Raw genomic sequence first — 230,686 nt, forward strand, 5'->3', positions numbered from 1 at the left:
CGCAGGTCGGCTGGATTACGATTTCCCTGTCACAGCTGATGTTCAGACGGAAATACATCCGCGAAGGCGGCAAAGTGGAAGACCTGAAGTTTAAAACACCGCTGTACCCGGTGCTGCCTATTATCGGGCTGACGTTAAACACGGTTGTTCTGATCAGCCTCGCATTTGATTCAGAACAGCGGCTCGCCCTTTATTGCGGCATCCCGTTCATGGCGGTGTGCGTTATCGTCTATCATCTGTATGTAAAAAAGCATAAGCAGTCAGAAAAACAGATAGAGCTTTAAATCTTTTCGTGTCCAAGTCATCTTTGAGAAACCCGCACAGGACAACATACAACATGTTGAGGTGGAAAAACGGATGAACAAGAATATCTCAGTTATTGGAATGCCGATGGATTTAGGACAAGCACGACGCGGAGTGGACATGGGCCCGAGCGCCATCCGCTACGCGCATCTCATTGAACGGTTATCTGACATGGGGTATGCGGTGGAAGACTTAGGCGACATCCCCGTCAATCGTGAAAAACTCAAAAATGATGAAGAGCTGAAAAATCTGAACTCTGTGCTCTCGGGGAACGAGCAGCTCGCCCAAAAGGTGGACAGCGTCATTGAGAATGAGCGGTTCCCTCTCGTCTTGGGCGGCGATCACAGCATCGCGATCGGAACGCTGACAGGAACGGCAAAGCACTATAAACAGCTCGGCGTCATCTGGTACGACGCGCACGGCGACTTAAACACGCTGGAAACATCGCCGTCAGGCAATATTCACGGAATGCCGCTGGCCGTCAGCCTCGGCGTCGGGCACGACACGCTGGTGAACCTGGGCGGGTATGCCCCGAAAATCAAGCCGGAGAACGTCGTCATCATCGGCGCGAGATCGCTTGATGAAGGTGAGCGTGAATACATTAAGGAAACAGGCATGAAGGTCTATACGATGCATGAGATTGACCGCCTCGGCATGACAAAGGTCATTGAAGAAACCATTGACTACTTGTCAGACTGTGACGGCGTTCATCTCAGCCTTGACCTCGACGGCCTTGATCCGAGCGACGCACCCGGCGTAGGCACACCTGTCGTCGGCGGCATCAGCTACCGTGAAAGCCATTTGGCAATGGAGATGCTGTATGATGCCGACATCATCACTTCAGCTGAATTTGTCGAAGTCAACCCGATCCTCGATCACAAAAACAAAACCGGCAAAACAGCGGTCGAGCTGGTGGAATCTTTGTTAGGAAAAAAACTGTTATAAAATATGCGCCTCCGCACCTGCGGAGGTTTTTTTGTTGCCACGAGGAAACTAGCGGGCTGCCACCCTCTTTTTGAACCTGTAAATATGATATATTTATTACACAAAATGGGAAAGGGAGGTGTCCTGACAGATGGCTGAAGTGATGGCCCACGAAACAGTTGCGAAAAAAATCAGTGACTGGTATGAGGAAATCAAAAAGCACAACACCGAATCGGCTGAGGCGTTAAGAGAACAACTGCTTACGGATCTGCAAAATATGACACAAAATCAAACGGTGCTCCTTTATTTTAATTTAATTGATTCCCGCTATAAGCTTTTAATGGAAGAGTATGAGAAAACAGACGGCATTTTAAAAACGATCCAGCTGAACGCCGATAAAGAAAAAACAGACCAGATGATTCAATACTATTATTATTTCTTTTCCGGAATGCACGAGTTTTACCGTAAACGGTTTATGAACGCCATTAATTTTTACCGGATTGCTGAAAGCAGGCTCCGGCACATACCGAATGAGATTGAAAGAGCCGAGTTTAATTATCAAGTGGCGATTGCCTACTATGAAATCCGCCAAAACTACTTTGCGATGAACCACGCGGAAAAAGCGTTGGAGATCTACAAAGCCAATGAAATGTACGCGGTCAGAGAAGCACAGTGTTTAATGGTGATCGGCTGTAACAGAATGGACTTGTTTCACTATCAGAAAGCCGAAGAGCTCCTGCAGACGGCGGTTCATCAAGCCGCCAAAGCGGGCGATCCGCATATTGAGGCGCTCGCCCACTTTAACGCAGGCATTTGTTATGAAAGACAGGAAAAGCTTGAGGAGGCGCGGGTCGAGTTTGAAACGGCTCTCGATCAAAAGGAGCATTTGCGATCAGCGTATTCGGTGCGGAGTCTGTACATGCTGGCCAGAGTATTGTTGAAGCAGGAACAGGCGGATGAGGGCCGGTTTTGGCTGCATAAAGCGCTGAATGCCGCTGAAGAAAAAAACGAACCCGTATACACCCAAAAGCTGCGCATCTTACAGCATGTCTTTATTGACCGCAATGAAGAAGCGCTTGAATCAGCTTTCGCCGAGTTAAGAAGGAAAGAGCTGTGGAGTGACGTTTCCGATTTGTCGTATCAGGCCGCGGCGCATTTTAAAAAACAGGAGAAATACAAACCGGCGGCGAAGTATTTTCAGGAATCAATTGATGCCAATGACCAAATTTTGAGATTAACGGAGGGGATTCGTAATGAAAACATGTAAATTCATTGTACTCTCAGCAGCCTTGGCAAGTCTCATTTCGATTGGATTATTTGCGCAAACTGGTTCAACGGCACAAGCCGAACAAATCATAAAACCGGCGGAAAACGGAGCCTTCGGATAATACTTCATGATACCGCTTTCAATCTGTGTTTCGTAAGGAGTGATTTAATGGCTATCACGCTGCAGCCGATGACAGAACAAGAATTTCAGTCCTATCTCGCTCATTCAACCAAGCATTACGCTGAAGAAAAGGTAAAAGCGGGAACGTGGCTGCCTGACGAAGCGCCGGAATTAGCCGAGCTGGCGTTTAATGACCTGCTTCCTGAAGGCTTGGAGACGGCCGATCACTATTTATGGACGCTGACATTGGACGGAAAGGAAAATACCGGCTGGCTGTGGCTGCACGCTGATCCGGACCACCCGCAGCAGGACGCATTTATTTATGATTTCGGCCTTCATCCGCCTTTCCGCGGCAAAGGCTATGCGAAAGAGGCACTCGCAAGGCTGGAGGACAAAGCCAAAGACCTGGGTGTCCGCAAGATTTCTCTCCATGTGTTCGCTCATAACGAAACGGCGCGGAAGCTGTATGAGAAGACCGGATTTCTGGAGACGGATGTCATCATGAGCAAAAAGCTGTCATGAAAAGAGGCCCGCACGATGGGCCTCTTTTGTTATTCATCTAACAATGTCATCATGTGTTCCGGATAACGCTCGCCGGCCGCCGTGCCGATCGGAAACATCTCATCCAAACGCGCCTTCACATCCTCGGGAAGCACAATGTCGAGAGCGGCGAGGTTCTCTTCCAAGTAGTGTTTCTTTTTTGTACCCGGGATCGGAATGAGATCATCGCCGTTTGCGAGAACCCATGCGAGCGCAAGCTGAGGCGCGGTGATATTCATTTCCCGGGCAATGGCGGTAAGTTTTTGGACGAGCCCTATATTCACCGCCAAATTGTCTCCCTGGAATCTCGGCGTTCTTCTTCTGTAATCATCGGCATCCAGCTGCTCGGCCGACGTCATCTTTCCGGAAAGAAAACCTCTGCCGAGCGGACTGTAGGGCACAAATGAAATGCCGAGCTCACGGCAGGCGGGCAGCACATGCTCCTCTGCTTCCCTGCTCCATAAAGAATATTCCGATTGAAGCGCGGCAATCGGGTGAATGCGGACGGCGCGCCTGATCGTTTCTGCGGAAGCCTCTGACAATCCGATAAACCTCACCTTTCCTTCGTCTATCAGCTCCTTCATGGCGCCGACAGTTTCTTCAATCGGCACCCGCGGATCAACCCGGTGCAGATAGTAAAGGTCGATATAATCCGTCCCGAGACGTTTCAGACTGGCATCACACGCTTTTTTCACATAATCGGGCCGTCCGTTAATTTCGATAAACTCACCCTTTTCGCTTCGGACATAACCGAATTTCGTCGCGAGGTAAAGCTCCTTTCTGAATGGGGCGAGTGCTTTGCCGACAAGCTCTTCATTTGCACCCAATCCATATTGATCAGCCGTATCAAACAAATTCACGCCGAGATGAACGGCATGATGCAGTGTGGAAATCGACTCTTCCTCACTCTGGCTGCCGTAGTATTCCGACATGCCCATGCACCCTAACCCCATTGCGGAAACCCGCATCGAACCGATCGTTCTGTCCTTCATATGTCCTCCCCCTTTCTTGTATGATAACCGGATTTCCTGATATTTGAAAATGATTTATGCATATGATTTACATATTGTTATAAAATTTTTAAAAATCTGTAAATTATCTATTTTTTTATCGCAATTCCGTCATATAATACAAATGTGGAAAAATTATACTCAAAGAAAAGAGGCGAAGTAATATGTGTAAAAAGCTGTTCAAAGCCATCCTCCCGTTTGCCCTGTCATTCACCATGGTTCTGTCGTTCTCCGGTTTGAATGTAAAAGCGAAAGAAACAGAAGCAGCCCGCTACGCAAAAGAAATCGCAGACCTTCAGCAGGGCACGACTCCTCAAGACGTTCTCCAATCCGCCAAAGAGCTTGCCAAACAGAAGCACGTTTCAACAGAAGCAATTCTCAAGCAGTTTCATCAAGAAATCACGGCAGACAAGGTGCAGGGAAATGTAACCGCTTCCAAAGAAGGGCTCTCTGCGATGGGCGGATCGTCAGGAACCAAAAAACTTCCGAAAAGCACAAAAGGCAATATTTATTACACGAACTCATACACGGCTTATTACAACCACGGGCATGTCGGCATGTATTCATCCGCTGATAAAATTGTGGAATCCGTGCCGGGAGACGGCGTCCGCCAGATTGCTTATAACGGCAGAGAAGTCGAAGACAATTCAATCGTTCAGACCGTGAAAGTTACCGATGCCCAAAAACAAGCCGCCGCTGACTGGGCTGTATCAAGAGTCGGTGATGAGTACTCCTTCAACTTCGTCAATAACAGAAATACGGGCCATGAAGGCGCCAAAAACTGCTCAAAACTGCTGTGGTCGGCATTCCTCTTAAAAGCCGGGATTGATATCGACTCTAATGGCGGCTTAGGCGTATACCCGCGCGACATCACAAGCTCGTCCTACACAACCACGATTCTGACCATTCACTAAGGAGAACAACGTGAAAAAAATCATCTGGATACCCTTAGTGATCATCGCCGCCGCAGCGGTCTTATGCTTCTTCTATTTCCGCACGGAAGACCCTGCGGAGGTTGCGAGAGACACATTAAATGACCCTGATTTTCTGAAAGATAAAGAGGCGCTGCTGTATTTCTCCACGGCGGCTGACCAAGACACGTTCGGCGGCGGAAAAAGCTACGCCCTCTTCGCCGATGACAAAGGACGGCTCTCTTCTTATCACATGAAGGGGCTTGAGCTCGGATCGGCCAAAGTGCATGACGGCAGCGTGCTGCTGGAGGACAAAAAAGGAATCTATACCGTTCAGGACGGCCTTCACACATATAAAAGAGCGTACCAGCATACGGGAGACAGCGCGGGATATATCGAACGGGCGAAAGGCTTTTACACGCTGTATAATTCGGGCTACGACAAGAGCGGCGGCAGCTATCGCTCAGAGCTGTACCGCCAGATTGACGGCAAGTGGAAGCAAGACGTCATCCCGCACTACATCCGCGCTTCAGGCTTTTTTAAAGATCATCTTTTCGCACTCACGCCGACAGATGACGAAAAAGGCTATCACATCCAAGACATTCAGACCGATAAAGAAAAGCTCCATACAACATCAATCGCGACGTGGACGTATAAAGAAGGCACGTCTGTCGAATCCCAGCTCGCCGCGGACGACAGCGCCGTCTGCTTTGTCACCAGAGGGGAAAAAGCAGATCACATCTATCAAATGGTGAAAGTCATGAAAAACAGCGGCGCCATCAAAACGTATGACATCGCCGCTTATAAAAATGACGAACAGACGATCTATGACTCCATGCCGTTCAGCTTCAAAAAAAGCTTTTTCATGGAGCGGCGCAGCTTCTATTTCGTTGACGGCTTCGGAAACGTGTACCGTATCAACTCTGAGACCGGAAAAAGCAAAAAAGCCTTCAAGCTCCCCGCATCACGAATGAAAGCCGACTTTAAAGAGCTGACCCATCAAAACGGAAAGCTGTATCTGTTTACGTACAGCTACAAAAAGCCCGCCAAAATCGAATCCTTCGACCTGAAAACGGGCAAAAAGCTGAACGACCTGACCATCCCAAATTTAAAAAACATCGTCACGCCGAAAAGCCATCTCAAGCTGTATGATGTGCAGGTGATGGGTGGGTTTGAGAAGGAAAAGCAGTCATCATAATGAAAACACAAACTTTGGATTATATAAACAAAAAAACCTTTTATTGGTTTACTTGTACTCGTTTGAGGATATAGAGTAGTAGACTGAATAAAAGGAGGATATATAGTGAAAAAACGTTTCAAATGGTTTGTGGGAGTAGTTATTTTTGTTTTTATGTTCAGTTTTTCAGGTGTGACAGAAGCTATTAGTACAAAGACAATAAAAGATGAAATCACATGCCCTGTCTGTGATAAAACGATTAAGTCTGAAGGAAGTAAAAAAGACAGACAAAAAGCTTTGAATATCGTCAAAGACAGAGATGATTTGGATATGGATAAAACAGAAGTCTTTGTGACTGTTTTAAATAATAAAGATCATAAGATTGCATTGGTTCATTATGAAGAACAGCAAAATCATTCATTTGCGCAGAGGTATATTAATTTAAACACTGAGCAAATCGTTTTATCCGTAGAGGGTATAGGAAAATGGGACAAAGAAAAAAAAGAAGGAAACTTCAAATTAAGAGTTGGCGATAAAGAAATTATTAATGAAGATTTTAATCAAGATGGATTAAAAGGCAAGGGGAATAATGCTTTATTGAACTCTGTCAAAAAAGCATCTCCGACAAAATCAAAATTGGAGTCCTGTAACGATTTAGTCACAAAAATGCTGGGGCTGGGATCCAGTATTGCTTGCGCAGGTGCTTGTATGGCTGTCGGAGGTGCTGTCGGCGCAGTAGTGTGCTCGCCTTTATGTTTAGCAATTGAAAATGGAGTTGGCGAAGCAGGTGCTAAAGAAATTTGTGAACAATTCTTTGGTTGAAATATGCAGATTTGAAAAGAGCTTGCCGCTTTTGGTAAGCTTTTTATAATGAAACGTTACTGCAAGAAAGAAGGTGGTCATTTGAAATCATTCAGTATCTTCTTATTGTTGTCCGTCATTTGTATAACCATTGTTTTTGTCATAATGAATATGTTGATTGGATACCCTGATGTGAGCAACGGGGCATTGATTATGATTGTATATATCGTTGTGACCCTTATGATAAGGCTATATAACAAGAGAAAAGCCGACCGAACATAGAGATAGAGGAATTTAGGAGGGAGCCGATGAAGAAAAAGCTTGCCGCGGTGACCGTAACCATTCTCCTGGTTTCCGTGATAACCAACTCTTTTTTAAACGGCGGAAAGCCGGACTGGATTGATGTTTGCTCTACACTGCTGGCGTGTCTATTAGGAATTCTGTTCGTCCTTCGCTTAGAAAAAAGAGAAAACACGTAAAGAGCCGGATGCTGAAAACACCGGCTCTTTTTGCGCGTGATTTGCCGAATTGTGGATAAAACTCAGCCCGAAGCACTACTAACATGTGTATAAATAGGTTATATTGAAAAGAGAACAATTGCCGCGTGCAAAAGAAAACCGGAGGACGTAACGATGAAAACCGCTTATTATTCTTGTGAAGAACATATTGAAACCGTGCTGGACATGTACATAGATGATCATGAGCTTCCGCCCGAAATCAGAAAAATCGAACATACTAACAGTTTATCCACAGCCTGTGAATTATGTGGGGACACTGCAACATATCTAGTAGGGAACGAATGATCTTACACAAAATACAGAAAAGATATCCACAATTGTGGACAATATATATGAATAACTTGTTTCTAAAGTGGGGATGACCTGTGAATATCAATATTGTGACCATCGGAAAACTAAAAGAAAAATACCTCAAGCAAGGCATTGAAGAATACAAAAAACGACTCTCAGCCTACGCAAAAATCGACATCATTGAACTCCCGGACGAAAAAGCCCCGGAAAACCTGAGCGACCAAGACATGAAAATCGTCAAAGACAAAGAAGGCGAACGCATCCTGGCCAAAATCAGCCCGGACACCCATGTCATCGCCCTTGCCATCGAAGGAAAAATGAAAACATCCGAAGAACTGGCCGATACAATAGATAAGCTGGCGACATATGGAAAAAGCAAAATCACCTTCGTCATCGGCGGCTCACTCGGCCTAAGCGACGCCGTCATGAAACGGGCAGACGACAAACTGTCATTCTCAAAAATGACATTTCCTCATCAGTTGATGCGCCTCATACTAGTTGAGCAGATTTATCGGGCGTTTCGGATTAATCGTGGGGAGCCTTATCATAAGTGAGTGAGTTTTTTTATTAAAAATGTAAAAAGAGGTTAGAAATAATGAGAGAAAGAATAATCAAAGAAATTTCCAATATTTACGGTGAAGATCCGGCCTATATTTTACAAATAATAAACTCTTATGATCATATAACACCTTTTATACTTAAAAAAGTAAAGGGAAAAGAAGTTATTGATAAATACTCAATTTCTTTAGAAGAACAAATAGTGTTAGATTACTACAAAATTCTCTTAAACGTTAATTACAATATCAAATTCCCCAATAGATCTTATATAATGACAGAATTAATGAATTTATTACCGTATTTACATTTTTATAAATACTATACAATTTACAAGTTTGACTTTAAAAAATTTTTTAATAATGTGTCTCCTGCTCACAGTTATAAGTTATTATCTAGTTCAACTACTCTAAGATTAAAAGAGCTCAGATTCTTTGAAAAATATACGAAGGAATTAGATTGCTATAGACCTGGAATAGGTTTGCATAACTCGCTTATAGAAATATGTGGAATGAGATTTGACCAAGAGGTCAAATCTAAATTCAAAAATAGAGGTTTATTATATTATTCAAGGTATGTGGATGATTGCATTATTATTTTAGATGAGACAAGTAAAAGAACTGATTTAGAAAAAATCATTTTAAAAATAATGAAAAAGCATTTTGGGAAAAAACTAGAGCTTAATGATGATAAAACAGCCTTTCATTCTACTAACCATACAAATTATGCATTCAGTTATTTAGGCTATTGCTTTCAAAAAGGACAATCTTGGAAAAGTAAATATAAAATTGGTATCGATGAGGAAAAACTTAAAAAACACGTTAGTAAGCTTAATACAATAATATTAGAATATGGTCAAACTGGTAATATTGAATTATTAAGTTTTAGGCTAGAGTTGTTCTTCAAAAGAATAGTTTTTTTTGGAGATAGAAATAATGATGGTAATTACCGGTGGCAAGTAAGAGGGATAAGTGACAGTTATAAAGAATTGAAACGATTTATGCATAAAACTAATTTTGACAAGCAAATTACAAGAGATACTCTTAAATTATTTAAAGAGGAAATCACAAATTGTTTTAAAAAAAATAATATAGAAATACCTCCTAAAATTAATAATCAAATAAAAAACAATAAATTTATTTCTTGTTTTAAAAACAATAAAGCTTTTTTAATACACCCTAAACTGGGTCTTAACAAGGAAGATTTAATAAATCATTTAAGCAAATTTAATGAAAAAAATATAGAAAGTCTTAGCTATAACGAATTAGCAAGGTTATTACTGGTAAAGATAAAATAAATAGAAACAGCGGAATGAAATTCCGCTGTTTCTTTTAAGAATATGCTAAGTGCATATTCTCGATATTGTGTATAAAAAGAATACCAAAAAATATTATGGGAGTCAAAACATGAAATCTAAAAATAAGTTTAATCGACAAACAATTGATTTTTTGCTTACTGAACTTCTCCCCTATGAAAAAGGAAACCATTTTACACATTTATTTCTATATGAATATCTTCAAAAGAATAAGAATAAGTTAAATAAAATTGTAAAAAAAACTAAGGAGATAGATACTTTTTTTGATTCCACTTGGCATTCATCACCATTAAAATTTAAAATATCTAAAACAAATGGTGGCTTTAGAGAGTTATCTTTAATAAATCCTCTCGGGCTTATTGAGTCACTGGCTTTTATTAATGTATTTGAAGATGACTTAATTAATATAAGTCACAATAAGGTGGATTTTTCAACTAGAAAAGCAAGAAGGGTTAATAGCTTAACTTATAAAAAAAATAATAATCAGACAGTTTTCTATACAAATGACCTCGATTCTAAAAAGCAGTTACTTCTTTCTTTGGAGTCAAAAGGAACGTATTTTAAACATTACCCTTTTAAAAGTATGACTGAACTTTTAAATAGTAACATGTTTATTTATTCAAGAGATAAATATGATTTATTATTAACTATTGATATACAAAATTGTTTTTCTAGTATATATACTCACTCTTATAAATGGCTAATTTCTAATAAAACCTATGACTCTAAAAACTTTAAAGGATCAAATAGTATATACAAGAACATAGATGCATTTTTGCAGAATTTAAATGGCTCAAAAACAAACGGTATAGTTATCGGACCAGAATTAAGTAGGTTCTTAGCAGAATTTTTATTGATACATATTGATCAGCAATTAATAGAAAAGTTAGCTGAAGAAAATATAACAAAAGAACTTGATTATGAAATATTCAGATTTGTTGATGATTACTTTGTTTTATCTAATAATAAAAATACACTAAATATAATAAAAGATAAATTAGAATTTATCCTTAATAAATACCAACTTAAAGTAAATACTTCTAAGGTCAATATATACGATAAGGAAGATAACCTTAATGAATGGATTCTTGAGCTTCCACACATATTAAATTTAATCGATAAAGCGTTTATATATGTAAAGAAACCTTTAAAAGATTATAATCAGCTTTTTGAACTAAATGAGGAGATTAAAGTTGGATATCTTGAAGCTGCAACGACCACTGAAAAGTTAAATACAATAAATAATTTTGAACAAATAAAAACAAATAAAATCAGATATGTTGAACTAAGAAATAACATTAATAGTCTTATTAAAAAAACAAATGAAAATTCTTTTATTTGTTCTTATATTTTAAGTGTAATTTTAAAAAAGATAGAAGAAGATAAAAGTGATGCCCTTCATATAAATATGGAAGAGAATGATCTTGTTAGGTTGGTATTTTTCATATATTCAAAAAAGGTTTCATATGTTTCTACTCAAAAAGTAATAAGGATTTTCACATTGTTATTTAAGACTAAGGAAAATATAAAGCATTCAATTGAAGACTGTATCGAAAGCTTTAAAAATAATATATTTAATAATTATACAGGCGATTGGATAGATCTGTTGCTGTTTATATCGAGTTATAAAATAGATATATCTAATAGTTTGTTAAAACAGATAACAAATAAGATATTAAGTGAAGAAAATCCAGTACATATTGCTTCAGTATGTTTGTTTTACGAAACAAATTATATTGAGTTATCGAATTTTGTACGAAATTTAAATCAAATAGTAAAAAGAAAACTTGAACAGTTAAATTGGGAAGATTTTTTTCAAGATGAATTTTCTTGGTGGGTATTTATTTTTTATAGTTATCCGAAATTAAGCAAAAATAATAAAAATTTTATAAAAAAGAAAATTTGTGAGGTTAAAGATAAGTTAGAGTGTACGTCAAGTAATTGTGAGGTTAAAGATAAGTCGGAGTGTACGTCAAGAAATTGTAAGGCTAAAGATAAGTTGGAGTATACACCTAGTGAATTGGCTAAATGTTTAATACTAGACTATTTGTTAGAATCAAAAAATCATTTTATAGAATGGAGTTTCACAAAAGAAATTTATCATAAAAAATTTTATTTTTATACAAAGGATAGAACAGTTTTTAATCCAGATATTATAGATCCAATAAATATTTCGAGATAGGGGCTAACACTTTACTCTGGAGATATCTTCGATAAGACCAAGAACTATCTTGGTCTTTTTTTCATTGAATCCAGGCTGTGTTTGTTTTACAGATCTGAAGTTGGTTTTGGTTACAATAGTGTCAACGAGTTCGGTGATATCTCACTGAGAGTGTTGTTTAATCCGGATAAGAAGTGCTTCATGGAAGCGTGTCACTCATTTTCTCACTTCATATATTAATATCACGCAGCCTCTCCAAAATAGAAACTTCTTATATCAGGTCTTCACCGAGGGTTATTTCTTTTACTTCCGCTCTAGTCTTTGTTGACTAATCGTTTCACTGTTAAGTTCCGGTGCCCAGTTTAAAAGTGTCGATAGTTACCAAGAGTCTAATGGGAAGAACTAGGGAAATAGGGGATTGACTAAAAGAAAGCCGAACTAATTTTTAGGGAGACAATTTTAAAAGAGAAGCATTTTGGGAAAAGTGGAGTTCAAACCTTCCACCTCATGTTCCTTAAAGTGCCTTTACTGCAAAGAGTGGTCAATATCTTTTGCTAATGGTTGCTCATTCCCTAAAAAGAAGCTGTCATTCAAGAATTCCCCCCTTGAATCACAGCTTTTTTCTCTTTTTCCACACGACAGTATAAATCCCTTTGCGTCACGGAAACCTAGTGGAAAAGGTTTCTGAAAGGAGGGGGCGTATGATGAAAAGTGAAAAAATTCAAAACAAAACATCTTTGGTTTGGAAGATGGCGATTGCATCTGCTGTTTCGTGGGAAGCGGCAAAACTAGTTGGCTCTGATCACCCCTATTTAGCGCCTCTTTCTGTTATCTTATGTTTGCAGCCAACGATAGATCAGTCAATTCGCTTTTCTTTTCATCGTATTGCGGGAACTGCGATTGGGATCATGCTAACGTCCTATCTTGTCAGACACTTGCCAATGAATGGCTGGATGCTGGGGCTGTTCCTGTTAGGCGGTACTTACATTGCGAAGTGGTTGCGAATAGATGTAACGGTTTTACATCAGGTAGCGCTCACCATTTTATTGGTATTTACCTTTGAACGAAACGCTAAAGATTATGCATTCGACCGAATCATCGATACGGTGATCGGCGTCATCATTGCCATTCTGGTTCACATGTTCCTTTTTCCGCCGGACTACACAAAAAAGGCAGCGGACTCTTTTCAAACATTGGCTCGTCAGCTTTCCGGCACACTTTCAGACCTTTCCAAATGGGTGCAATCAGAGTGGGGGCAAGGAAAAGGGAACCTTATGGCGTATAGAATGAACAATCTTCTGCAAGAGCTGCATATGACAAAAGAGATGCTGCAAACAGCCTCTGACAGTTTAAAATTCAACCCCGTCAGAAAAAAACATAAAATCATCATTTCAAGCTATCAAATTGAGATGCAAAAGTTGAACGCCGGATTTGAGTATTTATCAAATATAGTGAAAACGTTAAAAGAATGGGAAAAAGAGGGGGAGTTATCTTCAAGTGACAAAATAGAGCTGGGGAATGATTTACAAGTGTTAAGTGAATACTTTGCGGGTTTTAAAGGCATACAGCAGGGTGAAACAGACAATTGGAAACAGAAGGAACAGGACATGTTATTGGAATCTCTCCGTTCCGACATACTGTCGCACCCGCCGCCCGGTCATAAGGTCTATAAAGACTCTTTTTTTTTAGAAACGAAGAAATTGCTGAAGCGTTTGTAATGTTTTCTGGAATTAAAGAATACGGATATACAGATGCAGATATGATCAGGTAAAACGGGGGACATGAAATGGATGATATACACCGGATTTTGGATGTCATCGCCACTTCTAAAAAAGCTAAGGTACTGGCTACCATTATTAAAACAGAGGGGTCCGCTTATAAGAAAGAAGGGGCCTCCATGCTGATTTTAGGGGACAAAACAAGAGTCGGAATGTTATCCGCCGGTTGTCTGGAAGAAGACCTCGTTGAACGGTCAGAACAGGTCTGGGCTGCAGGAGAGCCGTTGATTGTCCGCTTTGATATGAGTGCGGAGGATGATTTATCCTGGGGGCAGGGCATTGGCTGTAATGGTGTTTTGACGGTTTTACTTGAGCCTGTAAAAGGGGAATTGGAACGACATCTGATGACAGTCAAGACATGCTTAGATGGAAAAAAGTCTGTGACCCGAGTGAAACGATTCACTAAAACGTTAGAGCCGAAGGAAGATCTGTACATAGTGGAAGACGGCAGAGTGTTTGGAACCGGGGATGTTATGGAACAAGGCTGTATTCAAAAACTGAGACAGACGGAAAAGGGAATCAAGAGGGATGAACATACCTCTGATTTATTTTTTATCCATCAGATGGTGCCAAAACCTTGTTTATATGTCTTCGGAGCAGGGGAAGATGCGAAGCCGTTAGTTTCGTTGGCAGCTGGCACTGGCTTTCATGTGACGGTGATTGACTGGCGTCCCGCTTTATGTCATCACGGCCATTTTCCTGAAGCCGGCCATTTGATAACAGGAGCACCGGAAGAAGTCATGGAAGGCCTGAGCATGACAAAAAGGGATTTTGTTGTCATTATGACGCACAGCTTTCAAAAAGATCAGATCATTTTACGTACATTAAAAAACGAGAATGTGTTTTATAAAGGTGTATTAGGCCCTAGAAGGCGCACTGAACGGCTATTATGCGGAGCTGAGATTCCGGAAGATATTCATTCCCCTATCGGACTTCCCATCGGGGCACAGGGCCCTGAAGAGATTGCTGTAAGCATTGTTGGCGAGATGATTAAAGAAATGCGAAAGCAAAGGTCTCTCTTATGAAAACAGCAGCCATTTACCTGGCAGCCGGTACAAGCAGACGCATGGGGACGGATAAGCGAAGTTTAGTTCTCAATGGAGTTTCCCTTGGAAGTATGGCTCTTAAAAATGCCTTGTTATCTGAATTAGATCATATTTTCGTTATAACGGGAAAGGGAGATCCACTGCATTGGCTTTCGGATTTTTTCTTTTTAGATCCCATATCAAATAAGTGGAGTCAGGCAGAATGTGAGCAAGCGGGTAAGGGCCAAGGCCATTCTATACAATGCGGTTTACAAAAAGCGGCAGAGTACGAGGCTGACGCTGTTATCATTCTCCTTGCAGATCAGCCGTTTGTCACCTCAGATATCATCAATACATTAATTGATTCCTATCAAAAGGAGCGCCGTTATTCATTTATCGCCGCTGAAAATCATCATCTTCCTATGCCCCCCATTTTATTCTCAAATCAATGTTTTCCGGTATTGCATCAGTTAAAGGGAGATCAGGGCGCCCGGCACGTCATCCGTGAAAGTATGATCAATACGGGAAAAATGATCAGCTTTCAAGACCCTTTGCTTTTTTATGACGTCGATACAGTTGAAGATTATACGCTGCTGCTGAATAAATTCGGGGAGTGAATGAGTTGGAGTATATCGGGAAGAGTGTCATTCGAAAAGAGGCCCTTGAAAAAGTGACGGGTAAAGCGAAATATACGGATGATTTTCAAGAAACAGGCACATTACACGCAAAAATGCTGACCAGTCCATATGCTCATGCCGATATTGTGTCTATGGACTTTTCAGAAGCTTGGAAGATTCCCGGCGTGAGAGCGATATTGGGTGATGAACCTTTTCCGCTTGCAGGTGAAGAAATTAAAGACAGATCGCCGATTGCTTATAAAAGGGTCAGATACCATGGTGAGCCGGTTGCTGTTGTTGTAGCGGAAAATCCGATTACAGCTAAAAAGGCAGCGGATGCCATCAAAGTATCCTATAAACCTCTTCCCGTCGTCAATTCCCCCCGTGAGGCCTTTCAAAAGGATGCGCCGCTCGTCCATGAACATGCGGACCGCTATGAGAAGACAAAAGGTGTATTCCCGGTTCCGAAGACCAATATCGCAAACGTGGATAAGGTTAGAAAAGGAAATATTGAAGACGGGTTTAGGGAAAGTGATGTGACAGCAGAATTCCAGATTTCCTTTAACCCTTCTGATCACGCTGCGATGGAAACAAGATGCTCGATTGTTGAAATTCGGGCGGATGAGGAGATTATCATTACCACATCCTCTCAAGCTCCTTTTGCCATTAAAAAATTAATGCAGTGGTATTTTGGAATCGAACCCGGAAAGGTGATCGTCAAAACGCCTTTAGTAGGAGGAGCGTACGGGGGAAAAGCAGCTGTTCAGTTAGAGGTGATTGCCTATTTGGCATCAAAAGCAGTCGGAGGCCGGCCCGTCAAATTGTTTAATACGAGAGAAGAGGATCTGATCACATCGCCCGTTCATATCGGGTTGGATGCCATTGTCAAATTAGGGGCTGCAAAGGATGGAATCTTAAAGGCGGCGGACATTCAGCTTTTATTTGATGGCGGAGCGTATTCTGATAAAGGAGTGGACATCAGCCGGGCTGCGGTGGTTGATTGTACGGGTCCGTACGCGATCGATCATATACGGTGTGATTCATATTGTATGTATACGAATCATCCATATCCAAGTGCATTCAGGGGCTACAGCCATGCTGAAGTGTTATTTGCCTTTGAGCGGACGATGGATGTATTGGCGGAAAAGCTGAACATGGACCCATTAGAACTCCGCTATAAAAATGCCATTCGCCCCGGTGACACCACACCGACTCAAGTTCTTCTCAATTCAAGCACGGTCGGAAATGTGCCGAAATGCATTGAAAGATTAAAGGAATTAATGAATTGGGACGAGGGACAGCGAATTGAAATCGATGGCCGGAAGATACGGGCGAAGGGAATCAGCTGCATTTGGAAAACCTCAACATTTGATACAAATGCAACGTCCGGGGTGATTCTAACCTTTAATCCCGATGGAAGCATTAATTTGATGTCAGGGGTAGTGGAAATTGGAACAGGGACAAAAACAGTGCTAGCCCAAATCCTGGCGGAACGAATGAAAATGGATATAAGCAAAATTCACGTGAAAATGCTTATAGATACACAAACAACACCCGAGCATTGGAAAACTGTGGGGAGCAGAGGGACGTTAATGGCCGGAAGAGCCGTACTGAATGCAGCGGAGGAAGCCATTCGAAAGCTGAAAGACGTGGCATCATGTGTGTTGCGGGTTCCTGTCGAGGAATTGGAAGTGGCCGACGGAAAGGTTTATTTTATAGATCATCCTTCTGTACATGTTGAAATAAAAGACATTGCTTACGGATATACGTTTCCAAATGGAAATACCATTGGCGGCCAAATCATTGCGAGCGGCAATTACACATTAACCCGGATGACGAATTTAGACCGGGAAACGGGAAGGGGGAAGCCGGGACCCGAGTGGGCTGTCGGTGCTCAGGGAATTGAAGTTGAGTTGGATAAACGGGATTATACGTATCGAATTACAAAAGCCTATTCTGTTGTGGATATAGGAACTGTACTGAATGAAAAAGCTGCTAGGGGTCAAGTAATGGGGGGGATGAGTATGGGAATCGCATTTGGAGGAAGAGAAACCTTTGTATTTGATTCATATGGCAGAGTATTAAATCCTCAGCTTAGAACATACCGCCCCCTTCACTATGGAGAGCAGCCTGAATATATCATTGAATTTGTTGAAACCCCGCATGTGATTGCCCCTTATGGAGCGCGCGGCGGCGGGGAACACGGACTGTTGGGGATGCCGGCAGCATTGGGAAATTGCCTTTCCGCCGCTTTAGGTGTCCAATTGAATCAACTTCCTCTCATTCCCGAACGATTATGGAGGACGCAAGAGGGGTGGAAAGATGATACCGTTTGATTTTGATTATTTTAAACCGAAGACCATTCAAGAAACAATCAATCTATTTCACTCGCTTGCGGCCGAAAAGAAAACACCAATGTATTATTCCGGCGGCACGGAAATTATCACGTTAGGAAGGCTGAATATCATCTATACGGATGCGGTGATAGATATGAACGCGCTTCCGGAATTTCAAACCATCCGCTTTTATGAAAATGATCTGGTGATTGGAGCGGGCGTGTCATTAACGAAACTGGAGGAAGAAAATCCATTTCCGCTATTAAGTAAAACAGTCAGTGAAATAGCCGATCGGACGACTCGAAATAAGATCAGCCTGGGCGGAAACATTTGCGGGGGCATCTATTACCGTGAGGCCGTGCTGCCGTTGTTAATTTCCGATAGTTTGATAGGGATTGCAGGGAGAGCGGGGATTCATTACCGTCCCATAAATAAAGTATTTAACAAGGAAATACAGTTGCAAAAAGGTGATTTTTTATTTCATGTCGTTGTCGATCGAGCGTACGTTGACCTGCCATTTGTCAGTATCAAAAGAAGACAGCAGTGGAATGTCGGGTATCCATTGGTGACGGTCTGTGCGCTGAAAAAAGATGATGAGATCAGAATGGCCTTCAGCGGCGTATGTCCATTTCCGTTTCGTTCTGCTGAAATGGAGGCTGTGCTTAACGATAAAAGCCGATCAGCAGAAGAAAGAGTAAGCAGGTCTTTACAGTATGTACCCAAACCCGTTCTTGATGACGCAGAAGGCTCAAGTGAATACCGAATGTTTGTCTTGCAAAATACAATTTTAGATGCCCTACGGGAATTAGAAGGAGGTCCAAATGTCTGATCGTATTACGTTGAAAGTAAATGGCGAGGAAAGACAGATTACGGTCAGGCCGGCTGATACTTTGTTATTTGCTCTTCGTCTTCGTCTCGGATTAACTGGTGCAAAACCGGGCTGCTTAAATGGGGATTGCGGCGCCTGTACGGTATTAACGGACGGGGTGCCGATGAAATCTTGCTTAATGCTTGCGGCAGAAGGGGAAGGAAAGGACATTACGACAATTGAAGGACTGATCAATACGCCGATTCAAAAGGCTTTTATTGAAAAATTCGCGTTTCAATGCGGTTATTGCACACCGGGTTTTCTCATGAATTGTCATGCTTTAGTGAATACTGAGCCGAATGCAAGTGATGACACGATAAAAAATTGGCTGGAGTCCAATATTTGCAGATGTACGGGTTATAGGGAGATTGAAGAAGCGGTTAAATCCGTTTTACATACAGGGAAACCGTAAAAAAAGAGCCCAGAGAATCATCCCTGAACTCCATATTCTTCACTTCATATACCGATACTCCCGCAGTTTCTCCAAAATCGCCACTTCTTTCATCAGTTCTTCACCGACGTTTGTTTCTTTCACTTTCTTCCGCTCCAGCTCTTTGTCGACTAATCGTTTCACTGTTAAGACGTCGGTTCCGGTGCTCAGCACTTCGGCCTTGGAGTTAAAGTGTTTATGGGCGACGAGCTGCATGCCGTAGGAGTTGTATAAGAGCGTGTAGCCGGCGATGCCTGTTGTGGATTGGTAGGCTTTGGAGAAGCCGCCGTCGATGACGATCATTTTTCCGTTTGCCTTGATCGGATCTTCGCCTTCGATTTCTTTTACCGGTGTATGGCCGTTGATGATATGGCCGTGGTCCGGGTTGAGGCCGAATTCCTTCAGGATGTTTCGGCAGGCTGCTTCGTCTTCACGCAAATAGTAATACGGGTTTTTCTTTTCTTTATGGGTTTCCTTCTCTTTAATGAAATACCGCTCAAAGGTTGTCATGGCGCGTTTTCCGAAGAGGGAAGAGTATTCGCCTGTCCATAAGTACCAAGTCATATCTGTCGCCAGATCATCGGTTTCTTCCGGATGGGCAAACGCTTCCCGTAAGAACCGTTCAAAAACATCTAGCAGCTCACGGCCTGCATAAGCTTTATCCTCTATCATCATCGTTTCCATGCTGCCGTTTTCATCGACGGGAATACAGCCGTGAATCAGCAGGTTGCCGTTATATTTTAAATAAAGGCTGCCTTTTTTCATCATAAAATTCATATGGCGGCCCAGCTTTTCGGAGTTCTGAACAGAGAACAGCAGCTTGTCCATGACTTCTGCTTCTTCTTCTAACAGCTCATCAGGCTGTTTGGGATTCACCGTCGCAAAGCAGGTGTTTTCCAGTTGATATGTTTTTCCGTTCAGCGTGATTTCATTGCGGTCATAATCGATCTTTTCCAGTAACAGCCGTTCCTCCATATTAAAGTTCGGCCGTCTCTTAATAATCGGGCTCTCAAGCTTGAATTGGATCATCGCGATCGCCTGATGAATTTTTGTGATTTGTTTAATCTCATCTTCCGGTCTGTTTTCGTCCGCTTTCGGGCGGAAAGACGGGTTATCATCGTAATATTTTTCGGCAAGGTTCAATAGCGGTCTCAGATTGATGCCGTAAACGTCTTCAATAATATCCAGATTGTCATAGCGGGCACAGATGCGGATAATGTTTGCCAGGCATACTTTTGAGCCGGAATAAGCGCCTATCCAGAGAACATCATGATTCCCCCATTGAATATCCACTGAATGATAGTTGATCAGTTCTTCCATGATCTTATCCGGCTGCGGTCCGCGGTCATAAATATCGCCGACAACATGCAGATGGTCGACCACCAAACGCTGCGTGCTGTAGGCAAGGCCGGTGATCAGCTTATCGGCCTGGCCGAGCGCAATGATCTGTTCTATGATTTCGGAGTAGTATTGTTCTTTGTTGGCGGCTTGTTCTGTTTTGTACAGCAGCTCTTCAGAAATATAAGCAAATTGGGCGGGCAGTGCTTTGCGCAATTTGGAGCGGGTGTACTTGGAAGAACAATAAGAAACGAGCTTAATCATCCGGTGAATCGTTTCTTTATACCACTCGTTTAATGCCTCTTTCGTATCAAAGTCATGTTTGATCAGCTTCAGTTTGTCTTCCGGATAATAGACCAAAGCCGCCAGTTCATCAATTTCTCTATCGTAAATGACGCCGCTGAAAATATCGCGAATCTTCTCTTTAACCCTTCCTGAACCGTTCCGCAGCACGTGCTGGAATGCCTGATACTCCCCGTGCAGATCACTGACGAAATGCTCGGTTCCTTTCGGCAGGTTCAGTATCGCTTTCAGATTAATGATTTCCGTGACCACTTTTTCTTCACAATCGTATTTTTGTGCGAGCAGATCTAAATATTTCGTTTCCAACCTCGTCCATCCCCTTTTTATTTACGAGCAATTGTATGATAAAGTGAATTTAAAGTATGACATAATGTTTAAATGATTAGACCTTATATGATAGTACCGCATAACGCCTTTTTGAGACAATGAAAACGGAAAATACGGCGCTTCAGGCATCATAAATTGGACCGGGATAACGCCGTGCAGCACATCCCTCTATTGACAATGCATTCAACTTCCATTAAAATAAAAAGTTAGCTGATAGGTATTTCTATCAGAAACTCAATACGTAGCAGGCTATGATTGCTGTGGGTCGAACTACAGCAGGAGCGGCTTCTGGAGAGACCGCGGGTTTTCCGCGGCGCCGAAGGGTTCACAATCTCAGGCAAAAGGACAGAAGAGTACCGAATATGTATTTGTCATGCTGTTGATTTTCAGCGGCGCAGATATAATTTGATATTCTTATGACCATGAGATTGGAGGGCATCCAATCTCTTTTTTTATTGGCTTTTTTTGCTCGTCGTTCACTAGAGAGGTAAGGAGGAGTCAGATGTGGAGCAGCGAGAGCTAAAGAGGGACTTATCGAATCGGCACGTGCAGCTGATCGCCATTGGCGGCACGATCGGCACCGGATTGTTTTTAGGGTCCGGTAAGGCGATTCAGCTGGCGGGTCCTTCTATCATCTTTGCGTATTTTATTGTAGGTATTGCGCTTTTTTTCGTCATGCGGGCGCTGGGAGAACTGCTGTTATCTAAAGCGGGATACCAATCATTAACGGATATTGCCGAGGCGTACTTAGGGCCGCGTGCAGCGTTTGTCACCGGCTGGACCTATTGGTTTTGCTGGATTATGACGGCTATGGCGGATGTGATCGCCGTCGGTGTGTATGTGAAATATTGGTTTGATATTCCGCAGTGGATTCCGGCACTTATCTGTTTGCTCATTTTATTAGGGCTTAATCTGTTAACGGTTAAGATTTTTGGAGAATTGGAGTTTTGGTTCGCCTTAATTAAGGTAGTCACGATTCTCGCGTTAATTGTCATCGGTGTGGTTCTGCTGGTGATTGGGTTCAAAACGCATACCGGAACGGTTTCAGCGGCGAATCTGTGGGAGCACGGCGGCTTGTTTCCGAACGGATTTTCAGGCTTTTTGCTTTCGTTCCAGATGGTGATCTTCGCCTATGTCGGTGTGGAATTAGTGGGTGTGTCGGCGGCGGAAACGTCAAATCCGAAAAAAAATATTCCGTCCGCTATCAATAAAATTCCATTGCGGATTTTATTTTTCTACGTCGGGGCATTGCTCATTCTTTTATGTATTAATCCGTGGATGCAGCTGAATGCGGCGGAAAGTCCTTTTGTAAAGACCTTCAGCCTGGTCGGCATCCCGTTAGCCGCGGGAATCATTAATTTTGTCGTATTAACGTCTGCCGCTTCTGCTTGTAACAGCGGGATGTTTTCAACAAGCCGGATTTTGTATAACTTAAGCAAAACGAAACAAGCGCCTGCAAGTTTTGCGAAGCTGAATAAAAATCATGTGCCGAGCCGCGCATTATGGATATCGGTTATTGTGCTGTCAGCTGGCGCTCTTTTAAGCAAATTGATACCGGAAGCGGCTTTTGGCATCGTGACAACCATCAGCGCGATTTGTTTCATTTGGGTGTGGGGCGTGATTCTGGTCTGTCATATCAGATACAGGAAAACCCGTCCGGACTTACATGCAAGCTCGTCTTTCAAGGCGCCGTTTGCGCCGTTTATCAATTACGCCGTGCTGGCGTTGTTTGCCGTCATTCTGGTGATTATGCTGTTTGCGGATGCAACGCGCCCGGCTTTGCTGCTGACGCCGCTGTGGTTTATTGGATTATTTCTTATCTATCGGGCGAGAGGGAGAAAGACAGATTGAATTGCTTCAGACGGTGTACTGCCATGCAGTATGCCGTTTTTTGTTTTGATTGGAAAGCGAGAATATTTGTTAGAAATCAGGCTATAATGATTGTATAATTTAAAAAAAGTGTATAATTTTAAATTAAGCGAGGTGATAATATGAAGTATGAGAAGTTATCTAAGCTTTTTTATAAAACGGATGCTGATTCATATGAAAAAGAATTTAAAAAGAGAACAAGCAGCTATGGCAGTTATTCAACATCATTAAACATACGGGGGTTCCGAAAAGGCCGATCCACGGACGATTCATTTGAGCTATTTTATGTGAATACACATAAACTCATGAAGCTGAATAATGAAGTGTTGTTAAACAGTTCCAAAATTTCATCCCTTATCAGTCAGCTCCCTGAATTTGCTGTCAAACCTTATTTTGATAAATTAATTATTAATGAAGCACAGAGTAATAATGAAATTGAAGGAATCCGCAGTACAAAAAAAGAATTGAAAGAGGCTCTTAAAGCGTTAGAACAATCCGAGCCCTCACATAAGCGGTTTGTCGGGTTGATGAAAACATATCAATTTATAGACCGAATTCCGTCGTTTACAAGCATTCATGACTTTAGGGAATTATATGACGAGCTGGTCGCAGATGAAATCGGAACAGAAGATGCGCCGGATGGTGAGCTATTCAGAAAAGGCTATGTTGAAGTGAACGATGGGAACATGACCACCCATATCGGCGTTAATTCTGAACAAAAGATAACAGAAGCGCTTGAGGCTTTAATTGCTTATCTTCATGATGAAACACATCCCCAGCTGTATCGTTACATGACAGCTCATTACTACTATGAATACATTCATCCTTTTTATGACGGCAATGGAAGAACAGGACGCCTTATCGTTGGGAGTTATTTGTCCCGATACTTAGAAAAATATTCAGCCATCACTTTTTCTTACGCAGTTAATAAGAACAAAGATAAGTATTATAAGGCATTAGAGGAAATTCCCGCACCTTTAAACCGGGGAGAGCTGACTTTTTATTTAATGGATATGCTGGAATTGCTTCTGTCAGGACAAAAAGGAATTATTGAGGATCTTGAATTTAATTTAATGAAACTGAAACGAATTAGGAACTATATTGATAGCGATCAATGGGCTGATTATAAAGATGAACGTGATATTTTTAATATCATTATCACGATTAATGTATTTGTAAATGATCAGGTTACGCTGTCGGTGCAAGATTTAATGGAGCTCTCAAATAAATCGAGACATAAAATTAACAGAGTAATGGATTATTTAGAACAGCAAGGATTTGTTGAGCTGGTAAGCAGAAGGCCAAAATGTTATAAAATCAGCGAGGATTGTTTAGAGGAAATACTGCCTTCTTAATTAGTATATTTAAAAAAGCCGCCATTCATATGGCGGCTTTCACATTAATTCCGGATCAAATAATCAAATGCGCCTAAAGCGGCAGTTGCACCTGATCCCATGGAGATAATGATTTGGTTGTACGGGCCGTCTGTGCAGTCCCCTGCGGCAAATAGGCCGGGAACGCTTGTCGCGCCGCTCTTATCGACGATGATTTCGCCGATGCGGTTGCGTTCGACCGTTTCGTCTAACCATTCTGTATTAGGCACGAGGCCGATTTGGACGAATACACCTTGGAGTTCAACGTGTTTTTCTTCGCCTGTTTCACGGTCAACGAACGTAATGCCGTTTACGTTTTGGTCGCCTGTGATTTCTTTCGTTTGTGCATTTTTGTGCACAGTGACGTTTGGCAGGCTGTAAAGACGTTTTTGCAGGACTTCGTCTGCTTTCAGTTCAGGCGCGAATTCCAGCACAGTCACGTGATTGACGATACCTGCAAGGTCAATCGCCGCTTCGATTCCGGAGTTTCCGCCGCCGATAACGGCTACGTCTTTGCCTTCAAACAATGGTCCGTCACAGTGCGGGCAGTATGCAACACCTTTGTTTTTGAACTCTTGCTCACCAGGTACGTTGACATTGCGCCAGCGGGCACCTGTTGAAAGGATCACTGTTTTACTTTTCAGTACAGCGCCGTTTTCGAGTTCAAGTTCAAAGAGGTCTTTTTTCTCAAGGCGTTTCGCGCGCTGAAGGTTCATGACGTCAATATCATAATCTTTCACGTGCTCTTCAAGGCTTGCAGCGAGCTTCGGTCCTTCAGTCGCTTTAACGCTGATGAAGTTTTCGATGCTCATGGTGTCGAGTACCTGGCCGCCGAAGCGTTCAGCGACGACACCGGTGCGGATGCCTTTACGCGCCGTGTAGATCGCCGCGCTTGCGCCGGCAGGTCCGCCGCCGACAACAAGAACGTCAAACGGCTCTTTGTCGGCAAACTCAGACGCATCTGCGCCGCTGCCCATTTTTGCGAGAATCTCTTCGATGGTCATACGGCCGCTTCCGAAAGATTCACCGTTTAAGAATACAGTCGGAACAGCCATGATGTTTTTGCTTTCCACTTCTTCTTTGAATGCCGCGCCGTCAATCATTGTATGAGTGATATTCGGGTTGAGCACGCTCATCATGTTTAATGCTTGGACGACATCAGGGCAGTTGTGGCACGTCAGGCTGATATAAGACTCGAAGCGGTATTCTCCGCTGATGTTCTTAATCTGGTCAATGACCTTTTGATCAGCCTTAGGCGCTCTGCCGCTGACTTGAAGCAATGCCAGCACTAATGATGTAAATTCGTGGCCGAGAGGAACACCGGCGAATGTAACGCCTGTGTCTTCTCCGGTACGATTAACGCTGAAGCTCGGTGTTCTGTTTAATTCAGTTTTTTCAACTGAAATTTTAGATGACATGGAAGCCAGCTCGTCAACGAGAGCCAGCATGTCCTTAGAAGTGTCATCGTCACCGGCGCTTACTTTGAGAACAATGTCGTTCTCAATTAGCTGCATGTATTGATTTAATTGTGCTTTGATATTTGCATCAAGTACCAATGGAATGCACTCCTTAGATTTTACCTACCAAATCAAGGCTAGGTGTAAGTGTTTCGCCGCCTTCTTCCCATTTAGCCGGGCAGACTTCACCTGGGTTTTGACGAACGTATTGAGCTGCTTTTACTTTGTTTACTAGGTTGCTTGCGTCACGACCGATACCGCCTGCATTGATTTCAACTGTTTGGATAACGCCATCAGGGTCGATGATGAATGTTCCGCGGTCAGCAAGACCAGTTTCTTCGTCAAGAACGTCGAAGTTGCGGGAGATCGTTTGAGATGGGTCACCGATCATTGCGTAAGTGATTTTGCCGATTTTTTCAGAGCTGTCATGCCAGCCTTTGTGTACGAAGTGAGTATCTGTAGAAACAGAGTATACTTCAACACCTAATTCTTTCAGTGCAGCGTATTGTCCTTGAAGATCTTCAAGTTCAGTCGGGCAAACGAAAGAGAAATCCGCTGGGTAGAAGCAGAAAACGCTCCATTGACCTTTCAAATCTTCGTTTGTTACATCGATGAATTCACCGTTTTTGAAAGCTTTTGCTTCGAATGGCAGTACTTCTTTTCCGATTAAAGACATAATATCTTCCTCCTGAAATGTGATTTGAAATATATTAAAAAGACAAAGCATTCACTTTATCTTTCAATAATAATTCTAATTATATATAGATTATTAAATAACATTTATTTTTTGTCAAGCTATATGGGGTATTATTTTCTGCTTTTTTTGCTTTAGATGTTTAAAAACGCCTGGTATAAGCGGTTTGGCGCTGTTTGTCATATTTAGCGCCGGGCGAAAGGGGGATTCTCAATTGGTGAATCGAAACAGTAGGAATCAACCCTTCTATATGGCAGTATAAACCAAAGGGGGTATGATCATGCAAATAAATAACATTACTTTGTACAGTTGTGCGTTGGAGGAGACGAAACACTTCTATGAACGGGTGTTAGGTTTTCCTTTAATTGATGAGTCCGGTGATTCGTTTACCATCAAGGCGGGAGAAAGTGAGTTGGAATTCAGGCGCGCCGATTCTCACTCTCATCCTACGTATCATTTCGCGTTTAACATTCCGAATAATCGTTTTGATGAGGCGAAGGCGTGGATAAAGGATAAAGTCGTTTTTCAAACGGAAGATGGGGAGGATGAGGTGTATTTCTCTCATATTCAGGCGCGTTCCTTTTATTTCAAAGATCCGTCCAACAATCTGGCGGAATTCATCGCGAGAGAAACATCGGCGCCAAGCGCGGAACATTTTTCGATTGAGTCCGTTCTGAATATCGGCGAGGTGAATCTGACGGCTGCCGAAGTCGTATCAACCGGGAGAAAGCTGCAGCGTTTCGGCATTCCGGTGAGAAAGCATGCGCCTCTTAGGGAAAACGGGTTTCATTTTATGGGTGATTACAATGATGGGGCGTTTTTGCTTTTAGGGCCGAGCGGCCGCCGCTGGATTTTTTCTGATCAGCATGCGGAGTTCCATCCGCTGTCTGTCGTTGTGAACGGGACGATCCGCATTGAGGCTGACGGAAAGGGCGGCATTGACATCAGGCGGGCACAGCCGTCATAAAAAAAGCCCGGGCTCAAAAGGCCCGGACTTGAGGTCGTTATTTATAGACAACACGGGTGCTGCACATGATGTCGTGCAGCGTTTTTTTCTCTCCGAAGGCGCCCATGATGAATCCGATATAAAGAATAAGCTTAGATATGATATATGCGAAAGCGCGTCCGAAGGCCTGGCCGATGGAAATCCGTCCGCCATCTTCATTGACGACCTTAAGGCCGAGCAATGCTTTTCCCAGTGTCCCCTGCATCTTTGAGGCCGTGAGCAGGCTGAAATATAAGATACTGATCACAAAAGAGCTCGCAAGAATCGGGATGACGCCGAACACCAGAAAAGAGATGTTAAACTGATTTTCGGTCATGAAGGGGTCAGCCGCCGCAACGCCTGCCGCAAATAAAAAAGAGACCATAAATTGAATGATAAAAATCGGAATTCCTATGATGATTTGATCAATGACGTAAGCCAGAAACCGAATCCAAAATCCTGCCGGTCTTTCCATGTATCTTTTTCTCTCCCTTGCTTTAATCTGGAATATTATACGTAATCATTCCGGATTTTGCAACGGAGCTTAAGCTTTTGCGAGCAGCCTCTTTCCCCATGCCAAGCGTCCCATGATCAGCCCGAAAGCCAGAAGGGCAAACATGATGCCGCACCACATCAGCTGATGGATTCCCAAATGTGAAATAAACCAGCCGCCCGCCGCCGTTCCGATGGTGATGCCGAGGTTGGAAAAAGAGACAAACAGGCTGTTGCCGAATTCGGGCGCCTCCTTTGCTTCCGCAGTAAGCCAAGTCTGGCTGACAATGAGACCGCCGGAATGAACGGCGCCCCATACGAAGACGAGGACGGCCATCGGCGCGAAAGACGTCCCAAACCCGTATATGAGCAAGTAGGCGGCTGTATAAAGAAGCGGAAACAGAATGACGGTCTTTTTCATATTTTTATATAACAAAGCGCCGAAGACGAAATTTCCGGCTATCATAATCACCCCGAAGCTCATCAGCATGAAGCTGACCCATGTGCCGTTCATATGCGACACCCGTCCGAGATACTCCGCAAAATAGCTGTAGACAGAAAACATGGCCGCAAAGAGACAGGTGACGGCAGCGATATTGAGCCACAAAGCCGGTTTGCGAAGGATGCCGAGCTGACTTCTGAAAGACATTTTTTCTGTGACCGGCATGGATGGCAAAAAGAGAAGAATGCCCGTGAATGCGATGAGACTGATGATAGCGCCGAATAAGAAGGCGGCTTCAAGGGATAGACGATCCGCCAGATAAGACGTGAAAGGCACGCCGAACGCAAAGCCGGCGGTGATGCCTGAAAAGACTTTCGTTACGGCTTTTCCGGATTGGCCGGCGGGGACAAGCCGGGCCGCGGCCGCAAGCGCTACAGAAAAGAACACCGGGTGGCATAAAGCCGGAATGATCCGAAACGCCAGCATGACACTGAAATGCGCCGTATACGCGTAGACCGCATTTGAAACGGCAAACATCAGCACCGCCAAAAGCAGAATGACTTTCCGGTTTATGCCTGAAGCAAGCAAGGTCAAAAACGGTCCCGACACAGCGACGATGAACGCGAAAATACTGACAAGCCATCCCGCTTTTGAAGCAGAAATATGAAATCTGTCCGCCACTTGCGGAAGAACGCCGATAATGCCCATCTCGGTCGTGATAATCCCGAAAACCCCCAGTGCCAAAAATAGAATGAAGATGGAGCTGCTTTTTTTCATTGTTATGTATTCCTCCTTTTATAACTACATATACAGAAAAATAGATATGTTAGAACAAAAAAAGCCCTCCTTTCATGGTTATAGCTGGTGCTGAACATAGTCAGCAAAGGCTTTAATTTGTTTTTCATTCCTTCTGTAATAGGTCCACTTTCCGATTCGTTCGGATTCCAGCAGGCCGGCTTTTTGCATGGTCAGCAGGTAGCTGGAGATGACGGACTGCGCTAGCCCCGACTTTGCCTGAATATCACCGACGCAAATTCCGGTGCGGAAACTGAGTCCCTGCTCAAGATAAGGTCTTTCATCAAAATGGTCTTCCGGGTGTTTAAGCCACGTCATAATATCACTTCGTGTTTTGTTAGATAGCGCTTTATGAATCAATATCGGTTCCATAACGTTTATTATATCTATTTTTCTGGATTTGTAAATTCGTTTTTGACAAAACATTCTCAAATTAAGTAAAAATCGTGCTAAAATATAACATATTATCAGATTACCGGTAAAAAAGCCGGGTTATTGTCAGGAGGAGGATATTCACATGAATCAAAAGAAAAAAGGTGCGGTTGCGGTGACCTTGCTTTCCGCTCTGCTGTTTTGTTTATTGCCGGTCCTCGTCTCGCTTTCTCCGCTTGCGGAAACGGGGCCGAACGCGAATCGTTTTAATTCCGCGGGCATGTGGGCCGCCGTCGGCCAGATCTTTGTTATATATGCAATCCCGCTCATTTTGTATATGCTCGGTATTCGTGTCATGAAAATCATCATGGCCGTTTTTTGCGGAATCGGGCTTATCATTTGCGCGGCTGTCTTGTTGGTGGCGTTATTGACCGCAATTTCCTTAGGGCAGGAGCTGTCTCTTTATTACGGCCTTTTCGTTTGGTCAGGCGCGGCTTTTATCGTCAATGTGGTGTGGTATATTGCCGCGTTTCGATCATCCCCGAAGCATCAGCAGGCTATGTGACATTTGTTCTATAAATCTACCGAAAATACAAATATTTCATAGGTTAATTATGGTATGATCGAAGTGATATAGCAGCTTTTAATAGAAACGGGAGGAACTGACATTGAAAAAAAAGACAGCTTCATTGCGAATGAAAACATTGGCGGCCGGCGCTGCGGTTGCTGCGGCTTTATCTGTGGGAGCGGTTTCTGATCTGCCGGGGGCAAAATGGCTGCATCCGGCGGCTGCTCAAGCTGCGGAAACGGTATTTAAACAAAATCATGCGGCATCCGGTTTCTTGGCGGGACGGTATGACGCGCATGCGATGTCTCCGACGATGTTCAACTGGTCAAGAGAAAGCCGGTTTACAAGCACTGCCGATGGCGCGTTAAAATGGGAAAAGAATGTTCCGGCCAATCCTCAAAACGGTGCGGGAGCCGCGGTTGACGGGGACGGCACCGTATTTATTCAATCAAAAGACGGGAAGCTGACGGCGTATCATCCGGACGGTACTGTGAAATGGGTGACGGAAAACCTCGGGACGACCTATACGCTGACTCCGGTGCTCGGAACAAACGGTGTCATTTATCTTCCTTCTCACGATAAAAAACTGTATTTCATCGACAAAGAAACCGGAACCATTTTAACTTCAGTTCCGCTGAGCGGAGCGCCTAGTTCCGATGCGGCTATCGGATCTGACGGCACGCTGTATGTGTCGACGCTGGATAACTATATCTATGCGATTAAACCGACGTCGCCTTCGACATGGACGCAAAAGTGGAAGTTTAAAACAAACGGCGTGGTCGGCTCCGCTCCCGTGTTAGCATCAAACGGCACTCTGTATACGGCAACGTACAATAATATCTTTTACGCGATCAATTCCGGAACGGGCCAAGTGAAATGGTCAAAAACGACGTCCAACGGGTTTAAAGGCTATCCGGTTATTGATAGAGACGGCACCGTTTACGCCGGAAACCAGGACGGCAGCTTATACGCCTATACATCAACGGGTGCTGTAAAGTGGACGTTCCCGTTAAACGGTTTCTCCAGCTCTTCATTAGCGATCGACCATAACGGCAATGTGTATATCGGTTCCGGAAGCGGCGAGCTGTTTTCCATCAGCAAAACCGGCAATATGAACTGGTCTTTCTATACGGACGGGCCTGTGAGAACGGCGCCGCTGATTGATGCGGACGGCAATGTGTACTTCGGTTCTGACGATAAAAATGTCTATGCGGTTGACGCTGACGGTAATGAAAAATGGCGCTATCAAACAGACAGCAATGTCATTTCCTCCCCGGTTCTGGCTGAAGACGGCACGCTTTACGTCGGCACTTATACGAAACTGCTCGCATTCGGGGCAAAAAAATCATAAAAAAAGAATCCGCGTCATCTGCGCGGATTCTTTTTTTATTTAGAGGCTTGAATAAATACGCCTTTTTCATGAGAAAATTCTTTAAAGCCGTACACACCGTGATATGAACCGATCCCGCTCGTATTGACACCGCCGAACGGAAGGTTGACGTCAGTGAAATGAACGACGACATCATTGATAGAAGCATTGCCGGATGTCGTATGCTGCAGAACATAATCGATCAGCTCCTGATTATGGCTGAATACATACAAGGCAAGCGGCTTGTCCCGTTCAGTGATGTAATCAACGGCTTCACTGATATCTTCGTAATTCATAATCGGCAGAATCGGTGCGAAGATTTCTTCCTGCATGATCTTCATATCAGGCGTGACGTTTGTCAGCACGGTCGGAGAAATCGTGCGGTCATGCGCATCGAATACGCCGCCGAACGCCGTTTTCGCCCCTTTTTCAATGGCGTCATCATACAGGGCTTTGACACGGTTAAAGTTGCGGTCATTGACAATCTGCGTGAATTTGTTGCGGTCAACCGTATGATCATCCTCCATAAAACCTGCATTGACAATGGTTTGCAGGAGATCTGTAAAGGTGCTCTGCACTTCTTTCTTCATAAGGAGATAGTCAGGTGCGATACATGTTTGCCCCGCATTGACAAATTTGCCGACGGCGATTTTTTTCGCCGCGTCCATCAAATCATAGCCGCTGTCGATGATCGTCGGGCTTTTTCCGCCAAGCTCAAGTGTGACGGACGACAAGTGCTTCGCCGCTGCCGTCATGACGATTTTACCGACATTCGTGCTTCCGGTGAAGAAAATGTGGTCAAACGGCTGGTCGAGCAGTTCTGTGGCGACATCGACCTCACCTTCAAAAATGGCGACTTCTTCTTCGTGAAATGCCTCGCGAATAACTGTCGCGGCGATATGGCTCGTCTCCATTGTAAAATCGGACAGCTTCACAATCGCGCTGTTGCCGGCCGCAATGGCAGCCGCAAGCGGAGCCATCGTCAGCATAAACGGATAATTCCACGGGCCGAGAATTAAGGTGACGCCTTTTGGCTCGTACATTAATACGCCGTCAGCGTCGGGGCTGACGGATGAGCCGACGCGTTTCGGCGCCATCCAGGTGTCGAGATTGTTCATATTATCTTTAATCGCCTTGATCGTTCCCTGCGTTTCCGCTCTTTTCACCTCATGATAAGGCTTGCGGACGTCCCGTCTGATCGCCTCAATGATTTCTTCTTCATGTGCGGTGACGGCATCTAAAAAGCGCTGAAGCTTTTCTCTGCGCTGCCCGGCTGTTGAAGCACGCAGCGTTTTTTGATTTTTTTTCTGAAGCTCAAAGACGCGTTTGATGTCTGCTTTTATATGCTGATTCATCGGTCTTCCTCCTCTGGTTGCTTTTTTGTTTCTTCAGGGCCTATTATAATGTGATGTGTTTTTGCGGCAAAGACAGCGTAAACACATCTATACGTTACCGTACAAATTGCGGTGATCTGTCTAATGAAAGGAGTGTCTCTTATGCCGGATTCTGTGACAACTGACATCAAACAAGCGCTTTTGGCCATGCTTGGAGAGCGGGATATCCGCCGTGTGACCATGAAGGACATCGCCGAACGGGCGCGTGTGAGCCGGGGGACACTGTACCTTTATTACGAAGATAAATATGCGATTTTAGAGGATATAGAGGAAGAAATGAAAGACGGGCTGAGCGAAGCGCTGTATGATTCGCTGAAGCATAAAGATGTGCTTCATTTACATGGCGGATGGCAAAAAGTGCATCCGACCCTGTCTTTTGTTGATCGGCATCGGGTGTTTTTTCAAACGATGATGGATCGTCATAAAATGCCGTATTTTCACTTTCATGCTTTTTTAAAAGATGTGTTCCGGCATGATGTGCTGCTGTCACCGGTCAATGCGGATTTCTCACCGACTGAACAGGATATGTACATTCATTACCGCGCTTTATACATGTATGCCATTGTGTTGTACTGGCTGAATGAGGAGCCCGGGGCATCCCCGGAAGCGATCAGCGGACAGGTGTGGGATTTGATTTCTCAAAAACGGTTTTACTGGCTGTTCGGCCGCCGGGTGCCGGAACAAGAAGAAAAAAAGCCCGCCGACCGCCGGGTGACAAGGACGAGGCAGGCCTTGCAAGAAGCCATGATCGGCTTAATGGCGGAAAAAAAAGAGTACGCGGCAATCACGATTTCCGATATTGCCCGTCAAAGCAACCTCCGCCGTGCCACTTTTTATGACCATTACGCCAACAAAGAAGCATTGCTGAAAACGATCATCCATCAATCATGCCGGGATCTGATCGGATTATTGACGGTAAAAGGAGAGCCTGCCGACTGTTCCATGGAAGAAGCGGAATCCGCGCTCGTCGGTCTCTTTTCGGCGCTGTCGGACGGCCTGCCGCTCGTTCATTTTCTGAGAGAGGGTTCGGGAGTGCCTGACGTCATCCCGGAAATGTTCAGAGCGCTGCAATCGTTTTATCTTCATCAGCCCCTGCACATTCAGGCGGGCAAAAAACTCTATGCATATTATGTCGCGTCCATGCTCGTCGGTCTGATTCAATATCGTCTTCATGAAGGAAAAGACCACGCGCCGGACATGTTGGCCCGGGAGTTTCTGCAGTTTTTGGATGTAAAGAAGTATCGGGTGATTTTGCTGTGAGGATGATGAAAAAGAACTCAGCCGAAAACAGGCCGGGTTCTTTTTTGCTGTTTTCTTTGAGAAGCGCCGATATGAAGTGTCCGGCTTTATCCCTTATAAAAAAGATACCTTCCATATGACGCCTGATCAGCATTCTGCCGCCAAACATGACAAATGTCATATTCGGGGCATGATGGCTGCTACTACAACCGCCGCGAGCGCCTCGGTATACTTGGAATCATAATAAAAAAAAGGGGATATGACATTCATGATCAATCACGCCGCAACTCAAAAACAAGCGTCTTTAAAAAAGCAGGTTGCCGCATTTTCCGGCGCCGATACAAAGCATAGTGTCATTCAGCTTTTCAACACGTTTGTGCCGTTTTTTGCCCTTTGGTTTCTTGCTTACTTCAGCCTCAATGTCTCCTATCTTCTGACCCTCGCCTTTACTGTTATAGCAGCGGGATTTTTGACAAGAATCTTTATTATTTTCCACGACTGCTGCCATCAATCCTTTTTCAAACAAAAGAAGCTGAACCGGCTGTTCGGGTTTATTTCAGGTGTGCTGACACTGTTTCCGTTCCTTCAATGGCAGCGCAGCCACTCCATTCATCATGCGACGAGCAGCAACTTAGATAAACGGGGCACCGGCGATATTTGGATGATGACCGTTAAGGAATACAACGAAGCCTCAGCCTGGACAAAAGTACGCTACAGACTTTATCGCAATCCGTTTATTATGTTTATTCTCGGCCCGATTTACGTATTTCTGATTAAAAACCGTTTCAATGTAAAAGGCGCCCGCCGCAAGGAGCGCTGGAACACCTATTTCACGAACGCGGCGATTGTCTTATTGGCTGCTGCGACGTGCCTGCTTGTCGGCTGGGAAAACTTTTTGCTTGTTCAGGGTCCGATCTTCCTTATTTCGGGGTCAATCGGCGTCTGGCTCTTTTATGTTCAGCACACGTTTGAGGACTCTTATTTTGAAGCCGATGAGCATTGGGACTATGTGCAGGCCGCGGTAGAAGGAAGCTCCTTTTACAAGCTTCCGAAGCTTTTGCAATGGCTGACAGGCAATATCGGCTACCATCATGTCCACCACTTAAGCCCGAAAGTGCCGAACTACAAGCTGGAAGCCGCCCATGAGGGGCACGAGCCTTTAAAAAACGTACCGACCATTACGCTTAAAACAAGTCTTGAATCCATGAAATTCCGTCTGTGGGATGAGGACGAAAAGCAATTTGTCACCTTTCGGGAGGCGCGGAAAAAACCGGCGCCCCATCCGGTGCCGAAAGAACCTTTAAAGAAAAATGCCTGATATGGCGCGCGGCTCTTTCTCTTATCAGAAAGGGCCTTCTCTTCATGCGTGATGATGCAATGAAGGCGGTGTTTTGATAAAGTGATGGTAGACACAAGCAGCAGAAGGTGGAACAAAGATGAAGAAGTATTTTAAATTTCAAAAACTGAACGGGATTTCTCCTTATATATGGACGATTTTTTTCATCTTGCCTTTTTATTTTATTTTTAAAAGCTCTTCTACCTTTGTCATCGTGGCCGGCATCATTTTCACACTTGTTTTCTTTGGCGCATACCGCTTCGCATTTGTTGCAAAAGGCTGGCCGCTTTACTTATGGGCGCTTCTTCTGATCGGCATTTCGACCGGCTCAGTTATGCTGTTCAGCTATATTTACTTCGCCTTCTTTATCGCCTACTTCATCGGCCATATCCGAGACAAAGTTCCATTTTACATCTTATATTACATTCATATCATCAGTGCGGCGGTTGCCGTCAACTTCAGCCTTGTTCTGAAAAAAGAGTGGTTTTTGACACAAATTCCTTTTATCGTCATCACTCTGATCAGTGCCATCCTGCTCCCGCTCAGCATTCGAAGCAGAAAGGCACGGGAGCGCCTTGAGGAGAAATTAGAATATGCAAATGAGCGAATCGCCGATCTTGTGAAGCTGGAAGAAAGGCAGCGCATCGCCCGGGACCTTCACGATACACTTGGACAAAAGCTCTCCTTAATCGGACTGAAAAGCGACCTTGCCCGAAAGCTGATTTACAAGGACCCTGAACAGGCCCGCACTGAGCTGAAAAGCGTGCAGCAGACGGCCCGCACCTCCTTAAATGAGGTCAGAAAAATCGTCTCATCGATGAAAGGCATCCGATTGAAGGATGAGCTCGGCAATGTTCGGCAAATTCTTGAAGCGGCAGGAATTGAATTTGTGTATGAAGAAAAAGAAGCGCCAAAACATATCTCTCTGCTGAACGAAAACATCGTCAGCATGTGCATAAAAGAAGCCGTCACCAATGTCGTGAAACACAGCGGCGCCAAAGTATGCCGCATCACCATTCAGCAGCTTTGGAAAGAGGTTGTCATTACGGTGGAAGATGACGGCAGCTTTCAATGCAAAGAAGACCGCTTTTTTTCAAAGGGGCACGGCCTGCTTGGAATGAGGGAACGTCTTGAATTCGCAAACGGCAGTTTAGCCATCGATACAGCCGCCGGAACAAAGCTGACCATGAGAATCCCGAATGATTCAAAATCAAAAGAAAAGGATGGTAGCAGATGATCAACATCTTCATTGCCGAGGATCAGCAAATGCTGCTCGGCGCACTCGGTTCCCTGTTGAATTTAGAAGAGGATATGACGGTTGTCGGCAAAGGCACAAGCGGCCAGGATGCCATCGATTTCGTGGAAAAACATGCGCCCGACATCTGTCTGATGGATATCGAAATGCCCGGGAAATCAGGTCTTGAAGCGGCAGAAGAACTCAAGGACAGCGGTGTAAAGATCATCATTTTGACGACCTTTGCCCGCTCCGGCTATTTTCAGCGGGCGCTAAAAGCAGGCGTCAGCGGGTACATGCTCAAGGACAGCCCGAGCGATGAGCTCGTCAGCGCCATCCGCAGCGTCATGAAAGGAAGACGCGTCTACGCACCTGAATTAATGGAGGACATCTATAGTGAGGAAAACCCGCTGACCGAACGGGAAAAAGAGGTGCTCGAGCTTGTCGCAGACGGAAAAAACACGAAAGAAATCGCAAACGCCCTCAGCATCAAAAGCGGCACAGTCCGCAATTACGTTTCGATGATCCTGGATAAATTAGAAGTGAAAAATCGAATTGAAGCCATTACCCGATCAAAGGAAAAGGGCTGGTTTAAGTAACCCGCCCTCAGCTTGTTCAGCCAGTGTTTTTGCACTGGCTTGTTTCTTTTTCACCGTCACTCCGTCTCTTCCTTCCACTTCTTATCAATCAGCATTTTCCCCGGCCAAGTGTATGCCATGATGCCGCCGTCTGCGGTGATGTCTTCTCCCGTGACGTAAGAACTGTCGTCTGAAGCGAGGAAGAGCGCGACGGCTGCCATTTCTTCCGGTTTTCCAAGCCGGCCGAGCGGCGTGATCCATTTGTTGGCTTCACGGAACGCTTCGCCCATTTCGTCTTCTGTCGTGCCTGCCAATTTATCAATGAGCGGCGTTTCAATCGTGCCCGGCGATAAGGAATTGACGCGGATTCCGCTTCTGGCGTAATCAATGGCCATCGCTCTCGTCAGGTTCGTGATTCCGCCTTTTGCGGCGTTATAGCCGGAGCGGTCAAGGTCTGCGGCCCGGCCGGACATGGAGGAGGTGTTGATGATGGAGCCTCCTTTTTCGAGCATGAGCGGAATCAGGTATTTGCTGCATAGAAATGTGCCGCGCAGATCGACGGCGATGATCCGGTCAAACAGGTCGACCGGGTATTCATGGACTTTTCCGCCCTCTTGGTCAACACCGGCATTGTTAAACAGAATATCAATTGTTCCGTACTTTTGCTGAATGCCGTCCGCAAAAGACTTTACGTTTTCTTCGTCTGATACATCAAGGTGAAAGGCTTCTGCTTCTCCGCCGTTTTTTCTGATAGCGCTGACGGTTTCATTCAGTTCGCTTTCATTGATGTCACCGCAGATCACGCGGGCGCCTTCATCGGCGAAAACCCGTGCCGTCGCTTGTCCGATGCCTGTCGCGGCCCCTGTGATGATTGCGGTTTTGTCTGTTAATCTTCCCATATTGCGATTCCTCCTTTTTTTATATCTGTTCCCGCTGAATAGGGGGATAAACATACGGAGGCCTGTTTCTAAATACCTATTAAATATGTTAATATTATGTATATACATCATTGGGAGGTTTACATATTTTGAAGATACAGCATAAGAAGGAGATAGCGTTTTATTGTTATGCCATTGTTCCTATGGGATTTGTGATTTACACCGTTATCTCTATTCTATTTCAGGGCATCATATTTCCTCTCACTGTAAGAAATGTTCTTCATGAGTCTTTGCGAAACTTGGGATCTCTTATCTTATTTAGTTTGTTTTTCTACCCGTCATACATATGGATGAAGAAGGAATTCGGCCGCCGGAAAGAAGCAGAGAGGAGAGGATGATCAACATTCTCTCTTTTTTATTGATAAAATGGGTGAAATGAATCCATTAACATGTTAAATTTACAATATATGCATCTGCTAATCCTAGTTGACAATTGTCACTGTATATGATAAATAGATGCTGAAAAGATTTTACATAACATCAAAGCATAATTAAAGGAGAGATCTGAAGTGCGGAAAAAAAAGTTTAAAGCAGAATCCAAGCGATTGCTGGACATGATGATTAACTCCATTTACACGCAGAAGGAAATTTTTCTCCGCGAGTTAATTTCCAACGCGAGCGATGCGATTGACAAAATCTATTACAAGGCGTTAACCGATGATTCATTAACGTTTGATCAAGACAATTACTACATAAAAGTGACGGCGGACAAAGAAGCGAGAACGCTCACCGTCACAGACACCGGTATCGGGATGACAAAAGACGAGCTTGAACAGCATCTCGGCACAATTGCGAAAAGCGGTTCACTCGCTTTCAAGCAAGAAAATGACTCGAAAGACGGCCATGACATTATCGGCCAGTTCGGCGTCGGGTTTTATGCGGCATTTATGGTGGCTGATAAAGTCACGGTGAAAAGTAAGGCGCTCGGCAGTGACGAGGCGTATGTATGGGAGTCGGAAGGGGCTGCCGGCTACACGATCGCGCCGTGTGACAAGGAAACCGTCGGTACGGAAATCACTTTGCAAATAAAAGAAAACACGGAAGATGAAAGCTATGATGAGTTTTTAGAAAACTACCGCATCAAAGCGATCGTGAAAAAGTACTCTGATTTTATCCGCTACCCGATCAAAATGGAAGAGACGGTCAACAAGCCGAAAGAGGGCAGCGAGAACGAATTTGAAGAAGTTCAGGAAGAACAGACGGTCAACAGCATGGTGCCGATCTGGAGAAAAAACAAAAGCGAGCTGACGGATGAGGATTACGAGGCTTTTTACGCCGAGAAGCATTACGGTTTTGATAAACCGCTGACCCATGTGCATATCAGCGTCGATGGAGCGGTGCGCTACAATTCGATTTTGTTTATTCCGGAAAACATGCCGTTTGACTATTATACGAAGGAATTCGAAAAAGGATTGGAGCTGTATTCCAACGGCGTGCTGATCATGAACAAATGCGCCGACCTGCTTCCGGACCATTTCAGCTTTGTAAAAGGCATGGTGGATTCTGAGGATCTGTCGCTGAACATTTCCAGAGAGATGCTGCAGCACGACCGCCAGCTGAAGCTGATTGCGAAAAACATCAATAAAAAAATCAAAGCCGAACTGAAGAGCCTGCTGAAGAACAAAAGGGAAAAATACGAATCTTTCTATGAATCTTTCGGCAGACAGCTGAAATTCGGCGTCTATAATGATTTCGGCGCGAATAAAGACGTATTAAAAGATCTGCTTCTCTTCTATTCATCTAAGGAGAAAAAGCTCGTCACTCTGGACGAATATGTGTCCAGAATGCCTGAGGATCAAAAATATATCTATTACGCGTCCGGCGATTCATATGAGCGGATTGAAAAGCTGCCGCAAACTGAAATGGTGGCGGACAAAGGCTACGAGATTTTATATTTCACGGAAGATATTGATGAATTCGCGATCAAAATGCTGACAAGCTATGAGGAAAAAGAGTTCAAATCCGTATCCAGCGCCGACTTAGGCATCGACAGTGATGAGGATGAAAAGCAGACTGAAGCCGAAGAAAACGAATATAAAGACCTGTTCGAAAGCATGAAAGAGATTCTTGCGGATAAAGTAAAGAACGTCAGAGCATCGAAACGTTTAAAATCTCATCCGGTCTGCTTTGCGACAGACGGCGAAGTGACGATCGAAATGGAAAAAGTGTTGAATGCTATGCCTGACAGCCAGCAGGTCAAAGCGGAAAAAGTGCTGGAAATCAACCCGAATCACGAAGTGTTTGAGACGCTAAAGAACGCGCACGGACAAGATCGGGAAAAGCTTGCATTATACACAAATCTTCTCTACAATCAGGCGCTTCTGATTGAAGGGCTGCCGATCCATGATCCGGTCGAATTTACGAATGACATTTGCAAAGTTATGGTATGACGCCAAAAAGGAATCGCCCAGCGGGGGCGATTCCTTTTTTTATTACAGTGTGCGCTGTTTAAGAATTTGATTTTGTTTGCTGCGCTTCTTTAAGGAGAACCGTTTTTTCAAGTGCGTTTCGATTTCTTCTAAACTTCTGCCCTTCGTTTCAGGAACGATGTAAGCAGCGAAGAAGAAGGATGAGAGGCAAATGACTGAGAATATTCCGAATACCCAGCCGATGCCCATAGCGCTCAGCATAAGCGGGAATACCAGTGAAACGATCAGGTTGGTTGCCGACAGGATCAATGTCGTAAATCCGGTTGCGGCTCCGCGTGCGTTTGACGGGAACAGCTCCGGCATCAGAACCCATACGACGGGACCCCATGTCGCCTGGTAGAAAACGATATAGATGCCGAGAAACAGCACGGTCAGCCATGCTGTTGAAGCTGACAGGCCGGCCAGAAGGAGAATGGCTGATAGTGACGCCAGGCTCAAGGTAATGCCGACGCTTCCCCACATCAGCAGTTTTTTCCGGCCGATCCGGTCAATTAAGATCATGGCGGTGATACACATGATGACGTTTAAGACACCGATGCCCATCGTGCCGAGAACGGACGCCGAAGTGCCGAGTCCAGCCTTTGTAAAGATGGTCGGCGCATAGTAAATCACCGTGTTAATACCGACCGCCTGCTGGAAGATGGCGAGGCCGATCCCGATCAGCAGCATAGGACGGATCCATTTGGCTTTCAGCAAGCCGAGCGTAGATTCTTTTTTCTCGGCTTCACCTTGTTTCATTTCCGCTAATTCAACAGCGATATCCTCTTTGTCGTGGGTCATTTCCATGACTTGTCTGGCTTCCTGCTCACGGCCGCGTTTGACGAGCCATCTCGGAGATTCCGGCATAAACGCGATTCCGATTAATAAAAGCGCCGCCGGTACTGCGGCGAGACCGACCATCCAGCGCCAAGCTTCAAACGGGGTGAATATGTAATTCACGATATATGCGAGTAAAATTCCGGTTACAATCATTAAGTTATTCAATGTGCCGAGCGTTCCGCGTATTTTCGTCGGCGCCATCTCAGATAGATAAACGGGAACCAGCGCCGTTGAGCCGCCGACGGCTAACCCGAGAATGACACGGGAGATAATCAGCATAGTGACGGTTTGCGAAGCTGCACAGGCAAGCGCGCCGATAATAAAAATGAGTGAAAGGACGAAAACCACTTTTCTCCGGCCCCATCGGTCAGAGCATGTCCCGCTTAAGGCGGACCCGAAAATCGCACCGAGCAGCAGCATGCTGACGACCAATCCCTCGGTCAGCGTGTTTAAAGGAATATCATTGTTAATAAATAACAAAGCCCCTGAAATCACACCGGTGTCATAGCCGTAAAGCAGCCCGCCTAATGCTCCGAAAAAGTAAATCAGGTATTTTTTGGTGTTTTTCTTCACAGATGATCCTCCTCATCTTTTGGAACGCATAATAGTTTATTTAGATAACTATTTCATTCCCCGAAGAGAAAAATATAAACATAAAAAAAACACGCCCCTTTTAAAAGGCGTGTTTTTTTTCTTAGGAAAACAGCTTGTCGATAAACGCGATTTCTTCAGCAGATAGCGTAATGGAGGCTGCTTTCATGTTGTCTTTTAATTGATCCGCGCGTTTGGCGCCCGGAATCAGGATATCGATTTCAGGTCTCGCCAAGTACCAGGCAAGCACGATATGCGCCGTATCGGCATTGTGCTTTTCGGCAATCGGTTTGAGCTGCTTGACTTTTTTGATGTTTTCTTTAAACTGCTCCCCTTGGAAATGCGCCTGATCATTGCGCAGGTCGCCTTCAGGGAAGGTGGTGTTCTCGTCGTATTTGCCGGCCAGCAGTCCGGATACGAGCGGGAAGTACGGAATGAATGAGATGCCGTGTTCTGTCGTATAAGGGAAGAAAGTCTTTTCCGCCTCACGGTTCAGCAGGTTGTATTCTCCTTGAATCACGTCGACTAAGCCGTCTTTATTGGCTTCTTTCAGCTGTTCCAAAGAGAAATTGGATACGCCGATGGAACGGATTTTTCCTTCTTTTTTCAGCTCATTCAACGCTTGAACGGCTTCGTCCTTCGGCGTGTGCTCATCCGGGAAATGGATGTAGAATAAATCGATGTAATCAGTCTGCAGGCGTTTCAGGCTGTCTTCGACCGATTGTTTCAGAAAAGCCGGTGAATTGTCGAAAACAAAGTCATCGCCTTCTTTTCTGTGAGCGGCTTTTGTGGCGATGAAGACATCCTCGCGGTTACATTCTTTCAGCACCTCGCCGATTAATTCTTCAGAACGGCCCACACCGTAAATATAGGCGGTATCTAACATGGTAACACCGCTTTTAATCGCTTCCCGGACCAATTCTTTTCCCGTTTCTTCATTCAGATTCGGATAGAGATTGTGTCCGCCGACCGCATTTGTTCCCAAACCGATCGGAAATACCTTTAGGTCAGTTTTGCCGATTGTTACTTTGCTCATGTTTTCGCCCCCTGAAAAAATTGGATATCATAGCGGCTGCCGGAAAAATACGGCAGCGTTCTCTATTAACTATAACGCTATGCCAAGTGAATGTCGATTTGATGCTCTTGGCAATACTTCGTATATTCCTCATCGAGCTGCTGAGAAGTGACAATGCTGTGAAGCCGGTCGAAAGGCGCGTATGTCAAAAGCGTGGATTTGCCGAATTTGGAATGATCCGCGAGCAGATACACTTCGTTCGCCTTTTCGGAAATTCTCTTTTTCACCTCGTATTCCAGTAAGTCGGAATTCGTCAGGCCGTGGGTGATCGTTGTCCCGGTAGCGGACATGAACGCCTTGTTAATGTTGTATTTATTGAGTGTGCTCGGATCATCAATGCCGACAAACGACCTTGTCTTCCGTTTGTAGTTATTGCCGATGATGATCAGGTCGATATTTTTCATGGATGAAGCCGCGTTAATAATATCAAGGCTGTTCGTCAAAACCGTTACATTCTTATCGGGATCAAGCGTCTCCAGCATCGATTTGGTCGTCGTGCCGGAATCAATAAATACAAGATCGTGATCCTCGATAAACCGTGACGCATAGCGGGCGATTTTGATTTTTTCATCCTGATGTTGAATGGTGCGGTTTTCAAAAGGGACGAGCACAGATTTTTCGGCTGACGTCACGCCGCCGTACACCTTTTTGATAACCCCTTTTTCCGCAAGCTTATTAATATCGCGTCTGACCGTGTTTTTAGAGACGTTGAATACCTCGCACAGCTCATCCAGCGAAGTGGCTCCGTGTTTGAGAATGTATTCTTCCATCTCCTGAATCCGCATCAGTTTCATAAAAAAACTCCTTCTAGAATTCTTAAAGTAATTAAAATATATAATAAACACCAGAAGTTAATCAATAGTTACTTAACAAATGATAAAAAAGAGGGATCATCCCCTCCGATTCGACACGGTTCTCCAAGTTCCTGTTTTCCCGATCAAAAAAAGTACGATAAAAATAATGAAAAAATTTTGATTTTTTAGATTGACTTGAAGATGTGTTGGGCTTACAATGTAACCAAGAAATGACCAAAACATAACCTGTAAAATCAAAAGTGAAAGATGTAACCGTTTGCTTTTTCCGGTACATGACCAACTTTACATGGAAAGATTGGGAGTCACCATCATTTTAGCATTTGTAAGCGTTTAATTCATGTCTTTTATATGTAAAAGATGAATATATTCATCCGTTATTATCCAGCTGAACAGGATGTTTACTATTTAAGGAGGCAATGAGAATGGCAGAGATCAGAAAACTGAAAAACTACATCAATGGTGAATGGGTTGAAAGTAAGACAGATCAATATGAAGACGTTGTCAATCCGGCTACAAAAGAAGTGATGTGCCAGGTTCCGATTTCTACGCGGGAGGATGTGGAATACGCCGTCCGCTCAGCGTCAGAGGCATTTCAAACATGGTCAAAGACGGCAGTGCCGCGCCGTGCGAGAATTCTATTTAACTATCAGCAGCTTCTCCAGCAGAACAAAGAAGAGCTTGCCCGTCTGATTACTTTGGAAAACGGTAAAAACACGACGGAGGCACTCGGTGAAGTGGGACGCGGAATTGAAAACGTCGAATTCGCAGCGGGCGCGCCGTCACTCATGATGGGCGATTCACTTGCCTCTATCGCGACGGATGTAGAGGCGGCGAACTACCGCTATCCGATCGGGGTGGTCGGCGGTATCGCACCGTTCAACTTCCCGATGATGGTCCCGTGCTGGATGTTCCCGATGGCGATTTCGTTAGGAAACACGTTCATTCTGAAGCCGTCTGAGCGCACGCCGCTGTTAACGGAAAAACTGGCAGAGCTGTTTGAACAGGCCGGTCTGCCGAAGGGCGTCTTCAATGTCGTGCACGGCGCGCATGACGTCGTAAACGGCGTTCTTGAACATCCGGATATTAAAGCCATCTCATTCGTCGGTTCAAAACCTGTCGGCGAGTATGTTTTCAAAAAAGGCAGCGAACATTTGAAACGCGTGCAAGCGTTAACGGGCGCGAAAAACCATACGATCGTGCTGAATGACGCCCACCTTGAAGATACGGTCACAAACATTATCGGTGCGGCATTCGGTTCGGCAGGAGAGCGCTGCATGGCATGCGCGGTTGTGACGGTTGAAGAAGGAATCGCCGATGAGTTTATGGCGAAATTACAGGAAAAAGCAGCGGACATCAAGATCGGAAACGGACTGGATGACGGCGTGTTCTTAGGCCCGGTCATCCGCGAGGACAACAAAAAACGCACGCACAGCTATATTGAAAAAGGCATCGAAGAAGGAGCGAGACTTCTTTGTGACGGGCGTGAAAACGCAACGGAAGACGGCTATTTCGTCGGACCGACGATTTTTGACAACGTGACGACGGATATGACGATCTGGAAAGATGAAATCTTTGCGCCCGTTCTGTCGGTCATCCGCGTGAAAAACTTAAAAGAAGCGGTGGACATCGCCAACCAGTCTGAATTTGCGAACGGCGCGTGTCTGTTCACTTCAAATGCGAACGCGATCCGCTACTTCCGTGAGAATATTGACGCGGGAATGCTCGGCATCAACCTTGGCGTCCCGGCGCCGATGGCATTCTTCCCGTTCTCTGGCTGGAAGTCTTCTTTCTTCGGCACATTGCACGCAAACGGAAAAGACAGCGTCGACTTCTATACACGTAAAAAAGTCGTGACGGCACGATACCCGTCTCCTGACTTCAATTGATCTGACAGCCGGCCCGGACGGCTTTGTGATTCCGTCCGGGTTTTCTTTTACCATCCATTAAGGAGGAATAAACATGAGTCATTTGCTGCGCAAACCGCAGGCCGATGAGATTTCTCAAGGCGTGAACATCATACATGACGTCACTTCAGCCAATTCAGACCTCAAATACGTCGGATTCAAAGTCGTTGACCTCACTCCCGGTTCCGCATATACAGAAGATTTGAAAAAGACGGAGTGCTGCATCGTTGCGGTAACGGGAAAAATCACCGTCACTGATTATGATCAGACATTTGAAAGCATCGGCACCCGTGAAAGCGTATTTGAAAGAAAACCGACGGACAGCGTTTATGTGTCCAATGACCGCTCTTTTGAAATCACAGCGGTCAGCGGGGCGAGGGTCGCGCTGTGCTACTCTCCGTCCGAACACCAGCTTCCGACAAAGCTGATTAAAGCGGAAGACAACGGTGTGGAACATCGCGGCAAGCTGGCAAACAAACGAACCGTTCATAACATTCTCCCCGATTCAGATCCATCGGCAAACAGCCTTCTCGTTGTTGAAGTTTACACGGACAGCGGCAACTGGTCGAGCTACCCGCCTCATAAACATGACCAAGACAATCTGCCAGATGAATCCTTTTTAGAAGAAACCTATTACCATGAAACGGACCCGCCGCAGGGGTTTGTCTTCCAGCGTGTGTACACTGACGACCGCTCGATTGACGAGACGATGACCGCAGAAAATGAAAACGTTGTCATCGTGCCGGCGGGCTATCACCCGGTTGGTGTTCCGGACGGGTATACCTCTTACTACCTGAATGTAATGGCGGGACCGACACGAAAATGGAAGTTTCATAATGATCCGGCCCATGAATGGATCCTGGAACGCTAACAAGTGAGGAGTGGCAGATAACGATGAAATATACGTTTAATGAAGAAAAAGAGTTTGATATTGTCGCGATCGGGCGCGCGTGTATTGATTTGAACGCGGCGGAATACAACCGGCCGATGGAAGAAACGATGACGTTTTCTAAATATGTCGGCGGCTCCCCGGCAAATATTGCGATCGGCAGCGCCAAGCTCGGATTAAAAGCCGGTTTTATCGGCAAAATCCCGGACGATCAGCACGGCAGATTCATCGTTTCCTATATGCAGGAAAAGGGCGTTGATACGTCACAAATGACCATTGACAGAGAAGGGCGCAAAGCCGGGCTCGCTTTTACGGAAATTCTCAGTCCTGAAGAATGCAGCATTCTGATGTACCGGGATGACGTGGCGGATTTGTATCTTGAGCCGTCCGAAGTCAGTGAAGGCTACATCGCAAACGCGAAAATGCTGCTCGTATCAGGTACGGCGCTTGCGAAAAGCCCGTCGCGCGAAGCCGTCTTAAAAGCGGTGCATATCGCAAAAAAACATGACGTAAAAGTCGTGTTTGAGCTCGACTACCGTCCGTATACATGGCAATCGGCAGAAGAAACAGCCGTGTACTACACGCTGGTGGCGGAACAATCCGATATCGTCATCGGTACGCGTGACGAATTTGACGTAATGGAAAACCGCAGCGGCGGAGATAACGATGAAACCGTCCGCCATTTGTTTGCGCACTCCGCCGATCTTGTCGTCATTAAGCACGGCGTTGACGGATCATACGCATACAGCAGATCGGGAGAAGTTTTCCGGGCGCATGCCTATAAAACAAAGGTGCTGAAGACCTTCGGAGCGGGTGATTCCTATGCGTCAGCCTTCATCTACGGACTTGTCAGCGGCCGGGATATTGAAACGGCTTTAAAATACGGGAGCGCTTCCGCTTCCATCGTCGTCAGCAAACACAGCTCCTCAGAAGCAATGCCGGCTGCCGGTGAAATCATCGAACTGATTGAAGCGCAGCACAGTCTTAACGGTAAATAGAACGTATAAAAGGTGGGATCGTTTGTGGGTAAGACAATTCGCTTAACGACAGCACAAGCGCTGATTCAATTCTTGAACCGGCAGTACATTCATGTTGACGGAAAAGAAGAGCCGTTCGTTGAGGGCATCTTCACGATTTTCGGCCACGGAAATGTGTTGGGGATCGGGCAGGCGCTTGAGCAGGACGCCGGGCACCTGAAAGTCTATCAAGGCAAAAACGAACAAGGCATGGCGCATGCCGCGATGGCATACAGCAAGCAGATGCTGAGAAGAAAAATTTACGCGGTATCGACATCGGTCGGTCCGGGTGCCGCTAACTTGACGGCTGCCGCGGGTACGGCGCTGGCCAATAATATCCCGGTGCTGCTGCTTCCGGCCGATACCTTTGCGACGAGGCAGCCTGACCCGGTGCTTCAGCAGGTGGAGCAGGAATACAGTGCCGCCGTCACGACAAACGATGCGTTAAAGCCCGTGTCCCGCTATTGGGACCGCATTACCCGACCCGAGCAGCTGATGAGCAGCTTAATCCGGGCATTTGAAGTGATGACAGATCCGGCAAAAGCGGGCCCGGCGACCATCTGCATATCTCAGGATGTAGAGGGAGAAGCATTTGATTTTGATGAAAGCTTCTTTGAAAAACGCGTTCATTACATTGACCGGATGCAGCCGAGCGAGCGTGAACTGAAAGGCGCCGCGGAAAGAATTAAGGAGAGCAGCCGTCCCGTCATTTTAGTGGGCGGCGGCGCGAAGTACTCCGGCGCGCGTGAGGAATTAATCGCGCTTTCTGAAACATACGGCATTCCGCTTGTCGAAACGCAGGCCGGCAAGTCAACGGTTGAAGCCGATTTCGCCAACAATCTGGGCGGCATGGGCATCACGGGCACCCTCGCCGCAAACAAAGCCGCCCGCCAGGCTGATCTGATCATCGGTGTCGGCACACGGTACACGGACTTTGCGACATCCTCGAAAACGGCGTTTGATTTTGACAAAGCAAAATTTTTGAATATCAACGTCAGCCGCATGCAGGCTTACAAGCTTGACGCGTTTCAGGTCGTAGCCGATGCGAAAGTGACGCTCGGCAGGCTGCACGGCTTATTAGACGGATATAAAAGTGCATTCGGCACGGCGATTAAAGATTGGAAAGATGAATGGCTTGCTGAACGGGACCGGCTCGGAAAGGTCACTTTTACACGTGACGCGTTCGAACCGGAAATTAAAAACCATTTCTCACAGGATGTGTTAAACGAGTATGCCGACGCGCTTGAGACTGAGCTGCCGCAGACAACGGCGCTGTTGACCATCAATGACACGATTCCTGAAGACAGCGTCGTCATCAGTTCGGCGGGATCTCTTCCGGGAGATTTGCAGCGGCTGTGGCATTCCAACGTCCCGAATACGTACCACCTCGAGTACGGCTATTCTTGCATGGGGTATGAAGTATCAGGCACGCTCGGCCTCAAGCTGGCTCATCCCGACAAAGAAGTCTATTCACTCGTCGGCGACGGAAGCTTTCTGATGCTGCACTCAGAGCTGATTACCGCGCTTCAATATAACAAAAAAATCAATGTCCTGCTCTTTGACAACTCCGGATTCGGCTGTATCAACAACCTGCAGATGGATCACGGGAGCGGCAGTTATTTTTGCGAGTTCCGCACAGAGGACAATCAGATTTTAAACGTTGATTACGCGAAGGTGGCAGAGGGCTACGGCGCTAAAACATACAGAGCCAATACCGTTGAAGAACTGAAAGCGGCGCTTGAAGATGCGAAAACGCAAGACGTATCCACTTTAATTGAAATGAAAGTTCTGCCGAAAACGATGACGGACGGCTATGACAGCTGGTGGCATGTCGGCGTGGCGGAAGTGTCGGAGCAGGAAAGCGTTCAGCGGGCATACGAAGCGAAAGAGACGAAGCTGAAGTCTGCAAAGCAGTACTAGAGGGGAGGCATCACGATGGGCAAACAAGATATTCTGTGGGGCATCGCTCCCATTGGGTGGCGCAATGACGATATGCCGGAAATCGGAGCCGGGAATACGCTGCAGCATTTGTTAAGCGATATTGTTGTCGCCGGCTTTCAAGGTACGGAAGTGGGAGGGTTTTTCCCTGAACCCTCCGTCCTGAATAAGGAGCTGGCTCTCCGGAACTTACGGATTGCGGGGAAATGGTTCAGCAGCTTTATCATACAAGACGGTATTGAAAAAACGGCTGAACAATTTACAGAACACTGTGATTATTTGCAGAAAGTCGGAGCGGATGTCGCCATCGTTTCTGAACAGACGTACAGCGTTCAGGGCTTGGATATTGATGTATTTAAGGAAAAACCGCATTTCTCAGATGAAGAATGGGATACGCTGTGCCAAGGCTTGAACCGTCTCGGGAAAATCGCTGGCGAATACGGGCTGGACCTCACGTTTCATCATCATCTCGGCACAGGCGTCCAGACGGCGGAAGAAGTTGACCGGCTGATGGATGGAACGGACCCGCGGTATGTCCATTTACTTTATGATACCGGCCATGCCTATATCTCGGACGGAGACTATATGACGATTCTCAACAAGCATATGGATCGGATCAGACACGTTCATTTCAAGGACGCGCGGTTTGACATTATGGAGCGGTGCAGACAGGAAGGCAAGTCATTCAGGCAGTCGTTTTTACAGGGCATTTTTACGGTTCCCGGAGACGGATGCATCGATTTTACCGAAGTATACCGAACGCTCGTCCGTCATGATTATTCAGGCTGGATCGTCATCGAAGCCGAACAAGACCCGGCAGTCGCCAATCCGCTTGAGTACGCGCTGATTGCGAGAAAGTACATCGACAGTGAATTGCTTGATCCTGCAAATTAGAGGGGGACTTATATGAATAGTGCCAAGGCGGAATCAGCTTTCAGCAAAAGGACCATCGCCGCAGCATTAGCAAATTACATTGATGCGGGTTCCATCGTGGCAGGATCAGCGGGTTTATCTATGTGGGTCAGCTACTTGAAGCTGTCCGACAGCCAGATCGGATTGCTCGGCGCCTTCAGCGCAAATGCGATATCAGCGGCCATCGGAGCGTTGCTCGGCGGGTATTTGGCTGATAAGGTCGGCCGAAAAGCTGTATACACAAACAGTATGCTCGTCTACGCCTTAGGAATTTGTTTGGTTTTGTTTGGATTCAACTTTCCCATGCTGTTATGCGGATACATGATTATCGGGATTTCTGTAGGCGCGGATATTACAGCTTCATGGACCATTATCGCGGAAAACGCCCCTGAGAAAAACCGGGCGAGGCATTGCGGAGTGGCGCAGGTGGCGTGGGTCGCAGGAGCCGTTGTGGTTCTGCTGTTATCCGTTTTGGTCGGTGACCTCGGGCTTTTAGGAAATAAAATTGTCTTTGCGCATCTATTGGTGATCGCCCTGATCACATATGTGATAAGAAAGCGTTTACCTGAGTCGGATGCCTGGAAAAACAGTGAAGAGCGGGCTGCCGCCGTGAAAAAAACATCTTATTTTGACCTGCTTCAGCCGAAATTTTTCAAGAACATTTTGTTTTTAATGGGTGTGTTTCTCGTATGGAATCTCGCAGCGGGCGTCATGGGATTCTTCATGCCGTACATCTACCAGCAGGTCGGCGGCGTATCCGCAAATACGGCCAACATTCTGCAGATGACCCTGTTTATCTTCACCGGGCTCGGCGTCGCCTGTATCTTCATGCCTTTTGCAGATAAATATCGGAAAACGGTGTTCGGAATCTGCGCATGTATGGCCGTTGTCGGCTGGTCGCTGTTTTTACTGCCGTTTCAGGGGCTCCCGATGCTGCTTTTGTTTGTCTTAGCGATCGGCATCAATAACGGAGCCGGCCAGCAGGCGAACTACCAGCTGTGGGCAAGCGAGCTGTTCCCGACAGAACACAGAGCGTCAGCACAAGGGCTCATGTTCTTTCTCGTCCGTATTTCAATCGGAATTTGGAGTTTATTTGTGCCGGTCATCATGTCACAATTCGGCATCGGTTTTATGGCCGGTATTCTGCTCATATGTGTGACGGCCAGTATGATCATCGGGCTTGTCTTCGCGCCGAATACGTCCGGCAAGTCGCTTGAACAGATACAGGAGGAACTGTACGGCGCTCCTCAGGACGGCAGCGAGAAAAGAAAGACGAGAACCATTATTTGATTATCAGAAGGAGTGGCGATCAATGAATTTACGTATAGGTGTTATCGGAACCGGTGCTATCGGAAAAGAGCACATCAATCGCATCACAAATAAGCTGTCCGGAGCGGAAATTACCGCTGTCACAGATGTGAATCAGGAGGCCGCGCAGCAGACCGTTCAGGATTTCAATTTGAACGCCTCCGTTTATCCTGATGACGACAGCCTCCTCGCTGCTGAAAATGTGGATGCCGTCTTAGTGACAAGCTGGGGCCCGGCTCACGAGTCCAGCGTTTTGAAAGCGATTCAGCACGGCAAGCACGTGTTTTGTGAAAAGCCGCTTGCGACAACGGCAGAAGGCTGTATGCGCATTGTCGAGGAAGAAATGAAGACGGGAAAACGATTGGTGCAGGTAGGTTTCATGCGCAGGTATGACAGCGGTTACGTTCAGCTGAAAGAAGCGATTGACAACCGCGTGGTCGGCGAGCCGCTGATGATTCACTGTGCGCACCGCAACCCGACAGTCGCATCGAATTATTCAACGGACATGGCCGTCGTCGATACGCTCGTTCATGAAATTGATGTCCTCCACTGGCTCGTCAATGACGACTATGAATCCGTACAGGTGATCTATCCGAAAAAATCAAAAAATGCGCTGCCGCATCTGAAAGATCCGCAGATGGTCATCATCGAAACAAAAGGCGGCATCGTCATCAATGCCGAAATCTACGTGAACTGTAAATACGGCTACGACATTCAATGTGAAATCGTCGGGGAAGACGGCATTATCAAGCTTCCGGAACCGTCAAGCATCAGCTTGAGAAAAGAAGGGAAATTCAGCACCGATATCCTGATGGACTGGCAGCGCCGATTTGTGGCTGCGTATGATGTGGAAATTCAAGACTTCATTGATTCGATCCGGAATAAAGGCGAAGTCAGCGGTCCGACGGCATGGGACGGTTATATTGCCGCGGTGACAACTGACGCGTGCGTAAAAGCTCAGGAATCCGGGCAGAAAGAGCCTGTGGCGCTGCAAGAGAAACCGGCATTCTACCAATCATTTACGACTGTGAACAAATAATAGATCGGGAGTGAAAGAAATGAAACTGGCCTTAGATCCATCCATGTACCGCGATGATTTAACGTTAGAAGAAATGGTCTATAAAACGGCGGAACTCGGATACGAATATATCGAACTGTCTCCGCGCGAGGATTTTTGTCCTTTCTACAAATATCCGAAAGTCGATTCAGCAAAAATCAAACAATTGAAGCGCCTTTTAAAGGATACAGGTGTGAAGCTGTCCTCTCTTCTTCCGCTTTACCACTGGGCGGGTCCTGATGAAGACCGTCGTCAGGCCGCCGTGCGCAACTGGAAACGGGCGATCGAAATTGCGGTTGAACTTGAAGTGGATTTGATGAACAGTGAATTCAGCGGTTCAAAATATGATCCGTTGACAAGTGAAGAAAAATTTATCAAATCCATGGATGAACTGCTGCCCGTCTTTGAAAAAGAAGGCGTTAAACTCAATCTGCAGGCTCATCCATACGATTTTATCGAAACGCACAAAGGGGCGATGGATATGATCCGCGCGCTTGACAAGGATTGGATCAATCTTGTCTACTCGACTGCGCATACGTTCTTCTATGATGACGGAAAAGGCGATATTGCGACCATGTTTGATGAAGCCGGCGACCGCCTCACACATGTTTTATTTGCAGATACTTTTAATCATAAAGCGGCGCATGGCCTGCGCTACATCGTCAACCCGCCTGACGCGAAAGTAACGGTTCACCAGCATTTGGACATCGGGCAAGGCGAGGTTGATTTTGAAACGATTTTCAGAAAGATGAGAGAGATGAAATTCGACGGAATTGCGACGAACGCCGTTTTTGCTTGGGTCGGCGAAAGAGCGGATGAATCAAGCCGGACCACGCTTAAGAAATTAAAGGAAGAATTAGGTATGGCATAAGCTGAGTATGGAGTTCGGCGGAGCGGGGCAAACAAGCCCTCCTGCCGGACTCCCTTCATATCGAAAACCTTGGATGGGAGAGGCTGACATGAAACTTTGCTTTAATGAAGCGACTACGCTGGAGAATTCAAACCTGAAACAGGATTTAGAACTGTGCGAAAAGCACGGCTATGATTATATTGAAATCCGCACAATTGATAAGCTGCCGGAATACTTAAAAGACCATTCACTGGCCAATCTGGCGGAATATTTTCGAACCCATCACATTAAACCGCTTGCCCTGAACGCACTGGTTTTCTTCAACAACCGTGATGAGAAGGGCTATAGGGAGATCATTTCAGAATTCAAAAGCATGATGGAAACCTGCAGGACGCTCGGCGTGAAATATGTGGTGGCCGTGCCGCTTGTGACAGAGCGGAAAATCTTGAAAGAGGAGATCAAAAAGAGCAGCATAGAGGTGCTGACTGAGCTTTCGGACATCGCGGAGCCGTACGGCGTAAACATTGCCCTTGAATTTGTCGGCCACCCGCAATGTACGGTCAATACATTTGAACAGGCGTATGACATCGTGAACGCTGTCGGCCGCGATAATGTCGGACTGGTGTTTGACAGCTTCCATTTCCACGCGATGGGCTCCAATATTGAGAGTTTGAAGCAGGCGGACGGAAAGAAAATTTTCATCTATCATATCGACGATACAGAAGACTTTCCGATCGGCTTTTTAACGGATGAAGACCGCGTCTGGCCTGGACAGGGTGCGATTGACTTAGACGCCCATCTGTCAGCGTTAAAAGAAATCGGATTCAATGATGTTGTCTCCGTAGAGCTGTTCAGACCTGAATATTATAAGCTGACTGCGGAGGAAACGATCAAAACGGCAAAGGAAACAACGGAAGCCGTCGTATCAAAATACTTCATGAAGGAGGCGTGAACATGGCTTTTGTCACCATGAAACATCTTCTTGCAGAAGCGAAACGGGAGCATTATGCAGTCGGCCAATTTAATATCAACGGCCTCCAATGGACAAAGGCGATTCTGCAAGCGGCACAAAAGGAGCAATCGCCAGTCATCGCCGCGGCTTCCGATCGTCTGGTCGACTATTTAGGCGGCTTTAAAACGATTTCCGCCATGGTCGGCGCGTTAATGGAAGAAATGGCGATTACCGTTCCCGTCGTGCTCCATCTTGATCACGGAAGCAGTGCGGAACGCTGCAGACAGGCCATTGACGCCGGATTCAGCTCAGTGATGATTGACGGCTCCCATCAACCGATTGATGAGAACATCGCGATGACAAAAGAAGTCGCCGATTATGCCGCTAAGCACGCCGTCTCAGTAGAAGCAGAAGTCGGCACGGTCGGCGGCATGGAAGACGGGCTGGTCGGCGGGGTCCGCTATGCCGATGTCGCCGAATGTGAGCGGATCGTCAAAGAAACCAATATTGACGCGCTGGCCGCCGCCCTCGGCTCCGTCCACGGCAAATATCAAGGTGAACCGAATCTCGGATTTAAAGAAATGGAGGCTATCTCCCGCATGACTGATATTCCCCTCGTTCTTCACGGAGCATCCGGGATTCCGCAGGATCAGATCAAAAAAGCCATCACGCTCGGCCACGCGAAAATCAATATCAACACGGAATGTATGGTCGCCTGGACAGACGAAACACGCCGCATGTTTCAGAAAAACGGTGATCTGTACGAACCGCGCGGCTACATGACACCCGGCATTGAGGCCGTGGAAGAGACAGTGCGAAGCAAAATGAGAGAGTTCGGATCAGCCGGTAAAGCCGTAAAACAGCAGGTCGGCTGATGAAAAGCACTCACAACATCGTGAGTGCTTTCGTCTTTCCGTTTATGTCCTTCTCGCGTTTCACCAAAGTATCACAATCAAATCAACCTGTTCATCTTTACAGGCTCTTTCAATCCAAGCGAATTGTATACAGCTTTTGCCCCCTCGTTTACTATAGTTATGAAAACTAGAATTCGTTATTATCCTTTTCTTTATCGATGACGTCGGTAACTTTCTTTTTTGTTAAAATAATCTATAAGTCATGTCTTTGTCTTTCGCAGTGATTTCATTATTACCTTGTCTCGAATTCTCATAAGTTTATACCGCATATACCCTACGTAAGGTCTCGTTTAGTAAAATTTCTTATTCCGTAAACCAGGAGACCGAGACATGTTATTACCATAATTGAGTAAAATAGGAAGTTTGATTGAATCGGTGATTCATCTTCGGGTGACATTGCTAACATAGGCTGTGTCCATGGATATACTTGACCTAATGGTGTACTGGCAATAATAATGGCCGGTAATGTAAAAACAATGCTAACAGCGAGTGGTATGCCAAATGTTTTAGACCTGATTGAAACAATAAGCTGCAATAAAATTAATGGTAAACAAGCTAAGATCCCTCTAATTCCATAACCTAGAATTGTAAGTAAAGGAAGACTCCCGCTTATGCCTAACATATAACCGAATCCAATAAATAAGAGGATTAAAATGAACATACTAATGAATATCATGCGGACCACTGTCAGAAACTTTCCCAGAAAGATATCTGAGTGTTTGACTGGTAAGGCTAGAAGCTGTTTCCAACCGCCTCCTACATGTTCCCCCCTGCAAACAAGGGCGGCGAAAATTCCCACTACGATAGGCAATACAAAAGGGCCCATAAATAAGGCAACTTGTGTCCAAGCCTCTACCCAGGGATTGTCTCCAGGATTCATAAAAAGGTTATAGTTTTTAATAAAGTTCGTGTATGCCAGGGATACACCTAACAAAGGCCCTAATAAATAGATGATCCATAACTTTGATCGCTTAAGCTTTAAACGTTCTACAAATAAAATGTTTTTCAAGTATTTCGCCTCCTTTTTTACAAAGCATCCCGTTTAGCAAAATGAATAGAGCCTAGAAATAATATAATTATCCCTAAGAAAAGGCTAATGCAAAGGTAAGATGAAAGATCTGGGTTATATCCTATACCTTCATACTGCAGAATGACTGTCGAAGATTGACTAGGATAAGCCAGCGGAAACCATCTCGTTGATTGAGCAGCTGCCAAAAACAAACCCATTATAGATGATATTGATCCTACAAGAATCGAGAATGCTTGGTTGCTAAACACCATAGATAACCATATCTGGAATGCCATTATAGGCAGTACTGTAACTAACATGCTGTAACTATCTCCAAACAAAAGTCCCCAAGGTACACTACCTTCGAATCCTACCAGTTTGCCCAGCAGTACCATGCCGAGCAAGAAGATTGTTGACGAAATAAATAAACTGACTACTAAGCAAATAAATTTACTTACATAAATTCGCATTCTAGATACGGGAAAAGAAAGGGTTTGCTTCCATCCGTTTGCTTGATGTTCTATATTTGCTATTATTGACGCAGAAAGTGTTGCGGCTAATGGAAAACCCAGACCAAATAACAAACTGTTATCATACAGTAAATACATCCACATTGATCCAGCATGGAACATTTCAGCTTGTTTTTCCACGTATTCAGATCGATAAGTAAGATTTACCAACTCATATGCTATAATGAGTAAGGGAACCAATAAGACTACAATCAATAACGACGAACGTTTCAGTTTTAATTGATCTGCCCACAATAACTTTTTCATAGACTTCCCTCTGTACCAGTTAATTCTAAAAAAATATCCTCAAGCGATCGTGTCTTTTCTTCAAGTCGAAATACAGACAGCCCTGAATGAAGAAGTATGGAATTGATTTCTGAAACAAATTCCGGTTCTGTTTGAGACAGCCACAAATAATTTTTTTGTAAATCAACCTTTAATCCTTTCCTGTTTAGTATTGTTTTTGCTTCGATTACGTCACTAACACCGACTTTTAATAGTGGTTTTCGTTTTTGATGTAAACTTGCAATCGAGTCCTGAAAAATCATCCTTCCATTGTTGATAATTCCCACTTGAGTAGCCATTTGGTCTATTTCACTCAATAAGTGGCTGGATACAATAACACTCATTCCCGATTTAGGCAATTCTTTAATTAGCTCTCTTATTTCTTGGATACCGGATGGATCTAAACCGTTTGTCGGTTCATCCAGAATTAATAAATCAGGACTGCTTAACAGGGCAACTGCAATTCCCAAACGTTGTTTCATTCCAAGGGAATACTCCTTAGTCAGTCGATTTGCTACTCTAGATAACCTTACAGTTTCCAATACTTCATTGACCCGTTGTTCCGGAAGTCCTCGTAACCTCCTAACAGCTTCTAAGTTTTCGTAACCTGTTAAATTACCATAATAAGTTGGAGATTCTACCAGTGACCCGATTCTTTGCAATATCTGCAAACGATTCTTGTTTAGGTTTTGGCCAAAGATTTCGATGTTTCCTTTTGTTGGTTTAATTAAACCTAATAACATTCGGATGGTTGTTGTTTTACCAGCACCATTCGGTCCAAGAAAACCATAAATTTCGCCGCGCCTAATCCTTAAGTTTAATCCATCAACTGAAGTATGCTTTTTATACTTTTTAGTTAGATCGTGTGTTACCACTATTTGATCATTCATTTGTCTCTCACCTCACTTTTATCATAAGCGATGTTCTTTAAACACAAACGAAACTCTTCCTAAACATTCACTTAACGACATCCCTGGTTTATTGACTGCATATAGTAAAATTGATTATTTGATAAGAATATTCTGAAATCTAAATAAAAGCTAAATTCTTTCCTTTTCTAACTCTTATGTATTCGATTTCATTTAAAATGAGAAAAAAAGGAGGGTAACTTATGACGTTAGAAGAGAACAAAATCCTCATGGTGGATGATGACGAACATATCTTAAACTTATTAATAACTTGCTTTGAAAAGGAAGGTTTCAGCAATATTTCCACAGCTATGACAGGGAGCGAAACCCTTCTGAAAATCGATCAGGAACTTCCAAATATTATTTTATTAGATGTCATGCTTCCGGACACTGATGGCTTCACCTTATGCAGCAAAATACGCTCCCATACAAATGTGCCGATACTCTTCTTAACAGCAAAAACAACAGATTTAGATAAATTGCAAGGGTTTAGTTTTGGGGGAGATGACTATATTACTAAACCATTTAATCCACTAGAAATTGTAGCTCGTGTAAAAGCCCAATTAAAGAGAATGACTCAACTCTCTACTTCTTACCCTCTAAAACAGGTATACGATTATGAATATTTTAAAATAGATCCCAATACCGGCAGACTTGTTGTTAACGGGACAAGAATCGATTGCCCTGCTCAGGAAATGAAACTTCTGATTTATTTCTGTGAACATCCCAATCAAATTTTAAGTAAACACCAAATTTATAAAGATGTGTGGGGGGAGTTTTACGGCGGAGATAGTACTGTAATGGTACATGTAAGACGATTACGTGAAAAATTAGAGGAAGACCCGAGCAGACCAAGATGGATTAAAACGGTTCGAGGACAGGGCTATATATTTGAAGCAGAGCCTATAGATGAGGATTTATTGTGAAGCTGAGAAATAGGATAGCATTTTACTTCGTATCGAGACTTTTTTTACTCATGTTTATTTGGGGTCTGCTCATGGTGGGCAGTATCATATTTTTCAGCCTCGTCTTAGGTCAGAACAAAATGGAAACGCCGCACTTATCCTTAAAAAAAATTGTTGACCAAACAGTTGTTGCAGATAAACAATTTTCAATAAATACGAAAGCAAAAGAAGATTTATTAGAGAATCGGATGTGGATTCAAATTTTAGATGAACAAGGAGATGAGGTTTTTTCTTTTAATAAACCTAAAAATATACCTAAGCATTATATTCTTGGAGAATTAATATCAGATTACATGTATCCTGCCAAAAAAGGTTATCAATTATCTACGTGGTACGAAACGAAAAACAATCAGGATTTAACATGGGTATTGGGAAAGCCGATGGAAAAAAATAACCCTTTTTTCTATTGGGTGAATAACTTGTGGATTGTTTCTATTATGACGGCAGGAATTGTAATTGCAATATTTTACGGAAAAAAACTAGGTGCTCCCCTGCTGTTTATTGTATCTTGGATTGAGAATTTGTCTAAAGAAAAATATGAAGAACCTTATGATCGGAAGTTTCATTCAAGCAAATATAGACATAATAAATCTGGATATAAGACCTATCAAGAATTAATGCAAGCTCTGTCTGAACTTACCTCAACGCTTCAAAGGAATAAGGCTGAGAGAGAGTTATTGGAAAAAACAAGAGAAGAGTGGATGGCCGGTGTCTCACATGATTTAAAAACCCCTCTTTCGGTTATTAAGGGATATACGGTTCTTTTATCTTCAAATGAATATGAGTGGGAAAATCAGCAAGTGCGTGATTTTTCCTTAATAATGGAAGAACGTGTCGAATATATGGAAAAGCTGATTGAAGATTTCAACTTAACTTTTCAATTGAAAAATGAGTCGCTTCCAATCCATCTTGAAGAAAAAAACGCAGTGAAAGTAATTCATGACACTTTAGAAAAAATGAAGTTGCTACCGGAGTCAGAAAATAAGAGATTCGCTATAGAATCCAGTCACAATAAGATACTTTTTAATATGGATGAAAGGTACCTAAAGCGCGCAGTTGAAAACCTGATTGCTAATTGTATTAAACATAATCCTCCGGGCACTAAAATAAAGGTCATATTATATCATGACGTGTTACATGACAATGAAATACAAATTGTAATAGAAGACGATGGAATAGGAATGGACGAAGAGACGGTTGAATGTTTATTTGATCGGTATTTCAGAGGGACAAGCGCTTCGTCAAATAACTCAGGGACTGGATTAGGAATGGCTATTGCTCAACAAATTATCAAGGCACATGGGGGAAATATTGATATATATAGTCAGCCGGGAATTGGCACAAGATTTAAAATTACCTTTCCGAGTCCGCCATCTAAGTATAACAATGTCAATTAAAAATAATCGATCTTACATTGAGAAAGGGAGAAGCGGGTCTTTTATAAAGGCCCGCTTTCTCATGTTGCAGAGAACCGATGAAAGCATTATGATGGGGGCATCAAATAATGAGGGCTCCGAAAAGCCGTATCCTTTTGGAGGATGGTTGCATGAATAAAATCATGATTGTGGAAGACAGTGAAGACATTCGCGGACTATTGCAGAATTACCTTGAAAAATACGGATATCAAACGGTGGCCGCCGATGATTTCACGGCTGTTCTTGATGTTTTTTTGCGGGAAAAGCCTGATGTTGTGCTGCTTGATATCAATCTGCCGTCTTATGACGGCTATTATTGGTGCCGCCAGATCCGCCAGCACTCCACAAGCCCGATCATTTTTATCTCTGCCAGAAGCGGGGAAATGGATCAAGTGATGGCGATTGAAAACGGCGGAGATGATTATATCGAAAAACCGTTTTCCTACGATATTGTGCTGGCGAAAATCAAAAGCCAGATCCGCAGGGCATACGGAGCGTACGCCGCCAAGCAGGGAGAGAAAGTGGTTGAATATGCCGGTGTGCAGCTCTTTGTGGAACGGTTTGAACTGCGCTTTCAGGACGAAAAAAGCGAGCTTTCTAAAAAAGAAAGCAAGCTTTTGGAAGTGCTGCTGGAGCGGGGAGAAAAGGTGACGGGAAGAGACCGGCTCATGGAAAAAACGTGGGACACCGACATTTTCGTCGATGATAATACGCTTAACGTGTATATCACGCGGCTCAGAAAAAAACTGCGGGAGCTGAATGCGCCTGTTTCCATTGAATCGGTGCGGGGCGAAGGCTACCAGCTGAGGGCGCTGTCATGAAGCTGTTTCTCCGGTCTCATGCCGTGCTGATTCTGCTTTTTCTCCTTCAAGGGCTGTTTGTCTTCTTTTATTACTGGTTTGCGGGTCTTCATTCTTTTTCCCACCTGTTTTACATATTGGGCGTGCAGCTTCTTATTTTGGCGGGATATCTTGCCTATCGCTGGTACAAAGACCGGGGTGTGTATCATTGGCTCAGCTCGGAGCAGGAAGGGACGGACATCCCGTATCTCGGTTCTTCAGTGTTTTGTTCAGAGCTGTATGAAAAGCAGATGGAGCTGACCCGGATGCAGCACCAGAAGCTCCATGAGACCGAAGCCAAGCTGGACGCGCGGGTGACGTATATGAACCAATGGGTGCACCAAGTAAAAACGCCGCTGTCGGTCATTAATTTAATCATTCAGGAAGAGGATGAGCCCGTCTTTGAACAAATCAAAAAAGAGGTCCGGCAGATTGAATTCGGGCTGGAGACGCTTCTTTATTCTTCAAGGCTTGACCTGTTTGAGCGGGATTTTAAAGTTGAAGCGGTTTCCTTATCAGAGCTTCTCCAATCGGTCATTCAAAGCTATAAACGATTTTTTATTCAATACCGCGTCTATCCGAAAATGGATATTCGCGATGATCATCAGATTTACACCGATGCGAAATGGCTCAAATTTGCGATCGGCCAAGTGGTCACAAACGCGGTCAAGTATTCGGCAGGCAAGAGTGACAGACTTGAGCTGAATGTCTTCCGCGATGAAGACAGGACGGTGCTTGAAGTCAAAGATTACGGTGTCGGCATTCCCTCGCAAGATATCAAGCGGGTGTTTGACCCTTATTACACCGGCGAAAACGGACGGCGTTTCCAAGAATCTACGGGAATCGGCCTTCATCTCGTCAAAGAAATTACGGGCAAGCTCAATCATACGGTGGACATCAGCTCGTCCCCCGGTGAAGGGACATCGGTCCGATTTTCATTTCTTACAAAAATGTAAGGCTGCGTTAAGAAAACAACATAGCTCGTTCTGTTTCCCCTTGATAACATGGATTTATGTCAAGGGGATTTTTATGTTAAATGCCCCGGCACTACATGAAAGCAGCCCAAACCAACAAGAATAAAACCATAAGGAGGATTTTCATGGCGAATATGCTTGAAGTCAAACATATAAATAAAACCTATAAAGGACAAGTGTCCTATCAAGCTTTAAAACAAATTTCGTTTTCAATAGAAGAAGGCGGGTTCACGGCGGTGATGGGACCGTCCGGCTCCGGAAAAACAACGCTTTTGAATATCATTTCAACGATCGACCGGCCGGATTCAGGCGATATCCTGATTCACGGAGAAAACCCGCACCGGCTGAAGCGGACAAAGCTCGCTCATTTCCGCCGCAAGCAGCTCGGATTTGTGTTTCAGGATTTCAACCTTCTGGACACACTGACAATCGGTGAAAATATCATGCTGCCGTTAACGCTTGAAAAAGAGGCGCCGTCTGTCATGGAAGAAAAACTGCACGGCATCGCGGCAAAGCTCGGAATTGAAGACCTGCTCAACAAACGGACGTTTGAAGTATCCGGCGGACAGCGCCAGCGGGCCGCCATCGCAAGAGCGGTCATTCATAAGCCGTCACTCATTCTGGCCGATGAACCGACGGGAAACCTTGATTCCAAAGCGTCAAAAGACGTCATGGAAACGATGCAGAGCCTGAATCAGGATGATCATATCACGGCTTTGATGGTGACCCATGATCCGGTTGCGGCAAGCTACTGCCGCCGCGTCATCTTTATAAAAGACGGCGAACTGTTTAATGAGATTTACCGCGGGGAAAACCGCCAAGTCTTTTATGAGCAGATTCTTGATGTGCTGTCTATGCTGGGGGGAAACGCAAATGACCTTTCTTCAGTTCGCTTATAAAAACGTCACGAGAAACAAAAGGGCCTATCTTGCTTTCTTTTTAAGCAGCGCTTTTTCCGTTTTGATTTTCTTTACCTTTGCGATGTTCCTGTTTCATCCGGCACTAAAGGAAGGCTACCTGAATAACATCGCCAGAAAAGGCTTAACCGCCGCGGAATGGATGATCTTTGTTTTTTCTTTCTTATTTGTTCTGTATTCGGTTAACGCATTTTTGAAATCGAGAAATAAAGAATTCGGCATCCTGCTGATGCAGGGCATTACGCCGGTGCAGCTGAGAAAGCTCATTACGGCGGAAAACATGATCATCGGCGTCATGTCGATCGCAGCCGGGATTATCGGAGGCTTCATTTTTTCGAAAACGTTCTTTACGGTCGGCGCTTATATTTTAGAAATGGACGCGCTGCCTCTGTACATGCCTTGGAAAGCGCTCGGCATTACGGCCGGCGGATTCCTGCTCTTATTTTTCCTTTTATCGCAGTTCACGATCCTTTTTGTCAGATCAAATACGGTGATCAAATTAATAAAGGGCACTGACAAGATCAAGCCGGAGCCGAAGCCGTCCGTGCTTCTGTCTATATTCGGCATCGCCTGCCTGTGCGGCGGGTACGGCATGGTCCTTAAAGGCAATGTCCACGGGACTCAACCGTTTATCATTTTACTGCTTACCGTCATCGGCACGTATTTCTTTTTCAGCCAAAGCAGCATCTGGATTCTGCGCGCGCTGAAGAAGTGGAAAACCTTTTATCTGCGCGGGAAAAATGTCATTTGGGTTTCTGATCTTGTTTATCGTTTAAAAGACAACGCCCGCCTGTTCTTTATCGTCAGCATTATTTCCGCGGTAGCGTTTACGGCGACGGGCGTGCTCGCGATGTACAAATCGACCGTCGGGGCGGAAGAGTCCGCTTATGAGATGGAGTATTTATCTTACAGCAATAATCCAAAAGAACAGACTCATTTGAAAGATATTGACCATGAACTGAAAACACACGGCTTTACGTATAAGAAAGACAAAATAAATGTTTCCTATATTCGCTATCAGGAAGGAGATACTGTTCCGCCTGTTTACATGATCAGCGAATCGGATGTGTCAACATACTTCCATGTCAAGCTGAACGGCCTGAAACATGATGAGGCTGTCTATTTTCCGGGTACGTATGACCGGAATTTCAAAAACAAAGCACCGGATCAGCTGAAGCTGCTGAACCAAAAAGGCAAGCCGTCTGACCAAAAACTGACGGTAAAAGAAGTCGAAAAACCGCTGATTTCATTAAATGCCATCATCGCGGTGAACGATCAAACCTTTGATCAGCTTAAATCACTCGGTGAAAAAGCGTCATTATACGGCTACAGCTATGATCATTGGAAAGACAGTCTTGGGATCAGCCAATCCTTGAAAAATGAGATTTACGGCAACTATATCGACGTGCATTCTGATTTTATGGCAAAAGCCGGGACGTACTATGATACGGTGCAGCTGCCGAGCCTGAGTTTATTTATCGGCCTGTTTATCGCAATTGTATTCTTTGTCGCGGCAGCAAGTTTCTTATATTTCAGGCTGTTCACTGATTTAGATGAGGACCGGGAGCGCTACCGATCATTGGCTAAAATCGGCCTGAGTGAGCGTGAAATGGCACAAAGCGTGACGATACAATTGGCGATTCTCTTTTTCTTTCCTTTCGTCATTGCCGTCATGCATACGCTGTTCGCTTTGAGAACATTGGCCGTGGAAGGCTATTCCGATGTAGCGGGGCCGCTCAGTCTGACCATCGGAGGGTTTTTCATCTTTCAGCTTCTGTTCTTCCTCACAGTGCGGTCAAGCTATTTGAAAAAAATGAACAAGTAAGGGGAGTGCACAGATGAAAAAAGCATTGGCAATCCTGGCCGTCTTGGCGGCCGCTGCCGTCATATACGGACTTCTCTTTTTTCATAATGATGTTACAGACAGATTTAATCCGTTTATTCACCAGCAAGATGTTTATGTACAGATTGATCGAGATGGCAAACATCTTAGCCCGGGCGGTACTGAGTATACATTAGACGGATATAACGCATCCGGGAAAAAAGAAGAAGTGACCTTTTTCGCCGGGAAAGACCTTCGGAAGAACGCGTATTTGAAGGTGAAGGCGAAAGGAAAGTATGTCGAGACCTGGGAAGAAGTCAGATTTGAAGATATGCCGGGCTCCGTACAGTCAAAGTTAAAGTGAACATGAAAAGCGGCACAGTGTCATGACTGTGCCGTTTTTTTATTTTTTATTTTCTTCAGCCCGTTTGATCAGCATGTCGGTGATGATATCCATCTGTTTGCTGACGGCAATCGGGTCATACGGATAGAAGGTGTTGAAATCGTTGATAAAGACACGATTGTGTTTTACGGCATCGAGATTTTTCCAAACGGATGAATCTTTCAGACGCTCAAATGTTTTGCTTTCTCCATTCGGATTGTAATCAGTAATGAACATATAATCAGCCGCATATTGAGGGATGACCTCTTGGGAAACCTGTTTCATGGCGCCTGTTTTCATGATGTTTTTTTCAATTTTGGCCGGCGCTTTCAATCCGAGCGCGTTATAAACGGCTTGGCCGCCGCGGCCGGAATTGTCATTGAAAATCCAGATTTCGCCTTTATCCGTCGTTTCATAAAGGCCGACTGTCTCGTCTTTGCCGATCACGTTTTTGAGGCGCTTTTGATTCGCTTCGGCTTTTTTGTTGAAGTCTGCCATAAAGCTTTTGGCTTTATCCTTCGCCCCGGCAATGTCGCCGAATAGGCTGACCGTATCTTTCGTATTCTTTGCGGTGTTAAAAGGAATGACAATCGTCGGTGCGATTTTCGATAGTTTCTCGTATTGGTCTTCCTTCATCAGCACGATTAAATCAGGCTTCAGCTGCATCACTTTCTCCACATTGACGGGATTGCCGATGTCAGTAATGTTTTTCAGCTGTTTTTTGATAAACGGATTTTTGAAAGTCCATGAGCCCGCCCCCACGACATTTGCGTCAACGGACAGCAGCTCACCTGCATAAAAGTCAGTGACGATCCGTTTCGGATGTGCGGGTATGTCAATATTTCCTTTTGTTGATTCATATGTACGCATGTCTGTCTTTCCTTTGCCTGATGCCGATCCGTTGTTTTCCTTCGCGCCGCTGCAAGCGCTTAATGCGAAAACAAGCAGAAGTGCCAGGCCGATCAGCCATGATTGTTTCTTCATAATGATCCCCCTATTTCAGTGATAATGATTATCATTATTAATATAGCAGGAAGACGTCATTCCGTCTATGTTTTTTATAGAAAACCTTCCTTGATTATCCATGTTATAGTAGTAAAGGAGGAGGAATGAATGTTGATTACGAAAAGAGGAACTTGGTGGGAAGTGCTGCACAGCTGGTGGCTGCTGCTGACTTTCGCGCCGTTTGCGCTGACCGCTTTCTTGGCCTTTTTCTATATCGGCTACCGGGCCAAGAACAAAAAATGGCTGAAATACGGACTTATCTATTTTATTATTTTAGCAATTGCTTTTGTGCTGCCGAGCACGCCGGGCGTGTATATCGTGCTGCCTTTATGGGTCATCTCCATCATCCACGGGCTGAAAGTGCGGGCGGCTTATTTGATACAGCTTGATGTGTTTAAACAAAACGTCGAAGCAAGAGCGTTTGAAGCGGTAAGGCATGAGGCGGAAGCAAAATTCGGCGGAAAACCCGCTCATCGCATTGATCTGACAAAACAGAGATAAAAACAAATGACAAAGCCGGTATCTCGCGCTTTGTCATTTGCATGACCGGCCTATTGCTGGTATGAATGCTGCTGAAACGGTGTGTGATGCTGTGTTTGCGGGAATGAAGAAACATTAGCGTTTGCCATCGGTGCAGGCATGTGTCCGCTTACTTCCTGCTGAAGCTGATTGCACACATTCACGATTTGCTGGCATTTCTGAATGGCCGCTTCATGCCCCTGCAGCGCTTGCTGAATGGTATGAACGGCATGCTGTTCATGGTTAAGCATCTGCTGAAGCATTTGAATATTTTGCTGTTCCTGCTGGAGCATTTGCTTGTACTGCTGACTGCTTTGCTGTGTCTGCTGAATAAGCTGCTGTGCTGTTTGGCGGCATTGCTGCAGCTGATTTCCGCTGTATTGGTTTTGATACATCATGAAGACCTCCTGGAGTGATTGATTTTACACATTTATCATGTGAAAGAATAGGAGAGGCATTCATGCAAGAAAAGGATTCAAATATTTACCTGTTATGTACAGAGCGGAATACAAGGCTCGGGATGGCCTGTCGAGCTTTGTATTCCGGCCCTTTTTCTCAGAAGCCGCCTTCTGTAGCGTGAAAAGGAATATTGAGTCTGTTTTCGACTGCGCGCAGGCGCTGATTTAAACGGTTTAAGCGGCGGGTATGGATTTCAATGGACTGGCTCAGCCGTCTGATCTGCTCATTCATACGCGTGATTTCCCGGTTTTGGCGCTGGTCTTCTTGTGAGAGGCGGGTGAGCTCTCTCGTTTGCTCGGCGTTTTGTCTTTCAAGCTGGGCGACTCTCCGTTCTAAACCTGTCGGCTGCCGCTCTTCGGACTGAGGGGGCGCATAATAATAGCTTTCCTGCTGCTGATACGGCTCATACTCAACGCGGTTCACTTCGTATTCCTGCTGCTGAGGGAAATAGGCAGGCGGGGTGTAGTACTGATATGGGTTCATTCATCATTCTCCTTATCTAGTGAAGTCTTTATACACTATGTAGTCAATTGCACAGTGCCACGGCATCCGCCTAAGTTACAGGCGTAAAAAAGCTTCAAAGGAAGGTGATCATGTTGCGGAACATACGGATTTTCATCATGACGGTTCTTGTTTTCGGATGCGTCATGATAACAGGCTGCTCGCAAAAGAAAGCAGACGATACCCCTTTTTATTACGGGACATGGGATGCGGGGCTGAAGCCGGGCCCGATGGACGGGGTCAGATCTGAAACCGTCACGTTTACGAAAGACAGCGTGCTGACAAAGCAGGTCATTCAAGGCCGCGGCGAGGTTGCCATGCCCTCAGATGTGTACAAGGTGATCTCACAAAACACGGACGGGACGATCGAGATTGAATACCTCGGCCATCCGCACCCCGTCAAAAGCACGTTGAAAAGAGGAAAAAACGGTACGCTCATTTGGAAGATATACGGAGAAACAAAAACAATGACAAGAATAAAAACCGGCGGGGAGGATGCACATGAGAAATAAGGCTGCCGACAGACTCGTTTTGACGGGTGTCATCGTACATATCATTCAATGGTTTTCACTGTTATGGTTATTTTTTATGCTTTTTGATCAGTTCGGGCGTTTTACCATTTACAATCCCAATGTCGTCAACGGAAGCATGCAGTCTTTTTCATTCTTTGATATGATGCGCGCTCTTCTGTTTTCCGGCACGCTGCGGAATACGCTCCTGCTGTTTCTGTTTGCGGCGCTACTCATTTACTTGTGGGTGAACGCTCTGTTTATCCTGCTGGAAATCGTTTCTTATATCATGATCAGGCGGAACAGCCGTTCATTATGGGCATACTTTCCCGCAACGATGGGAATAAAGCTTGCCCTTCTGGACATAGCGGCCGTCCCTTTCTTTGCGGCGGGGCTGATGCTCTTGAAGCAGAAAACAGATGACGGCGGCGAACAAGCTGACAAGGGGAAAAGACGGCCCCGCATCCGGAGGCAGGCCCGGTATACGAAGAGAAGGCGGAGAAACTCGTCCGTTTGATTTTTCATTGAAACGAAAAAACGATATGATGAAAGCATAAGAAGAAAAGGATACAAAGGAGATGCAGGATGTACAAGTTAATCGCAATAGATATGGACGGAACACTACTAAACGATCATCATGAAGTGACGGCTGAAGTCCGCGGGGCGCTTGATGCCGCCAAAGCGGAAGGGGTCAATATCGTCCTGTGCACGGGCCGGCCGATCGGCGGCGTGCGTCGGTATTTGGAAGAGCTGAACTTACAGGAAGAAGGCGACTTTGTGATTGCCTATAACGGCGCACTCGTCCAAAATACGTATACAAACGGTGTCGTGGCCGAGCAGTCATTAGGTTATGAGGATTTGAAGTCGCTTTACGAGCTGAGCTTACAGCTGGATACCCCGATGCATTACTTTGACACAGCCAATCTGTACACGCCGAACCGGGATATCAGTGAATACACGGTATACGAATCATACATTACGAAAGTGCCGCTTCATTTCCGCACGATCGATGAAGTGCCGAAGGATATTCTGATTCCGAAAGTCATGTTCATTGACGATCCGGACAAGCTGGAGAAAGCGATCGCTTCCATTCCGGAATCATTCAAGGAAACATACACAATGGTTAAAAGCGCGCCATTCTTCCATGAGATTCTTCACCCGAAAGTCAGTAAAGGAAACGCAGTCAAGCTGCTGGCCGAAAAACTCGGCATTGAACAGAAAGACGTCATGGCAATCGGCGATAACGGCAACGACATGTCCATGATTCAGTGGGCCGGCTGCGGTGTGGCAATGGCCAATGCCATCCCGGAAGTAAGGGAGATAGCTGATTTTGAAACGAAATCAAATAACGAACACGGCGTGGCGCATGCGATTCAGGAGCTTGTGCTGAAAAAATAGGCACCCCATCAGAGGGTGCTTTTTTACCGCGTGTTTTGGTGATATGATAAGCGGAGAGGGGAGGCGCGACATGGATCGTGAAAAACAGCAGCTCAGCATAGAAGCGGCAAAACTATATTATCAATCAGATTACAGCCAGCAGCAGATCGCCGAACGGCTTGATCTGTCACGCCCCACCGTTTCAAGGCTGCTTCAGTACGCAAAGGAAAAAGGGTATGTTCAAATTCGCGTCATGGACCCGTTTGAGGACCTGGACGAACTCGGCGCGAAGCTGGAAGAAAAATACGGGCTGCTTGAGGCGCACGTCGTCTTTTCTCCAAGCGACGATTACCAGGCCATTACACATTACTTAAGCCGCTATGGCGCAGACTATATGCATAAAACCGTAAAGGACGGCGATATACTCGGCGTAAGCTGGGGGACGACGATGTACCAGATCGCAAGCCGCATGGAGCCGAAGCAGGTAAAGAGCGTTGAAGTCGTGCAGCTGAAAGGCGGCATCAGTCATTCCAATGTCAATACGTACTCGTCAGAAACGATTCAGCTGTTCGCCGAAGCATTTCAGACCATGCCGAGGTATTTGCCGCTGCCGGTTATATTTGACAGCGCCGATGTGAAACAGATGGTCGAACGGGACAGACATATTAAGCGGATCATTGAAATGGGCAGACAAGCCAATATCGCCCTGTTTACGGTCGGAACCGTCCGGGATGAGGCGCTGCTTTTCAGACTCGGCTATTTCCGGGAAGAAGAGAAACAATTGCTGAAAGCACGCGGAGTCGGCGATATTTGTTCGCGCTTTTTTGACGAGGAAGGCAGGATTTGCAGCAGCAGCATTAACGGCAGGACGATCGGAGTCGAGCTCAGCGACTTGAAAATGAAAGAGCGTTCGATTCTGGTGGCGGGCGGCAGCAGAAAATGCAAGGCCATTCACGGTGCCCTGAAAGGAAAGTACGCCAACGTTTTGATTACCGATCAGCATACGGCCAAAAAACTCATTCAAGAATTGTGACAATTCATGAACATAATTTCAATTACCAATTTACATATGTTCAAAATTCGGTTATTCTAAACGTATCCTAGGAAAAAGGAAGTGCATACAATGTCAATTGCAAGTCAAATAGACCATACTGCTTTGAAACCGCATACACAAAAAGCGGATATTTTACAACTGATAAAAGAAGCAAAAGAATATAAATTCGCTTCCGTTTGTGTAAACCCGACTTGGGTCAAACTCGCAGCGGAGGAACTGAAAGGCACTGGAGTTGACGTTTGCACCGTTATCGGATTTCCTCTCGGCGCAACGACATCGGAAACAAAAGCATTTGAAACGAAGGATGCCATCTCAAAAGGAGCCACTGAGGTTGACATGGTCATCAATATCGGCACATTAAAAGACGGCGATGATGAAGCGGTTGAAGCTGATATCCGCGCGGTAGTTGAAGCAGCTGATAAAAAAGCACTCGTCAAAGTGATCATCGAAACATGCCTTTTGACAGATGAAGAAAAAGAGCGCGCGTGCCGCTTGGCGGTATCCGCAGGCGCAGATTTCGTCAAAACGTCTACCGGTTTTTCTACAGGCGGGGCAACGGCTGAAGATATCGCTCTCATGAGAAAAACAGTCGGACCGGACATCGGGGTCAAAGCATCAGGCGGCATCAGAACAAAAGCTGATGTTGACAGCATGATCGCTGCGGGCGCGAGCCGGATCGGCGCAAGTGCGGGCGTCTCTATCGTGAGCGGCGGAGACAGCGGCAGCAGCGACTATTAATCAGCAGTGCGGAAGCTGAAAGCTTCCGCCATCCTCTTTCTTTGTTGATGCATAAAAAATTGTAAGCGAATACAAATAAAAGGAGAACACATATGAAGTATCTCATCGGAATTATCGGAATCATTGTGTTTTTAGGTCTTGCCTGGCTTGCCAGCAACGGCAAAAAAAGAATCAGAATCCGGCCGATCGCCGTCATGCTCGTGCTGCAGCTGATTCTCGGTTATATTCTCCTCAACACCGGTATCGGGAATTTTCTTGTCGGCGGTTTTGCAAAAGGATTTAACTACTTGCTGGAATATGCATCAGAAGGGATTAACTTTGTATTCGGCGGGCTTGTGAATGCGAAACAGACGACGTTCTTCATGAGCGTGCTTCTGCCGATCGTCTTTATATCCGCTTTAATCGGAATTCTGCAGCACTGGAAGGTCCTCCCCTTCATCACGAAGTATATCGGTCTTGCGTTAAGCAAGGTGAACGGAATGGGGAAAATCGAATCTTACAACGCTGTCGCATCCGCGATTTTAGGGCAATCAGAAGTCTTTATCAGTTTGAAAAAACAGCTCGGTTATCTTACTGAACAGCGCTTATATACGCTTTGCGCGTCCGCAATGTCGACGGTCTCAATGTCGATCGTCGGTTCTTACATGATGATGCTGAAGCCCGAATACGTCGTGACGGCGCTTGTGCTGAACTTATTCGGCGGATTTATCATCGCTTCTATCATCAACCCGTACACCGTCAGCAAAGAAGAGGATTTGATCGTCGTTCCTGAAGAAGAAAAGCAATCCTTTTTTGAAGTGCTCGGTGAGTATATAATGGATGGATTCAGAGTCGCCGTCGTCGTAGCGGCGATGCTGATCGGATTTGTCGCACTCATTGCTCTGGTCAACGGCGTTTTCAATGCGGTCTTCGGCATTACATTCCAGGCGCTGCTCGGATATGTCTTCGCGCCGTTTGCGTTTTTAACCGGTATTCCGTGGAATGAAGCGGTGAGCGCCGGAAGCATTATGGCGACGAAAATGGTATCGAATGAATTTGTGGCGATGCAGACACTCTCATCCGGCGATTTCCATTTCAGTGCGCATACACAGGCAGTGGTATCTGTATTCCTTGTCTCATTCGCGAATTTCTCCTCTATCGGAATCATTACCGGTGCGGTGAAAGGGCTGCATGAAAAACAAGGAAACGTCGTCGCGCGGTTCGGGCTGAAGCTGCTGTACGGCGCAACGCTCGTCAGCTTCCTGACAGCGGCGATCGTCGGATTGATTCACTGAACATAAATGAAGGACAGGTGATAGATCATGAGAATGGTAGATCTTATTGTAAAAAAACAAAATGGAAAAGAACTGACAACAGAAGAAATTCAATTTTTCGTAAAAGGATACACGGACGGAAGCATCCCTGATTATCAGGCAAGCGCGCTGGCTATGGCGATTTACTTTCAGGATATGACAGATCAGGAGCGCGCCGATCTGACAATGGCGATGGTGAATTCAGGGGAAACAATTGATCTCTCCGCCATTGAAGGCATTAAGGTCGACAAGCACTCTACGGGCGGGGTCGGCGACACGACAACTCTCGTACTCGCACCGCTCGTCGCGGCGCTCGGCGTTCCCGTTGCTAAAATGTCCGGCCGCGGTCTCGGCCATACGGGGGGAACCATTGATAAGCTGGAAGCGATCGAAGGCTTCCACGTGGAATTGTCAAAAGATGAATTCATCAAGCTTGTGAACCGCGACAAGGTAGCCGTCATCGGACAAAGCGGCAACTTGACGCCTGCCGATAAAAAGCTGTATGCGCTGCGTGATGTAACGGGTACGGTGAACTCCATCCCGCTGATCGCAAGCTCAATCATGAGTAAAAAAATCGCCGCCGGAGCAGATGCCATCGTGCTTGACGTCAAAACGGGCGCCGGCGCGTTTATGAAAACGGATGAAGACGCCGTGAACCTCGCCAAAGCAATGGTCCGCATCGGAAACAACGTCGGCCGCCAGACGATGGCCGTGATTTCTGACATGTCGCAGCCGCTCGGTTTTGCGATCGGGAATGCCCTGGAAGTACAAGAAGCCATTGATACATTAAGAGGGGAAGGGCCTGAAGACTTAAACGAACTCGTCCTCACGCTCGGCAGCCAAATGGTCGTATTGGCGAAAAAAGCTGAGACATTGGAAGAAGCGAGAACGAAGCTGCAGGAAGTCATGAAAAACGGCAAAGCGCTTGAAAAGTTCAAAGAGTTCCTGAGCAATCAGGGAGGAGACGCTTCCGTTGTTGACGAACCGTCCAAACTTCCGCAGGCGGCGTACAAAATTGACGTTCCGGCAAAAGAAGCGGGTGTCGTTTCAGAAATCGTCGCTGACGAAATCGGCGTCGCAGCGATGCTGTTAGGCGCGGGACGTGCGACAAAAGAGGACGAAATCGACCTTGCCGTCGGCATTATGCTCCGCAAAAAAGTCGGTGACAACGTCGAAAAAGGCGAGCCGCTCGTCACCCTTTACGCCAACCGCGAAAACGTTGAAGACGTGACCGCCAAAGTCTATGACAACATCCGCATCTCAGAAAAAGCGGAAGCGCCGAAACTGATTCATACGCTGATTACGGAATAAGAGAAGAAAGGCACATACCTCATCAGTATGTGCCTTTTTTTATGGCATGGTTTTATCCAAATGAATGTCGCGGACGGATTGTTTCGGCTGTTTCTTTCTCAAAAAACGAATGAGATAGCACAGGATCATACAAGGAATTCCGCAGAAGAGGGCGATTCTTTGATTGGGATCAAATGCAAGGCCTACGCATGAAGCGAAACATAAGATCACAGCGGCGATCGGAACGAGAGGGTATAACGGTGTGCGGAAGGTCAGATCCGAGACGCATCCGCCGTTTTTCACATAATGTTTTCGAAATAACAGCTGAGACAGTGCGATGCTCATCCACACCACGACGCCGGCAAATCCGGCTATTGCCACAAGCACCACGTAGACCGTGCCCGGGGCGGCGATGCTTGAGATCAAGGATATGCAGGAAACGGCCATGCTGGCGAGCAGAGCATTCAGCGGAATGCCTTTCGGCGTGACTTTTTTGAACCGGGCGCTGATCATGTTTTCATTCGCAAGAGACCACAGCATCCGGGTGGAAGCATACAGTCCGGAGTTGGCGACCGAAAGCAAAGCCGTTAAAATCACGAAATTCATGATATCTGCGGCGTATGGGATACCGATTTGGGAAAAGACTGCGACAAACGGACTTTCAATCACACCGGCCTCCTTCCAGGAGATCAGTCCGGACAGCACAAAAATGGCGCCGATAAAAAAGATGACCGTTCTCCAGGCGACATTTCGGATCGAACGCGGAATATCTTTTGCCGGATTGGCGGTTTCACCCGCTGTAATTCCGATCAGCTCCGTCCCTGAAAAGGCGAAGCTTACGGAAATCATTGCGATGAAAACCGCAAGAAAGCCGTTCGGAAACAGTCCGCCGTGTGAGGTAAAATTCGACAGCATCGGAGCTTCACCCGAACCGTGCAATGAAATCAAACCGAACATCGCGGCGCCGCCTAAGATGATAAATAAAAGGATGGTAACGATTTTGACGCTTGAAAACCAAAACTCTGTTTCTGCAAACAATTTAACGGAGAATGCATTGGCGGCAAAAAGGAGAGCCGCGAAAATCGCGCTCCACATCCAGACGCTGCTGTGGGGAAACCAGCGCTGCATGAGGATACCGGAAGCTGTAAACTCCGATCCTACCGTCACCACCCAATTCACCCAATACATGATACCGACCATAAAACCCGTGGACGGCCCGATAAACGTTGTCGCATACGTTTGAAATGAACCGGTCACAGGCATGGCTACTGACAATTCTCCGAGACACTGCATGACAAGATACATCATCAAGCCGCCGATCAGGTAAGCGGCGATCGTCCCGCCCGGCCCGGCCTGGCTTAATGTATACCCTGTGCTCAAAAACAGCCCCGTGCCGATGACCCCTCCCAATGAAATCATAAATAAGTGCCTGCTTTTCATCGTGCGCTTTAATTGATTGCCGCCTTGATCAACATCCATCGTGATCTCCCCCTTTTTGCGTGGCGTGAGAACCTTCCGGCAGCCGAGAGCACGCGTGCCGGATTTGACTTTAACGTGACAATTTAAATCCCTTTAATGCATGTAAAATGACGTGTGCGGCTGCCCGGCTTGTCATATCGCGAAAATCAAGTGTCGGATCAACCTCAACGATCTCAATACCCGAGATGTCAGCCTCCTGGGCTAAAAACCGGACCGCCTGAAGCAGTTCTTCGGTATACAGGCCTCCTGGGCCGATCGCGGGGCAGCCGGGCGCATGAGCTTGATCCAGCACATCCATATCAACCGAAATAAAAATGGCGTCGGCTCTTTTTTGAACGGTTGGCAAGACCTCTTGTATCGTTCGGAGGAGCCCTTTCTCCCGGATCATCTCCATTGTATGCACGTCTGCCTGCCGTTCTTTTACATATTGTTCGTATGCCAAGCTGTTGCTGAACTCCCTGATTCCAAGCTGAATCAGGTTTTGTCCGCTTATGATATTTTCATCTAACAGCCGGCGGAATGGCGTGCCGTTTGTCGGTCCTCCGTCTTCTGTGTTGCGGACGTCGTGGTGGGCGTCGAATTGAAAGACGGCTGTTGTTCCTTTCGTTTCCGCAATGGCTTTAATGGTGGAATAACTAATGGAGTTGTCGCCGCCGAGAATGACGGGCACCCAGTCAGGCTGGTCCGTCAGAATGTCATGAATGGTCCGGTAAATGTGTTCGTGAGATGTGACGACATCCGTGACGTGAATCTGAATATCGCCGATATCGTAAAGATGGTCAATGACATGCTCCCGCAGCTCCGCGGAATAAGCGGAAATCCCGCCGAGCGCCCGGCGGATCGCACCGGGTGCAAAGCAGGCGCCGGAATGGCTGATTGACGACTTAGAAAGCGGAACGCCGATCAAAGCCGGCCCTTTGATCGGTTGTCCCGCCCACGCTTCCGTCACATCGCCGATCCTTGTCACATGGCGGTCGTTGAAGAGGGAGCCGGCTTTTTGCAGAAACGGATACTTATCCAAGAGCGGCTCCCTCCCTTGAGACAACCGTCTTTCCATTCTTGATGACACGGTGTACATGATTGACGCCGTAATGATACGGGATATACATGTAATTCGGCGCTTCCCAAATGACAATGTCAGCCGCCCGTCCGGCTTTAATTTGTCCGGCCTCTTCGCCTTTTCCGATCGCATACGCGGCATTAACGGTGACAGCGTGCCAGATTTCTTCTGCGGTCATTTTTAAATGAAGCGCGGCAATCGACATAATGAGCTGGAGATTTTCCGTCGGTGAGCTGCCCGGGTTGAAGTCAGTCGCCAAACTGACCCGTACGCCCGCATCAATCATCTCCCGGGCTCTCGCATAAGTGTGTTTGCCGAGATAGAAAGTCGTGCCCGGCAGCAGGACGGCGATCGTTCCGGAGGCCGCTAGCCTTTCGATGCCTTCGTCAGACGCCCCCACCAAATGATCGGCAGAAACAGCATGCAGCTCTGCCGCCAATTCCGCGCCGCCGAGCGGGTCAATCTCATCAGCATGGATTTTCAGGCCGAAACCGGCTTCAGACGCCTTTTTCAGGTAGTCCCGTGACTGGCTGACGGTAAAGACGCCTGTTTCTGTGAAAATATCGGCAAATTGCGCGAGGCCTTTTTCTTTTATTTCAGGCAAAAGCTGCAGCATGCGATCCAGAAATTCGTCAGGGCTGTTCCGGTACTCAGGCGGAATGGCGTGTGCCCCCATAAAAGTTGTGACAAGGTCGACCGGCTGGCGTTCGCCCAGTTTTTTCGCCGCGGTCAGCTGTTTCAGCTCCGTGTCTTTGTCGAGTCCGTAGCCGCTTTTTACTTCTGCCGTCGTGATGCCGTATGACAGCATGCGTCCGAGGTGATAAAGCCCTTTTTTAATCAGTTCTTCTTCGGAAGCGGCTTTCGTGTCTTTGACGGTTGACAAAATGCCGCCGCCTTGCGCCAGAATATCCAAATAGGACATGCCCTGAATTTTTAAATTCAGTTCTTTTTCCCGGGACCCTCCGAATACAAGATGGGTATGGGGATCGACGAGGCCGGGGGTGACGAGCCGTCCCCCGCAGTCGATGATGTCTCTTGCCTCGTATCCTTCCTCCGCTCCTTGATGTCCGGCAAAAACAATGCGCCCGTCGGAAATGCCGATGACGGCATCTTCCGTGACACGAAGATCCTGCATGCTTTCGCCTGATCGGGGGCCGCCGGATTCCATCGTCAGCAGCTGGCCGATGTTGGTGAGTAGGGTATCTATTTGTTTCGGCATGTTACCGCTCCTTTTTCATCGGTATCATAATGTCTTGTTCCTCGGCGACTTGAGCCGCTTTTTCATAACCTGCGTCCGCATGGCGGATGATGCCCATTCCCGGATCGCTTGTCAGAACGCGGGAAAGCCGTTGTTCCGCAAGGATGCTGCCGTCAGCGACCGCGACCATTCCCGCGTGAAGGGAATACCCCATGCCGACGCCCCCGCCGTGGTGAAAAGAAACCCAGCTTGCGCCTGAGGCCGTGTTGATCAGCGCGTTCAGCACCGCCCAATCGCCGACCGCGTCGCTTCCGTCTTTCATCGCTTCTGTTTCCCGATTCGGAGAGGCGACAGATCCGCAATCTAAATGGTCTCTTCCGATGACGATCGGGGCTTTTAGCTCGCCGTTTCTGACCAATTCATTGATGGCGAGCCCCATCTTTTCCCGTTCACCGTAGCCGAGCCAGCAAATACGGGACGGCAGGCCTTGGAATGTGACTTTTTTCTGTGCCATGTCAATCCAGCGGTGAAGGGCTTGATTTTCTGGAAACAGCTCTTTTAATAAAGCGTCAGTGCGGTATATATCTTCAGGGTCTCCCGACAGCGCGGCCCAGCGGAACGGCCCTTTTCCTTCACAAAATAAAGGCCGGATGTAGGCGGGAACGAATCCCGGAAAATCAAAAGCATCGGCGAGCCCCTCATCTTTGGCAGCCTGGCGGATATTGTTGCCGTAATCGAAGACGATAGCCCCTTTTTTCTTGAAGGCGAGCATGGCTTCCACATGCTTTTTCATACTCTGCTTGGAAAGCCTTACGTATAATTCAGGCTGCTCCCGGCGCAGGCGGTCGGCCTCTTCAAGTGAGTATCCTGCCGGAATATAGCCGATCAGCGGGTCGTGAGCGGAAGTCTGATCGGTCACGATGTCAATATGGACGCCGCGGTTCAAAAGCTCATGATGCACCTCAGCTGCATTACCGAGAAGGCCGATCGATAAAGGCTCTCCGGCTTGTCTGGCTGCTTCGGCCCAGCGCAGCGCTTCGTCAATTGATGCTGTTTTACGGTCGCAATAGTTTGTTTCAATGCGTTTATCAATCCGTGTTTCATCCGCTTCAACGGCGATGACGACGCCATCATTCATCGTGACGGACAGCGGCTGAGCGCCTCCCATTCCGCCAAGTCCGGCCGTCAGCGTAAGGGTTCCTTTCAGACTGCCGCCGAAATGCTGTCTCGCAAGCTCAGCAAAGGTTTCATAGGTGCCTTGCAAAATACCTTGTGAGCCGATATAAATCCAGCTGCCGGCCGTCATCTGCCCGTACATCATCAGCCCTTTTTTCTCAAGGTCATGGAAATGCTCCCAATCCGCCCATTTCGGCACGAGAACCGAATTAGCCAGCAGGACGCGGGGCGCGCGGCTGTGCGTGCGGAACAGTCCGACCGGTTTTCCGGATTGGATCAGCAGTGTTTCATCATCTTTTAACGTTTTGAGGGAACGCTCAATCGCGTGAAAAGCATCCCAGTTTCGTGCGGCCTTGCCTATGCCGCCGTATACGATCAGATCCTCCGGCTTTTCGGCAACCTCCGGGTCAAGGTTGTTTCGGAGCATGCGGAGCACAGCTTCCTGCTCCCATCCTAAGCATTCAAGTTCGGTGCCGCGGCCGGCGCGGATTGATTTCTTTACATCAGTCATCTTGTAAGTCCCCCTTCATTGGTCATCAGTTTTTGGTGATGCTCATTAGGCAGAAAAGACTCCTTCTTCAGCCAGTCACTCAGATGCTCGATGTCATAAGAAAACACGCGGTCTTCTTGTATGGACGGCACGATGTTTCTCATTTCGAGATAGAGCTGTTTTGTGTACGAGGCGCAATGTTCCGCACCCCGGTATTCCACAGCCTGCAGCGCGCAAATGGCTTCAACGGCAAGCACCCGTCTCGTATTCGCGATGATCTGGTAGGCGTGCCTTGAGGCGATGGTTCCCATGCTGACGTGATCCTCCTGGTTTGCCGATGAAGGAATGGAATCGACACTGGCGGGATGGGCCAGGGTTTTATTTTCTGACACGAGGGAGGCCGCCGCATATTGCATGATCATCGCTCCGGATTGTAAGCCGGGCTGAGGGCTCAGAAAGGGCGGCAGGTCATTCAGCTGCGGATTCACAAGCCGTTCAATACGGCGTTCAGAAATATTCGCAAGCTCGGCCGCCGCCACTTTGAGAAAATCCATGGCAAAGGCGATCGGCTGTCCGTGAAAGTTTCCGCCTGAGATGATTTTGGCGCCGTCTTCGAAAATGAGCGGGTTATCTGTCGCGGCATTCATCTCAATTTCTAATTTTTCTTTTACATACGCTAATGTCTGCCATGATGCGCCGTGGACCTGAGGGATACAGCGGATCGAATAGGCGTCCTGGACACGCAGCTCCCCTTGGACGGTCGTCAGCTTGCTGTCTGACAAGTAATAGCGGATTCGCTCTGCGACATCCATCTGTTCCTGATATCCGCGGGCGGCATGAATGTCCTCGTCGAACGCATCGATAATGCCCTGAAGGCCTTCGATCGTTAAGCTCGCGATCCGTTCCGACTGATAGGCCAGCTTTTCGGCCTCGAGGTAAGCGATCAGTCCCATCGCGGTCATGGCCTGCGTTCCGTTGATCAGCGCGAGCCCTTCCTTAGAGGTCAGGATGGCCGGCTGAAGGTTTGTCTTTTCCAAAGCATGAGCTGCCGGCATCCGGGCCCCTTCGTAAAAGACTTCGCCTTGCCCGATAAGCGCCAGTGCGAGATGAGAAAGCGGCGCCAAATCTCCGCTCGCCCCCAGTGACCCTTGCTGCGGGATGACCGGGTGAATGCGATGATTGAGATACGCGAGCAGTTGATCAATCAGCTCAGTCCGCACGCCGGAAAAGCCTTTCAACAGGGCATTGGCGCGCAAAAGCAGCATGGCCCGCGATACAGATTCCGGAAACGGATCACCGACGCCGCACGCGTGAGAAAGAATCAGATTCAGCTGCAGATCCGCGGCGTCTTCTTTTTGAATCAGCACATCGCTGAACTTGCCGAACCCCGTCGTAATCCCGTAAATGGTCTTCTCTTCTTGAACGATCCGTTCAACCGCCGCCCTGCTTTTTTTCACACGTTCCATGCTTTCGGCAGATGCTTGAACCTCTTCAAAATCAAACAGCACACGCTGGGCATCTGCGGTTGTCAGTGAGGAACCGTCTAACGTTACCATCATTTCAACCCCTTTTTCTTTACTTTGGTAAAGCGCCCATACAAAAAGGAGCTATGCCATGAAAATGATGTTTCACGCATAGCCCCCTATCATCTGATATCTATGGGCTGATTCATATGTGATTAATTCCGACTCCGAATGTTTCGTGCTCAAGCCCCTTAATCGGAGCTCCGATCGTGCCGTAAAGGGAAACGGCGATCCAATCGCCTTCCGCCTCGCTTTCATACGGATTTCCCCGCAAGACGGCAAACTTCAGGCCCACGGTACGAAGCAGCGAGCCAAGCAGCATTTCGCCCCGCGTCACTCCGTGCAAAGCTTCCATTGTGGCATGATACAGCGCATGTGATTCGCGATAACCCTCAGATTGAATGACGCCGCTCTTTTTGGAAGCGGTTTCAATTGCAGCTACCACCTTATGCGCATCCATTGAACCCACCCTGCCGAGACAGACTTTCCAGCCGTCCCGTTCCAGCCGGCTGATCTGCTGGTTTTCTTCAGTCTCATGAAGCAGAAGAAGGACGGACAATCGCCCGATGCGGCGGTCTTTGTGTAAGGTCATATATGCTTCACTCAATTCTTAAATATTCTGATAACTAGTAACTGTTTTTTATATTAAGTGTTTGCGAATCAGAAGTCAAAACTTTTTTTCCAGTCTTTCACAAATCAGATTGCTATCGAAGTAAAGCGGTACATCGTGAAGCTGGCGCTGTTGATCACATATTTCCGCCATCCGCGTCATAAAATGGAGCGTTGTCTTGAAAGCGTTTTAAGAAAAGAAGAGAGCGAGGAGATTTCAGAAAATGAAAACCAGTTTCTTTCGTGTGTGTCTGGTCTCAGCAGCGGTTATCGGGTTCACTCTGCCGCAGGCAAAAGCCCAGCATCCGGTGTTTTCAGAGGTCAGCGTGCATGATCCGTCCGTCATCAAAACAGGCGATACATACTATGTATTCGGCTCGCATTTGGCTTCCGCCAAGTCGAAAAACCTGATGCAGTGGCAGCAACTGTCTTCAAGCGTCAATCCCAATAATCCCCTGATCCCGAACGTCTACTCCGAATTAAAAGAGACATTCGACTGGGCCCAGTCTGATACGCTGTGGGCGCCGGATGTGGCTCAGCTGGCTGACGGGAAATATTACATGTACTATAACGCCTGTAAAGGAGACTCGCCGCGATCCGCTCTCGGTGTCGCCGTGAGTGACAAAATCGAAGGACCCTACAAAAACAAAGGCATCTTTTTGAAATCAGGCATGGAAGGAAAAAGCGAAGACGGCACCACTTATAATGCAAACGTTCACCCGAACGTCGTAGATCCGCAAACGTTTTTTGACCATAAAGGCAAGCTCTGGATGGTGTACGGCTCTTACTCCGGCGGAATTTTCATACTGGAAATGAATCCGAAAACCGGTTTCCCGCTCCCGAACCAAGGATACGGAAAAAAACTGCTCGGCGGAAATCACAGCAGAATCGAAGGCCCGTACATCAGCTACAATCCGGAAACGAAATATTACTATCTGTATCTGTCATTCGGCGGACTTGACACAGCCGGCGGTTACAATATGCGTGTGGCGCGCTCCAAAAATCCGGACGGTCCGTACTATGACGCCGCAGGTCATAACATGCTTGATGCTAAAGGAAAAGACGGCAGTTTCTTCGATGACAGAGCAATTGAACCGTACGGGGTTAAACTCATGGGCGGCTATAGCTTCGCCTCACAATCTGAAAAAGGCACGGGCTACGTCTCACCGGGACATAACTCCGTGTTTTACGACGGGAAAACGAAACGATCATACCTCATTTTCCACACCCGTTTTCCGAACAGAGGTGAAGAGCACGAAGTCAGAGTGCATCGGCTGTACATGAACAAAGACGGATGGCCCGTTGCAGCGCCGTACCGCTACGCAGGAGAACCGGATACACACATATCGGCAGCCGCCGCATCCGGAGCCTACAAACTCATCCAGCACGGAAAAGACATTACAGCTACGATCAAAACCCCAAAAACCATCCGGCTTAACAACGACGGCACCATTTCCGGGGAAATGACCGGAACCTGGACAATAACGGACAGCAGCAAAGCCCGAATCAACCTGAACGGCACACATTATGACGGCGTCTTCCTGAAAGAATGGGACTCAGCGAGGGAGAAGGAAGTTGTGACGTTTAGTGTGCTGAGCGGTGAGGGGGAGGCTGTTTGGGGAGTGGAAGTTAATTTATAAATTCAGAGGATACCGCTCAAAGGTATCCTCATTTTTTAATGCTTTTATTGATATGTGATATGTAGGTAAAAGTGGAAAATTTATGTTTTTGTCCGATATATATAGGAGCCCGATTCAAATAGAGTTACTGTTCTAAGGATATTAAATTAAATAGGGAGAGAATAACATGATAGTTGGACTGATGTTACGTAATTACAAATGCTATAAAAATATAAATTACATATCATTACTAAAAGATATACGCCATCCTTATACAATCTTAACAGGAGATAACGGGGTAGGGAAAAGTGCAATCTTAGAAGCTTTAGATTCCTTGTTTAATGGCAGAGGTTGGAATGTTAATAATTCTATATCTGAGAAAGATGATACAAGAACACCTTTTATTTGTCCTTTATTCTTAATAAAAAAAACTAAGGTAAAGTTAAAGGAAGAAAACAAAAATATTTTAGAGTATATTAGTGATTACTTTTGGGATGTAAATTGGTCCAAAAATCAGGATGCATTCAACATTATCTCCAATGATATAGAGGAATATAGAGATTACCAGAATGATTATTATTTGATATTTATTGGAGAGAAACTAAATAGTAAAGATGCTTTGTTAACAACAACTTATAACGAAGAGATACAAAAAAATTTAATGAAGGAATTTGGGTTAGAGCAAAATAAAATAAGAAAAAGTTTGAGTTCTTTAAAAAAGTATATATTTGAGATGTATTCTTATATATATATTCCTGTGGAACAACCTGTAAGTGAATTGTTAAAGCTTGAAACTAGAGAGATGCAAGCTCTTTTAGACAAGGATATATTAGATTTTATCGAAAATATAATTGAAAAAAACGATATTGTTAAAAATATAAATGATAAACTCGAAGATTTTATGAATGAAGTGAATGTTAATTTAGAAAAACTAGGAATGAATTATGTTTACGATTATAAATCAAAAGCGAAATATAGGTTGACAAGTAAGGATATTAAAGAGCAAATTCTTTTTGCCTACTTTAATTTAAGAGCTTTAAAAGTGGAAAATAAAACACTTGATAAGCTAAGTTCGGGAGAACAAAGACAAGCATTAATAAATACAGCATATGCATTTTTGAAAAATTCCAATAACTCTTCTAACGAAAGAGGTAAAGAAATAATACTAGCTATTGATGAGCCAGAGGTATCTTTACACGTTTCAAAAAGTTTTGAACAATTTCTAAAGTTAGAGGAAATTCTAGATAACAGTTCAGCCCAGCTCTTAGTTACTACACATTGGTACGGATTCATACCATTATCTTCAAAAGGAGAATTGAAGTATCTTTTGAAAGAAAAAGATAATATATCAATTACCTCCAATGATCTAGGCGAAATACTTAGTGATTCTAGAAATATACCAGATATTATCGAACTAAAAAGCATGTTCGATTTAGCAATAAGTCTTATTTCATTCATGAGGGAAAATCCTAGTGTCAATTGGATTTTTACTGAAGGCAAATCTGATGAAATTTATTTGAAATATATTTTGAAAGATGAAAATGATATTAGAATTATTTCTCTTGGTGGGCGAGATAAAGTATTAAAGTTATATAATATAATTTATAGCACCATTTCAGACAGAAAAGAGAAAAATGAAATAAAAAACAAACTGCTTTTTTTGGTGGATACCGACTTGGAATTTAAGCTCCCTGAAACTCCTAAATCATATGGTAGAAACGTAGATGATATTGTATATCTCCGTAGATTATTAGTCACTAAAACTTCAGGTGTTAAGTTATTAGATTTTAAAAAAGGCAGTGAATTAAGAAAAACTGACATTGAAGATTGTTTGATACCCAAGGTTTTAATTAACACGTTAGAAGAAATTTTTAAGGATAATACGAGGTTTATTGAAATACATAAAAAGTTAACAGAGGAGAGTAGGATAGATTATTCATCAACTCATACTAATTTTAGAGATCAAGAGGTATCTTTTATAGATTTTGGTGCAAAGGATGACTTTAATTATTTTAAAGACCTAATATTCAAAAATGAGGATAAAGATATAAAAGTCAAGATAGCACATAAATACTGTGAATTAGTTGAACGCGAACCGATAACTGATCATTATTTGAAAAGAGAAATTATGAATTTGTTTGTTTAAAATGATGAATACCTAAGACATTACCGTTTTTATTTAACTAGAAAAATAAATTTATTCAAAAAAAGAAAGACTGAAAAAGGCGAATAGAGCGGGTCTATGGTAAATTACTTGAATGTAAGCATAGATAATCAGTATAAAAAACTCAAAAGGGTTCCTTTTGAGTTTTTCCTATCAGTATCAATCATAATATATAATTTTAAATGTAAGCGTTGACACCCCATAAATCCAGTGCTAAAGTATACATATCAACCCAATATCATTCACCTAGGATTGTTACTGCAAACCGCAGGCAAAACCTAAATTGCGTCAGACAGGGGAAGACCCCCGTGTGCTGTGCAGTTTAGGTTTTTTTTATACCCTTTTTTGGAGGTGATGCTGATTTCATAACAAAAAAGCCGGAGAAAGGCGGCCACCTTTCGTCCGGCAGTTCCCCCATTTTTAAGGAGGTATACTCATGGACTATCATAAAATATCAAAAGAGATTTTACAACTTGTCGGCGGGGAGGAGAATGTTCAGAGTGTCATCCATTGCATGACGCGGCTTCGTTTTAATCTGTATGACAATGCGAAAGCAGATCGGAGCGGGCTGGAACAGACGGAAGGCGTGATGGGGACAAATATCAGCGGCGGGCAGTTTCAGATCATTGTCGGCAATCATGTGCCGAAGGTGTATCAGGCTTTGATGGAGAGCAGCGGGCTCAGTGATGAAAGCGCAAACAAAACATCAAAACAGAAGAAAAATGTGCTGAGTGCTGTATTTGATGTGATTTCCGGCGTGTTTACGCCGATTCTGCCGGCCATTGCCGGAGCCGGCATGATAAAAGGGCTTGTCGCGCTAGCGGTGACATTCGGCTGGATGTCGGAGAAGAGCCAGACTCACAGCATTCTCACGGCTGTCGGTGACGGTGCGTTTTATTTTCTGCCGCTTTTGCTTGCGGTAAGCGCGGCGAGAAAATTCAGATGTAATCCGTACGTGGCGGCCGCTGTGGCGGGTGCGATCCTGCATCCGGATTTAACGGCCCTGCTTGGAGCAGGGAAAAGCATCTCCTTTATCGGTCTTCCTGTAACCGCTGCCACGTATTCATCGACAGTTATCCCGATTTTGCTGGCGATCTGGCTGATGTCCTATGTGGAGAAGGGAATCGACCGAATCACTCCTTCATCTTTGAAATTGATTGCCGTTCCGATGCTTACGCTTGTGATCGTCGTGCCTGTCACCCTGATCACAGTCGGTCCGCTCGGCGCGATTCTCGGAAATTATCTGTCTGTCGGCGTCAATGATTTGTTCAATCATGCGGGCATTGCCGCGATGATTCTGCTTGCCGGCACGTTTTCGCTCATCATTATGACGGGGATGCATTATGCGCTTGTGCCGATCATGATCAATAACATTGCCCAAAACGGACATGATTACATTCTGCCTGCGATGTTTTTGGCGAACATGGGGCAGGCCGGCGCGTCATTTGCGGTTTTCTTGAAATCAAAAAACAAAACCTTCAAATCACTCGCGTTTACGACGAGCATTACGGCATTGATGGGCATAACCGAACCTGCCATGTACGGCGTCAACATGAGATTGAAAAAACCGTTCGCGGCTGCATTAATCGGCGGCGCGGCAGGCGGCGCTTTTTACGGTGTAACGGGTGTCGCTTCTTACATTGTGGGCGGAAACGCCGGTCTGCCGAGCATTCCGGTCTTTATCGGGCCGACGTTTCTTTACGCGCTGATCGGGCTTTTTATCTCGTTTGCGGCGGGTATGGCGGCGGCACTTCTGATCGGGTTTGAGGATGTACAGTCTGAACGGGACAAAGCATCTGAAACGCCGGGTGTGACGGCAGGCGGAGAAATCATTCACAGCCCGATTAAAGGCGAAGTGAAAGCATTAAGCGAAGTGAACGACAGCGTCTTTTCCGGTGGAATGATGGGAAAAGGTTTTGCGATTCTTCCTGAAGAGGGTGCAGCGGTTTCTCCCGTAGAAGGCAGGGTGACAGCCGTATTTAAAACAAAGCACGCCATAGGCATTACGAGCGCCCGGGGAGCCGAAATTCTCATTCATATCGGGCTTGATACGGTACGGCTGGATGGCAGGCATTTTGAAATGCACGTTAAAGAAGGCGATGCCGTCGCGCCGGGAGATCTGCTGATTACTTTTGATATCGAAGAGATAAAGGCTGCCGGTTTTGACGTGATCACGCCGGTCATCATTACGAATACGGATCAATATTCATTTACAGACGTGAAAAAAAGCGGAATGGTCAAACCGAACGAAGCGCTTCTGGCGTTATCCTGAAAAAGAGGTGGAGAAAACATGAAGAGATTTCCGGAAGGTTTTTTATGGGGCGGCGCAACGGCTGCCAATCAGATTGAAGGAGCTTATAAAGAAGGGGGCAAAGGACTTTCTACGGCGGATGTCTCCCCGGACGGCATTATGTCTCCGTTTCATGAGACGGATGATGCGCTGAATCTGTATCACGACGCGATTGATTTTTATCACCGCTATCAAGAGGATATCGCCCTGTTTGCAGAGATGGGCTTTAAAGCGTTCCGCACCTCCATTGCGTGGACGAGAATTTTTCCGAACGGCGATGAAACAGAACCGAACGAAGAAGGGCTGCAATTTTACGACCGTTTGTTTGACGAATTGAGAAAACATCAGATCGAACCGGTCGTCACGATTTCTCACTATGAGATGCCGCTCGGTCTTGTGAAAAACTACGGCGGGTGGAGAAACCGCCGGACGGTCGATTTCTATGAGCGGTATGCCCGGACGGTTTTCACCCGTTATAAAGACAAGGTGAAATATTGGATGACCTTCAATGAAATCAACGTTGTTCTTCATGCTCCGTTTACAGGCGGCGGTCTTATATTCCGGGAAGGAGAAAATAAACAAAACACGATGTACCAAGCGGCCCATCATCAATTTGTGGCGAGCGCGCTGGCGGTAAAAGCCGGCCACAAGATCATCCCGGATTCCCAGATCGGCTGCATGATCGCCGCGACGACGACGTATCCGATGACGCCAAAGCCGGAGGATGTATATGCGGCTTTGCAAAAAGAGCGGAGCACGCTGTTCTTTTCTGATGTGCAGGCGAGGGGCAGCTATCCGGGCTACATGAAGCGCTTCTTTAAAGAAAACGGAATTACGATCGAGATGAAGGAAGGAGACGAGGCGCTCCTGAAAGAACATACGGTGGATTACATCGGCTTCAGCTACTACATGTCGATGACGGCCAGCACGGCGCCTGAGGATCTGGCGCAATCTAAGGGAAATCTCCTCGGCGGCGTGAAAAACCCGTACCTGAAATCTTCCGAATGGGGCTGGCAGATTGATCCGAAGGGCTTGCGCATCACCTTAAACACGCTGTACGACCGTTATCAGAAACCGCTCTTCATCGTCGAAAACGGGCTCGGCGCGGTTGATCAGCCGGAGGAGGACGAAACCATTCAGGATGATTATCGAATCAATTATCTGCGTGATCATTTAATAGAGGCAAGAGAGGCGATTGAAGACGGCGTCGACCTGATCGGCTACACGTCGTGGGGGCCGATTGACCTCGTCAGCGCCTCAACGGCAGAAATGAAAAAACGCTACGGCTATATCTATGTCGACCGCGGCAATGACGGAAAAGGCACGTTTGAAAGAAAGAAAAAGAAAAGTTTTTATTGGTATAAAGACGTCATCGCCACAAACGGAGAAAGTCTGTAAGCGCAATGTTCCGGAGAAAGCCGGCAAAATTGACATTCAGCAAAGAGAGGAGGACAATAAAAGCAGAAAGGCGGGATTCATATGTTTAAAAAAATTCTTGCAGCAGTAGACGGTTCAGACATGAGCAGCAAAGCTTTGGACGCAGCGATCCATCTGGCGAAAGAACAGCAGGCTGAACTCACCATTCTCTATGCGGGACGTGAAGCCGTTGTCTCCACATCAGCCTTAACAGGGATTGTCTATGTTCCGGAAAACTTCATTGAAGACATCAAACATGAAGTCGAGCAAAAAGGAGCGGCCATTCTGGAAGAGGCCAAGCAGAAAGCGGCTGAAAGCGGGGTAAATGCGGAAAGCCTGTACGTCCAAGGCGAACCTGCGCATCAAATTTTAAACATAGCGAAAGAACAGCATTTCAATCTGATTGTCGTCGGAAGCCGCGGAATCAGCGGATTTAAAGAAATGATGCTCGGAAGCGTGAGCCATAAGGTCTCACAATTGTCTCCTTGTCCTGTACTGATCGTTCATTAAACAGAAGGCCCTGCTGATGCGGGGCTTTTTTTAATGAGAAAAGACCGCCGTCTTTCGAAAAATAGGATGAAATCTTCCTCTGAATCAAGTAAAATGGCTGTTAGTATTTGTCTGAATAAACAGTCAATGATATGGGGGAAGCGAATCAATGCAAGCTAAACAAACATCAAATGCCGTCATCAAAATGGTCATTTCCATGGTCATTTTCGGATCAATCGGCTTTTTCTCGGAACATACGAATGTGCCTTCAATTGAACTGGTCTTTGTGAGATGTCTGTGCGCCTCATTGTTTCTGGGCGTTTGCTGGTTTGGTTCCGGACGGTACCGCACCGAACAATGGAACCGGCGTGAGGTGCTGCAGACACTGGCCTGCGGATTTTTTCTCGTGCTGAACTGGGTGTTTTTATTTAAATCATTTGAGGAGACATCAGTGACGATAGCGATTTCCGTTTATCATCTGGCTCCGGTTCTCGTCCTTCTTCTAGGGAGCCTTATATACCGGGAGAAACTGCATATTGTGTCCGTCACTTCCATCGTGATTTGTTTTCTGGGCACCGCCCTGATTTCCGGCATCAACGGAAGTACATCATTTTCTCAGCTGATGGGATCGGGTATTATTTGGGCCGTGCTGGCCGCCCTTTTTTACGCCTTTACGACACTGGCCGGGAAAGGTATCAACAGCCTCAGCCCATATGCGGTCACCTGTTTGCAGACCGGGTTGGGCGTTATCATTCTTCTCCCGTTCGTCCGTTTCGGCGCTTTTTCTGATTTGTCGCATGTGAACTGGATCATGATTGTGTCAACCGGTATCATTCATACGGGAATTGTGTATTTGCTCTTTTTTGACAGCTTGCGGTTTTTATCCACCCGGTTTATTTCAATCATCGTATTTCTTGATCCGGCGGTGGCGATTGTGCTTGACACCGTATTTACGGGATTTCGCCCCGACCTTTATCAATCTTTGGGGATTGGGATGATTTTTGCGGGGATGGCGCTGTCCTTGATTCGAAAGCAAAAAGCCGTGCCGGCGGAAACTCAGGCAGACAGCACCCGTATATAGGCGGCCGTATCGGCTGCTTTTTTTGTTTTGGGGCTTTTCAGCCATAACGAAAAAGCAGACAAACAGATCATGGAAAAATAGGATAGTAATTGTATAATACTTCATGTGTTTACAATTTAAGAGATTAAAGGAGTGAAAGGCATGAAAAAGAAGACGCGTCATCTCGCTTTCTTGGCTGCACTCGGCTTTGCGCTTTGTCTGGCCATTGTATGTTCCGCATCCAAGCAGGCAGAAGCGGCAGCGGCTTATCCGGATGTGATGCAGGGACTTACCGGATTCGCGGGAAATGCGAAGGATCATAACGGAAAAGCAAAATCCGCCGTATCGGGAGGCCAGGGCGGCCCCGTCGTCTACGTCAGCAATCTTAATGATCTGAAAAACAATGCGGGCGGAACGGACCGCAAAACCATCGTCATCACAAGTGATATTTCTTCCCCGGGTAAAGCCGTTGTGACAGTCGGCGCCAATAAAACCATCGTCGGCTCTTATACCAGCCACAGGCTGACCAACATCTATCTGACAACAGGCTCCGGCTCAAACAATGTGATTTTCAAAAATCTCATTATCAGCCATAATGCCGCCATTACAGGCAACAACGACATTCCGATGTACATAGCGAACGGACAGAATTACTGGATTGACCACGTGTGGTTTGAAGGACACAGCTACAATCCGACCAGCCACAGCGATTTGGGAAAGCTTCTGTATGTCGGCGCCAAAGCGGATTTTGTGACGCTGTCTAACTCTAAATTCACAGACCATCTGTACGGCCTGATTCTCGGTTATCCGAATGATGATAACGAAGGACGCAATTATATCGGCTATCCGCATATGACGATCACCAACAACTATTTTAATAACGTCTATGTGCGTTCACCGGGCCTGATGAGATACGGCTATTTTCACGCGAAAAACAACTATGTGACCAATTTCAATTTAGGATTCACCATTCATACAAACGCGACTGTCTTCTCAGAAGCCAACTATTTCGGTAACGGAAATGAAAAAGGCGGAATGATAGACGATTACGGGACGGCCCAATTCACTGACATCGGTTCATTCCCGTCGCTCAAAGCCCCGAAATCACCGCGCACCGGCTGGAATCCGAGATCAAATTACAGCTATGGCACGCTTTCAGCCCAGGACGCCAAAAACTTCGCCCAATCCTACGCGGGAGCACAAAATACAAATCTTCGCTATCCATAATACGAAAAACCGCCGGCAGCCGGCGGTTTTTTTATATGAATAAAAGGTTCAAAATTCCTATAATCCTTAAAATAACCTTAAATACCTAGGGAAATATTGATAAACAATTTCAATAATATTACTATTGTTAAGCCTATATTACAAATGAAGGAGGAGAACCTATGAAAATAGGAAAAAAGAACAAGTGGAAAAAATGGCTGGCCGGCACTCTTGCGGCAACGCTGATGATTTCCATTGCGCCTGCCGATGTGTTTGCGGCAGAAACGCGTGAAAAACAAGATCAAGCGAAAACCGCCGCCATTCCGGCCGCAGACCCGGAAAAAGATCTTCCGGCGGAAAAAGCATCTGAGCAGATGCCTTTTGATCAAAAAGATATCAATCAAGACGGTGAGATCACGTCAGAAAGAACTGAGAATTCAAAGCTTTACTATGAAGGCGAGGGTGTGTACAAACAGGAAATCTACACAGACCCCATACATACGAAAGAAACCGCCAATGCGGACTGGGAAGACGTTTCTCCTGAATTGAAAACCGGCTCAAAGGAAGTCGGAACGGAAAATACAGTGCTGAATTCCGATTTTCTGAAGCAAATGAAAAACGGATTATACGCTACATTTGAACATGATGATCATAAGCTCACATACTCATTAACCGGCGCAAAAGGCCCCGATCAGGCTGCAATCACTCCGACAGATGCCTCAGCAAAAGTCAAGGAAGACAGCAACGAGCTTACGTATCAGCAAGTGTTTCCTGCAATTGATTTACAAACCTACACATTTAACGAAAACATAAAAGAAGACCTTGTGCTTCACAAATATGAAGGCTACAATTCCTTCACCTTTCAAATCAAAACCGACCTTCAGGCTAAAGAACAGGAAGACGGCTCGATCGCGTTTTCTGATGATAAAGACAATGTCGTCTACACCGTGCCGAAGCCCTTTATGACCGACTCAGATCTCGACGAAAAGTCAGGTGAAGTCAGCAGGTCAGAAGATGTCAGCTTCAAGCTTGAAAAAAACAGTGAAGGCTACTTGCTCCATGTAACGGCCGATGAAAAATGGCTGAAAGATCCCAAGCGGGTTTATCCGGTATCTATTGACCCTTCAACATCAGTATCTGTGTCATCCGATACCTTTGTCATGAGCGCGTACCCGACGACAAACTACTCTGCCGCATCGCAGAAATGGGACGCCGGATTGAAAGCGTACGTGCTGAAAACTGGATATTATGACGGCACAACCGGAACGAACTACGCTTTTATGAAGTTTGATAATCTAAAGCCGATCAAAAACATGACGGTGACGAAAGCGACGCTCAAAGCGTACACAGCCCACTCCTATTACGGATCAAAAGCGACGGGGCTTTGGCTCGACACCGTTAACAGCAATTACGACAATGCCAAGATTACGTGGAAGAACAAGCCGGGCTCCAAAAACATCGGCAAAGCCGAGGTCTATAAAGGCCAATGGGCAAGCTTCGATGTCACCTCCGCAGTCAAGTCGTGGAACAGCGGCGGCGCCAATTACGGCTTTAAGCTTCACGCAAACGGCAACGGAAAAGAATATTGGAAGAAGCTGATGTCATCAGCAAACTCTGCTAAAAAACCATACATTGAAGTGACATACACAATTCCGAAGGCGGACACGCCGTCTGTCAAAGCGTATCATAACGGAGATTCGACAGGATTTTTCAATATCAGCTGGAAAAAAGCTGAAGGCGCCAAAAGCTATAAAGTCTGGCTCTATAACGGGAAAGAATACCAGGCCATTCCGGTCGGCAATGCAACCTCTTGGAGCACAAAAGGAAAAAACATCTGGCCGACAAAAGCGGAAATCGACTCCGGCAAATATAAGCTGCATACAGACGGAAAAGGCGGAACTGAATTAGCGCTTAATCCTTCGCCGGTCTATAAAAACGCCGGCGGCAGCTATCCGGCAAGTAAAAATTACTGGGTCGCGGTCAGCGCGGTGTTTGACCAGGGAGAGGGCGCCATGTCTGCGGCCGCCAAGCCCGTCATTCCGAATATCGGAAGAGTTCAGAAACCAAGCACGAAAGGCTTTAATAACAACAACGCCACAGGCTGGTTTGATCTTTCCTGGAAAGCCGTATCAGGCGCAGCCGGGTATAAAATGCAAGTCTTTAACGGCAAAGGCTTTGAAACGCTTGACCTCGGAAATAAAACATCCTGGTCCACAAAAGATCAAAACATCTGGCCGACAAAGGCGGAAATCAGCGCCAGAAAATATGCGCTTCACCTGAAAGACAAAAAAGGCGCGGAATTGCCGATCAACCCGGGCCCCGTTTATAAAAACGCCGGCGGAGATGCGAACCGGAAAACCTACGGATTTAAAGTCATTGCTTATAACAAAGACGGAGAAGCGATCGCCTCACCGGAAGCGAGTCCGGCGCTGCCTGATATCGCAAAGCCGAAAAACCTGACAGGCTATGTCTATACGAACACGAAATCGAGCCAAACGGGTTATGTCAATCTCATATGGGATAAAGTCAAAAACGCCAAAGGCTACAAAATCAACATCTACAACGGAAAAGACTATCAATCATTCGATGTCGGGGATACCGATCATTGGACGACCCAAAACAAACACATCTGGCCTTCAGCCGATGAAGTGAAAGCGGGAAGATTCCAGCTTCACACGGACGGAAAGGGCGGCGAACTGGCGCTTGACCCTTCACCTGTTTACGAAAACGCAAACGGCAATTACAAAGGGAAGAAGAACTATTCCTTCACGCTGACCGCCTATGACGCAAACGGTGACAGCATACCGACGGCACCTTTTAACCCTGTTTTCCATGAAGGGGCGGAATTCCTCGGAACGGAAGAATTCTGGTCTATTATCGACATTCCGGACGGACAGCTGAACGGCGCGACGGGAAATGTCATCGTCAATGAGGAAGATATGTCAATCGACGGACGCGGACCGGGGCTCGGACTCTCCCGGACCTTCAACAGCCTTGACAGCTCTGACCATATGTTCGGCCAAGGCTGGTATGCCGATGCGGAAACGTCGATCCTTTCTGAAGACGGCAGAGCCGTTTATATTGATGAGGACGCGACAACACATGTCTTCACGAAAAAATCTGACGGCACGTATCAGCCGCCGACGGGCGTTTATCTCGAACTTACGGAAACAAGCGATCAATTTGTATTAAAAACAAAAGATCAGACGAACGCTTACTTCAGCAAAAAAGGCGGCAAGCTCCAAAAAATCGTTGACGGACACAACAACACAACCGTATACGAATATAACGACAGCAATCAGCTGACCGCCATAACAGACGCATCAGGGCGCAAGCTGACATTTACCTATGATGAAAACGGCCATGTCACATCTCTTACAGGGCCGAAAAACAAAAAGATTTCATATTCATATGACAAAGACCTTCTCAAAAAGGTGACGGATACTGACGGCAGCGTCACAAGCTACGACTATGATGCCGAGGGGCGCCTCGTCAAGCAGTATTCCGCAAACAGCACGGATGACAAACCGCTGTTCACTGAATACCAATACAGCGGCCACCGACTGGCCAAAGCCGTCAATGCGAAAAAAGAAACGTACGACTACAGCTATGACGCGGACAAAAAAACGCTGCTCATGACGCAGCCGAACGGCCGCAAAGTGCAGTATGGCTATAACGAAGCGGGCAACCCGATTCAGATGATCGATGATGCCGAAGGGCTGAAAATCACGACCAATACCGTATACGAAGGCAACAACGTCATTCAGGACACCGATCCGAACGACGCGGATGCGGGCAAAGCGACAGAAAGCTATCAATATGATAAAGACGGGAACGTCACAGCCATAAAAGACAACTACGGCACTGAAACGTATCAGTACAACAAAAACAATGACGTGACGAAAATGAAGGATACCGAGGGGAACGTCACTGATATTGCGTACGACGGACTTGATGCCGTTTCTGAGACGGATCAAAGCGGAAAATCCTCATCCGCCGCCGTGTATGACAAGTACGGAAATCTCATTCAATCAAGCAAAGAGCTGGCAGCTTCGGCGAGCCTGCTGAAAGACGGCAGCTTTGAAGGAACAAAGCTTGGCTGGAATCTCACTGTTACGAGAGACAGCGGAAGCATCGCGTCTGTAAAAGCAAGAAGCGGCGCGCTGTCCGGACAAAAAGCATTGGAGATCTCGTCACAATCCGCTTCAGCCGGAACAGAGCACGGCCATGCGTCCGCAACGCAGGAAGTGCAGCTGGAGCCGAATACGACGTATACACTCAGCGGCCAGATCAAAACGGATCTGACAAAGGCAAGAGCGTATTTCAACATTGATCTGCGTGACAAAGACCAAAAACGCATTCAATGGATTCACAATGAATCAGGCGCATTAGCCGGAAAGAATGACTGGACGAAACGGCAGATCACCTTTACAACACCGGCCAATGCAGGAAAAGCCATCGTCTATATGGAAGTGGATCATAACGACAAGGATGGCAAAGGAAAAGCGTGGTTTGATCAGGTTCAGCTGGAAAAAGGCGAAGTCTCTTCAAGCTATAACCCGGTGCAAAACAGCAGTTTCACGGCCAAAACAGATGGCTGGAGCACAAGCGGAGCCGCCGCTGACCTTGATGAAGGCTTCGATGATGACAGCTCATTAAAAGCGTCCCGCACAAATGCATCACAAGCCAATGCGGCCGCAAAACAAACCGTTACATTAGGCCAAAGCGCGGACGATAAGCCGGTATATATCACGCTGACGGGGATGTCCAAGGCTGACGGCGTAAAATTTACGAACGACAATGATTACGCGCTTCAGGCTGACGTCACTTATGCGGACGGCACGACGGGCGTCTACACCGCCAAATTCCCGCAGGGGACACAGGAATGGAACCGGGCGGCGGCAGTCATTCCGAAAACAAAGCCGATCAATAAAATCGAACTCAGCATTCTGTTCCAAAAAAGCGCCACAGGAACGGCGTGGTTTGATGATATCCGTTTAATCGAAGGAAGCATCCTGACGAAAAATACCTATGACGAAAAAGGAAACTACGTCACAAAAGAAGAAGACGAACTAGGGTATGCAAGCACTGCTTCATATGACGAGACTGGAAAGAAAATGTCTGAAACCGACGCGAAAGGCGAAACAACCGCCTACGAATACGATCAGGCCGACCAGCTGACAAAGCTGACCCTGTCAAACGGCACATCCATCCTTCACAGCTATGACAAGGAAGGAAATGAGCTGACAAAAACGATTCGGGCCGGCGCGGACCAGACCTATCAATATGAATATGACGTCATGGGCAAGCTCGTCAAAACAACCGACCCGCTCGGCAATGTAATGAAGAGTGAATATGACGCCAACAGCAACTTGACGAAAACCGTTTCCGCCAACGGCAATGAAGTGTCGCTGACCTATGACGGCACCGACCGGGTTAAGTCAAAAGCGTATAACGGCACTGAAAAATACAACTTTACCTATGACAAAAACGGCAATGAAACGTCGGTCACAAACAAAGAACAAAATACAACGAAAAAACGCACCTTTGACAACAAAAACCGCCTGACCGAATTAACCGACCGCGGCGGCAGCCAAAGCTGGACGTATCCGGCTGATTCGGATAAGCTGAAAACTTTCTCATGGAGCCACGGCGGCCAAAAAGGAATAAACAGCTTTACGTACAACAAACTTGATCAAATGATTGAAATGAAAGACGGCACTTCAGCCTATACATTTGATTATGATGAAAACGGCAATGTCCAGACATTCATCAGCGGAAATGAAGTCGGCACGAGCTTCTCATATGATGAGCGGAATCTTGTCAGCTCTCTTCATATCGGAGCGAAAAACGGCGGCAGCATCTTCCGGGAAAGCTATGAATACGACGCCAACGGCAACCGCACGGTCATCGACAGCTCAGCGGGCGGAAAGGTGCAGTACGAATACGGCAAGCTCAACCAGCTCGTCAAAGAAACTCATGAAGACGGCACTGTCATTCAATATACGTACGACGGCTTCGGCAACCGGACAAATGTTACCACCACAAAGGACGGCGCAAGCAAATCAGTCAACGCATCCTTCAACATCATGAATCAGCTGACGAAGGTGAATGACGAAGACCTGTCCTACGATAAAAACGGCAACCGCACATCCGACGGCAAATTCACATATACGTGGGACGCGGAAGACAACCTGACCGCCGTCACGAAAAAAGGCGAAGACAAGCCGTTCGCAACATACAAATACGATGAAAAAGGAAACAGAATCCAAAAAACCGTCAACGGAAACGTCACGAACTACTTCTACGACGGAGACAGCTTGAATGTCCTGTATGAAACAGACGCCGACAACAACGTCACAAAATCATACACGTACGGTGACAGCGGCCAGCTGTTATCCTATACAAAGAACGGCAAGAAATATTTCTATCACTACAACGCACACGGCGACGTCATCGCCATCTCAGACAGCACCGGAAAAACCGTTGCCAAATATCAATACGATGCATGGGGAAATCCGACAAAAACCGAAGCGAGCGACGAAGTAAAAGACAACCGCTACCGCTACGCAGGCTACCAATACGACGAAGAAACCGGCCTGTACTATCTCATGGCCCGCTACTACGAGCCAAGAAACGGCGTATTCTTATCACTCGATCCAGACCCGGGCAGTGACGGCGATTCATTGGATCAGAATGGATATACTTATGCCAATAACAATCCGGTGATGAAGGTCGACCCAGATGGGCACTGGGCCAGAATTCTATGGGAAGTAATAAAAAGGTCATGGAATGGTGCTCCAGGAAAGTGGGCAAAGAGGAATGTTGGTAAGGCATATAATGCATCAAAGAAATGGACTAAATCAGTTATTAAAAAAGGCGCAAAAAAAATCGCGAAAAGGATTCCATATAGAATTCATAAAGTAGGCCGTATAAAAGGGGATAGAGAAAAAGGAAGAGGTTATTGGGGAATAATCTATTCGAGAAAGAAAAAGACTGGGAGGTCTATATATAGATCTCTAGAGTGGCATACACCACATAATAATCATGGTTATCATTTACAAAGTAATAAGTTTTCTATATATAAAGGGAAATGGAAAAGGGGCAGTGCACAATGGCGGTTTACAGTGTATAAAAGATAGAAGGAGAGAATTAAATGTACTATTTTTATGAAATATCAACTCTCAATGACTATGATTGGGTTGAAAAAGAGTATAAAACAATAGAGGATTTAATATTTGTTATATTAAAAAATATGGAAAATAAACAATACGCAATGTATTCTTACTCTGTTTCAAATAAAGATAGTGATACTTGTATATTCTCAGCGAGCTTAAAAACAAATACTTTGTTTAATAAAAAAATCTCATTTATAAAAACCTCAGCAGAAGAGTACAAGAATACAATAATTGCGCATGAAAATATAATCTTATTGGAAAAAGATGTTGAGTTAAAAGATATATTAAATGGAGCCCCTTTAGCAGAGAAAACAATTATTAAAGATTTACTGGATTATGTTCTTTATCATATAGAAATAACAGATTCCGAGACAATCAGAATAGGATCTAGACATAGAGAAAATATTATAAACATTATTAAATAAAAAATAGATGAGCCTGTTGATCATCTTTTGGTCAACAGGCTTTTTTTAAAAAAATTATAGATAATAAGTGGGTAGGTGATTAGAACTGAGACAGTAAAAGGTGAACAATCGATTGAAACTTAGCTTGAATTCCAGAGCGTCATTCAAATCATTTACTACTAAATTAAAGCTATTAAGTAGAGAACGAGAAGACAGCATGGCCAAAATCGGAGACGGTTGTCTGGAACTTGAAATAACACCGAAAATTGAACTGTAATGAAGAAAAGCTAGAAATTTTCGTGAAGACTTTAAAATCAGATCTCAAAGACTCCAAAGAAAGATAAACGGTGTACAAGACAATTAATGAATGGGTAGATTATATAGACGGAGGGTGCGCTGTCCTTCATTTTGACTTTCATGTGTTTAAAAAAGAGCTTTCACTTAAGATTCAGGTCGTTGAAAATAAAGCCGAATGTACGCATAACATTCTTTTTCAAAATGCAGCATCTGTTTATTTTAGTGCAGATATTGGTGATATGAGATTAGAAAAAATAGATCCTGAAGAATACAATTGGCAAGTATTTGAGATGAGTTACCACCCGGAAGGAATCGGAAATCTATCAAATGCTGTAATTCCGGAGTATCAATCAAATGCTAATTTTCTCATTGACATGAACAGCATGCTGATTGCTGTATAAGCTGAAACAGTTCGCTTTGACGACCAATCATTTTATGCGTATCATCCGAAATCATAAATAAACAAATAAGAGAGGTTCCCAGCCTCTCTTTTCTTACATAATGAAATCGTTCGCGGAGGCAAACATGAACACTCCTTTAAATTTACAAAAAGAATCATTGAGGGCTATAGGGAATCTGAATGTGATTAATCCGCTTAAATACAATTCGATTTATTCATGTGATCTAGTGAGTAAAGATACTTTTTCTCAATTAATGAATGACTTAGAGTTTGGAACCGTTCTGATAGAAGTTATGGAACACCTTCTTTTATTGAAGAATGGAAGAAGAAGGTTGAAAAGAAAATGATAAATATGAATACTGTATCGAAAAAGTTCATTCATATTGAATGTGTCCTAACCAAAGAACAATTGATGGCAGATTACTTATTAGATGAATTATATTTTTTAGCATCGATCAATGATTTTGTTGTTATAATAGCAAATCCTGCCAAAAATAAGTCCTACATGAACCTGAACACTCAAAAGGTTGATGTAACTACTGAAAGTAATGAAAAAATCATTTGGTTTGAATACGATGCAGCAGATTTATATATCATTGATTAATTTAATATAAAATTTCAGGTTCCTATTCAACGGAGTGTTGCTGATGTTAAAACTTACCGCGGAGCGTGTTGGGTCATATGAAAGGGAAAATATCATTTATTTCAATGCGGGTCGGGATGATCAAGTATTTATTGTGTCGGTGCACGATCACAAAGTAATATTGGAGGTTATGAAAGGCAGCTCTCTTTTAATCAAAAAAGAGTTACACGGATTTTCTGAAGATGCCCATTTCTATCTGGTTGATTCGTATGATGACACTATCGTGATCGTTTACCTGGAAAATCATACGTGTCAATTAGCCGTATACTGCGTAAACAGTAATAAAATCAATCCGATTTGTTCTTTTCTATTAAGCGCCAATGTATTTCATCTGGGTGAGGATGGATTATTATGGATCGGATTAACGGACGAGGGTATGTATGATGAGAGAAACCCTCAAGGGAAAGCGATATTTGCTTTTCATACAGAAGACAGAACGTTTTATTTTGAAGACGATTTTAAAGAAATGATGCATGAATGCTATGCCGTACAATCGATCCAATCCGATTTGTATGCTTGTTTCGAGGGAGAGGATTGCTGTGTCATCGGGCATTATCAGATTGAACGTGACAGAATTCGTACTGTTGCAGAATATGTGCTGGACGGCGATCAATACTCCTATTGTGATCAGCTGTCCGTTTCGAAAAATAGGGTGCTTCTGATTCAGAGTCACGAGGATAACCTATTTGCATTTCATGAAGAGAACAAAGGCTTATCAGAGGCTGACGTCATGATACACGGTATTGATAGAAAAAGAGAAACAATGTACAGAGCCGTCCAGGACCGCATGTTTATCTTTAATGATAACGATTTATATTTGGTAAAGTTTTGATAGTTCTGTGCACCCTGAAAATAACTTCTAAGGAAGTGCTCAGTGATAAGAGAAAAGTTAATGGACAAGCTTGGGGAAAACAAGAGGCATTTTTTAATGAAACAAGTGCGTCTGTGTGGCACAGAATACGGCTGTGAGCTTGTGTGTAAACCGTCGAAAAGAGGTACAAGATGCATCCCTTTTTTATAAAGAACACAAAGAAATTGGCGATTTTTCAATCCCAAATATATTCCTTATTTCATGAAAATAAAACGTTGCCCGAACAAGTATTTAAACAACAAAAACATTATTATCTATTCGAGGAATTCCACTGGGTCTTGTCTGAAGAAGGCTGGGAGATGCTCAAAAGTTTGGCGCATCATCATCACGATGAATTTATCTTAATGGCTGTTCTGGAACAACCTGATGATATGAATCGGTTTCACGTGGAATTCGGCTATTTTGACTGGTTAAAGATTCCTTTAAATATAACCGAAGATGAATATCTTTCAATCTTAACTGATTATCCAAAGCACAGTAAAAATGACTGCATAATGAATATTGCATCCCGCGTCGTATGGGCTTCACCGACTTTAAGGTGGGCGATTTACGGAGAGAGAGATTTTGAGATCTGTATTCTAGGCATTGATCAGGAGATTGCGGGAAAAACGTTAGGATCATGGAGGCCCTTAGATAATCTTGTTTTAGACTGGGTATCAGTTGTATTCCCGGATCAGATCGTTCCGGATGAATTTCAAAAAAAGCTCGCCGCGCATTATAAATTCAAGGGGCAATGACATGAAAATAAAAATGAATAAGATACATGACGAATCAATAAAAGGACGTTTCTTCCATTTTGATAATTGCGGGCATCTGTATCTCGGACGGCATCAGAATGACGGGCTTTCGTTTACGATTATCGATGAATTAGGTGATATTCGAGTGATTCATATCGATGAACAAATTCTGTGTGAGGATATTATGCTGTTTCAACAGAGTTTGGCTGACAGGTATGTGTTGATTTACTTTGAATCGCATGAGTATAAAGTGAAGGTATTTTCAGCAGATGGAACAGAACAATGTGCATTTTCTCTGCCTTCAGGGGTTTCATGCAGTCTTTTGGATGAAAAACAAAACCTGTGGATCGGTTTAAGTGATGAAGGTACTTATAGTGATGAAAATCCTGATGGGCACAGTGTGCTGTGCTATTCATTAGATGGCCGGCTGAAGAAAACTCACATTGATCAGCAGCTTTCGGAAATATACGCGCCCGCGGCAGATGACTGCTATGCACTTGCAGAAAAAGACGGACTGATCTACATGCTGTATTACTCTTATACAGTCATTGCTGCGTTTGATGAAACCGACGTGAAACGAGTGTGGATTATTTCTGATAAAGCATATTCCGGGGTTTACGACCAGCTTGCGATTTCAGAAGACGGGTTTTGGGTATGCAAAGATGATCATTCACTGTCTCTCATACCGGCCGATGTCAGTCTGCCGATGCAAGAGGTGACGTGCTGTGATCCGGATGGCGATGAGCTTTCCGGGCATCAGCTGAAGCTGACTGGCAATGCCATTTACGTGGTCTCGAATTCGGGGATTTATAAGCGGGATATCAGTAATTGGAAAGCGGCAAAATGAGATGATGAAATCCAACAGATATTCTTTAAATGATGACGTCATCCGCAACCTGAAATTATACAAAAAAGAATTAGAGGGTCCGCTGCCTTCAGATACAGGGAGATTCGAAGAAGACTTTGAGGGGGCTGCCTGCGCGGGGGATTTTTATGAGTATTTCGCGCTTGTCTGCGGCAGCTTAGATTTTGTTTTGGCGAATAAACAAATGCCTAAGCGCCAGCGTAAAGCCTTATATAAATCCTTTTTTGAGCTGTATCCGCAATATGCGCAGCTGAAAAACGCTTTAACAGATTATCCGGAGCTCAGCCGGGAAATCGGGCGGCACGAACGGGTAAGAGGGCTGTTGGTCAGCATTTTAAACAAGAAAGGCAGGCTTCTGACGTGAAAGAACCCACAATAGCAGAATGTCTGAAGAAGGCTGATCTGATCCTGAACGGTCAAGCGGCGAGGGAAGAAGTGTCGGATTGGGCATGCGAGTACGTGGCTGCAGATGATCCGGAGTTTGAGGATGAAAACGTTTGGGAGATGCTCGTGTATTTGAGCGGGTTTGATCTGAAAGATTCGCCTGATTCGTATCTGCATACGATTGAAGAATTAAAAGATTGGGTGCAGTCATATAAAGAAATTCATGGGGGTTTGTAAGAAAAATTCATTTGAGTCAGACATGCCAATTCAGCTGAAAAAAAGGAGGCACAAAATGGAATGGCACAAACATGAGAAAGCAGTTCTGCTGGGGCCGGATTCGCCGGGTTGTTTTGCATTGACGGAGTTTACGTTCTATAACGGGTATAACGAGTATTATGATAAAATCCCGGTGTTTGAGCTGAAGCTGACTGATGGGCAGTATGATGCCGTGCTGCGGTTTGAGGATGTGAGGGCTGCCCGGCTGGATGATCTTGAAAGCATCACCGACATCCATCTGGATATCAGCCCGGTCGACGGCGGCTGGGAATCGATCCGCTACTATGTCGATGACGGGGAAGGAAGCATGAGCTTTTATTGCGCCAAATGGGTCGTGCTTGACATGAAGAAAAAGCAGTCCCCCGAATGGCCCGGCAAAACGTCAGGGTAAAGCGGCGGCATTTCGCGTATAATGAGGGGAGCCGGACAGAGAAGGAGTTTAGTCATGAATGAGTTTAATGAATATGCGATCAGCCCCGAGATCCGACGGGCGCTGAATGGCTTGCAATACACCGAGCCGACTGAAGTGCAGCGGCGCGTCATCCCCGCCGCGCTGCAAAAAAAAGACCTCGTTGTCAAATCGCAGACGGGCAGCGGCAAAACCGCGGCTTTCGGCATTCCGATCTGCGAGCTTGCGGAATGGGAGGAAAACAAACCGCAGGCGCTGATTTTAACGCCGACCCGCGAGCTTGCGGCGCAGATTAAAGAAGATATCACGAATATCGGCCGTTTCAAACGGATAAAAGCCACGGCGGTTTTCGGAAAAGCTTCTTTTGACAAACAGAAAACCGAACTGAAGCAAAAAAGCCACGTCGTTGCCGGAACGCCGGGGCGTGTGCTTGATCATATAGAAAAAGGGACGCTGCCGCTTGAACGGCTGGCGTATGTGGTGATTGACGAAGCGGATGAAATGCTGAATATGGGATTTATTGAACAGGTGGAAGCCATCATTCAGCATCTGCCGAAAAACAGAGTCACCATGCTGTTTTCAGCGACGCTGCCGGATGACGTCGAGAAGCTGAGCCGCACATATATGAAAGACCCTGAATTGATTGAAGTAAAAGCGGAAGGCCTGACGACAAAAGACATTGAGCATTTTGTCACCAGAACAGAAGAAGAGGACAAAACATCTTTGCTGCGTGATGTCCTGATCACCGAAAACCCGGACAGCTGCATTATATTCTGCCGGACAAAAGAAAGGGTCATTCAGTTAACCGATGAGCTGGACAGGCTGGGCTACCCTTGCGATAAAATTCACGGCGGCATGGTGCAGGAAGACCGCTTTGACGTCATGAATGAATTCAAACGCGGCGAGTTCCGCTATCTCATTGCGACCGATGTTGCCGCCAGAGGAATTGATATTGAAAACATCAGCCTCGTCATCAATTATGATATTCCGCTTGAAAAAGAAAGCTATGTGCACCGCACCGGCCGAACGGGGCGCGCCGGACACCGCGGACTGGCCGTTACGTTTGTGACGCCTTCTGAATCGCGGTTCCTGAATGACATTGAGACATATATCGGTTTCCGCATCCAAAAGCGGGAGGCGCCGTCCGAGAAAGAAACAGCGGAACGGAAAGCGGCTTTTTCGGAAAAACTGAACGCCCGCCCCGATGTCAAAACAGACAAAAGCGAACAGTTAAACAAAGACATCATGAAGCTGTACTTTAACGGCGGGAAAAAGAAAAAACTCAGAGCGGTCGATTTTGTCGGAACGATTGCGAAAATCGACGGCGTTTCAGCCGATGATATCGGAATTATCACGATTTTGGACAACGCATCGTACGTCGAAATTCTGAACGGCAAAGGCCCGCACGTTCTTGACATCATGAAAAATACGACGGTCAAAGGCAAAAAACTGAAAGTCCATAAAGCCAAGAAATAAAAAAGAAAGCCTGCCGCGCGCAGGCTTTTTTTACGCCGTCTCCTCCGGCACGAACGCAAGGATGGCAATGCCGATCACAAATAACAAAATCAGGCTGAACACGGCGGCTGACGAATTTCCGGTCAGCTGGGCGGTGACGGCAATCAAAAGCGGGCCGATAATCGAAGCGAACTTGCCGAAGATATTATAAAATCCGAAAAACTCATTGGCGTTCTGTTTGGGGACAAGCTTTGCAAAGTAAGAGCGGCTCAGCGCCTGAATACCTCCTTGGGAAGTGGCGACAAGCATAGCCAAAACCCAGAAATCAAAAGCGGAATCCATAAAATAAGCATACGTGCAGACAAGCATATACACGCCGATTCCGGCATAAAGCATCGTTTTTCCTTTAAACCGTTCGGCCAGCCGTCCGTACAAAATCGAAAAAGGCGCGGCGACGACCTGAGTGACAAATAAAACAATCAGCAGATTTGCCGCGCTGATGCCGAGGTCAGCCCCGTATGACGTGGACATTGTAATGATGGTGCCGACCCCGTCGATATAGAAGAAATAGGCGAGCAGAAACAAAAACAGCGCCCGGTGCTTCCTGATCTGCTTCAGCGTGCCGGCCAGCCGTTTAAAACTGCTGATTACAAGCCGCGGCTCCCTCTCGATATAATAGCGCTGGCGGACGCGGAGAAGGAGCGGGATCGAAAACAGCCCCCACCATGCCGCCGTAATCAAAAAGGCAATGCGGCCGGCGGCCTGGGCGGACAGCGGAATCACCTCCGCTTGAGCTGAAAGAATCACGGCAATGCTGAGGAGAAAAGGGATCGTACTGCCGATATAGCCCAGCCCAAACCCCCTGGCGGACACCATATTCATCCGCTCCTTTGCGGCCACATCAACGAGAAACGCATCATAAAACACATTAGACCCGGCAAAGCCGATCGTGGAAATTGTATAACAAATTAATAACAGCATCCAAGATTCACCGGGAATCAAAGCCAGCGCGGCTGTGCCCGCCACACCGATCAGAAAAAAGAAGGCAAAAAACCGTTTCTTGCATCCTTTGTAGTCGGCAATCGTTCCTAAGACGGGGCCGAGCATCGCCAAAATAAAAGTCGCGGCGGCAATCGTATAGCCCAAATAAGCGGTGGAATCAGCTGCGCTGACACCGTTTTCCGCCGCCGCGGCTTTAAAAAACAAGGGGAATACCGCCGTCATAATAATGACCGAATAAGCTGAATTGGCCCAATCATACAGCATCCAGCTGCGTTCTTCTTTCGAAAACCGTTTCATCACACACGCTCCTTCCCAAAAACCGGTTCTCTGCATTATATGCGCCGCTGCCTCATCGTTGGACAATGATTTCTGAACGGCGTTTTCTGATTGACCTGGAGATATTGACCTAGTTCAAAAAGGATGTAAAATCAAGGTGTAGCAGGTAAATGGTCAGGCGGGAGGGAGACAGAATTGAAGATTGCGAAAGTCATTAATAATAATGTTGTCAGTGTGCTCAAAGAAGGCAATCAGGAATTGGTTATCATGGGCCGGGGCATTGCTTTTCAAAAGAAAACGGGAGACCCGGTAGATGAAGCCCGCATTGAGAAAGTGTTCACGCTCGATAACAAAGATGTATCCGAAAAGTTCAAAACCCTTTTGTATGATATCCCGATCGAATGTATGGAAGTATCCGAAGAGATTATCAGCTATGCGAAATTACAGCTCGGCAAAAAGCTCAATGACAGCATCTATGTGTCGCTGACCGACCATATTAACTTTGCGATCCAGCGCAATAAGAAAGGGCTGGATATCAAAAACGCCTTATTGTGGGAAACGAAACGGCTGTATAAAGACGAGTTTGCAATCGGCAAACAAGCGTTGGCCATGGTAAAAAACAAGACTGGCGTGTCTCTGCCGGAGGATGAAGCAGGCTTTATTGCGCTGCATATTGTCAATGCCGAGTTGAATGAAGAGATGCCCAATATCATCAACATTACAAAAGTCATGCAAGAGATTTTGAGTATCGTAAAATACCATTTTAAGATTGACTTCAACGAGGAATCACTTCACTATTATCGGTTTGTCACCCACTTAAAGTTTTTCGCGCAGCGTCTTTTTAACGGCACACATATGGAAAGCCAGGACGATTTTTTGCTGGAGACAGTGAAAGAAAAGTACCATCGGGCGTATGAATGCACGAAGAAAATCCAAACATGCATTGAGAGGACGTATGAACACAAGCTCACCAGTGACGAGCTGCTGTATTTAACGATTCACATAGAAAGGGTAGTCAAATAAGCATAATGAAAGCGTTGGCATTTTTTTCTTCATTCACATATGATCTTGTTAGGATTGTTACTGATAAGCAGGCAAAACCTAAATTACAATGAGCGCTGATCATTTCTGTTTGTGCTGATGGTAATTTAGGTTTTTTTAAGATTCATTATTATCATTATTCTGACCGATGTCCCCTTTTAACAGAATCATGTATGATCGATAAAGAAATCGTTTTCAAAGAAAGGGGAATGCCGACATGTTTTATCGTATGAAACGAGTGCTGCTGCTTCTTGTCACTGGATTGTTTTTGAGTTTGTGTGCGATCACTTCTACTGCATCAGCTCAAACAGGCGGATCGTTTTTTGAACCTTTTAACAGCTATAACTCCGGCTTATGGCAAAAAGCAAATGGTTATTCCAATGGAGATATGTTCAACTGCACGTGGCGTGCAAATAATGTATCAATGACGTCATCAGGTGAAATGCGTTTGGCGCTGACAAGCCCGTCTTATAACAAGTTTGACTGCGGGGAGAACCGCTCCGTTCAAACCTATGGCTATGGACTTTATGAAGTCAGAATGAAACCGGCTAAAAACACGGGGATCGTTTCATCGTTCTTCACTTATACAGGTCCAACGGATGGCACTCCTTGGGATGAGATTGATATCGAATTTTTAGGAAAAGACACGACAAAGGTTCAATTTAACTATTATACAAATGGCGCGGGAAACCATGAGAAGGTTGCGGATCTCGGATTTGACGCGGCCAATGCCTATCATACGTATGCGTTCGATTGGCAGCCAAACTCTATTAAATGGTATGTCGATGGGCAATTAAAACATACTGCGACAAGCCAAATCCCGACAAACCCGGGAAAGATCATGATGAACTTGTGGAATGGGATAGGTGTCGATGACTGGCTCGGTTCCTACAATGGTGTAAATCCGCTATACGCTCATTATGACTGGGTGCGCTATACAAAAAAATAATGTACAGAAAAGGATTTCCGCTGGCGGAAATCCTTTTTTAATTAAAACGAAATAATCCCAATCAAAAGCGCCGCAATCGTCATCACAATCGTTGTTCCCACGGCCCATTTAATAGTGAATTTTTGATGGTCGCCAAAGCTGACGCCTGCCATTCCGACCAATAGATAGGTGGATGGCACAAGCGGGCTGAGCAGATGCACCGGCTGGCCCAGCAAGGAGGCTCTTCCGATTTCAGCGGCGTCTATTCCGTAAGCGGAAGCGGCTTCGGCGATGATGGGAAGAACACCGAAGTAAAAGGCGTCATTCGACATGAAAAAGGTGAAAGGCATGCTGGCAATCGCCGTGATCAACGGCAGATGCGGGCCCATGGCATCAGGGATGAGGGAAACGAGAGAATGCGCCATCGCATCGACCATTTTTGTGCCTGAGAGAATGCCTGTAAATATGCCTGCCGCAAACACCATTGAGACAACGTTTAACGCATTACCCGCATGCGCCGAAATCCGTTTCTGCTGCTCTTTGACATTTGGATAGTTGATCATCAAGGCGATGGCGAACGCGATCATAAAAAGAACAGGGATGGGAAGCAGGCTGGTGATCAGCGCGGCCATCAGAGCGACAGTCAGCAGCAGGTTAAACCACTGGAGAGCGGGACGCTTCAGCGGCGCCGCCTCCGGATCAGAAGACGGCGCGTGTTCAATCGAAATGATGCCGAGACGCTTCCGTTCTTTTTTTCCAAGGAGATAAGCAACGGCGAACACCCAGAGAACGCCGGCGATCATAGCGGGAATCAGCGGCGTAAAAACTTCTGACGTGTCCAATTTCAAGGAAGCCAAAACCCTTGCCGTCGGCCCGCCCCACGGAATAATATTCATGACGCCCGAACCGAGCATCGCAATCCCCGCCAGCACCAAACGGTTCATGCCGAGCCGTTTGTAAAGGGGCAGCATTGCCGCAATCGTAATCATATACGTTGTTGTCCCATCTCCGTCCAGCGAAATGGTCATCGTCAGAACCGCTGTGCCGATGGCGATTTTTAACGGATCTCCTTTGACAAGCGATAGGATTTTGGCAATGAGGGGATCAAACAGACCTGAATCAATCATAATGCCGAAATACAGGATGGCGAATAACAGCATGATCCCGGTAGGAGCGAGGTCTGTAACGCCCTGAATCATCATCCCGCCGAGATCTTTGCCAAATCCGCTGATCAGGGCAAACACAACAGGAACGACAATCAAAGCAATAAGAGCGGAAAGCCGGTTAGACATAATAAGATACATAAAGACAATCATCATCACAAAACCGAGTATGGCAAGCACGATATGACCTCCCCTGTTCAACAGCTGTTTTGGTAAGCGTTTTCACATTTTGTTTCTGTGAAAAGGGCTTATTTCAAAATGTGTATGACCGCATATGTAAATACAGACCTAAAATCCTAATGAGCGGATCAGCAGTTTATTTGAAGAACGCCGCGGGTAAATGTGCTGTAGAATGTTTCGTTTTAGAAGGGGGAACTGACATGAGTGATGATCAAAACAAACGAGTAAATGAACACTCAAAGGACGAACAGCTGGAGCAGTACCGGTCTGATAACAGCGGCAAAAAAATGACGACCAATCAGGGGCTTCGCGTGTCTGAGGATGAGCATTCCTTAAAAGCGGGCGTCCGCGGCCCCACGCTGATGGAGGATTTTCATTTTCGTGAAAAAATGACGCACTTTGACCACGAGCGGATTCCGGAACGGGTCGTTCATGCGCGCGGGTACGGCGTTCATGGGCATTTTCAGGTGTACGAACCGATGACGGAATATACACGGGCGAAATTTTTGCAGGACCCGTCTGTCAAAACACCTGTTTTCGTCCGTTTCTCAACAGTGGCGGGCTCCAAGGGGTCAGCCGACACCGTCCGTGACGCCAGGGGATTTGCGACGAAGTTTTATACTGAAGAAGGGAACTATGACCTCGTCGGAAACAATATTCCGGTGTTCTTCATTCAGGACGCGATCAAATTCCCGGATCTCGTTCACGCCATAAAACCGGAACCGCACAATGAAATGCCGCAGGCTGCGACGGCTCATGATACGTTCTGGGATTTTGTCGCAAACAATCCTGAATCCGCGCACATGGTCATGTGGACGATGTCTGACCGCGGCATCCCGCGAAGCTATCGGATGATGGAGGGCTTCGGCGTGCATACGTTCCGTTTCGTCAACGAGAAAGGAAAAGCGCGCTTTGTCAAATTCCACTGGAAACCCGTGCTCGGCGTTCATTCCCTCGTATGGGATGAAGCGCAGAAAATTGCCGGGAAAGATCCCGATTTCAACCGGCGCGACCTATGGGAAACGATTGAAAACGGCGGCAAAGTCGAGTATGAGCTCGGTGTTCAGATGATTGACGAAGAAGATGAATTTAAATTTGATTTCGATATCCTTGATCCGACGAAGCTGTGGCCGGAGGAACTGGTTCCCGTCAAGCTGATCGGAAAAATGACCCTTGACCGCAATCAGGACAATGTCTTTGCGGAAACGGAACAGGTTGCATTCCATCCGGGAAATGTCGTGCCGGGCATTGATTTCACCAATGATCCGCTTCTTCAAGGCCGGCTTTTCTCTTATACAGATACACAGCTCATCCGTCTTGGCGGGCCGAATTTTCACGAGATTCCGATCAACCGGCCGGTCTGCCCGTTCCATAACAACCAATACGACGGCTACCACCGGATGACGATTAATAAGGGCCCTGTCGCCTATCATAAAAATTCCCTGCAGAACAATGATCCGTCGCCGGCCTCAGAAGAAGAAGGCGGATACGTTCATTACCAGGAAAAAGTAGAAGGCAGAAAAATCCGCCAGCGCAGTGAGAGCTTCAATGACTATTTTTCTCAGGCCAAGATGTTCTGGAACAGCATGTCTCCCGCCGAAAAAGAACATATCATCTCCGCGTTCTGTTTTGAGGTCGGAAAAGTGAACAGCAAGGATGTGCAGCAGCAGGTGGTTGACGTCTTCAGTCACGTCGACGCCGGGCTTGCCGAGCGTGTTGCGAAAGGAATCGGCGTGAACCCGCCGCCGAAGGACCGTGAATCTGATGAAACGTTCACTTCCCCGGCCTTAAGCCAGGAAAACACGGTGAAGACGGCAGCGACAAGGCGGGTTGCGGTTTTAACCGACCACGGGTTTTCTGATGAGAAAGTCAAACAAGTGCTTGACGCATGCAAACAGGCGGGAGTCAGAGCCGATATCATCAGTCCTGCGCTGGGAACCGTCAAGGGAGAAAACGGTACGGAGCTGAAAGCGTCAGCCACTTTCCTGACAGCGGATTCCGTCCTGTACGACGCTGTTTTCATTCCGGGCGGAAAACAAAGCACAGACAGCCTCAAAGCCCAAAAATCGGCCAGAGACTTCGTCAACGAAGCTTTCAGCCATTACAAAGCGATCGGCGCCTCCGGTGAAGGAAAAGAACTTCTCGTCCTCGCCGCCGGAACCGAAAGCGGCCCCGGTCTTGTTCCGGACGGAAACCATGAACAATTTCTGAAAGCCGTGGCTGAGCATCGGCATTGGGACAGAAACGTATAAGAATGAAAAAGCGCCTTTGATGAGAGGGGCGCTTTTTTCTTGTGAAAGAATATTGGGAGAAAACGAAATTGCTTCCGTACAAATCCGTACCTTCCGCTGTCCTGGACATTCAGACAACAGTTTTAGAGAGTCAGGGCATGCGCCATTTAAAGCAGGCGGGTTGATGAAATAATATGTTTCACCCTCTTTGGTTTACTTCCGCTCTGTGTTTGTGTATCTTAGGGGTAGATTTTCTGGAGGAGCGATTGATAGTGAAGCCGTTTACCGAAAAACAACTCGAAGAATATTACCGGCGTGACGAAAACATGATGATTTTGGTGTTCGCCCAATGGTGTGTCAATCATGACCTTGATCCGATGGCCATTTACAGCAAGGCTTACCCCGGACAGCCTTTAAACGAAGAGCTGCGAAAAACGGCTGAAGAGCTTGTCGTGCCGAAGGAGGAATCAGAACCGATTCCTGATCAAACCGTCATCGGCGTTTTGGAGATGTTCGGCAACTCCGATTTGGCGGAAGCCGTTTATGAAGCCATTGCACAAAGACCTTCACGGTAAAAGAGGCGTGGATTATCCATGTCTCTTTTTTTCATGGAGAAAATGTGAAAGAAGGCCCAGAAACAATTTGCTGATCTGCGCTGTCTATAGAGTGTAAACCGTTTTCAAAAAGGGAACGGTAATGAAAAGGAGGAGTTGTGATGAAAAAGGTATTCAAAATGATGGCGGCCGTGCTCTTAACAGTGCTGACAGCCGCGCCGTTCGGAGGTTTCGCGCCTTCAGCCGAGGCCGCGCAAACTGCAAAGCCCGTCGTCAAAAGCCAGACGTATAAGCATGTAAAACAGCTGACGTACCCCGAGGTCACAAATACGGGAAACGCATCTTTTGAAAAGAAAATCAATCAGGACTTCAAACGCTATATTGAAAACTCGTACAAAGAATATGTAAAAAACAAAAAAGACGGTGAAAAACAAGGCTACAAAGCGGAATACCAGGCAGATTTCAAGGTGAAGTATAATCAAGGCGGCAAGCTCAGCATTCAGACGGAAAACTACAGTTACACAGGCGGCGCACACGGGCTGACAGCCGTTCAGACCTTTAATTACGACCTGGCCGCAAAAAAACGGGTCACACTCAATGATGTGCTCAATACAAAAACGAAAGCCAACAAAACGAGAGACTATCTTTACGGCTACATCAAGAAACATGACGATCTGTTTGACCAGGACGTCAAAAAACAAGAGATCATCCTCAATAACGAAAGACCTTTCTTCTTTACGAAAAACGGCATTGCCGTTGTGTTTGGACAATATGATCTCGGACCATACGCGGCAGGAATCCGGGACGTTTTCGTGCCTGCATCCGTCTATCAATAAAAAAAGCGATATCACTCCAAAACGGAGCGGTATCGCTTTTTTTATTTTACCAGACAAACAATCCGACAATCGCCGCGCTCAATAAGGAAACGGCAATTCCGCTGACAAGCAGCTTCCAGACGTTTTTCCCGATGATGGCTGATTTTTCACCATCAAGCAGAGATTGATAAGATCCGTAGATCATACCGATTGTGCTGAAGTTTGCGAATGATGTCAGGAATGTCGTAGCCACGGCAATCGTGTGCGGCGGAAGTGATTTCAGCTGCCCTTTCAGATCGGCCATTGCCACAAATTCATTCGTCGCGAGCTTGATGCCCATCAGCTGTGCGACATACATCGCGTCATGTACGCCTAATCCGAGAAGGAAGGCAAACGGACTGAAGATGTATGAGAAAATCTTTTGAATGGTCAAACCGTGCATGAACAGTCCGAGTACGCCGTTTAACGCAGCTGTTAACGCCACATAGCCGATTACCATCGCTAAAATGACAATGACCATGTTCATGCCGACAAGCATACTGTTAGAAATCGTGGAGAAGAAGTCTTTTTTCTCCGCTTTTGAAGGAACGTAAATAATATCATCCTCTTTAGAAACGTCCACGGGATTCAGCATATTGGCGATTAAAAGCGCATTTAAGCAATTCAGCGGGATGGCTGTAAACACATAAGTGGACGGAACCATCGTCAAGTATGATCCGATGATCGAGCCGCTGATGCTGCTCATGCTCATCAGCCCGAATGTCAGAAGCCGATTGTTGCTGACGGCGGCAAGCTGCTGGCGGATGACGGCTAAAGCTTCCGTATTTCCTAAAAACATCATCTGGATGGAGAAAAAGCTCTCCAGCTTCGGCAGACGGGATATTTTAGAAATCAGCCAGCCGATTTTATCAATGAGCCACGGCAGAATACCGAAATACGACAGCATATCAAAGAAGGTCACGACGAAGATAATCGGCAGCAATGCGCTGAAGAAAAAATCAACCGTCGGATTGGCCATGACAGACGGAAAAGCGAACGCAATTCCTTGACTGGCGCAGGAAATCAGCCATGTAAAGAACGCGCCGATCTTCCCGATGACAAAGCCGCCGACTTTTGTCCCTAACATAAACCAAGTAATCAGAAACTCAAAGACGAGGAGCATGACAATCGGACGCCATTTAATCTTCTTCTTGTTGGGAGAACATAAGAAAACAACAGCCATGACAACAATGAGACCGACAATGTTCAATAAAAAGTACATGTGAGCAACTCCTATAAGGGTATTATGGAAATAAAAAAGCTCTTATTCGTCACAAATTCCTGAAAGCCAGAAAGTGTGATAAATAAGAGCCAAAAGAAAAGAATAGACTGACAGCATCATATGCTTTTCACTCGTTCAAATTTATGCAAACTTTCTTGTAGTCTAGTCTTTTACGGCACTAGGTAGAAACAATCAGACCATATTACTGATCATATACAAGAATAACGATATTACATGAGATAGCAGTATTTTATCGTTTCAATTTTTGAAAATCAACCTTTTTAGATATTTTCAAAATAATAAATTTATATTATAAATAAAGAAAATAAAGGATGTTCACAAGTAATTGGATTAAAAAGGTATAAAAAGCCCCCGAAAAACAGTTCCGGTTCATTGTAAAGACGGGATGCAGCTGATAAAATGGATCTGAGGGCACCGCCTTCAAAAGACGGCAGAGAAGGGGTCATTTTCATGATCATTCAGTTCATTCGTTACAGATAATGAGAGGTATAGATAAATAGGTTAAACTTCCAATTTTGCGAGGTTTATTTGTCTATGCCTTTTTCATTTCATCGGAATAACGAATGAATGAGGTGTTTTTATTGACGTCTATAAAAAGAAAACGCGCGGAATTACTGCAATCATGTCAGTCCGTATTCAGGTGTCCGCTATGCCGGTCGGCCATGGCGGTCTCACAATTCCAAAGCTTGATGTGCGGACACGGGCATACATTTGATATATCAAAACAAGGATATGTGAATTTCCTCAATAAATCGGTCAAAACCCGCTATGACAGGCAGCTGTTCGAAGCGAGACGCGCTCTTTTTGACAGCCGGGAATTTTTTGTCCCGGTTCAAAAGGAGATCGCCGCCATCATCAGCCGCATTCAATCTCCGCAAACAAAAACGGCGGCGATATTGGATGCGGGATGCGGAGAAGGCTCTCATTTAGCCGCCGTATGCAAATGGCTTCAGCCCGCTTTTTCCGTGACGGGAATCGGCATTGATCTCTCGAAAGAAGGTGTGTTGCATGCCGCAAAGGCCTTCGGGGATCATTTTGTTTTTGCCGTCGCTGATGTGGCGGATGCGCCGTTTGCCGACAGCTGTTTTGATGTCGTGATGTCTGTTTTATCACCTTGGAATTACAAGGAATGCAGCAGGCTTTTACGAAAGGGCGGCACAGTCATTAAAGCGGTGCCGGGGCGTGATTATTTGAAGGAAGTAAGGGAATTCTTCTTCGGAGACAGTCCTCGGCGGAATGACACCGCCGATTCTGCGGCCGGACGATTCCAAGCGGGCTTTCAAACCTTTGAGCGCAAACGGCTGTGTTACACGAAGACCTTATCGCAGCCTGACCTCGAGCGGCTTGTGAAAATGACGCCCTTAACATGGAAATGTACTGATGAAAGCATCCGGCGGTTTATCAGCCGGAAAGCGGCGGATATTACGATAGATATCGATATTTTAATTGGAAACGGTCCTCTGTAAACAGAAAAGACACGCTGATCGCGTGTCTTTTTTTTATTTCCAGGCTTCACCGGCAATGCTGACGACATGACGAAGTTTCGCCCATTGCTGTTCTTCTGTGATCAGGTTTCCTTCCTCAGTGGAGGCGAATCCGCATTGCGGGCTGAGGCAAAGCTGATTTAGGCTGACATATTGTGAAGCTTCTTCAATCCGGCGTTTAATCGCGTTCTTGTCTTCAAGTTCGCCATGTTTTGATGTAATCAATCCAAGCACAAGCTGAAGATCAGAGCGTTTGACATAGCGGAGCGGTTCAAAGCCTCCGGAGCGGGAATCATCATATTCCAGGAACAATCCGTCAAGGTCAAGCCCGTCAAAAATCGTTTCAGCCGCTGCATCATAGCCGCCTTCAGCCGTCCATGTGGATTGGAAGTTGCCGCGGCAGATATGCATCGTAACCTTCAGATCGTCAGGGCGGTCCTTGATCGCGTCATTAATGGAAGCGGCAAACAGCTTGCGCAGCTCATCCGGCGTTGTGCCGAAATCTTCAATCTGACGAAGCCCCGCTTCAGATAAGAAAACGGCCCATGCGGTGTCATCAAGCTGAAGGTAGCGGCACCCGGCGTCATAGAAAGCTTGAATCGCTTTTTTATACGCTTTTGACACATCGTGCTGAAATTGTTTGTAATCATTCTGGTAGGCCGCTTTTTCCAATTTTCCGCGGAAAAACAGCATATTCGGACTTGGGATGGTCATTTTCGGAACAGCATCGCCGGCAATGCTGTGCAGGAATTTATAATCTTCGAGCATCGGATGCTGAGAAAAATCAATATCTCCCGTTACTTTAATGCCGCGCGCTTTCGTCTGTACGTTGTGAAACTGAATGCCGCTTTCAGGCGTAAATGCCTCAACGCCGTCTAAATTTTCGAGAAAATCAAAATGCCACCAGGCACGGCGGAATTCGCCGTCAGTCACGACATTGAGGCCGGTTTCTTTCTGCTTTTCCACGCTGCGGATGATTTCTCTGTTTTCGATTTCGCGCAGCTGTTCTGCCGAAATCTCACCCGCCGCTCTTTGCAGGCGGGCTTGCTTCACAGCCGCCGGCCGCAGCAGGCTTCCGACCTGATCCGCGCGAAACGGCGGGTTTTTTCTTAGAAGAGTATGCAATGGTTGTTCTGTGTTTTGCTGTGACATGAACGATTCCTTCTTTCCTGATGAAATATAAAAAAACTCTTCCCTCGGATAGGGAAGAGCTTGCGTCCGCAAATCTCAACCTTATCTTCAGGATTTAGCACCATTCTGCTGAACAGCGGTTGCCGGGTATCATAGGGCCAGTCCCTCCACCTCTCTTGATAAGGAAATATGATATTTTTCAGAATAAACTGTAATACTCTTAATCTTAGTATATTATCTTATATTGTCAATATATTTCGATAAATATTTTTATTTGTCACCCTCAAATAGAATCATATCTATCACGATGGCGATCGCAAGACAAAGAGCAATATCCTCTTCCTTTTCAATCTGCAAATGATAGGAATCGCCCCAGCTCATCCATGATTTGGTGACGGTCATCCGGTTTGATTTTCCGTCTGTCACTTGAAAATTCCGGCCCCACACATCGCCGGTAAGATCCCAGCCGAGTCCGGAAATTTCAAATTTCGGTTTGAAAAACGTGACTTTCTTGATGACTTGGCAGACGGGTTTGCCGCTGACGGAAATCTCGTAACGGGGAACGAGCGACATCAGTTTCTGATTGACGCTGGCAAGCGTGCGGCCGTCCAAATCAGTCAGCTTCAGTTCATCACCGAATGAAAACAGCTTTCCTTCAACATTGTAGACTTCTTTTCCGCTTTCAAGAAACACTTGAAAACGATTCTTAATCGTAAACATTCGCTCTTTGATGTAAAAATGGTACATAAAAAAACTCCTTTTTTATGTTGTACGAAAAAAGGAGGCGGAAGGTTTCATATCGGCCGGGTGCATAAAAAAAGGCTGCCGATTTTGCGGCAGCTGTCGTTTTTATGATAGCGGCATCCGGCGTTTTTGACGGATCGCATTTAAATCAATGATGTTATTCGTGTCGGCAGCTGTCACCAGCGGGCTTGTCTTTGGCGTTTTCCGGCGGTTGTCCTTACTGAAAGAGAAAACAAGATACCCTGTCAAAGCAGCGAAAATAAGTAGCATCATTTTACATACCTCCCAAAAAAAGTTTTGGTATTATTATTGTACGAAAAAACAAACGAAAAGTATTCAAACAATTGTCACTTTTTTAAAAAATAATGTCATTTTCCGTAAAAATGACTATGGGTTGAAGAAATTTTGCTCTTGTTGTGGTTCTATAGATTGTATCGGCTGATGAATGATGATCGTTTATATAACTTTTTCACTATCTTTTGTAAGTGTCTAATTAACTACTTCGGTGTTTTCGTTTGCCTTGTGTTATTCAGTACCCTAAAAAACCTTATGATATGCAAAATAACTGCTTCTAACAGATGACTGCAAGTTGACAGCGCTTTCTTTATTTTTTTAAAGAAAACGAGATGTTATCTTAAAAAAATCGTTTGAACATTTTCCGCAGTTTTTTAAAAGGGTTTGATTTTGTCTCCAGAACACGCGGGTCTTTTAAGGTTTTTTTCAATTCTTTCGCTACAGTCCCTCTTGCCATAGTCTTCACTCCTTCTTTCCATTTCATACCTTATATACGGAAAGAAAGAAGGAAAGGTTTCATGTGAAAGAAAAAAACCAAAGCAGGGGGCTTTGGTTTTAAGCGCGCTCTTCAAAGAGCCTGGCGATTTCAACAATGACGTTTACCGCCTTTTCCATATGATCGACGGAAATGTATTCATATTTTCCGTGGAAGTTTTGGCCGCCCGTGAAAATGTTCGGTGTCGGCAGTCCCATGTAAGAGAGCTGTGATCCGTCGGTTCCGCCCCGGATCGGTTCGATAATCGGTTCGATGTCGAGGTTTTTCATGGCTTGATACGCGACATCGACTATCTCTTTGACCGGTTCGATTTTTTCTCTCATGTTGTAGTATTGATCACGCAGTTCAAGCTTGATGCTTTCCTTGCCGTATTTGGCCGCTAGCGCATCGGCGGTTTTCTGCATATATTCTTTTCGTTCTGCAAAGCGGTCTCTGTCAAAGTCTCTGATGATGTACGACAGGGCGGCTTCAGAAACGTCTCCGTCCATGGAAAGTAAATGATAGAAGCCTTCATACCCTTCCGTATATTCCGGCGCTTCTTCTTTCGGCAGCGCATGATGAAATTCCATCGCGATTTTTGAAGCGTTGACCATTTTGTTTTTCGCCGTCCCCGGGTGGACGCTTTTTCCGTAACAAGTAAGCTTTGCGGCGGCTGCGTTAAAGCTTTCATATTGCAGTTCGCCGAGGGGGCCTCCGTCTATCGTGTAGGCGAATGCGGCGTTGAAGCGGGCGACATCGAATTTGTGAGGGCCTCTGCCGATTTCTTCATCGGGCGTGAACGCGACCCGGATCGTTCCGTGTTTGATATCCGGATGTTTGATCAAGTACGCCATTGCCGTCATGATTTCGGCAATGCCCGCTTTGTTGTCGGCTCCGAGCAGCGTCGTGCCGTCTGTTGTAATCAGCGTCTGGCCTTTATAGCGGGAAAGCTCCGGGAATTGCTCAGGCGACAGGACGACATTGAGTTTGTCATTCAGAACGATATCATGGCCGTCGTAGCTTTCAATAATCTGAGGATTCACATTTTTCCCGGTAAAATCGGTCGCGGTGTCCACGTGAGCCAGAAAACCGACAGTCGGCACGTCTTTATCCGTATTCGCCGGCAGAGTCGCCATGACGTACCCGTTGTCATCGACTGTGATTTCTGTCATGCCGATCGACTTTAATTCATCTGCCAGCATGTTGGCCAATGTCAGCTGGCCGGGGGTTGAAGGGCAGTTTTCATTGTTTTCGTCAGACTGTGTATCGACTTTTACGTAAGAGGTAAAGCGTTCAATGATTTCATTTTTCATACCGTCATCTCCTTTGTCTTATCTTACCATGCGCGGGGGAGGGATTTCTATTTCACAACCCGTTTGAATCGAGGGCTCTGTTTTTTACGCGAATGAAAATAAATTATGAAGAAACGATGACTAAACGATTAAACTTTTTGGAAATGGATGATTGAGGAAGAAAAAACCGATATAATATGGTCAATTCATTCAATAGGGGAGGCTTTCTTCATGGCGATTTTAGTGACAGGCGGAGCGGGTTATATTGGAAGCCACACATGTGTCGAGCTGTTAAACGGCGGCTATGACATCGTGGTTCTGGATAATCTGTCAAACAGTTCACCGGAAGCATTGGAGCGTGTGAAAGACATTACCGGAAAAGGGCTTGTGTTTTATGAAGCGGATCTCCTTGACCGTGACGCCGTTCACCGTGTGTTTGCTGAAAATGAGATTGAAGCCGTCATTCATTTTGCGGGATTAAAAGCCGTCGGTGAGTCTGTGGCTGTTCCGCTCCGTTATTATCATAATAATCTGACGGGAACGTTTATTTTATGTGAAGCCATGCAGGAACACGGCGTGAAAAAAATCGTCTTCAGTTCTTCAGCGACGGTTTACGGCGTTCCGGAAACAACGCCGATCACTGAGGATTTTCCTTTAAGCGCGACCAATCCTTACGGGCAGACAAAGCTGATGCTGGAACAGATTTTACGCGATCTGCATAAAGCGGACTCTGAATGGAGCATTGCGCTGCTCCGCTACTTTAATCCGTTCGGCGCGCACCCGAGCGGCCGGATCGGAGAAGACCCGAACGGCATCCCGAATAATTTAATGCCGTACGTCGCACAAGTCGCTGTCGGCAAGCTTGAGCAATTGCAGGTGTTCGGCAATGATTATCCGACAAAGGACGGCACCGGCGTGCGGGATTACATCCATGTCGTTGACCTTGCCGAGGGGCATGTCAGAGCGCTTGAAAAGGTGCTGAACACAACGGGCGCCGACGCCTATAATCTCGGCACGGGAAGAGGCTACAGCGTTCTGGAGATGGTCAAGGCGTTTGAAAAAGTATCGGGAAAAGAAGTGCCGTACCGTTTTGCCGACCGGCGCCCGGGAGACATCGCCGCATGCTTCGCAGACCCGGCAAAAGCGAAGGCTGAATTAGGCTGGGAAGCAAAGCGCGGGCTTGAAGAAATGTGCGCCGACTCTTGGAAGTGGCAGTCCTCCAATGTGAACGGGTACCAAAAGGCGTAAAAAGAAAGAGACCTTCAAATGATGAAGGTCTCTTTTGTTATGATCATTATTTAACTTTTACTTCAACATCGTTGCTGAATTTTATTTTCCAAGTGCCTTTAGAGTATGCGTCTTTATCAACTTCAAAGGCTTTCACTCCAGTGACCTTAATGTTCGGGTTCAGGTCACTTAAAATTTTACTGTTGTTCACTTTTGTTTCCGTTGCATAAGTCGATGAAGCGTCAATATCCGGATCATAGGAAGTTCCTTCAGAATCTACTAGTTTCACGCTCGGAATGGAGAAAGAGCTAATAGGCTTCTTTGAAACATTTTTAACTGTGTATTGTACAGCTACGATAACGCCGCCGTCAGACGCTTTTTTCTGGATATATTGTGTCCCTACTGAGTCTCTTTTTTCTATTTTTGTAAGAGTCACTTCAGTTTTCTCAGTCTTAACAGTGTCACCGATGTTATACAGTTTTTCTTTAGATTCCGCAGAACTTGAAGATGCGACCTTAGATGATGAAGAATCGCCTCCGCCGCCGATGTTTACGAGAATGATAATAACCACTACTGCCAGAAGCAGTGTGATGATTTTATGTCTCATAAAAAAGTTTCTCTGATCTTTACCGCAGTTGGGGCATTTTTTAACGCCTTTAGCGATTTCTTTGCCGCACGCCTTACAAGACACCAGGTTGCCTGCCATAATATTTCCTCCTATGTAAACTATTTCTTAAAAACTACATACTATAATGCCTGTAAAATAACCTATAGTCAATAATATTTTGAGAAAAAAAGTATTTTAATAATTTTTTAGTCATGTATTTTAGTTCCTTTTTTAGTATCGGCAGATCGTTCGAATTCTTTATAGGTTTATTGAAAAAAGAGTGGTTGAACATGTTCGGGATTTCCCGTATAATCTTGAAAGATATACAAAAACTGAACATAAAAAACAGTGGTTTTCTAGGGTTCCGCAATGCTGAATTGGTCTGGACCGAGAGAAAACACACAGCAGGTTCCTGCTGTGACACGTTGGGATAAAAGCCCGGGAGTTTCTGCTCTTTTAATGAAGAGTGCTCTCCCGGGCTTTTTTGATTTTATATAAAGGGAGTGTCTGGGATGAAAAAGAGATTGCTGGATGTGCTGATGCTGATTATTGGAGCTTTTATCTTTGCTTTGGCCGTTAATTTATTCGCCATTCCGAATGATCTTGGAGAGGGCGGGGTAACGGGAATCACCCTGATCTTGTACTATGTGTTTGAATGGTCGCCCGGGGTGACGAATATCATTTTGAACGGGATTTTATTGATTATCGGATATAAATTTTTAGACGGAAAAACAACGCTTTATACGATCATTACCGTTGTCGCCAACTCACTGTTTCTGCATCTGACGCATGATTGGCACTCGCCTTCACATGAACTCATTATTAATACTATTTTTGCGGGTGTGTTTGCCGGTGTCGGAATCGGGATCATTATTCGAGTCGGAGGCACGACTGCGGGTTCTGCCATTTTGGCGAGGATTGCGAACAAATATCTCGATTGGAATATCAGCTATGCGCTTTTGTTCTTTGATCTGATTGTCGTCTTCAGTTCTTATTTCATCATCGGTGCGGAAAAAATGATGTTTACCATTGTTATGCTGTATATCGGAACGAAGGTGATGGACTTTATCATTGAAGGCCTGAATACGAAAAAAGCGGTGACAATTATATCTGAGCATAAGCACGAAATCGCTGAACAGGTCAACACGCTGATGGACAGAGGGGTTACGCTGCTGTCGGGTAAAGGAAATTACACGGGGCAGTCGAAGGAAATTTTATATATCGTCATCCAGAAACAAGAGCTTTCCATGCTCAAAAAAATTATTAAAAGCTGTGATACAAAAGCGTTTGTCATTGTTCATGATGTGCGTGACGTCTTTGGTGAAGGCTTCGTCGATATCTCTAAATAAAAAAGATCCCTCTGCCGGCGCAGAGGGTTTTTTTCTTATGCCGGCAGAAGCGGTTATGATCCGTTTCCCGGGAAATAGCCTGAAAGCTGTTTCTTAAAACGAAGTGGATACTATCGGCCGGACGTTTTATACTGAAAATATGATAGAGCGATAGAAAGGAGCGCATATGAACCCGTTATTGGCAATTTACCCGAGGGCTGTGTTGTCTGATACGTGCTGTACGGCGGAGGATGTCTTTTGCTTTTATGATGAGAAAAGGCGGGTCTATGCCGCCATTCCGAAGGAGGATATTACCCCGAAGGAGAAACTGCTTCTGGAATCATTTTTGACGCCCGCTGAAGAAAAAGGCGTTTTTTTTCCGGAGACGACGGCAGCAAAGAGGTGGCGGCGTTTTCTGCTGGAAGAAGGTCCGGTGCCTGATGTCAAGGAGCCGCGTGTCCGTTTTATCCATTATGACTTATTGGGAGAACGGGACTGGGGGGCATTTACGGAAGCGCTGCGCCATTTCTGGCCGGTTTCATATACAGTTGTCCCGACGGGGAGGGATCATGGCGTGATTGTGGAGGAAGAAAAGCTGGAAGCGCCAGATTCGGATGACATCGCATCTTTTGTGAAGATTCTCGAAGGCGATTTTTATTTCAGTGTCCGTTTTTTCGTCGGAAGGTATTACTGCAAGGGGGAACGTCTGCGCCTTCATTATCAGAGAGAACAGCAATATTGTCAGATCGGCCGGCGTCATCTCCCGCAGCTGAGCACGCTGACCGCGGAAACGGTATTTCCGGCCATGCTCACGGAAGAAAGCAGAGAAAAGCTCTCAGCCTTGCTTCACGAAGAAGCGGCGCTGCTGTTTCAGAAAGAACCGGAGCTGAAGCATACGATTCAGACCTTTATTGAACATAACTCGAACATGTCGCTCACATCGAAAAAACTGCATTTGCACCGCAACAGTCTTCAATATCGGATTGATAAATTTGCGGAACGCTCAGGTATTGATATTAAGACATATCGGGGCGCCCTGCTGGCTTATTTCATTTGTCTGCAATATGAAAAATCACATTAAATGGGAAATGTGCACGAAGGCAGCGGACTTTTTTTATGAACATTGCCTATATCCGCCGCCGTCTGACGCTGTTACAATCCTATTTAAGAAAGCGTTTACAAATAAAGGGGGATATACATGGCGGAACTTCGGCTCGAGCATATTTATAAGTATTACGATCAAAAAGAAGCGGCTGTCGATGATTTTAACCTTCATATTAAAGATAAAGAATTTATCGTGTTTGTCGGTCCCTCGGGGTGCGGCAAGTCGACAACTTTGCGGATGGTAGCCGGGCTGGAAGACATTACGAAGGGCGATTTCTATATCGGTGACACGAGAGTGAATGACATCGCTCCTAAAGACAGGGATATCGCCATGGTGTTTCAAAACTATGCGTTATATCCGCACATGACGGTCTATGATAATATCGCTTTCGGTCTGAAGCTGAGGAAAATGCCGAAACCGGAGATTAAAAAACGGGTCGAAGAAGCGGCGAAAATGCTGGGGCTCACAGAGTATCTGCACCGTAAACCGAAGGCGCTCTCCGGCGGGCAGCGGCAGCGGGTTGCATTAGGCCGGGCGATTGTCAGGGACGCCAAAGTGTTTTTAATGGATGAGCCGCTGTCAAATCTGGACGCAAAGCTTCGGGTGCAGATGCGGGCTGAAATTATTAAGCTCCATCAAAGGCTGCAAACAACCACAATCTATGTGACGCACGACCAAACAGAAGCACTGACGATGGCGACACGCATCGTAGTCATGAAGGACGGAAAAATTCAGCAGATCGGCACCCCGAAAGAAGTGTATGAACATCCCGAAAACGTATTTGTCGGCGGGTTTATCGGCTCTCCGGCGATGAACTTTTTCAAAGGAAAGCTGACGGACGGCGCCATTCAGATCGGTTCAGCCGCTCTCAGCGTGCCGGAAGGAAAAATGAAAATGCTCCGGGAAAAAGGGTATGCCGGCAAAGATGTGGTCTTCGGCATCCGCCCGGAAGACATACATGACGAGCTGATTGTGGTAGAATCCTATAAGAATTCATCCATCACAGCTAAAATCAATGTCGCGGAATTGCTCGGGTCAGAAATTATGGTTTATTCCCGGATCGGGGATCAGGATTTTATCGCCCGGATTGACGCCCGCCATGACATTCGTGCCGGTGAGGAATTGACTGTCGCTTTCGACATGAATAAGGCTCACTTTTTTGACAGTGAAACAGAAATCAGAATCCGCTCATAACGCAAAGCCGGACAGCTGGATGTCCGGTTTTTTTGATGTAACAATTTATGACGCATAACCGATATAAAAAGTAAATAGAAGACAGAAAGCAGGAAAACAATGAAACGCATGGTCATGTGCATGTGCCTTTTGGCTGCCGTGTTTACACTTGCCGCCTGCTCGGGCCATGAGGCAAGCGCCGAACAAAGCATTCCGAAGGCAGAAGCGCACAGCGAAAAAAAGTCTGTAAAGAGGCAAATCAAAAAAGAGCCGGATACGTCCGCCTGGGTTCAAACGAAAGGGACGGCGAGACTGCCGATTCTGATGTATCACAGCATTTCAGAGGGAAACAGCCTGCGTGTGCCGAAGGAAGAATTCCGGCAGCATATGAAGTGGCTTCATGATCACGGCTATTATACGATGACTCCTGAAGAAGCCTATCTGATGCTGACGGAGGATAAGGAGCCGCGTGAAAAGTGTGTTCTGATCACATTTGATGACGGCTATACCGACAATGTGAAAGCGGCCTATCCCATTTTAAAGAAATACAAGATGAAAGCGACAATCTTTATGATCGGAAACTTCATCGGGCATAAGAATCATCTGACTGAGAAGCAGATGAAGGAGATGGCCGCCCACGGCATTTCCATTCAGAGCCATACGATGAACCATCTCGAATTGAACGGGCTCACACCGCAGCAGCAGCGACGTGAAATGAAGGACTCTAAGCGTTTATTTGATCAAATGTTCGGGCAGCGGACGACTATGATCAGCTACCCTGTCGGACGATATAATAAGGAAACATTAAAAGCCGCCGCCTCGTCAGGCTACCGTATGGCGGTCACGACGGAGCCGGGAGCGGCGTCAAGAGATCAGGGGCTTTACGGGCTTCACCGCGTCCGTGTGTCGCCGGGCATGTCCGGCGCTGCATTCGGCTCTTATATTCAAAATGTGATGAAATAACAGAGCCTCCGCATATGCGGAGGCTTTTTTCAGTTTAATAGAATTGATGAAGCAGCAGAAGGGTGACGCTTACGGTAATCGCTCCGCCGATTCTGGTCGACACTTGGGCGAACGGCATAAGCTCAAGCCGTTCAGCGGCGCTCAAGATCGCGACGTCGCCGGTGCCGCCCTGGCCGGAATGGCAGGCATTAATAACCGCCGTCTCAATCGGGTACAGATTCAGCCATTTTCCGGTCAGAAAACCGACGGCCATCATCGTGACGACGATTGATAAAATGGTAATGATGTTGCTGATCGTAAACGCCGCAATCAGCTTGTCCCACGGTGTCATTGAAACGCCGATCGCAAATAAGAGCGGATAGGTCACGGCTGTCGAGAAAAAGCGCGAGACGCCGAAGGCTCCGTTTTCAATCGAAGCCGGCGCCAGCCTGAACAGCTTAATGAGAACGGCAAGGACGAGCATCACGACAGGAGCCGGAAGCTGAAAGAAATCATGCGCCAGCATGCCGACCAAATAGAGGGAAACCGCTAAAATACCGCCTGAAGCGAAAAAGGACAAATCAAACGTTTTATCATCAGCCGGCTGTTCCAATGCGGGAGCGGAATGATCAGACTTATCAACCTTCCCGTTGCCCGTCCATTCCGGTTTGCGTTTCCCGATGACATTCAGCAAACCCGATAACATAATGGCGCACAGGCTGCCGAGCATGATGGACGGCAGCACAAGCGCAAAGGCGTCTCCCTGGGACATCGGCATAATATCGGAGTAGCCGATGGATAAAGGAATCGCGCCTTCACCGACACCCCCCGCCATAATCGGAACGACGATATAAAGCAGCGTGTGCTGAAAGCCGAGCCCGAGCAGCGTCCCGACGCATAAGCCGACGACGGCGGCCGCGATAGAGCCGGCGATCAGCGGAATAAAAATCTTAACGAAAGCTTTGACGAGCGTCTCTCTTTTCATCCCGAGAATACTGCCGACGACGATACCGGCAATAAATAGATAGAGAAAGTTGGAGCTTTCCGTGAATTCTGTTGTTGAAGTAATAATGTCTTTCGGAAGCAGGTGGTAGTAGACGACAGCGGATGGAATAAAGGTTGCGAGAATCGCAGGGCCGCCGATGGACCGCACGATCGGAATGGATTTTCCGATCTGGCCGAAGGTAAATCCGAAAAAACTCATGACGGCAATTGATGTCAGAATGTCGCTTTTTACATCACGGCTCATGACAAACACCGTAATAAGCAAGAAAAGCAGGATATAGATAGGAAGAGGAATAATGCCGATTCTTATATTCATTGCTCTGGCAAACCAGTTATCAGTCCGTTCCTGTTTTTGGATTGAATCCGTTTGCAATTTTGGTTGAAGTTCTCCCATGCTTGTTCCCCCAGTCGTTATGTAGTGAAAAAATATCCCCATTTAAAGTATACTAAAAAATTTAAATTGTTCATATATTATGAATTTACTAGAGGACATGCTTTCTTCACATTTTCTTTCTCAAAATGGCGATTTGGCGGGCTTTTTCACCGAGAAAAGCATTTTGTTCGCCACACGAATAAAAAAGAGGTACGATATCAAAGGGACAAATATCCTAGGTGCTGACATAAAATCTCTACAAATCCGACAATAATCAGTCACAATTTCAGCCTGATTTTAGGTATATTGATCTTTTTTTTTGGGCTGAATCGTTGTAAAGTAATGATATTGAATCATTTCTATGACAGCCGCTGTCCCCCAGGGTGTACAGGCTGATATTTCAATAGTTTTGACGAATTTGTGAAACGTTGAGCAAATATATCATTTTTTGTGAAATACCGAGCAAGAATTCCACTATGTTTGTGAAATGTTGAGCAATTTACCAGATTGGAGGAAAAACATCATGAGTGAGTTGGTATTAGCCCGCATTCAATTTGCATCTACAACATTGTTTCACTTCTTGTTTGTGCCTATGTCTATCGGGCTTGTGTTTATGGTTGCTTTGATGGAGACGCTTTATGTTGTCAAAAAACAAGAGACCTATCTCAAAATGGCTAAATTTTGGGGGCATCTCTTTTTAATTAACTTTGCTGTCGGCGTCGTCACAGGGATTCTTCAGGAATTCCAGTTCGGATTGAACTGGTCTGATTATTCCCGTTTTGTCGGGGACGTATTTGGGGCTCCGCTTGCGATTGAAGCGCTTTTGGCGTTTTTTATGGAGTCTATTTTTATCGGATTATGGATTTTCGGCTGGGACCGTTTATCTAAAAAAGTGCATTTGCTTTGCATTTGGCTTGTATCCTTCGGAACGATTATGTCATCTTTCTGGATTTTGACGGCAAACTCATTCATGCAGGAGCCGGTCGGCTTTACGATTAAAAACGGCCGCGCGGAAATGAATGACTTCGGAGCGCTTTTGACAAACCCTCAGCTTTGGGTTGAATTCCCTCACGTCATTTTCGGAGCGCTTGCGACGGGTGCTTTCTTTATCGCCGGTGTCAGCGCATTTAAATTATTGAAGAAAAAAGAAGTGCCTTTCTTCCATAAATCTTTCAAGCTTTCGATGATTGTCGGTCTGATCGCCGGTATCGGCGTTGCGTTCAGCGGACACATGCAGGCTGAGCATTTAATGGAATCGCAGCCGATGAAAATGGCCGCCAGTGAAGCGCTTTGGGATGACAGCGGTGATCCTGCCGCGTGGACGGCTTTTGCGAATATTGATACGAATAAAGAAAAAAACACATCAGAAATTTCAATTCCTTACGCACTCAGCTACTTGGCTTACCAGAAGTTCAGCGGCAGTGTGAAAGGGATGAAAACACTTCAAAAAGAATATGAAAAAACGTACGGAAAAGGCGACTATATCCCGCCTGTTAAAACGACGTTCTGGAGTTTCCGCATTATGGCGGGAGCGGGTGCGCTTATGATTTTTGCCGCGATTGCAGGCTTTATTCTGAACCGCCGCAAAAAGCTTCATACGAGCAAGTGGTATTTACGGGGCATGATCGCACTGATCGCATTCCCGTTCATTGCGAACTCTGCCGGATGGATTATGACTGAAATCGGCCGCCAGCCGTGGACGGTTATGGGGCAAATGACAACCGCACAATCCGTTTCGCCTAACGTAACGACGGGATCTCTGCTGTTTTCAATTATCGGTTTCGGCGTCATGTACTTGATTTTAGGCGCGCTGCTTGTTTTCCTATTCGTTCGTGAAATTAAAAAAGGTGCGGACCATGATGATCACAAGGATGTTCCTGTATCAACGGATCCGTTCAGTCAGGAGGTCTACCATGGGGTCACTTCATGATCTTTGGTTTGTACTCGTTTCAGTTTTGTTTGTCGGATTTTTCTTTTTAGAAGGTTTTGATTTCGGTGTCGGCATTTCGACCCGATTTCTTGGCCATAATGAATTAGAACGCAGAGTGCTGATTAACACCATCGGCCCGTTCTGGGATGCGAATGAGGTATGGCTGCTGACAGGTACGGGAGCGATCTTCGCGGCATTCCCGAACTGGTATGCGACGATGCTGAGCGGATATTATATTCCGTTTATCATCATCCTTCTTGCTTTAATGGGCCGCGGGGTGGCGTTTGAATTCCGCGGAAAAGTGAATCATTTAAAATGGGTCAAAACATGGGACTGGGTGATTTTCTTCGGCAGCCTTATCCCGCCGTTTGTATTCGGCCTGATCTTCACAAGCTTGTTCCGCGGCATGCCGATTGACGGCCATATGAATATGCATGCGGGTTTCTCAGATATTGTGAACGTGTATTCCGTCCTTGGCGGAGCAGCCGTCACCCTTCTTTCATTCCTGCACGGTTTAATGTTTGTCACACTGCGCACGATCGGTGATTTACAAGAGCGTGCGAGAAAAATGGCAAAACGCGTAATCGGTGTTATCTTTCTTGTTGTACTTGCTTTCTTTGCGATGTCTGCATACGATACGGATATGTTTACACGCCGGGCAAACATCACGATTCCGGTATTCGTGCTGATTGTCATCTGCAACGTTCTTGCTGTTGTGTTCATGAGCAAGAAAAAAGACGGCTGGGCATTCGGTATGACCGGCGCGGGTCTTGCTTTGACAGTTGCGATGATTTTTATCTCTCTGTTCCCGCGCGTCATGGTCAGCTCGCTGAAAAGCGCGTATGACTTAACAGTAGCTAACGCGTCATCCGGTGATTATTCACTTAAAGTCATGACAATTGCCGCACTGACTCTGCTGCCGTTTGTCATCGGCAGTCAGATCTGGAGCTATTATGTCTTCCGGAAACGCGTCAGCCATAAGGAGCCTATGACTTATTAATGGGAAAAGACCTGTTTCTTTATAAAGGAATGAAGCGGATTCTTGCGATCATTACGGGATTAACGATTATACAAACGGCCGCCATCATCTTGCAGGCGGAATGGCTGAGCCAGGCGGTAACCGGATTATTTAACGGGAAGCGGATTGCTTCTCTTTATCCGGTTATCGGCTTTTTCCTGCTTGCGTTTTTGGTCCGGCATGCGGTGACAGCGGTCCGGCAGAAAATCGTATACCAATATGCCGCGCAAACCGGCGCAGACTTAAGAAAAAGATTTCTTGAGCAATTGTTCCGTCTCGGCCCCCGCTTTGCGAAAAAAGAGGGGACAGGCCGGATGGTGACGCTGGCGATGGAAGGCATCAGCCAGTTCCGCCGTTATTTAGAGCTGTTTCTGCCGAAAATGGTCAGCATGGCGATTGTGCCGGCGGCCGTTGTTATTTACGTGTTTTTTCAGGATAAAACATCGGCTTTGATTCTGATTCTTGCGCTTCCGATTTTGATTGTATTTATGATCCTGCTCGGACTTGTCGCGCAGAAAAAAGCCGATCGCCAATGGAAGTCCTATCAGACGCTTTCCAATCATTTCGTGGATTCGCTCCGCGGACTGGAGACATTGCGGTTTTTAGGATTAAGCAAATCACACAGTAAAAACATCTTTCATGTCAGTGAGAGATACCGCAAGGCGACGATGAGTACGCTCCGGGTCGCGTTTTTATCATCATTCGCCCTGGATTTCTTTACGATGCTGTCGGTGGCGACAGTGGCGGTGTTTCTCGGCCTGCGGCTGATAGACGGACAAATTCTGCTCGGTCCGGCATTGACCGCGCTGATTCTCGCGCCTGAATATTTTCTCCCGGTCCGCGAAGTGGGAAATGATTACCACGCGACGTTAAACGGGCAGGAGGCGGGGAAAACCATTCAAGCGATTTTGGCGCAGCCCGGTTTTAAAGAAGAAAAGCCGCTCGAACTTGATACGTGGACTGACGGGGATGAATTACAGCTTACGCGTTTGTCCGTCCGAGAATCGATGTCTGAATTTCATCTGTCCTTTAAAGGGAAGAAGAAAATCGGAATTATCGGGGAAAGCGGTGCGGGAAAATCGACACTCATTGATGTGCTGGGCGGCTTTTTAGAGCCTGCGTCCGGTGAGATCAAGGTAAACGGTGAATCCCGCTCGCATCTTCAGTCGGACGGCTGGCAGAAGCAGCTGCTCTATATTCCGCAGCATCCGTACATTTTTGATGACACGCTTTTGAATAATATCCGGTTTTATCATCCTGATGCTTCCCGTGAGGAAACGGCGCGCGCCGCTGATTCAGCGGGTCTTTCCGGACTGATCCGCGATCTGCCCGGCGGTCTTGACGGCCGGATCGGCGAGGGCGGACGGACGCTCAGCGGAGGGCAGGCTCAGCGTGTCGCGCTGGCCAGAGCCTTTTTAGGAAACCGGCCGATTCTCCTTTTGGATGAGCCGACCGCTCACCTTGATATTGAAACAGAATATGAAATAAAAGAAACGATGGAAGACCTGTTTGAAAACAAACTTGTCTTTCTGGCCACTCACCGTCTTCACTGGATGCTTGAGATGGATGAAATTATCGTGCTTGATGACGGCGCGGTGGCGGAAATCGGCACCCACGACGAATTGATGGCGAAACAAGGCGTATACGCCAAACTTGTAAAGGCGCAACTGGGGGAAAGAACATGAGAAAAGAAGAATGGATTCTGCCGTATATGAAGCAAAATGCCCGTTTGTTTGTTCTTGTGATTTTTTTAGGCGCGGTGACGATTTTTTCGGCGGCCTTTCTCATGTTCACTTCCGGTTTTTTGATCTCTAAGTCGGCGACAAGGCCTGAGAATATCCTGCTGGTGTACGTTCCGATTGTGGCCGTGCGGACGTTCGGGATTGCCCGTTCAGTCTCACGGTACGCCGAGCGTCTGACGGGACACCATATCATTTTGAAAATCGTGTCCGACATGAGGGTGCGGCTTTACAATATGCTGGAGCCGGCCTCGCTCATGCTTTCATCCCGTTTTCGGACGGGCGACATGCTCGGCATTTTGGCTGAGGATATTGAGCATTTGCAGGATGCGTTTTTAAAAACGATTTTCCCGGCGGTTTCCGCTTTGCTGCTGTATGCGGCATCCGTTATCGGACTCGGTTTTTTTTCCTGGCCGTTTGCCGCTTTTGCGGCGATTTACCTGTTTATATTGGTTGTATTGTTTCCGGTTGTGTCGCTTCTTGTGACGAGAGCGAAAAACATGAGGCTGAAAAGCGGCCGGAATACGCTCTACAGCCGGCTGACAGATGCCGTGCTCGGCGTGAGCGACTGGATGTTCTCGGGACGACAGGCGGCCTTTATTTCCTCTTATGAAGAGAAAGAGAAGGCATGGTTTGACCTTGAAAGCAAACGTCAGCGGTTTACGAGATGGCGTGATCTCGCCGCGCAATGCCTTGTCGGCGGCTTCATATTGATCATGCTGTTCTGGACGGCGGGTCAGTATGCGGACGGCAGCATCGCCAACACGATGATCGCGGCCTTTGTGCTTGTCGTATTTCCATTGACGGAGGCGTTTCTGCCCCTTTCGGATGCGCTGACGGAAGTGCCTTCTTATCAGGATTCCATCAAAAGAATGAGTAAGGCGGCTCCGGAGCTGCGAAGTCGTGAGGTGAAGCAGACCGATGAGAAACTGGATGTATCTGATGTGACACTTACATTTGATAACGTGACGTTTTCTTATGATCAGCACAGTCATGTGCTTGACCGTTTTTCCTTCACTCTCCGCCAGGGGGAAAAAATGGCGCTGCTCGGCAGGAGCGGCTCCGGTAAGTCGACCTCTCTCGCTTTAATTGAAGGCGCCTTAGTTCCCGATTCGGGCAAGGTGATGCTGAACGGGCTGGAAACTGCGGCCGTGCAGGAGCAGATTTCCTCAGCGGTGGCCGTTTTGAATCAGAAACCTCATCTCTTTAACACGAGCATTATGAACAATATCCGGCTCGGAAACGGCAAGGCGAGTGATGAAGATGTTAAGCGTGCGGCTCGGCAAGTGAAGCTTCATGATTATATTGAATCACTGCCTGACGGATATGAAACGTCCGTGCAGGAGACGGGGATTCGTTTCTCAGGCGGGGAACGGCAGCGGATCGCGCTTGCCCGTATTCTGCTCCAAGACACGCCGGTCATTATCCTTGATGAACCGACGGTCGGCCTTGATGCGGTCACTGAACGTGAATTGCTTGATACGATTTTTGATGTTTTTAAAGAGAAAACGATCCTCTGGATTACACACCATTTAGCGGGTGTGGAAACAGCTGATAAAATCGTCTTTTTAGAAAATGGAAAAGCAGAAATGGAAGGAACCCATCAAGAGCTGCTTGCAGAAAACGAAAGGTACCGGAAGCTTTACCGTCTTGATGTTCCGATCAGAACATAAACAGCCGCAAACGAGCGGCTGTTTTTTTGTGCGGTTTAAAATCTCTTCTTGTTTGGAATATAAATAGGAGACAGAAGAGGAGGTACAGAGATGAATATAATGGATTGGACGGAACAAGATGTGAAAGATACGCTGCCGAAACGGGAGGCAGACAGCCATAAAGGAACGTTCGGGACGGCGTTATTGCTGGCCGGGAGCGATGACATGCCGGGAGCCGCCCTTTTGGCCGGATTGGGCGCGATGAGAAGCGGTGTCGGCAAGCTCGTCATCGGTACATCGGCAGGCGTCATTCCGCTTATCGTCCCAGTGCTGCCGGAAGCGACGTACTGGCGGGACGGCTGGAAAAAAGCCGCGGCGGGCCAGCCCGGGGAAACCGTCCGGGCCGCTGCCATCGGGCCGGGCCTTCCCCAAACAGACGAAGTGCAGCAGGCGGCTGATCAGCTGCTTTCTGGCGATTATCCCGTCATACTGGATGCGGGCGCCATTACGAAAAGAACCTATCCGAAGAGGAAAGCTCCCGTGATCTTGACGCCTCATCCCGGCGAATTTTCCAGAATGACAGGCCTTCCGATTCAAGAGATTCAGCAGAACAGAGCGGAATATGCCGCGGAATGGGCGGAGCGGCTTCATGTCACGATTGTCCTGAAAGGAAACGAAACCATTATCGCTTTTCCCGACGGGGAATGCCGCAGGAATACAACCGGAAACGGCGCGCTTGCAAAAGGCGGAACCGGCGACACGCTGACGGGAATGATTCTCGGCATGCTGTGCTGTCATCAAGACCCGAAGCATGCCGTATTGAACGCCGTCCGCCTTCACGGCGAATGTGCGGAATTATGGACGAAAGAGCGCTCCGCCCATACCTTATTGGCGCACGAACTTTCTGAACTGCTGCCGCGTGTATGGAAGGAATATGAATAAAGAAAAGGCGTCTTCATAGGGAAGGCGCCTCTTTTTGTTTTACCCTTGATTTCATCAGGACATAATACAGCAGCGACGGAACGGCCAGGCCGATGACCCAGGCAATGTCGCCTCCGCCGAATATTTCAGCGAGCGGCCCGATGTAAAAGGATGTATTGATGAACGGGATTTCTAATATAATCGACAAAACGAAGGCGGCCGCTGTAATCCAATTGACCCTGCCGTATTGTCCGTTGACGTCAAACATCGATTTGACGTGGTATTTTCCGCGTCGGATAAAATAGTAATCCACGAGGTTGATCGCCGTCCATGGAATTAAGAAATAACTGATGAAAAAGATGAAATTTAAAAACAGTTCCATGAAATTGCTTTGGCCCAAGAGACTTAATACAGTACCCGCTGCCGTCACACAAAGGATCATTACCACTCTCGTTTTCGGCGTCACCTTCAGTTTTAAAAACGGCTCCAAGGTAGTCGTGGTTGACATAAAGGCTCCGTATAAATTAAAGACGTTGATCGCCATTTGCCCGAACAGGACGATGATCAGCATAATAAAGGAAAACGGACCGAACAATCGGACAATCTCATTTCCCGCATTAGCGGTAAATTCCGGGAGCGCCGTCGTCAAAATGGCGCCGAGAAGCATCATCCAGATGGAACTGACTGACGTACCTGCATAGCTGTACCAAAAAGTATGCGATGCCGGTGTTTTGACCGGCAGATAACGGGAATAATCTGCGACATATGGCGCGTATGCCAGCTGCCATGTGGCCACCGCGCTGACCGCCACTAGAAAAACAGGCAGATCTAATGAGCCGGGCACCCAGCTTCCTGAAGGAATCGGCAGTTGAAAAATAAGAATTGTTGCAGCAAAAAAAACGGCAAAGGAGGTCCAAGAGAGGATTTTCTGCATTTTGTGAATCAGATCATGACCGTAGATCGTGAGTAAAAAACAGATGGCGCTTAAGCCGATAATACACCATGAAGCCGGAATCGGGACAAAGCTGCTCAGTGTACCGGCTGCGAGAATCGTACTGCTCGCAAAGAAGCCCAGGTAGATAAACATGACCAAAAAGAGGGGCAGAATCGCTCCGATCACGCCGAATTGCGCGCGGCTTTGAATCATTTGCGGAATTCCGAGCTGAGGTCCTTGTGCGGAATGAGACGCCATAAAGATTGCGCCGATAAAGGTTCCGATTATAATGGCGGCGATACTCCAAAAGAGATCGAGTCCCATTGTAACGGGCAGTGTGCCTGTGACTAACGTCGTAATATGCATATTAGCCCCGAACCAGACGGGGAATAAATCTTTAGCCTTTCCGTGTCTTTCGTCATGCGGAATATGTTCAATCGTTCGCCTTTCTACTTTCAATAGATAATCTCCTCCGTATGTTCTTCTTTAACATAAAGACATAGCTTAACAGATTGACCTGCCGTTTACAAATTCCAGCATGCAGGAAAAACATTGTAAAGCCTCGCTGACAGCCGTTCAAAGTTTTTTTGAAAAACGGAACAAACACTGCCGCCAAAACGATTTGCCAGGGGTTAAAAGGCATGGATATGCTTACGGACTAATATGTATGAAGGAGAAATGTGTCAATCTTTTGACGAATGGAGCCATTATTCGTTAAGCTGAAAGAATAGTTTACTTTGTGTAAATTTCATTAATGAAAAGGGGATTGATGATATGTGTACAAGTCTTACATTGAAAACGACAGACGGTAATCACCTATTGGCGCGAACGATGGATTTTGCATTTCAGCTCGGTACGGACGTCGTGCTTTACCCTCGTCAGTACAGCTGGAAAAGCGAAGCTGACGGCAGGATGCATAAGACGAAATACGCATTTATCGGCATGGGGAGAAATCTCGGCAATGTTCTGTTTGCCGACGGCGTAAATGAAAAAGGGCTGTCGTGTGCGACGCTGTATTTTCCGGGCTTTGCGGGATACGAGAAAGCGGAACGGGAGGGCACCTGTCACATTGCTCCTCATGAGTTTGTCACCTGGGCCTTATCAAACTGTGACTCTCTTGAAGACATAAAGGAAAAGCTCTCAATGCTGACGATTGTAGAGAAGAAGTTAATGTTATTGGATACGGTGCTGCCTCTTCATTGGATTTTATCAGACCGCACGGGCGGCTGCATTGTCATCGAGCCGACACCGGAGGGAATGAAAGTATATGACAACAAACCCGGAGTGATGACCAACAGTCCGGAATTTCCTTGGCATGTGACCAATCTGCGCCATTATATCGGAATCAGGCCGCAGCAGTCAGAAAGCAAAACATTGGGCGGAATGACATTAACCGCTTTCGGCCAAGGATCTGGAACGATCGGGCTTCCCGGTGATTACACGCCGCCATCCCGGTTCATCAGAGCCGCTTATCTGAAAGAGCATTTAGAGCCTTCCGCCCATGAAACGGATGGCGTTACGGCCGCTTTTCACGTGCTGTCCAATGTGAATATTCCAAAAGGCGCGGTGATCACAGAGGAGAATGAAATTGATTATACGCAGTATACGTCGGTCATGTGCTGTGACACCGGAAACTACTACTTTCATCTGTACGACAACCGGCAGATTCACAAAGTAAGTTTATTCCATGAAGATCTTGACCGTCCGGAGCCGAAAGTATTTGCGGCCGCGGCGGAGCAGAATATACAGGAGCTGAATTAGCTCAAAAAAAAACAGGACGCGATTGTCCTGTTTTTTTATTTAATACGGATCAGACGGATGGCTTTCCTGTTCAGCCTGTTTTGCGGCTTGGGCCGTATCTGTAGTGCCGATCGGCCCGCCGCTGCTGCTTTCGGAGGCTTTTTTCAGCCCTTCCGCAACACGTTTTCCGTAGTCCGGATCTGCTTTTGTGAAATTCTCAATCATTTGATCCTGAATGTCTTTCCGGCAGGAAGAAAGCGTATTGACCAGGTTTGTGATCAATTCGTTCCGTTCAAATTCCGAAAATCTGCGGTATGTTTCTCCGGCCTGGCCGAAGTTATTCGGCCGGTCGATCGCTTCCCGCTTCACATCGCCTTCGACATGAGGTGTATGGTCTTTCCCATCCTGCTTTGCTTCGGTGAGTCCTCCCATAATGGACGGCTCATAGTTGACGTGCGGGTTTTGTCCTTCTGCCCGATCGACACGATACTGCATTTGCCCGCCTTCCTGGTTGGTGGCGACATGCTTTTTCGGCGAGTTGATCGGAAGCTGCAGGTAATTTGCGCCGACGCGGTACCGCTGGGTATCTGAATAGGCGAATGTCCGCCCCTGAAGTAATTTGTCATCTGAAAAATCAAGGCCGTCCACAAGCACGCCCGTTCCGAATGATGCTTGTTCCACCTCGGCATGGTAGTTTTCCGGGTTTTTGTTCAGAACCAATTTACCGATCGGCTTCCAAGGGAAATCGTCTTTATACCACAGCTTGGTCGGATCAAGCGGATCAAAATCCAGCTCGGGGTGCTCGTCATCAGTCATGATTTGCGCATACACTTCCCATTCAGGATAATCGCCTTTTTCAATCGCTTCATACAAATCCTGTGTCGCATGGTTAAAGTTTTTCCCCTGAATCTCTTCCGCTTCCTTCTGTGTCAGGTTGCGGATGCCTTGTTTCGGTTCAAAGTGATATTTGACGAGCACGGCTTTTCCTTCTTCATTGACCCATTTGTAGGCATGGACGCCTGAGCCCTGCATCTGCCGGTAGTTGGCCGGGATGCCCCACGGCGAAAACAAGAAAGTGATCATATGAGTCGCTTCCGGTGATTGGGAAATGAAGTCGAAAATACGCTCGCCGTCCTGAATGTTCGTAACGGGATCAGGCTGAAATGCGTGCACAAGATCCGGGAACTTCAGCGGATCACGGATAAAAAAGATTTTCAGGTTGTTGCCGACCAGATCCCAGTTGCCGTCTTCGGTATAAAGCTTAACGGCAAAACCCCGGGGATCACGCAATGTTTCCGGGGAATGCTTCCCGTGGTTGACGGTAGAAAACCGCACAAACGCCGGAGTTTTCGTTCCTTTCTTTTGAAACACTTTCGCTCTTGTATATTTAGAAATCTCCTCGTCTCCAAAACTTCCGTACGCCTCAAAGTATCCGTGTGCGCCGGCGCCGCGCGCGTGAACGACGCGCTCGGGAATCCGTTCGCGGTCAAAGTGGCTGATTTTCTCCAAAAAATCATAATTCTCCAATGTCGTCGGTCCTCTATTGCCGACTGTCCTGACATTCTGGTTGTCAGTGACCGGATGGCCCTGCCGGTTTGTCAGCGTGTCTTCTGACTCGCCTTTACCGGTCGTCTTACTGGAAAGCGTTTCTTTGCTGTTTTTGTTATTTTCCATTGTTGAACCCTCCTTTTTGAACGGTAACAATATGCCCAGCAGAGCCGTTTTTTAAAACCGATTTTCAAAAGAAGCGGTTATTCCGCGATCGGCGTCAAGGACCCGCCGTTCCATATTTCGCCCTTGTTCAGCGTCCAGCTGTTTTGATAAAGGCTTTGCGCGCCTTGATTGGCCGCCGGACTTAATTGTTCATCCCATGTCAAAAAGTACGCGGTCTGAGGGTATTTTTGCCTGATCGCATTAATAAAAGCAGCATAATCAAAGCTTCCGATATTGCCGGACGGACCGGTTTCGGCAAAGGCAAACGGTTTTTTCAGAGACAGCATTTCATCATAGCCTGATATCGCATACGGATCAGTGAAGTAAGCGTCCAGACCGGTAATATCCACATAAGATGAGCCTGGGTAGAAGTCTGTTTTAAAGTCTCTGTTGGCATCCGGCGAATACACCCACAAAAGGTTATCCAATCCTCTTGTCTCTGTCATATAGCGGTATATCTTCTTGTAAAGCTCTTTGTACAGCGAGATTCTCTCATTGTCTTTTTGGTTGTAGCCTGTCAGCCCCCACCAGAACCACTCGCCGTTCATTTCATGCAGCGGTCTGAACAGAACGGTGACGCCTTGATTTTTCAGCTGAGTAAGGCCGTCGGCGATTTTGCTGAGCAGCGCCTCAAGCCGTTTTCCTTCCACAGTTGAAGGGTCCAGGATGTTTTTGTACTGGCTGTTTGAGATGGCCGTTTTATAGTTTCCGGATGGAAAGGCCGGATTTGCGAGATGCAGGCTGACCTGAGGGAGGCCGCCGCTTTTCCAGTATGAGATTAAGCTGCTGTTGCAGCTGTAATCGATAGTATCGGTGATATCCGCTGTTTCCAGCCATCCTCTCCCATAGTCACAGCCGTAGATGGCGGGAGACTGTCCCGTCGCGTTTTTCAAGCGGTTTTCCTCTGTCATTGAAAAAGTGACATCGCTGTAGCCGCCGAACGCTCCGGACATGACCCTGTTTTCTGAACGGTTGGGCAGGTGCGCCAGCCAGTTCATGATATCTTTTGTCGTCTGCTGGGCATTTGGGTTGACGGGATAAACGGTGTGAGCCGATATCGGACTGGCGGCTCCTAAGAGTAATAAAACGATAGACAGGCAGACTGCTAACTTTTTAAGCATATAAAAGACCTCCTGATTTTTAAGATGATGAAGGATGTGAAACGATAACCTCACAATCTCCTTCTATAACAAAATCTCCGGAATCCGCCGGCATGATAAAGTGATCGCCTTTGTGAACGGGGCATCCATCCAGTTCTCCGCGTCCTTTAATGACGCTTGCGAGTAAATACCGGCCGGGTGCGGGGAATGATGCTTTCCCGCTCACATCCCATTGATAAACTGAAAAGAAAGGTGTTTCGGCGAGTATCGTAATAAGAGCATCTCCGATCCGATGCTTTGTGCTTTTTACATTTTCATCGGTATGGGGAATGTCTGTTACGTCAATTGCTTTCTCAAGATGAAGCTCGCGTTTATTCCCGTTCCCATCCGTCCGGTCATAGTCGTAAAGCCGGTAGGTGGCATCAGAGCTTTGCTGGATTTCAAGAACGAGCGTACCTTCACATAAAGCGTGCAGTGTGCCGCTCGGGACATAGAAAAAGTCGCCGGGCTTAATGGGGATGCGGCGGAGCAGGTGATCCCACTCGTTTCGTTCAATGAGCCGAACGAAATCTTCTCTCGTTTGGGCGCGGTGCCCTAAAATGAGCTCCGCGTCTTTTTTGCAGTCCAACACGTACCAGCATTCCGTTTTTCCGAGTTCTCCATTTTCATGCCGATGTGCATATGCGTCATCCGGATGAACCTGCACGGATAAGTCCATATTTGCGTCAAGAATTTTTGTGAGCAGGGGAAAAGCGTCTTCTTTCGGATGTCCGAACAGGTCAGGGTGTTCATTCCAGAGACGGTGTAATGATGTTCCGGAAAAAGGCCCGTTCCGCACGATGGATGTACCGTGCGGATGAGCTGAAATCGCCCAGCACTCTCCCGTCCGCTCAGAAGGAATCTCATACCCGAATGTATCGCGCAGCTTCGTCCCGCCCCATAATCTTTCTTTAAAAACCGGTTCCAAAAATAAGAGTTTCGTCATTTTCCCGCCTCCCGGTTTGCCGTCTCTAATGCGCGCTCCGCCAATACGAGCGAACCGGCCGCGCCGGAGTGAATCCCTAATTGAGGGGGAACGATGAAGTGTTCAATGTCGGGCAGGTCAATATATTGATTCAGCCGCTTTTTCACGTGCTGACGGATATAAGAGAACAGCTGATGCTGCTTCATGACGCCCCCGCCGAGAATGATCTTTTCCGGCGAAAGTATGAGAATATACTGCACAAGCGCTTCGGCAATATAATAGCCCTCAAGCTCCCACACTTCCTGCTGATCCGCCAGCAGATATGCTTTTTTCCCCCAGCGTTTCTCAATGGCGGGACCTGCCGCGAGGCCTTCCAGGCAATCTGTATGGTAAGGGCAATTGCCTTTGTAGCCGTCGTCAGGGTGTCTTCTGACATAAATGTGGCCCATTTCAGGATGAGACAGCCCTTGAACAAATCTGCCGTTCATGATGGCGCCCGCTCCGATGCCAGTGCCGACCGTCAAATAGAGGCAGCTGTCCGAGTTTTTGGCCGCGCCGAAAGAAGCTTCTCCGAGCGCCGCCGCATTAACGTCGGTGGTGAAGCCTGCGGGAATATCCAGAGCGCTTTTGATCGTTTGAAGAATAGGGCAGTTCCGCCAGGCTGTCTTCGGCGTCGCGGTGATGCACCCGTATGTTTGACTGTCGGGGCGGATGTCAATCGGTCCGAACGACCCGATGCCGATGGCTTCTATCGGGAAATCTGTAAAGTAACGGATGACCTGTCTGAGTGTGTCATCCGGTTCTCCCGTCGGAAACTCCGCTCTGTCCAGAATGGTGCCGTCTTTTTGTCCGGCGGCACAGACAAATTTCGTGCCGCCGGCTTCAATACCTCCAAGCATGGCCGTACCTCCTCATCTGTTAAAATCCGTTTTGATCGGAAACGGCTTTGAACCAGCGGCCGCTTTTTTTGACGGTCCGTTCGCCCCCGTTTTCCAGATTGACAGATACAAAGCCATAGCGGTTTTTATAAGCATTTGTCCAAGACCAGTTGTCCATGAAAGTCCAAAGATGATAGCCTTTAACATTTGAACCTTCTCCGATGGCCCGATGCACCCATTTGAGATGTTCCTGGATAAATTCAATCCTGTAATCATCCTGAATGATGCCGTTTTCATCGCGGAAGCGTTCCTCGCCTTCAACTCCCATGCCGTTCTCGGAAATAAAACATTCGATATTTCCGTAATGTTCTCTGAGATTGGTGAGAATGTCATAGATTCCTTTTTCGTAAATTTCCCACCCGCGGTGAGGGTTCATTTTCCGTCCGGGCATGACGTACGGATCGAAGAAACGCTCAGGCAGGAAAGGGGCGTGCGGATTCGGAACATGTTCTTTTGCCTTGACGCGTCTCGGCTGGTAGTAGTTCACGCCTAACAGGTCAACCGTATGCTCCTGAATGAGGCGGAGATCTTCTTTCTCGTAACGCGGCAGAAAGCCTTCTGCCTTGAGAATCTCGACAAGCTCCTCAGGAAATTCGCCCTTTACGGCGGGATCTAAAAATGAGCGGTTGAAAAAGGCGTCGGCAATCCGGGATGCTTTCAGATCTTCAGGGTGTGAGCTTCTCGGATAAGAAGGCGTCAGATTCAGAATGATTCCGATTTGTCCGTCCTGTTTCAATTCTCTGTAGGCTTTGACAGCCCTTGCATTCGACAGCAGGGTATGGAAGCCGGCCTGCACCGCTTCTTGAAAATTAACGTGATTCGGATAGTGAAAGTCGTATAAGTAGCCGCCTTCAATCGGCACAATCGGCTCGTTGTGAGTGAACCATTTTTTCACTTTGTCACCGAATAGCGAAAAGCAGGTTTTGGCGTAATGTTCAAACGCGTCAACGGTGTCCCGGCTGACCCAGCCCCCCTTACGCTGAAGGGCAAGCGGCATGTCAAAGTGAAACAAATTGACAAACGGCTCAATGCGATGGGCAAGCATTTCATCGATGACGTCCTGATAAAACGCGACCGCTTTCTGATTGACCTCGCCAGTTCCGTCCGGAATCAATCTTGACCAGGAAATAGACAGCCGGAAGGAGTTGTGGCCGATTTCTTTCATCAGCCGGATATCCTCCTTGTATTGATCATAAAAACGTGACGTGTCGCCGGGGCCGACGCCGTTAAAAAAACGGCTCGGCTCTTTTTCATACCAGTAATCCCATATGTTTTGGCTTTTTCCGTCTCTGTCGGCGGCGCCTTCTGTTTGGGTGGCGGAGGCGGAAGACCCCCACCAGAATCCTTCCGGAAAACGATATTGAATATTTGATTCAGTCAATTGATTTCTCTCCCTTACTGCGATTTTGATTACATACTCATGCTGTCATCCCGGGCATGCTGCTCGGTCTCTGCTTCTTTTTCCTTTGCCATATTTAATTTGTCCAGCGCTTTAAGAAACGGGAACCAGATGACAAACACAATACAGAGGTTGACCAGCTGCATAATGCCGCCCATGACGGAATTGGTCGCCATAATCCCGTTAATGAAAAGGGGGACGGTCCAGGGCACGGTCACGCCGGTAGGAGGGGGCACGATCCCCGCCGACATGGCCAGGTAGGTGACGAGCGTGACAACCATCGGCGCGATCACCCACGGAATGATAATGATCGGGTTCATCACGATCGGCAAACCGAAAATAACCGGCTCATTGACGTTGAAAATGCCCGGCGCGAGACCGAGTTTGGATATCTGTTTCATCTGTTTGCTTTTCATAAAAAGCAAGATGGTGATCACTATGGCCAATGTCATTCCGGTTCCGCCCATTCCGACGGTGTAAATCTCCATAAACGGCTTAGAAATAATATGGGGAATCTCTTTTCCCGCTGTATACGCAGCCAAATTTTCGACCTGTAATGTATTCCAGATCGGGTCCATCACGGAATTAATAATGATTTGTCCGTGAAGTCCGAAAAACCATAAAATCTGAATAAAGAAAACAGCGATTAATGTAGGAATGATGCCGCTTCCAAGTCCGACAAGCGGGGCTTGAACCGTATGATAAATGACATCATGCAGATTGGTGTGAAAGATCTGGGTGACAGCCGCGTTGATCAAGAGGAAGACAGTAAGCGTGATAAAAGCCGGGATCAATGCGGCGAACGATTTAGCAACAGCCGGAGGAACACCGGCAGGCATCTTAATCGTTAAGTTTCTCTGAACGATTCTTCTGTAGATTTCACCTGACAAAAACGCGGTCATCATGCCGAGAAACATTCCTTTTGCTCCAAGCCGGTCAACCGGAATGACGCCTGCGACCGCTTTGCCCGTTTCCGGCTCTAAGACGAAAGGGGTGAGCAGCAGAAAAGAAACCAATGCGATCGCTCCGCCGAATACGGCCTCCACTTCGTAGCTTTTGGAAAGGTAATAGCCGATCCCGAAGACGACAAAAATGGACATAATCCCCATCGTCGCCGTCGAAGCGCCGCCAAATCCGGATTGAAAGACAGACAGGGCGGAGCTGCTCATGATTTTGTTTAAAAACGGCAGGTTCGTCAGCACGACGAACACCGAACCGAAAATGGTCAGCGGAAACGCCAGCATAAAAGCATCCCGTAAGACTTGCAGGTAGCGGTTATTGTTTAATTTGCCCGCGATCGGAACAAGGAATTGGCTGATTTTCTCAAACACGTCTTCACCCCCGGCTTTTTATAAATTCTTTGATTGAAATAAGTCGAGCATTTCTTTGACGATCTCTTTCATTGAAAGCGCTGACATTAAGTGATCTTCAGCATGCATAAAAAGCAGAGAGACATCCGTTTTGGCGCCGCCGGCTTCTTTTTGAATCATCTGAAAATGGATGTCGTGCGCTTTTCCCAGTTCTTCTTCAGCCTTTGTCAGAAAGGTGTCTGACTCATCTGGCCGGCCGTCTTTATAAGCGCGTATCGATTGAATAATACAGCTGCGGGCATTGCCGCTGTGAAGAATCAGCTGAAAACTGATCTGTTCATCCGTGTACGTTTCCATGCTTATCGCCTCCTTTATTTGTTCTCTATCAAGGCAACGGCCTGTTCGTATGCTTTTTTGCCGTCTCCCATGCCGTATGCCATCATATCAATCACATCAACGGTGATGTGAAGCGGGTCCGCCTCTTTTTGAAGCTCGCCTTTTAAAAAACTCATCTGCGGGCCGATCAGTACGACGTCTGCGTCTTTCATCGCTTCTTTTGCTTTATCCTGTCCGACTGCCCAAATCTCGGCCTCCTCACCGATGGAGCTGGCGTAATTCTGCATTTTCGTGACAAGAAGGCTGGTGGACATGCCTGAGCTGCAGGCTAATAAAATTCTTTTCATGAGGAATCCCTTCTTTCATAAAGTTAAAACGTTTTCATGAATATTATAATCTTTTGAAATTAAATGTCTATACTTTTAAAATATAAAAGTTTAACTTTTCGGATTTTTGACACAAAAAAACCTTTTAAGATTCAACTTAAAAGGTTTTTCATCTCAAGCGAGCCATAACAGCCATAAATAAAGTCCGATCAGGGTGATGAATAACGTCGGAATGGTTAATATCAGACCTGTTTTGAAATACATTCCCCAGGAAATTTTCACGTTTTTCCGGCTCAGCACGTGGAGCCATAACAATGTCGCCAGCGACCCGATCGGCGTGATTTTCGGCCCGAGGTCAGAACCGATAACATTCGCGTAAATCAATGCTTCTCTCAGCAGCCCGTGAGTGTCCGTTCCGCTGATGGCTATGGCGTCAATCATCACCGTCGGCAGGTTATTCATAACGGAGGAGAGGATCGCAGCGATAAAACCCATTCCGAGTGTGCCCGCAAACAATCCGTGATCCGCCGCTTTCTGAATAAGCTGAGAAAGAAGATCCGTCAGTCCGGCATTCCGCAAGCCGTACACGACAACATACATGCCGACAGAAAAAAACACGATGGCCCACGGGGCGTCCTTGATGACTTGTTTCGCAGGGACGGCGGGGCTTCGCTGCGCCAGAATGAGAAAAATGACCGCGATGGAGCCGGCAACGAAGGAAACGGGTATCGACAGCAGCGCGCTGACGAAATACCCGATCAATAAAACGGCCAGGACAGCCCATGATAACCGGAAAAGGCGCTCATCCTTAATGGCGGATGCAGGATGTTTCACAAGGCTGGTGTCAAACCGTTTCGGAATGTTTTTTCTGAAATAGAGATACAGCACCAAAATGCTTGCCGCCAAAGAAAAGAGGTTGGGCACCAGCATGCGTGATGCATATTCAATGTACCCGATATGAAAGTAATCGGCGGATACGATATTGACCAAATTGCTTACAACGAGCGGCAGCGAGGTGGTGTCGGCGATGAATCCTCCGGCGATAATAAACGGTAAAACCAGCTTTTCAGGTAAATTCAAAGCCCGCACCATCGCCAGTACGATCGGCGTCAAAATGAGCGCCGCTCCGTCATTGGCAAACAGGGCGGAGACCACAGCCCCTAAGACCGACACATAGAGAAACATCCGCAGCCCGCTGCCTTTGGCCGCCATGGCCATATGCAGCGCGGCCCACTCAAAAAAACCGATACTGTCAAGAATTAATGAAATGATAATAATGGCGATAAAGGCGAGTGTCGCATTCCAGACGATCCCCGTCACTTCCGCGATATCGTGCAGGCTGACTGCTCCGGCGATCAAAGCGAGGACCGCTCCGCCGCAGGCAGACCAGCCGATTGATATATGTTTCGGCTGCCATATGACAAACACAAGTGTCAGCACAAAAATCAGCGCTGATAAAACCGCAACTCCCAAGAATATATCCCCCTTACCGGCATGTAACAGTGACTTCTATTTGCCGCAATGTCTGTAAAACTTCGTCCTTTTCATCTATCTGCTGCAGAATCGAGCAAACCAGCGCGTATTCCGGTCCGGACGGATGAATGGCATAGTACCGCCACTGGCCCTCGCGTCTTTCCCGCACAAGGCCGGCGTTCTTTAATTTCCGCAAGTGCTGGCTGATGCCGGGCTGACTTATATGAAAAATAGCCGTCAGCTCGCAGACACAATATTCCTTATCCTCCAGAAGCTTCAGCATCAAAAGCCTCGTCGGGTCGCTTAGAAGTTTGAGGCACTGGCTGATCCCTTCGGAACTTAAAGCATTATGCCGCCGTTCCATGCGCTCACTCCTTTTTTACACTATTATATAAGCAGATATTTATATAAGTAAATGGTAATATAAAAAAGCCGGTCTTGCACTTTTCGCAAAACCGGCTCATGTTTATTTTTGGAACAGTTTTTTCGCTTCATCCATTGCTAATTTATTTCCCAGTGCCGAATAATCAAGCCAAGGCTGATCGGCAATTTTATAGACATGGTTTGCTTTCACGGCCTTAAGCCCTTTCCAGACAGCGCTTTTTTGCAATTCTTTATAAGCTTGCTGTGACTTGTCGTCTCTGTTAACGACCACGAAAATCGCATCTGCGTTGTAATCAGGCAGCACTTCTTGAGAAATGACTTCATAAGGGCGGGAGGTGTTCATTTCTTTAATGCCGTCAGCCGGTTTCAGCTTCAGATCGTCAAACAGAATCGGTCCCATCGGGCGGCGTGTGCTGAAGACGCGAAGCTCTTTTGCGTTCACGCGGATCGCCATGGCTTTGGCGTTTTTCCCTAATTCCTTATTCATCATGGATCTGACTTGTTTTGTTTCATCTTCGTAATCTTGAATAAATGTTTTAGCTTCTTTTTCACGGTTGACGATTTTTCCGATGTCTTTTAAATGATCGCGCCATGTGCCTTTATCAAGGTCGAAAACGTGTGTGTTTCCGATTTTCTTGTATTTTGACACATCTTTTCCCGCAAATTCTTTATCAAGATAAATGTTGTCTGGATTCAGCTCAAGTAAAGCTTCCATATCCGGGTCTGATGCAGGTCCGAGTTTTTTCGTGTCTTTCAGCTGATTTTTCACATGAGGGAGAAAATCTTTTAATTCTCCGCCCACGACGGAACCGGCAGGTGTAACGCCGAGAGCCAGCAGATCATTTGTCAGGTGAATGGACATCGAAGCGATTTTATGATCGCCGGATTTCTTTTTTGACTCCGGCTGTGATGAATCGGATTGGCAGGCAGCCAGTAAGAAAATACACATGAAACTGATGAGCGCAATTGTTTTTTTCATGGGAATACTCCTTGTTTTATGATTTGATTTTCATGACGAGATAGAGAAAATACGGCGCGCCGATGGCTGCCGCAACCACGCCGGCCGGAATGGCGTTCGGCTGAAACAAAGACCGGCCGATGGTGTCTGCCGCGACAAGAATGACAAGGCCGATTAATCCCGCAATCGGAATAATATGCTGATGCATGGTGCCGACGAGCCGTCTTGCCAAGTGAGGGGCGGCAAAGCCGATAAAGCCGATTCCGCCGGCCATCGCGACGCTCGCGCAGGACAAGCCGACCGCTATGGCGATCAGCATGATCCTTTTTCTCTGCACGTGTGCGCCGAGCCCCGCGGCTGCCTGGTCACCGAGCATTAAAATATTCAAAGAACGGGCGTTAAGCCATGCAAGCGGTGCGAGAATGCCGATCCAGGGCAATAGCGACCACACGTGAATCCAATCTCTGCCCCAGACGTTTCCCACCAGCCAGCGGGAAGCGAATGTATAAGTTTCTTCATTCAGGCGCAGCGACATAAACAATGTAACGGCGCTGAAGCCCGCGGAAACGGCGATCCCGACCAACAGCATGCGGATCGTTAAAAAACCGTTCAGCCTGTCGTACGTAAGCACTACGATCAGCAGGGCGGCGAGTGTTCCGCCCGCAAACGTAAACAGCGGGATGAACATCGACGCCTGCGCCTCCAGGGAATGAAAGAATGTGATATACATCATCAAACCGAAGGAAGCGCCGGCATGCAGTCCGAGAATGCCCGGATCGGCAAGCGGATTTCGGGATACACCCTGCAAAATAGCGCCCGACACGCCTAAGCCGATACCGGCCAGCATCGTCACCAGTATCCGGGGGAGCCGGTAATCGAATAAAACGGTTGTGCTTTGAAACGTGCCGTAACCGAACAGCGTTTTTCCCACGGTGAGGGGAGAAAGCCGGAATGAGCCCGTATGCAGCCCGATCAGAATAATGCAAACGGCGATGACCAGCAGAACGAGACCTGCCGCCGCCGCTTTTTTTGTTTCTTTCTGCACTTTCATTTATAAGTCTCTCCCTTCCTTGCGGGCAATATAAAGAAAGAAAGGGACACCGACAAGTGCGACCATGATGCCTATCGCCAATTCTCTCGGGGGACTGACCGTGCGTGAGGCCAAGTCGGCCAAAATCAAAAGAATCGCGCCGAGTAACGCGGACATCGGAATAATCAGCCTGTACGTAACGCCGACGATCTTGCGGGCGATATGGGGGATGACCAGCCCGACAAAGCCGATCGCGCCGGCAGCGGAAACAGACACACCGGCAAGAACGACGGCGATCATTAATCCGGCGGCACGCGTGAGAGCCGTGTTCACCCCTAAATTCGCCGCCACGTCATTTCCCATTGAGAGAAGGGTGACGGACCGGCCCATGAATGTCGCGAGAATGATGAAGACCGCAATCACGGGAACAAGGACTTGTAAATGAGCCCACTTGATCCCCGACACCCCGCCGGCGTACCAGAAGGCCAAATCCTGGCTTAAATCGTAATAAATCGCCACACCGGTACTGAGTGAATGTAAGAGCGCGGCCACGACCGCCCCGGCAAGCGTCACCTTTAAAGGTGACATGCTGCCTTTTCCCGCCGCACTGATAAAGAAAATCAAGCCGGTGCTTGCCAGTGCTCCCAAAAATGACATCACCATCAGCAGGGCATATGACAAATGAGGGAAAAAAGCAAAGCTGAGCGCAACAACAAACATGGCGCCCGCATTTACGCCTAAGACACCCGAATCGGCAAGCGGGTTTCTCGTGACACCCTGCATGAGGGCGCCGGCTGCGGCAAAAGCGGCTCCTGTAACGGCCGCCCCGAGCACCCTCGGAAGACGCAATTCATGAATGATCTGCTGGCCCGTCATGTTCGGATTGTAATCAGTAACAGCCGACCAAACCGTATGTAAAGTAATGTCTTTCGCGCCGAATGAGACGGCGAAAAAAATAGAAACAAGCAGCCCGATCACCGCGATCAGGAAGAAAACCCCGTTTTTTAAGATGCTGATCAGACGGCTTGCGGACGTGACAGAATCGCTCAAAAATCAATTCACCTACTTTTATGATCATTGTCCGGTATTTATTGAATATGAGAATCATTTTCATTTGAACCATCATATTATACCGGGCCGATTTTTAAAACGCAATAGAGTGTTCAACAATGATGCCCTTTTTTCTTTCATGTTTATATTGTAAAAAAGAAGTGAAAAACGTGAAAGAGGAAATCGCTATATTCAGAAAGGAGGGAGGCAAATGGCGGGAGAAGGAAAGCCTTTGCCGATTGAATTTTACCAGAGACCGTCAGTGGAGCTTGCCCCTTTATTGCTCGGCTGTCTCCTGGTGAAGGAGACGGATGAGGGAACGGCTTCAGGTTTTATCGTGGAAACGGAAGCTTATATGGGAGCGGATGACCGGGCGGCGCACAGCTTCGGCAACCGGCGCACGAAACGGACGGAAATTATGTTCCATGAGGCGGGCCGCATTTATACATACGTCATGCACACTCATACATTAATGAACGTCGTCGCCGCTGACATCGGCATTCCGCAGGCCGTGTTAATCAGGGCGGCGGAGCCTCATGAAGGACAGTTCCTGATGGAGAGCAGGAGACCGGGCAGACCCCCGAGAGAGTGGACAAACGGCCCGGGAAAACTGACGAAGGCGATGGGCATTTCAATGAACGACTACGGCGGCATGATCACGGAACCGCCGCTGTATATTACGGAGGGCTTTACGCCTGAACATATATCAACAGGCCCGAGAATCGGGATTGACAACAGCGGAGAAGCCCGGGATTATCCGTGGCGCTATTGGGTGACGGGGAACCGGTATGTCTCACGCTGACCATGTTTATAAACGCTGATAACAGGGGAAAGACAAGGTAAAAGAAAGGGGATTCAGACATTGAAAAAATTTTTCAAAACGATTATCAAATGGGCGCCCGTCATCTATCCGATCATCAGAAAAATCATAAAAGAACGGAAGGCATCTAAGCGGAACCGCATGTCCGCATCCCGAACAGCCGGCTGATCCGGCTGTTTTTTTACGGGCTTGGCATCGGATTGCCGCATTGACTTGAAATCCTCCCCAGTATAGAATTTACATACATTTACCCCTTCCTCATTCTTTTTGCCCATTTTTCACGTCTGCATCTGATCTGATAGGAGGTTTTTCTCATGCTTCATGGGCGGCTTCGTGAACTTCTGCGCTTGCTTTTAGCTGCTGAAACACCGGTTACAAGCTCAGTCATCGCTGCAAATGTAAAGGTAACGACGCGGACGGTCCGCAATGACATAAAGGAACTGCAAACCATTGTAGAAAAACACGGCGCATCCATTCAATCTGTCAGAGGGAGCGGCTATAAGCTGCTGATCCGGAATGAGCAGCCGTTTAAAAACTGGCTTCAGGACAATTTCCAGCAGAACAGCACCGTGCCGATTTTTCCCGATGAACGGATAGATTACCTGATGAAAAGAATGCTTCTGACCGACGGCTACCTCAAGCTGGATGACTTGGCGGAAGAACTGTTCATCAGTAAATCCACACTTCAATCTGATTTAAAAGAAGTCAAAAAACGGCTCCGCCCCTATGACATCATTTTGGAAACAAGGCCGAACTACGGCTTTAAGCTGCGCGGCGAAGAGCTCCGTCTCCGTTATTGTATGGCGGAATACTTAGTGGACGACCGCGAGCCCGAGCCTGATCTCCTGAGTGAAAAGGCCGGTATTCTGCCGAAAGACGACATTCATGTGATCCGCACAGCCATTATGAAGCAGGTTCGAAACCATAAGATCCCGCTTTCTTTCTTCGGCCTGAACAATCTCATCATCCATATCGCCATTGCCTGCAAACGAATCCGGACAGAAAACTATGTATCTCTCATTCCGGAAGATCTTCATGATATTAAGCTCGAAACAGAATATCAGTCAGCGGAAGCCATCGTAAAAGAGCTTGAATCGGCGCTTTCGGTCACCTTTCCCGAACAGGAAACCGCCTATATCGCCATTCACCTGCTCGGGACAAAGCGCATGACCCAGTCACAAATGGAAGGAAAAGAGCTTACAAGGCTGATAGACGGGGAAACCAGCCGTTTGACGGAGGCCATGATTGAAGCCATTGAGCGGGAGCTGAAGCTCGGAATCACGGACGACAATGAGCTGAAAGCGGGTCTTGCGCTCCATATCAAGCCGGCGATTAACCGAAACCGGTACGGAATGAACCTGAGAAACCCGATGCTCTCCGCCATAAAGGAGAATTATCCGCTCGCATTTGAAGCGGGAGTGATTGCGGGAATCGTATTCAAGGAGCAAACCGGCATTGATATTCATGAAAATGAGATCGGATATTTGGCGCTTCATTTCGGAGCCGCCATTGAAAGGAGAAAGACGGAACGGCCGCCTAAACGCTGTCTGATTGTCTGTGCGTCCGGCGCCGGCAGCGCGCAGCTTTTAAGAGAAAAGCTCCGATCCCGGTTCGCAAAGCGTCTTGAAATCGTCGGAACGGCTGATTACTGCAGCCTTGACCAGCTTTCCTTTGAGTCGATTGATTTTGTGGTCAGCACGGTGCCGATCAAAAAAGACCTGCCCGTTCCCGTATTGAAGGTTCATACGCTGTTGGGCGGCGGGGATTTTACAAAAATCGACGCCATGCTGGAAGAAAACCGGGAACAATTGAACTTTCTGAAACCGGAGCTGGTATTTTTGCAGCAGGATCTGGAGACGAAGGAGGACGTCATCCGTTTTCTCGGACAGCAGGTTGCAGAAGCCGGCCTCGCTTCTGATTCTCTGACAGATTCTATTTTTGAAAGGGAAGCGATTTCTCCTACGAGTTTCGGCAATCTTACGGCGATTCCGCACCCGCTCGTTCCGCAGACGGACACGACGTTTTGGGCGGTATGCACGCTGAAGAAGCCGATTGACTGGGCGGATAAGCGTGTCCAATTTGTCTGCCTGCTCTGCGTCGAGAAAGAAAGCAAAGCCGACCTCCAGCATATGTACAAATGGCTCGGCGGGATGTTGGATGATCCGGCCGCGGTAAGCCGTCTCTTAAAATGCACAACCTATCAGGAGGTTTTACGAGTATTCAGAGACAAACGATCAGAGAAAGACCGGGATACACCTTTTTTCCGTTAGCAGCGGAAAAAGCCTGAGTAGTTATGAAAGCGATTTCATAATATGATGGTACTAACATCGAGACATACAAAATATCAAACTTTCAGGAGGTCTTTTACATGAATATATTACTCGTTTGTGCAGCAGGGATGTCAACAAGCTTACTCGTCACCAAGATGGAAAAAAGCGCGCAGGAACAAGGAAAAGAATATAAAATCTGGGCGGTGTCAGGCGATTCAGTCAACCAGCATATTGATAAAGCGGACGTATTGCTGCTTGGGCCTCAAGTCCGTTATTTGCTTCCGCAGCTGAAAAAATTGGGTGAATCAAAAGGAGTGCCGGTTGAAGTCATCAATACCGTCCATTACGGCACTTGCAATGGAGCGGAGGTTCTGAAATCAGCGGAACAGCTCGGAAACGCATCGTAGAAAGGGGCGGGCCGTGTGAATAAGGTGAACCAGTTTTTAGAAGAAAAAGTCATGCCCATTGCCGGAAAAATTGCCTCCCAGCGGCATCTGCAAGCATTGCGTGACGGAATCATCCTCACTATGCCGCTTATCATCATCGGTTCGTTTTTTCTGATCATCGGCAACCTGCCGATTCCGGGATATGCGGATTTCATGGCAAAGACGTTCGGAAGCGCCTGGTCTCAAAAACTGCAATATCCGGTTGATGCGACCTTTGAAATCATGGGCCTTGTCGCCGCTTTCGGAATCGCCTACCGCCTGGCCGAAAAATACGGGGTGGACGCATTATCGGCCGGTGCGATATCGTTGGCAGCGTTTCTCTTGGCAACGCCGTACAAAGTTCCGTTTCTGCCTTCCGGCGCCAAAGAGGAAATCATGGTGGGCGGCGGCATCCCGCTGTCTCTCATGGGAAGCAAAGGGCTGTTTGTCGCGATGATCATCGCCATGCTGTCGACGGAAATTTACCGCCTGATCATCCAGCGGAATTTCGTCTTCAAAATGCCGGACGGCGTGCCTCCGGCGGTCAGCAAATCATTTGTCGCTTTAATTCCCGGCTTTGCCGTCATCTTTCTGATCTGGGGTGCGCGTTTAATTGTCGAAGCGACGCCGTTTGAAAGCCTTCATAACATTGTAAGCGTTGTACTGGGGACGCCGCTCTCGATTCTTGGGGGAAGTCTCGGCGGAAGCCTGGTAGCCGAAGCGGTTCAAATGCTCTTGTGGGCGTGCGGATTACATGGGGCGAACATTGTCGGCGGCGTCATGGCGCCGATCTGGTTCGGAGCGATGGATGCCAACCGGATTGCGTTTCAGGCGGGCGATGCGCTGCCGAATATTTTCACCCAGCAGTTCTTTGAAATCTGGATCAACATCGGCGGAAGCGGCGCGACACTGGCGCTCGTGGTCACCATGTTTCTCCGTTCGCGAAGCAAGCAGATGAAGCAGCTTGGGAAACTCGCCATCGGGCCGGCTGTCTTTAATATTAATGAGCCGATTATTTTCGGAATGCCGATCGTCATGAACCCGATGCTTCTCATTCCGTTCATTATCACACCGCTTGTCACACTGGTCTTTACCTATATCGGCATGAGCACTGGCCTCGTCGCCAAACCTGCCGGCATTGCCGTCCCATGGACGATGCCGCCGATTTTCTCCGGCTATCTTGCCACGGGCGGAAAAATATCAGGGGCTGTCATGCAGGCGATTAATATCATCACAGCCTTTATCGTGTACTATCCGTTCTTCAGAATGTGGGATTCACAAAAGCTGAAAGAAGAAAACGAACTTGAACAATCGCAGGCGCCAGCCGTACAGGGAGACGAAAAAGCCGTGCTGTAGAGAAAGGGAGTGAAACACATGAATGAAAAAATGGAACAGACCATTTTTCAGATCATCCTGCATGGCGGCAACGGAAGAAGCGCATCAATGGAAGCCATTGCCGCCGCAAAGCGGGGGGACAGAGCCATGGCCGAGGAAAAGCTTCAGGAAGCCGCAAGGGAACTGACCGAAGCCCATCATTACCAGACAGAATTGATCCAAAATGAAGCCGGCGGAGAAAAAACAGACATGACGCTTTTAATGGTGCATGCGCAAGATCATTTAATGAATGCCATGACCGTGAAAGACTTGGCCGCTGAGTTAGTCGAGATTTACGAAAAAGTGAGTCTGCAAGGGGGAGCAAAAATATGACAAAAGGAATTAAAATTGTAACGATCGGCGGAGGTTCAAGCTATACACCGGAGCTTGTGGAAGGCATCATTAAGCGCTATGAGGAACTGCCTGTCAGAGAATTATGGCTCGTCGACATTCCCGAAGGCGAGAAAAAACTCAATATCGTCGGCACGCTTGCAAAACGCATGGTCGAAAAAGCGGGCGTTCCGATAGAGATTCACCTGACGCTTGACCGGAGAGAAGCTTTGAAGGATGCTGATTTCGTAACGACTCAATTCCGCGTCGGTCTCCTTGAGGCCCGCGCCAAAGACGAACGGATTCCGTTAAAATACGGCGTAATCGGCCAGGAGACAAACGGTCCGGGCGGTTTATTCAAAGGGCTGCGCACCATCCCGGTTATTCTGGAAATCGCGAAAGACATCGAAGAGCTTTGTCCGAATGCATGGCTTGTGAATTTCACAAACCCTGCCGGCATGGTTACCGAGGCCTTGCTCCGCTACTCGAATCTCACAAAAGTCGTCGGCCTCTGCAATGTGCCGATCGGCATTAAAATGGGCGTCGCAAAAGCATTGGATGTGGATGTCAGCCGGATCGAAGTGCAATTTGCCGGACTGAATCACATGGTCTTCGGGTTAGATGTTTTCTTAGACGGCGTCAGCGTGAAAGATCAAGTCATTGAAGCCATGGGAGACCCGGAAAACGCCATGACGATGAAAAATATTTCCGGAGCGGAATGGGAGCCTGAATTCCTGAAGGCGCTCGATCTGATTCCTTGCGGCTACCACCGCTATTATTTCAAAACGAAAGAAATGCTCGAGCATGAAATAGAAGCGTCACAGACGGAGGGCACACGCGCCGAGGTCGTGCAGAAGGTTGAGAAAGAACTGTTCGAACTGTACAAAGATCCGAATCTCGCCATCAAACCGCCGCAGCTGGAAAAACGGGGCGGAGCGTACTACAGTGACGCGGCCTGCAACCTGATCAGCTCCATCTATAACGACAAACATGATATCCAGCCCGTCAATACGATAAACAACGGCGCGATCGCCAGCATTCCGAATGACTCAGCGGTCGAAGTGAACTGCGTCATGACGAAAGACGGTCCGAAACCGATCGCCGTCGGTGATCTGCCGGTGTCTGTCCGCGGACTCGTCCAGCAAATCAAATCATTTGAGCGCGTCGCCGCTGAAGCAGCCGTCACGGGAGATTATCAAACGGCGCTTCTTGCGATGACGATCAACCCTCTTGTCCCGTCAGACTCCGTGGCAAAGGCCATTCTGGATGAAATGCTTGAGGCCCACAAAGAACATCTGCCCCATTTCTTTAAGTCGATTGAAGCATAAGAGCAGTAAAAAAACCCGGATTCGCTTCCGGGTTTTTTGCTTATTTTGATTCGCTTAGTGAGGCGACTTTCGTCGTCCAGCCGAACACGTCGGCTTCCGCGCCTTTTTGAATGCCTGTAATGGTATCGTACAATTTCTTCGAGATCTCTCCGGTTTCACCGCTGCCGATGACAAGACTTTCATCATTCCAGATCAGTTCGCCGACCGGAGAAATGACCGCCGCCGTACCGGTTCCGAATGTTTCTTCCAATCGGCCGTCACGATGCGCCTGGATGATTTCATCGATCGAAATCTTCCGCTCAGACACAGTCAGTCCCCAATGTTTGAGAAGGGTGATGACGGAATTTCTCGTAATTCCTTCAAGAATGCTTCCGTTCAGCTTCGGCGTCACGATCTCGCCGCTGATTTTGAAGAAGATGTTCATGCTGCCGACTTCTTCGATGTATTTTTTCTCAATGCCGTCAAGCCATAAAACCTGGGAAAATCCCTTTTCTTCCGCAACCTGCTGCGCCTTCAGGCTTGAAGCGTAGTTGCCGGCCGTTTTCGCATTTCCGGTGCCGCCTTTGACGGCGCGCACGAATTCGTTTTCCACGGCGATTTTTACCGGTTTAATGCCTTCTTTGTAATAAGAGCCGACCGGGGAAAGTATGATAAACAGCTTGTACGTATGGGATGCCGCTACACCGAGGAAAGGCTCAGTCGCAATAATAAACGGACGGATATAAAGGGAAGTGCCTTCCGCTTTCGGAATCCAGTCTTGGTCGATGGCTACGAGCTGTTTCAGGCCTTCAAGAACAAGCTCTTCATCAATGAGCGGGATGCAAAGGCGGTCATTTGACTGGTTCAGGCGCTCCATATTTTTCTCCGGTCTGAACAGAAGCACTTCCTGATCCTTCGTTACATACGCTTTAAGCCCTTCAAAAACGGTTTGGCCGTAATGATAAACCATGGCCGCAGGATCCATTGAGATGGACTGATAAGGGATAATTCTCGGATCATACCAGCCTTGACCGGCGTCGTAATCCATAACAAACATATGGTCGGTGAAAATTCTGCCGAACGCAAGGTTATGGGGGTCCGGTTTCGGTTTTTTGGCTGAAGTCAATTCAACACGAATGTCTTGTTTCATAATGTTCTGTCTCCCTATTGGTGTTATTGTCAAACTTATTTGAAAATAATTTATATTCTATTGTATACCTTCAACAAATATTCGCAATAGTTTTCCTCAAATTTGTGAAAAAATCAAATCATATAAAAAGCAGGGGAGAGAATGCCCCCTGCGTGTTCGTTTTTACGTATTCTGTCATCACTGTGCTCAGTGAACCGTCACCTTGCCGGTTTTGTAAAACTGCTCCATTGCTTTATCGACGTACACCCAGCCCTTCCAGGCGATATGGATGGTGTCTTTCATAAAGTACGGATCATATTCGTGCCCGGATAAGTCGGCAACCTGAAAGCCCTTCGCTTTAATTTGCTTAGTGACTTTTTTGTAGTAATCAGTCCGGCCTTTTTTCGGGAAGCCGGTGTAGTCATACCATTTTCCGTTGACCGGAATAACCACGAACATCGGTTCAGCGCCGGCATCTTTCAGAATGTCCAGCATATCCTCAAAGTCGTGATATTCGACTGATTTGGCGTACGTTCTTCCTTTGTTGATTCCTTTCACTCTCTTTACTTTCTTCTTAATCTTTTTATAAGAAGCGTCATCGATATAGAAAGGATTGGACTTGGAGCTCCGTTCTCCTAATTGAGCGGCGGCTGTCTTTAACTCTGACCACGATTTCCCTTTCAGGTTTTCAGAGATCGTCCGTTCAGGGCCCTTGGTTTCTCCCATTGAATAATAAAGATCTTTTTTCTCAAGCAGAGAATAATAAGCTTTGGCAGCCGGCATGACCGCTTTCACTTTCCATGATTGTCCGTTGACCATTCCCTTGTATAATTCAGAAAGGACGGCATCATGCTGAACGACTTTAAAACGGAGCATGCGCTTCATCATGTTCTTTTTGACCGCGGGATCAATCTGGTTATTAAATGCTAAATCCAATGCCTGAAGTGATGAAAAATTCGGCGCAAAGTGCTGTTCATCAGAACCTTTTTTGATAAACCATTGCGGAGAAACAATGAATACCAGCTTTTTGCCCTTCAGCTGCTGATAATGCGCCGCAAAGTTCACGGCGTGTATCAAGGATTGGTCCCCGCCTTTTCCGACAAGATAAGGCGTAAAGCCTTGGTTGTTCACTTGGAAATAGTTGGACGGGTGAAACTCATCCAGTCTTGAAAGCTCGGAAGAACCGAAAATCGGCATATACTTCGAGTCTTCGAACATTTTGTTTTGCAGATAGAGCCCCTGGAACATATTCGGATTTAAGGCCGCTGCCGACTCTTCGACACGTTTTTCAGGAATGAAGCGCGTAAGCCATGAAGCCGGAACTGCGATAGCTCCGACAAACAGGACAAACGCTAAAATAATTGGTCCAAAGAAACGCTTTTTCATTTACTTCAACTCAGTCAGTTTGTTTACAATGTTGTTTGGCGTATTCCACTCGTCACGGTCAAATTCAGTGATCGGCACTGTAATGCCGAAGCGGTTTTCGATGGCGACCAGCAGTTCTACTGTTCCGAAAGAATCAAGCAGTCCTTCTTCAAAGATTTCAATATCAGGATTTTCTTTCACAGCGTCCTCCTGACAAACTTCAGCTAATACGTCTAATACTTCCTGTTTAAATTCCATGTGTTTTCAATCTCCTTTAGTGATGAAATGGTTTTCCTGAGAAAATATAAAATCCGAAACATACGAAATGGAATGTGATGACGATGGCTAAAAAGGCCGTAAAACGATTGGCGGGCAGCCACTTGTATTTCTTATTCCATTTCTCAAAAAAGTTATACCCGGTCATTAATACGGCGTGGTACAGGCCGTATACAATATATTGCAGGGCGAGTCCGTGCCAGACGCCCATCAGCATGAACAGCAGGAAATACCCGATGTTCGAGACGGCCATCCGGTTCTTTATCCATTTTTTCTTTGTCATCCAGAAAACAAAGCGCATAAATACGTAGTCTCTGAACCAGAAGGATAAGGACATGTGCCAGCGGTTCCAGAAGTCTTTAATGTTTTTGCTGATAAACGGCTTATTAAAGTTTTCCGGAGATTTGATACCCATGATATAGCTTACACCGACGGCAAACATCGTGTAACCCGCAAAATCAAAAAACAGGTACAAGCTGTATCCGTACATGTACAGCACATTACCCCACAGTTTGCTGTGGGTGATATGAGACAGATTCATAATGAAATACGTGTTAATCGCATATCCGATAATGAATTTGTACAAGAAACCGATAAAAATTTTATGAATGCCGGTATACAGTAAATCAGCGTATTCTCCCTTTGTCCATACTTTCTGTTCGTCCTTGGCAAATCTGCGGTATCTGTCGATCGGGCCGGAAGAAATGGTCGGGAAAAACATAATAAAGTACAAAAGGCGGTGAAGCGGCATTTTTTCTTTAATCAGTCCGTCTCTCGTTTCCATGATCAGCTGGACGCCTTTAAATGTCAAATAAGAAATTCCTAAGAAACTGATCAGGTTATGAACCGGGTGATGAGGCACCGGCGGGAAGAAAAACGGCCATAATTTAGATAAAAACAGGGGTAAAATAGACGCGATCACGGCCATACTGAAGACAAAGCCGCTGTTGGCTTTCAGTCTGTAAGCGAGATAACCCCTGATTAAAAGCACCTGCCACAGCGTAAAGATACATAGTGCGATCACGCCGTGCAGATCATGCGCGAAAATCAAAGCCAATACGATGATGGATATAAACATGTTGTATCCTTGGAATCTCTTGCCGTTCAGCCCTAAAATAATCGTCGGCAAAAGAAGGATTCCAAGTAAGATAAAGAAGAAAAACGAGCTGTAAGGCGTCATACAAGAACCTCTTCGCCAATGCGTTTACGGTCGATTTTTCCGTTCGCAGTCATTTGAATGTGATCCTGATAAATGAATTTTCTCGGAATCATGTAGGCCGGAAGCGAAGCGGCCAGTTCTTTCTTAATGGCGCTTGTCAGCTGGAATTCTTTTTCAAAATCATGTTTTTCAGGCACGATGGCGGCAATTAAATATTCGACTGGTCCGTTAGGCTGATACGGGATGACAACCGCCGTGCGCACATATTGAGACTGCCTTACATGTACTTCGATTTCCTCCAGCTCCATGCGGTAGCCGTGAAGCTTAATCTGGAAATCAAGGCGTCCTTGGCAGAAAATCTGACCATCCTGAACATAACCGGCATCACCCGTGTGATATGCCCACTGGCCGTCAATTGAGAAAAACGCTTTTTCAGTCAGAGACGGTTCACCGAGATAGCCTTTGCTCACGCTCGGGCCGGCGATGATGATTTCCCCTTTTTCTCCGTCCGGAAGCTTATTCCCGTTTTCATCCATGATGAAGATATTCATATCGGGTTTTGCAAAACCGACGGGCAGAGATTCATTTTCATCGATAATCTGCTGCGTAATTTCAACGGAGGTGACGGCAACCGTTGTTTCAGTCGGGCCGTATGTATTGAATACGCGGGCCTTCGGAAATCGGTTTAACAGTTCCTGTGCCACGGCAGCCGGAAGCGCTTCTCCGCAAAACATAAATACTTCTGCCTCAGGCAGGAGCTCCTGCGTAAAGCCGGGGTCCATCAGACACATTTGGACGAAAGACGGCGTCGATGTCCACACGTTCAGTTTGGATTTCTCCAGCTCTTCAAATAGTACTTTCGGTTTATTGATTTTGTCTTTCGTTACGCAGTGCAGCGTACCTCCCGTTTGAAGCGACGGGAAAATGTCCATGACAGATAAATCAAAAGAAAACGGAGCTTGGTTTAAGAAAGTCTTACTCCCGCCCACAGGAAAATCCCTGCAGATCCAGTCAGTGAAGCTTTGCAGGTTATCAGCCGATATCTGCACGCCCTTCGGATTTCCCGTGCTGCCGGACGTGTAAATAATGTAAAACGTATCCAGCTCTTTTACCCAGTTCTCACGGCTGAGGTCTGGATCTCCGTCAGCTGCAAGCTCTTCGGGCGTAACGGTTTTAATCAGATTGCTTCCCGTATCGACTGCATCGCCCGATACGCTGATAAGCAGCTCTGCGCCTGAGCTTTCAATGATTTTGACGATCCGCTCCGCCGGAATGGAAACATCGACAGGGATGTAAGGGCGGCCCGCTTTGACGCTTCCCAAGAAAGAAACGATCATATTCGGCTCCATATGTCCGTAAACCAGGACAGGCGCTTTCGAACCGTCAGCCGTATGTTTTTGAATGCCGGACGCAACCCGCTCCGACAAATCCCATAATTCCCCGTAAGTGAGGGAATGATCTAAGGAACGAAACGCTATGGCCTGCGGCTTGGCGTCTGCGTATGTTTTTATAGCATCAAGTAGTTTCATAGTTATCCTCCCCGATTAGAAATCGTTGTAAATATAAGTGCCGGTATTCGCTGTATGAAATCCATACATCCAAAAGAGCAATACTAATATCAGAAAATAAAAGCCCGTATGAAACGTCCATTTGATCAATGTATTTTCATAAGCACGTTTTAATTTTTGCATCATATTCAAAATTCCTTCCCCGCGTATTCAATAATTACACCAGTATATGACGATTAGATTAACAAAAAGTTTCAAAATATGTCTAATATCCTAAGCTTAAAATTTCCTTAAAAATGAATGAGAAACAAAAGGATGGAAAACACGCATGTATAAATTGGAAAATGATCATACTAAAAAAGCGCTGTTCAGGCGGGATTTTTAACTTATCGTAAATATAAACGAGGTAAAAAAATTTTGGCGGCTTTTTCTTAAGCAGGCTTGTGCCGAACCCCAATGGAGAAGGGCGAAAAGCCGTTTCCGGCAGGATAGCTGATAAAGCGCCGCATCTTGTGAAATGAGGAAGAAATTATTATGATAGATAAGGTAGCAGAAAACGTGAAAACCCCAATTCAACACTACTGTTATCGGCTGACTGTGAAAGCCTTTTAATAGAAAGGAAGAGGAAAATGAATCAAAACAATATGGGGGGCAGCCAAAAGACGCCCGAGAAAGAAAGCATGGGCCGCATTTTGTGGCAGCTAACCCGCCCTCATACATTGACGGCATCGTTTGTGCCCGTACTTCTCGGCACCGTATTGGCGATGTTTTACGTAAAGGTTGATTTCCTGCTGTTTTTGGCCATGCTGTTTTCCTGTCTTTGGATCCAGATCGCCACGAACTTATTCAATGAATATTACGATTTTAAACGCGGTTTAGATACGGAGGATTCCGTCGGTATCGGCGGAGCGATCGTCCGCCACGGCATGAAGCCGAAAACAATTCTGCAGCTGGCGCTCGGCTCTTATGCGATTGCCCTCGTGCTCGGTGTTTATATCTGCATGAGCAGCAGCTGGTGGCTTGCGGCTATCGGCCTTGCCGGCATGCTGATCGGCTATCTGTATACGGGCGGCCCGCTGCCGATTGCGTATACACCGTTCGGGGAACTGTTCTCCGGCATTTGCATGGGCTCTGTATTTGTCCTTATTTCTTTCTTCATTCAGACAGGCAGAATTAATGAACAGAGCATTTTGATTTCCATCCCGATCGCCATCCTGGTCGGAGCGATTAACCTGTCCAACAATATCCGTGATATTGAGGAAGATAAAAAAGGCGGACGTAAAACGCTGGCCATTTTGATGGGGCATAGAGGGGCCGTTATGATACTGGCCGCATCTTTTGCCATCGCTTACATCTGGATCGTCGGTCTTGTCATCATGGGTTACACAAGCCCGTGGCTGTTCCTGGTCTTTTTGAGCGTGCCGAAACCCGTTCAGGCCGTGAAAGGCTTTGTGAAAAACGAAATGCCGATGAACATGATTATTGCGATGAAATCAACGGCGCAAACCAATACATTCTTCGGATTCCTGCTTTCAATCGGACTCCTGATCAGTTATTTCCGCTGATCAAATGAAAGGGCAAATGCCATAACCGGCATTTGCTTTTTTTTATGACATAATCTTCACGATATTGTAAAGAACCTGACCGCGGACTGACCCGTCTCATATATGGACAGCAAAGCAAGGAGATGAAAAAAATGGACTTGTCAACAGCCCATATGGATGATTTAAAAACGGTCATGGAAGATTGGAAAAATGAATTATTAGTTTATAAATTCGCTTTAGATGAGCTGGATACGAAGTTTTCGATCATCAGCCAGGAATATAATCTGATTCACGGGCATAACCCGATCGAGCATACAAAATCACGCGTGAAGAGTTTTGAAAGCATCGTCAATAAACTGATGCGCAAAGGCTGCGATGTGACGACGCAGGAAATGAAAGAGCATATTCATGATATCGCGGGTGTCAGGATTATCTGTTCCTTTATTTCCGATATTTATAATGTCGCTGAGGTTTTGAAGCAGCATAAGGACCTGAAGATCGTAAAGGTGAAGGATTATATCAAACATCCGAAGCCGAACGGCTACCGCAGTCTGCATTTGATTATTGAAATTCCCGTTTATTTGACGAATCGTGTGGAATATGTGAAGGCGGAAATTCAAATCCGCACCATCGCCATGGATTTTTGGGCGAGCCTTGAACACAAAATTTATTACAAATTAAATAACGAAGTCCCAAAGCATCTGACCGACGAGCTGAAGGAAGCGGCGGACATCGCCCATTATTTAGACGAAAAGATGCTTGGGATTAAGAAAGAAGTCGATTAAACGATTGACCCGTCACAACCAGCCGGACCGCTATTATACGCAGTCCGGCTGGTTGTTTTTATGTTTACGCGTTTTCGCTTTCCCGCACGATGTATTCTGACGACGATTCAGGCTGAAATTCTGATTGAATTTGAACAGAGAATGCAATAGATATCAAATCGCAAACAGCACATTCCCGCAGAAAAAATGTGTAGGATCGAGGTTTACTTTTTTAAAAAAGGGAAAGACATTTGTACAACAAAAAGGGAGATGAATATCAGTGGGAAAGAATGAAACAATGCATATCGTATCATGTGCCGATGATAATTATGCTCGTCATTTGGGTGGGATGTTCGCTTCTTTATTGATGAATATGGATAAAACAAGGAATGCCAAATTATATGTGATCGACGGCGGAATTACTGCCGAAAACAAGGACAAGCTTGAACAGACCGCGATGTCATTCGGGACGCCGCTTGAATTTTTAGAAGTAGACGCTGATCAATACAAGCATGCAGTCGAAAGCAGCCACATTACAAAAGCGGCTTATTACCGCATTTCTATCCCTGATTTAATTAAGGATGAGTCCGTAAAGCGGATGATTTACATCGATTGCGATGCAATTGTGATGGAAGATATTTCGGTTTTATGGGACTTGGATATTTCCCCGGCAATAGTTGCGGCGGTAGAAGATGCCGGACAGCATGAAAGACTGAAAAAAATGAATATCAGCGACACTGCCAAGTATTTTAATTCCGGTATTATGATTATAGATTTCGAACCTTGGAGAAAACAGAATATTTCTAAAAAAGTGATTGATTTTATCAATGATAACAGCTCGGAGGATTTTCTCGTGTTTCATGATCAGGACGCGCTTAACGCGATTTTATATGATCAATGGCATGAACTGCATCCGCGCTGGAACGCGCAGACGCATATTATCATGAATGAGAAAACGCCTCCTGAACTGATCGACCGTATACGTTACAGAGAAACACGTGCCGAACCGGCCATCGTCCATTTCTGCGGCGGGGACAAACCTTGGAATACAGGCACTTCGCACCCGTATCGTGATCATTATTTCCGATATATGTCCTTTACGAAATGGAACACGATTGACCGCCCGGCCATGAACCAATAGGCAGGTGTGATGAAAACGCTTGTGAAGCCGTTGACCGGCTCACAAGCGTTTTTTTTATTATTTCACCCGAATCGCACGCACGCGTTTTTGCAGGCTGGTCTTTTCGGCAGACGGCTTCAATCGGCTGACTGCCGTTTGCGCCGCTGATTTTGCTTTTTTCGTCTTGGTTTTTTCCGCCGTTTTTACTTTGTCCCTTGCCTGCTGCCGGTTGAGTTTATCTTTTATCCGGCCAAGCCGTTTTTCCAGAGCGGTTTTTTCTTTTCCCGGCTGGATTTCGCTGACTGCTTTTTGGGCTTTTGCGGTGTTGGCTTCAGAGGTCTTTTTTTCCGCCTGCTTGACGCTGGCCTCAGCTGTTTTCAAAAGGCTTGAGTTGACAGCGTTCAGCCGCTTTTGCAGCCCTTTTTTCTCTGAACCGGCCGGTAATTTGCGGATGGCGCTTTGTGCGGCGTTGACGGCGGTTTTTTTCTTTTGTTTTTCGGCAGTCCGGACTTTGTCTCTTGCGTCCGTCACATTTCTTGCCGTCTGAACTTTATTGATCCGCGCCTCGAGAGCGGTTTTTCCCTTTGACTTGGAAAGCTTGCTGACAGCCGTTTTTGCTTCATTGATATCTGCCTGCTTTTTCGTCTTTTCCGCTTTTATTACGGCCCGTTCGGCAAAGCTCTTTTGCTTTGTGTGATATTGCACCAGTCCGTACCCGAATCGGCTGTCACGTCCGGGAGCGCCCAGATCTTTGACGTTTTGCTGCATCTGCTGCCGGAGCTGTGTATTTGTTTCCTCCGGATATTTCTGCCTGAGCAGCGCGAACATGCCGGTAACGTGCGGCGCGGCTTGAGATGTGCCGTCAGCCGTGGCGTACATTTGATTCAGATACGTGCTCGTAATATTGGTCCCGGGTGCGGCAAACTCAATTTGTTTTCCGGTCGTGGAAAAAGACGCGAGCCCGTTTTTTTCAGTTGACGCTGAGACTGCCGTTACGCTGCTGTAGGCGCCCGGATAATTGACGGGTTTTTTGTTGCCGTCGTTTCCTGCGGCGGCTACGATCACGATTCCTTTTTTGTAAGCTTTGTCAACGGCGTCGTGAAGACTTTTGCTGTCTGCGTTTGTCCCGAGGCTCATATTGATGATGTCCATTTTGTTGGCGATCGACCAGTCGATCGCTTTAAGAAGGCTTTTAAGATCTCCCGCTCCTTTTCTGTCTAATGCTTTAACCGCATATAACCGGACATCCGGCGCGATGCCGTCAATGCCGTATCCGTCATGTTTGGCCGCAATGATTCCGGCGACATGCGTCCCGTGTCCGTTGTCATCTTTGTATGAGGAAGTATAGCTGACTGCGGAATAGCCTCCGGCAATGGAAAGGTCATCATGAGGATAAACGCCGCTGTCAATGACAGCCACTTTCACCTTTTTCCCCGTCAAGCCTTCTTTCCACGCCTGCTTGACCTGAGTCGGTTCGATATCCCATTGCGGCAGTGCGTAACTGCTGCTTTGGGCCGCTGATAACGGGCGGATATCAGAACCGCCTGCTGCCTGAAAGGATACATTGTCTTCTACATATAAGATGTCAGGGTCCTGTTTCAGGTTTTTCACCGTTTGCGAATCGGCTGACACGGCGACTGCCGGGAGATGCTGATAGGTCTGTTCCACATCCGCTCCGCTGTCTATGGCGGATTCCTTGCCGTTTTGATTTTTGTACACCACGATAACGTCCCGGTCGTGCGTCTCGGCGTGCGCGGGCGCCGCGGCGGAGAACAGTCCGACGCACAAGGCCGCGGCCATTATCGGTTTCAGGGTGTGATACATTGCGATTCCCCCTTTTTCTTTATATATCGGCAGTGCGGAATTCTTTTTTTCCTGAGGGATAAGGAAAATTTCTGTATGCAAATGTAAGCGTTTCCAAAATATGATGGAGAAAATGCTTTAAGACATCTGCGCAATGAACTCAAAAAGGGGGTTTTTGATAAATGAGTACGTTCAATCGGGTCATGGAAGAAAAAATCATGCCTGTCGCCGGAAAAGTCGCCGGCCAAAGGCACTTAAGAGCTTTGCGGGACGGCATTATTTTGACGATGCCGCTTATCATCATCGGATCGGTTTTTCTGATTCTGACGAGTCTTCCGATTCCCGGTTATGCCGATTTTATGGCTGGTCTTTTCGGTGAAAATTGGGTTGAAAAGCTCGGGTATCCCGTGAATGCGTCCTTTGACATTATGGCGCTTGTCGCCGCCTTTGGGATTGCTTACCGGCTTGCGGAAAGCTATGAGGTGGATGCCCTGTCGTCGGGAGCCATTGCCCTTGCCGCCTTTTTATTGGCGACGCCGTATCAGATTCCGTTTATCCCTGACGGCTCGTCAACAGAGATTATGGTGGGAGGCGGCATTCCGATTTCGCTGCTCGGAAGCAAAGGTCTGTTTGTCGCGATGATCATTGCAATGCTGTCTACGGAAGTGTACCGGTTTATTATACAAAGAAATATCGTCATTAAGATGCCTGACGGAGTGCCGCCTGCGGTCAGCAAATCGTTCGTTGCGCTCATCCCCGGTTTCATTATTATTACGCTTGTATGGCTGGCCCGTCTGTTTATTGAAATAACTCCTTTTAAAAGTCTCCACAATGTAGTAGGCGATCTGCTGGGCACCCCGCTGTCTATTTTGGGCGGGAGTCTCGGCGGAAGTCTTATCGCCGAATTCGTGCAAATGCTGCTTTGGTCGTGCGGCATACACGGCGCGTCCATAATCGGCGGCGTCATGTCGCCGATCTGGTACGGGGCGATGGACGCCAACCGTTTGGCTTTTCAGGCGGGAGAAGCGCTGCCGAGCATTTTTACGACACAGTTCTTTCAAATATGGATTAATGTCGGCGGAAGCGGAGCGACGCTTGCCCTTGTGCTGACCATGCTTGTGCGATCCAGAAGCAAACAGATGAAACAGCTCGGCCGTCTCGGCATCGGGCCCGCGATTTTTAACATTAACGAACCGATTATTTTCGGGATGCCGCTCGTCATGAATCCGCTGTTAATCGTGCCTTTTATTGTTGCGCCGCTCTTGACCATTACGGCGACGTACATCGGGATGAGCACGGGGATGGTGGCAAAACCGGCGGGAATCGCCGTGCCGTGGACGATGCCGCCGCTGATTTCCGGTTATTTGGCGACGGGCGGGAAAATCTCCGGTTCGGTCATGCAGCTGATCAATCTCCTGATTACATTTATCATTTATTATCCGTTTTTCCGAATTTGGGATCTTCAAAAATGGAGAGAGGAACGGGCGGCGGAACAAAACGTCACAGAAGAAACATAAAAAAAACGGGCGCTTTCGCCCGTTTTTTTAACGCTGGAAAAATTCGATCCATTCGCCGTCAGGTCCTTCAATGTAAAAGTAGCGGTACCCGTTCGGAAGTGTCGTGATTTCTTCATCAATAAATACGGCGCCCTGACGCTTCGCATGCGTGAACTCCGCCGCGATATCTTCAGTCAATAAAGCGACATGGTGCACTTTCCCTTCTGCGGGAAGCTCGCTGCTGTAGCCCTGGATCAGCTCAATTTCGGTCTCCGGTCCTTCTTGAAAGCCGAGAAAGGCAAGTTCAATAATGCCGTTCGTATGAGTGATACGATCCTTTAACTGCATACCGAGAACGTCTTGGTAAAAGGCGATGGATGTTTCAATATCTTTGACCATAATGCCTGTATGGTCGATTCTTTTGGCTGTCATGGTTTTCCCCCTGTTTTGAATTTTTCGGGACAATGCGGTGTTGATCATGTTTTATGGTACGATAAGAGAAAGCAAAACGAAAGAGGAATGCACAATGAAGCTACTTACAGTGAAAGATACATTTGCCGGAAAGCTGAAAAAAGGATTCCCCCTGATTGAAAAAGACGCTCTGTCCGGAAGCTCGGCTCATTTAACAGAGGGCGATCTTTTTGATGTGACATCCGAGAAGGGTGAGTTTATCGGAAAAGGCTATTACGGTTTGCAGAATAAAGGAGTCGGCTGGGTGCTGTCCCGCGCGAAAGATGAACGGATCGACGGACGTTTCTTTCTGGACAAGCTGAAAAAAGCGGCTGAAGCAAGAGCTCATCTGTTTAAGGCGCCCGATACGACGGCGTTCCGGCTTTTCAACGGTGAGGGCGACGGCATCGGCGGCGTCACGATTGACTTTTATGACGGTTATCTGCTGATTCAATGGTACAGTAAAGGCATTTACGCTTATAAGGACAGCATGATTGAGGCGATTGACGGACTGGAGCTTTCTTATAAAGCAATCTATGAAAAGAAACGATTCGATACTGCCGGGCAATACGTGGAAGACGACGATTTTGTCAAAGGCGAAAGAGGAGCTTTTCCGGTCATTGTTCAAGAAAACGGCATACGGTACGCGGTGGATTTAAACGATGGGGCGATGACGGGCATTTTCTTAGACCAGCGTCATGTACGCAAAGCGATTCGGGACAAGTATGCAAACGGCAGACGGGTGCTGAATACGTTCTCTTATACGGGGGCATTTTCCGTTGCGGCGGCGCTTGGCGGAGCTGAGAAAACGACAAGCGTCGATGTCGCCAACCGCAGTCTCGCAAAAACGATTGAACAGTTCAGCGCCAACGGAATTGATTATGAGGCGCATGACATTAAAGTCATGGATGTTTTCAAATACTTCGGCTATGCGGAGAAAAAAGGGCTGGCGTTTGACCTCATCATCCTTGATCCGCCTTCTTTCGCCCGCACAAAAAAACGGACGTTCAGCGCGGCGAAAGATTATAAAAACCTGCTGAAGGAAACGATCGCCATCACCGCAAAAAACGGCATCATCGTCGCTTCGACAAACAGCAGCGCCTTCAATATGAAGAAATTTAAAGGTTTTATAGAGACCGCCTTTAAAGAAACAAATGAGCGTTACGACATTTTGGAAGAATACACGCTTCCGGAAGATTTCAAAACGATTCCCGCGTTTAAAGAAGGGAACTATTTGAAGGTTGTTTTCTTGCGGAAAAAATAGGATGATCATTTATAGCGTGGAAAGAGGGGAAAAGAAAACCCTCTTCCATCGCTCTAATCCGGGATAAATAATCTTCATATCTTACTGTTTAAAGAAAAAACCCGCTATTACTTAGTATCTCATCTGTGCCAAGTAAAGTGGCCTCACTAATCCCCACATTGTTGGCTTTCATGAAGGATTGCACCGCTTGGTAGCCAACCGCATAACCTGCAAACGGTGATAAGCCGACAGGCTGATAACCTTGTTCGGCTGCAAAGGTGTCACCAAACATGTAACTGCTGACCTCAGCAAATCCTTTCACATTTAATGAGTCTTTGATAATTTCTTTTGAGTATTCTAAGTCTTCTTTTTCAAAAGAAGTAACCCAGGGACCTAACAGAGCTTCTCCGTAAAGTTCTTTGGCAAACGATTCTGCCAACCCCTCTATCATTAAGTAATCCCCAACCGTTACGTTCCCATAATCCCAATTGAAATACGAAAAACGAATATTATGATGAAATTCATGTGCGATTACAGCAGGCAGTCTCGGTATGTTATATGAATTGGGGAATATTGAAACTTGAATAAATCCCGGAATTCCTCCGAATCCACAATACCCTCTATGTAATTCAAGCTTTTTTTGATTGGCCAGATACATCCCAAACCTTATTTCATCAGCATTTATTTTTAAGCGGTTTTGTTTGATAAATTTAACACAATGAGTTAAAGTGTCAAATGCAATTTGAGGAGCTTGAATTTCTTTTAGATTCTCTAGTGCTTTTCTTCCGGTTTCCGTATCAAATATGCTCAGATAGCCCAGCATATTTGCAGCCATGATTACATCATATCCGTTAGGTTCCTTTGCCTTTAAGGGAACATTAATCTTTTTCCACATATCTTCAAAAGGTTTCATCATTGAATACCGATAATAATCTTCTCTATTTTCAATCATTGAAAATAACTTTTCGTATTGCCCAATTGTATCCTCGATAATGATTTTAATGGGTACCACCCTTTTTTTGAGTATCTATATAAATTGTAATGGCATCACTCATGAGCTTCGCCAACCCTTCACCATACCGGTCGATGTTCTTAGTGAAGCGTTCATCTTCAATATAGAGTTGACCTAATCCGTAAAAGGCATCAAAAGAATATTCACCAAAATTTTCATTGAGAAAATCAAACCACTCTTTGATAGCGGTTTGTACGTCTGGGGACTCGGGAGATTGGTTAATAAGGAGTGCAAATTTATTGAACATTGCAGTCCACTTATCAGATAAATCTTTTTGCTCACCATCAGTCATGTTTTTCAATCTAATATTTACCTTATCGACAGGTTGATCACCCCACCGTTTGCGGGCTTCTTGTTCATAAAGATTATGATTGAAGTTCATTCCCTCAAACCGCTCTTTGTTCGTCATGCAAATCTCTCCCATCATATGTTTGATTGATTTATCGATGGTATCAATCATCTTATCGACTCTATTCCGTTTCTCAATCAACATTTTCTTTTGTAAAATGAATGCCTCCCTTCGGTTAAATGAAGGACTATTAATGATTTCTTTAATCTCTTTTAAGGAGAAATCGAGCTCCTTGAAAAATAGTATCTGCTGCAGCTGTTCAAGATTCTCTTCAGAATAAAGCCGATAACCGGAATCGGTCGTTTCTTGAGGAGTCAATAATCCGATTTGATCGTAATGATGGAGAGTACGTATGCTTACTCCAATCAGTTCAGCTACTTCTTTTACTTTCATACCCATCACGTTTGCCGCCTCCTTAATGGCTACTCTAAAGTATTACGCAACGTAAGAGTCAATAGTTGGTTAAAGATTTTTTGTATATAAAGGGAGAACATATGAGGATTTCATTGCTGAAATTAAAGAAAAAAAGCCGGGCGTGAAGCTCCGGCTTTTTTCTATTCAATAATGTGCTGCACCCGGCCGATTCGCCCGTCTTCAAGGCGGACCTTAATGCCGCGCGGGTGGAAGCTTGAGTTCGTCAAAATATCCTTGACGATTCCTCTTGTCAGCTTTCCTGAACGCTGATCGGCTTTCAGGACGATATCGACTTCAAGTCCTTTTCTGATGCTGCTTCGCTGCTGGCCGTTCATATGACACATCCGTTCTTCAGTCTTTTCACTTCATGTCTTATCATATCGTGTTTTCGTCTTTTTATGAAGGACAGACAAATCAATTCTTCATGGCAACTAAAAAAAGACCGCTCTGTAAGGAGCAGTCTTTTATGACATAAACGAAAGCAAAATCGGGGCCGCGCACAGTGTCATAATCGCGGCGAGGATCATCGACACGCTTGAGATCGTTCCTGATACGGAGCTGAGCTCAAATGCTTTAGATGTTCCCGCTCCGTGCGCGCTAGTTCCGAGCAGCACGCCCCGGGCAATTTCGTTATCAATGCGGAAATAGCGGATGACCATCGGCCCGATGATCGTTCCCAATAAAGCCGTTAAAATGACGAAAACCGCTGTAACGGCCGGCATCCCGCCGATCATTTCTGAAACGTTCATGGCAATCGGCGTCGTCACGGATCGCGGCACGAGACTGTCGACTAAGCTGCTGCCGAGATGGAACCATTTTGCGATAAAGGCTGTTGACAGAATGGCGATACATGAACCGACCGCTACGTTCAAAATAATTTCCACGGCGTATTTCTTTAAAATCGGGAAATATTTATAAAGCGGGATGGCGAACGCCACTGTTGCCGGCTGAAGCATATCGGTCAGCAGTCCGCCGCCGAGATTGTATGTCTGATACGGGACATTGACAAGAAGCAGCAGGACGACCAAAACAGCGGGCGTAATCAGAAGCGGCGACGTATACACCCGCGGAAAACGAATGTAGAGTTTTTTCGCGCCCAAATACACTAAGACAGTTAAGAATAAACTTATGATTCCGATGAACACGTTTGTTTTTTCTCCTTTCTTTTTGCTATCAGCTGTGTAAGCGTACCTGTTGAAACCATCACGACAAATGTGCTGATGACGACGACAAGTAAAATGCTTACGCCAAATTTAGACATAATATCTCCGTATTCAATCACTCCGACGGCAGACGGGATGAAAAACAGCAGCAGCTCACCGAGGAGCCATGCTGCGCCAAGCTCAATCCATTCAAGTTTGATAATCTTGAAGTGCAATAATGTGAAAAGAATCACAATCCCGATTATACTGCCGGGAATATTTATATGAAGAGCCGCCGTGACCCAATTGATCAGACGCGCAAATATAAACAGCAGAGCGATTTGAATAACGGTAAGCAGCAATTTTTTCATAATGATGCCTCCCTTATATTTATATTGTACAGAAGGTTTTGCTATAGGTAAAATACATATAAAGAATAATATATATTCCTTTTGTCTATAGAAAGGATGAAATGTAATGGATATCCGGCACTTAACGTATTTCTTGGAAGTGGCCCGTTTGAAAAGCTTTACGAAGGCTTCGCAGTCTCTGTATGTTTCACAGCCGACAATCTCAAAAATGATTAAAAACCTGGAGACGGAGCTCGGCATTAAGCTGTTTTACCGCAATGGCCGGCAAGTTGAACTGACTGACGCCGGGCAGAGCATGTATGTGCAGGCGCAGGAAATCACAAAGTCATTCCAAAACCTGACGTCAGAGCTGAACGATATTATGGAAGTGAAGAAAGGGCACGTCCGCATCGGTCTTCCGCCGATGATCGGGTCCGGCTTTTTCCCGAGAGTGCTCGGTGACTTCCGCGTCACATACCCCGATGTGACGTTTCAGCTTGTTGAGGACGGCTCTATTAAAGTGCAGCAAGGGGTGGAGGACGGCTCGCTTGATATCGGGGTCGTCGTGCTTCCCGCGAATGAAGAGATTTTTCATACCTTCACAATTGTCAAGGAAACCCTTATGCTCGTCGTCCATCCGTCACATCGGCTCGCTGACGAGAAAGAATGCAGTCTTCATGAATTGAAAGAAGAGCCGTTCATATTTTTCAGGGAGGATTTTGTCCTTCATAATCGAATTATGACGGAATGCGTGAAAGCCGGATTCAGGCCGCACGTCATTTATGAAACGTCACAGTGGGACTTTATCAGCGAAATGGTATCCGCCAATCTCGGTATCGGCCTGCTGCCGGAAAGAATCTGCCGCGGTCTTGATCCTGACAAAGTCAGAACCATTCCGCTCGTTCATCCGGTTATTCCGTGGCATTTAGCCATCATTTGGCGGAAAGACCGCTATATGTCCTTTGCCGCCAGAGCCTGGCTGGAGCATACGAAATCGTATTTATGGAATCCGAAAAAGAGAAAAAAGGATGATTAACCATGGACGCACAAACCGCAGCTCAACACTTGAGTAAAGTGCGGGATCAAAACCCGCTCGTTCACAGTATCACCAATAATGTCGTCACGAACTTCACCGCTAACGGACTGCTCGCGCTCGGCGCATCACCCGTTATGGCTTATGCAATTGAGGAGGCCGCCGACATGGCGAAAATCGCCGGAGCGCTCGTCCTGAACATAGGCACCCTCAGCTCGGCGTCGGTTGAAGCTATGATCGCAGCCGGAAAATCGGCCAATGAAAACGGTGTTCCGGTCATTTTTGATCCGGTAGGCGCCGGCGCCACGCCGTTTCGGACGGCATCAGCCCGCAAGATCATACAGGAGGTCCGCTTGTCCGTCATTCGCGGAAATGCCGCGGAAATCGCCAATATTGCCGGCGCCCCTGATTGGAAGATAAAAGGCGTGGATGCGGGGGAAGCCGGAGGAGATGTGGTTCAGCTCGCTAAGACGGCTGCAAGCAGGCTGAAGACGGTCATTGCGATTACCGGAAAAACCGACGTCATCTCCGACGGCACCGACACATACGCCGTACATAACGGTGATAAACTGCTGACGAAGGTGACGGGGGCGGGATGCCTGCTGACGTCTGTAATCGGAGCCTTCTGCGCAGCGGGGCAGGACGTTCTGCAAGCGGCCGTTTCAGCCGTTTCTGTATACGGAAGCGCCGCTCAGCTTGCCGCTTTGGACACCTCCCATAAGGGGCCGGGCAGCTTCCAGATTGAGCTTTTAAATAAGCTGGCAAGCATCTCAGAACAAGAAGCGGCCGAGCTTGCCGCAATTGAAAGGGTGATAGAAAAATGACGCGTATTTCTCGGGAAATGATGAAGGATATGTTATCGGTTTATTTTATTATGGGATCAAACAATACAAGCGCAGACCCGGTTTCCGTGGTGAAAAAAGCAATTGAGGGCGGCGCTACGCTTTTTCAATTTCGGGAAAAGGGGAGCGGTTCTTTAACAGGGGATGAACGTGTCCTGTTCGCGAAGCGGGTGCAGGATGTCTGCAGGCAGGCCGGGATTCCTTTCATCATTAATGATGATGTCGAATTGGCCTTGCGCCTTGAGGCGGACGGAGTGCATATCGGACAGGATGACGCAGACGCCGAAGAAACGAGAGCGGCAATCGGCGATATGATTCTCGGTGTGTCAGCACATAACGTCTCCGAGGTGAAGCGGGCGGAAGAAGCCGGAGCCGATTACGTCGGAATGGGCCCGGTCTATCCGACCGAAACAAAAAAAGATGCTGAAGCCGTGCAGGGCGTTACATTGATTGAAGAGGTACGGCGTCAGGGCATCACCATTCCGATTGTAGGAATCGGCGGCATTACGGCTGACAACGCGGCGCCCGTCATTGAAGCGGGTGCAGACGGCGTCAGCATGATCAGCGCCATCAGCCAAGCCGAAGATCCAAAAGCGGCGGCGCGGAAGTTTTCAGAGGAAATTCGGCGCTCCAAAGCAGGGCTGTCCCGATAGGGCGGCCCTTTTTCTGTGTGCGCAAAAAGGCAGTGACGGACTTGGAGAATAGAAGCTGTATGTCAAGAACAGAGCAATCAGCTTGCAATATCGACCGAAGCGTTTGACGGCTCTATCGCTTCTCTCAAAGTGACGCCTGAACCAATCACCGCCGGCGCCGAAGGCTCAAAAGCCCTCTATAAAACAGTGAATAGCGCGCAGTGAGAGTCACGGAAAACTTAATGCGGAATTCAGCGAATTTGAAGTTTTGATGTCGAAATACAAAACGTGCGATCAATCGTATACGTCTTGTGATACATTAAGTACAGATCAAATCAGAGAGATAAGCACGAAGCTGACGGCCCTTTCTGAAACCATGTCGAAGATTGCCGATGTGCTTTAAAAGGAGTTAAGACACAGCATGAGCGATGAACATAACAAGGAAAAACAGATCCACAGACGGGATGTCCTGAAGTGGGGCGCCGTCGCGGGCGCAGCCGTCGCTGTCGGAGCGAGCGGCCTCGGAGGACTCGCGCCGCTCTTCAAACCGGCGGCCACCGCTTCAAAGAAGAATGATGAAAAACATGATCGTGATCAAATCGTTCCTTTTTACGGAAAGCACCAAGCAGGAATCACAACGGCGCATCAGACGTATGTGTATTTTGCGGCGCTTGATGTCATGTCAAGCGACAAAGCCGATGTCATCTCCCTTTTCAAACAATGGACAAGCCTGACGCAGCTGCTGACTTCAGGCGCCGTCCCGTCAGGCGAACAGAAAAATAAATACATGCCTCCGCAGGATACCGGGGAGTCGCAGGATCTGGCGCCGGCGAATTTGACCGTTACCTTCGGCTTCGGCCCCGGGTTTTTCGAGAAAGACGGGAAGGACCGCTTCGGACTGAAGGATAAAAAACCGAAGCACCTCGCCGATATTCCGCCGATGCCTAACGACAAGCTCGATAAGAAACAAGGCGGCGGTGATATCGTCATACAGGTCTGCGCGGATAATGAACAAACGGCGTTTCACGCGGTGCGCAACCTGATGAAACAGGCATCGGGTGTGTGTGAAGTCCGCTTTCTCAATAAAGGTTTCTTAAGCGGCGGAAAAAACGGAGAAACACCGCGCAACCTCTTCGGATTCAAAGACGGTACCGGCAACCAAAGCACGAAGGATGAAAACCTGATGAATTCGATCGTTTGGGTTCAATCAGGAGAGCCGGACTGGATGACGGGCGGCACGTACATGGCGTTTAGGAAAATTAAGATGTTTTTAGATATATGGGACCGTTCATCCTTGAAGGAACAAGAGGACACGTTCGGGCGGGTGAAAAGCTCGGGCGCGCCTTTCGGACAAAAAAAGGAAACCGATCCCGTGAAGCTGAATCAAATTCCCGCCGACTCGCATGTCAGCGTGGCAAAATCAACCGGCAGACAGATCCTGCGCCGGGCATTTTCCTATACGGACGGAATTGATCCGAAGACGGGCTATGTTGACGCAGGCCTGCTGTTTATCTGCTTTCAAAAAGACCCGGACCGCCAATTTGTCCCGATGCTGAAGGCTTTGGCGGCAAAGGATGCGCTGAATGAATACACACAAACGATCGGCTCTTCCTTATTCGCCTGTCCCGGGGGCTGTAAAAAAGGAGAATATATCGCCCAAAGGCTGCTGGAATCGTGACACCTTCCATATGGAGGGTGTTTTAAAAAAACACTTGTAACTATAAAAGTTACAACTTAAAATAAAAAGGAAAGGAGACTTACAATGACACTGCAGATTAAAGTATATTCTGATTATGTATGTCCGTTTTGCTATGTCGGCAAAGCGGCGTTTGAAGAAGCTATCAAAGACAAGGACGTACAGGTGGAATGGATGCCGTTTGAATTGCGTCCGAGCCCCTCGCCGAAACTTGATCCGGTGAATGATCCCGCCAAGCAGCAGATGTGGAAAAACTCCATTGAGCCGATGGCGCAGTCGTTAGGCGTTGACATCACGTTCCCCCGCGTGTCACCGCATCCTTACACGGATTTGGCATTTGAAGGCTTTCATTTCGCAAAGGAACATGGGAAAGGAAGCGAATACCATACACGCGTTTTTCAGGCGTTCTTTCAGGAAGAACAAAATATCGGTGACGTTGGCGTGCTGACAAAGCTTGCGGAAGAAGCCGGACTTGACGGCGCTGCCTTCAAAGAGGCGCTTGAGACAAGAGCGTACAAGGACGTACAGCGGGAAGCGCTCCGCCATGCTTATGAGGAAGCCGGCATTACGGCAGTGCCGACGTTTATCATCGGCGATGAGAGAATCCCTGGCGCGGCGGGAAAGGAAACCTTTGAACAAATCATTGAGCGGGAACTGAATAAACGTTAACCCGAAAAAAGCCCTCTCGATCAGCGAGAGGGTTTTGCCATATAGTGTTTGACAAATGTTTGTCTGTCCGCTTCATATGCCGCGGCGTCAAATGAGTCGCCGCAAAAATGAAGGCACCAAGGGTCTTTCTGGCAGGCGACGCCGACTTGATAGCCGTGTTTTTGAAATTCGAGCGACTGTGATGTGTCGTAAAAATGAAAGCCGCGAAACAAATCCTCCCGCCACTCCACGTCATATTGAGCCGCCATTAACAAGCCGTCAATGGCGTCAGCGGGCGTAAACAGGCCGTCTTCATCACCGTGCTCAAAATCCAGCGGGTGATAAGCATTCCCCCGGTATTCAATCACTTTTCCCATCCGCTGTCCGCTTTCCCACCAAATGCCGTTCGGCGGCAGGGTTTTGCAGCCGGCGACACCGAGAAGGCCGAGCTCCTGATGAGATTGAAAGATATGAAGCATGTCATGAAGGAAATGCTGATGAATGATAAAAGTATCCTGATGCAGATAAATTTTATATTTGGAGGGGTGTTTCAGCGCTTTGTTGTAGGACGAGGCCATGCTTGCTGAATCGTATATCGGCAAGATATCAACGGAATGTGAAGGGGGGACGGTAAGCTTTAGAATATGGTTTTTGCATCGGGAGTAGAGCGACTCATCATTCACGCAAATGACAAACAGAAATGAATGTGAATCCATTACATGCTCCTCTCGGCCTCAATCACATATTGATAGGCCGATGCTTCTGTCATAAAGTCATGCCTTATGCCAAGCTGTACGCATACTTCGTGCAATGATGCGATGGCTTTGTGGTAAGAAGGGTGATCAACGCGGATCGCCTCAATGCGTTTCACCTCATAGCCGGCGGCTTTAAATAATGAAAGAGTCTCTTCCCGGGTAAAAAAACGCAGGTGGGTCTGATCCATTAATCCGGCGTCACTGTAAGTCCATTTGCCGGCTAAAAGCTCCAGCACGACTGAGATGTGGCCGACATTCGGTATGCATGCAAGCACAGTGCCGTCTTTTTTTACATAAGGACGAAGCTTTTTCAGCACTGTCCACGGGTCGATAAGATGCTCAAGAACGTCTCCGAACAGCATGCAGTCGAATTGCTCTGGTTCGTACGGAAGAATGGCGGATTCAATGTCGCCGCAAAGCACATGGCTCAATTTGCTTTCCGCCTTTTTTGCGGCTTCGGGATACGCTTCAATGCCGTAAACCGTTATTCCGCGGTCTTCGATCGCCGCTCCTAAATTGCCCGTTCCGCAGCCGACATCAAGCACTGTCCGCCAGTTTTCGTCTATTTTGTTCAATAAATAAGGATTCAGGCCTTCGTAGTAGTTCTGTTGTTTTTCATCATAATAGGGATTCGTATCCATCTGTGTATCACCTCATAAATGGGCATAATACACAAGATATGCAGCGGGGGGATCTCATATCACCATGTTTGGCTGTTCAATTGCGGAATACGGACGGGAATGGTTGTCCGGTATACGGTTTGTTCTCTGATTCCCCTCTTATTGCAGGTGTTCCTTTGAAAACTCAGGTGCGGGCGGACTGTGGCAGGTCATATAGTAAAAGGATCCGCCTGTAATCTTACCGCTGGCGGATGGTGTTTTTCATTGGTGTTTTTTTCTTCACCGCTTTTTCAGTATTTAAGAAGCGCCTCACATCGTCAATGTTCAAACCCATGATTCTAGCCTCTTGAATTAACAATTGCCAATCTTGATCTATATCTTTCATTACATGAGTTTTCATAAGAACCTCCAATTGAAAAATTGATTTGCCCAGCTACAGCAGCCAATGTATAACAAATATCACACATAGTTGGCCGGTAATCCCAAATTGAAGATGAATTCACCTACCTATTCCCTAAGAAAATGACTGAAATAACCAAAATCCTTCAAGAATTCTTACATATAATAATAAACAAATAAATACTGACTGGATAGTATGCAAATAAAAATAAACCATATGACCTATTAATATTTACCCTCAAAACGTCGAATAGCATATTCTTTTTGCATAAAAAATACCGCAAAAGAATGATTCGGTGTAAGATAAAGTGAATGATCAAACAGCTGGGGTAAAAAATGAAAAAAAACAAATTTCAAATTAAGAGAGAAGAAACATTTGAAAGTTTTATTGACGCAGGCCTTCATCTCCTGATTGAAAGAGCTTACGATTCAGTCTCAATCGATGACATCAGTAAAGCGGCGGGTTTCAGCAAAGGGGCGTTTTACGTTCATTTTGAAAGCAAGGAAGATTTTCTGAAGCATTTGTTAGAGAGGCGTCAGATTAAAAAAAGGATCATCACTGGCTATCTCGACGAATTAGAAAAGCAAACAGAGCGGCCGTTGACGCTTTGTGAAGCCGCGGCCAGCGCGGCCAGCCTGTTGATGCGGTTTGTAAACAGCAAGCCTGCCTGGAATGTTGTGTCTTTTGCCGTTCATATGCCTACTTACAAAGTCGTCAGTGAATATGAAGCTTATATCCGTCTTTATAAGTTATGGATAGAAGAAAGCACCATGTACATAAATTGGCTCAAATCGAGAAATTTAATAGAAGACCATATAGATACCGAGCATACCGCTAACATGATGTGCGCGCTCATCGACGGGATGATTAAGCAATCCAATGTGCTGGGAAGGCCGGTTACTTTCCGCAGCATGTTTGACGCGCTCTATGTTTTTGTCAGCGGCAGAAAATCAGGGTAACGTTCTTCTTGATTTGACAAAAGGTTTAGAAAAGTCTTTCAGAAAGCGAGGAACTGCCATGCGCTACAGAGAAATTATGATGTATATCATTATGGGGATATTCACGACCATCGTGAATATCGTCAGTTTTTACATTCTGACGTCGGCATTTGAGATGGATTACAAGGCGGCGACTGTCGCCGCTTGGATTCTGTCCGTTCTATTTGCTTATGTTACGAATAAACTGTATGTCTTTCAGCAAAAGACCGCGGGGATGCGGAGTCTGATGAAAGAATTAACGGCCTTTTTCAGCGTGCGGGTGCTGTCTCTCGCCATCGATCTCGCCATGATGATTCTTCTGGTCAGTCAATTTCATATGAACGAAACATTGGCGAAAATCGCCGATAACGTCATTATCGTAGTCGTCAACTATGCGGCCAGCAAGTGGATTGTCTTCAGAAAAGCGAAAGAAGAGGGCGTGTCATAACGGTTTCTTTCCGCGCCCCGGGGGGAAAGTGTAATGGTGGAAGAGGATGCGTATGAAGCACAAAATAAAGAAAGCGTTTGCTGATGTATTCGGGGAATCCGAGACCTGCGCGTTTTCTTTGCGCCCGGCAGAGTATCTCATCGGAGAGCTAACGGGGCCCGCTATGAGGAGAAGACAGGGAGAAAAGCTGACTTTTACACGGCGGATATCGGAGCCGGAGCGAGAGAACTAAAGGGGGATGACGATGGCAATTGAGCGGCACGTGGAACGTTTAATCCGGTACGGATTGCAAAAAGAGCTGATTTCATTTCTTGATATTGAATATACAAGAAACCGTTTATACGAAACTTTGCATATTACCCATCCGGAGGCTTCAGAACAGAAAGAAAATGAATCGGCGGCATCATTGCCGGACATATTGGCCCCGATTTATGAATGGGCGGCAGAAACGGGCCGGATGGCAGCCGATACAGACACCTATCGCGACCTGCTGAGCGCGAAGATCATGGGCTGTTTTGCCCCGCAGCCGTCCGAGATTGTCCGTCGTTTTGAAGAAACAAAGGCGGTGCACGGGCCGGAGCAGGCGACAAAGGCGTTTTACCAATTTTCAGAGGATGTGTATTATATCCGTTCGGACAGAATACAGCGGAATGTCGGGTGGACGGCTGAGACGGCTTACGGAAAGCTGGACATCACGATCAACCTTTCAAAACCGGAAAAAGATCCGAAAGCAATTGCCGCTGCCAAAGAGCAGCCTCAATCCGATTATCCGAGATGTGTTCTTTGTAAAGAAAATGTCGGGTACGAGGGGAGACCGGATCACCCGGCGCGTCAAAACCTTCGTGTCATTCCGGTCATTCTCGGCGATGAGCAGTGGTTTCTGCAATTTTCTCCGTATGTGTATTACCGGGAGCATTGCATCGTTTTGAAAGACCGGCACGAACCGATGAAGATCAGCAAAAAAACGTTTGACAGGCTGCTGTCGTTTGTCAGCCAGTATCCTCATTATTTTCTCGGTTCCAATGCTGATCTGCCGATTGTCGGCGGCAGTATTTTAAGCCACGACCATTTTCAGGGAGGCCATTATGAATTCCCGATGGCGCGGGCGGAGACAGAAAGCCGGTACAGGCTGCCTGACTATCCGAAAACGGTGCTGGGAATTGTGAAGTGGCCGATGTCGGTCATCCGCCTGCAGAGCGAGAGCGCGTCTGAGCTTTCCGGCGCGGCGGATGCCATCCTGCGGGCATGGCGCGGTTATTCCGATGAGGCGGCTGATCTCCTCGCTTGTTCAGGAGAAACACCGCACAATACAATTACGCCGATTGCCCGGCGGAGAAACGGTTTATTCGAATTAGATCTCGTCCTCAGAAATAACCGCACCTCTGATGAGCATCCGCTGGGAATTTTTCATCCCCATCAGGAAGTTCATCACCTGAAAAAAGAAAATATCGGACTGATTGAGGTAATGGGGCTTGCAATTCTGCCGGGCCGCCTTGAACAAGAAATGAAATACACGGCTGAAGCGCTGTGCTCCCCGGACCCGGAAGCGGTCTTAACGGCAGACCCTTCTGCGGCAAAGCATAAAGATTGGGCGCTCAGTGTGCTGCATAAGCGGAAGGTAACGAAAGAAAACGCGGAACAGATTCTGAAAGAGGAAATCGGCCATGCCTTTGCGCGGATACTGGAGCATGCCGGCGTCTTTAAACAGACAGAAGAAGGCAGAGCGGCTTTCCGGCGGTTTATCCGCCATTTGGGCGCTCTACCGGAAAAAAGCCCCATCCCATAAGGGACGAGGCTTTTTTTTATCCTCTGCTTCTGGCGATCAGGCTGAATAAGAATACCACGATCGCAGCTCCGATGATTGCCGGAATGATGGCAAAGCCGGCAAGGTGAGGACCCCATGTGCCGAGCAGTCCGTGCCCGATCCATGCGCCGATCAGACCGGCGATCATTGACCCGATGATTCCCCCGGGCATACTGCCTTTTACAAATAAACTTCCGATCCAGCCGATAATAATAGCGACAATCAGAGATACGATAAAACCCATAAATATCACTTCCTATTTTTTATTATTTATGCCTATATGTTTCCTTCGTTTTGTCCATATTAAACATATGAATGCGTTTTTTATAATGAACATATCAAGGCGCGTTCCGGTCTTTTTTTTCACAATGCGTTGCGTTAAAATGGAAACCGTGTGAAAAGGTGTGAGCAAAGGAAAAAATATTTCTTTTGTAGAATGTTTAACAAAATGAAACTTTTTGTTGACCAGCGATTTTTATTATGGTAAACCTTTATTTGGTATTATTCGTTCTCGCTATCTTTTTTCTCTATATATGCTAAATGATCTAAAACTTTTTATGTTTGATTTACGCAAGTGGAAAAAGTTCATGCATTTTTTGACGATTTTGTGACATTAGGTCGAAAAAAAGATGAACTTTAGAAAAAAATAAAGCTAATAAGTGCAGATTTTGATAGCATAACAAGGTAGATAGAGAAAAGATTTTGAGAAAGTACATTTCAGATTCACTACATCAATAGGAAGGATGGTGATCTTCTTGTTCAGAGCATTTAAACCGTTACTTTTATTAGCGATGTTGGCTGTTGTTTTCGTACTGGGCGGATGCAGCGACATTTCCGTTTTAGATCCGAAAGGACCTGTAGCAGACCAGCAGAAAGATCTGATTCTCTTGTCAATCGGATTTATGCTGTTCATTGTCGGCGTCGTATTCGTACTATTTACAATCATTTTAGTGAAATACCGCGACCGCAAAGGCAAAGACAGCGGAAATTACAAGCCCGAGATGCACGGCAACACGTTCTTAGAAGTAGTCTGGACAGTGATCCCAATTTTAATTGTTATTGCACTTTCTGTGCCTACCGTACAGACGATATATTCGTTAGAAAAAGCGCCTGAAGCGACAAAGGATAAAGAGCCTCTTGTTGTTTATGCTACTTCGGTAGACTGGAAATGGGTATTCAGCTACCCTGAGCAGGATATTGAGACGGTTAACTACCTGAACATTCCTGTAGACCGTCCGGTTTTATTTAAAATTTCTTCAGCAGATTCAATGGCATCGCTATGGATTCCTCAGCTTGGGGGACAAAAATACGCGATGGCGGGAATGCTGATGGATCAATACTTACAAGCTGACAAAGTGGGAACATATGAAGGCCGCAACGCGAACTTCACCGGCGAACACTTTGCCGACCAGAAATTCAACGTAAAAGCTGTTACGCAAAAAGACTTTAACAGCTGGGTGAAAAAAGCCCAAAGCGATTCTCCAAAGCTGACGAAAGAGAAGTATGACGAACTGATGCTTCCGGAGAATGTCGGAAAATTAACGTTCTCTTCTACACACTTAAAATACGTTGACCACGGCCAAGATGCCGAATATGCGATGGAGGCGCGCAAACGCCTTGGCTACAAAGCCGTATCACCGCACTCTAAAACAGACCCGTGGGAAGATGTAAAGAAAAACGAATTTAAAGTATCCGACGATAAACAAGATTGAAATTGAACAAGAAAGGAGGAAGCCCGAATGAAATTGAGATGGGATGAATTTTTTGTAACAGGTGACCCATTAATTCTGGGCGCACAAGTTTCCATTGCGCTTTCCACTATCGCTATCATCGTTGTACTCACATACTTCAAAAAGTGGAAATGGCTCTGGTCTGAATGGCTGACGTCTGTAGACCATAAGAAACTTGGAATCATGTACATTATCTCTGCTGTTATCATGCTGTTCCGCGGCGGGGTCGACGGCTTGATGATGCGCGCCCAGTTAGCGCTTCCTAATAACAGTTTTTTAGACTCAAACCACTATAATGAGATCTTTACGACTCACGGTACGATCATGATTATCTTCATGGCGATGCCGTTTTTAATCGGTCTGATCAACGTTGTCGTACCTTTGCAGATCGGTGCGCGCGACGTAGCATTCCCTTACTTGAACAACCTGAGTTTCTGGACGTTCTTTGTAGGTGCGATGCTTTTCAATATTTCTTTCGTTATCGGAGGTTCTCCGAACGCAGGATGGACGAGTTACATGCCGCTGGCAAGCAACGACATGAGTCCCGGGCCTGGTGAGAACTTCTACCTGCTCGGTCTTCAGATTGCCGGTATCGGTACGCTGATGACGGGTATCAACTTTATGGTGACGATCCTGAAAATGCGTACGAAAGGCATGACGCTGATGCGTATGCCGATGTTCACATGGACGACGCTGATTACAATGGTTATTATCGTATTCGCCTTCCCTGTTTTGACAGTGGCATTGGCGCTGTTATCATTTGACCGTTTGTTCGGCGCTCACTTTTTCACGCTGGAAGCCGGCGGTATGCCGATGCTTTGGGCTAACTTGTTCTGGATTTGGGGACACCCTGAAGTATATATCGTTATCTTACCGGCATTCGGTATTTTCTCTGAAATTATTTCAGCGTTTGCAAGAAAGCAGTTATTCGGTTACAAAGCGATGGTCGGCTCAATTATCGCCATTTCCGTCCTGAGTTTCCTTGTATGGACTCACCACTTCTTCACAATGGGAAACAGTGCGTCCGTTAACTCTTTCTTCTCGATTACAACGATGGCGATTTCGGTTCCGACCGGGGTTAAAATCTTTAACTGGCTCTTTACGATGTATAAAGGCCGAATCAGTTTTACAACACCGATGCTGTGGGCGCTTGCGTTCATCCCGAACTTCGTTGTCGGCGGGGTAACAGGGGTTATGCTTGCGATGGCTGCAGCGGATTATCAATACCATAATACGTACTTCCTCGTATCTCACTTCCACTATGTGCTGATCGCGGGTACGGTATTTGCATGTTTCGCAGGATTTATTTTCTGGTATCCGAAAATGTTCGGCCACAAGCTGAACGAAAGAATCGGAAAATGGTTCTTCTGGATCTTTATGATCGGATTTAATGTATGTTTCTTCCCTCAATACTTCTTGGGGCTGCAAGGTATGCCTCGCCGTATTTACACTTACGGACCGAATGACGGATGGACTGCATTGAACTTTATTTCAACTGTCGGAGCCTTCATGATGGGTGTCGGATTCTTAATCCTTTGCTACAACATCTACTACAGCTTCCGCTACTCTACTCGCGAGATCAGCGGAGATTCATGGGGCGTGGGACGTACGCTTGAGTGGGCGACTTCATCTGCGATTCCGCCGCATTACAACTTTGCGGTGCTTCCTGAAGTGAAATCTCAAGATGCGTTATTGCAATTGAAAGAAGACAAAACGGATATTCATCCGGAAAGCAAGTTCAAGAAAATCCATATGCCGCACAACTCCGGAAGACCGCTTATTATGTCAGTGGCGTTCGGTATTGCAGGCTTCGGACTTGTATTTGAATGGTTCTGGATGGGCATTGTCGGCTTGATCGGCATTCTGCTTTGCATGGTGCTTCGTTCATTTGAATATGACAATGGCTACTATATACCTGTTGAAGAAATAAAAGAGACGGAAAGAAAGATTTCCGAATAAAGGAGGCGTGATTTATGGAACATGCAGAACACGGCAATTCTAACGCGCCTATGGAATATCAATCTGAAACCGGCAGACTCAATATTCTCGGGTTTTGGATCTTTTTAGGGGCAGAGATTGTGTTGTTCTCAACACTATTTGCAACCTTCTTCGTTCTTCAAAGAAGAACAGCAGGAGGAGTCTTACCGGCTGAATTATTTGAAGTGAAGCTTGTCATGATCATGACATTCCTGCTTCTGATCAGCAGTTTCACCTGCGGGATCGCTGTTCATGAAATGCGTCGCGGAAGTTTAAAAGGCGTCGTCATTTGGACGATCATTACGCTTCTTCTCGGCGCGGGCTTCGTCGGATGTGAGCTTAACGAGTTCATCCACTATGTACATGAAGGAGCATCTCTCGGTACAAGTGCTTTCTGGTCTGGATTCTTCGTCCTTCTGGGAACGCACGGAACGCACGTAACGATCGGTATCTTCTGGATTGCCGGCATCTTACTGCAATTGAAGAAACGCGGATTAACGCCGCAGACGTCTTCAAAAATCTTTATCTCAAGTTTATACTGGCACTTCTTAGACGTTGTTTGGATCTTCATCTTTACAGGCGTCTATCTCATCGGATTGGGGGGACTATAATATGGCAAACAAATCTGCTGAACACAGCCACTTTCCGTGGAAGCATATCGTAGGTTTTGCGTTGTCTATTATTCTGACCCTGCTGGCCCTTTGGGTTGCGGTATATACGGAATTAAGCCCATCAGCAAAACTGTGGATCATTTTCGGATTCGCATTTATCCAAGCCGGCCTTCAGCTTCTCATGTTCATGCACATGACAGAAAGCGAAAACGGCGGAATTCAAGTCGGAAACACGCTCTTCGGATTTTTCGGAGCGATTGTTATCATCCTTGGTTCCATCTGGATTTTTGCGGCGCACTACCATCACGGGGACCATATGGATGGAAACCCTCCTGGCGGTGCGAAGCAACATTCCGAACATCAGGAATAAAAAGAAACCCTCTTCGTTCAGGCGAAGAGGGTTTTTTGTGCCTTTATTGGCTTCTTCTCCGGCGCAGGCGCGGAAGGCCATAAATGATAAAGGCGGCGATATGGGCAACGATGACGTTGACGGCAAACAGGATGATCATGAGTGTGTGGCCGAGAGGGGACAGGCTGCTGGTTGCGTAAAAGTAGAAGAAAACCCACATGAGAATAATTGGCGGTATGGCCGAAAGAGCGACTTTTTTGTTATCCAGCCAGATAAAGAGGGGTGTTGCGCTTGCGACCAGTAAATAAGCAAAAAACATGTCCATCTTACATGTCTCCTTTCATTTTATGGCAGCGTTTCCAAAATGAAATGCAGAGAATAAAATGTGTCTGTTTTGTGGTCGTTTTTTGAACATTTTGTTACAATTATTATACCATGTTTTCCAATTTTTGATACCGCTTTTTCGAGAAATGTATTGCAACTATTGCCTCATTTTTGGATAGGTACAAGAAACCGGAAAGGTCAAATACCCTGTCACATTTCCGTACAAGGGAATGGCGCACGGCTTTGAACCTTTGCCATGTTCAAAGAAAACATGCACAGCGAGGGTGGGTTTGAAGTGGACATAACAAAAGACGATGTCACAGCGCCGGAGGTCATTGCGCTTTTGCAGGAGCATCTGAAGAGCATGACCATGCATTCTCCCCCGGAAAGTATACACGCGCTCAATGCGGACCGGCTGCGTCAGCCTGACGTTACGTTTTGGAGTGCGAGGGAAGACGGCGTCCTGCTCGGCTGCGGCGCCTTAAAGGAGCTAAACAGCCGGCACGGTGAGATCAAATCAATGAAAACCTCTCCGAATCATATCAGAAAAGGCGCAGCCAAGCGGATCCTCCGCCATATGCTTGAAGAAGCAAGGCGGCGGGGCTATGAGCGGATCAGCTTAGAAACCGGTTCTATGGAGGCTTTTCTCCCCGCCAGACGCCTGTATGAAAAAGCAGGGTTTCAATATTGTGATCCGTTTGCACATTATAAAGAGGACCCGAACAGCTTGTTTATGTTGAAGAAGATATATAGGGAAATGTTATAATGAAAAAACCAACCAGAATTAAAACTGGTTGGTTTTTATTAGGTCATGTAAATGATAAGCGTCTTAGTTTCCATCTTGTTTATTTTTGGCTCTCATTCCAGTTATAATAATGAAGAATACGGAATAAAGAAATATTGCTAGTAAAAATCTGCAAGCAAGATAAAAAATTAAATTGCCATGAAAGATAGGAAGCAATAAATCATCTAATATATTATACATAATTATAAAAGATATGCAGAGACAGCTAAATAGCACAGTAACGTGAACTAAGACCTTTCTTACTAACATATATTAGTTTCCAGAGATAGATCCACTAACATGGATTTGTGGTGATTTTGCTTTACTACGATTGTTAAACTCTAGTTTGTATGTTCCACTACTTAAACCTGAAAAAGAGAATTTTTGACCAGAAGTATTTCCAGTGATAATCTTACTTTTAGTGTTACTAAAACCTAACCATCCTTTTTTTTGCAGCCAAATTTCAACACTACGATTACCTACTTTAGATTGCGTATGATTAACTGAAACCTTACTTTTAGCTGAAACTGATTTGCCCATTGTAACAGAAGTTCCAAAATCACCGCTGTAAGAAGCGCTTCCTTTTGCTAGTGCTACTGTACCGATTGATAACATAAGTACAACAGACATTAAAACTAAGTACTTTTTCATATAAAAACCTCCTTTAATATTTGAACAGTTGTTATTATAAGAAAAATGGATTTATTAGTCAATATATATAGAAAAAAAAGTTTAGATAAACAAAATTTGAAAGGATTGTATATAACTTCAAAAGATTGATCTAGTTATTGTGAAACCAAACATTCTTTTTATTCGTCATATGGTTGTCTAAAAAACAAATGTCATCTAAGATAATTAAGAAACAATTTATGAGGCGGGATAATATGGGTAGGCACAAAAATAATCAGAGTCCCTTTTACCAAGGAGATTTAATATTTATATATATTAGTTTTTTTGTCATCAGTGTTGTAAATGTATTTGCTTCTCAACAATTTCAACAATATAATGAACCTTTTGCTTTGAAACAAGCTGTCTTCTATTTTATTGGACTTTTAATTATAATTGGTTTGTTATACTTTGATATAGAACAATTAGAAAAGTTGAGTTTGTATTTTTTTATTTTCGGGGTCCTGTCACTTATTATATTGAAAATAAGTCCAGAGCAAATAGGTGGTCATGACTTTGCCCCTTACAAAAATGGAGCAAAAAGTTGGTTTGTTTTACCGGGAATTGGAACACTGCAACCCTCTGAATTTATGAAAATCGGATTAATTATGATGCTTGCTTCTGTTATATCAAAAGCTGACCCTAAACAAACTAGATCGACTAGAGACGATGTTAATCTTCTGTTAAAAATAGCGGGTGTCTCTGCGATTCCAGTGGGTCTTATTCTTTTACAAGATGCAGGTACAGCAGGGATATGTATGTTTATTGTTTTTGTTATGGTATTCATGTCTGGGGTAAATTGGAAGTTGCTTCTTCTAATTGGAGGAACAGGCGCAGTCCTCATATCCCTAGTTTTATTATTAATGATTAACTTTCCAGATCAAGCGAAATCGCTTGGTATACAGGAATATCAAATTAAGAGGGTTACTTCATGGATATCTGACTCAAGTCAAACTCAGACAAATAGTGACGATGCTTGGCAGGTTACACAAGGTATTATGGCTATTGGTTCAGGTGGGATTGTAGGTAATGGTATTTCAAATCTTAAAGTATACGTCCCTGAAAGTAGCACTGATTTTATATTTTCAGTAATTGGAGAATCTTTTGGCTTTATAGGATGTGCATTTGTAGTTATAATGTTTTTCTTCTTAATTTACAGGTTGGTAGTATTAATTGAACGACTGTATTCATTTAATAGATTTGGTTCATTTTTTTGTGTAGGTTTTACTGCTCTTATTGTTATCCATGCATTTCAAAATATTGGAATGAACATTGGAATAATGCCTGTTACAGGAATACCGTTATTATTTATTAGTTATGGAGGAAGCTCTGTGCTATCCACTCTAATTGGCTTCGGGATCGTATATAACGCAAGTGTGCAGCTGACGAAATATAAAAGCTACTTGTTCAATTCTTAATGTGAGACGGCTCGTTTTTCGGGCTGTCTTTTTTTGTTTAGAGCATTTCGCTTTTGACATGATTCCCTTTCGGATATGATATATAAAGAAGGAGGCTTTTATATGAACAATACCATCGAAACTATACTTAATCATCGGTCGATCCGATCATTTACTGACGAGCTTCTGACAGCAGAAGAGATAGATACATTAGTGAAAAGCGCCCAGGCGGCGTCAACGTCCAGTTACGTGCAGGCTTACTCCATCATCGGCGTAACCGATAAGGAGAAAAAGCGGAAGCTGGCGGCACTGGCCGGAAACCAGCCTTACGTCGAAAATAACGGGCACTTGTTTGTGTTTTGCGCTGATTTGTACCGTCATAAAAAACTTGCTGAGGAAAAAGGCGAAAACATTACCGAGCTTCTTGAGAATACGGAAATGTTTATGGTCAGCGTCATTGATGCCGCACTTGCCGCACAAAACGTAAGTGTTGCCGCGGAATCAATGGGACTCGGCATTTGTTATATCGGAGGCATTCGAAATGAACTTGATCAGGTGACGGAAGTGCTTGGTACACCTGATCATGTGCTGCCGCTGTTCGGCTTGGTAGTCGGTCATCCCGCTCATCCGTCCGGTCAAAAGCCGCGCCTGCCGAAACAAGCCGTATATCATGAAAACACGTACGATACGAATGAAGAAAACTTCCGCAGTTATATGAAGGAATATGATGAAACCATTTCCGATTATTATGATAAACGGACAAACGGCAAGCGGGTTGAAACGTGGTCTGATCAAATCCTGCAGTTCATGAAACAAAAACCGAGAACCTATTTAAATCAATATGTAAAAGATAAAGGTTTTCAAAAGAATTAAGAAAAAACCTCTCCTGACCGGGAGAGGTTTTTTTATGTTTCACGTGTAACATATTTCGACAAAATGGAACAAGGTATATAAATGTTTATCATCAGGGATGCTTATAAGCATACAGAAAGAAAAAACGGCTTAGCAGTGGTACGATGTTGATGAGGTGACAGTGATGATTTCATTAAGTATATTGGATCAATCTCCTGTATCAGAAGGGTGTTCTGCGGAAAGTGCACTGCGGAATACAGTAAGACTGGCGCAGGAGGCGGAAAAGCTCGGATATAAGAGGTTTTGGGTGTCAGAGCATCATTTTTCAGAGCGGTTGGCGGGTTCAAGCCCTGAAGTGCTGATCAGTCATATTGCGGCGAAAACGAATGACATTCGGGTAGGATCAGGCGGTGTCATGCTTCCGCATTACAGCGCATATAAAGTGGCGGAGAATTTCCGCGTGCTTGAAGGGTTGACGCCGGGCAGAATCGATCTCGGATTAGGGAGAGCGCCGGGCGGAATGCCGATCGCATCATGGGCGCTGAATGACGGCGGGAAGCGTAACGCTGATCAATATCCGCAGCAGCTTCGTGAGCTGGCGATGTATTTGCATGATGCAGCTGATGACAATCACCGTTTTCCGAATCTGACCGCATCACCCCTTATTAAGACGGCGCCGGAAGTCTGGCTTCTCGGTTCTTCGGGGGAAAGCGCGCTTCTGAGCGCAGAAATGGGAGCAGGCTATATGTTTGCCCATTTTATTAATGGAGAAGGCGGAGAAAGCACGACAGCACAATATAAGCGCAGATTTAAACCTTCTGTATTAGGAAAAGAACCAAAAACAGCCGTGGCGGTGTTTGTACTGTGCGCGGATACGGAGGAGAAAGCGGAGGAACTCGCGGCTGTCATGGATTATACGCTGCTTGCAGGTGAACAGGGGATTCCGCTTCACGGCGTACCGTCTTACGAAACCGTCCGCGGCAATACGTATACACCGTATGAACAAAGACGAATTGCCGATAATCGGAATCGGATGATCATCGGAACGAAGCAGCAAGTGAAGGAACAGATTGTGGCTCTCAGTAAAGCATACGGAACAGAAGAAGTAATGGCTGTGACCATTACTCATCATTTTGAAGATAAACTTCAGTCATACCGTCTGCTTCGAGAAGCTTTTGCCGAATAGTCAGAAAGAAACCCTGCTGATGCTCCAGCAGGGCTGTTCGGTTATTCAATGATAAAAGGTTTTTCAGTCAGCACCTGGCTTGATTTCCCTTTGTTCGCGGCATAGGCCAGCATATAATATTCTCCTGCCGGCAGTGCGGTGTCACCATTGACTTTGCCGTTCCAGTCGAAATATTGATAGCCTTTATCCTGCTTTTTGTAGATGCCGGCTTGGCCGACAAAGTCAAGATTACTGTCATATACAAGGAAGGCAAGCTCTTCGGCTCCCGCCGGAAGATAGGTTTCAATTTGGTAGGTTCCCTGCGTTGTGCCGTCCTGCACGTCGATTGACGTCACGCGCGGATAGTCCGGCTCTTTTACAATCAGCAGCGTCGGCACTTTTACGACTGTTTTTCCGCCTTCACGCACTGTGACGGTTCCCTCATAGGTGCCCGCCTTTACTTTTTTGGCATTGACCTTTACTTTCGCATTGACCTTTCCGGTTTGATGAGCGGGGATCACGACCCGGTCTGTGCCCGAAACGGTAATGCCCGTGCCGTTGAAAGAATACTCGAGCTGATATGATTTTCTGATGGACGATTGGTTTTCAATCGTAAAGGTTTCTTTTTTCGTTTCATTGCCTTTGTCTTTCATAAACGTTCCGTAAGAATAACTTCCCGGGGCGACAAGGGAGTCTGCTTTGATCGCCTTCATGATTCTGATGCTTCCGGCGCCTTGCGCATTATGCGGGTATACGTCACCGTCCGCGTCCGTTAAGGTTTCCGCCGTGTTCATGAGAGCGGCTTTTATTTGTTCCGGGCTCCATTTCGGTTTGGCCTGCTTGATGACGGCAGCTGCGCCGGCTACATGCGGAGAAGCCATGCTCGTTCCCTGCTTCGATCCGTAGCCGTACGGGTCGGCCGGATCATGGGTCGGAATGGTGCTCACGATGTTTACGCCGGGAGCGGAGACGTCAGGTTTAATCATCCACGTGTCCATAACCGGGCCGCGTGACGAAAAGTCTGCCATTTGTTCAGTGAGCGATTTAGCGACGGATAAATGGAATGTCGCTTTTGTGCCGCCCGCTTTTAATTGGCTGACGAGTTTTTCGCCGTCTTCTGATGAAAGCTTAACCGTCGGCACGGACATGCCCGGTACATTGGCTTCAATTTCTCCCGGAGCATTGTTATACACAACCATACCGATCGCGCCCGCTTTTTTGGCGTTGTCTGCTTTATCCACAAAGGCGATGCTGCCCCGTTTGACGACCGCGACTTTTCCTTTCAGATCTTTGCCTTCAAAATCCTTTTGCTCGCCGATACCCGCCTCTATGAGCTCTGTTTCTTTTTTATTCAGTGCGTTTATGTCATCTTCTTTGTTGTAGCCCATTACTTTCGCTGAGGAATAGGAACCGAAGGAGACGGCGTACTCGTTCAGCGGCAGCTGGGTCGCTCCGACGGAGATGGCTTCTCTGGACGTTCCCGGAGAGCCGACGGTCCAATTGTTCGGCCCGCTGTTTCCGTTTGATGTAACGGCCGTGACGCCTTCTGACATCGCCCAGTCAAGCGCCGTGCTTGTCGCCCAGTCCGGGTTATTCACAGAATTGCCGAGAGAAAGGTTCATGACATCCGCTCCGTCCTGTACGGCGCGTTCAATGCCGGCGATGACGTTCTCCGTTGTTCCGCTTCCCCCCGGACCGAGCACACGGTAGGCAAGGAGTGTAGCATCCGGCGCTACGCCTTTAATCGTTCCGTTTGCCGCTACCGTGCCCGCGACATGGGTTCCGTGGTCAGTCGACGCGCCTCTCGGATCACCGGACGGCGTTTCTTCAGGATCGTAATCGTTATCCACAAAATCGTATCCTTTATATTGTCCGAAATTTTTCTTTAAGTCAGGGTGTTTATATTCGACACCGGTGTCAATAATGGCCACCTTGACGCCTTTCCCCGTATAGCCGAGCTTCCACGCGTCATTTGCCCCTATATAAGGCGCGCTGTCATCCATCTGCGGAGACACGGCATCCTTAGATAGGGTGATGTCTTTATCTTTCAGCTGATCGGTATGATAGGTGACGTTCGGATAAACCGCTTTGACATCCTGATCACTCAGCAGTTTGGGGATTTCATTTGCCGGGAGTTTCATGGAGAAGCCGGAAAACACTTGCTCATATTCCCTGTTGATTTTTCCGTGTTTAATGGTTTTGAGCGCTTTCTTTTTCACTTTTGAGCGTTCGCTTTTCAGCTTGCTTTTTGTCTGTGCTTTGCCGAGTTCCTTTGCTTCCGCCAGTGACTTTTCCTTCAGCTCGACGATGACTGTCGTTTGTTTGCCGGTGGTCATATCAATGTCACCGAACACCTCAGTCTTCTCAAGATCAGGAGTTTGCGGTTTTGAAGCCGGCGCAGCCTGTGAACTTGTGGATAAGGTAAAGGATAAGACAAAAGCCGGAAGCAGATAACGGATGATTCCTTTTTTCAAACGTGTTTCCCCCTTTTTCTTTATCTAAATTAGAAATCTAGTATATATTTCTTGAAAATTCAAAATAATCCTTGTGACATATGACTCATTTATGGAAATTGGTCTGTGAATAAGGAGGGAGTTATGCACAGAATCCTGTGTATAACTGAATAAAATTGTGTATATATATTGTTGGGAACGAGTGTTCCTATACAAAATATAGATCGAGTTTGTGGATATGTGGATATACCCTGTGTTTAAGCTGTGCTTAACCAAGGGATAAGGTGTGCATAACTTTTTTTATCGGCTTTTCCATTTTTCAGGTCATTTCCATCAGCTTTCAACAAAACTTCTGAAAACTAGTTTGTTTTTTCACTCATATTGTGACAAACAATTCGCCCGGCCGCGTCTATCATAGAGTCATAGGGTTGCTAGACCCGCTAGTTTTTAGCGGAGAAGGATCGGCCGCCTTTTCCGTTAAAGCGGAGAGAAAAACAGGCCTGCGAACAAGCTGTCTGTCAAAAAGAAGCGGAGGGATGATTTGCAATGAAACGTTTGCTAGTATCTTTACGGGTATGGATGATCTTTCTGATGAACTGGATGGCGCCGGGTAACGGAAGATATCCATTAGCCGCCGTGTACGGAAACCAAGCGGCTTATCATAAGAAAGCGAAGCGGACGGCTGGTGCTTTTTCGTTTGTGAGCCGAGTCCGATCGGCGGATTTGACCGATGAAACGAAATCGGCCCGCGGCAGGCTGGATAAAAACCGATGGATGCCTGTCCGCAAAGAATTGCCGAAACGGGAGCGCGCGGGTCCGGCACCTTTACATCATATGAAAAAGAGGGTACAATCCCACTAAACATATGAACGGGAGCGAACCTCTTGAGAATAGACAAAGTATTAAATAACAATGCGGCGTTAATAAAAGAAGACGGACGGGAAAAGATCGTAATGGGCCCCGGAATCGCTTTTCAAAAGAGAAAAAATGATGTGATTCAAAAACATAAAATTGAAAAAATATTTGTCGTGCACGACGAAAATGAAAAGTTCAAACAAGTGTTAGAAACGCTTCCCGAAGAGCATATAGAGGCGGCTGAAGATATCATCAGCCATGCGGAGGGAGAGCTTGCGGCACCTTTGAGCGATCACATCCACATTGCGCTGGCGGACCATTTATCCTTTGCGATCGAAAGGATTCAAAACGGCCTTCAGGTGCATAACCGATTGCTTCATGAAATTAAGGCGCTTTATAAAAAAGAATATGAGATCGGCCGCTGGGCGGTTGAACACGTGAAACAAACCCTCGGTATATCATTGCCTGATGATGAGGCGGGGTATATCGCGCTTCATATCCACACTGCCAAGGCGGATGCCAAAAGCATGTATTCGGCGATGAAGCATACAACCATGATCAAAGAAATGATCGAAAAGATCGAATCCTTTTTCGAACAGAAGGTGGATGAAGACAGTATTTCCTATCAGCGCCTCGTCACGCACTTACGGTATGCGGTCAGCCGGTTGGACTCAAATGAAGCACTCCATTCCATGGACGAGGAGATGCTTTATTTCATCCAAAAAAAGTATCCGTTTGCTTATCGGTGTGCGCTTGAACTGGCGGCGTTTTTAAGAACTGAATATGATTTGGAACTGCCGGAATCCGAGGCCGGCTATATCACGCTGCATGTCCAGCGTCTGCAAAAAAACCCGGAATAACGCGTCTGTTTCGAGAAACAGACTTTTTTTTTGAAAACATATTGACGAAAGCGCTATCATGAAATAAAATGAAAGCGCATTAAAAAAACTGAATCCGGCGGGATTGTGACTGGTAATGCAGGCAAGACCTAAAATTTGCGTACATGAAAAAGGGATCATGCTGACCTTTTTCGTTGGCGAATTTTAGGTCTTTTTTGATTTTAGAAAGGGGGATACATCATGAATTATCAAGAAACGGCAAAACAGCTTATCAAACATATCGGAGGGGAATCAAATATCATCAGCGCGACACATTGCGCGACGCGGCTCAGGCTCGTCATTCAAGATGAACAGAAGATCAGCCAGGCCGGCATTGAAGAAATAGAAGGCGTAAAAGGGGCTTTCAGCAGCTCGGGGCAATATCAGATTATATTCGGCACCGGCCTCGTGAATAAAGTGTATGACGCTTTTTCAAAAGAAGCCGATTTGGGGCGGGAGGATCGTGAGACACATCAGGACGCAGCGAAAAAAAAGCTGAATCCGGCCGCAAGATTTGCGAAGACACTGTCTAACATATTCGTTCCCATCATTCCGGCTATCGTGGCAAGCGGACTTTTAATGGGGCTGCTCGGCATGATGAAGGCTTTTCACTGGGTGTCTGAACAATCATCGCTGTTTAAGCTTTTAGACATGTTTTCAAGCGCGGCGTTTATCTTCCTGCCCGTATTCATCGGGTTCAGCGCGGCGAAGGAATTTGGCGGTAATGCCTATCTCGGTGCCGTGCTCGGGGGAATTATGATCCATCCGGCGCTTTTGAATCCGTGGGGGCTTGCGGATGCATCGCCTGATTTTATGCAGCTCTTCGGCTTCGACATTGCGCTGCTCGGCTACCAAGGGACGGTCATCCCCGTACTGTTAGCCGTTTACATTATGAGCAAAGTGGAAAAGGGCACGAGAAAAATTGTGCCTCACGCATTCGATTTATTGGTCACGCCGTTTGTCACGGTGATTGTCACAGGATTTATCACCTTTATCGCAATCGGTCCGCTTGGCAGGGCGATCGGATCAGGCATTACCGTCTCGCTGACATATGTGTATGATCATGCGGGCATTGTTGCCGGACTGCTTTTCGGCGGTCTTTATCCGCTTATTGTGCTTACCGGTGTGCATCACAGCTTTCATGCGATTGAGGCCGGCCTCATCGCTGATTTGGGCAGAAACTATATCCTTCCTATCTGGTCGATGGCGAATGTCGCTCAGGGTGCGGCGGGACTGGCTGTATTTTTCCTGACGAAAAAAGCGAAAATGAAAGAAATCGCTCTGCCTGCCGCATTTTCCGCTTTTCTCGGCGTAACCGAACCAGTCATTTTCGGTGTAAACCTAAGGTACCGCAAGCCGTTTATCGCGGGAATGATCGGCGGCGCGCTGGGAGGGGCCTATGTCGTGGTGACCGGTGTCGCCGCCAATGCCTACGGTCTGACCGGAATTCCGATGATTGCCATCACGGCTCCGCTCGGTTTAGGAAATCTTATAAACTATCTGATCGGAATGGGCATCGCCTCTGTCTCGGCGTTTATTGCCGCTTACATTATGGGAGCTAAAGAAAAGGAGGCCGTCAAATGAGGACACCGGATCAAGAGCTGCGCCTGCAGGCTGAGGAAGCAAAAAAGAAGCGGGGAGAAACAGCCGCGTCAGATCCATACCGCCAGAACTATCATATTATGCCGCCGGTCGGGCTTTTAAATGATCCGAACGGCGTGATCCAATGGAACGGCGTATATCACTTGTTTTTTCAATGGCAGCCATTTCATACGGGGCACGGCGCGAAATTTTGGGCGCATGTGACGACGAAGGATTTCGTTGAGTGGAAAGAGGAGGAAATCGCGCTTGCGCCGGGTGAGTGGTATGACAAAAACGGCTGTTATTCCGGAAGCGCCATCGAAAAAGACGGGCGGCTCTGCCTGATGTACACAGGCAATGTCCGTGACGGAGAAGGCAATCGGGAAACGTATCAATGCCTCGCCGTATCCGAAGACGGGATCGTATTTGAAAAAAAAGGAGTTGTCGCGCGTCTCCCGGAAGGCTATACCGCTCATTTCCGTGATCCGAAGGTTTGGAAGAAAGACGGAGCGTATTACATGGTGCTTGGCGCGCAGACAGAAAAGCTCACCGGAAGCGCTGTGTTGTTCACATCAGAGAACTTGACGGATTGGACGTTTCTCGGTGCGATTGCGGGGGCGGACTCCGGCGGTCTCGGGTCATTCGGTTATATGTGGGAATGTCCCGACTTGTTTTCCCTTGACGGAACCGACGTGCTGCTCGTATGTCCGCAGGGGCTTGAAGCCGACGGGATAGAATATCATAACAGCCACCAGGCGGGCTATTTCCTCGGCAGGCTGCATACAGAGCCGCCAGAATTTAAGCACGGTGCATTTACGGAGCTTGACAGAGGATTTGACTTTTACGCGGCGCAGACGCTGGAAGATGATAAGGGACGGAGAATTCTGTTCGCGTGGATGGGGGTTCCGGATCAGCATGAGGACAAACATCCGACACATGCGTATCACTGGATTCACTGCTTAACGATGCCGAGACAGCTGTCACTGTCCAACGGCAGAATCATACAGCGCCCGCTCCCGGAAATGAAATCGCGCCGCACGGATGAACAAAAGCGCCGGCTTCAATTGAATTGTTCGTCTGTAAGCCTCCCGGTGAAAGATGCGTCCCGGGCTGAAGTGCTGCTGGAAGACATCACTTGCGAATCCGGTTTTGAAATCTCAATTCGGGGCGCGGCTCGGTTTATATTTCATCAGGAAGAGGGGCTGGCTGTGCTGGAGCGCACCGCTTTCAGCGGAGAAGAAAAAGAAAAGAGAAGCTGCGCCATCAGCGAGGTGCATTCCGTGCAGCTCTTTCTGGATGCATCCTCGATTGAATTGTTTTTGAATGATGGAGAAGAGGTATTCAGCGCCAGATATTTTCCTTTCCCGGGAAATGATGACGTAACCGTCACTTCGGCAGGAAAAACGGAAATAAATGGATCAATTTGGACACTTTTGTAGAAAATCGTTCTTTTTTCTTATGTGAAACCTATGCCATCTGTGCTATTCTTCAAACGAAAGCCTATGATTCCAGGAATAAAAGGAGTTGTTTTCTCAGTTTTGAAAAATCAGAAGATGACGCCGAAATGTTTACTTGTCAAAGCCGCAGAGCAAGTGGAAGATAAGCGGGAAGAATATAAAGAAGTATTGCTTCAGCTGAATCGCATGCTCAAGAGAGCTGAGCCGCACAATGAATGGAGTGATCGGCTGATGCATACATATGAACAGATGAAGGAATATGCGCTGTTTGTGCAGTCTATTGAGATGTTTTTGCGGTCATCCGCGAAAAAAATGAAATAATCCCCCTCGGGTAATGAGGGGGATATTTATTTTATTTTCCGCTAAGACGCATCGCCGAATGTTTAGTCGGTCCGATGTATTGGTTCAGCGGGAAGGATTCTTTGATTGCCGCGGTGATAAATTCTTTTGCCGCGTAGATGGCTTCCTTCACTTCAGCGCCTTTGGCCAGTTCTGCCGTCACGGCGGCGGAGAATGTGCATCCGGCTCCGTGCGTGTAAGGTGTATCAATCATTTCGCTTTCTAATACTTCCGCGGTTTCTCCGTCATACAGCACGTCGATCGCTTTTTCATGTTTCAATTTGCCTCCGCCTGTAATCAATACATATTTCGCGCCGAGTTCGTGAATTTTCTTGGCCGCTTCTTTCATGTCTTCCACCGTTTTTAATTCATCCATACCGCTCAGCTGGCTTGCTTCAAACAGGTTTGGCGTGATGACGGTTGCCAGAGGCGCCAATTGGGTGCGAAGCGCTTCGGCATGCTCCGGATACAGCACTTCGTTCGCTCCTTTGCAGACCATGACAGGATCGATAACGACATTCTTCAGCTGTTTTTCTTTAATCGTTTTCGCCGCAAGCTCTATGATCTCCACGGTAGGGAGCATTCCAGTTTTCATGGCGTCTACGCCGATTCCGTCAACAATCGTCGCCAGCTGTGCGCGAATCGTATCGGCATCGATCGGAAATACTTGATGATCCCAGCTGTTCTCCGGGTCCATCGCTACGATCACGGTCAAAGCCGTCATTCCGTATACGTTTTTTTCTTGAAATGTTTTTAAATCGGCCTGAATTCCCGCGCCGCCGCTGGAATCAGAACCGGCAATAGTAAGTGCTTTGTGCATTGACATATCAATGGCCTCCATCAGTGTTTTATATCCCATTATAGTTAGATTTTCTCCCGATCACAATACGGAAGGCTTGGAGGAATGATTTGACAGCGCTGCGCTTGTCCCGCCGGCTTTTGGCTGCTTGTGCACAAGCTATGCGATGGTGTTGGTGCCTGTTTATCAATCAAAACTTTGGAACGCCATGGAGGCGGGCAGACTTAATGCCAAGGCGGTATGCACTGTTTGGGGAGACCTTCTGATCATTCTCGTTTTGCTGGCGGGCATGACCTGGATTTGTTTCTGAATGGGCCGAAATCAAAAATCCCCCCTGATCTCTCCGCCGCTTTATGTTTTAATAGAACATGAGAAAAAGCAGAAGGAGCGGATCATGAATATATCAATTGTCATAGTCACGTATAATCGGATTCCGGCTTTGTGTGAGCTGCTGGAGTCGATTTCCATGCAGACCATAAAGCCTTATGAAGTGATCATTGTAAATGATGCCGGGGAATCGGCCGAACAAGTGAAGCAGCTGTACAGCGATCTGCCGATTCAGATTATTGATTTAGAACAGAATGTCGGACATGTGGAGGCGCGGAACGCAGGTGTGAAAAAAGCGTCGGGTGATTATATCATGCTGTGCGATGATGATGATTTCATTACGCCGGGCCATTTGGAAAGAATGGCGGCTGCACTTGCTGATGCGGATTTTGTCCATTCTGACGCGGAAATTGTGTCATTTGAAGAACGGGGCGGCACGAGATACCCGGTGTCACGAAAGCCTTTCGCCTATACGGCGGATTATGCGGATATGCGGGTATTTTCCACGTACGTTCCGTCAGGCAGCATGTACAGGCGTTCTCTGCATGACACGTTAGGGTATTTTGATCCGGATGTCCATAATTATTGGGACTGGGACTTTTATTTGCGCGCCGCGAAACAGCACCGTGTGAAGCGTGTTCCTTGCGCGAGCGTCATATATGCGTTTTTTGAGGGAGGCGGCAATCAGTCCGCGGATCTCGGGGGCAAACGGAAGCGGTACTTAGACCGGTTAAGCGAAAAGCACGGGCTTGGGGAGCTCCCGACGAAAAACTTCGCGGTTCTTCTTGAAGAGCCGGACATGAAGAGGCGGGAGGCGCCGACTGATATTGTGTGGGACGGAAAGCCCGTCCATTCGAGACTGCACAGTTCATAAGGGGGACGGACAGTTTGAAACAGCTTTTAAAAGACAGCTGGTGGAATCAGCTGAAAGATGAATTTGACAAACCGTATTATCAAGAGCTGAGAGAAATGCTGAAACAAGAATACAGCAGCCAAACGATTTATCCTGACAGCCATGATATTTTTAACGCCTTGCATTATACGCCCTATGAGGATGTAAAAGCGGTCATTCTCGGACAGGATCCATATCACGGGCCAGGACAGGCGCACGGGCTTAGTTTTTCCGTTCAGCCCGGGGTCAGACAGCCGCCGTCTTTGAAAAATATTTTCATAGAGCTTCAGGACGATATCGGCTGCTCCGTACCGAACCACGGATCGCTCGTCAGCTGGGCGAAGCAGGGAGTGCTTTTGTTAAACACAGTGCTTACGGTTCGCCGCGGTCAGGCCAATTCCCACAAAGGCAAGGGATGGGAGCGGCTCACTGACCGCATCATTGATGTGGTGAATGAAAGAGAGAAGCCGATTGTCTTTATCCTGTGGGGGCGTCACGCGCAGATGAAAAAAGAGCGCATTGACACATCGAAACACATTATTATTGAATCGACTCATCCGAGCCCGTTTTCGGCAAGGAACGGTTTTTTCGGGAGCAGACCGTTTTCCCGTACAAACGCCGCCCTTGAAAAAATGGGGGAGCAGCCGATCGATTGGTGCATCCCCGACCTGCCGCAATAAACGGTTTTTTTGAGGCGCTTCCGCCCGGCGGAAAGCGCCTTTTTTGGCGTTCAGGGCGGTATGCCGTCAGAAAAAATAACAAACTCAATTCTGCGATTCGCTCAGAAATTTGATAAAATGCAGGAAGAAGACAAATTACTGCTGGAGGATTTACTCATGAACATACATATCTCTGCTTTGATTCAGAAGATGGAAGAAGAACTGAGGCAGGCGAAAACGGCGACCCGCACCGAGGAGGTCAAAATGCACGCGGCCGCCATCCGCTCTCTGTGTGATGTCGTGCTCGGCACTCAGACGCACACCGCTCTGGCGCCTGTGCAGAATCCGATTCCGAAAGCGGCGCCGAAACCTTCCGCGTCTCCTTCGACAGACCCGCTGCTGCTTGAAAAAATGATGGGCAGCGCCGGGCTGAACCAATATCAGAAAAAAGCGAAAGACGAACGTGAGGAAGACGGAAACGGGGATTCCATTTTCGATTTTTAACAGGAGAGGTTGATTGACTTGAAACTGATACTCGGGGGTTTGCAATGGACGGCATTTATGATTGCGGCTGCGATTGTAGTTCCTGTCGCCATCGCACAATCATTTCACTTGAACCATGCCGATTCTGCCGCATTGATTCAGAGCACATTTTTTGTGCTTGGCGTCGCCGCGGTCATCCAATGTCTCCAGGGACATCGTCTGCCGATTAATGAAAGCCCGGCAGGCTTATGGTGGGGCGTATACACGATTTACGGCGGACTGACTGGCACGGTGTTTGCGACATTCGGCGAGACGCTGCGGGCGCTGCAGGGGGCGCTGTTATTAAGCGCTGTCTTTTTCTTTTTGTTCAGCCTTTTTAAAGTGATTGAACGGCTGGCCGTGCTGTTTACGCCGGTTGTGACCGGTGTGTATCTGCTGCTGTTGGTCATGCAGCTGAGTCAGCCGATTGTGAAAGGCCTTTTGGGCATCGGCTATTTAAAAAACAGCGTCGACGGCCTTGTATTCGGGCTCGCCATGGTTGTGACGGCGGCGATGTTCATCATGTCCCGATCGAATGTTACGTTCTTAAGACAGTATGCGATTCTCCTTTCGCTTGCCGGCGGATGGATCTTATTCGCCGTCTTCGGCGCTGCCAAACCGATTCAAATACCGGACCGCGTGATTCAGCTGCCGGCTCTTTTTCCGTTTGGAAAACCCGTGTTTGACAGCGGCCTGATTATTACATCACTCTTCATTACCGTGCTTTTGATTGTCAACATGCTCGCGAGCATCCGGGTTGTAGAAGCGGCGGTGAAAAAATTCGGCGGCACCGTCGGGAAACGGCGTGAGCGTCCGGCTGGGTTTGCGGCTTCGATCAGCCACCTTTTGAGCGGACTGTCAGGGGGCATTGCGCCTGTGCCGATTTCAGGGGCGGCCGGTTTTATTGAGACGACGAAGCTTCCTTCGAAAAAGCCGTTTCTTTTGGGAAGTGTATTTGTCGTGATCATCAGTATGATCCCGCTATTTATGAATGCGTTTGCGAGTCTGCCCTCACCGGTCGGCTTTGCGGTAAACTTCGTCGTTTTCTCCACGATGGCGGGTCTTGCCTTTACGGAGTTTGACTCTTATGAGAAAGCGGAGCAAAAACGAATCCGTTCCATTATCGGTCTGGCGCTCCTGACGGGAGTCGGTGTGATGTTTGTGCCGGAGAGCGCGTTATCGGGAATGCATCCGATACTGATTTCGCTCTTAAGCAACGGTCTTGTGCTCGGGACGCTGCTGGCGATAGCGATTGACCGAATCCAGCTTATCAAAAAGAAAAAATCCGACAATCTCGTGTCATCGGACGGCGGACGTTGAATTTTGCCGATGTTGGGTTATGATTGAATTGGAAACTTTAACGAAAAGGCGGGAGAAAAATAGATGAAAGTGTTTATTATTCTTGGTGCGATTAACGCTTTATTGGCCGTGGCGCTGGGCGCTTTCGGCGCGCATGGGCTTGAAGGGAAAATCCCCGATAAATATTTGCAGGTGTGGCACACAGGCGTGCAATATCATATGTATCACGCGCTCGGTCTTCTGGCTGTCGCGTTTTTGGCCGAAAAGCTTTCTGGCGCAGGCAGTGTTTCTGTTGCGGGCTGGCTGATGTTTGCGGGCATCGTTCTGTTTTCAGGAAGCCTGTACGTATTGAGCGTGACGCAGATTTCCATTCTCGGCGCGATTACACCGCTCGGCGGCGTGGCGTTTATCATCTCTTGGATTATGATTATCGTCGCGGCCGTCAAATATTTATAAAGAAAAAAAGCCAATCCTCTGTCAAGTGAGCGATTGGCTTTTTGATTTATCTCGGAGAATAAGAAGACATGGAGTACGGATAAGTATAAGCGATTTCCTCATCAAACGTGATGTAATCAAGGTAAATGGTCAGAAGCAGATAGCGGGTGCCCGTTTTCGGATCGCTGATGATGATATGGTCACGTCCCGCCGCCTGAATCACACCGCGGAAAATCTTTGAATTCCATTCTTTGCTGTTTTCAAATGTCATATAAATCGTCGCTGTTTTGCCCCGGTTCAACCGCAGAATATTTTCAATGTATGACTCTTCAATCGGCAGCATGCCGGGAACGTTTTGTGACGATGATGGACCTGACGGAATCTGAAAGCTGCCGCCGCCCTGCTGCTGCGGCTGGCCGGGGAACCCCCCGCCGAAGCTCTGCTGGCCTTGCTGCATCGGCATTGTCATTTGCTGCTGCATCGGCATCATTTGTGATCCTTGGCCCTGAGGCTGCGGATAAGGATTAGGCCCGAGCTGCGGCTGGTATCCTTGCATATCCATTCCCATTCCCATCCCCATCCCCTGCATTTGCTGATATTGATTCTTTTTCGGTTTCATATTGTTCCTCCTTTGATGAAAACCTCTTGATGCTGAAACCTCCTGACAAGTATCAGACAGCCGACAGAGCGGCTGCTGTTTTTATCTATTCCACCATATGAGCCCAAAGAAAGATTTATGCGAAAAAAGAAAATACGCTCCAATGAGTCCGGACATCAGAGCCGGCTTTTTTTGTGCGCGCAATGCTGACTTTTCACATAATAGTCTGTATTCCTAGCGCATCTTCCGCATAAGGAACATATGATAGCGGTAGTTTCAGGTGCGAAAAGGGGGTGACGAGTTGCCTAAAGTGTCAGTGATCATGACGAGCTATAACAAAAGTGACTATGTGGCCCGCTCTATTAAAAGTATTCTGTCTCAAACGTTTACGGACTTTGAGCTGTTCATTATGGATGACAACTCAAATGAAGCGACATTGGCGGAAATACGTCCTTTTCTCACGGATGACCGCGTCCGGTTTTATCAAAGCGATGTATCGGGCGTCAAAGAAAGAACGGAAAAAACACGCTACGCCGCCTTGATTAATCAGGCAATAGAAATGGCGGAGGGCGAGTACGTGACGTATGCGACCGACGACAACACGTATGTGCCGGAACGGCTTGAGAAAATGGTGAAAGAGCTTGATGAAGACCCGGAAAAAGCCGTCGTGTATTCAAGTTCCAAAACCTATCATCTGAATCAGCGGAAAGAGACGGTGAAGGAGACGGCCAGGCCCGCCGAACGGATCGTGTGGAACGCGCCGTGCGCCATTGACCATTGTTCGGTCATGCACAGGTTTTCCGTGCTGGAACAGGTCAAATCGGCATTCGGTTCCTATTGGGATGAAAGCCCGGCGTTTTACCGGATCGGTGACGCCCGTTTCTTCTGGAGAGTGAATCATTTTTATCCGTTTTACCCGATTTCTGAGGAGCTTGATATCAATTATATTACCGATCAATCCATCCATTATCAGCTTTTCGCGGCGGAGAAAAACGAGTTTGTGAACAGCCTTCCGCAGCAGACCACGTGCCGGGAGCTGAGGGAATCATTAAAAAAGCTTGGAAAGGGGTGAGGGCTTGTCGGCATACTTAGCGAACTATTGGGTGCTGTACCGGCAGTATATTGACCTTTTTCAGTCACTTCGCTACAAAGACATCCCGCTCGCATTGATCAGTAATTTTTATCAATATATCAGTCCGGCGCTTCGGGAGAGCATGGAGCAGAACCCAGAGCTTTTCGGTCCGGCTGATCACCATATTCCTGAAGCCGGTATACAGCCATATTATGATCAAAAAAGGCAAAACATTAAGAAAACAGATGAGAAACCGGTAAACGGAAAAGTCATTCTGCATTTCGATCATCTTCGGTTCACCGAGGGAAACTACCGTCAGTTTGATCCGGCAAAAACAGCAGTACTGGCCAGATGGAGTCTGCCTGACCATTACGGGCTGCCCGTTATCTGCAAATTGGAGCTGACGGGAATGGGGCAAAAAGGGAACCCCGTCCCTTATATTGAAAAAGCCCATTCCATTCTGAAAGAGCTTCACAGCCATCCCGCTTTCGGAAACAGAGAATTTCAGGAACGTTTGTATAAAGACATCCCGTTATTTATTGAAGCGATTGACGCCATTGATATTTTGTTTACGGCCGAAAAGATTTCCGCCGTTGTAGTCGGCACGACGGAGGATATTTACAGCCGTGTGCTGGCGCTGACGTGCGCGAAAAAAAACGCCGTCAGCATCTGTCTTCAGCACGGAGCGCTCATGGGAGATGAAGCGTTTCTGCCCGTATTTACGGACTATCAGGCCGTATTCGGGGCTTATGAAGCGGAGTGGTATAAAGCAAAAGGCTGCAGGGATGAACAAATCATCATCACGGGGCATCCCCGTTTCGACGAGATTTTCTCAAGAGAGCCGATAGATCAAGACACGTTTTACCGCAAACTTTCTTTTCTCCCGTCACAGCGGACGGTGCTGATCGCCACACAGCCGTTTTCTGATGAATTTTATACGGGAGTGCTTGAAGAGCTTGCCGGCCAAAAGAACATGCAGCTCATTATTAAACCGCATCCGTGGGAAATCGGCAAAAACAAGCTGGATGCTTACAATCAGGTGCTGCGGAAATATAAAGCAGGCAAAATCATCAAAAAAGAGATGGAGCTGTATGATATTCTCCCGTATGTTGACGCTGCGGTGACACAGACATCAACGGTCGGTCTTGAAGCGATGCTGTTTCAAAAGCCCGTGCTGATCGGAAAATCAGCGGGAACCCGCAGATACCCTTATTATCACTCACTTGGAGAATTTGTCTTTGAAGACCCGCAGGCACTCGCTCAGGAATTAATCCGGATATGCGAAAGCCCCGCAGAATATCAAAAAGCGGAACAGGCGCGACGTGCTTTTGTCGCCGCGAACTACCCGGTTCAGGATTCGCTTGCCGCTTTATGCCAAGTGCTTCAGGAAAAAACCGGAGTCAGCTTCAGACGGGTTGACCCTTCATAAAAAAGATAGGAGCGCAAAGAAAATGGTGCAAAAAAGATCAGCTTTTCTTCCCTATTCATTGCCCATGATCGGGAAGGACGAAATTCAGGAGGTTATTGATACGCTTGAATCGGGCTGGCTTTCAAAGGGACCGAAAGTAGAGGCGTTTGAAAAAGCCTTTGCCGCCTGGACGGGGGCAAAGCACGCGATCGCGCTGAACTCATGTACCGCCGCTTTGTTTTTGGCCCTGAAAGCGAAAGGGATCGGTCCCGGCGACGAGGTCATCACGTCTGCCGTGACGTTCAGTTCAACGGCCAATACAATCGTGCACACAGGCGCCGTTCCGGTGTTTGTTGACATCGATCCGCTTACGCTGAATGCGGACCCTGAAAAAATTGAGGCGGCCGTCACCCCGCGGACAAAAGCGATTGTACCCGTTCATTTCGCCGGCCAGTCGTGTGATATGGATCAGATTCTGGCCATTGCCGAAAAGCATCAGTTATTTGTCTTAGAGGATGCCGCACATGCCGTGTATACCACGTATAAACAGAAAATGATCGGATCAATCGGCGATGCGACGGCATTCAGCTTCTACGCGACAAAAAACCTGGCAACCGGTGAAGGCGGCATGCTGACGACGGACGATGACGGGCTTGCCGATCAGATCAGGGTGCTCAGCCTTCACGGCATGAGCAAAGGCGCGTGGAACCGCTATTCTTCAAACGGAAGCTGGTACTACGAGGTCGAAACGCCCGGCTATAAAATGAATATGTTTGATCTTCAGGCAGCGCTTGGGCTTCATCAGCTGAAACGGATTGACAGCATGCAGCAAAGAAGAGCCGACATTGCGAGCCGCTACCAGGACGCCTTCAGACACATGAAAGGGCTGACCATCCCGCATGTCAGTGATGACGGGCGGCATGCATGGCATCTGTATGTTCTTCAAATAGAGGAGCAGGAGGCCGGGGTCAGCCGGAACGATCTGATTTCCGCTTTAAAAGACCAATATAATATCGGCACAAGTGTTCATTTTATTCCGGTTCCGTTCCATCCGTATTATCAAAAAACGTACGGGTATAAGGAGACTGACTTTCCGGCCGCTGCAGCGTATTATCACCGCACCGTGTCACTCCCTCTTTATCCGTCAATGACAGATGAAGACGTTGAATACGTCATTGCAGCCGTTACGGATATCGTCAAAGGGGCTGATTAGGTGTACAGACTGAGGGAAAATCTTGCGCAGGACATGATTCATACCTTCCTGCATCAGAAGGGCATTCAGCCGGAAGCCTATGAATCGTCGCTCTGTTTATTGGAAGAAAACAGCCTTCAAGGCGTAATTTTATATGAAAACTCTTCGTGGGAAAGTCAATTGTTCCGAAAAAATATCATCAATGTGAAGCTTGCAGCCGCAAACAGCGCCGGTCAGCTTAAAAGGCTGTTTCAGGAATTTTACGCGGCAAGGCGGGCGGCAGGCACTGATTTTATATTTATTAAAATACCGGCTGAAGATATCGGCGCGATGCAGGTCGTTCAGCAGCTTCCGAACGCTTATTTTGTAGGGAGTCTTCTCAAGCTCGTCAGTCCGGTGCGTGTATATAACAGCACGCCGCCATTTGAGATTACAGAAGCCGGACCCGGCGACACGGAAGCGATCAGCCGGCTGGCCCGCGACGCCTTTACAAAAAGCAGGTATTATCAAGACCCCCGCCTCAGCTATGAAAGTGCAAACCGCCTGTTTGAAGAGTGGGCGCGGAATAACGCGGAAGGCAGAGCTTCGTTACAATTCGCCGCCACATATAAGGGAGAGACCGTGGGCTTTATTCAGGGGCTGTCTAAAGGCGATGAATTCGTCCTTGATCTGATGGCGGTAAAGCCGGGCTTTGAAGGGAAAGGAGCGGGATTTCATTTAGCGGCGCACATTATTGAACAATCATTGCGCTTTCAGCATAAGACTGTATCAGCGGGAACGCAGCTCCATAATGTAAGAGCCATCCGCCTGTATGAAAGAATGGGATTTAAAGCGGATGCGTCCTATTACTACTATCATGTTTGGCCCGGGAAGGAGGCGGACTGATGGCATCATGCCAAATCGGAACGAAGTCAATCGGCGAAGGTTCGCCCGTATTCATCATCGCCGAAGCCGGAATTAATCATGACGGAAAACTGAGCCAGGCGTTTGAATTGATAGATGCGGCCAGTGAGGCCGGCGCGGACGCGGTCAAGTTCCAAATGTTTCAGGCTGACAAAATGTATCAGAAAGACCCCGGCTTGTACAAAACCGCTGCGGGAAAAGACGTCTCGATATTTTCTTTAGTGCAATCAATGGAAATGCCCGCTGAGTGGATCGAACCGCTCCTTGAATATTGTAAGAAAAAAGGCGTGCTGTTTTTAAGCACGGTATGTGACGAAGGCTCTGCCGACTTACTGTATGCGACTTCCCCTTCAGCTTTTAAAATCGCCTCCTACGAGCTGAACCATCTGCCGTTATTGAAATATGTCGCGGGGCTGAAGACCCCGATTATCTTCTCCACCGCGGGCGCTGATATTTCAGATATTCAGGAGGCTTATCAAACCATTACCGGCGAGGGGAACACAGAAATTGCGATCATGCATTGTGTGGCGAAATATCCCGCGCCGCCTGAATACAGCAATCTGAGCGTCATTCCCATGCTTGCCGCCGCATTCCCGGATGCAGTGATCGGTTTCTCCGATCACAGCGCCCATCCGTATGATGTGCCGTGCGCGGCTGTCAGGCTCGGAGCGAAACTGATTGAAAAGCATTTTACGATCGATAAAAACCTGCCCGGTGCTGATCACTCCTTCGCCCTCAATCCGGATGAATTAAAAGAAATGGTTGCGGCGATCCGCTCGGTTGAAGCGGAGCTGCGGCAGGGGCATCACGCTCCGGTGCCGGAAGTGCTGTCGGGAAGCTCCCATAAAACCACGACACCGATTGAAGGGGATATCAGAAGGTTCGCTTACAGAGGCATTTTTTCAACGGCGCCGATTCAAAAAGGCGAATGTTTTACGGCGGAAAACCTTGCCGTCCTTCGTCCCGGCCAAAAACCGCAGGGGCTCCATCCGAGATATTTTGAACTTTTAACTGACGGGACGCGTGCGGTCAGGGATATCCCCGCTGACACGGGCATCACTTGGGATGACCTTTTGACGAAAGGCAGCCCATATGATGACTGACATTTTGTTTATCATTCAGGCGCGGATGGGAAGCGGGCGTCTTCCCGGCAAAGTGCTGAAACCGATCGGCGGGTATACGATCCTCGATATGATTGTCAAAAGGGTTCGGCAAAGCGCGTATTATGATCAATCGCGGGATAATCTGATCGTCGCCTCGTCTGACAGCAAGACCGACGACATTCTGTCTGCGCACTGCATCAGCAAGAACTACCGTGTGCACCGCGGCAGCGAGCAGTGCGTGCTTGACCGGTTTGCACAAGTCATCGAACAAGTTAAACCGGACATCGCAGTCAGACTGACGGGGGATAACCCGTTTGTCGATCCTTCGCTGCTTGATTTTCTGATTCAATCGCATTTAGATCAGCACGCAGACTACACGTATATCTGCGGTACACCGCTCGGCATCGGCGGCGAGGCGGTAAACGCGCGCCTTTTAACGGAGATCAATGCCGACAAAACGCTGGCGGACAAATACCAGGAGCATGTCACGCTTTTAATAAGAGAATCTCCTGAGAGGTACCGGCTTCTCTTTCCTGAGCCCCCGCAGGAACTCCGGGCTCCTCACTTGCGGATGACCGTCGATACAGAAGAGGACTACAGGCTGGCCCGCGAGCTGTACGTAAAAGCGGGCTCGCGTCCTGATATTCCGGCAAAAGAATTGATTCATCTGCTGAATAGTGATCCGGAGCTCAGGGCCATTAATCAAATGATCCGGCAAAAAGAGGCTGATTAGCATGCGGGTTTTGATCTTCGCGGACGGGGGCCGTGACATCGGCATGGGGCACGCGGTCCGGATGAAGCTGCTTGCCGGTGCCATTAAGAACAATTGCTCAATAACGTTCTGCACAAATAAAGAGGCTTCTTCTTATCTGTCATCTGATCAATGGGAAGTGATCATCAAGCCTGACAAGGGACAGAAGGAATTTATTGTCCGGGAAATAAACAGGCAGGCTCCTGACCTTCTCATTTTCGATCTGCTCGATATGCCGTGTGACTGGTTAGAGGAAGTCAAAAAGCATTCATCGGCACGCATCGTCTTATTTGAAGAAAAACGGGAACATGTCATTCATTTATGCGATGCCGTTATAAACGGCATTTACGGAGGGCTGAAAAGCCGGACGGTCCAAAAGGGCAGCGCCGCGGTATATGAAGGCCCGGATTATATGATTCTTCATCCGGGTTTTGAAAAAGCCAAACAGCTTTATCAGCTGAGAAAAGAATGCCGGACCATATTGGTTTCATTAGGAGGAAGCGACCCGAAGAAGCTTGTCTTTAAAGTGATGGAAGCATGCCGCCGCATCCCCGACATTCATCGAAAACGAGTGATCATCATCATGGGCGGCGCCGCGCCTCATGCTAACGACGTGCGCGCGCATCTTACACAAATGCCTTATGCCGAGCTGGTAAGGCAGACAAATGACATGGCCGCGCTTCTTTCGAGGGCTGATATGGCCGTCGTGTCCGGCGGGATCACTTTATATGAAACCATTTGTACAGGTGTGCCCTGCATCGTACTTTCTCAAGTGGAGCATCAAACTGAGACGGCGGGAAAATTCGCCGCACGGGGGGCCGCCGTTCACCTCGGCCTTGGTGAAGGCATATCAGCGGACGTTCTCGCACGGCATATGTCTGACATGGCCGCTGATTATCCGCTGCGGACCGGACTTCATCAAAACGGAAAGCCGCTGGTTGACGGCAGGGGCATCAAACGGGCGGCGGCGATTCTTTATGATTTGTGATAAAACCACACGTAAGGAAGTGTTCATGTGAAAGGTGTTATCTTAGCCGGAGGCACCGGCTCACGCCTTATGCCGCTGACAAAAGCGGTCAATAAGCATTTACTCCCTGTCGGTCCATATCCGATGATTTACTGGTCGATCATGAAGCTGGAAGAAGCGGGGATTACAGATATCCTGCTGATTACGCAAAAAGAATATATTCCGCAATTTCATAAACTTCTCGAAACCGGAGAAGAGCTCGGCGTCTCAATCACATATCAGGTTCAGCCAGCCGCCTCCGGCATATCCGACGGTTTATCATACGCAAAGCGGTTTACCGGGCGCGATCCGTTCGTTCTGCTTTTGGGAGATAATATTTTTGAAGATTCATTAAAACCTTATACGGAGCGTTTCGCAAAGCAGGGAAAAGGAGCGAAAGTGCTGCTGAAAGAAGTGGACGATCCGGAGCGCTTCGGCATCGCCGAGATTGATGAGAAAAACAAACGGATCAAGTCGATCATTGAAAAGCCGGAGCAGCCGCCGACCAGACTATGCGTCACAGGGATCTACATGTACGACGCAGAAGTGTTTTCCTATATTGAACAAATTTCCCCTTCAAAACGCGGCGAACTGGAAATTACGGATGTCAATAATTTATACATTGAACACAGTGAGCTGACGTATGATGTGTTAACGGGCTGGTGGGTGGATGCGGGCACGCATGAATCGCTCTACCTCGCCGGAAGCCTGGCGCATCAGGCATTACAGAAAGGACAGGAGCATTAATCATGCCAAAATCATATTTAATTACAGGGGGCGCCGGATTTATCGGCCTTACCTTTACAAAGATGATGCTGAAAGAAACGGACGCGCAGATTACCGTCCTGGATAATCTCACGTATGCAAGCAGGCCGCTTGAAATAGAAGCCTTAAAAAAGAACGGCCGTTTCCGTTTTATCAAAGGTGACATTTCTGAAAAAGAGGACATTGACAAAGTCTTTTCCCAAATGTATGACGCTGTCATTCATTTTGCGGCTGAATCCCATGTGGACAGAAGCATAAATCAGGCAGAGCCGTTTATCACAACAAATGTGATGGGCACATACCGACTGGCGGACGCGGTGTTACAGGGAAAAGCCGGCAGGCTGATTCACATTTCCACAGATGAGGTGTACGGAGATTTGGCGCCGGATGATCCAGCTTTTACGGAGACGACGCCGCTTTCTCCGAACAATCCGTATTCGGCCAGCAAGGCAAGCTCAGACCTGCTCGTCATGTCTTACGTGAGAACCCATAAGCTTCCTGCCATCATTACAAGATGCAGCAACAATTACGGGCCGTACCAGCATCACGAGAAAATGATTCCGACCATTATCAGGCATGCCGTAAACGGCACGCCGGTTCCGCTGTACGGCGACGGGATGCAGATCAGAGACTGGCTGTTTGCCGAAGATCATTGCCGCGCCATTAAGCTCGTGCTGGAAAAAGGAACACTCGGTGACATTTACAATATCGGCGGAGGAAATGAACGGACGAATAAAGAGCTTGCGTCATTTATCATGAAGGAGCTCGGTGTCGAGGAGCGGTTTGCTCATGTCGAAGACAGAAAAGGGCATGACCGCCGTTACGCCATCAATGCTTCAAAGCTGAAAAATGAGCTGGGATGGCGGCAGGACGTCACATTTGAAGAAGGAATGAGAAGAACCATTCGCTGGTATACAGACAGCCAAGACTAATCGGAAAGAAGGGGATCCGATTGACGAAGGTATTAGTAACCGGAGCGGCCGGCCAGCTGGGGCGGGAGTTATGCCGCCAGCTGAAGCGGGAAGGGTATGAAGTGATCGCCTTGACAAAAGCGATGATGAACATATCCGACCAGCGTTCGGTACGGCACTCGTTCAGCCATTACAAGCCGGATATCGTCGTCAATACGGCGGCATACACCTCCGTTGACAAATGTGAAACGGAGCTCGACAAAGCGTATTTAATAAACGGAATCGGCGCTTATTATGCCGCGCTTGAGGCTGAAAACACCGGCGCGAAATTCATTCACATCAGCACCGATTACGTCTTCAGCGGCAAAGGAACACGGCCATACCAGACCGATGATCCCGCAGATCCGGGCACGATTTACGGAAAAAGCAAAAAACTCGGCGAAGAACTGATCCGGTTAACGGGGAAAAACCACACCATTATCAGAACATCGTGGGTGTACGGCAGCGGCGGGCACAACTTTGTCAATACGATGCTGAAGCTTGCGGATACACATGATCAGGTTCGTGTCGTTAACGATCAAGTCGGAGCGCCGACGTATACAAAAGATTTAGCCGAAACGGTGATCGGTCTGTTTGACAGGCCGCCGGGCTTATACCACGCCGCAAACAGCGGAGTGTGCAGCTGGTATGAATTTGCCAAGGCTATTTTTGAAGAAAGCGGCAGAACCGCCGCCGTGCTGCCCGTCACGACGGAGGAATACGGAAATGAGACGCCGCGCCCCGCTTACTCGGTGTTGAGTCTTGAGTCGATTGAACGGCAGGGGCTCGGCATGAGGCATTGGCGGGAAGCGCTGCATGATTATTTACAAAGGGAGGGACAGTGCAAGTGATCGAAGGCGTAAAGATCAAAAAGCTGATCAAACACAGCGATGACCGGGGTTTTTTCTCAGAACTCGTCCGTGACGATGAACATCTCTTAGAGCGTTTCGGGCAGGCTTCCTGGTCCAAAAGCTATCCCGGCGTCATTAAAGCGTTTCACTATCATGAGAAACAGGATGACCTATGGTTTTTTCCGACGGGCCACGCCCAGGTCGTGCTGCATGACCTTCGCGAAGAGTCTGCAACCAAGGGAGAAACGGATGTCTACTACATGGGAGAAGACAATCCGATGCTCCTTCTCATTCCCAAAGGCGTCGCACACGGGTACAGAGTGCTTGGCGAAACCCCGCTGACCATTATTTATTTCACGACAATGTCCTACAATCCGGATCAGCCTGACGAAAAAAGAATCCCGTGGAATGATGAAACCATCGGATTTGACTGGCAGACGGCTCACCGATAGCGCACAAGACGAAGACAGCGGATGTCTTCGTTTTTTGTGCTGATTCATCTCGTGAAAAATAAATGATAGAATATTCCAAAAAATAATTTACTTCCATGGATAAAGGTGGTAGATTATTCTCAGGAAAAGAGAAACCCAATTCGCGAATGGAACCATCAGACACGCTTTTCCGGCAGAGGACGCTCTGAATCCCATATGATCTGGAGGAATTCATGATGTTAAAAAGAAAATCATTTTCGGCCTTTCTCATCAGTGCTGCAGTATTTTCATCTGTGTTCTTGCCATCTTTTCATGCGAACGCCCAATCTGCCGTTATTGAAGCGAAAACCGTCAATAGTACGAAAGAATACGCGACGTCTGATATTGAAGTCACATACAAGCCGAATGCGCTGCTTGCCGTCGGCGCCGTTGAATTTCAATTTCCTGACGGGTTCAACGCCACTGTGAGGGACTCTGTAAACGGAAGAACACTGAAAGAAACGCAAATTCTCAACTACGGAAAAACGGTCAGACTTCCGCTTACCCTTGACTTATTGGGCGCGTCTGAATACAATCTCGTCCTGGTGCGTAAAAACCTTCCGCGCGCGGGCGCGTATACAATTAAAGGCGATTACGTAAACGGTTTGGGGGCCGGCAGTCTTTATGCCGAAACAAAGCTGGTTATTGACCCGCGTTAATCCAGGATGAAAGAGGCTGACAACAGCCTCTTTTTTTTATGCGCAAAAAACCTGGCATGAATCTTGCATATAAAAAGGGCGTAACGACAATGTGAAAGGGATTGATGGGTTTTGGTGTAAAAGCGCTTACATTTTGTTCTGCCGGTAATTGAAGCTTACACGTAAAATACGATGAGGTGATAAAACATGTCAGCCAACCCGATTTCTAAAAGCAATCAGAAAGATGAAGAAAAAGAAGTTCTTAATTTGTTCTTGTCAACACAATCGATCATAAAAGAGGCCCTGCGAAAACTGGGGTACCCTGACAATATGTATGAACTGATGAAAGAGCCGATGCGGCTTTTGACCGTCCGCATCCCTGTCAAAATGGACAATGGCTCAGTACAGGTTTTCACGGGCTACCGCTCACAGCATAATGACGCAGTCGGCCCGACAAAAGGGGGCGTGCGGTTTCATCCGGAAGTCAGTGAAGAAGAGGTTAAGGCGCTTTCCATCTGGATGACTTTAAAATGCGGCATCACAAATCTTCCTTACGGGGGCGGAAAAGGCGGCATCATCTGTGATCCGCGGACGATGTCATTCGGAGAGCTGGAACGGCTGAGCCGCGGATATGTGCGTGCGATCAGCCAGATCGTCGGTCCGACAAAGGATATTCCGGCTCCCGACGTATATACCAACTCGCAGATTATGGCATGGATGATGGACGAGTACAGCCGCCTGAGAGAATTTGATTCGCCGGGATTCATTACGGGCAAACCGATCGTTCTCGGCGGTTCACAGGGGCGGGAGACGGCGACCGCGCAAGGCGTCACGATTTGTATTGAGGAAGCCGTTAAGAAAAAAGGGATTCCATTGGAAAATGCGCGGATCATCATTCAGGGGTTCGGAAATGCGGGGAGCTTTCTCGCTAAATTTATGCATGACGCCGGTGCCAAGGTGATCGGCATCTCAGACGCCCACGGCGCTTTGTATGACCCTGACGGCCTTGACATTGATTACCTGCTGGATAAGCGGGACAGCTTCGGCACGGTGACGAATCTCTTCTCGGATGTCATAACGAACAGGGAGCTGCTGGAAAAGGACTGTGATATTCTCGTGCCCGCCGCAATCTCCAATCAGATTACGGCTGAAAACGCCCATCACATTAAAGCCTCAATCATTGTGGAGGCGGCAAACGGCCCGACAACGATAGACGCCACGAAAATTCTGAATGAAAGAGGCGTGCTTCTCGTGCCGGATATTTTGGCAAGCGCCGGCGGCGTGACGGTGTCTTATTTTGAATGGGTGCAAAATAATCAAGGTTTTTACTGGTCTGAGGAGGAAGTCGCCGGAAAACTGCGCAGCGTCATGGTGAATTCGTTTGAATCCATTTATCAGACAGCGCATACCCACAAAGTCGATATGCGTTTAGCCGCCTATATGACGGGCATCAGAAAGTCGGCTGAAGCGGCCCGGTTCCGCGGCTGGGTATAAGTGTTATCCGCAAAGAGATTTTGCATCAGTTATATAGCGGATCGCAAAATTTCTTTGCGTTTTCAGATTACAGCTGACAGATTCGGACAAGCTTCGTCCGCTTTCGGCAAAAATTTTCTTGTTTTTATCACAAATTGCTATGCTGGTATGCTTCTTGCATCTTCATAAAGCGTGAGCACACATTACAAAATACGGGGAGGAATTCTAATGACAGTTTCATACGCACACGAACCATTTACAAATTTTCAGGAAGAGACAAATAAACAATCGTTTCAGGAAGCGCTGGCTTATGTGAATTCACAGCTCGGCAAGCATTATCCGCTTATCATCAACGGTGAAGCGATTGAAACGGATAAAAAGATCATTTCCGTCAATCCGGCAGATAAAAAAGAAGTGATCGGTTCTGTATCGGCCGCCGGAAAAGAACTTGCGGAAAAGGCCATGCAGGCTGCGCTGCAGGCATTTCAAACATGGAAAAAAGTACGGCCGGAACACCGCGCGAATGTGCTGTTTAAAGCGGCGGCGATCATCCGCAGAAGAAAGCACGAATTCTCCGCGTATCTAGTGAAAGAAGCGGGAAAACCGTGGAAGGAAGCGGATGCTGATACGGCGGAAGCGATCGACTTTTTAGAGTATTATGCCCGTCAGATGCTGAAACTGAAAGACGGTTCTCCTGTAAAGAGCCGTGACGGAGAATATAATCAGTATCACTATGAGCCGCTTGGGGTGGGAATCGTCATTTCTCCATTCAACTTCCCACTTGCGATTATGGCGGGAACGGCGGCGGCAGCCATCGTAACAGGCAACACGATACTGCTGAAACCGGCGGATGCGGCGCCTGTCGTGGCGGCGAAATTCGTTGAAGTGATGAAAGAAGCGGGCCTGCCGGACGGCGTGCTCCAATTCATACCGGGCGACGGAGGAGAAATCGGCGACTATCTGGTTGAGCACCCGAAGACGAGATTTGTGTCGTTTACAGGTTCCCGCGCGGTCGGATGCCGCATCTATGAACGCGCCGCAAAAGTACAGCCGGGCCAAAAGTGGCTGAAACGGGTCATTGCCGAAATGGGAGGGAAAGATACGGTGCTTGTAGACAGAGATGCTGATCTTGATCTTGCCGCTTCCTCAATCGTGTATTCCGCCTTCGGATTCTCAGGCCAAAAATGTTCAGCCGGTTCCCGTGCGGTCATCCATCAGGACGTTTATGATGAAGTTGTTGAAAAAGCCGTCGCTTTAACAAAATCACTCACCGTCGGAAGTCCGGAAGATTTTGATACATACATGGGGCCAGTCATCCACGAAGCATCTTATAATAAAGTCATGAGTTATATCGAAATCGGCAAAACAGAAGGAAAACTCCTGACGGGAGGCGAAGGTGATGATTCAAAAGGATACTTTATTCAGCCGACCATTTTTGCGGATGTTGATGAAAACGCCCGCCTGATGCAGGAGGAAATTTTCGGGCCGGTCGTCGCGATCTCAAAAGCCCGTGATTTCGACCATATGCTTGAGATTGCCAATAATACCGATTACGGACTGACGGGCGCTCTGTTATCGAAAACCCGCGCGCACATTGAACGCGCCCGCGAAGATTTTCACGTCGGGAATCTATACTTCAACCGCGGATGTACGGGAGCGATTGTCGGATACCAGCCGTTCGGGGGCTTCAATATGTCAGGAACCGATTCAAAAGCAGGAGGACCTGACTATCTGATTCTTCATATGCAGGCAAAAACAACGTCTGAAGCCTATTAATCTTTCGGAAATAGCGCGATGAAAAAGAGAGTCGCGCTATTTTCTCTATATGAGGGTAAGGAGGATGGAATATGTATCAGCAGCTCAGCAAAATGCTTCCGGAGGAGAAAATAGAAGCCATTACGAAATCACTGGTGGCGTTAAACAGCATCAACGGCACATTGGGAGAAGGAAAAAAAGCCGACTATATCAAAGATATGATCAAGAGCTTTCCCTACTTTCAGGAGAATCCGTCACATGTGTGGGAGCAGGCGATTCCTGAGGACCCTTACGGCCGCAAAAATATTTTCGCATTTATTGAGGGAAACGGCGAAAGCCTGAATACGGTCATTTATCACGCTCATCTTGATACGGTCGGCATCGAGGATTTCGGCCCTTTAAAAGATATCGCTTTTGATTCCGACCGTCTCGCGGAGTATTTCTCAAACTATGAATTTGATCGGGATGTGCAGCGGGACGCCCGCTCAGGCGAGTGGATGTTCGGAAGGGGTTCGGTTGATATGCAGAGCGGTATTGCCGTTCATCTCGCCAATCTGCTTCACTTTTCTGAACGGCGCGATCAGCTGCCGGGCCATATTCTGTTCATGGCAAACCCCGATGAAGAAAGCCAGCATTCCGGCATTTTAACCAGCATTTCTGAATTAAAACGGCTGAAACAAGAAAAGCAGCTTCGTTATTTAGCAGCGATTAATAACGATTTTATCACCCCGCTGTATGAGGGTGACACGACAAGGTACATCTACACGGGCGCGGCAGGAAAGCTTTTGCCTTGCTTTGCGATTTACGGGCGGGAGGTGCATGTCGGTGATACGCTGTCCGGCATCGATCCGAATTTGATCGCGTCAGAAATCACCAGAAGAATTCACAACAATATTCATATGGCGGAAAACATTGAAGGGGAGCTTGTGCTTCCGCCGACCTGCCTCTACCAGCGTGACAACAAGGAAGCGTATAACGTGCAGACCGCCGTCAGCAGCTATGTCTATTTTAATTATTTTATTTACGAGAAAACCGCCAAAGAAGTCATGGATCAGCTGACCGCCGTGGCTGACGAAGCCTGCAAAGAGACAGAACAAAAATTATCTGATTATTACGACGAATACTGTGGGAGAACGAGCCTGCCGAAAAAAGAGATGTCATGGAACGTTCAAGTGTACAGTCTGGAAGATTACCTGAAAAGGCTGAGAAGCCGCGGGATAGACCCGGCACAGTGTATCGGGCAGGCATTTCAAACATATGAACATCTTGAACTGCGGATGAGATGCTTTAAAGCCGTCGAGGAACTGCAAAAACTCGATCCTGAGCAGGGAGCCAAGGTCATTATTTTCTATGCGCCGCCTTACCTTCCGCACAATTATCTGAAGGAAGAAAGCACACGGGACCGGCTTTTGCAGCATGTCATTCAAGAAGCGGTCGATAAAACAGCGGCATCAACCGGAGAAACATTCGTCTTTAAAAAGTTTTTCCCTTATTTAGCGGACGGAAGCTTTTTATCGCTGCATGAAACAGACGAGGAGGTCTCCGCCTTTACCGATAATTTTCCGGGCTGGGATGTCATCGGGACGATTCCTTTTAAAGAAATCAGGGAATTGAATATTCCGTCGGTCAATATAGGGGTATACGGAAAGGACGGCCATAAATGGACGGAACGCGTGTACAAGCCGTACACATTCCATGTGCTGCCGGAACTCATTCAGCAGACGACAATGCACCTTTTGCACAGCTACCGATTAGACATACGCACAAATGGCTGACATAACGGAATAAGGGGGATGTATATGCAGGGAGATACCAATCAAACTGAATTGCAGCGCACGATGAAGGGCCGGCATTTGTTTATGATCGCCCTCGGCGGCGTGATCGGGACGGGGCTTTTTCTGGGCTCCGGTTTTACGATCAGTGAAGCGGGACCGATCGGCGCGATATTGGCTTATGTGATCGGCGGATTTTTAATGTATCTGGTGATGCTTTGTTTGGGGGAGCTCGCGGTCGCCATGCCGGTCGCAGGATCATTTCAGGCGTATGCCGCAAAGTTTCTCGGGCCGTCGACGGGTTTTACGATCGGATGGATGTACGCATTCAGCTGGGCCAATACAGTGGGGCTTGAACTGACGTCGGCGGGAATTTTAATGCAGCGGTGGTTTCCGGCCGTTCCGATTTGGGTGTGGTGCCTTGTATTCGGCGTCGTCATTTTTTCCATTAACGCGCTGTCTGCGCGGAGTTTTGCGGAAATGGAATTTTGGTTTTCCAGCATTAAGGTCATGGCCATTGTATTGTTTATTATTCTCGGCTGCGCTGCGGTTTTCGGCTTTGTCGGTTTTAACGGCGGGCAGACGGCTCCGTATCTGTCAAACTTTACGACGGACAAAGGGCTTTTCCCGAACGGCGCCCAAGCCGTGCTGTTTACCCTTGTCATGGTGAATTTTTCATTCCAGGGCACCGAGCTGGTCGGAATCGCCTCGGGAGAAAGCGAAAATCCGGAAAAGACGCTTCCCCGCTCAATCCGAAACGTCATATGGCGGACGCTGTTTTTCTTCGTGCTGGCGATGTTTGTTCTCGTGTCCATTTTGCCGTACCAAACGGCAGGCGTCATCGAAAGCCCGTTTGTGGCTGTGCTGGATAAAATCGGCGTTCCCTATGCGGCTGATATCATGAACTTTGTCATTCTGACCGCCATGCTGTCGGTGGCGAATTCCGGGCTGTACGCTTCGTCCAGAATGATGTGGTCCCTATCAAAAACTAAGATGGGCCCCGCTTCCTTAACGAAACTGACGAAAAAAGGCGTGCCTCTGAAAGCTCTTTCCATCACCATCGCTATCTCCGGTTTATCCCTGCTGACAAGTGTATTCGCGGCTGAAACGGTGTATGTGTGGCTCATTTCCATCTCCGGTATGATTACGGTCGTCGCGTGGATGTCAATCTGCGCTTCACAATTCGTTTTCCGGAGGCGCTTTCTCGCTGAAGGAGGAAACCTGAAAGACCTGGCATTTAAAACGCCTCTTTATCCGATCGTGCCGATTCTCGGATTTTCGGTTTACGGTCTTATTTTAATCAGTCTCATCTTTATCCCCGACCAGCGTATCGGTCTGTACTGCGGCGTCCCGCTGATGATCATCTGTTACGCGTATTATCACTTCGGTATTAAAAAACGCCTGAAGCGTGAGCAGGCTTCTTCGGAAAAAGGCGCTGCCGGATAAGAAAAAAAGCCCTCCGCAAAAAGCGGCGGGCTTTACTTTGTTTTTCGTTTGGCCGACAGCACATAGGATAGAACGGCAAAGAACTCAAAACCGAAAATGCTGACGGCCATCGGCCAGGCATTTTCTTCTCCGGCAATCCCGACAAGGGGAGCGGCAGCCGCACCGCCGATAAAGGGCAGGAGTCCGAGAAGAGCCGCAGCGCTTCCCGCGCCCTTCTCCTGTTTCTGCATAGCCAGAGAAAACCCTGTCGTCGTGACGATCCCGACAGAAGAAACAATGATGAATAAAGAAATGCAGACCGCCGTCAGGCCTAAACCAAACGCAAGTGATAAAAGCAAAGTGATGCTTCCGATGACGGCGATCAAAAGCCCGGAGACAAACAGCTTCCGTTCATCATGTGTTTTGGCCATCCGTCCGGTGATTTGGGTTGCGCATATGATTCCCGCACCGTTTACGGCGAACAGCAGGCTGAACATTTGCGCCGATACGCCGTAGATGTTTTGCAGTACAAACGGCGATCCGGCAATATATGCGAACATGCCGGTCATCACAAATGCCTGGCTGAGCGCAAATCCCATAAACATCCGGTCGCCAAGCAGGCCGCGAAACGTCATCAGCGTCTCCCGGAGTCCGCCGCTTGTCCGCTTTTCCGGCGGGAGTGATTCAGGCAACGCCGTAAGCACGGCGGCAGTAATGATACAGCCGATCACCGCCAGCACGACAAATACGATTTTCCAGCCGGCGAACTGAAGGGTAAATCCCCCTGTAATCGGCGCTAAAATCGGCGCCGCCCCATTGACGAGCATCAGTAATGAGAAAAAAGCCGTCAATTCTTTTCCGGAATACATATCGCGTGCGGACGCCCGTGCGATGACGATTCCGGCCGCCCCGGTGAATCCTTGAATAAACCTCATGACAATTAAAAACGAAACAGAAGGGCTGAAGGCGCATAATAAAGAAGACAGCGTATAAAGCAGCAATGACAGAATGAGCGGCTTCCGGCGCCCGATCATATCACTGAGCGGCCCGACAACGATCTGCCCGACCGCCAGCCCCAAAAGACAAAACGTCAGGCTCAGCTGTGCAAGTGACGCTGTCGTATGAAGATCGGCCGCCACTTCAGGCAAAGCGGGCAGATACATATCGAGCGAAAGCGGCCCGAATGAAGCGAGCGTTCCGAGAATCAGTACCATGCCGAGGCCTGCGCGGGCGGCCTTTGAATCAGCGTTATTCATTCCATGACCCCCACCTTAACAAATGATTCTATCACTATAGCATAACCGGACGGCGTATTTTATATCATTTATTGAATACAAACTAAATATTTTATTTAAAATCTGAATGTAAATAAAAAATAAGAATTAGTTTTCATGTGAAATGTAAAATGAAACATAAGGATGCTAAACTATAAAACAACAAAAGGTAGAAAAGTTTTACGGAAGAGGTGTTCAAAGAGCATGAAGAGCAAACAAACCGATCACATCGAAACGAAACGCCGATTTCCGATCTGTCTCGCGCTTGCTTTGACATTAGGCGTATTTGCCGCCGGTTCTGAAGAGCTGGTGATTTCTCCGCTGCTTCCGGATTTAGCGCGGGCTTTCAGCTCGGATGTCAGTGTGCTGGCGCTTTCCATCAGTCTTTACGGAGTGATGATTTTTATCGGCGCGCCGCTTCTCGTTCCGCTGGGAGATAAATATTCCCGGGAACTCAGCCTGATGACGGGGCTGCTTATATTTACGGCCGGCACGGTGATCTGCGCGCTGGCGCACAATCTCTTTTTCTTCTTTCTGGGCAGGGCGCTTTCCGGGCTTGCGGCGGGTGCGTTTGTGCCGACAGCTTATGCGGTGGTCGGCGACCGTGTGCCTTATGCGTACCGCGGCAAGGTGATGGGCCTGATCGTGTCAAGCTGGTCGCTCGCTTTGATTTTCGGCGTTCCGATCGGCTCTTTTATCGGCGGCGTTTTAAATTGGCGGTGGACGTTTTGGATTTTCGCCCTCATGTCTGTCCTCGTTGCTTCGCTCATTTTCATTGAGGCGCGCCGCAGCACGGCGGATGGGGATAAAACAGAAGAGGAAAACGGACGGCAGGCAGGCACTTTCCGGGATGCGCTGAAGGTGCCCCGTGTCCCTGTATACCTCACGATCACTTTTTGCAACATGATCGGTTTTTACGGCATGTATTCCTTTCTCGGCACATATCTTCACCGCGTGCTGCCGGGGGGAAATACAGCTTCAGGGCTGCTGATCATGGTGTACGGAATCGGTTTTTCCATGAGCGTGTTCACCGGAAAAATCGCAGATAAGGCGGGGAAAATGCGCTCTTTGATCGCGGCATTGGCCGTGATCAGCATATGGCTTTCCTGTCTCGCCTATGCGCCGTCATCAATGCCGTTTTTGGTCATCGGGTTATTCGTCTGGGGATTGATGCAAAGCCTGACGGTGACCTTGCTCAGCACCATTTTAAGTGATTGCTCACAGAGCCGCCGGGGCAAAATCATGGCATTTTACAGCCTGGCGTCCAATTTGGCCGTCACCTTGGGTTCTGCTGTCATGGGTCCGGTCTATGTCGGATACGGATATGCAGCTGTTGGATTTATCTGTGCGGCCGTCACCCTCATCGGCTTTGTCCTCAGCGTTTTCGCATACAGAAGGTATGGGAAATATGAGCATCAGGCCGACCAATCATTGTATCGGTAAAATAAAGTTTCTATAATTTTGTAAATGTTAATTTTAACACCTTATATTTTAAGGTGTTTTCTAATATATAGGAATAATTATCAATATTTTCAAATAATATTGACAGCTTGAACGTCTATGGATAATATTTACTTAAAATTTAACAGATTGGTTGGTGCTCATGATTATATTGGATAATAGCATTCAAACGAAAAGCAAGGCTTATTCAATATCTAAACTGATTACGATCAACACGCTCGGTCCTGAAGGGACAAGCAGTGAGTACGCAGCAAAAAACTTCATCACCAATTTTACCCTTCTCCAAGGGGTGAACAGCAAATTATCACTGCATGATACATTTGAATCGTGCATTGAAAAAACGCTTCAAAGTCCGCTGGAATACACAATTGTGCCTCACGCGTATGACGGCATTAAGCACTTCTACATGAGACCGGATCTGCAGCTTCTGCAAATTTTCAGGTGCGACACCCCGATGTACGGCCTGGCTGTCCGGCCCGGTTTTGAATATACGGATGACATGCTTGAACAGGCTGTCATCGTATCCCACCCGTCTCCTATCAATTTGATTAAGTATTTTACCCGTAAAGATGTCACGTTTGATCTGGTGAACTCAACGAGCGCAGCCGCGAAAAGAGTGAAGGACGGTTTGTCCGACATCGCGCTGACAAATGAGCTGGCCAGACAAAAGTACGGCCTTCACTTTGTCAAAACATTTAAAAGCATTCCCATGAGCTGGTCATTATTCGGAAAAGGAGAGATTCATGATGAAAACTGAACAAGATTTGCAGGAACTTTATTTCCCGACGCCTAAATTAATAGAATGGGATAACGGAGTAAGACAATATTCGTCCGTCAGAGGAGATACGGAAGTTCTGCTTTCTTACGTTCCGCCGCATACAAACGTGGAACCGCATCAGCATAAGGAAGTCCAAATCGGCCTTGTCGTTTCCGGCGAGCTGTCCATGACTGTCGGAGATGTCACAAGAAAGATGACAGCGCTGGAATCAGCCTATATCGCGCCTCCTAATGTGCCTCACGGAGCAAGAAATGAGACGGATCAAGAAGTGATCGCCATTGATATTAAACGCCTGAAAGCCGGTGAAACCTACACAAGCCCTGAAGATTATTTTTTGAATATTTTTAAAACGAGAGACTTATTGCCCGGTATGGAAGTCACGTTCTTCGTGGAAGACTGGGTGGAAATCATGCTTGCCAACATTCCGGGCAACGGGGGAGAAATGCCGTTCCATAAACACCGCAATGAACAGATCGGCATCTGCATCGGCGGCGGCTATGATATGACCATTGAAGGCTGCAAAGTGGATATGACATTCGGCACAGCTTATTTCTGCGATCCGAGAGAAGATCACGGCGCCATCAACAGATTTGAAAAAGATTCAAAATCAGTCAATATCTTTTTCCCTCCGCGCTATAACAGAGCAAAAGCGAAAAAATTAGAGGCGAAAGAGTCATGAACCTGACGGATAAAACCGTCCTCATCACAGGGGGCGCATCAGGCATCGGTTATGCCGCGGTTCAGGCGTTTCTGAATCAGCAGGCGAATGTGGTCGTCGCGGATATTGATGAGGCGCAGGGAGAAACGATGATCAGGAAAGAAAACAATGACAGGCTGCATTTTGTGCAGACGGATATTACAGATGAGCCGGCATGTCAAAACGCCATCCGGTCAGCGGCGGACAAGTTCGGCGGATTGGACGTGTTAATCAATAACGCCGGCATCGAAATTGTCGCCCCGATTCATGAGATGGAGCTGAGCGATTGGAACAAGGTGCTCAACGTCAATCTGACGGGCATGTTTCTTATGAGCAAGCACGCGCTCAAGTATATGCTCAAAAGCGGCAAGGGCAATATCATTAACACGTGCTCCGTCGGAGGAGTCGTTGCATGGCCCGACATTCCCGCATATAACGCCTCTAAAGGCGGCGTATTGCAGCTGACGCGTTCGATGGCCGTCGATTACGCCAAACACAACATCCGCGTCAATTGCGTGTGCCCGGGAATCATTGACACACCTTTGAATGAAAAGTCGTTCCTTGAAAACAACGAAGGCACGCTTGAAGAAATCAAAAAAGAAAAAGCGAAAGTCAATCCGCTGCTGAGACTCGGCAAGCCTGAAGAAATAGCGAACGTCATGCTGTTTCTCGCGTCGGATTTATCAAGCTATATGACCGGAAGCGCGATCACCGCAGACGGTGGATACACCGCACAATAGAGAAGGAGTGTTTACATATGGAGAGAAAAACAGTATTGGTTATCGCTGACCTTGGGGGATGCCCGCCGCATATGTTTTACAAAAGCGCAGCCGAAAAATACAACCTCGTCAGCTTTATTCCGAGACCTTTTGCAATTACAGCCTCTCATGCGGCATTAATTGAAAAATACTCGGTCGCGGTCATAAAAGATAAAG

Annotated in this window: 219 protein-coding genes, 2 pseudogenes and 4 riboswitches (2 of these 225 running past the window's edge); of the genes and pseudogenes, 151 read left to right on the forward strand and 70 right to left on the reverse strand. The window is 46.8% G+C overall.

The genetic code is table 11. The features are described from left to right. The 5 genes from SB24_RS10170 to SB24_RS10185 all read left to right on the forward strand — a co-directional run. Positions 1-284 carry the 3' end of an amino acid permease gene (locus SB24_RS10170; protein WP_015418603.1) on the forward strand. 1,117 nt of this gene lie to the left of the window's left edge, so 284 of the gene's 1,401 nt are visible here — the last part of the coding sequence; its start codon lies beyond the left edge, outside the window; it ends in the stop codon at positions 282-284. 73 nt (positions 285-357) lie between these two features. Then, positions 358-1,248 (forward strand): arginase, encoded by an 891-nt coding sequence (rocF, locus tag SB24_RS10175; RefSeq protein ID WP_007407883.1) that lies wholly within the window; start codon positions 358-360, stop codon positions 1,246-1,248. A gap of 130 nt (positions 1,249-1,378) precedes the next feature. Continuing rightward, on the forward strand, positions 1,379-2,494 hold the full coding sequence (locus tag SB24_RS10180) for a response regulator aspartate phosphatase (RefSeq protein ID WP_039253203.1): 1,116 nt from the start codon (positions 1,379-1,381) through the stop codon (positions 2,492-2,494). Further along, positions 2,481-2,615: a hypothetical protein gene (locus SB24_RS20510; RefSeq protein ID WP_007407881.1), complete on the forward strand. Its 135-nt coding sequence runs from the start codon at positions 2,481-2,483 to the stop codon at positions 2,613-2,615. The genes SB24_RS10180 and SB24_RS20510 overlap by 14 nt, the downstream gene beginning before the upstream one ends. 47 nt (positions 2,616-2,662) lie before the next feature. After that, positions 2,663-3,136, forward strand: coding sequence for a GNAT family N-acetyltransferase (locus SB24_RS10185; protein WP_039253206.1), 474 nt, complete (start codon positions 2,663-2,665; stop codon positions 3,134-3,136). A gap of 29 nt (positions 3,137-3,165) precedes the next feature. Here SB24_RS10185 and SB24_RS10190 read toward each other — a convergent pair whose 3' ends face one another. Beyond that, positions 3,166-4,146 (reverse strand): aldo/keto reductase, encoded by a 981-nt coding sequence (locus tag SB24_RS10190; RefSeq protein WP_015418600.1) that lies wholly within the window; start codon positions 4,144-4,146, stop codon positions 3,166-3,168. A 233-nt stretch (positions 4,147-4,379) separates the two neighbouring features. Between SB24_RS10190 and SB24_RS10195 the strand changes: the two genes are divergently transcribed. From SB24_RS10195 to SB24_RS10255, 14 genes are all read left to right on the forward strand, one after another. Beyond that, entirely contained in the window at positions 4,380-5,078 is a 699-nt protein-coding gene (locus SB24_RS10195; protein WP_370529540.1) for a hypothetical protein, read from the forward strand. A gap of 10 nt (positions 5,079-5,088) precedes the next feature. Then, complete coding sequence (locus SB24_RS10200) at positions 5,089-6,273, forward strand: hypothetical protein (RefSeq protein ID WP_039253209.1); 1,185 nt, start codon at positions 5,089-5,091, stop codon at positions 6,271-6,273. Positions 6,274-6,378: 105 nt separating this feature from the next. Then, positions 6,379-7,074, forward strand: a complete 696-nt coding sequence (locus SB24_RS10205) for a hypothetical protein (RefSeq protein ID WP_015418597.1) — start codon at positions 6,379-6,381, stop codon at positions 7,072-7,074. Positions 7,075-7,361: 287 nt separating this feature from the next. Then, the gene (locus tag SB24_RS20225; RefSeq protein WP_007407875.1) at positions 7,362-7,532 is read left to right on the forward strand and encodes a hypothetical protein; all 171 of its coding nucleotides are present in this window, start codon (positions 7,362-7,364) and stop codon (positions 7,530-7,532) included. Between the two features lie 153 nt (positions 7,533-7,685). Beyond that, positions 7,686-7,856, forward strand: a complete 171-nt coding sequence (locus SB24_RS19580) for a CxxH/CxxC protein (RefSeq protein ID WP_004393147.1) — start codon at positions 7,686-7,688, stop codon at positions 7,854-7,856. 80 nt (positions 7,857-7,936) lie between these two features. After that, entirely contained in the window at positions 7,937-8,416 is a 480-nt protein-coding gene (rlmH, locus tag SB24_RS10215) for a 23S rRNA (pseudouridine(1915)-N(3))-methyltransferase RlmH (protein WP_013354196.1), read from the forward strand. Between the two features lie 41 nt (positions 8,417-8,457). Further along, positions 8,458-9,714 carry a reverse transcriptase domain-containing protein gene (locus SB24_RS10220; RefSeq protein WP_039253214.1) on the forward strand — a complete coding sequence of 419 codons (1,257 nt, stop codon included), beginning with the start codon at positions 8,458-8,460 and terminating at the stop codon, positions 9,712-9,714. A 109-nt stretch (positions 9,715-9,823) separates the two neighbouring features. Then, positions 9,824-11,914 (forward strand): RNA-directed DNA polymerase, encoded by a 2,091-nt coding sequence (locus tag SB24_RS10225; protein WP_039253217.1) that lies wholly within the window; start codon positions 9,824-9,826, stop codon positions 11,912-11,914. A 680-nt stretch (positions 11,915-12,594) separates the two neighbouring features. Next, positions 12,595-13,611 (forward strand): FUSC family protein, encoded by a 1,017-nt coding sequence (locus tag SB24_RS10230; protein WP_039253220.1) that lies wholly within the window; start codon positions 12,595-12,597, stop codon positions 13,609-13,611. A 68-nt stretch (positions 13,612-13,679) separates the two neighbouring features. After that, positions 13,680-14,696: an XdhC family protein gene (locus SB24_RS10235; protein ID WP_039063856.1), complete on the forward strand. Its 1,017-nt coding sequence runs from the start codon at positions 13,680-13,682 to the stop codon at positions 14,694-14,696. Then, entirely contained in the window at positions 14,693-15,313 is a 621-nt protein-coding gene (locus tag SB24_RS10240) for an NTP transferase domain-containing protein (protein ID WP_039063855.1), read from the forward strand. Before SB24_RS10235 ends, SB24_RS10240 begins: the two co-directional genes overlap by 4 nt. A 5-nt stretch (positions 15,314-15,318) precedes the next feature. Beyond that, positions 15,319-17,649: a xanthine dehydrogenase family protein molybdopterin-binding subunit gene (locus SB24_RS10245; protein ID WP_039253224.1), complete on the forward strand. Its 2,331-nt coding sequence runs from the start codon at positions 15,319-15,321 to the stop codon at positions 17,647-17,649. After that, positions 17,636-18,478, forward strand: coding sequence for an FAD binding domain-containing protein (locus SB24_RS10250; protein WP_039253227.1), 843 nt, complete (start codon positions 17,636-17,638; stop codon positions 18,476-18,478). Before SB24_RS10245 ends, SB24_RS10250 begins: the two co-directional genes overlap by 14 nt. After that, positions 18,471-18,929 carry a (2Fe-2S)-binding protein gene (locus tag SB24_RS10255; RefSeq protein ID WP_039253231.1) on the forward strand — a complete coding sequence of 153 codons (459 nt, stop codon included), beginning with the start codon at positions 18,471-18,473 and terminating at the stop codon, positions 18,927-18,929. Before SB24_RS10250 ends, SB24_RS10255 begins: the two co-directional genes overlap by 8 nt. A 39-nt stretch (positions 18,930-18,968) precedes the next feature. Here the strand turns inward: SB24_RS10255 and fbp are convergent, their stop codons facing one another. Then, on the reverse strand, positions 18,969-20,894 hold the full coding sequence (gene fbp, locus SB24_RS10260; protein ID WP_014419314.1) for a fructose-1,6-bisphosphatase: 1,926 nt from the start codon (positions 20,892-20,894) through the stop codon (positions 18,969-18,971). A 299-nt stretch (positions 20,895-21,193) separates the two neighbouring features. After that, positions 21,194-21,274, forward strand: a riboswitch (glycine riboswitch). 145 nt (positions 21,275-21,419) lie between these two features. Here fbp and SB24_RS10265 point away from each other — a divergent pair. Both SB24_RS10265 and SB24_RS10270 read left to right on the forward strand, forming a co-directional pair. Further along, complete coding sequence (locus SB24_RS10265; RefSeq protein WP_007614904.1) at positions 21,420-22,766, forward strand: amino acid permease; 1,347 nt, start codon at positions 21,420-21,422, stop codon at positions 22,764-22,766. Positions 22,767-22,906: 140 nt separating this feature from the next. Then, complete coding sequence (locus SB24_RS10270) at positions 22,907-24,139, forward strand: Fic family protein (RefSeq protein WP_039253237.1); 1,233 nt, start codon at positions 22,907-22,909, stop codon at positions 24,137-24,139. Positions 24,140-24,183: 44 nt separating this feature from the next. On the opposite strand, the gene ahpF is transcribed toward SB24_RS10270, so the two are convergent. Together ahpF and ahpC are read right to left on the reverse strand one after the other, a co-directional pair. Further along, the gene (gene ahpF, locus SB24_RS10275) at positions 24,184-25,713 is read right to left on the reverse strand and encodes an alkyl hydroperoxide reductase subunit F (protein WP_007614902.1); all 1,530 of its coding nucleotides are present in this window, start codon (positions 25,711-25,713) and stop codon (positions 24,184-24,186) included. A gap of 13 nt (positions 25,714-25,726) precedes the next feature. After that, a complete protein-coding gene (gene ahpC, locus SB24_RS10280) occupies positions 25,727-26,290 on the reverse strand; it encodes an alkyl hydroperoxide reductase subunit C (protein WP_004393188.1) in 564 nt (187 codons plus the stop codon). 298 nt (positions 26,291-26,588) lie between these two features. Here ahpC and SB24_RS10285 point away from each other — a divergent pair, with 298 nt between their 5' ends. Continuing rightward, positions 26,589-27,275, forward strand: coding sequence for a VOC family protein (locus SB24_RS10285; RefSeq protein ID WP_039253241.1), 687 nt, complete (start codon positions 26,589-26,591; stop codon positions 27,273-27,275). A 37-nt stretch (positions 27,276-27,312) separates the two neighbouring features. Here the strand turns inward: SB24_RS10285 and SB24_RS10290 are convergent, their stop codons facing one another. The 3 genes from SB24_RS10290 to SB24_RS10300 form a co-directional block, all read right to left on the reverse strand. Then, complete coding sequence (locus SB24_RS10290; protein WP_014419310.1) at positions 27,313-27,768, reverse strand: RDD family protein; 456 nt, start codon at positions 27,766-27,768, stop codon at positions 27,313-27,315. A 69-nt stretch (positions 27,769-27,837) separates the two neighbouring features. Then, positions 27,838-29,004: an MFS transporter gene (locus SB24_RS10295; protein ID WP_015418583.1), complete on the reverse strand. Its 1,167-nt coding sequence runs from the start codon at positions 29,002-29,004 to the stop codon at positions 27,838-27,840. Positions 29,005-29,082: 78 nt separating this feature from the next. Continuing rightward, positions 29,083-29,394 carry an ArsR/SmtB family transcription factor gene (locus tag SB24_RS10300; RefSeq protein ID WP_015240918.1) on the reverse strand — a complete coding sequence of 104 codons (312 nt, stop codon included), beginning with the start codon at positions 29,392-29,394 and terminating at the stop codon, positions 29,083-29,085. Between the two features lie 145 nt (positions 29,395-29,539). Here SB24_RS10300 and SB24_RS10305 point away from each other — a divergent pair, with 145 nt between their 5' ends. Both SB24_RS10305 and SB24_RS10310 read left to right on the forward strand, forming a co-directional pair. Then, complete coding sequence (locus tag SB24_RS10305; RefSeq protein WP_031379181.1) at positions 29,540-29,959, forward strand: DUF5391 family protein; 420 nt, start codon at positions 29,540-29,542, stop codon at positions 29,957-29,959. Positions 29,960-30,089: 130 nt separating this feature from the next. Further along, positions 30,090-31,313, forward strand: coding sequence for an outer membrane protein assembly factor BamB family protein (locus SB24_RS10310; protein WP_099686896.1), 1,224 nt, complete (start codon positions 30,090-30,092; stop codon positions 31,311-31,313). A 35-nt stretch (positions 31,314-31,348) separates the two neighbouring features. Here the strand turns inward: SB24_RS10310 and SB24_RS10315 are convergent, their stop codons facing one another. After that, complete coding sequence (locus SB24_RS10315) at positions 31,349-32,686, reverse strand: aldehyde dehydrogenase family protein (protein ID WP_039253248.1); 1,338 nt, start codon at positions 32,684-32,686, stop codon at positions 31,349-31,351. Between the two features lie 141 nt (positions 32,687-32,827). Between SB24_RS10315 and SB24_RS10320 the strand changes: the two genes are divergently transcribed. The 4 genes from SB24_RS10320 to SB24_RS10335 all read left to right on the forward strand — a co-directional run bounded on the left by SB24_RS10320 (position 32,828) and on the right by SB24_RS10335 (position 37,133). Continuing rightward, complete coding sequence (locus tag SB24_RS10320) at positions 32,828-33,985, forward strand: TetR/AcrR family transcriptional regulator (RefSeq protein WP_039253249.1); 1,158 nt, start codon at positions 32,828-32,830, stop codon at positions 33,983-33,985. A 247-nt stretch (positions 33,986-34,232) separates the two neighbouring features. Beyond that, the gene (locus SB24_RS10325) at positions 34,233-35,282 is read left to right on the forward strand and encodes a Delta(5) desaturase DesA (protein ID WP_033574427.1); all 1,050 of its coding nucleotides are present in this window, start codon (positions 34,233-34,235) and stop codon (positions 35,280-35,282) included. Between the two features lie 118 nt (positions 35,283-35,400). Continuing rightward, entirely contained in the window at positions 35,401-36,537 is a 1,137-nt protein-coding gene (locus tag SB24_RS10330) for a sensor histidine kinase (protein WP_039253250.1), read from the forward strand. Further along, positions 36,534-37,133 (forward strand): response regulator transcription factor, encoded by a 600-nt coding sequence (locus SB24_RS10335; RefSeq protein WP_007407848.1) that lies wholly within the window; start codon positions 36,534-36,536, stop codon positions 37,131-37,133. The genes SB24_RS10330 and SB24_RS10335 overlap by 4 nt, the downstream gene beginning before the upstream one ends. Before the next feature lie 56 nt (positions 37,134-37,189). On the opposite strand, the gene SB24_RS10340 is transcribed toward SB24_RS10335, so the two are convergent. Continuing rightward, on the reverse strand, positions 37,190-38,011 hold the full coding sequence (locus SB24_RS10340) for an SDR family oxidoreductase (protein WP_007407847.1): 822 nt from the start codon (positions 38,009-38,011) through the stop codon (positions 37,190-37,192). 128 nt (positions 38,012-38,139) lie between these two features. Between SB24_RS10340 and SB24_RS20420 the strand changes: the two genes are divergently transcribed. After that, a complete protein-coding gene (locus tag SB24_RS20420) occupies positions 38,140-38,388 on the forward strand; it encodes a hypothetical protein (RefSeq protein WP_039253252.1) in 249 nt (82 codons plus the stop codon). A 171-nt stretch (positions 38,389-38,559) separates the two neighbouring features. Continuing rightward, positions 38,560-40,440 (forward strand): molecular chaperone HtpG, encoded by a 1,881-nt coding sequence (htpG, locus tag SB24_RS10350; RefSeq protein WP_007407845.1) that lies wholly within the window; start codon positions 38,560-38,562, stop codon positions 40,438-40,440. A 42-nt stretch (positions 40,441-40,482) separates the two neighbouring features. On the opposite strand, the gene SB24_RS10355 is transcribed toward htpG, so the two are convergent. The 3 genes from SB24_RS10355 to SB24_RS10365 all read right to left on the reverse strand — a co-directional run bounded on the left by SB24_RS10355 (position 40,483) and on the right by SB24_RS10365 (position 43,758). Beyond that, complete coding sequence (locus tag SB24_RS10355) at positions 40,483-41,871, reverse strand: sugar porter family MFS transporter (RefSeq protein ID WP_007407844.1); 1,389 nt, start codon at positions 41,869-41,871, stop codon at positions 40,483-40,485. A 121-nt stretch (positions 41,872-41,992) separates the two neighbouring features. After that, positions 41,993-42,925, reverse strand: a complete 933-nt coding sequence (locus tag SB24_RS10360; RefSeq protein WP_039253254.1) for an aldo/keto reductase — start codon at positions 42,923-42,925, stop codon at positions 41,993-41,995. Between the two features lie 77 nt (positions 42,926-43,002). Continuing rightward, positions 43,003-43,758, reverse strand: coding sequence for a DeoR/GlpR family DNA-binding transcription regulator (locus SB24_RS10365; RefSeq protein WP_007614879.1), 756 nt, complete (start codon positions 43,756-43,758; stop codon positions 43,003-43,005). 443 nt (positions 43,759-44,201) lie between these two features. Here SB24_RS10365 and iolA point away from each other — a divergent pair, with 443 nt between their 5' ends. The 10 genes from iolA to iolJ all read left to right on the forward strand — a co-directional run bounded on the left by iolA (position 44,202) and on the right by iolJ (position 55,480). Then, positions 44,202-45,665 (forward strand): methylmalonate-semialdehyde dehydrogenase, encoded by a 1,464-nt coding sequence (gene iolA, locus SB24_RS10370; RefSeq protein ID WP_014419295.1) that lies wholly within the window; start codon positions 44,202-44,204, stop codon positions 45,663-45,665. 73 nt (positions 45,666-45,738) lie between these two features. After that, positions 45,739-46,554 carry a 5-deoxy-glucuronate isomerase gene (iolB, locus tag SB24_RS10375; RefSeq protein WP_039253256.1) on the forward strand — a complete coding sequence of 272 codons (816 nt, stop codon included), beginning with the start codon at positions 45,739-45,741 and terminating at the stop codon, positions 46,552-46,554. Between the two features lie 23 nt (positions 46,555-46,577). After that, a complete protein-coding gene (iolC, locus tag SB24_RS10380; protein ID WP_033574309.1) occupies positions 46,578-47,570 on the forward strand; it encodes a 5-dehydro-2-deoxygluconokinase in 993 nt (330 codons plus the stop codon). Between the two features lie 24 nt (positions 47,571-47,594). Then, positions 47,595-49,508, forward strand: a complete 1,914-nt coding sequence (iolD, locus tag SB24_RS10385) for a 3D-(3,5/4)-trihydroxycyclohexane-1,2-dione acylhydrolase (decyclizing) (RefSeq protein WP_039253257.1) — start codon at positions 47,595-47,597, stop codon at positions 49,506-49,508. A 15-nt stretch (positions 49,509-49,523) separates the two neighbouring features. Further along, entirely contained in the window at positions 49,524-50,420 is an 897-nt protein-coding gene (gene iolE / locus SB24_RS10390) for a myo-inosose-2 dehydratase (RefSeq protein WP_015240906.1), read from the forward strand. 12 nt (positions 50,421-50,432) lie between these two features. Beyond that, on the forward strand, positions 50,433-51,728 hold the full coding sequence (locus SB24_RS10395) for an MFS transporter (RefSeq protein ID WP_033574311.1): 1,296 nt from the start codon (positions 50,433-50,435) through the stop codon (positions 51,726-51,728). 22 nt (positions 51,729-51,750) lie between these two features. Then, positions 51,751-52,785 carry a bifunctional inositol 2-dehydrogenase/D-chiro-inositol 1-dehydrogenase gene (locus SB24_RS10400; RefSeq protein WP_015418570.1) on the forward strand — a complete coding sequence of 345 codons (1,035 nt, stop codon included), beginning with the start codon at positions 51,751-51,753 and terminating at the stop codon, positions 52,783-52,785. A gap of 19 nt (positions 52,786-52,804) precedes the next feature. Beyond that, positions 52,805-53,674 (forward strand): sugar phosphate isomerase/epimerase family protein, encoded by an 870-nt coding sequence (locus SB24_RS10405; RefSeq protein ID WP_007407833.1) that lies wholly within the window; start codon positions 52,805-52,807, stop codon positions 53,672-53,674. Positions 53,675-53,762: 88 nt separating this feature from the next. Next, complete coding sequence (gene iolI / locus SB24_RS10410; RefSeq protein WP_039255002.1) at positions 53,763-54,605, forward strand: 2-keto-myo-inositol isomerase; 843 nt, start codon at positions 53,763-53,765, stop codon at positions 54,603-54,605. A gap of 2 nt (positions 54,606-54,607) precedes the next feature. Beyond that, positions 54,608-55,480 carry a 6-phospho-5-dehydro-2-deoxy-D-gluconate aldolase gene (iolJ, locus tag SB24_RS10415; protein WP_033574313.1) on the forward strand — a complete coding sequence of 291 codons (873 nt, stop codon included), beginning with the start codon at positions 54,608-54,610 and terminating at the stop codon, positions 55,478-55,480. Positions 55,481-55,793: 313 nt separating this feature from the next. Here iolJ and SB24_RS10420 read toward each other — a convergent pair whose 3' ends face one another. From SB24_RS10420 to SB24_RS10430, 3 genes are read right to left on the reverse strand one after another with little or no spacing between them, the layout of a single operon-like run. Continuing rightward, positions 55,794-56,528, reverse strand: coding sequence for an ABC transporter permease (locus SB24_RS10420; RefSeq protein ID WP_012118839.1), 735 nt, complete (start codon positions 56,526-56,528; stop codon positions 55,794-55,796). 17 nt (positions 56,529-56,545) lie between these two features. Further along, positions 56,546-57,304, reverse strand: a complete 759-nt coding sequence (locus tag SB24_RS10425) for an ABC transporter permease (RefSeq protein WP_012118838.1) — start codon at positions 57,302-57,304, stop codon at positions 56,546-56,548. After that, positions 57,301-58,212 (reverse strand): ABC transporter ATP-binding protein, encoded by a 912-nt coding sequence (locus SB24_RS10430; protein ID WP_033574314.1) that lies wholly within the window; start codon positions 58,210-58,212, stop codon positions 57,301-57,303. Before SB24_RS10430 ends, SB24_RS10425 begins: the two co-directional genes overlap by 4 nt. Positions 58,213-58,433: 221 nt before the next feature. Here SB24_RS10430 and SB24_RS10435 point away from each other — a divergent pair, with 221 nt between their 5' ends. The 7 genes from SB24_RS10435 (at position 58,434) to SB24_RS10465 (ending at position 65,526) form a co-directional block, all read left to right on the forward strand. Then, positions 58,434-59,156 (forward strand): response regulator transcription factor, encoded by a 723-nt coding sequence (locus SB24_RS10435; RefSeq protein ID WP_031379171.1) that lies wholly within the window; start codon positions 58,434-58,436, stop codon positions 59,154-59,156. Beyond that, positions 59,153-60,592: a sensor histidine kinase gene (locus tag SB24_RS10440; protein WP_015418565.1), complete on the forward strand. Its 1,440-nt coding sequence runs from the start codon at positions 59,153-59,155 to the stop codon at positions 60,590-60,592. Before SB24_RS10435 ends, SB24_RS10440 begins: the two co-directional genes overlap by 4 nt. Positions 60,593-60,741: 149 nt before the next feature. Next, positions 60,742-61,431, forward strand: a complete 690-nt coding sequence (yxdJ, locus tag SB24_RS10445) for a two-component system response regulator YxdJ (protein WP_015418564.1) — start codon at positions 60,742-60,744, stop codon at positions 61,429-61,431. After that, positions 61,428-62,405 (forward strand): two-component system sensor histidine kinase YxdK, encoded by a 978-nt coding sequence (gene yxdK / locus SB24_RS10450; RefSeq protein ID WP_015418563.1) that lies wholly within the window; start codon positions 61,428-61,430, stop codon positions 62,403-62,405. The genes yxdJ and yxdK overlap by 4 nt, the downstream gene beginning before the upstream one ends. Before the next feature lie 143 nt (positions 62,406-62,548). Beyond that, positions 62,549-63,322: an ABC transporter ATP-binding protein YxdL gene (gene yxdL / locus SB24_RS10455; protein WP_007614823.1), complete on the forward strand. Its 774-nt coding sequence runs from the start codon at positions 62,549-62,551 to the stop codon at positions 63,320-63,322. Continuing rightward, on the forward strand, positions 63,297-65,165 hold the full coding sequence (gene yxdM, locus SB24_RS10460) for an ABC transporter permease YxdM (protein WP_031379169.1): 1,869 nt from the start codon (positions 63,297-63,299) through the stop codon (positions 65,163-65,165). The genes yxdL and yxdM overlap by 26 nt, the downstream gene beginning before the upstream one ends. A 13-nt stretch (positions 65,166-65,178) precedes the next feature. After that, entirely contained in the window at positions 65,179-65,526 is a 348-nt protein-coding gene (locus tag SB24_RS10465; protein ID WP_004393256.1) for a YxeA family protein, read from the forward strand. A gap of 39 nt (positions 65,527-65,565) precedes the next feature. Here SB24_RS10465 and SB24_RS10470 read toward each other — a convergent pair whose 3' ends face one another. Continuing rightward, on the reverse strand, positions 65,566-66,528 hold the full coding sequence (locus tag SB24_RS10470) for an iron-hydroxamate ABC transporter substrate-binding protein (protein WP_031379168.1): 963 nt from the start codon (positions 66,526-66,528) through the stop codon (positions 65,566-65,568). A gap of 129 nt (positions 66,529-66,657) precedes the next feature. Here SB24_RS10470 and SB24_RS10475 point away from each other — a divergent pair, with 129 nt between their 5' ends. Then, complete coding sequence (locus tag SB24_RS10475) at positions 66,658-67,050, forward strand: hypothetical protein (RefSeq protein ID WP_007407824.1); 393 nt, start codon at positions 66,658-66,660, stop codon at positions 67,048-67,050. Positions 67,051-67,100: 50 nt separating this feature from the next. Here the strand turns inward: SB24_RS10475 and SB24_RS10480 are convergent, their stop codons facing one another. Beyond that, positions 67,101-67,463: a hypothetical protein gene (locus SB24_RS10480; protein WP_007407823.1), complete on the reverse strand. Its 363-nt coding sequence runs from the start codon at positions 67,461-67,463 to the stop codon at positions 67,101-67,103. A 160-nt stretch (positions 67,464-67,623) separates the two neighbouring features. Continuing rightward, entirely contained in the window at positions 67,624-68,010 is a 387-nt protein-coding gene (locus SB24_RS10485; RefSeq protein WP_007407822.1) for a hypothetical protein, read from the reverse strand. A gap of 110 nt (positions 68,011-68,120) precedes the next feature. Between SB24_RS10485 and SB24_RS10490 the strand changes: the two genes are divergently transcribed. The 7 genes from SB24_RS10490 (at position 68,121) to SB24_RS10520 (ending at position 74,309) form a co-directional block, all read left to right on the forward strand. Next, positions 68,121-68,540 (forward strand): lipocalin family protein, encoded by a 420-nt coding sequence (locus SB24_RS10490; RefSeq protein WP_007407821.1) that lies wholly within the window; start codon positions 68,121-68,123, stop codon positions 68,538-68,540. Continuing rightward, positions 68,530-69,054 (forward strand): hypothetical protein, encoded by a 525-nt coding sequence (locus tag SB24_RS10495; protein WP_033574315.1) that lies wholly within the window; start codon positions 68,530-68,532, stop codon positions 69,052-69,054. Before SB24_RS10490 ends, SB24_RS10495 begins: the two co-directional genes overlap by 11 nt. A 68-nt stretch (positions 69,055-69,122) precedes the next feature. Next, on the forward strand, positions 69,123-69,935 hold the full coding sequence (gene yidA, locus SB24_RS10500) for a sugar-phosphatase (protein ID WP_015240895.1): 813 nt from the start codon (positions 69,123-69,125) through the stop codon (positions 69,933-69,935). A gap of 70 nt (positions 69,936-70,005) precedes the next feature. Next, on the forward strand, positions 70,006-70,947 hold the full coding sequence (locus SB24_RS10505) for a DNA-binding transcriptional repressor DeoR (protein WP_007407818.1): 942 nt from the start codon (positions 70,006-70,008) through the stop codon (positions 70,945-70,947). Positions 70,948-71,037: 90 nt separating this feature from the next. Beyond that, positions 71,038-71,706, forward strand: a complete 669-nt coding sequence (gene deoC / locus SB24_RS10510) for a deoxyribose-phosphate aldolase (protein WP_033574316.1) — start codon at positions 71,038-71,040, stop codon at positions 71,704-71,706. Between the two features lie 92 nt (positions 71,707-71,798). Beyond that, the gene (locus tag SB24_RS10515; RefSeq protein WP_004393280.1) at positions 71,799-72,980 is read left to right on the forward strand and encodes a NupC/NupG family nucleoside CNT transporter; all 1,182 of its coding nucleotides are present in this window, start codon (positions 71,799-71,801) and stop codon (positions 72,978-72,980) included. Positions 72,981-73,007: 27 nt separating this feature from the next. After that, complete coding sequence (locus SB24_RS10520) at positions 73,008-74,309, forward strand: pyrimidine-nucleoside phosphorylase (RefSeq protein ID WP_015418556.1); 1,302 nt, start codon at positions 73,008-73,010, stop codon at positions 74,307-74,309. 39 nt (positions 74,310-74,348) lie between these two features. On the opposite strand, the gene SB24_RS10525 is transcribed toward SB24_RS10520, so the two are convergent. From SB24_RS10525 to hutP, 6 genes are all read right to left on the reverse strand, one after another. Then, positions 74,349-75,767 carry an amino acid permease gene (locus SB24_RS10525; RefSeq protein ID WP_033574317.1) on the reverse strand — a complete coding sequence of 473 codons (1,419 nt, stop codon included), beginning with the start codon at positions 75,765-75,767 and terminating at the stop codon, positions 74,349-74,351. 70 nt (positions 75,768-75,837) lie between these two features. Continuing rightward, positions 75,838-76,788, reverse strand: a complete 951-nt coding sequence (gene hutG, locus SB24_RS10530) for a formimidoylglutamase (RefSeq protein WP_033574318.1) — start codon at positions 76,786-76,788, stop codon at positions 75,838-75,840. Further along, positions 76,781-78,046 carry an imidazolonepropionase gene (gene hutI / locus SB24_RS10535; RefSeq protein WP_033574319.1) on the reverse strand — a complete coding sequence of 422 codons (1,266 nt, stop codon included), beginning with the start codon at positions 78,044-78,046 and terminating at the stop codon, positions 76,781-76,783. Before hutI ends, hutG begins: the two co-directional genes overlap by 8 nt. Position 78,047: 1 nt before the next feature. Continuing rightward, positions 78,048-79,712: a urocanate hydratase gene (gene hutU, locus SB24_RS10540; protein WP_015418552.1), complete on the reverse strand. Its 1,665-nt coding sequence runs from the start codon at positions 79,710-79,712 to the stop codon at positions 78,048-78,050. Further along, positions 79,709-81,247, reverse strand: a complete 1,539-nt coding sequence (gene hutH / locus SB24_RS10545; protein WP_039253271.1) for a histidine ammonia-lyase — start codon at positions 81,245-81,247, stop codon at positions 79,709-79,711. The genes hutU and hutH overlap by 4 nt, the downstream gene beginning before the upstream one ends. A gap of 112 nt (positions 81,248-81,359) precedes the next feature. Then, positions 81,360-81,806, reverse strand: a complete 447-nt coding sequence (hutP, locus tag SB24_RS10550) for a histidine utilization transcription antiterminator HutP (RefSeq protein ID WP_004393292.1) — start codon at positions 81,804-81,806, stop codon at positions 81,360-81,362. A 241-nt stretch (positions 81,807-82,047) separates the two neighbouring features. Between hutP and SB24_RS10555 the strand changes: the two genes are divergently transcribed. The 18 genes from SB24_RS10555 (at position 82,048) to SB24_RS10640 (ending at position 106,007) form a co-directional block, all read left to right on the forward strand. Continuing rightward, positions 82,048-83,463, forward strand: coding sequence for an arabinan endo-1,5-alpha-L-arabinosidase AbnB (locus SB24_RS10555; RefSeq protein WP_039253275.1), 1,416 nt, complete (start codon positions 82,048-82,050; stop codon positions 83,461-83,463). Positions 83,464-83,629: 166 nt separating this feature from the next. Next, a complete protein-coding gene (locus SB24_RS10560) occupies positions 83,630-85,588 on the forward strand; it encodes an ATP-dependent nuclease (RefSeq protein ID WP_039253277.1) in 1,959 nt (652 codons plus the stop codon). A 454-nt stretch (positions 85,589-86,042) separates the two neighbouring features. Then, entirely contained in the window at positions 86,043-87,878 is a 1,836-nt protein-coding gene (locus SB24_RS10565; protein WP_039253280.1) for a beta-glucoside-specific PTS transporter subunit IIABC, read from the forward strand. An 18-nt stretch (positions 87,879-87,896) separates the two neighbouring features. After that, on the forward strand, positions 87,897-89,294 hold the full coding sequence (locus SB24_RS10570) for an aryl-phospho-beta-d-glucosidase (RefSeq protein ID WP_039253281.1): 1,398 nt from the start codon (positions 87,897-87,899) through the stop codon (positions 89,292-89,294). 81 nt (positions 89,295-89,375) lie between these two features. Then, complete coding sequence (locus SB24_RS10575) at positions 89,376-89,822, forward strand: universal stress protein (protein ID WP_039253283.1); 447 nt, start codon at positions 89,376-89,378, stop codon at positions 89,820-89,822. A 148-nt stretch (positions 89,823-89,970) separates the two neighbouring features. Continuing rightward, on the forward strand, positions 89,971-90,882 hold the full coding sequence (locus SB24_RS10580; protein WP_039253285.1) for a DMT family transporter: 912 nt from the start codon (positions 89,971-89,973) through the stop codon (positions 90,880-90,882). Between the two features lie 141 nt (positions 90,883-91,023). Then, positions 91,024-92,088: a polysaccharide lyase family 1 protein gene (locus SB24_RS10585; protein WP_039253287.1), complete on the forward strand. Its 1,065-nt coding sequence runs from the start codon at positions 91,024-91,026 to the stop codon at positions 92,086-92,088. 161 nt (positions 92,089-92,249) lie between these two features. After that, positions 92,250-99,209, forward strand: a complete 6,960-nt coding sequence (locus SB24_RS10590) for a DNRLRE domain-containing protein (RefSeq protein ID WP_033574323.1) — start codon at positions 92,250-92,252, stop codon at positions 99,207-99,209. 14 nt (positions 99,210-99,223) lie between these two features. Continuing rightward, positions 99,224-99,670 carry a hypothetical protein gene (locus SB24_RS10595; protein WP_015418541.1) on the forward strand — a complete coding sequence of 149 codons (447 nt, stop codon included), beginning with the start codon at positions 99,224-99,226 and terminating at the stop codon, positions 99,668-99,670. Between the two features lie 326 nt (positions 99,671-99,996). Further along, positions 99,997-100,347, forward strand: a complete 351-nt coding sequence (locus SB24_RS10600; protein ID WP_015418540.1) for a YxiG family protein — start codon at positions 99,997-99,999, stop codon at positions 100,345-100,347. Positions 100,348-100,689: 342 nt separating this feature from the next. Further along, positions 100,690-100,950 carry a hypothetical protein gene (locus SB24_RS20425; RefSeq protein WP_223255288.1) on the forward strand — a complete coding sequence of 87 codons (261 nt, stop codon included), beginning with the start codon at positions 100,690-100,692 and terminating at the stop codon, positions 100,948-100,950. A gap of 43 nt (positions 100,951-100,993) precedes the next feature. Further along, a complete protein-coding gene (locus SB24_RS10610; RefSeq protein WP_033574324.1) occupies positions 100,994-101,821 on the forward strand; it encodes a hypothetical protein in 828 nt (275 codons plus the stop codon). A 170-nt stretch (positions 101,822-101,991) separates the two neighbouring features. Next, complete coding sequence (locus SB24_RS10615) at positions 101,992-102,597, forward strand: hypothetical protein (protein WP_033574325.1); 606 nt, start codon at positions 101,992-101,994, stop codon at positions 102,595-102,597. 1 nt (position 102,598) lies between these two features. Next, positions 102,599-103,444 carry a nucleic acid-binding protein gene (locus SB24_RS10620; RefSeq protein ID WP_015418537.1) on the forward strand — a complete coding sequence of 282 codons (846 nt, stop codon included), beginning with the start codon at positions 102,599-102,601 and terminating at the stop codon, positions 103,442-103,444. Position 103,445: 1 nt separating this feature from the next. Continuing rightward, complete coding sequence (locus SB24_RS10625; RefSeq protein ID WP_033574327.1) at positions 103,446-103,826, forward strand: YxiJ family protein; 381 nt, start codon at positions 103,446-103,448, stop codon at positions 103,824-103,826. Further along, positions 103,823-104,083 carry a hypothetical protein gene (locus SB24_RS10630; RefSeq protein WP_033574328.1) on the forward strand — a complete coding sequence of 87 codons (261 nt, stop codon included), beginning with the start codon at positions 103,823-103,825 and terminating at the stop codon, positions 104,081-104,083. Before SB24_RS10625 ends, SB24_RS10630 begins: the two co-directional genes overlap by 4 nt. Before the next feature lie 55 nt (positions 104,084-104,138). Then, positions 104,139-104,513 carry a hypothetical protein gene (locus tag SB24_RS10635; RefSeq protein WP_033574329.1) on the forward strand — a complete coding sequence of 125 codons (375 nt, stop codon included), beginning with the start codon at positions 104,139-104,141 and terminating at the stop codon, positions 104,511-104,513. 54 nt (positions 104,514-104,567) lie between these two features. Beyond that, positions 104,568-106,007: a DEAD/DEAH box helicase gene (locus SB24_RS10640; RefSeq protein ID WP_033574330.1), complete on the forward strand. Its 1,440-nt coding sequence runs from the start codon at positions 104,568-104,570 to the stop codon at positions 106,005-106,007. 30 nt (positions 106,008-106,037) lie between these two features. Here SB24_RS10640 and SB24_RS10645 read toward each other — a convergent pair whose 3' ends face one another. After that, positions 106,038-107,288 carry an MFS transporter gene (locus SB24_RS10645; RefSeq protein ID WP_105322167.1) on the reverse strand — a complete coding sequence of 417 codons (1,251 nt, stop codon included), beginning with the start codon at positions 107,286-107,288 and terminating at the stop codon, positions 106,038-106,040. Between the two features lie 171 nt (positions 107,289-107,459). Here SB24_RS10645 and licT point away from each other — a divergent pair, with 171 nt between their 5' ends. Beyond that, positions 107,460-108,287: a BglG family transcription antiterminator LicT gene (licT, locus tag SB24_RS10650; RefSeq protein WP_015418531.1), complete on the forward strand. Its 828-nt coding sequence runs from the start codon at positions 107,460-107,462 to the stop codon at positions 108,285-108,287. A 235-nt stretch (positions 108,288-108,522) separates the two neighbouring features. Next, a complete protein-coding gene (gene bglS / locus SB24_RS10655; protein WP_007407782.1) occupies positions 108,523-109,254 on the forward strand; it encodes a beta-glucanase in 732 nt (243 codons plus the stop codon). 41 nt (positions 109,255-109,295) lie between these two features. Here the strand turns inward: bglS and citH are convergent, their stop codons facing one another. Continuing rightward, entirely contained in the window at positions 109,296-110,576 is a 1,281-nt protein-coding gene (gene citH, locus SB24_RS10660) for a citrate transporter CitH (RefSeq protein WP_039253291.1), read from the reverse strand. Positions 110,577-110,776: 200 nt separating this feature from the next. Between citH and SB24_RS10665 the strand changes: the two genes are divergently transcribed. The 3 genes from SB24_RS10665 to SB24_RS10675 all read left to right on the forward strand — a co-directional run bounded on the left by SB24_RS10665 (position 110,777) and on the right by SB24_RS10675 (position 114,197). Continuing rightward, positions 110,777-112,828, forward strand: a complete 2,052-nt coding sequence (locus SB24_RS10665) for a catalase (RefSeq protein ID WP_039253294.1) — start codon at positions 110,777-110,779, stop codon at positions 112,826-112,828. 305 nt (positions 112,829-113,133) lie between these two features. Next, a complete protein-coding gene (locus SB24_RS10670; RefSeq protein ID WP_046341506.1) occupies positions 113,134-113,382 on the forward strand; it encodes a hypothetical protein in 249 nt (82 codons plus the stop codon). 140 nt (positions 113,383-113,522) lie between these two features. Continuing rightward, a complete protein-coding gene (locus SB24_RS10675; protein ID WP_039253297.1) occupies positions 113,523-114,197 on the forward strand; it encodes a DUF3298 and DUF4163 domain-containing protein in 675 nt (224 codons plus the stop codon). Between the two features lie 46 nt (positions 114,198-114,243). Here the strand turns inward: SB24_RS10675 and SB24_RS10680 are convergent, their stop codons facing one another. Then, positions 114,244-115,437 carry a NupC/NupG family nucleoside CNT transporter gene (locus tag SB24_RS10680; protein ID WP_003150774.1) on the reverse strand — a complete coding sequence of 398 codons (1,194 nt, stop codon included), beginning with the start codon at positions 115,435-115,437 and terminating at the stop codon, positions 114,244-114,246. A 138-nt stretch (positions 115,438-115,575) separates the two neighbouring features. After that, positions 115,576-115,676, reverse strand: a riboswitch (purine riboswitch). Positions 115,677-116,039: 363 nt separating this feature from the next. On the opposite strand from SB24_RS10680, the gene SB24_RS10685 reads away from it, so the two are divergent. Continuing rightward, positions 116,040-116,924 carry a methyltransferase domain-containing protein gene (locus tag SB24_RS10685; protein WP_039253300.1) on the forward strand — a complete coding sequence of 295 codons (885 nt, stop codon included), beginning with the start codon at positions 116,040-116,042 and terminating at the stop codon, positions 116,922-116,924. Between the two features lie 33 nt (positions 116,925-116,957). Here the strand turns inward: SB24_RS10685 and SB24_RS10690 are convergent, their stop codons facing one another. The 4 genes from SB24_RS10690 to pepT form a co-directional block, all read right to left on the reverse strand. After that, positions 116,958-118,094 (reverse strand): 5-methyltetrahydropteroyltriglutamate--homocysteine S-methyltransferase, encoded by a 1,137-nt coding sequence (locus SB24_RS10690; protein ID WP_039253303.1) that lies wholly within the window; start codon positions 118,092-118,094, stop codon positions 116,958-116,960. A gap of 78 nt (positions 118,095-118,172) precedes the next feature. Further along, positions 118,173-118,259, reverse strand: a riboswitch (SAM riboswitch). A gap of 84 nt (positions 118,260-118,343) precedes the next feature. Next, complete coding sequence (locus SB24_RS10695; RefSeq protein WP_039253306.1) at positions 118,344-118,820, reverse strand: LURP-one-related/scramblase family protein; 477 nt, start codon at positions 118,818-118,820, stop codon at positions 118,344-118,346. A gap of 102 nt (positions 118,821-118,922) precedes the next feature. Next, positions 118,923-119,090, reverse strand: coding sequence for a hypothetical protein (locus SB24_RS20230; protein ID WP_003150808.1), 168 nt, complete (start codon positions 119,088-119,090; stop codon positions 118,923-118,925). Positions 119,091-119,666: 576 nt separating this feature from the next. Beyond that, complete coding sequence (gene pepT, locus SB24_RS10700) at positions 119,667-120,899, reverse strand: peptidase T (RefSeq protein ID WP_039253308.1); 1,233 nt, start codon at positions 120,897-120,899, stop codon at positions 119,667-119,669. Between the two features lie 210 nt (positions 120,900-121,109). Here pepT and galE point away from each other — a divergent pair, with 210 nt between their 5' ends. Then, positions 121,110-122,126, forward strand: coding sequence for a UDP-glucose 4-epimerase GalE (galE, locus tag SB24_RS10705; protein WP_039253311.1), 1,017 nt, complete (start codon positions 121,110-121,112; stop codon positions 122,124-122,126). 46 nt (positions 122,127-122,172) lie between these two features. Here the strand turns inward: galE and SB24_RS10710 are convergent, their stop codons facing one another. Next, the gene (locus SB24_RS10710) at positions 122,173-122,712 is read right to left on the reverse strand and encodes a DUF4352 domain-containing protein (protein ID WP_128574546.1); all 540 of its coding nucleotides are present in this window, start codon (positions 122,710-122,712) and stop codon (positions 122,173-122,175) included. A 345-nt stretch (positions 122,713-123,057) separates the two neighbouring features. Further along, positions 123,058-123,159, forward strand: a riboswitch (guanidine-I (ykkC/yxkD leader). Between the two features lie 65 nt (positions 123,160-123,224). Between SB24_RS10710 and SB24_RS10715 the strand changes: the two genes are divergently transcribed. From SB24_RS10715 to SB24_RS10730, 4 genes are all read left to right on the forward strand, one after another. Further along, positions 123,225-124,061, forward strand: a complete 837-nt coding sequence (locus SB24_RS10715; RefSeq protein WP_003150818.1) for a YitT family protein — start codon at positions 123,225-123,227, stop codon at positions 124,059-124,061. 166 nt (positions 124,062-124,227) lie between these two features. Beyond that, complete coding sequence (locus SB24_RS10720) at positions 124,228-125,121, forward strand: PucR family transcriptional regulator (RefSeq protein ID WP_039253314.1); 894 nt, start codon at positions 124,228-124,230, stop codon at positions 125,119-125,121. 117 nt (positions 125,122-125,238) lie between these two features. After that, positions 125,239-126,339 carry an ABC transporter ATP-binding protein gene (locus SB24_RS10725; protein WP_039253317.1) on the forward strand — a complete coding sequence of 367 codons (1,101 nt, stop codon included), beginning with the start codon at positions 125,239-125,241 and terminating at the stop codon, positions 126,337-126,339. A gap of 99 nt (positions 126,340-126,438) precedes the next feature. Next, positions 126,439-127,281, forward strand: coding sequence for a polysaccharide deacetylase family protein (locus SB24_RS10730; protein WP_039253319.1), 843 nt, complete (start codon positions 126,439-126,441; stop codon positions 127,279-127,281). A gap of 34 nt (positions 127,282-127,315) precedes the next feature. Here SB24_RS10730 and SB24_RS10735 read toward each other — a convergent pair whose 3' ends face one another. Further along, complete coding sequence (locus SB24_RS10735; protein WP_039253321.1) at positions 127,316-128,659, reverse strand: citrate/malate transporter CimH; 1,344 nt, start codon at positions 128,657-128,659, stop codon at positions 127,316-127,318. Between the two features lie 502 nt (positions 128,660-129,161). Between SB24_RS10735 and SB24_RS10740 the strand changes: the two genes are divergently transcribed. The 5 genes from SB24_RS10740 to SB24_RS10760 all read left to right on the forward strand — a co-directional run bounded on the left by SB24_RS10740 (position 129,162) and on the right by SB24_RS10760 (position 135,919). Then, entirely contained in the window at positions 129,162-130,568 is a 1,407-nt protein-coding gene (locus tag SB24_RS10740; protein WP_014306093.1) for a cytochrome ubiquinol oxidase subunit I, read from the forward strand. After that, complete coding sequence (cydB, locus tag SB24_RS10745) at positions 130,552-131,568, forward strand: cytochrome d ubiquinol oxidase subunit II (protein ID WP_003150830.1); 1,017 nt, start codon at positions 130,552-130,554, stop codon at positions 131,566-131,568. The genes SB24_RS10740 and cydB overlap by 17 nt, the downstream gene beginning before the upstream one ends. Then, entirely contained in the window at positions 131,568-133,271 is a 1,704-nt protein-coding gene (gene cydD, locus SB24_RS10750) for a thiol reductant ABC exporter subunit CydD (protein ID WP_039253325.1), read from the forward strand. The genes cydB and cydD overlap by 1 nt, the downstream gene beginning before the upstream one ends. Further along, a complete protein-coding gene (gene cydC / locus SB24_RS10755) occupies positions 133,268-134,998 on the forward strand; it encodes a thiol reductant ABC exporter subunit CydC (RefSeq protein WP_039253327.1) in 1,731 nt (576 codons plus the stop codon). The genes cydD and cydC overlap by 4 nt, the downstream gene beginning before the upstream one ends. A 90-nt stretch (positions 134,999-135,088) precedes the next feature. After that, positions 135,089-135,919 carry an NAD(P)H-hydrate dehydratase gene (locus tag SB24_RS10760; protein ID WP_039253329.1) on the forward strand — a complete coding sequence of 277 codons (831 nt, stop codon included), beginning with the start codon at positions 135,089-135,091 and terminating at the stop codon, positions 135,917-135,919. 13 nt (positions 135,920-135,932) lie between these two features. Here the strand turns inward: SB24_RS10760 and SB24_RS10765 are convergent, their stop codons facing one another. Further along, positions 135,933-137,291, reverse strand: a complete 1,359-nt coding sequence (locus tag SB24_RS10765; protein ID WP_014419229.1) for a purine-cytosine permease family protein — start codon at positions 137,289-137,291, stop codon at positions 135,933-135,935. Positions 137,292-137,606: 315 nt separating this feature from the next. On the opposite strand from SB24_RS10765, the gene SB24_RS10770 reads away from it, so the two are divergent. Further along, positions 137,607-138,593 (forward strand): choloylglycine hydrolase family protein, encoded by a 987-nt coding sequence (locus tag SB24_RS10770; RefSeq protein ID WP_039253331.1) that lies wholly within the window; start codon positions 137,607-137,609, stop codon positions 138,591-138,593. Positions 138,594-138,632: 39 nt separating this feature from the next. On the opposite strand, the gene katX is transcribed toward SB24_RS10770, so the two are convergent. The 13 genes from katX to SB24_RS10835 form a co-directional block, all read right to left on the reverse strand. After that, entirely contained in the window at positions 138,633-140,246 is a 1,614-nt protein-coding gene (katX, locus tag SB24_RS10775; RefSeq protein ID WP_039253332.1) for a catalase KatX, read from the reverse strand. A 77-nt stretch (positions 140,247-140,323) separates the two neighbouring features. Further along, positions 140,324-141,406, reverse strand: coding sequence for a glycosyl hydrolase (locus SB24_RS10780; protein WP_014306088.1), 1,083 nt, complete (start codon positions 141,404-141,406; stop codon positions 140,324-140,326). 19 nt (positions 141,407-141,425) lie between these two features. Beyond that, positions 141,426-142,370: a mannose-6-phosphate isomerase, class I gene (manA, locus tag SB24_RS10785; RefSeq protein ID WP_029972943.1), complete on the reverse strand. Its 945-nt coding sequence runs from the start codon at positions 142,368-142,370 to the stop codon at positions 141,426-141,428. Continuing rightward, positions 142,367-143,248 (reverse strand): ROK family protein, encoded by an 882-nt coding sequence (locus tag SB24_RS10790; protein ID WP_039253339.1) that lies wholly within the window; start codon positions 143,246-143,248, stop codon positions 142,367-142,369. The genes manA and SB24_RS10790 overlap by 4 nt, the downstream gene beginning before the upstream one ends. A gap of 19 nt (positions 143,249-143,267) precedes the next feature. Further along, positions 143,268-144,668: a glycoside hydrolase family 1 protein gene (locus tag SB24_RS10795; RefSeq protein WP_031379226.1), complete on the reverse strand. Its 1,401-nt coding sequence runs from the start codon at positions 144,666-144,668 to the stop codon at positions 143,268-143,270. A 29-nt stretch (positions 144,669-144,697) separates the two neighbouring features. Next, positions 144,698-146,017, reverse strand: a complete 1,320-nt coding sequence (gene celB / locus SB24_RS10800) for a PTS cellobiose transporter subunit IIC (protein ID WP_029972940.1) — start codon at positions 146,015-146,017, stop codon at positions 144,698-144,700. Positions 146,018-146,035: 18 nt separating this feature from the next. Beyond that, on the reverse strand, positions 146,036-146,353 hold the full coding sequence (locus SB24_RS10805; protein WP_014306083.1) for a PTS lactose/cellobiose transporter subunit IIA: 318 nt from the start codon (positions 146,351-146,353) through the stop codon (positions 146,036-146,038). A 14-nt stretch (positions 146,354-146,367) separates the two neighbouring features. Beyond that, positions 146,368-146,679 (reverse strand): PTS sugar transporter subunit IIB, encoded by a 312-nt coding sequence (locus SB24_RS10810; RefSeq protein ID WP_003150851.1) that lies wholly within the window; start codon positions 146,677-146,679, stop codon positions 146,368-146,370. A gap of 153 nt (positions 146,680-146,832) precedes the next feature. Beyond that, positions 146,833-148,131 carry an arsenical efflux pump membrane protein ArsB gene (locus SB24_RS10815; RefSeq protein WP_031379224.1) on the reverse strand — a complete coding sequence of 433 codons (1,299 nt, stop codon included), beginning with the start codon at positions 148,129-148,131 and terminating at the stop codon, positions 146,833-146,835. Positions 148,132-148,144: 13 nt separating this feature from the next. Beyond that, complete coding sequence (locus SB24_RS10820) at positions 148,145-148,495, reverse strand: ArsR/SmtB family transcription factor (protein ID WP_029972936.1); 351 nt, start codon at positions 148,493-148,495, stop codon at positions 148,145-148,147. A 102-nt stretch (positions 148,496-148,597) separates the two neighbouring features. Next, positions 148,598-149,494: an ABC transporter substrate-binding protein gene (locus SB24_RS10825; RefSeq protein WP_039253345.1), complete on the reverse strand. Its 897-nt coding sequence runs from the start codon at positions 149,492-149,494 to the stop codon at positions 148,598-148,600. Positions 149,495-149,510: 16 nt separating this feature from the next. Then, positions 149,511-150,524, reverse strand: a complete 1,014-nt coding sequence (locus SB24_RS10830) for a FecCD family ABC transporter permease (RefSeq protein ID WP_003150856.1) — start codon at positions 150,522-150,524, stop codon at positions 149,511-149,513. Next, positions 150,525-151,523 carry a FecCD family ABC transporter permease gene (locus tag SB24_RS10835; protein WP_052250243.1) on the reverse strand — a complete coding sequence of 333 codons (999 nt, stop codon included), beginning with the start codon at positions 151,521-151,523 and terminating at the stop codon, positions 150,525-150,527. 241 nt (positions 151,524-151,764) lie between these two features. On the opposite strand from SB24_RS10835, the gene SB24_RS10840 reads away from it, so the two are divergent. The 7 genes from SB24_RS10840 (at position 151,765) to licH (ending at position 158,100) form a co-directional block, all read left to right on the forward strand. Then, positions 151,765-152,355, forward strand: a complete 591-nt coding sequence (locus tag SB24_RS10840; RefSeq protein WP_003150858.1) for a DNA-3-methyladenine glycosylase — start codon at positions 151,765-151,767, stop codon at positions 152,353-152,355. A 51-nt stretch (positions 152,356-152,406) separates the two neighbouring features. Beyond that, on the forward strand, positions 152,407-152,541 hold the full coding sequence (locus SB24_RS20515) for a hypothetical protein (RefSeq protein ID WP_369719122.1): 135 nt from the start codon (positions 152,407-152,409) through the stop codon (positions 152,539-152,541). Between the two features lie 146 nt (positions 152,542-152,687). Further along, the gene (gene licR / locus SB24_RS10845; protein WP_039253351.1) at positions 152,688-154,643 is read left to right on the forward strand and encodes a transcriptional regulator LicR; all 1,956 of its coding nucleotides are present in this window, start codon (positions 152,688-152,690) and stop codon (positions 154,641-154,643) included. 98 nt (positions 154,644-154,741) lie between these two features. Then, complete coding sequence (gene licB, locus SB24_RS10850) at positions 154,742-155,050, forward strand: PTS lichenan transporter subunit IIB (protein ID WP_003150863.1); 309 nt, start codon at positions 154,742-154,744, stop codon at positions 155,048-155,050. A gap of 15 nt (positions 155,051-155,065) precedes the next feature. Beyond that, complete coding sequence (celB, locus tag SB24_RS10855; RefSeq protein WP_039253354.1) at positions 155,066-156,424, forward strand: PTS cellobiose transporter subunit IIC; 1,359 nt, start codon at positions 155,066-155,068, stop codon at positions 156,422-156,424. Between the two features lie 18 nt (positions 156,425-156,442). Next, on the forward strand, positions 156,443-156,775 hold the full coding sequence (gene licA, locus SB24_RS10860) for a PTS lichenan transporter subunit IIA (protein WP_003150867.1): 333 nt from the start codon (positions 156,443-156,445) through the stop codon (positions 156,773-156,775). Further along, the gene (gene licH / locus SB24_RS10865; RefSeq protein ID WP_003150870.1) at positions 156,772-158,100 is read left to right on the forward strand and encodes a 6-phospho-beta-glucosidase LicH; all 1,329 of its coding nucleotides are present in this window, start codon (positions 156,772-156,774) and stop codon (positions 158,098-158,100) included. Before licA ends, licH begins: the two co-directional genes overlap by 4 nt. 40 nt (positions 158,101-158,140) lie before the next feature. Here licH and SB24_RS10870 read toward each other — a convergent pair whose 3' ends face one another. The 6 genes from SB24_RS10870 to SB24_RS10895 all read right to left on the reverse strand — a co-directional run bounded on the left by SB24_RS10870 (position 158,141) and on the right by SB24_RS10895 (position 163,702). Then, positions 158,141-159,232, reverse strand: coding sequence for a branched-chain amino acid aminotransferase (locus tag SB24_RS10870; protein WP_039255005.1), 1,092 nt, complete (start codon positions 159,230-159,232; stop codon positions 158,141-158,143). A 183-nt stretch (positions 159,233-159,415) separates the two neighbouring features. After that, positions 159,416-160,594, reverse strand: coding sequence for a D-alanyl-lipoteichoic acid biosynthesis protein DltD (gene dltD, locus SB24_RS10875; protein ID WP_015387523.1), 1,179 nt, complete (start codon positions 160,592-160,594; stop codon positions 159,416-159,418). Continuing rightward, a complete protein-coding gene (dltC, locus tag SB24_RS10880; protein WP_003150875.1) occupies positions 160,595-160,831 on the reverse strand; it encodes a D-alanine--poly(phosphoribitol) ligase subunit 2 in 237 nt (78 codons plus the stop codon). It abuts the gene before it with no gap. Between the two features lie 16 nt (positions 160,832-160,847). Further along, positions 160,848-162,029 carry a D-alanyl-lipoteichoic acid biosynthesis protein DltB gene (gene dltB / locus SB24_RS10885; RefSeq protein WP_015240830.1) on the reverse strand — a complete coding sequence of 394 codons (1,182 nt, stop codon included), beginning with the start codon at positions 162,027-162,029 and terminating at the stop codon, positions 160,848-160,850. After that, a complete protein-coding gene (gene dltA, locus SB24_RS10890) occupies positions 162,026-163,537 on the reverse strand; it encodes a D-alanine--poly(phosphoribitol) ligase subunit DltA (RefSeq protein ID WP_039253361.1) in 1,512 nt (503 codons plus the stop codon). Before dltA ends, dltB begins: the two co-directional genes overlap by 4 nt. A 15-nt stretch (positions 163,538-163,552) precedes the next feature. Further along, the gene (locus SB24_RS10895; RefSeq protein WP_003150882.1) at positions 163,553-163,702 is read right to left on the reverse strand and encodes a teichoic acid D-Ala incorporation-associated protein DltX; all 150 of its coding nucleotides are present in this window, start codon (positions 163,700-163,702) and stop codon (positions 163,553-163,555) included. Positions 163,703-164,145: 443 nt separating this feature from the next. Between SB24_RS10895 and SB24_RS10900 the strand changes: the two genes are divergently transcribed. The 3 genes from SB24_RS10900 (at position 164,146) to SB24_RS10910 (ending at position 166,965) form a co-directional block, all read left to right on the forward strand. Continuing rightward, entirely contained in the window at positions 164,146-165,081 is a 936-nt protein-coding gene (locus SB24_RS10900) for a 1,4-dihydroxy-2-naphthoate polyprenyltransferase (protein WP_003150884.1), read from the forward strand. 131 nt (positions 165,082-165,212) lie between these two features. After that, positions 165,213-165,845: a GTP pyrophosphokinase YwaC gene (locus SB24_RS10905; RefSeq protein ID WP_007407732.1), complete on the forward strand. Its 633-nt coding sequence runs from the start codon at positions 165,213-165,215 to the stop codon at positions 165,843-165,845. 259 nt (positions 165,846-166,104) lie between these two features. Beyond that, the gene (locus SB24_RS10910) at positions 166,105-166,965 is read left to right on the forward strand and encodes a glycosyltransferase family 8 protein (protein WP_003150888.1); all 861 of its coding nucleotides are present in this window, start codon (positions 166,105-166,107) and stop codon (positions 166,963-166,965) included. 57 nt (positions 166,966-167,022) lie between these two features. Here the strand turns inward: SB24_RS10910 and SB24_RS10915 are convergent, their stop codons facing one another. Continuing rightward, positions 167,023-168,768: a S8 family peptidase gene (locus SB24_RS10915; protein ID WP_039255008.1), complete on the reverse strand. Its 1,746-nt coding sequence runs from the start codon at positions 168,766-168,768 to the stop codon at positions 167,023-167,025. A gap of 161 nt (positions 168,769-168,929) precedes the next feature. On the opposite strand from SB24_RS10915, the gene celB (SB24_RS10920) reads away from it, so the two are divergent. Then, positions 168,930-170,264 carry a PTS cellobiose transporter subunit IIC gene (gene celB / locus SB24_RS10920; protein WP_015387525.1) on the forward strand — a complete coding sequence of 445 codons (1,335 nt, stop codon included), beginning with the start codon at positions 168,930-168,932 and terminating at the stop codon, positions 170,262-170,264. Between the two features lie 27 nt (positions 170,265-170,291). On the opposite strand, the gene SB24_RS10925 is transcribed toward celB (SB24_RS10920), so the two are convergent. Further along, positions 170,292-170,675, reverse strand: a complete 384-nt coding sequence (locus SB24_RS10925; RefSeq protein ID WP_003150894.1) for a glyoxalase GlxA — start codon at positions 170,673-170,675, stop codon at positions 170,292-170,294. A gap of 94 nt (positions 170,676-170,769) precedes the next feature. On the opposite strand from SB24_RS10925, the gene SB24_RS10930 reads away from it, so the two are divergent. Continuing rightward, positions 170,770-171,957 carry a class I SAM-dependent rRNA methyltransferase gene (locus SB24_RS10930; RefSeq protein ID WP_039253366.1) on the forward strand — a complete coding sequence of 396 codons (1,188 nt, stop codon included), beginning with the start codon at positions 170,770-170,772 and terminating at the stop codon, positions 171,955-171,957. 88 nt (positions 171,958-172,045) lie between these two features. Here SB24_RS10930 and SB24_RS10935 read toward each other — a convergent pair whose 3' ends face one another. The 5 genes from SB24_RS10935 to SB24_RS10955 all read right to left on the reverse strand — a co-directional run bounded on the left by SB24_RS10935 (position 172,046) and on the right by SB24_RS10955 (position 175,224). Then, a complete protein-coding gene (locus SB24_RS10935; protein WP_039255011.1) occupies positions 172,046-172,939 on the reverse strand; it encodes a DUF2268 domain-containing putative Zn-dependent protease in 894 nt (297 codons plus the stop codon). Beyond that, a complete protein-coding gene (locus SB24_RS10940) occupies positions 172,935-173,696 on the reverse strand; it encodes a MerR family transcriptional regulator (protein WP_039255014.1) in 762 nt (253 codons plus the stop codon). The genes SB24_RS10935 and SB24_RS10940 overlap by 5 nt, the downstream gene beginning before the upstream one ends. A gap of 155 nt (positions 173,697-173,851) precedes the next feature. Then, entirely contained in the window at positions 173,852-174,046 is a 195-nt protein-coding gene (locus SB24_RS10945) for a YwbE family protein (protein WP_003150901.1), read from the reverse strand. 129 nt (positions 174,047-174,175) lie between these two features. Beyond that, positions 174,176-174,856, reverse strand: a complete 681-nt coding sequence (locus tag SB24_RS10950) for a CidB/LrgB family autolysis modulator (protein WP_012118753.1) — start codon at positions 174,854-174,856, stop codon at positions 174,176-174,178. Continuing rightward, on the reverse strand, positions 174,838-175,224 hold the full coding sequence (locus SB24_RS10955) for a CidA/LrgA family holin-like protein (RefSeq protein WP_007407725.1): 387 nt from the start codon (positions 175,222-175,224) through the stop codon (positions 174,838-174,840). Before SB24_RS10955 ends, SB24_RS10950 begins: the two co-directional genes overlap by 19 nt. 106 nt (positions 175,225-175,330) lie before the next feature. Between SB24_RS10955 and cidR the strand changes: the two genes are divergently transcribed. The 6 genes and pseudogenes from cidR (at position 175,331) to SB24_RS10980 (ending at position 180,075) form a co-directional block, all read left to right on the forward strand. After that, positions 175,331-176,239, forward strand: a complete 909-nt coding sequence (gene cidR, locus SB24_RS10960; RefSeq protein WP_003150908.1) for a cidABC operon transcriptional activator CidR — start codon at positions 175,331-175,333, stop codon at positions 176,237-176,239. A gap of 2 nt (positions 176,240-176,241) precedes the next feature. Further along, positions 176,242-177,060, forward strand: coding sequence for a hydroxyethylthiazole kinase (gene thiM, locus SB24_RS10965; protein WP_039253370.1), 819 nt, complete (start codon positions 176,242-176,244; stop codon positions 177,058-177,060). Then, the gene (gene thiE, locus SB24_RS10970; RefSeq protein WP_003150910.1) at positions 177,057-177,731 is read left to right on the forward strand and encodes a thiamine phosphate synthase; all 675 of its coding nucleotides are present in this window, start codon (positions 177,057-177,059) and stop codon (positions 177,729-177,731) included. The genes thiM and thiE overlap by 4 nt, the downstream gene beginning before the upstream one ends. Positions 177,732-177,773: 42 nt before the next feature. After that, a pseudogene (locus SB24_RS20580) lies at positions 177,774-178,113 on the forward strand (Efem/EfeO family lipoprotein); the annotation flags it as partial. Positions 178,114-178,131: 18 nt separating this feature from the next. After that, on the forward strand, positions 178,132-179,388 hold the full coding sequence (efeB, locus tag SB24_RS10975) for an iron uptake transporter deferrochelatase/peroxidase subunit (protein WP_039253373.1): 1,257 nt from the start codon (positions 178,132-178,134) through the stop codon (positions 179,386-179,388). Between the two features lie 84 nt (positions 179,389-179,472). After that, on the forward strand, positions 179,473-180,075 hold the full coding sequence (locus tag SB24_RS10980) for a DsbA family oxidoreductase (RefSeq protein WP_039253377.1): 603 nt from the start codon (positions 179,473-179,475) through the stop codon (positions 180,073-180,075). Positions 180,076-180,095: 20 nt separating this feature from the next. On the opposite strand, the gene SB24_RS10985 is transcribed toward SB24_RS10980, so the two are convergent. The 3 genes from SB24_RS10985 to SB24_RS10995 all read right to left on the reverse strand — a co-directional run bounded on the left by SB24_RS10985 (position 180,096) and on the right by SB24_RS10995 (position 181,829). Next, the gene (locus tag SB24_RS10985; protein WP_029972918.1) at positions 180,096-180,770 is read right to left on the reverse strand and encodes a glycosyltransferase family protein; all 675 of its coding nucleotides are present in this window, start codon (positions 180,768-180,770) and stop codon (positions 180,096-180,098) included. Next, positions 180,770-181,450: a class I SAM-dependent methyltransferase gene (locus SB24_RS10990; protein ID WP_039253380.1), complete on the reverse strand. Its 681-nt coding sequence runs from the start codon at positions 181,448-181,450 to the stop codon at positions 180,770-180,772. Before SB24_RS10990 ends, SB24_RS10985 begins: the two co-directional genes overlap by 1 nt. 217 nt (positions 181,451-181,667) lie before the next feature. Continuing rightward, positions 181,668-181,829, reverse strand: a complete 162-nt coding sequence (locus tag SB24_RS10995; RefSeq protein ID WP_029972917.1) for an anti-repressor SinI family protein — start codon at positions 181,827-181,829, stop codon at positions 181,668-181,670. Positions 181,830-182,164: 335 nt separating this feature from the next. Here SB24_RS10995 and SB24_RS11000 point away from each other — a divergent pair, with 335 nt between their 5' ends. The 4 genes and pseudogenes from SB24_RS11000 (at position 182,165) to galT (ending at position 185,040) form a co-directional block, all read left to right on the forward strand. After that, on the forward strand, positions 182,165-182,788 hold the full coding sequence (locus SB24_RS11000; RefSeq protein ID WP_003150919.1) for a TetR/AcrR family transcriptional regulator: 624 nt from the start codon (positions 182,165-182,167) through the stop codon (positions 182,786-182,788). 79 nt (positions 182,789-182,867) lie between these two features. After that, entirely contained in the window at positions 182,868-183,254 is a 387-nt protein-coding gene (locus tag SB24_RS11005; RefSeq protein WP_029325749.1) for a GtrA family protein, read from the forward strand. 153 nt (positions 183,255-183,407) lie between these two features. Then, a pseudogene (locus SB24_RS19610) lies at positions 183,408-183,509 on the forward strand (galactokinase family protein); the annotation flags it as partial. Next, on the forward strand, positions 183,499-185,040 hold the full coding sequence (galT, locus tag SB24_RS11015) for a UDP-glucose--hexose-1-phosphate uridylyltransferase (protein WP_039253383.1): 1,542 nt from the start codon (positions 183,499-183,501) through the stop codon (positions 185,038-185,040). The pseudogene SB24_RS19610 and the gene galT, both read left to right, overlap by 11 nt. Before the next feature lie 16 nt (positions 185,041-185,056). On the opposite strand, the gene SB24_RS11020 is transcribed toward galT, so the two are convergent. Beyond that, entirely contained in the window at positions 185,057-185,302 is a 246-nt protein-coding gene (locus SB24_RS11020; protein WP_003150926.1) for a GlsB/YeaQ/YmgE family stress response membrane protein, read from the reverse strand. Between the two features lie 502 nt (positions 185,303-185,804). Between SB24_RS11020 and qoxA the strand changes: the two genes are divergently transcribed. From qoxA to qoxD, 4 genes are read left to right on the forward strand one after another with little or no spacing between them, the layout of a single operon-like run. Beyond that, positions 185,805-186,770 (forward strand): cytochrome aa3 quinol oxidase subunit II, encoded by a 966-nt coding sequence (qoxA, locus tag SB24_RS11025; RefSeq protein WP_014306059.1) that lies wholly within the window; start codon positions 185,805-185,807, stop codon positions 186,768-186,770. Between the two features lie 27 nt (positions 186,771-186,797). Further along, positions 186,798-188,747, forward strand: a complete 1,950-nt coding sequence (gene qoxB, locus SB24_RS11030) for a cytochrome aa3 quinol oxidase subunit I (RefSeq protein WP_007614578.1) — start codon at positions 186,798-186,800, stop codon at positions 188,745-188,747. Between the two features lie 14 nt (positions 188,748-188,761). After that, positions 188,762-189,376 (forward strand): cytochrome aa3 quinol oxidase subunit III, encoded by a 615-nt coding sequence (gene qoxC / locus SB24_RS11035; protein WP_003150930.1) that lies wholly within the window; start codon positions 188,762-188,764, stop codon positions 189,374-189,376. Between the two features lies 1 nt (position 189,377). Beyond that, a complete protein-coding gene (qoxD, locus tag SB24_RS11040) occupies positions 189,378-189,746 on the forward strand; it encodes a cytochrome aa3 quinol oxidase subunit IV (protein WP_014419185.1) in 369 nt (122 codons plus the stop codon). A 43-nt stretch (positions 189,747-189,789) separates the two neighbouring features. On the opposite strand, the gene ywcE is transcribed toward qoxD, so the two are convergent. Then, positions 189,790-190,050, reverse strand: a complete 261-nt coding sequence (ywcE, locus tag SB24_RS11045) for a spore morphogenesis/germination protein YwcE (RefSeq protein ID WP_003150937.1) — start codon at positions 190,048-190,050, stop codon at positions 189,790-189,792. A gap of 294 nt (positions 190,051-190,344) precedes the next feature. On the opposite strand from ywcE, the gene SB24_RS11050 reads away from it, so the two are divergent. Beyond that, on the forward strand, positions 190,345-190,815 hold the full coding sequence (locus SB24_RS11050) for a GNAT family N-acetyltransferase (protein WP_039253390.1): 471 nt from the start codon (positions 190,345-190,347) through the stop codon (positions 190,813-190,815). A gap of 291 nt (positions 190,816-191,106) precedes the next feature. Here SB24_RS11050 and SB24_RS11055 read toward each other — a convergent pair whose 3' ends face one another. Beyond that, positions 191,107-191,484 carry a hypothetical protein gene (locus SB24_RS11055; protein ID WP_039253392.1) on the reverse strand — a complete coding sequence of 126 codons (378 nt, stop codon included), beginning with the start codon at positions 191,482-191,484 and terminating at the stop codon, positions 191,107-191,109. Positions 191,485-191,717: 233 nt separating this feature from the next. Between SB24_RS11055 and SB24_RS11060 the strand changes: the two genes are divergently transcribed. From SB24_RS11060 to SB24_RS11070, 3 genes are all read left to right on the forward strand, one after another. After that, positions 191,718-192,917 (forward strand): FtsW/RodA/SpoVE family cell cycle protein, encoded by a 1,200-nt coding sequence (locus SB24_RS11060; RefSeq protein ID WP_039253395.1) that lies wholly within the window; start codon positions 191,718-191,720, stop codon positions 192,915-192,917. A gap of 102 nt (positions 192,918-193,019) precedes the next feature. Continuing rightward, entirely contained in the window at positions 193,020-193,769 is a 750-nt protein-coding gene (gene nfsA, locus SB24_RS11065) for an oxygen-insensitive NADPH nitroreductase (RefSeq protein ID WP_021494748.1), read from the forward strand. A 163-nt stretch (positions 193,770-193,932) separates the two neighbouring features. Next, positions 193,933-194,934 (forward strand): LLM class flavin-dependent oxidoreductase, encoded by a 1,002-nt coding sequence (locus tag SB24_RS11070; protein WP_039253397.1) that lies wholly within the window; start codon positions 193,933-193,935, stop codon positions 194,932-194,934. Between the two features lie 41 nt (positions 194,935-194,975). On the opposite strand, the gene SB24_RS11075 is transcribed toward SB24_RS11070, so the two are convergent. Then, positions 194,976-197,387, reverse strand: a complete 2,412-nt coding sequence (locus tag SB24_RS11075) for a S8 family peptidase (RefSeq protein ID WP_039253398.1) — start codon at positions 197,385-197,387, stop codon at positions 194,976-194,978. Between the two features lie 525 nt (positions 197,388-197,912). Between SB24_RS11075 and SB24_RS11080 the strand changes: the two genes are divergently transcribed. From SB24_RS11080 to SB24_RS11100, 5 genes are all read left to right on the forward strand, one after another. Continuing rightward, positions 197,913-198,227, forward strand: coding sequence for a hypothetical protein (locus tag SB24_RS11080; RefSeq protein ID WP_039253400.1), 315 nt, complete (start codon positions 197,913-197,915; stop codon positions 198,225-198,227). Positions 198,228-198,250: 23 nt separating this feature from the next. Beyond that, on the forward strand, positions 198,251-199,081 hold the full coding sequence (locus SB24_RS11085; protein ID WP_015418481.1) for a PRD domain-containing protein: 831 nt from the start codon (positions 198,251-198,253) through the stop codon (positions 199,079-199,081). Between the two features lie 219 nt (positions 199,082-199,300). After that, a complete protein-coding gene (locus SB24_RS11090; RefSeq protein WP_007614557.1) occupies positions 199,301-200,683 on the forward strand; it encodes a sucrose-specific PTS transporter subunit IIBC in 1,383 nt (460 codons plus the stop codon). Continuing rightward, the gene (locus tag SB24_RS11095; RefSeq protein WP_015418479.1) at positions 200,680-202,119 is read left to right on the forward strand and encodes a sucrose-6-phosphate hydrolase; all 1,440 of its coding nucleotides are present in this window, start codon (positions 200,680-200,682) and stop codon (positions 202,117-202,119) included. The genes SB24_RS11090 and SB24_RS11095 overlap by 4 nt, the downstream gene beginning before the upstream one ends. Before the next feature lie 63 nt (positions 202,120-202,182). Then, positions 202,183-202,458: a hypothetical protein gene (locus tag SB24_RS11100; protein ID WP_042635591.1), complete on the forward strand. Its 276-nt coding sequence runs from the start codon at positions 202,183-202,185 to the stop codon at positions 202,456-202,458. Positions 202,459-202,489: 31 nt separating this feature from the next. Here the strand turns inward: SB24_RS11100 and SB24_RS11105 are convergent, their stop codons facing one another. Then, a complete protein-coding gene (locus tag SB24_RS11105) occupies positions 202,490-203,302 on the reverse strand; it encodes a bifunctional hydroxymethylpyrimidine kinase/phosphomethylpyrimidine kinase (protein WP_003150959.1) in 813 nt (270 codons plus the stop codon). Between the two features lie 367 nt (positions 203,303-203,669). On the opposite strand from SB24_RS11105, the gene SB24_RS11110 reads away from it, so the two are divergent. From SB24_RS11110 to SB24_RS11130, 5 genes are all read left to right on the forward strand, one after another. After that, on the forward strand, positions 203,670-204,476 hold the full coding sequence (locus SB24_RS11110; RefSeq protein WP_033574432.1) for a glycosyltransferase family 2 protein: 807 nt from the start codon (positions 203,670-203,672) through the stop codon (positions 204,474-204,476). A gap of 14 nt (positions 204,477-204,490) precedes the next feature. Beyond that, positions 204,491-205,174 (forward strand): uracil-DNA glycosylase, encoded by a 684-nt coding sequence (locus tag SB24_RS11115; RefSeq protein ID WP_012118732.1) that lies wholly within the window; start codon positions 204,491-204,493, stop codon positions 205,172-205,174. Positions 205,175-205,234: 60 nt separating this feature from the next. Beyond that, positions 205,235-205,657 (forward strand): YwdI family protein, encoded by a 423-nt coding sequence (locus SB24_RS11120; protein WP_032868202.1) that lies wholly within the window; start codon positions 205,235-205,237, stop codon positions 205,655-205,657. 18 nt (positions 205,658-205,675) lie between these two features. Continuing rightward, positions 205,676-206,995, forward strand: a complete 1,320-nt coding sequence (locus SB24_RS11125) for a purine/pyrimidine permease (RefSeq protein WP_007407695.1) — start codon at positions 205,676-205,678, stop codon at positions 206,993-206,995. A gap of 63 nt (positions 206,996-207,058) precedes the next feature. Then, entirely contained in the window at positions 207,059-207,430 is a 372-nt protein-coding gene (locus tag SB24_RS11130) for a DUF423 domain-containing protein (protein ID WP_003150969.1), read from the forward strand. A gap of 46 nt (positions 207,431-207,476) precedes the next feature. On the opposite strand, the gene gerQ is transcribed toward SB24_RS11130, so the two are convergent. Continuing rightward, on the reverse strand, positions 207,477-208,028 hold the full coding sequence (gerQ, locus tag SB24_RS11135; protein WP_007407693.1) for a spore coat protein GerQ: 552 nt from the start codon (positions 208,026-208,028) through the stop codon (positions 207,477-207,479). Positions 208,029-208,308: 280 nt separating this feature from the next. Here gerQ and SB24_RS11140 point away from each other — a divergent pair, with 280 nt between their 5' ends. From SB24_RS11140 to SB24_RS11215, 16 genes are all read left to right on the forward strand, one after another. After that, positions 208,309-209,079 carry a glycosyltransferase family 2 protein gene (locus tag SB24_RS11140; RefSeq protein ID WP_003150972.1) on the forward strand — a complete coding sequence of 257 codons (771 nt, stop codon included), beginning with the start codon at positions 208,309-208,311 and terminating at the stop codon, positions 209,077-209,079. Between the two features lie 4 nt (positions 209,080-209,083). Then, complete coding sequence (locus tag SB24_RS11145; protein WP_033574360.1) at positions 209,084-210,508, forward strand: capsular polysaccharide export protein, LipB/KpsS family; 1,425 nt, start codon at positions 209,084-209,086, stop codon at positions 210,506-210,508. A gap of 22 nt (positions 210,509-210,530) precedes the next feature. After that, complete coding sequence (locus SB24_RS11150) at positions 210,531-211,700, forward strand: DegT/DnrJ/EryC1/StrS family aminotransferase (RefSeq protein ID WP_015418471.1); 1,170 nt, start codon at positions 210,531-210,533, stop codon at positions 211,698-211,700. Then, positions 211,701-212,564, forward strand: coding sequence for a GNAT family N-acetyltransferase (locus SB24_RS11155; protein ID WP_015418470.1), 864 nt, complete (start codon positions 211,701-211,703; stop codon positions 212,562-212,564). Further along, positions 212,564-213,685, forward strand: coding sequence for an N-acetylneuraminate synthase family protein (locus tag SB24_RS11160; RefSeq protein WP_033574362.1), 1,122 nt, complete (start codon positions 212,564-212,566; stop codon positions 213,683-213,685). The genes SB24_RS11155 and SB24_RS11160 overlap by 1 nt, the downstream gene beginning before the upstream one ends. Further along, positions 213,678-214,418, forward strand: a complete 741-nt coding sequence (locus tag SB24_RS11165; RefSeq protein ID WP_039253405.1) for a cytidylyltransferase domain-containing protein — start codon at positions 213,678-213,680, stop codon at positions 214,416-214,418. The genes SB24_RS11160 and SB24_RS11165 overlap by 8 nt, the downstream gene beginning before the upstream one ends. 1 nt (position 214,419) lies before the next feature. Continuing rightward, the gene (locus SB24_RS11170; protein ID WP_039253408.1) at positions 214,420-215,424 is read left to right on the forward strand and encodes a PseG/SpsG family protein; all 1,005 of its coding nucleotides are present in this window, start codon (positions 214,420-214,422) and stop codon (positions 215,422-215,424) included. Positions 215,425-215,451: 27 nt separating this feature from the next. After that, positions 215,452-216,189: a sugar phosphate nucleotidyltransferase gene (locus SB24_RS11175; RefSeq protein ID WP_031378582.1), complete on the forward strand. Its 738-nt coding sequence runs from the start codon at positions 215,452-215,454 to the stop codon at positions 216,187-216,189. A gap of 2 nt (positions 216,190-216,191) precedes the next feature. After that, positions 216,192-217,139: a dTDP-glucose 4,6-dehydratase gene (rfbB, locus tag SB24_RS11180; protein ID WP_007407684.1), complete on the forward strand. Its 948-nt coding sequence runs from the start codon at positions 216,192-216,194 to the stop codon at positions 217,137-217,139. Positions 217,140-217,159: 20 nt separating this feature from the next. Continuing rightward, the gene (gene rfbD / locus SB24_RS11185) at positions 217,160-218,008 is read left to right on the forward strand and encodes a dTDP-4-dehydrorhamnose reductase (RefSeq protein ID WP_015418465.1); all 849 of its coding nucleotides are present in this window, start codon (positions 217,160-217,162) and stop codon (positions 218,006-218,008) included. Further along, positions 218,005-218,460: a dTDP-4-dehydrorhamnose 3,5-epimerase family protein gene (locus SB24_RS11190; RefSeq protein ID WP_033574365.1), complete on the forward strand. Its 456-nt coding sequence runs from the start codon at positions 218,005-218,007 to the stop codon at positions 218,458-218,460. Before rfbD ends, SB24_RS11190 begins: the two co-directional genes overlap by 4 nt. A gap of 215 nt (positions 218,461-218,675) precedes the next feature. After that, on the forward strand, positions 218,676-219,137 hold the full coding sequence (gene bslB / locus SB24_RS11195; RefSeq protein ID WP_022537147.1) for a biofilm surface layer hydrophobin BslB: 462 nt from the start codon (positions 218,676-218,678) through the stop codon (positions 219,135-219,137). A gap of 186 nt (positions 219,138-219,323) precedes the next feature. Continuing rightward, positions 219,324-220,610, forward strand: a complete 1,287-nt coding sequence (locus SB24_RS11200) for a Glu/Leu/Phe/Val family dehydrogenase (protein WP_007407680.1) — start codon at positions 219,324-219,326, stop codon at positions 220,608-220,610. 207 nt (positions 220,611-220,817) lie between these two features. After that, on the forward strand, positions 220,818-222,365 hold the full coding sequence (gene pruA, locus SB24_RS11205) for an L-glutamate gamma-semialdehyde dehydrogenase (protein WP_003150992.1): 1,548 nt from the start codon (positions 220,818-220,820) through the stop codon (positions 222,363-222,365). A 71-nt stretch (positions 222,366-222,436) separates the two neighbouring features. Beyond that, positions 222,437-224,119 (forward strand): M20 family metallopeptidase, encoded by a 1,683-nt coding sequence (locus SB24_RS11210; protein ID WP_039253414.1) that lies wholly within the window; start codon positions 222,437-222,439, stop codon positions 224,117-224,119. Between the two features lie 24 nt (positions 224,120-224,143). Beyond that, positions 224,144-225,562, forward strand: a complete 1,419-nt coding sequence (locus tag SB24_RS11215; protein WP_039063798.1) for an amino acid permease — start codon at positions 224,144-224,146, stop codon at positions 225,560-225,562. Positions 225,563-225,594: 32 nt separating this feature from the next. On the opposite strand, the gene SB24_RS11220 is transcribed toward SB24_RS11215, so the two are convergent. Then, positions 225,595-226,797: a multidrug effflux MFS transporter gene (locus tag SB24_RS11220; protein ID WP_039253417.1), complete on the reverse strand. Its 1,203-nt coding sequence runs from the start codon at positions 226,795-226,797 to the stop codon at positions 225,595-225,597. Between the two features lie 222 nt (positions 226,798-227,019). On the opposite strand from SB24_RS11220, the gene SB24_RS11225 reads away from it, so the two are divergent. The 5 genes from SB24_RS11225 to SB24_RS11245 form a co-directional block, all read left to right on the forward strand. Next, on the forward strand, positions 227,020-228,258 hold the full coding sequence (locus SB24_RS11225; protein ID WP_039253420.1) for an MFS transporter: 1,239 nt from the start codon (positions 227,020-227,022) through the stop codon (positions 228,256-228,258). 160 nt (positions 228,259-228,418) lie between these two features. Then, complete coding sequence (locus SB24_RS11230; RefSeq protein ID WP_032875842.1) at positions 228,419-229,033, forward strand: bacilysin biosynthesis protein BacA; 615 nt, start codon at positions 228,419-228,421, stop codon at positions 229,031-229,033. Continuing rightward, positions 229,023-229,733: a 3-((4R)-4-hydroxycyclohexa-1,5-dien-1-yl)-2-oxopropanoate isomerase gene (locus SB24_RS11235; protein ID WP_003151000.1), complete on the forward strand. Its 711-nt coding sequence runs from the start codon at positions 229,023-229,025 to the stop codon at positions 229,731-229,733. Before SB24_RS11230 ends, SB24_RS11235 begins: the two co-directional genes overlap by 11 nt. After that, positions 229,730-230,491, forward strand: a complete 762-nt coding sequence (gene bacC, locus SB24_RS11240; RefSeq protein WP_039253426.1) for a dihydroanticapsin 7-dehydrogenase — start codon at positions 229,730-229,732, stop codon at positions 230,489-230,491. The genes SB24_RS11235 and bacC overlap by 4 nt, the downstream gene beginning before the upstream one ends. Before the next feature lie 17 nt (positions 230,492-230,508). Continuing rightward, positions 230,509-230,686, forward strand: the beginning of a protein-coding gene (locus SB24_RS11245; RefSeq protein ID WP_007407672.1) for an alanine--anticapsin ligase. The gene runs 1,241 nt beyond the window's last position; only the first 178 of its 1,419 coding nucleotides appear in the window; the start codon lies at positions 230,509-230,511; the stop codon falls past the right edge of the window.

The organism is Bacillus sp. Pc3, from assembly GCF_000815145.1.
GTDB lineage: Bacteria > Bacillota > Bacilli > Bacillales > Bacillaceae > Bacillus > Bacillus velezensis.

Excerpts from the sequence above, each read along its gene's own strand:
- SB24_RS10980 (WP_039253377.1), top strand. The coding sequence starts at position 179,473 with ATGACACTGCAGATTAAAGTATATTCTGATTATGTATGTCCGTTTTGC.
- SB24_RS10720 (WP_039253314.1), top strand. The coding sequence starts at position 124,228 with ATGAACCCGTTATTGGCAATTTACCCGAGGGCTGTGTTGTCTGATACG.
- cydD (WP_039253325.1), top strand. The coding sequence starts at position 131,568 with ATGGGAAAAGACCTGTTTCTTTATAAAGGAATGAAGCGGATTCTTGCG.
- SB24_RS10695 (WP_039253306.1), bottom strand. The coding sequence starts at position 118,820 with ATGTACCATTTTTACATCAAAGAGCGAATGTTTACGATTAAGAATCGT.
- SB24_RS11230 (WP_032875842.1), top strand. The coding sequence starts at position 228,419 with ATGATTATATTGGATAATAGCATTCAAACGAAAAGCAAGGCTTATTCA.
- SB24_RS10505 (WP_007407818.1), top strand. The coding sequence starts at position 70,006 with ATGGATCGTGAAAAACAGCAGCTCAGCATAGAAGCGGCAAAACTATAT.
- SB24_RS10930 (WP_039253366.1), top strand. The coding sequence starts at position 170,770 with ATGAAGCTACTTACAGTGAAAGATACATTTGCCGGAAAGCTGAAAAAA.
- thiE (WP_003150910.1), top strand. The coding sequence starts at position 177,057 with ATGACGCGTATTTCTCGGGAAATGATGAAGGATATGTTATCGGTTTAT.
- SB24_RS11055 (WP_039253392.1), bottom strand. The coding sequence starts at position 191,484 with ATGAAAAAGTACTTAGTTTTAATGTCTGTTGTACTTATGTTATCAATC.
- SB24_RS11105 (WP_003150959.1), bottom strand. The coding sequence starts at position 203,302 with ATGTCAATGCACAAAGCACTTACTATTGCCGGTTCTGATTCCAGCGGC.
- deoC (WP_033574316.1), top strand. The coding sequence starts at position 71,038 with ATGTCAATTGCAAGTCAAATAGACCATACTGCTTTGAAACCGCATACA.
- SB24_RS10555 (WP_039253275.1), top strand. The coding sequence starts at position 82,048 with ATGAAAACCAGTTTCTTTCGTGTGTGTCTGGTCTCAGCAGCGGTTATC.
- SB24_RS11005 (WP_029325749.1), top strand. The coding sequence starts at position 182,868 with ATGTATATCATTATGGGGATATTCACGACCATCGTGAATATCGTCAGT.
- SB24_RS10195 (WP_370529540.1), top strand. The coding sequence starts at position 4,380 with ATGGTTCTGTCGTTCTCCGGTTTGAATGTAAAAGCGAAAGAAACAGAA.
- SB24_RS10945 (WP_003150901.1), bottom strand. The coding sequence starts at position 174,046 with ATGAACGGCCAGCAGCGAAGCAGCATCAGAAAAGGACTTGAAGTCGAT.
- SB24_RS10270 (WP_039253237.1), top strand. The coding sequence starts at position 22,907 with ATGAAGTATGAGAAGTTATCTAAGCTTTTTTATAAAACGGATGCTGAT.
- nfsA (WP_021494748.1), top strand. The coding sequence starts at position 193,020 with ATGAACAATACCATCGAAACTATACTTAATCATCGGTCGATCCGATCA.
- SB24_RS10295 (WP_015418583.1), bottom strand. The coding sequence starts at position 29,004 with ATGAAAAAAAGCAGCTCCATCTTCATTCTATTTTTGGCACTGGGGGTT.
- yidA (WP_015240895.1), top strand. The coding sequence starts at position 69,123 with ATGTACAAGTTAATCGCAATAGATATGGACGGAACACTACTAAACGAT.
- rocF (WP_007407883.1), top strand. The coding sequence starts at position 358 with ATGAACAAGAATATCTCAGTTATTGGAATGCCGATGGATTTAGGACAA.
- SB24_RS11215 (WP_039063798.1), top strand. The coding sequence starts at position 224,144 with ATGCAGGGAGATACCAATCAAACTGAATTGCAGCGCACGATGAAGGGC.
- hutU (WP_015418552.1), bottom strand. The coding sequence starts at position 79,712 with ATGACTGATGTAAAGAAATCAATCCGCGCCGGCCGCGGCACCGAACTT.
- hutP (WP_004393292.1), bottom strand. The coding sequence starts at position 81,806 with ATGACCTTACACAAAGACCGCCGCATCGGGCGATTGTCCGTCCTTCTT.
- SB24_RS10285 (WP_039253241.1), top strand. The coding sequence starts at position 26,589 with ATGCAAATAAATAACATTACTTTGTACAGTTGTGCGTTGGAGGAGACG.
- SB24_RS10915 (WP_039255008.1), bottom strand. The coding sequence starts at position 168,768 with ATGTATCACACCCTGAAACCGATAATGGCCGCGGCCTTGTGCGTCGGA.
- manA (WP_029972943.1), bottom strand. The coding sequence starts at position 142,370 with ATGACGAAACTCTTATTTTTGGAACCGGTTTTTAAAGAAAGATTATGG.
- licH (WP_003150870.1), top strand. The coding sequence starts at position 156,772 with ATGACAAAAGGAATTAAAATTGTAACGATCGGCGGAGGTTCAAGCTAT.
- SB24_RS10690 (WP_039253303.1), bottom strand. The coding sequence starts at position 118,094 with ATGTCACAGCAAAACACAGAACAACCATTGCATACTCTTCTAAGAAAA.
- iolJ (WP_033574313.1), top strand. The coding sequence starts at position 54,608 with ATGGCTTTTGTCACCATGAAACATCTTCTTGCAGAAGCGAAACGGGAG.
- dltD (WP_015387523.1), bottom strand. The coding sequence starts at position 160,594 with ATGAAAAAGCGTTTCTTTGGACCAATTATTTTAGCGTTTGTCCTGTTT.
- SB24_RS10610 (WP_033574324.1), top strand. The coding sequence starts at position 100,994 with ATGTTAAAACTTACCGCGGAGCGTGTTGGGTCATATGAAAGGGAAAAT.
- SB24_RS11160 (WP_033574362.1), top strand. The coding sequence starts at position 212,564 with ATGGCATCATGCCAAATCGGAACGAAGTCAATCGGCGAAGGTTCGCCC.
- SB24_RS10625 (WP_033574327.1), top strand. The coding sequence starts at position 103,446 with ATGATGAAATCCAACAGATATTCTTTAAATGATGACGTCATCCGCAAC.
- yxdJ (WP_015418564.1), top strand. The coding sequence starts at position 60,742 with ATGAATAAAATCATGATTGTGGAAGACAGTGAAGACATTCGCGGACTA.
- SB24_RS10225 (WP_039253217.1), top strand. The coding sequence starts at position 9,824 with ATGAAATCTAAAAATAAGTTTAATCGACAAACAATTGATTTTTTGCTT.
- SB24_RS11235 (WP_003151000.1), top strand. The coding sequence starts at position 229,023 with ATGAAAACTGAACAAGATTTGCAGGAACTTTATTTCCCGACGCCTAAA.
- SB24_RS10675 (WP_039253297.1), top strand. The coding sequence starts at position 113,523 with ATGAAAAAGGTATTCAAAATGATGGCGGCCGTGCTCTTAACAGTGCTG.
- SB24_RS10435 (WP_031379171.1), top strand. The coding sequence starts at position 58,434 with ATGACGTTAGAAGAGAACAAAATCCTCATGGTGGATGATGACGAACAT.
- SB24_RS10325 (WP_033574427.1), top strand. The coding sequence starts at position 34,233 with ATGATCAATCACGCCGCAACTCAAAAACAAGCGTCTTTAAAAAAGCAG.
- cidR (WP_003150908.1), top strand. The coding sequence starts at position 175,331 with ATGGATATCCGGCACTTAACGTATTTCTTGGAAGTGGCCCGTTTGAAA.
- SB24_RS11100 (WP_042635591.1), top strand. The coding sequence starts at position 202,183 with ATGATTCCAGGAATAAAAGGAGTTGTTTTCTCAGTTTTGAAAAATCAG.
- SB24_RS10255 (WP_039253231.1), top strand. The coding sequence starts at position 18,471 with ATGTCTGATCGTATTACGTTGAAAGTAAATGGCGAGGAAAGACAGATT.
- hutH (WP_039253271.1), bottom strand. The coding sequence starts at position 81,247 with ATGGTAACGTTAGACGGTTCCTCACTGACAACCGCAGATGCCCAGCGT.
- SB24_RS10180 (WP_039253203.1), top strand. The coding sequence starts at position 1,379 with ATGGCTGAAGTGATGGCCCACGAAACAGTTGCGAAAAAAATCAGTGAC.
- SB24_RS10490 (WP_007407821.1), top strand. The coding sequence starts at position 68,121 with ATGTTGCGGAACATACGGATTTTCATCATGACGGTTCTTGTTTTCGGA.
- SB24_RS11110 (WP_033574432.1), top strand. The coding sequence starts at position 203,670 with ATGAATATATCAATTGTCATAGTCACGTATAATCGGATTCCGGCTTTG.
- bslB (WP_022537147.1), top strand. The coding sequence starts at position 218,676 with ATGTTAAAAAGAAAATCATTTTCGGCCTTTCTCATCAGTGCTGCAGTA.
- SB24_RS10480 (WP_007407823.1), bottom strand. The coding sequence starts at position 67,463 with ATGTATCAAAACCAATACAGCGGAAATCAGCTGCAGCAATGCCGCCAA.
- SB24_RS11150 (WP_015418471.1), top strand. The coding sequence starts at position 210,531 with ATGGTGCAAAAAAGATCAGCTTTTCTTCCCTATTCATTGCCCATGATC.
- SB24_RS11120 (WP_032868202.1), top strand. The coding sequence starts at position 205,235 with ATGCCGTCAGAAAAAATAACAAACTCAATTCTGCGATTCGCTCAGAAA.
- cydB (WP_003150830.1), top strand. The coding sequence starts at position 130,552 with ATGGGGTCACTTCATGATCTTTGGTTTGTACTCGTTTCAGTTTTGTTT.
- SB24_RS10300 (WP_015240918.1), bottom strand. The coding sequence starts at position 29,394 with ATGGAACCGATATTGATTCATAAAGCGCTATCTAACAAAACACGAAGT.
- qoxC (WP_003150930.1), top strand. The coding sequence starts at position 188,762 with ATGGAACATGCAGAACACGGCAATTCTAACGCGCCTATGGAATATCAA.
- SB24_RS11095 (WP_015418479.1), top strand. The coding sequence starts at position 200,680 with ATGAGGACACCGGATCAAGAGCTGCGCCTGCAGGCTGAGGAAGCAAAA.
- SB24_RS10465 (WP_004393256.1), top strand. The coding sequence starts at position 65,179 with ATGAAAAAAGCATTGGCAATCCTGGCCGTCTTGGCGGCCGCTGCCGTC.
- SB24_RS10185 (WP_039253206.1), top strand. The coding sequence starts at position 2,663 with ATGGCTATCACGCTGCAGCCGATGACAGAACAAGAATTTCAGTCCTAT.
- celB (WP_015387525.1), top strand. The coding sequence starts at position 168,930 with ATGAGTACGTTCAATCGGGTCATGGAAGAAAAAATCATGCCTGTCGCC.
- SB24_RS10575 (WP_039253283.1), top strand. The coding sequence starts at position 89,376 with ATGTTTAAAAAAATTCTTGCAGCAGTAGACGGTTCAGACATGAGCAGC.
- SB24_RS11210 (WP_039253414.1), top strand. The coding sequence starts at position 222,437 with ATGTATCAGCAGCTCAGCAAAATGCTTCCGGAGGAGAAAATAGAAGCC.
- SB24_RS10520 (WP_015418556.1), top strand. The coding sequence starts at position 73,008 with ATGAGAATGGTAGATCTTATTGTAAAAAAACAAAATGGAAAAGAACTG.
- dltB (WP_015240830.1), bottom strand. The coding sequence starts at position 162,029 with ATGACGCCTTACAGCTCGTTTTTCTTCTTTATCTTACTTGGAATCCTT.
- SB24_RS10430 (WP_033574314.1), bottom strand. The coding sequence starts at position 58,212 with ATGAATGATCAAATAGTGGTAACACACGATCTAACTAAAAAGTATAAA.
- SB24_RS10585 (WP_039253287.1), top strand. The coding sequence starts at position 91,024 with ATGAAAAAGAAGACGCGTCATCTCGCTTTCTTGGCTGCACTCGGCTTT.
- SB24_RS10640 (WP_033574330.1), top strand. The coding sequence starts at position 104,568 with ATGAATGAGTTTAATGAATATGCGATCAGCCCCGAGATCCGACGGGCG.
- SB24_RS10315 (WP_039253248.1), bottom strand. The coding sequence starts at position 32,686 with ATGAATCAGCATATAAAAGCAGACATCAAACGCGTCTTTGAGCTTCAG.
- SB24_RS10580 (WP_039253285.1), top strand. The coding sequence starts at position 89,971 with ATGCAAGCTAAACAAACATCAAATGCCGTCATCAAAATGGTCATTTCC.
- SB24_RS11170 (WP_039253408.1), top strand. The coding sequence starts at position 214,420 with ATGCGGGTTTTGATCTTCGCGGACGGGGGCCGTGACATCGGCATGGGG.
- SB24_RS10825 (WP_039253345.1), bottom strand. The coding sequence starts at position 149,494 with ATGAAAAAAACAATTGCGCTCATCAGTTTCATGTGTATTTTCTTACTG.
- gerQ (WP_007407693.1), bottom strand. The coding sequence starts at position 208,028 with ATGAAACCGAAAAAGAATCAATATCAGCAAATGCAGGGGATGGGGATG.
- SB24_RS10790 (WP_039253339.1), bottom strand. The coding sequence starts at position 143,248 with ATGCTTGGAGGTATTGAAGCCGGCGGCACGAAATTTGTCTGTGCCGCC.
- SB24_RS10840 (WP_003150858.1), top strand. The coding sequence starts at position 151,765 with ATGGCGGGAGAAGGAAAGCCTTTGCCGATTGAATTTTACCAGAGACCG.
- yxdM (WP_031379169.1), top strand. The coding sequence starts at position 63,297 with ATGACCTTTCTTCAGTTCGCTTATAAAAACGTCACGAGAAACAAAAGG.
- SB24_RS10635 (WP_033574329.1), top strand. The coding sequence starts at position 104,139 with ATGGAATGGCACAAACATGAGAAAGCAGTTCTGCTGGGGCCGGATTCG.
- SB24_RS10360 (WP_039253254.1), bottom strand. The coding sequence starts at position 42,925 with ATGAGCAAAGTAACAATCGGCAAAACTGACCTAAAGGTATTTCCGATC.
- SB24_RS11070 (WP_039253397.1), top strand. The coding sequence starts at position 193,933 with ATGATTTCATTAAGTATATTGGATCAATCTCCTGTATCAGAAGGGTGT.
- SB24_RS11020 (WP_003150926.1), bottom strand. The coding sequence starts at position 185,302 with ATGGGTTTTATCGTATCTCTGATTGTCGCTATTATTATCGGCTGGATC.
- SB24_RS10710 (WP_128574546.1), bottom strand. The coding sequence starts at position 122,712 with ATGAGACATAAAATCATCACACTGCTTCTGGCAGTAGTGGTTATTATC.
- SB24_RS10715 (WP_003150818.1), top strand. The coding sequence starts at position 123,225 with ATGAAAAAGAGATTGCTGGATGTGCTGATGCTGATTATTGGAGCTTTT.
- qoxD (WP_014419185.1), top strand. The coding sequence starts at position 189,378 with ATGGCAAACAAATCTGCTGAACACAGCCACTTTCCGTGGAAGCATATC.
- SB24_RS10615 (WP_033574325.1), top strand. The coding sequence starts at position 101,992 with ATGCATCCCTTTTTTATAAAGAACACAAAGAAATTGGCGATTTTTCAA.
- SB24_RS10620 (WP_015418537.1), top strand. The coding sequence starts at position 102,599 with ATGAAAATAAAAATGAATAAGATACATGACGAATCAATAAAAGGACGT.
- SB24_RS10995 (WP_029972917.1), bottom strand. The coding sequence starts at position 181,829 with ATGAAAACTCATGTAATGAAAGATATAGATCAAGATTGGCAATTGTTA.
- thiM (WP_039253370.1), top strand. The coding sequence starts at position 176,242 with ATGGACGCACAAACCGCAGCTCAACACTTGAGTAAAGTGCGGGATCAA.
- SB24_RS11130 (WP_003150969.1), top strand. The coding sequence starts at position 207,059 with ATGAAAGTGTTTATTATTCTTGGTGCGATTAACGCTTTATTGGCCGTG.
- iolE (WP_015240906.1), top strand. The coding sequence starts at position 49,524 with ATGGGCAAACAAGATATTCTGTGGGGCATCGCTCCCATTGGGTGGCGC.
- SB24_RS10190 (WP_015418600.1), bottom strand. The coding sequence starts at position 4,146 with ATGAAGGACAGAACGATCGGTTCGATGCGGGTTTCCGCAATGGGGTTA.
- katX (WP_039253332.1), bottom strand. The coding sequence starts at position 140,246 with ATGGAAAATAACAAAAACAGCAAAGAAACGCTTTCCAGTAAGACGACC.
- SB24_RS20510 (WP_007407881.1), top strand. The coding sequence starts at position 2,481 with ATGAAAACATGTAAATTCATTGTACTCTCAGCAGCCTTGGCAAGTCTC.
- SB24_RS10220 (WP_039253214.1), top strand. The coding sequence starts at position 8,458 with ATGAGAGAAAGAATAATCAAAGAAATTTCCAATATTTACGGTGAAGAT.
- SB24_RS10905 (WP_007407732.1), top strand. The coding sequence starts at position 165,213 with ATGGACTTGTCAACAGCCCATATGGATGATTTAAAAACGGTCATGGAA.
- rfbB (WP_007407684.1), top strand. The coding sequence starts at position 216,192 with ATGCCAAAATCATATTTAATTACAGGGGGCGCCGGATTTATCGGCCTT.
- SB24_RS10805 (WP_014306083.1), bottom strand. The coding sequence starts at position 146,353 with ATGGAAACGTACACGGATGAACAGATCAGTTTTCAGCTGATTCTTCAC.
- SB24_RS10240 (WP_039063855.1), top strand. The coding sequence starts at position 14,693 with ATGAAAACAGCAGCCATTTACCTGGCAGCCGGTACAAGCAGACGCATG.
- SB24_RS10925 (WP_003150894.1), bottom strand. The coding sequence starts at position 170,675 with ATGACAGCCAAAAGAATCGACCATACAGGCATTATGGTCAAAGATATT.
- SB24_RS10740 (WP_014306093.1), top strand. The coding sequence starts at position 129,162 with ATGAGTGAGTTGGTATTAGCCCGCATTCAATTTGCATCTACAACATTG.
- SB24_RS10730 (WP_039253319.1), top strand. The coding sequence starts at position 126,439 with ATGAAACGCATGGTCATGTGCATGTGCCTTTTGGCTGCCGTGTTTACA.
- SB24_RS11225 (WP_039253420.1), top strand. The coding sequence starts at position 227,020 with ATGAAGAGCAAACAAACCGATCACATCGAAACGAAACGCCGATTTCCG.
- dltC (WP_003150875.1), bottom strand. The coding sequence starts at position 160,831 with ATGGAATTTAAACAGGAAGTATTAGACGTATTAGCTGAAGTTTGTCAG.
- SB24_RS10340 (WP_007407847.1), bottom strand. The coding sequence starts at position 38,011 with ATGGGAAGATTAACAGACAAAACCGCAATCATCACAGGGGCCGCGACA.
- SB24_RS10780 (WP_014306088.1), bottom strand. The coding sequence starts at position 141,406 with ATGCTTAAAAAGTTAGCAGTCTGCCTGTCTATCGTTTTATTACTCTTA.
- SB24_RS10830 (WP_003150856.1), bottom strand. The coding sequence starts at position 150,524 with ATGAAAGTGCAGAAAGAAACAAAAAAAGCGGCGGCGGCAGGTCTCGTT.
- licA (WP_003150867.1), top strand. The coding sequence starts at position 156,443 with ATGAATGAAAAAATGGAACAGACCATTTTTCAGATCATCCTGCATGGC.
- SB24_RS11165 (WP_039253405.1), top strand. The coding sequence starts at position 213,678 with ATGACTGACATTTTGTTTATCATTCAGGCGCGGATGGGAAGCGGGCGT.
- iolI (WP_039255002.1), top strand. The coding sequence starts at position 53,763 with ATGAAACTTTGCTTTAATGAAGCGACTACGCTGGAGAATTCAAACCTG.
- SB24_RS10820 (WP_029972936.1), bottom strand. The coding sequence starts at position 148,495 with ATGGAACGGCGGCATAATGCTTTAAGTTCCGAAGGGATCAGCCAGTGC.
- galT (WP_039253383.1), top strand. The coding sequence starts at position 183,499 with ATGGCAATTGAGCGGCACGTGGAACGTTTAATCCGGTACGGATTGCAA.
- iolC (WP_033574309.1), top strand. The coding sequence starts at position 46,578 with ATGAAATATACGTTTAATGAAGAAAAAGAGTTTGATATTGTCGCGATC.
- galE (WP_039253311.1), top strand. The coding sequence starts at position 121,110 with ATGGCGATTTTAGTGACAGGCGGAGCGGGTTATATTGGAAGCCACACA.
- SB24_RS11000 (WP_003150919.1), top strand. The coding sequence starts at position 182,165 with ATGAAAAAAAACAAATTTCAAATTAAGAGAGAAGAAACATTTGAAAGT.
- SB24_RS20225 (WP_007407875.1), top strand. The coding sequence starts at position 7,362 with ATGAAGAAAAAGCTTGCCGCGGTGACCGTAACCATTCTCCTGGTTTCC.
- SB24_RS10405 (WP_007407833.1), top strand. The coding sequence starts at position 52,805 with ATGAAACTGGCCTTAGATCCATCCATGTACCGCGATGATTTAACGTTA.
- SB24_RS10495 (WP_033574315.1), top strand. The coding sequence starts at position 68,530 with ATGAGAAATAAGGCTGCCGACAGACTCGTTTTGACGGGTGTCATCGTA.
- yxdK (WP_015418563.1), top strand. The coding sequence starts at position 61,428 with ATGAAGCTGTTTCTCCGGTCTCATGCCGTGCTGATTCTGCTTTTTCTC.
- pepT (WP_039253308.1), bottom strand. The coding sequence starts at position 120,899 with ATGAAAAATGAAATCATTGAACGCTTTACCTCTTACGTAAAAGTCGAT.
- SB24_RS10395 (WP_033574311.1), top strand. The coding sequence starts at position 50,433 with ATGAATAGTGCCAAGGCGGAATCAGCTTTCAGCAAAAGGACCATCGCC.
- SB24_RS10305 (WP_031379181.1), top strand. The coding sequence starts at position 29,540 with ATGAATCAAAAGAAAAAAGGTGCGGTTGCGGTGACCTTGCTTTCCGCT.
- bacC (WP_039253426.1), top strand. The coding sequence starts at position 229,730 with ATGAACCTGACGGATAAAACCGTCCTCATCACAGGGGGCGCATCAGGC.
- bglS (WP_007407782.1), top strand. The coding sequence starts at position 108,523 with ATGTTTTATCGTATGAAACGAGTGCTGCTGCTTCTTGTCACTGGATTG.
- SB24_RS10895 (WP_003150882.1), bottom strand. The coding sequence starts at position 163,702 with ATGATGCAAAAATTAAAACGTGCTTATGAAAATACATTGATCAAATGG.
- SB24_RS10955 (WP_007407725.1), bottom strand. The coding sequence starts at position 175,224 with ATGAAAAAATTGCTGCTTACCGTTATTCAAATCGCTCTGCTGTTTATA.
- SB24_RS10525 (WP_033574317.1), bottom strand. The coding sequence starts at position 75,767 with ATGGATGTTGATCAAGGCGGCAATCAATTAAAGCGCACGATGAAAAGC.
- SB24_RS20425 (WP_223255288.1), top strand. The coding sequence starts at position 100,690 with ATGATAAATATGAATACTGTATCGAAAAAGTTCATTCATATTGAATGT.
- SB24_RS11200 (WP_007407680.1), top strand. The coding sequence starts at position 219,324 with ATGTCAGCCAACCCGATTTCTAAAAGCAATCAGAAAGATGAAGAAAAA.
- SB24_RS10230 (WP_039253220.1), top strand. The coding sequence starts at position 12,595 with ATGATGAAAAGTGAAAAAATTCAAAACAAAACATCTTTGGTTTGGAAG.
- licR (WP_039253351.1), top strand. The coding sequence starts at position 152,688 with ATGCTTCATGGGCGGCTTCGTGAACTTCTGCGCTTGCTTTTAGCTGCT.
- SB24_RS11080 (WP_039253400.1), top strand. The coding sequence starts at position 197,913 with ATGAAACGTTTGCTAGTATCTTTACGGGTATGGATGATCTTTCTGATG.
- SB24_RS10485 (WP_007407822.1), bottom strand. The coding sequence starts at position 68,010 with ATGAACCCATATCAGTACTACACCCCGCCTGCCTATTTCCCTCAGCAG.
- hutI (WP_033574319.1), bottom strand. The coding sequence starts at position 78,046 with ATGCCGAAACAAATAGATACCCTACTCACCAACATCGGCCAGCTGCTG.
- efeB (WP_039253373.1), top strand. The coding sequence starts at position 178,132 with ATGAGCGATGAACATAACAAGGAAAAACAGATCCACAGACGGGATGTC.
- SB24_RS10570 (WP_039253281.1), top strand. The coding sequence starts at position 87,897 with ATGAAGAGATTTCCGGAAGGTTTTTTATGGGGCGGCGCAACGGCTGCC.
- cydC (WP_039253327.1), top strand. The coding sequence starts at position 133,268 with ATGAGAAAAGAAGAATGGATTCTGCCGTATATGAAGCAAAATGCCCGT.
- SB24_RS10320 (WP_039253249.1), top strand. The coding sequence starts at position 32,828 with ATGCCGGATTCTGTGACAACTGACATCAAACAAGCGCTTTTGGCCATG.
- SB24_RS10290 (WP_014419310.1), bottom strand. The coding sequence starts at position 27,768 with ATGGAAAGACCGGCAGGATTTTGGATTCGGTTTCTGGCTTACGTCATT.
- SB24_RS10365 (WP_007614879.1), bottom strand. The coding sequence starts at position 43,758 with ATGAAACTGATGCGGATTCAGGAGATGGAAGAATACATTCTCAAACAC.
- SB24_RS10725 (WP_039253317.1), top strand. The coding sequence starts at position 125,239 with ATGGCGGAACTTCGGCTCGAGCATATTTATAAGTATTACGATCAAAAA.
- SB24_RS10400 (WP_015418570.1), top strand. The coding sequence starts at position 51,751 with ATGAATTTACGTATAGGTGTTATCGGAACCGGTGCTATCGGAAAAGAG.
- SB24_RS10900 (WP_003150884.1), top strand. The coding sequence starts at position 164,146 with ATGAATCAAAACAATATGGGGGGCAGCCAAAAGACGCCCGAGAAAGAA.
- SB24_RS11090 (WP_007614557.1), top strand. The coding sequence starts at position 199,301 with ATGAATTATCAAGAAACGGCAAAACAGCTTATCAAACATATCGGAGGG.
- SB24_RS10735 (WP_039253321.1), bottom strand. The coding sequence starts at position 128,659 with ATGGGAGAACTTCAACCAAAATTGCAAACGGATTCAATCCAAAAACAG.
- SB24_RS10670 (WP_046341506.1), top strand. The coding sequence starts at position 113,134 with ATGATGATTTTGGTGTTCGCCCAATGGTGTGTCAATCATGACCTTGAT.
- SB24_RS10985 (WP_029972918.1), bottom strand. The coding sequence starts at position 180,770 with ATGGATTCACATTCATTTCTGTTTGTCATTTGCGTGAATGATGAGTCG.
- SB24_RS10595 (WP_015418541.1), top strand. The coding sequence starts at position 99,224 with ATGTACTATTTTTATGAAATATCAACTCTCAATGACTATGATTGGGTT.
- SB24_RS10475 (WP_007407824.1), top strand. The coding sequence starts at position 66,658 with ATGTTGATTACGAAAAGAGGAACTTGGTGGGAAGTGCTGCACAGCTGG.
- SB24_RS10940 (WP_039255014.1), bottom strand. The coding sequence starts at position 173,696 with ATGGGTATGAAAGTAAAAGAAGTAGCTGAACTGATTGGAGTAAGCATA.
- SB24_RS10990 (WP_039253380.1), bottom strand. The coding sequence starts at position 181,450 with ATGGATACGAATCCCTATTATGATGAAAAACAACAGAACTACTACGAA.
- SB24_RS10425 (WP_012118838.1), bottom strand. The coding sequence starts at position 57,304 with ATGAAAAAGTTATTGTGGGCAGATCAATTAAAACTGAAACGTTCGTCG.
- SB24_RS10335 (WP_007407848.1), top strand. The coding sequence starts at position 36,534 with ATGATCAACATCTTCATTGCCGAGGATCAGCAAATGCTGCTCGGCGCA.
- SB24_RS10560 (WP_039253277.1), top strand. The coding sequence starts at position 83,630 with ATGATAGTTGGACTGATGTTACGTAATTACAAATGCTATAAAAATATA.
- ahpC (WP_004393188.1), bottom strand. The coding sequence starts at position 26,290 with ATGTCTTTAATCGGAAAAGAAGTACTGCCATTCGAAGCAAAAGCTTTC.
- SB24_RS10680 (WP_003150774.1), bottom strand. The coding sequence starts at position 115,437 with ATGTACTTTTTATTGAACATTGTCGGTCTCATTGTTGTCATGGCTGTT.
- SB24_RS10665 (WP_039253294.1), top strand. The coding sequence starts at position 110,777 with ATGAGTGATGATCAAAACAAACGAGTAAATGAACACTCAAAGGACGAA.
- iolB (WP_039253256.1), top strand. The coding sequence starts at position 45,739 with ATGAGTCATTTGCTGCGCAAACCGCAGGCCGATGAGATTTCTCAAGGC.
- SB24_RS10565 (WP_039253280.1), top strand. The coding sequence starts at position 86,043 with ATGGACTATCATAAAATATCAAAAGAGATTTTACAACTTGTCGGCGGG.
- ywcE (WP_003150937.1), bottom strand. The coding sequence starts at position 190,050 with ATGGACATGTTTTTTGCTTATTTACTGGTCGCAAGCGCAACACCCCTC.
- licB (WP_003150863.1), top strand. The coding sequence starts at position 154,742 with ATGAATATATTACTCGTTTGTGCAGCAGGGATGTCAACAAGCTTACTC.
- dltA (WP_039253361.1), bottom strand. The coding sequence starts at position 163,537 with ATGAAACTACTTGATGCTATAAAAACATACGCAGACGCCAAGCCGCAG.
- SB24_RS11220 (WP_039253417.1), bottom strand. The coding sequence starts at position 226,797 with ATGAATAACGCTGATTCAAAGGCCGCCCGCGCAGGCCTCGGCATGGTA.
- SB24_RS10235 (WP_039063856.1), top strand. The coding sequence starts at position 13,680 with ATGGATGATATACACCGGATTTTGGATGTCATCGCCACTTCTAAAAAA.
- SB24_RS10760 (WP_039253329.1), top strand. The coding sequence starts at position 135,089 with ATGAATATAATGGATTGGACGGAACAAGATGTGAAAGATACGCTGCCG.
- yxdL (WP_007614823.1), top strand. The coding sequence starts at position 62,549 with ATGGCGAATATGCTTGAAGTCAAACATATAAATAAAACCTATAAAGGA.
- SB24_RS10590 (WP_033574323.1), top strand. The coding sequence starts at position 92,250 with ATGAAAATAGGAAAAAAGAACAAGTGGAAAAAATGGCTGGCCGGCACT.
- SB24_RS11060 (WP_039253395.1), top strand. The coding sequence starts at position 191,718 with ATGGGTAGGCACAAAAATAATCAGAGTCCCTTTTACCAAGGAGATTTA.
- pruA (WP_003150992.1), top strand. The coding sequence starts at position 220,818 with ATGACAGTTTCATACGCACACGAACCATTTACAAATTTTCAGGAAGAG.
- qoxB (WP_007614578.1), top strand. The coding sequence starts at position 186,798 with ATGAAATTGAGATGGGATGAATTTTTTGTAACAGGTGACCCATTAATT.
- SB24_RS10250 (WP_039253227.1), top strand. The coding sequence starts at position 17,636 with ATGATACCGTTTGATTTTGATTATTTTAAACCGAAGACCATTCAAGAA.
- SB24_RS10770 (WP_039253331.1), top strand. The coding sequence starts at position 137,607 with ATGTGTACAAGTCTTACATTGAAAACGACAGACGGTAATCACCTATTG.
- SB24_RS10810 (WP_003150851.1), bottom strand. The coding sequence starts at position 146,679 with ATGAAAAGAATTTTATTAGCCTGCAGCTCAGGCATGTCCACCAGCCTT.
- SB24_RS10310 (WP_099686896.1), top strand. The coding sequence starts at position 30,090 with ATGAAAACATTGGCGGCCGGCGCTGCGGTTGCTGCGGCTTTATCTGTG.
- iolA (WP_014419295.1), top strand. The coding sequence starts at position 44,202 with ATGGCAGAGATCAGAAAACTGAAAAACTACATCAATGGTGAATGGGTT.
- SB24_RS19580 (WP_004393147.1), top strand. The coding sequence starts at position 7,686 with ATGAAAACCGCTTATTATTCTTGTGAAGAACATATTGAAACCGTGCTG.
- SB24_RS10330 (WP_039253250.1), top strand. The coding sequence starts at position 35,401 with ATGAAGAAGTATTTTAAATTTCAAAAACTGAACGGGATTTCTCCTTAT.
- SB24_RS10515 (WP_004393280.1), top strand. The coding sequence starts at position 71,799 with ATGAAGTATCTCATCGGAATTATCGGAATCATTGTGTTTTTAGGTCTT.
- SB24_RS20230 (WP_003150808.1), bottom strand. The coding sequence starts at position 119,090 with ATGATGCTACTTATTTTCGCTGCTTTGACAGGGTATCTTGTTTTCTCT.
- SB24_RS10470 (WP_031379168.1), bottom strand. The coding sequence starts at position 66,528 with ATGAAGAAACAATCATGGCTGATCGGCCTGGCACTTCTGCTTGTTTTC.